This is a genomic window from Amycolatopsis sp. NPDC028719 (assembly GCF_055565395.1).
The window spans coordinates 260,082-486,002 of the sequence record NZ_JBVHUL010000001.1; the positions used below are offsets into that span (position 1 = coordinate 260,082).

215 protein-coding genes and 1 tRNA gene (2 of these 216 running past the window's edge) are annotated in these 225,921 nt (G+C 70.5%); 110 read left to right on the top strand and 106 right to left on the bottom strand.

Annotated features, from left to right (window positions below; translation table 11 throughout):
• The 7 genes from ACZ4TR_RS01265 to ACZ4TR_RS01295 form a co-directional block, all read right to left on the bottom strand.
• Positions 1-2,151: the 5' portion of an ADP-ribosylglycohydrolase family protein gene (locus tag ACZ4TR_RS01265; RefSeq protein WP_465285262.1), read on the bottom strand. Its footprint begins 93 nt before the window's first position; 2,151 of the gene's 2,244 nt are visible here — the first part of the coding sequence; the start codon lies at positions 2,149-2,151; its stop codon lies off the left edge, out of view.
• The gene (locus ACZ4TR_RS01270; RefSeq protein ID WP_465285263.1) at positions 2,152-3,567 is read right to left on the bottom strand and encodes a TNT domain-containing protein; all 1,416 of its coding nucleotides are present in this window, start codon (positions 3,565-3,567) and stop codon (positions 2,152-2,154) included.
• A complete protein-coding gene (locus ACZ4TR_RS01275; RefSeq protein WP_465285264.1) occupies positions 3,564-3,998 on the bottom strand; it encodes a hypothetical protein in 435 nt (144 codons plus the stop codon). The genes ACZ4TR_RS01270 and ACZ4TR_RS01275 overlap by 4 nt, the downstream gene beginning before the upstream one ends.
• The gene (locus tag ACZ4TR_RS01280; protein WP_465285265.1) at positions 3,999-11,330 is read right to left on the bottom strand and encodes a WXG100-like domain-containing protein; all 7,332 of its coding nucleotides are present in this window, start codon (positions 11,328-11,330) and stop codon (positions 3,999-4,001) included.
• 9 nt (positions 11,331-11,339) lie between these two features.
• The gene (locus ACZ4TR_RS01285) at positions 11,340-11,663 is read right to left on the bottom strand and encodes a WXG100 family type VII secretion target (RefSeq protein WP_364510034.1); all 324 of its coding nucleotides are present in this window, start codon (positions 11,661-11,663) and stop codon (positions 11,340-11,342) included.
• Positions 11,663-12,250, bottom strand: coding sequence for a YbaB/EbfC family nucleoid-associated protein (locus ACZ4TR_RS01290; protein WP_465285266.1), 588 nt, complete (start codon positions 12,248-12,250; stop codon positions 11,663-11,665). Before ACZ4TR_RS01290 ends, ACZ4TR_RS01285 begins: the two co-directional genes overlap by 1 nt.
• A 91-nt stretch (positions 12,251-12,341) precedes the next feature.
• On the bottom strand, positions 12,342-13,634 hold the full coding sequence (locus ACZ4TR_RS01295) for an MFS transporter (RefSeq protein WP_465285267.1): 1,293 nt from the start codon (positions 13,632-13,634) through the stop codon (positions 12,342-12,344).
• Between the two features lie 295 nt (positions 13,635-13,929).
• Between ACZ4TR_RS01295 and ACZ4TR_RS01300 the strand changes: the two genes are divergently transcribed.
• Entirely contained in the window at positions 13,930-14,511 is a 582-nt protein-coding gene (locus ACZ4TR_RS01300) for a YqgE/AlgH family protein (protein ID WP_167379639.1), read from the top strand.
• Here ACZ4TR_RS01300 and ACZ4TR_RS01305 read toward each other — a convergent pair.
• Positions 14,508-14,927, bottom strand: a complete 420-nt coding sequence (locus ACZ4TR_RS01305; RefSeq protein ID WP_364510042.1) for an SdpI family protein — start codon at positions 14,925-14,927, stop codon at positions 14,508-14,510. The two genes, ACZ4TR_RS01300 and ACZ4TR_RS01305, sit on opposite strands and share 4 nt — an antisense overlap.
• A 66-nt stretch (positions 14,928-14,993) precedes the next feature.
• Here ACZ4TR_RS01305 and ACZ4TR_RS01310 point away from each other — a divergent pair, with 66 nt between their 5' ends.
• From ACZ4TR_RS01310 to ACZ4TR_RS01320, 3 genes are all read left to right on the top strand, one after another.
• Positions 14,994-16,154: an esterase-like activity of phytase family protein gene (locus tag ACZ4TR_RS01310; RefSeq protein ID WP_465285268.1), complete on the top strand. Its 1,161-nt coding sequence runs from the start codon at positions 14,994-14,996 to the stop codon at positions 16,152-16,154.
• A gap of 156 nt (positions 16,155-16,310) precedes the next feature.
• Positions 16,311-19,151, top strand: a complete 2,841-nt coding sequence (gene leuS / locus ACZ4TR_RS01315; RefSeq protein ID WP_465285269.1) for a leucine--tRNA ligase — start codon at positions 16,311-16,313, stop codon at positions 19,149-19,151.
• A gap of 90 nt (positions 19,152-19,241) precedes the next feature.
• Complete coding sequence (locus tag ACZ4TR_RS01320) at positions 19,242-19,979, top strand: 3-oxoacyl-ACP reductase family protein (RefSeq protein WP_465285270.1); 738 nt, start codon at positions 19,242-19,244, stop codon at positions 19,977-19,979.
• Here ACZ4TR_RS01320 and ACZ4TR_RS01325 read toward each other — a convergent pair.
• The 6 genes from ACZ4TR_RS01325 to ACZ4TR_RS01350 form a co-directional block, all read right to left on the bottom strand.
• Positions 19,976-20,713 (bottom strand): TetR/AcrR family transcriptional regulator, encoded by a 738-nt coding sequence (locus ACZ4TR_RS01325; protein WP_364510053.1) that lies wholly within the window; start codon positions 20,711-20,713, stop codon positions 19,976-19,978. The genes ACZ4TR_RS01320 and ACZ4TR_RS01325 overlap by 4 nt on opposite strands.
• A gap of 72 nt (positions 20,714-20,785) precedes the next feature.
• Positions 20,786-21,370: a DUF3558 domain-containing protein gene (locus ACZ4TR_RS01330; protein ID WP_465285271.1), complete on the bottom strand. Its 585-nt coding sequence runs from the start codon at positions 21,368-21,370 to the stop codon at positions 20,786-20,788.
• A 20-nt stretch (positions 21,371-21,390) separates the two neighbouring features.
• Positions 21,391-21,702: a hypothetical protein gene (locus ACZ4TR_RS01335; RefSeq protein WP_465285272.1), complete on the bottom strand. Its 312-nt coding sequence runs from the start codon at positions 21,700-21,702 to the stop codon at positions 21,391-21,393.
• An 86-nt stretch (positions 21,703-21,788) separates the two neighbouring features.
• The gene (locus ACZ4TR_RS01340; RefSeq protein WP_465285273.1) at positions 21,789-22,526 is read right to left on the bottom strand and encodes an ESX secretion-associated protein EspG; all 738 of its coding nucleotides are present in this window, start codon (positions 22,524-22,526) and stop codon (positions 21,789-21,791) included.
• Positions 22,523-23,893, bottom strand: a complete 1,371-nt coding sequence (locus ACZ4TR_RS01345) for a hypothetical protein (protein WP_465285274.1) — start codon at positions 23,891-23,893, stop codon at positions 22,523-22,525. The genes ACZ4TR_RS01340 and ACZ4TR_RS01345 overlap by 4 nt, the downstream gene beginning before the upstream one ends.
• A 60-nt stretch (positions 23,894-23,953) precedes the next feature.
• Positions 23,954-24,322 carry a hypothetical protein gene (locus ACZ4TR_RS01350; protein WP_465285275.1) on the bottom strand — a complete coding sequence of 123 codons (369 nt, stop codon included), beginning with the start codon at positions 24,320-24,322 and terminating at the stop codon, positions 23,954-23,956.
• A 169-nt stretch (positions 24,323-24,491) separates the two neighbouring features.
• Between ACZ4TR_RS01350 and ACZ4TR_RS01355 the strand changes: the two genes are divergently transcribed.
• The 10 genes from ACZ4TR_RS01355 (at position 24,492) to ACZ4TR_RS01400 (ending at position 34,976) form a co-directional block, all read left to right on the top strand.
• Positions 24,492-25,016: a YbaB/EbfC family nucleoid-associated protein gene (locus tag ACZ4TR_RS01355; protein WP_465285276.1), complete on the top strand. Its 525-nt coding sequence runs from the start codon at positions 24,492-24,494 to the stop codon at positions 25,014-25,016.
• A gap of 26 nt (positions 25,017-25,042) precedes the next feature.
• Positions 25,043-25,366: a hypothetical protein gene (locus tag ACZ4TR_RS01360; RefSeq protein ID WP_284743468.1), complete on the top strand. Its 324-nt coding sequence runs from the start codon at positions 25,043-25,045 to the stop codon at positions 25,364-25,366.
• Positions 25,359-26,342 carry a hypothetical protein gene (locus ACZ4TR_RS01365; RefSeq protein ID WP_364510071.1) on the top strand — a complete coding sequence of 328 codons (984 nt, stop codon included), beginning with the start codon at positions 25,359-25,361 and terminating at the stop codon, positions 26,340-26,342. The genes ACZ4TR_RS01360 and ACZ4TR_RS01365 overlap by 8 nt, the downstream gene beginning before the upstream one ends.
• An 8-nt stretch (positions 26,343-26,350) precedes the next feature.
• A complete protein-coding gene (locus tag ACZ4TR_RS01370; RefSeq protein ID WP_465285277.1) occupies positions 26,351-27,406 on the top strand; it encodes a hypothetical protein in 1,056 nt (351 codons plus the stop codon).
• On the top strand, positions 27,403-28,473 hold the full coding sequence (locus tag ACZ4TR_RS01375) for a hypothetical protein (RefSeq protein ID WP_465285278.1): 1,071 nt from the start codon (positions 27,403-27,405) through the stop codon (positions 28,471-28,473). Before ACZ4TR_RS01370 ends, ACZ4TR_RS01375 begins: the two co-directional genes overlap by 4 nt.
• Positions 28,474-28,501: 28 nt before the next feature.
• A complete protein-coding gene (locus tag ACZ4TR_RS01380) occupies positions 28,502-29,620 on the top strand; it encodes a DUF6346 domain-containing protein (protein ID WP_465286258.1) in 1,119 nt (372 codons plus the stop codon).
• Between the two features lie 258 nt (positions 29,621-29,878).
• A complete protein-coding gene (locus tag ACZ4TR_RS01385; protein WP_465285279.1) occupies positions 29,879-30,748 on the top strand; it encodes a ribokinase in 870 nt (289 codons plus the stop codon).
• 121 nt (positions 30,749-30,869) lie between these two features.
• Positions 30,870-31,514, top strand: a complete 645-nt coding sequence (locus ACZ4TR_RS01390; protein ID WP_465285280.1) for a hypothetical protein — start codon at positions 30,870-30,872, stop codon at positions 31,512-31,514.
• Positions 31,507-33,135 (top strand): phosphoenolpyruvate--protein phosphotransferase, encoded by a 1,629-nt coding sequence (gene ptsP, locus ACZ4TR_RS01395; protein WP_465285281.1) that lies wholly within the window; start codon positions 31,507-31,509, stop codon positions 33,133-33,135. Before ACZ4TR_RS01390 ends, ptsP begins: the two co-directional genes overlap by 8 nt.
• A 440-nt stretch (positions 33,136-33,575) precedes the next feature.
• Positions 33,576-34,976: an MFS transporter gene (locus ACZ4TR_RS01400; protein ID WP_465285282.1), complete on the top strand. Its 1,401-nt coding sequence runs from the start codon at positions 33,576-33,578 to the stop codon at positions 34,974-34,976.
• 73 nt (positions 34,977-35,049) lie between these two features.
• Here the strand turns inward: ACZ4TR_RS01400 and ACZ4TR_RS01405 are convergent, their stop codons facing one another.
• Positions 35,050-35,712, bottom strand: coding sequence for a DUF1707 SHOCT-like domain-containing protein (locus tag ACZ4TR_RS01405; protein ID WP_465285283.1), 663 nt, complete (start codon positions 35,710-35,712; stop codon positions 35,050-35,052).
• Between the two features lie 171 nt (positions 35,713-35,883).
• Here ACZ4TR_RS01405 and ACZ4TR_RS01410 point away from each other — a divergent pair, with 171 nt between their 5' ends.
• Positions 35,884-36,834: a hypothetical protein gene (locus tag ACZ4TR_RS01410; protein WP_465285284.1), complete on the top strand. Its 951-nt coding sequence runs from the start codon at positions 35,884-35,886 to the stop codon at positions 36,832-36,834.
• Between the two features lie 6 nt (positions 36,835-36,840).
• Here ACZ4TR_RS01410 and ACZ4TR_RS01415 read toward each other — a convergent pair whose 3' ends face one another.
• From ACZ4TR_RS01415 to ACZ4TR_RS01425, 3 genes are read right to left on the bottom strand one after another with little or no spacing between them, the layout of a single operon-like run.
• A complete protein-coding gene (locus ACZ4TR_RS01415; protein WP_465286259.1) occupies positions 36,841-37,479 on the bottom strand; it encodes a response regulator in 639 nt (212 codons plus the stop codon).
• 20 nt (positions 37,480-37,499) lie between these two features.
• On the bottom strand, positions 37,500-38,636 hold the full coding sequence (gene macS, locus ACZ4TR_RS01420) for a MacS family sensor histidine kinase (protein WP_465285285.1): 1,137 nt from the start codon (positions 38,634-38,636) through the stop codon (positions 37,500-37,502).
• Positions 38,633-39,874, bottom strand: coding sequence for an AI-2E family transporter (locus ACZ4TR_RS01425; protein WP_364510103.1), 1,242 nt, complete (start codon positions 39,872-39,874; stop codon positions 38,633-38,635). Before ACZ4TR_RS01425 ends, macS begins: the two co-directional genes overlap by 4 nt.
• A gap of 234 nt (positions 39,875-40,108) precedes the next feature.
• On the opposite strand from ACZ4TR_RS01425, the gene ACZ4TR_RS01430 reads away from it, so the two are divergent.
• The gene (locus ACZ4TR_RS01430; RefSeq protein ID WP_465285286.1) at positions 40,109-41,023 is read left to right on the top strand and encodes a hypothetical protein; all 915 of its coding nucleotides are present in this window, start codon (positions 40,109-40,111) and stop codon (positions 41,021-41,023) included.
• Between the two features lie 208 nt (positions 41,024-41,231).
• Positions 41,232-44,588: a beta strand repeat-containing protein gene (locus ACZ4TR_RS01435; RefSeq protein ID WP_465285287.1), complete on the top strand. Its 3,357-nt coding sequence runs from the start codon at positions 41,232-41,234 to the stop codon at positions 44,586-44,588.
• 183 nt (positions 44,589-44,771) lie between these two features.
• On the opposite strand, the gene ACZ4TR_RS01440 is transcribed toward ACZ4TR_RS01435, so the two are convergent.
• Both ACZ4TR_RS01440 and ACZ4TR_RS01445 read right to left on the bottom strand, forming a co-directional pair.
• The gene (locus ACZ4TR_RS01440; RefSeq protein WP_465285288.1) at positions 44,772-45,542 is read right to left on the bottom strand and encodes a dioxygenase family protein; all 771 of its coding nucleotides are present in this window, start codon (positions 45,540-45,542) and stop codon (positions 44,772-44,774) included.
• A gap of 68 nt (positions 45,543-45,610) precedes the next feature.
• Positions 45,611-45,991, bottom strand: coding sequence for a helix-turn-helix domain-containing protein (locus ACZ4TR_RS01445; RefSeq protein ID WP_465285289.1), 381 nt, complete (start codon positions 45,989-45,991; stop codon positions 45,611-45,613).
• A 68-nt stretch (positions 45,992-46,059) separates the two neighbouring features.
• Here ACZ4TR_RS01445 and ACZ4TR_RS01450 point away from each other — a divergent pair, with 68 nt between their 5' ends.
• Complete coding sequence (locus ACZ4TR_RS01450) at positions 46,060-46,512, top strand: MarR family winged helix-turn-helix transcriptional regulator (RefSeq protein WP_364510117.1); 453 nt, start codon at positions 46,060-46,062, stop codon at positions 46,510-46,512.
• On the opposite strand, the gene dnaB is transcribed toward ACZ4TR_RS01450, so the two are convergent.
• The 12 genes from dnaB to ACZ4TR_RS01510 all read right to left on the bottom strand — a co-directional run bounded on the left by dnaB (position 46,509) and on the right by ACZ4TR_RS01510 (position 56,288).
• Entirely contained in the window at positions 46,509-47,915 is a 1,407-nt protein-coding gene (gene dnaB, locus ACZ4TR_RS01455) for a replicative DNA helicase (RefSeq protein WP_364510793.1), read from the bottom strand. The genes ACZ4TR_RS01450 and dnaB overlap by 4 nt on opposite strands.
• Positions 47,916-48,416: 501 nt before the next feature.
• Positions 48,417-49,205: an ESX secretion-associated protein EspG gene (locus ACZ4TR_RS01460; protein ID WP_465285290.1), complete on the bottom strand. Its 789-nt coding sequence runs from the start codon at positions 49,203-49,205 to the stop codon at positions 48,417-48,419.
• A gap of 96 nt (positions 49,206-49,301) precedes the next feature.
• A complete protein-coding gene (locus tag ACZ4TR_RS01465) occupies positions 49,302-50,666 on the bottom strand; it encodes a hypothetical protein (protein WP_465285291.1) in 1,365 nt (454 codons plus the stop codon).
• A 1-nt stretch (position 50,667) separates the two neighbouring features.
• Positions 50,668-51,294, bottom strand: a complete 627-nt coding sequence (locus ACZ4TR_RS01470; RefSeq protein WP_465285292.1) for a DUF3558 domain-containing protein — start codon at positions 51,292-51,294, stop codon at positions 50,668-50,670.
• A complete protein-coding gene (locus ACZ4TR_RS01475) occupies positions 51,291-51,641 on the bottom strand; it encodes a hypothetical protein (protein ID WP_364510127.1) in 351 nt (116 codons plus the stop codon). The genes ACZ4TR_RS01470 and ACZ4TR_RS01475 overlap by 4 nt, the downstream gene beginning before the upstream one ends.
• 135 nt (positions 51,642-51,776) lie before the next feature.
• Positions 51,777-52,238, bottom strand: a complete 462-nt coding sequence (rplI, locus tag ACZ4TR_RS01480; protein ID WP_364510130.1) for a 50S ribosomal protein L9 — start codon at positions 52,236-52,238, stop codon at positions 51,777-51,779.
• Between the two features lie 14 nt (positions 52,239-52,252).
• The gene (gene rpsR / locus ACZ4TR_RS01485; protein ID WP_003098744.1) at positions 52,253-52,501 is read right to left on the bottom strand and encodes a 30S ribosomal protein S18; all 249 of its coding nucleotides are present in this window, start codon (positions 52,499-52,501) and stop codon (positions 52,253-52,255) included.
• Positions 52,502-52,544: 43 nt separating this feature from the next.
• A complete protein-coding gene (locus ACZ4TR_RS01490; protein WP_364510132.1) occupies positions 52,545-53,063 on the bottom strand; it encodes a single-stranded DNA-binding protein in 519 nt (172 codons plus the stop codon).
• Positions 53,064-53,080: 17 nt separating this feature from the next.
• Positions 53,081-53,407: a 30S ribosomal protein S6 gene (gene rpsF / locus ACZ4TR_RS01495; protein ID WP_176742059.1), complete on the bottom strand. Its 327-nt coding sequence runs from the start codon at positions 53,405-53,407 to the stop codon at positions 53,081-53,083.
• Between the two features lie 101 nt (positions 53,408-53,508).
• Complete coding sequence (locus tag ACZ4TR_RS01500; protein ID WP_465285293.1) at positions 53,509-54,369, bottom strand: hypothetical protein; 861 nt, start codon at positions 54,367-54,369, stop codon at positions 53,509-53,511.
• Positions 54,370-54,478: 109 nt separating this feature from the next.
• Positions 54,479-55,366: a hypothetical protein gene (locus tag ACZ4TR_RS01505; protein WP_465285294.1), complete on the bottom strand. Its 888-nt coding sequence runs from the start codon at positions 55,364-55,366 to the stop codon at positions 54,479-54,481.
• A 121-nt stretch (positions 55,367-55,487) separates the two neighbouring features.
• Entirely contained in the window at positions 55,488-56,288 is an 801-nt protein-coding gene (locus ACZ4TR_RS01510; RefSeq protein WP_465285295.1) for a hypothetical protein, read from the bottom strand.
• 113 nt (positions 56,289-56,401) lie between these two features.
• Between ACZ4TR_RS01510 and ACZ4TR_RS01515 the strand changes: the two genes are divergently transcribed.
• Complete coding sequence (locus ACZ4TR_RS01515) at positions 56,402-57,175, top strand: deoxyribonuclease IV (RefSeq protein ID WP_465285296.1); 774 nt, start codon at positions 56,402-56,404, stop codon at positions 57,173-57,175.
• Here ACZ4TR_RS01515 and ACZ4TR_RS01520 read toward each other — a convergent pair.
• Positions 57,172-58,722, bottom strand: a complete 1,551-nt coding sequence (locus tag ACZ4TR_RS01520; protein ID WP_465285297.1) for a glycosyltransferase family 87 protein — start codon at positions 58,720-58,722, stop codon at positions 57,172-57,174. The two genes, ACZ4TR_RS01515 and ACZ4TR_RS01520, sit on opposite strands and share 4 nt — an antisense overlap.
• A 49-nt stretch (positions 58,723-58,771) precedes the next feature.
• A complete protein-coding gene (locus ACZ4TR_RS01525) occupies positions 58,772-59,830 on the bottom strand; it encodes an ROK family transcriptional regulator (protein ID WP_465286260.1) in 1,059 nt (352 codons plus the stop codon).
• 56 nt (positions 59,831-59,886) lie between these two features.
• Between ACZ4TR_RS01525 and ACZ4TR_RS01530 the strand changes: the two genes are divergently transcribed.
• Complete coding sequence (locus ACZ4TR_RS01530; RefSeq protein ID WP_465285298.1) at positions 59,887-60,930, top strand: Gfo/Idh/MocA family oxidoreductase; 1,044 nt, start codon at positions 59,887-59,889, stop codon at positions 60,928-60,930.
• Positions 60,931-60,972: 42 nt separating this feature from the next.
• Here ACZ4TR_RS01530 and ACZ4TR_RS01535 read toward each other — a convergent pair whose 3' ends face one another.
• The 4 genes from ACZ4TR_RS01535 to ACZ4TR_RS01550 all read right to left on the bottom strand — a co-directional run bounded on the left by ACZ4TR_RS01535 (position 60,973) and on the right by ACZ4TR_RS01550 (position 69,280).
• Entirely contained in the window at positions 60,973-63,327 is a 2,355-nt protein-coding gene (locus tag ACZ4TR_RS01535; RefSeq protein WP_465285299.1) for a transglycosylase domain-containing protein, read from the bottom strand.
• Positions 63,328-63,505: 178 nt separating this feature from the next.
• Positions 63,506-65,941, bottom strand: a complete 2,436-nt coding sequence (locus ACZ4TR_RS01540) for a transglycosylase domain-containing protein (protein WP_465285300.1) — start codon at positions 65,939-65,941, stop codon at positions 63,506-63,508.
• 146 nt (positions 65,942-66,087) lie between these two features.
• Positions 66,088-68,553 carry a transglycosylase domain-containing protein gene (locus tag ACZ4TR_RS01545; protein ID WP_465285301.1) on the bottom strand — a complete coding sequence of 822 codons (2,466 nt, stop codon included), beginning with the start codon at positions 68,551-68,553 and terminating at the stop codon, positions 66,088-66,090.
• A gap of 328 nt (positions 68,554-68,881) precedes the next feature.
• Positions 68,882-69,280 (bottom strand): DUF5318 domain-containing protein, encoded by a 399-nt coding sequence (locus ACZ4TR_RS01550; RefSeq protein ID WP_364510158.1) that lies wholly within the window; start codon positions 69,278-69,280, stop codon positions 68,882-68,884.
• Between the two features lie 245 nt (positions 69,281-69,525).
• Between ACZ4TR_RS01550 and ACZ4TR_RS01555 the strand changes: the two genes are divergently transcribed.
• From ACZ4TR_RS01555 to ACZ4TR_RS01570, 4 genes are all read left to right on the top strand, one after another.
• Positions 69,526-70,071: a PadR family transcriptional regulator gene (locus ACZ4TR_RS01555; RefSeq protein WP_364510161.1), complete on the top strand. Its 546-nt coding sequence runs from the start codon at positions 69,526-69,528 to the stop codon at positions 70,069-70,071.
• 72 nt (positions 70,072-70,143) lie between these two features.
• Positions 70,144-71,232, top strand: a complete 1,089-nt coding sequence (locus tag ACZ4TR_RS01560; RefSeq protein ID WP_465285302.1) for an inositol-3-phosphate synthase — start codon at positions 70,144-70,146, stop codon at positions 71,230-71,232.
• A gap of 112 nt (positions 71,233-71,344) precedes the next feature.
• Positions 71,345-71,863, top strand: coding sequence for an RNA polymerase sigma factor (locus tag ACZ4TR_RS01565; RefSeq protein WP_465285303.1), 519 nt, complete (start codon positions 71,345-71,347; stop codon positions 71,861-71,863).
• On the top strand, positions 71,860-72,594 hold the full coding sequence (locus ACZ4TR_RS01570; RefSeq protein ID WP_465285304.1) for a hypothetical protein: 735 nt from the start codon (positions 71,860-71,862) through the stop codon (positions 72,592-72,594). Before ACZ4TR_RS01565 ends, ACZ4TR_RS01570 begins: the two co-directional genes overlap by 4 nt.
• Here ACZ4TR_RS01570 and ACZ4TR_RS01575 read toward each other — a convergent pair.
• A complete protein-coding gene (locus ACZ4TR_RS01575; RefSeq protein ID WP_465285305.1) occupies positions 72,563-73,198 on the bottom strand; it encodes an HAD family hydrolase in 636 nt (211 codons plus the stop codon). The two genes, ACZ4TR_RS01570 and ACZ4TR_RS01575, sit on opposite strands and share 32 nt — an antisense overlap.
• Positions 73,199-73,263: 65 nt before the next feature.
• On the opposite strand from ACZ4TR_RS01575, the gene ACZ4TR_RS01580 reads away from it, so the two are divergent.
• From ACZ4TR_RS01580 to ACZ4TR_RS01600, 5 genes are all read left to right on the top strand, one after another.
• Positions 73,264-73,722: a MarR family winged helix-turn-helix transcriptional regulator gene (locus ACZ4TR_RS01580; RefSeq protein ID WP_465285306.1), complete on the top strand. Its 459-nt coding sequence runs from the start codon at positions 73,264-73,266 to the stop codon at positions 73,720-73,722.
• On the top strand, positions 73,712-74,929 hold the full coding sequence (locus tag ACZ4TR_RS01585; protein ID WP_465285307.1) for an MFS transporter: 1,218 nt from the start codon (positions 73,712-73,714) through the stop codon (positions 74,927-74,929). Before ACZ4TR_RS01580 ends, ACZ4TR_RS01585 begins: the two co-directional genes overlap by 11 nt.
• A 109-nt stretch (positions 74,930-75,038) precedes the next feature.
• Positions 75,039-77,108, top strand: coding sequence for a PhoX family protein (locus ACZ4TR_RS01590; protein WP_465285308.1), 2,070 nt, complete (start codon positions 75,039-75,041; stop codon positions 77,106-77,108).
• A gap of 86 nt (positions 77,109-77,194) precedes the next feature.
• Positions 77,195-78,796, top strand: a complete 1,602-nt coding sequence (locus ACZ4TR_RS01595) for a DUF7850 domain-containing protein (protein WP_465285309.1) — start codon at positions 77,195-77,197, stop codon at positions 78,794-78,796.
• Positions 78,797-78,852: 56 nt separating this feature from the next.
• Complete coding sequence (locus tag ACZ4TR_RS01600; RefSeq protein ID WP_465285310.1) at positions 78,853-79,530, top strand: SDR family oxidoreductase; 678 nt, start codon at positions 78,853-78,855, stop codon at positions 79,528-79,530.
• On the opposite strand, the gene ACZ4TR_RS01605 is transcribed toward ACZ4TR_RS01600, so the two are convergent.
• The 3 genes from ACZ4TR_RS01605 to ACZ4TR_RS01615 are packed head-to-tail and all read right to left on the bottom strand — an operon-like array spanning position 79,527 to position 83,292.
• Positions 79,527-80,834, bottom strand: coding sequence for an amidohydrolase family protein (locus ACZ4TR_RS01605; RefSeq protein ID WP_465285311.1), 1,308 nt, complete (start codon positions 80,832-80,834; stop codon positions 79,527-79,529). The genes ACZ4TR_RS01600 and ACZ4TR_RS01605 overlap by 4 nt on opposite strands.
• Positions 80,835-80,857: 23 nt before the next feature.
• Positions 80,858-81,508, bottom strand: coding sequence for a response regulator transcription factor (locus ACZ4TR_RS01610; protein ID WP_364510191.1), 651 nt, complete (start codon positions 81,506-81,508; stop codon positions 80,858-80,860).
• The gene (locus tag ACZ4TR_RS01615; protein WP_465285312.1) at positions 81,505-83,292 is read right to left on the bottom strand and encodes a sensor histidine kinase; all 1,788 of its coding nucleotides are present in this window, start codon (positions 83,290-83,292) and stop codon (positions 81,505-81,507) included. The genes ACZ4TR_RS01610 and ACZ4TR_RS01615 overlap by 4 nt, the downstream gene beginning before the upstream one ends.
• Before the next feature lie 211 nt (positions 83,293-83,503).
• Here ACZ4TR_RS01615 and ACZ4TR_RS01620 point away from each other — a divergent pair, with 211 nt between their 5' ends.
• Positions 83,504-84,205 carry an ABC transporter ATP-binding protein gene (locus tag ACZ4TR_RS01620; protein ID WP_155548218.1) on the top strand — a complete coding sequence of 234 codons (702 nt, stop codon included), beginning with the start codon at positions 83,504-83,506 and terminating at the stop codon, positions 84,203-84,205.
• Positions 84,202-86,454 carry an FtsX-like permease family protein gene (locus tag ACZ4TR_RS01625; protein WP_465285313.1) on the top strand — a complete coding sequence of 751 codons (2,253 nt, stop codon included), beginning with the start codon at positions 84,202-84,204 and terminating at the stop codon, positions 86,452-86,454. Before ACZ4TR_RS01620 ends, ACZ4TR_RS01625 begins: the two co-directional genes overlap by 4 nt.
• A gap of 99 nt (positions 86,455-86,553) precedes the next feature.
• Here ACZ4TR_RS01625 and trmB read toward each other — a convergent pair whose 3' ends face one another.
• From trmB to ACZ4TR_RS01655, 6 genes are all read right to left on the bottom strand, one after another.
• The gene (gene trmB, locus ACZ4TR_RS01630; RefSeq protein WP_465285314.1) at positions 86,554-87,249 is read right to left on the bottom strand and encodes a tRNA (guanosine(46)-N7)-methyltransferase TrmB; all 696 of its coding nucleotides are present in this window, start codon (positions 87,247-87,249) and stop codon (positions 86,554-86,556) included.
• 61 nt (positions 87,250-87,310) lie between these two features.
• Positions 87,311-87,862, bottom strand: a complete 552-nt coding sequence (locus tag ACZ4TR_RS01635) for a hypothetical protein (RefSeq protein WP_364510799.1) — start codon at positions 87,860-87,862, stop codon at positions 87,311-87,313.
• A gap of 177 nt (positions 87,863-88,039) precedes the next feature.
• Positions 88,040-88,795 carry a hypothetical protein gene (locus ACZ4TR_RS01640; RefSeq protein ID WP_465285315.1) on the bottom strand — a complete coding sequence of 252 codons (756 nt, stop codon included), beginning with the start codon at positions 88,793-88,795 and terminating at the stop codon, positions 88,040-88,042.
• On the bottom strand, positions 88,792-89,709 hold the full coding sequence (locus tag ACZ4TR_RS01645; RefSeq protein ID WP_465285316.1) for an ABC transporter ATP-binding protein: 918 nt from the start codon (positions 89,707-89,709) through the stop codon (positions 88,792-88,794). The genes ACZ4TR_RS01640 and ACZ4TR_RS01645 overlap by 4 nt, the downstream gene beginning before the upstream one ends.
• A gap of 83 nt (positions 89,710-89,792) precedes the next feature.
• The gene (locus tag ACZ4TR_RS01650; protein WP_364510209.1) at positions 89,793-90,542 is read right to left on the bottom strand and encodes an ABC transporter permease; all 750 of its coding nucleotides are present in this window, start codon (positions 90,540-90,542) and stop codon (positions 89,793-89,795) included.
• Between the two features lie 17 nt (positions 90,543-90,559).
• The gene (locus ACZ4TR_RS01655) at positions 90,560-91,498 is read right to left on the bottom strand and encodes an ABC transporter ATP-binding protein (protein WP_364510211.1); all 939 of its coding nucleotides are present in this window, start codon (positions 91,496-91,498) and stop codon (positions 90,560-90,562) included.
• Positions 91,499-91,695: 197 nt separating this feature from the next.
• On the opposite strand from ACZ4TR_RS01655, the gene ACZ4TR_RS01660 reads away from it, so the two are divergent.
• The 3 genes from ACZ4TR_RS01660 (at position 91,696) to ACZ4TR_RS01670 (ending at position 94,270) form a co-directional block, all read left to right on the top strand.
• Positions 91,696-92,283, top strand: coding sequence for a TetR/AcrR family transcriptional regulator (locus ACZ4TR_RS01660; protein ID WP_465285317.1), 588 nt, complete (start codon positions 91,696-91,698; stop codon positions 92,281-92,283).
• Entirely contained in the window at positions 92,280-93,191 is a 912-nt protein-coding gene (locus ACZ4TR_RS01665) for an SDR family NAD(P)-dependent oxidoreductase (RefSeq protein ID WP_465285318.1), read from the top strand. Before ACZ4TR_RS01660 ends, ACZ4TR_RS01665 begins: the two co-directional genes overlap by 4 nt.
• 230 nt (positions 93,192-93,421) lie before the next feature.
• A complete protein-coding gene (locus tag ACZ4TR_RS01670) occupies positions 93,422-94,270 on the top strand; it encodes an endonuclease domain-containing protein (protein WP_465285319.1) in 849 nt (282 codons plus the stop codon).
• Between the two features lie 35 nt (positions 94,271-94,305).
• Here the strand turns inward: ACZ4TR_RS01670 and ACZ4TR_RS01675 are convergent, their stop codons facing one another.
• A complete protein-coding gene (locus tag ACZ4TR_RS01675) occupies positions 94,306-94,962 on the bottom strand; it encodes a response regulator transcription factor (RefSeq protein ID WP_364510222.1) in 657 nt (218 codons plus the stop codon).
• Positions 94,959-96,125 (bottom strand): sensor histidine kinase, encoded by a 1,167-nt coding sequence (locus ACZ4TR_RS01680; protein ID WP_465286261.1) that lies wholly within the window; start codon positions 96,123-96,125, stop codon positions 94,959-94,961. The genes ACZ4TR_RS01675 and ACZ4TR_RS01680 overlap by 4 nt, the downstream gene beginning before the upstream one ends.
• A gap of 147 nt (positions 96,126-96,272) precedes the next feature.
• On the opposite strand from ACZ4TR_RS01680, the gene ACZ4TR_RS01685 reads away from it, so the two are divergent.
• The 13 genes from ACZ4TR_RS01685 (at position 96,273) to ACZ4TR_RS01745 (ending at position 109,179) form a co-directional block, all read left to right on the top strand.
• A complete protein-coding gene (locus ACZ4TR_RS01685; protein WP_465285320.1) occupies positions 96,273-97,823 on the top strand; it encodes a dynamin family protein in 1,551 nt (516 codons plus the stop codon).
• A gap of 59 nt (positions 97,824-97,882) precedes the next feature.
• Complete coding sequence (locus ACZ4TR_RS01690) at positions 97,883-98,530, top strand: hypothetical protein (protein ID WP_364510225.1); 648 nt, start codon at positions 97,883-97,885, stop codon at positions 98,528-98,530.
• A gap of 45 nt (positions 98,531-98,575) precedes the next feature.
• On the top strand, positions 98,576-99,055 hold the full coding sequence (locus ACZ4TR_RS01695) for a YqeB family protein (RefSeq protein ID WP_465285321.1): 480 nt from the start codon (positions 98,576-98,578) through the stop codon (positions 99,053-99,055).
• Positions 99,052-99,666: a TetR/AcrR family transcriptional regulator gene (locus ACZ4TR_RS01700; protein WP_465285322.1), complete on the top strand. Its 615-nt coding sequence runs from the start codon at positions 99,052-99,054 to the stop codon at positions 99,664-99,666. Before ACZ4TR_RS01695 ends, ACZ4TR_RS01700 begins: the two co-directional genes overlap by 4 nt.
• An 18-nt stretch (positions 99,667-99,684) precedes the next feature.
• Positions 99,685-100,140, top strand: coding sequence for a nucleotide exchange factor GrpE (locus ACZ4TR_RS01705; protein ID WP_465285323.1), 456 nt, complete (start codon positions 99,685-99,687; stop codon positions 100,138-100,140).
• On the top strand, positions 100,137-101,975 hold the full coding sequence (locus tag ACZ4TR_RS01710) for a dynamin family protein (RefSeq protein WP_465285324.1): 1,839 nt from the start codon (positions 100,137-100,139) through the stop codon (positions 101,973-101,975). Before ACZ4TR_RS01705 ends, ACZ4TR_RS01710 begins: the two co-directional genes overlap by 4 nt.
• A 104-nt stretch (positions 101,976-102,079) precedes the next feature.
• Positions 102,080-102,790, top strand: a complete 711-nt coding sequence (locus ACZ4TR_RS01715) for a hypothetical protein (RefSeq protein WP_465285325.1) — start codon at positions 102,080-102,082, stop codon at positions 102,788-102,790.
• Positions 102,791-103,083: 293 nt separating this feature from the next.
• Positions 103,084-104,904 (top strand): phosphoenolpyruvate carboxykinase (GTP), encoded by a 1,821-nt coding sequence (locus ACZ4TR_RS01720; RefSeq protein ID WP_364510241.1) that lies wholly within the window; start codon positions 103,084-103,086, stop codon positions 104,902-104,904.
• A gap of 61 nt (positions 104,905-104,965) precedes the next feature.
• Positions 104,966-105,808 (top strand): TIGR03621 family F420-dependent LLM class oxidoreductase, encoded by an 843-nt coding sequence (locus ACZ4TR_RS01725; protein ID WP_465285326.1) that lies wholly within the window; start codon positions 104,966-104,968, stop codon positions 105,806-105,808.
• Between the two features lie 13 nt (positions 105,809-105,821).
• Positions 105,822-106,697 carry a TIGR03621 family F420-dependent LLM class oxidoreductase gene (locus tag ACZ4TR_RS01730; protein ID WP_465285327.1) on the top strand — a complete coding sequence of 292 codons (876 nt, stop codon included), beginning with the start codon at positions 105,822-105,824 and terminating at the stop codon, positions 106,695-106,697.
• Complete coding sequence (locus ACZ4TR_RS01735; RefSeq protein WP_465285328.1) at positions 106,694-107,299, top strand: ABC transporter ATP-binding protein; 606 nt, start codon at positions 106,694-106,696, stop codon at positions 107,297-107,299. The genes ACZ4TR_RS01730 and ACZ4TR_RS01735 overlap by 4 nt, the downstream gene beginning before the upstream one ends.
• Positions 107,293-108,570: a hypothetical protein gene (locus tag ACZ4TR_RS01740; protein WP_465285329.1), complete on the top strand. Its 1,278-nt coding sequence runs from the start codon at positions 107,293-107,295 to the stop codon at positions 108,568-108,570. The genes ACZ4TR_RS01735 and ACZ4TR_RS01740 overlap by 7 nt, the downstream gene beginning before the upstream one ends.
• 30 nt (positions 108,571-108,600) lie before the next feature.
• A complete protein-coding gene (locus tag ACZ4TR_RS01745; protein ID WP_465285330.1) occupies positions 108,601-109,179 on the top strand; it encodes an EndoU domain-containing protein in 579 nt (192 codons plus the stop codon).
• On the opposite strand, the gene ACZ4TR_RS01750 is transcribed toward ACZ4TR_RS01745, so the two are convergent.
• Together ACZ4TR_RS01750 and ACZ4TR_RS01755 are read right to left on the bottom strand one after the other, a co-directional pair.
• Complete coding sequence (locus ACZ4TR_RS01750; protein WP_465285331.1) at positions 109,176-109,448, bottom strand: helix-turn-helix transcriptional regulator; 273 nt, start codon at positions 109,446-109,448, stop codon at positions 109,176-109,178. The genes ACZ4TR_RS01745 and ACZ4TR_RS01750 overlap by 4 nt on opposite strands.
• Positions 109,449-109,655: 207 nt before the next feature.
• The gene (locus ACZ4TR_RS01755) at positions 109,656-111,275 is read right to left on the bottom strand and encodes an alpha/beta hydrolase (RefSeq protein ID WP_364510261.1); all 1,620 of its coding nucleotides are present in this window, start codon (positions 111,273-111,275) and stop codon (positions 109,656-109,658) included.
• Positions 111,276-111,464: 189 nt separating this feature from the next.
• On the opposite strand from ACZ4TR_RS01755, the gene ACZ4TR_RS01760 reads away from it, so the two are divergent.
• Entirely contained in the window at positions 111,465-111,743 is a 279-nt protein-coding gene (locus ACZ4TR_RS01760) for a DUF3311 domain-containing protein (RefSeq protein WP_364510263.1), read from the top strand.
• Positions 111,740-113,395 carry a monocarboxylate uptake permease MctP gene (mctP, locus tag ACZ4TR_RS01765; RefSeq protein WP_465285332.1) on the top strand — a complete coding sequence of 552 codons (1,656 nt, stop codon included), beginning with the start codon at positions 111,740-111,742 and terminating at the stop codon, positions 113,393-113,395. The genes ACZ4TR_RS01760 and mctP overlap by 4 nt, the downstream gene beginning before the upstream one ends.
• On the opposite strand, the gene ACZ4TR_RS01770 is transcribed toward mctP, so the two are convergent.
• The gene (locus ACZ4TR_RS01770) at positions 113,392-113,997 is read right to left on the bottom strand and encodes a hypothetical protein (RefSeq protein WP_465285333.1); all 606 of its coding nucleotides are present in this window, start codon (positions 113,995-113,997) and stop codon (positions 113,392-113,394) included. The two genes, mctP and ACZ4TR_RS01770, sit on opposite strands and share 4 nt — an antisense overlap.
• Positions 113,998-114,017: 20 nt before the next feature.
• Here ACZ4TR_RS01770 and ACZ4TR_RS01775 point away from each other — a divergent pair, with 20 nt between their 5' ends.
• Entirely contained in the window at positions 114,018-114,593 is a 576-nt protein-coding gene (locus ACZ4TR_RS01775; RefSeq protein WP_465285334.1) for a peroxidase-related enzyme, read from the top strand.
• On the opposite strand, the gene ACZ4TR_RS01780 is transcribed toward ACZ4TR_RS01775, so the two are convergent.
• From ACZ4TR_RS01780 to ACZ4TR_RS01795, 4 genes are all read right to left on the bottom strand, one after another.
• On the bottom strand, positions 114,590-115,516 hold the full coding sequence (locus ACZ4TR_RS01780) for a bifunctional helix-turn-helix transcriptional regulator/GNAT family N-acetyltransferase (RefSeq protein ID WP_465285335.1): 927 nt from the start codon (positions 115,514-115,516) through the stop codon (positions 114,590-114,592). The genes ACZ4TR_RS01775 and ACZ4TR_RS01780 overlap by 4 nt on opposite strands.
• Before the next feature lie 231 nt (positions 115,517-115,747).
• Positions 115,748-115,897 (bottom strand): hypothetical protein, encoded by a 150-nt coding sequence (locus ACZ4TR_RS01785; RefSeq protein ID WP_284750174.1) that lies wholly within the window; start codon positions 115,895-115,897, stop codon positions 115,748-115,750.
• 260 nt (positions 115,898-116,157) lie between these two features.
• Positions 116,158-117,348 (bottom strand): AAA family ATPase, encoded by a 1,191-nt coding sequence (locus tag ACZ4TR_RS01790; RefSeq protein WP_465285336.1) that lies wholly within the window; start codon positions 117,346-117,348, stop codon positions 116,158-116,160.
• 153 nt (positions 117,349-117,501) lie between these two features.
• Positions 117,502-118,236, bottom strand: coding sequence for a MerR family transcriptional regulator (locus ACZ4TR_RS01795; protein WP_465285337.1), 735 nt, complete (start codon positions 118,234-118,236; stop codon positions 117,502-117,504).
• Positions 118,237-118,412: 176 nt separating this feature from the next.
• Between ACZ4TR_RS01795 and ACZ4TR_RS01800 the strand changes: the two genes are divergently transcribed.
• Positions 118,413-118,952, top strand: coding sequence for a DoxX family protein (locus ACZ4TR_RS01800; RefSeq protein WP_465285338.1), 540 nt, complete (start codon positions 118,413-118,415; stop codon positions 118,950-118,952).
• A 46-nt stretch (positions 118,953-118,998) separates the two neighbouring features.
• Here the strand turns inward: ACZ4TR_RS01800 and ACZ4TR_RS01805 are convergent, their stop codons facing one another.
• Positions 118,999-120,288: an acetyl-CoA C-acetyltransferase gene (locus ACZ4TR_RS01805; protein ID WP_465285339.1), complete on the bottom strand. Its 1,290-nt coding sequence runs from the start codon at positions 120,286-120,288 to the stop codon at positions 118,999-119,001.
• A gap of 93 nt (positions 120,289-120,381) precedes the next feature.
• Here ACZ4TR_RS01805 and ACZ4TR_RS01810 point away from each other — a divergent pair, with 93 nt between their 5' ends.
• Positions 120,382-121,716, top strand: a complete 1,335-nt coding sequence (locus tag ACZ4TR_RS01810; RefSeq protein ID WP_465285340.1) for a 3-oxoacyl-ACP reductase — start codon at positions 120,382-120,384, stop codon at positions 121,714-121,716.
• Position 121,717: 1 nt separating this feature from the next.
• Complete coding sequence (locus ACZ4TR_RS01815) at positions 121,718-122,560, top strand: MaoC family dehydratase (protein WP_465285341.1); 843 nt, start codon at positions 121,718-121,720, stop codon at positions 122,558-122,560.
• Here ACZ4TR_RS01815 and ACZ4TR_RS01820 read toward each other — a convergent pair.
• A complete protein-coding gene (locus tag ACZ4TR_RS01820; protein ID WP_364510291.1) occupies positions 122,552-123,208 on the bottom strand; it encodes a TetR/AcrR family transcriptional regulator in 657 nt (218 codons plus the stop codon). The two genes, ACZ4TR_RS01815 and ACZ4TR_RS01820, sit on opposite strands and share 9 nt — an antisense overlap.
• A 126-nt stretch (positions 123,209-123,334) precedes the next feature.
• Here ACZ4TR_RS01820 and ACZ4TR_RS01825 point away from each other — a divergent pair, with 126 nt between their 5' ends.
• Together ACZ4TR_RS01825 and ACZ4TR_RS01830 are read left to right on the top strand one after the other, a co-directional pair.
• A complete protein-coding gene (locus tag ACZ4TR_RS01825) occupies positions 123,335-123,997 on the top strand; it encodes an SCP2 sterol-binding domain-containing protein (protein ID WP_465285342.1) in 663 nt (220 codons plus the stop codon).
• A 51-nt stretch (positions 123,998-124,048) separates the two neighbouring features.
• Positions 124,049-124,618: an SCP2 sterol-binding domain-containing protein gene (locus ACZ4TR_RS01830; RefSeq protein ID WP_465286262.1), complete on the top strand. Its 570-nt coding sequence runs from the start codon at positions 124,049-124,051 to the stop codon at positions 124,616-124,618.
• 123 nt (positions 124,619-124,741) lie between these two features.
• On the opposite strand, the gene ACZ4TR_RS01835 is transcribed toward ACZ4TR_RS01830, so the two are convergent.
• Both ACZ4TR_RS01835 and ACZ4TR_RS01840 read right to left on the bottom strand, forming a co-directional pair.
• The gene (locus ACZ4TR_RS01835; protein ID WP_465286263.1) at positions 124,742-125,116 is read right to left on the bottom strand and encodes a very short patch repair endonuclease; all 375 of its coding nucleotides are present in this window, start codon (positions 125,114-125,116) and stop codon (positions 124,742-124,744) included.
• 84 nt (positions 125,117-125,200) lie between these two features.
• Positions 125,201-125,668, bottom strand: a complete 468-nt coding sequence (locus ACZ4TR_RS01840; protein WP_465285343.1) for an FxsA family protein — start codon at positions 125,666-125,668, stop codon at positions 125,201-125,203.
• A 68-nt stretch (positions 125,669-125,736) separates the two neighbouring features.
• Between ACZ4TR_RS01840 and ACZ4TR_RS01845 the strand changes: the two genes are divergently transcribed.
• The gene (locus ACZ4TR_RS01845) at positions 125,737-126,042 is read left to right on the top strand and encodes a hypothetical protein (protein WP_465285344.1); all 306 of its coding nucleotides are present in this window, start codon (positions 125,737-125,739) and stop codon (positions 126,040-126,042) included.
• Here the strand turns inward: ACZ4TR_RS01845 and ACZ4TR_RS01850 are convergent.
• The 5 genes from ACZ4TR_RS01850 to pdhA form a co-directional block, all read right to left on the bottom strand.
• Complete coding sequence (locus tag ACZ4TR_RS01850; protein WP_465286264.1) at positions 126,039-127,985, bottom strand: ABC transporter ATP-binding protein; 1,947 nt, start codon at positions 127,983-127,985, stop codon at positions 126,039-126,041. The two genes, ACZ4TR_RS01845 and ACZ4TR_RS01850, sit on opposite strands and share 4 nt — an antisense overlap.
• A 20-nt stretch (positions 127,986-128,005) precedes the next feature.
• Positions 128,006-128,596, bottom strand: a complete 591-nt coding sequence (locus tag ACZ4TR_RS01855) for a TetR/AcrR family transcriptional regulator (protein WP_364510812.1) — start codon at positions 128,594-128,596, stop codon at positions 128,006-128,008.
• Between the two features lie 160 nt (positions 128,597-128,756).
• Positions 128,757-130,055 (bottom strand): dihydrolipoamide acetyltransferase family protein, encoded by a 1,299-nt coding sequence (locus ACZ4TR_RS01860; protein ID WP_465285345.1) that lies wholly within the window; start codon positions 130,053-130,055, stop codon positions 128,757-128,759.
• Between the two features lie 16 nt (positions 130,056-130,071).
• Entirely contained in the window at positions 130,072-131,064 is a 993-nt protein-coding gene (locus ACZ4TR_RS01865) for an alpha-ketoacid dehydrogenase subunit beta (protein ID WP_465285346.1), read from the bottom strand.
• Positions 131,064-132,269, bottom strand: coding sequence for a pyruvate dehydrogenase (acetyl-transferring) E1 component subunit alpha (gene pdhA, locus ACZ4TR_RS01870; protein ID WP_364510317.1), 1,206 nt, complete (start codon positions 132,267-132,269; stop codon positions 131,064-131,066). The genes ACZ4TR_RS01865 and pdhA overlap by 1 nt, the downstream gene beginning before the upstream one ends.
• 372 nt (positions 132,270-132,641) lie before the next feature.
• On the opposite strand from pdhA, the gene ACZ4TR_RS01875 reads away from it, so the two are divergent.
• Positions 132,642-134,063 carry a M20/M25/M40 family metallo-hydrolase gene (locus ACZ4TR_RS01875; protein WP_465285347.1) on the top strand — a complete coding sequence of 474 codons (1,422 nt, stop codon included), beginning with the start codon at positions 132,642-132,644 and terminating at the stop codon, positions 134,061-134,063.
• 73 nt (positions 134,064-134,136) lie between these two features.
• Here the strand turns inward: ACZ4TR_RS01875 and ACZ4TR_RS01880 are convergent, their stop codons facing one another.
• On the bottom strand, positions 134,137-134,697 hold the full coding sequence (locus ACZ4TR_RS01880) for a TetR/AcrR family transcriptional regulator (RefSeq protein WP_465285348.1): 561 nt from the start codon (positions 134,695-134,697) through the stop codon (positions 134,137-134,139).
• A gap of 84 nt (positions 134,698-134,781) precedes the next feature.
• On the opposite strand from ACZ4TR_RS01880, the gene ACZ4TR_RS01885 reads away from it, so the two are divergent.
• Positions 134,782-135,819 (top strand): saccharopine dehydrogenase family protein, encoded by a 1,038-nt coding sequence (locus ACZ4TR_RS01885; protein ID WP_465285349.1) that lies wholly within the window; start codon positions 134,782-134,784, stop codon positions 135,817-135,819.
• 3 nt (positions 135,820-135,822) lie between these two features.
• Here ACZ4TR_RS01885 and ACZ4TR_RS01890 read toward each other — a convergent pair whose 3' ends face one another.
• From ACZ4TR_RS01890 to ACZ4TR_RS01900, 3 genes are read right to left on the bottom strand one after another with little or no spacing between them, the layout of a single operon-like run.
• Entirely contained in the window at positions 135,823-136,665 is an 843-nt protein-coding gene (locus ACZ4TR_RS01890) for a transglutaminase family protein (RefSeq protein ID WP_465285350.1), read from the bottom strand.
• Positions 136,662-137,609, bottom strand: coding sequence for an alpha-E domain-containing protein (locus ACZ4TR_RS01895; RefSeq protein WP_465285351.1), 948 nt, complete (start codon positions 137,607-137,609; stop codon positions 136,662-136,664). The genes ACZ4TR_RS01890 and ACZ4TR_RS01895 overlap by 4 nt, the downstream gene beginning before the upstream one ends.
• 9 nt (positions 137,610-137,618) lie before the next feature.
• Positions 137,619-139,274 carry a circularly permuted type 2 ATP-grasp protein gene (locus ACZ4TR_RS01900; RefSeq protein WP_465285352.1) on the bottom strand — a complete coding sequence of 552 codons (1,656 nt, stop codon included), beginning with the start codon at positions 139,272-139,274 and terminating at the stop codon, positions 137,619-137,621.
• A gap of 148 nt (positions 139,275-139,422) precedes the next feature.
• Between ACZ4TR_RS01900 and ACZ4TR_RS01905 the strand changes: the two genes are divergently transcribed.
• The 4 genes from ACZ4TR_RS01905 to ACZ4TR_RS01920 all read left to right on the top strand — a co-directional run bounded on the left by ACZ4TR_RS01905 (position 139,423) and on the right by ACZ4TR_RS01920 (position 144,496).
• On the top strand, positions 139,423-140,364 hold the full coding sequence (locus ACZ4TR_RS01905; RefSeq protein WP_465285353.1) for an ABC transporter substrate-binding protein: 942 nt from the start codon (positions 139,423-139,425) through the stop codon (positions 140,362-140,364).
• Between the two features lie 59 nt (positions 140,365-140,423).
• Complete coding sequence (locus ACZ4TR_RS01910) at positions 140,424-141,326, top strand: amino acid ABC transporter permease (protein WP_465285354.1); 903 nt, start codon at positions 140,424-140,426, stop codon at positions 141,324-141,326.
• The gene (locus ACZ4TR_RS01915; RefSeq protein ID WP_465285355.1) at positions 141,323-142,096 is read left to right on the top strand and encodes an amino acid ABC transporter ATP-binding protein; all 774 of its coding nucleotides are present in this window, start codon (positions 141,323-141,325) and stop codon (positions 142,094-142,096) included. Before ACZ4TR_RS01910 ends, ACZ4TR_RS01915 begins: the two co-directional genes overlap by 4 nt.
• A gap of 87 nt (positions 142,097-142,183) precedes the next feature.
• A complete protein-coding gene (locus ACZ4TR_RS01920; protein ID WP_465285356.1) occupies positions 142,184-144,496 on the top strand; it encodes an oxidoreductase in 2,313 nt (770 codons plus the stop codon).
• A gap of 55 nt (positions 144,497-144,551) precedes the next feature.
• On the opposite strand, the gene ACZ4TR_RS01925 is transcribed toward ACZ4TR_RS01920, so the two are convergent.
• The gene (locus tag ACZ4TR_RS01925; RefSeq protein WP_465285357.1) at positions 144,552-145,127 is read right to left on the bottom strand and encodes a hypothetical protein; all 576 of its coding nucleotides are present in this window, start codon (positions 145,125-145,127) and stop codon (positions 144,552-144,554) included.
• Positions 145,128-145,292: 165 nt separating this feature from the next.
• On the opposite strand from ACZ4TR_RS01925, the gene ACZ4TR_RS01930 reads away from it, so the two are divergent.
• The 3 genes from ACZ4TR_RS01930 to ACZ4TR_RS01940 all read left to right on the top strand — a co-directional run bounded on the left by ACZ4TR_RS01930 (position 145,293) and on the right by ACZ4TR_RS01940 (position 149,559).
• A complete protein-coding gene (locus ACZ4TR_RS01930; RefSeq protein ID WP_465286265.1) occupies positions 145,293-147,104 on the top strand; it encodes an NHL domain-containing thioredoxin family protein in 1,812 nt (603 codons plus the stop codon).
• A 1-nt stretch (position 147,105) separates the two neighbouring features.
• On the top strand, positions 147,106-147,438 hold the full coding sequence (locus ACZ4TR_RS01935) for a GroES family chaperonin (RefSeq protein WP_364510349.1): 333 nt from the start codon (positions 147,106-147,108) through the stop codon (positions 147,436-147,438).
• Positions 147,439-147,639: 201 nt separating this feature from the next.
• Positions 147,640-149,559 (top strand): VanW family protein, encoded by a 1,920-nt coding sequence (locus tag ACZ4TR_RS01940; RefSeq protein WP_465286266.1) that lies wholly within the window; start codon positions 147,640-147,642, stop codon positions 149,557-149,559.
• Positions 149,560-149,563: 4 nt separating this feature from the next.
• Here ACZ4TR_RS01940 and ACZ4TR_RS01945 read toward each other — a convergent pair whose 3' ends face one another.
• Positions 149,564-150,271 (bottom strand): leucine-rich repeat domain-containing protein, encoded by a 708-nt coding sequence (locus ACZ4TR_RS01945; RefSeq protein WP_465285358.1) that lies wholly within the window; start codon positions 150,269-150,271, stop codon positions 149,564-149,566.
• A complete protein-coding gene (locus tag ACZ4TR_RS01950; RefSeq protein WP_465285359.1) occupies positions 150,268-151,107 on the bottom strand; it encodes a helix-turn-helix transcriptional regulator in 840 nt (279 codons plus the stop codon). The genes ACZ4TR_RS01945 and ACZ4TR_RS01950 overlap by 4 nt, the downstream gene beginning before the upstream one ends.
• A 121-nt stretch (positions 151,108-151,228) precedes the next feature.
• On the opposite strand from ACZ4TR_RS01950, the gene ACZ4TR_RS01955 reads away from it, so the two are divergent.
• Complete coding sequence (locus ACZ4TR_RS01955) at positions 151,229-152,608, top strand: MFS transporter (RefSeq protein ID WP_465285360.1); 1,380 nt, start codon at positions 151,229-151,231, stop codon at positions 152,606-152,608.
• Here ACZ4TR_RS01955 and ACZ4TR_RS01960 read toward each other — a convergent pair.
• From ACZ4TR_RS01960 to mug, 5 genes are all read right to left on the bottom strand, one after another.
• On the bottom strand, positions 152,598-152,891 hold the full coding sequence (locus ACZ4TR_RS01960) for a GlsB/YeaQ/YmgE family stress response membrane protein (RefSeq protein ID WP_465285361.1): 294 nt from the start codon (positions 152,889-152,891) through the stop codon (positions 152,598-152,600). The genes ACZ4TR_RS01955 and ACZ4TR_RS01960 overlap by 11 nt on opposite strands.
• A 148-nt stretch (positions 152,892-153,039) precedes the next feature.
• The gene (locus ACZ4TR_RS01965; RefSeq protein WP_465285362.1) at positions 153,040-153,315 is read right to left on the bottom strand and encodes a GlsB/YeaQ/YmgE family stress response membrane protein; all 276 of its coding nucleotides are present in this window, start codon (positions 153,313-153,315) and stop codon (positions 153,040-153,042) included.
• 134 nt (positions 153,316-153,449) lie between these two features.
• A complete protein-coding gene (locus ACZ4TR_RS01970; protein ID WP_465285363.1) occupies positions 153,450-155,285 on the bottom strand; it encodes an acyl-CoA dehydrogenase in 1,836 nt (611 codons plus the stop codon).
• A gap of 139 nt (positions 155,286-155,424) precedes the next feature.
• Positions 155,425-156,210 carry a response regulator transcription factor gene (locus ACZ4TR_RS01975; protein WP_465285364.1) on the bottom strand — a complete coding sequence of 262 codons (786 nt, stop codon included), beginning with the start codon at positions 156,208-156,210 and terminating at the stop codon, positions 155,425-155,427.
• A 286-nt stretch (positions 156,211-156,496) separates the two neighbouring features.
• On the bottom strand, positions 156,497-157,057 hold the full coding sequence (gene mug / locus ACZ4TR_RS01980; protein ID WP_465285365.1) for a G/U mismatch-specific DNA glycosylase: 561 nt from the start codon (positions 157,055-157,057) through the stop codon (positions 156,497-156,499).
• A gap of 27 nt (positions 157,058-157,084) precedes the next feature.
• Here mug and ACZ4TR_RS01985 point away from each other — a divergent pair, with 27 nt between their 5' ends.
• Together ACZ4TR_RS01985 and ACZ4TR_RS01990 are read left to right on the top strand one after the other, a co-directional pair.
• The gene (locus tag ACZ4TR_RS01985) at positions 157,085-157,729 is read left to right on the top strand and encodes a class I SAM-dependent methyltransferase (protein WP_465285366.1); all 645 of its coding nucleotides are present in this window, start codon (positions 157,085-157,087) and stop codon (positions 157,727-157,729) included.
• 67 nt (positions 157,730-157,796) lie between these two features.
• Positions 157,797-157,973 (top strand): hypothetical protein, encoded by a 177-nt coding sequence (locus ACZ4TR_RS01990; protein WP_196425799.1) that lies wholly within the window; start codon positions 157,797-157,799, stop codon positions 157,971-157,973.
• On the opposite strand, the gene ACZ4TR_RS01995 is transcribed toward ACZ4TR_RS01990, so the two are convergent.
• Together ACZ4TR_RS01995 and ACZ4TR_RS02000 are read right to left on the bottom strand one after the other, a co-directional pair.
• Positions 157,914-158,549 (bottom strand): VanZ family protein, encoded by a 636-nt coding sequence (locus tag ACZ4TR_RS01995; protein ID WP_465285367.1) that lies wholly within the window; start codon positions 158,547-158,549, stop codon positions 157,914-157,916. The genes ACZ4TR_RS01990 and ACZ4TR_RS01995 overlap by 60 nt on opposite strands.
• A gap of 92 nt (positions 158,550-158,641) precedes the next feature.
• Positions 158,642-158,770, bottom strand: coding sequence for a hypothetical protein (locus ACZ4TR_RS02000; protein WP_465285368.1), 129 nt, complete (start codon positions 158,768-158,770; stop codon positions 158,642-158,644).
• Positions 158,771-158,999: 229 nt separating this feature from the next.
• Between ACZ4TR_RS02000 and ACZ4TR_RS02005 the strand changes: the two genes are divergently transcribed.
• From ACZ4TR_RS02005 to ACZ4TR_RS02025, 5 genes are all read left to right on the top strand, one after another.
• Positions 159,000-159,233 carry a GNAT family N-acetyltransferase gene (locus ACZ4TR_RS02005; protein ID WP_465285369.1) on the top strand — a complete coding sequence of 78 codons (234 nt, stop codon included), beginning with the start codon at positions 159,000-159,002 and terminating at the stop codon, positions 159,231-159,233.
• Positions 159,234-159,285: 52 nt separating this feature from the next.
• Entirely contained in the window at positions 159,286-160,365 is a 1,080-nt protein-coding gene (locus ACZ4TR_RS02010; RefSeq protein WP_465285370.1) for a Gfo/Idh/MocA family protein, read from the top strand.
• A 51-nt stretch (positions 160,366-160,416) separates the two neighbouring features.
• Positions 160,417-161,196, top strand: coding sequence for an alpha/beta fold hydrolase (locus ACZ4TR_RS02015; protein WP_465285371.1), 780 nt, complete (start codon positions 160,417-160,419; stop codon positions 161,194-161,196).
• Positions 161,197-161,309: 113 nt separating this feature from the next.
• The gene (locus ACZ4TR_RS02020) at positions 161,310-163,001 is read left to right on the top strand and encodes a bifunctional metallophosphatase/5'-nucleotidase (RefSeq protein WP_465285372.1); all 1,692 of its coding nucleotides are present in this window, start codon (positions 161,310-161,312) and stop codon (positions 162,999-163,001) included.
• A gap of 38 nt (positions 163,002-163,039) precedes the next feature.
• Positions 163,040-163,366 (top strand): MmcQ/YjbR family DNA-binding protein, encoded by a 327-nt coding sequence (locus tag ACZ4TR_RS02025; protein WP_465285373.1) that lies wholly within the window; start codon positions 163,040-163,042, stop codon positions 163,364-163,366.
• Here ACZ4TR_RS02025 and ACZ4TR_RS02030 read toward each other — a convergent pair.
• Both ACZ4TR_RS02030 and ACZ4TR_RS02035 read right to left on the bottom strand, forming a co-directional pair.
• Positions 163,356-163,883, bottom strand: a complete 528-nt coding sequence (locus ACZ4TR_RS02030) for a GNAT family N-acetyltransferase (protein WP_465285374.1) — start codon at positions 163,881-163,883, stop codon at positions 163,356-163,358. The genes ACZ4TR_RS02025 and ACZ4TR_RS02030 overlap by 11 nt on opposite strands.
• Before the next feature lie 8 nt (positions 163,884-163,891).
• Positions 163,892-164,269 carry a nitroreductase family deazaflavin-dependent oxidoreductase gene (locus tag ACZ4TR_RS02035; protein WP_465285375.1) on the bottom strand — a complete coding sequence of 126 codons (378 nt, stop codon included), beginning with the start codon at positions 164,267-164,269 and terminating at the stop codon, positions 163,892-163,894.
• An 88-nt stretch (positions 164,270-164,357) separates the two neighbouring features.
• On the opposite strand from ACZ4TR_RS02035, the gene ACZ4TR_RS02040 reads away from it, so the two are divergent.
• The 3 genes from ACZ4TR_RS02040 (at position 164,358) to ACZ4TR_RS02050 (ending at position 166,653) form a co-directional block, all read left to right on the top strand.
• Positions 164,358-165,008: a hypothetical protein gene (locus tag ACZ4TR_RS02040; RefSeq protein ID WP_364510398.1), complete on the top strand. Its 651-nt coding sequence runs from the start codon at positions 164,358-164,360 to the stop codon at positions 165,006-165,008.
• 101 nt (positions 165,009-165,109) lie between these two features.
• Entirely contained in the window at positions 165,110-165,460 is a 351-nt protein-coding gene (locus ACZ4TR_RS02045; protein ID WP_364510400.1) for a YciI family protein, read from the top strand.
• Complete coding sequence (locus tag ACZ4TR_RS02050) at positions 165,457-166,653, top strand: RNA polymerase sigma factor (protein WP_465285376.1); 1,197 nt, start codon at positions 165,457-165,459, stop codon at positions 166,651-166,653. The genes ACZ4TR_RS02045 and ACZ4TR_RS02050 overlap by 4 nt, the downstream gene beginning before the upstream one ends.
• Before the next feature lie 20 nt (positions 166,654-166,673).
• Here ACZ4TR_RS02050 and ACZ4TR_RS02055 read toward each other — a convergent pair.
• Positions 166,674-166,744, bottom strand: a tRNA-Gly gene (locus ACZ4TR_RS02055).
• Positions 166,745-166,854: 110 nt separating this feature from the next.
• Between ACZ4TR_RS02055 and ACZ4TR_RS02060 the strand changes: the two genes are divergently transcribed.
• Both ACZ4TR_RS02060 and dcd read left to right on the top strand, forming a co-directional pair.
• Positions 166,855-168,048, top strand: coding sequence for an oxygenase MpaB family protein (locus ACZ4TR_RS02060; RefSeq protein WP_465285377.1), 1,194 nt, complete (start codon positions 166,855-166,857; stop codon positions 168,046-168,048).
• 23 nt (positions 168,049-168,071) lie between these two features.
• Positions 168,072-168,653 (top strand): dCTP deaminase, encoded by a 582-nt coding sequence (dcd, locus tag ACZ4TR_RS02065; RefSeq protein WP_286000938.1) that lies wholly within the window; start codon positions 168,072-168,074, stop codon positions 168,651-168,653.
• Here the strand turns inward: dcd and ACZ4TR_RS02070 are convergent.
• Complete coding sequence (locus ACZ4TR_RS02070; RefSeq protein WP_465285378.1) at positions 168,650-169,846, bottom strand: FAD-dependent oxidoreductase; 1,197 nt, start codon at positions 169,844-169,846, stop codon at positions 168,650-168,652. The two genes, dcd and ACZ4TR_RS02070, sit on opposite strands and share 4 nt — an antisense overlap.
• Before the next feature lie 73 nt (positions 169,847-169,919).
• On the opposite strand from ACZ4TR_RS02070, the gene ACZ4TR_RS02075 reads away from it, so the two are divergent.
• The 3 genes from ACZ4TR_RS02075 to ACZ4TR_RS02085 all read left to right on the top strand — a co-directional run bounded on the left by ACZ4TR_RS02075 (position 169,920) and on the right by ACZ4TR_RS02085 (position 175,948).
• The gene (locus ACZ4TR_RS02075) at positions 169,920-170,390 is read left to right on the top strand and encodes a MarR family transcriptional regulator (protein ID WP_465285379.1); all 471 of its coding nucleotides are present in this window, start codon (positions 169,920-169,922) and stop codon (positions 170,388-170,390) included.
• 70 nt (positions 170,391-170,460) lie between these two features.
• A complete protein-coding gene (locus tag ACZ4TR_RS02080) occupies positions 170,461-175,104 on the top strand; it encodes a DUF7507 domain-containing protein (protein ID WP_465285380.1) in 4,644 nt (1,547 codons plus the stop codon).
• A gap of 154 nt (positions 175,105-175,258) precedes the next feature.
• The gene (locus ACZ4TR_RS02085) at positions 175,259-175,948 is read left to right on the top strand and encodes a CAP domain-containing protein (protein WP_465285381.1); all 690 of its coding nucleotides are present in this window, start codon (positions 175,259-175,261) and stop codon (positions 175,946-175,948) included.
• Positions 175,949-175,955: 7 nt separating this feature from the next.
• Here ACZ4TR_RS02085 and ACZ4TR_RS02090 read toward each other — a convergent pair whose 3' ends face one another.
• The 3 genes from ACZ4TR_RS02090 to ACZ4TR_RS02100 all read right to left on the bottom strand — a co-directional run bounded on the left by ACZ4TR_RS02090 (position 175,956) and on the right by ACZ4TR_RS02100 (position 179,888).
• Entirely contained in the window at positions 175,956-176,960 is a 1,005-nt protein-coding gene (locus tag ACZ4TR_RS02090; RefSeq protein WP_465285382.1) for a cation diffusion facilitator family transporter, read from the bottom strand.
• Between the two features lie 17 nt (positions 176,961-176,977).
• The gene (locus ACZ4TR_RS02095) at positions 176,978-177,436 is read right to left on the bottom strand and encodes a DUF742 domain-containing protein (protein WP_364510422.1); all 459 of its coding nucleotides are present in this window, start codon (positions 177,434-177,436) and stop codon (positions 176,978-176,980) included.
• A gap of 238 nt (positions 177,437-177,674) precedes the next feature.
• Complete coding sequence (locus tag ACZ4TR_RS02100) at positions 177,675-179,888, bottom strand: (Fe-S)-binding protein (RefSeq protein WP_465285383.1); 2,214 nt, start codon at positions 179,886-179,888, stop codon at positions 177,675-177,677.
• Positions 179,889-180,041: 153 nt separating this feature from the next.
• On the opposite strand from ACZ4TR_RS02100, the gene ACZ4TR_RS02105 reads away from it, so the two are divergent.
• From ACZ4TR_RS02105 to ACZ4TR_RS02115, 3 genes are read left to right on the top strand one after another with little or no spacing between them, the layout of a single operon-like run.
• The gene (locus ACZ4TR_RS02105) at positions 180,042-180,371 is read left to right on the top strand and encodes a DMT family transporter (protein WP_465285384.1); all 330 of its coding nucleotides are present in this window, start codon (positions 180,042-180,044) and stop codon (positions 180,369-180,371) included.
• A complete protein-coding gene (locus ACZ4TR_RS02110; protein WP_364510431.1) occupies positions 180,368-180,928 on the top strand; it encodes a TetR/AcrR family transcriptional regulator in 561 nt (186 codons plus the stop codon). The genes ACZ4TR_RS02105 and ACZ4TR_RS02110 overlap by 4 nt, the downstream gene beginning before the upstream one ends.
• Before the next feature lie 21 nt (positions 180,929-180,949).
• Positions 180,950-181,384, top strand: a complete 435-nt coding sequence (locus ACZ4TR_RS02115) for a GNAT family N-acetyltransferase (protein ID WP_465285385.1) — start codon at positions 180,950-180,952, stop codon at positions 181,382-181,384.
• Here ACZ4TR_RS02115 and ACZ4TR_RS02120 read toward each other — a convergent pair.
• The 3 genes from ACZ4TR_RS02120 to ACZ4TR_RS02130 all read right to left on the bottom strand — a co-directional run bounded on the left by ACZ4TR_RS02120 (position 181,342) and on the right by ACZ4TR_RS02130 (position 182,991).
• Positions 181,342-181,527 (bottom strand): DUF397 domain-containing protein, encoded by a 186-nt coding sequence (locus tag ACZ4TR_RS02120; RefSeq protein ID WP_465285386.1) that lies wholly within the window; start codon positions 181,525-181,527, stop codon positions 181,342-181,344. The genes ACZ4TR_RS02115 and ACZ4TR_RS02120 overlap by 43 nt on opposite strands.
• Position 181,528: 1 nt before the next feature.
• Entirely contained in the window at positions 181,529-182,374 is an 846-nt protein-coding gene (locus ACZ4TR_RS02125; protein ID WP_465285387.1) for a helix-turn-helix domain-containing protein, read from the bottom strand.
• Between the two features lie 83 nt (positions 182,375-182,457).
• The gene (locus tag ACZ4TR_RS02130; RefSeq protein ID WP_364510442.1) at positions 182,458-182,991 is read right to left on the bottom strand and encodes a YbhB/YbcL family Raf kinase inhibitor-like protein; all 534 of its coding nucleotides are present in this window, start codon (positions 182,989-182,991) and stop codon (positions 182,458-182,460) included.
• A gap of 173 nt (positions 182,992-183,164) precedes the next feature.
• Here ACZ4TR_RS02130 and ACZ4TR_RS02135 point away from each other — a divergent pair, with 173 nt between their 5' ends.
• The 7 genes from ACZ4TR_RS02135 to ACZ4TR_RS02165 all read left to right on the top strand — a co-directional run bounded on the left by ACZ4TR_RS02135 (position 183,165) and on the right by ACZ4TR_RS02165 (position 190,107).
• A complete protein-coding gene (locus ACZ4TR_RS02135) occupies positions 183,165-183,935 on the top strand; it encodes a DUF4097 family beta strand repeat-containing protein (protein WP_465285388.1) in 771 nt (256 codons plus the stop codon).
• A gap of 29 nt (positions 183,936-183,964) precedes the next feature.
• Positions 183,965-184,198: a hypothetical protein gene (locus tag ACZ4TR_RS02140; protein WP_364510448.1), complete on the top strand. Its 234-nt coding sequence runs from the start codon at positions 183,965-183,967 to the stop codon at positions 184,196-184,198.
• Between the two features lie 67 nt (positions 184,199-184,265).
• Positions 184,266-185,708 (top strand): alpha/beta hydrolase, encoded by a 1,443-nt coding sequence (locus ACZ4TR_RS02145; RefSeq protein WP_465285389.1) that lies wholly within the window; start codon positions 184,266-184,268, stop codon positions 185,706-185,708.
• A 180-nt stretch (positions 185,709-185,888) separates the two neighbouring features.
• The gene (gene dnaK, locus ACZ4TR_RS02150; protein ID WP_465285390.1) at positions 185,889-187,766 is read left to right on the top strand and encodes a molecular chaperone DnaK; all 1,878 of its coding nucleotides are present in this window, start codon (positions 185,889-185,891) and stop codon (positions 187,764-187,766) included.
• A complete protein-coding gene (gene grpE, locus ACZ4TR_RS02155) occupies positions 187,763-188,470 on the top strand; it encodes a nucleotide exchange factor GrpE (RefSeq protein ID WP_465285391.1) in 708 nt (235 codons plus the stop codon). The genes dnaK and grpE overlap by 4 nt, the downstream gene beginning before the upstream one ends.
• 36 nt (positions 188,471-188,506) lie before the next feature.
• Positions 188,507-189,676, top strand: a complete 1,170-nt coding sequence (gene dnaJ / locus ACZ4TR_RS02160) for a molecular chaperone DnaJ (protein WP_465285392.1) — start codon at positions 188,507-188,509, stop codon at positions 189,674-189,676.
• A 5-nt stretch (positions 189,677-189,681) separates the two neighbouring features.
• Complete coding sequence (locus tag ACZ4TR_RS02165; RefSeq protein ID WP_364510460.1) at positions 189,682-190,107, top strand: heat shock protein transcriptional repressor HspR; 426 nt, start codon at positions 189,682-189,684, stop codon at positions 190,105-190,107.
• A gap of 74 nt (positions 190,108-190,181) precedes the next feature.
• Here the strand turns inward: ACZ4TR_RS02165 and ACZ4TR_RS02170 are convergent, their stop codons facing one another.
• The 6 genes from ACZ4TR_RS02170 to ACZ4TR_RS02195 all read right to left on the bottom strand — a co-directional run bounded on the left by ACZ4TR_RS02170 (position 190,182) and on the right by ACZ4TR_RS02195 (position 196,818).
• Positions 190,182-191,738, bottom strand: a complete 1,557-nt coding sequence (locus ACZ4TR_RS02170; protein WP_465285393.1) for an ABC-F family ATP-binding cassette domain-containing protein — start codon at positions 191,736-191,738, stop codon at positions 190,182-190,184.
• Positions 191,739-192,005: 267 nt separating this feature from the next.
• Entirely contained in the window at positions 192,006-192,539 is a 534-nt protein-coding gene (locus ACZ4TR_RS02175) for a DUF305 domain-containing protein (RefSeq protein WP_465285394.1), read from the bottom strand.
• Positions 192,536-193,285: a lytic polysaccharide monooxygenase gene (locus ACZ4TR_RS02180; protein WP_465285395.1), complete on the bottom strand. Its 750-nt coding sequence runs from the start codon at positions 193,283-193,285 to the stop codon at positions 192,536-192,538. The genes ACZ4TR_RS02175 and ACZ4TR_RS02180 overlap by 4 nt, the downstream gene beginning before the upstream one ends.
• A gap of 145 nt (positions 193,286-193,430) precedes the next feature.
• Positions 193,431-194,147 carry a dienelactone hydrolase family protein gene (locus ACZ4TR_RS02185; protein ID WP_465285396.1) on the bottom strand — a complete coding sequence of 239 codons (717 nt, stop codon included), beginning with the start codon at positions 194,145-194,147 and terminating at the stop codon, positions 193,431-193,433.
• A 44-nt stretch (positions 194,148-194,191) separates the two neighbouring features.
• Positions 194,192-195,367: a globin domain-containing protein gene (locus ACZ4TR_RS02190; protein ID WP_465285397.1), complete on the bottom strand. Its 1,176-nt coding sequence runs from the start codon at positions 195,365-195,367 to the stop codon at positions 194,192-194,194.
• Positions 195,368-195,642: 275 nt separating this feature from the next.
• Positions 195,643-196,818 (bottom strand): globin domain-containing protein, encoded by a 1,176-nt coding sequence (locus ACZ4TR_RS02195; RefSeq protein ID WP_465285398.1) that lies wholly within the window; start codon positions 196,816-196,818, stop codon positions 195,643-195,645.
• A gap of 361 nt (positions 196,819-197,179) precedes the next feature.
• On the opposite strand from ACZ4TR_RS02195, the gene ACZ4TR_RS02200 reads away from it, so the two are divergent.
• The 4 genes from ACZ4TR_RS02200 (at position 197,180) to ACZ4TR_RS02215 (ending at position 202,599) form a co-directional block, all read left to right on the top strand.
• Entirely contained in the window at positions 197,180-197,665 is a 486-nt protein-coding gene (locus ACZ4TR_RS02200; protein ID WP_364510479.1) for a MarR family winged helix-turn-helix transcriptional regulator, read from the top strand.
• A 101-nt stretch (positions 197,666-197,766) separates the two neighbouring features.
• The gene (locus tag ACZ4TR_RS02205) at positions 197,767-198,954 is read left to right on the top strand and encodes an MFS transporter (protein ID WP_465285399.1); all 1,188 of its coding nucleotides are present in this window, start codon (positions 197,767-197,769) and stop codon (positions 198,952-198,954) included.
• Positions 198,955-199,047: 93 nt separating this feature from the next.
• The gene (gene clpB / locus ACZ4TR_RS02210; protein WP_465285400.1) at positions 199,048-201,642 is read left to right on the top strand and encodes an ATP-dependent chaperone ClpB; all 2,595 of its coding nucleotides are present in this window, start codon (positions 199,048-199,050) and stop codon (positions 201,640-201,642) included.
• A 195-nt stretch (positions 201,643-201,837) separates the two neighbouring features.
• Positions 201,838-202,599, top strand: coding sequence for a type III secretion system chaperone family protein (locus ACZ4TR_RS02215; protein WP_364510487.1), 762 nt, complete (start codon positions 201,838-201,840; stop codon positions 202,597-202,599).
• A 30-nt stretch (positions 202,600-202,629) separates the two neighbouring features.
• Here ACZ4TR_RS02215 and ACZ4TR_RS02220 read toward each other — a convergent pair whose 3' ends face one another.
• The 4 genes from ACZ4TR_RS02220 to ACZ4TR_RS02235 all read right to left on the bottom strand — a co-directional run bounded on the left by ACZ4TR_RS02220 (position 202,630) and on the right by ACZ4TR_RS02235 (position 208,708).
• Positions 202,630-203,631, bottom strand: a complete 1,002-nt coding sequence (locus ACZ4TR_RS02220) for an McrC family protein (protein ID WP_465285401.1) — start codon at positions 203,629-203,631, stop codon at positions 202,630-202,632.
• 179 nt (positions 203,632-203,810) lie between these two features.
• The gene (locus tag ACZ4TR_RS02225; RefSeq protein ID WP_465285402.1) at positions 203,811-205,895 is read right to left on the bottom strand and encodes an McrB family protein; all 2,085 of its coding nucleotides are present in this window, start codon (positions 205,893-205,895) and stop codon (positions 203,811-203,813) included.
• A gap of 41 nt (positions 205,896-205,936) precedes the next feature.
• On the bottom strand, positions 205,937-207,796 hold the full coding sequence (locus tag ACZ4TR_RS02230) for a DNA/RNA helicase domain-containing protein (RefSeq protein WP_465285403.1): 1,860 nt from the start codon (positions 207,794-207,796) through the stop codon (positions 205,937-205,939).
• Positions 207,797-208,012: 216 nt separating this feature from the next.
• Positions 208,013-208,708, bottom strand: coding sequence for a hypothetical protein (locus ACZ4TR_RS02235; RefSeq protein ID WP_465285404.1), 696 nt, complete (start codon positions 208,706-208,708; stop codon positions 208,013-208,015).
• A gap of 71 nt (positions 208,709-208,779) precedes the next feature.
• On the opposite strand from ACZ4TR_RS02235, the gene ACZ4TR_RS02240 reads away from it, so the two are divergent.
• From ACZ4TR_RS02240 to ACZ4TR_RS02295, 12 genes are all read left to right on the top strand, one after another.
• On the top strand, positions 208,780-209,547 hold the full coding sequence (locus tag ACZ4TR_RS02240; protein WP_465285405.1) for an SDR family NAD(P)-dependent oxidoreductase: 768 nt from the start codon (positions 208,780-208,782) through the stop codon (positions 209,545-209,547).
• A 128-nt stretch (positions 209,548-209,675) separates the two neighbouring features.
• Complete coding sequence (locus ACZ4TR_RS02245) at positions 209,676-210,437, top strand: ABC transporter ATP-binding protein (RefSeq protein WP_465285406.1); 762 nt, start codon at positions 209,676-209,678, stop codon at positions 210,435-210,437.
• Positions 210,437-212,884: an ABC transporter permease gene (locus ACZ4TR_RS02250; RefSeq protein ID WP_465285407.1), complete on the top strand. Its 2,448-nt coding sequence runs from the start codon at positions 210,437-210,439 to the stop codon at positions 212,882-212,884. The genes ACZ4TR_RS02245 and ACZ4TR_RS02250 overlap by 1 nt, the downstream gene beginning before the upstream one ends.
• Positions 212,885-212,911: 27 nt before the next feature.
• On the top strand, positions 212,912-213,475 hold the full coding sequence (pyrE, locus tag ACZ4TR_RS02255; protein WP_086671745.1) for an orotate phosphoribosyltransferase: 564 nt from the start codon (positions 212,912-212,914) through the stop codon (positions 213,473-213,475).
• A gap of 80 nt (positions 213,476-213,555) precedes the next feature.
• The gene (locus ACZ4TR_RS02260) at positions 213,556-214,119 is read left to right on the top strand and encodes an RNA polymerase sigma factor (protein ID WP_465285408.1); all 564 of its coding nucleotides are present in this window, start codon (positions 213,556-213,558) and stop codon (positions 214,117-214,119) included.
• Positions 214,110-214,694: an Asp23/Gls24 family envelope stress response protein gene (locus ACZ4TR_RS02265; protein ID WP_465285409.1), complete on the top strand. Its 585-nt coding sequence runs from the start codon at positions 214,110-214,112 to the stop codon at positions 214,692-214,694. Before ACZ4TR_RS02260 ends, ACZ4TR_RS02265 begins: the two co-directional genes overlap by 10 nt.
• A complete protein-coding gene (locus ACZ4TR_RS02270) occupies positions 214,691-215,047 on the top strand; it encodes an Asp23/Gls24 family envelope stress response protein (protein WP_465285410.1) in 357 nt (118 codons plus the stop codon). The genes ACZ4TR_RS02265 and ACZ4TR_RS02270 overlap by 4 nt, the downstream gene beginning before the upstream one ends.
• On the top strand, positions 215,044-215,355 hold the full coding sequence (locus ACZ4TR_RS02275; RefSeq protein WP_465285411.1) for a hypothetical protein: 312 nt from the start codon (positions 215,044-215,046) through the stop codon (positions 215,353-215,355). The genes ACZ4TR_RS02270 and ACZ4TR_RS02275 overlap by 4 nt, the downstream gene beginning before the upstream one ends.
• Positions 215,356-215,423: 68 nt before the next feature.
• Positions 215,424-215,849 carry an Asp23/Gls24 family envelope stress response protein gene (locus ACZ4TR_RS02280; RefSeq protein WP_465285412.1) on the top strand — a complete coding sequence of 142 codons (426 nt, stop codon included), beginning with the start codon at positions 215,424-215,426 and terminating at the stop codon, positions 215,847-215,849.
• Positions 215,850-215,874: 25 nt separating this feature from the next.
• On the top strand, positions 215,875-216,039 hold the full coding sequence (locus ACZ4TR_RS02285) for a hypothetical protein (RefSeq protein ID WP_364510512.1): 165 nt from the start codon (positions 215,875-215,877) through the stop codon (positions 216,037-216,039).
• A 111-nt stretch (positions 216,040-216,150) separates the two neighbouring features.
• A complete protein-coding gene (locus ACZ4TR_RS02290) occupies positions 216,151-216,543 on the top strand; it encodes a DUF2784 domain-containing protein (protein ID WP_465285413.1) in 393 nt (130 codons plus the stop codon).
• A gap of 14 nt (positions 216,544-216,557) precedes the next feature.
• Entirely contained in the window at positions 216,558-217,214 is a 657-nt protein-coding gene (locus ACZ4TR_RS02295) for a TrmH family RNA methyltransferase (protein WP_364510517.1), read from the top strand.
• Here the strand turns inward: ACZ4TR_RS02295 and ACZ4TR_RS02300 are convergent, their stop codons facing one another.
• The 3 genes from ACZ4TR_RS02300 to ACZ4TR_RS02310 form a co-directional block, all read right to left on the bottom strand.
• On the bottom strand, positions 217,215-217,901 hold the full coding sequence (locus tag ACZ4TR_RS02300) for a cellulase family glycosylhydrolase (RefSeq protein ID WP_465285414.1): 687 nt from the start codon (positions 217,899-217,901) through the stop codon (positions 217,215-217,217).
• The gene (locus ACZ4TR_RS02305) at positions 217,853-218,194 is read right to left on the bottom strand and encodes a hypothetical protein (RefSeq protein ID WP_465285415.1); all 342 of its coding nucleotides are present in this window, start codon (positions 218,192-218,194) and stop codon (positions 217,853-217,855) included. The genes ACZ4TR_RS02300 and ACZ4TR_RS02305 overlap by 49 nt, the downstream gene beginning before the upstream one ends.
• An 82-nt stretch (positions 218,195-218,276) precedes the next feature.
• Entirely contained in the window at positions 218,277-220,412 is a 2,136-nt protein-coding gene (locus tag ACZ4TR_RS02310) for a molybdopterin-dependent oxidoreductase (RefSeq protein WP_465285416.1), read from the bottom strand.
• A gap of 71 nt (positions 220,413-220,483) precedes the next feature.
• Between ACZ4TR_RS02310 and ACZ4TR_RS02315 the strand changes: the two genes are divergently transcribed.
• Positions 220,484-221,512: a glycoside hydrolase family 76 protein gene (locus tag ACZ4TR_RS02315; RefSeq protein WP_465285417.1), complete on the top strand. Its 1,029-nt coding sequence runs from the start codon at positions 220,484-220,486 to the stop codon at positions 221,510-221,512.
• Here the strand turns inward: ACZ4TR_RS02315 and ACZ4TR_RS02320 are convergent.
• The 3 genes from ACZ4TR_RS02320 to ACZ4TR_RS02330 form a co-directional block, all read right to left on the bottom strand.
• Positions 221,477-221,998 carry a GNAT family N-acetyltransferase gene (locus tag ACZ4TR_RS02320; protein WP_465285418.1) on the bottom strand — a complete coding sequence of 174 codons (522 nt, stop codon included), beginning with the start codon at positions 221,996-221,998 and terminating at the stop codon, positions 221,477-221,479. The two genes, ACZ4TR_RS02315 and ACZ4TR_RS02320, sit on opposite strands and share 36 nt — an antisense overlap.
• Positions 221,999-222,031: 33 nt before the next feature.
• Positions 222,032-222,898, bottom strand: coding sequence for a LacI family DNA-binding transcriptional regulator (locus ACZ4TR_RS02325; protein WP_364510532.1), 867 nt, complete (start codon positions 222,896-222,898; stop codon positions 222,032-222,034).
• 69 nt (positions 222,899-222,967) lie between these two features.
• The gene (locus tag ACZ4TR_RS02330; RefSeq protein ID WP_465285419.1) at positions 222,968-224,005 is read right to left on the bottom strand and encodes a LacI family DNA-binding transcriptional regulator; all 1,038 of its coding nucleotides are present in this window, start codon (positions 224,003-224,005) and stop codon (positions 222,968-222,970) included.
• A gap of 121 nt (positions 224,006-224,126) precedes the next feature.
• On the opposite strand from ACZ4TR_RS02330, the gene ACZ4TR_RS02335 reads away from it, so the two are divergent.
• A complete protein-coding gene (locus ACZ4TR_RS02335) occupies positions 224,127-225,143 on the top strand; it encodes a substrate-binding domain-containing protein (RefSeq protein WP_364510537.1) in 1,017 nt (338 codons plus the stop codon).
• On the top strand, positions 225,140-225,921 hold the 5' portion of the coding sequence (locus ACZ4TR_RS02340) for an ABC transporter permease (RefSeq protein ID WP_364510539.1). 220 nt of this gene lie beyond the right edge of the window; 782 of the gene's 1,002 nt are visible here — the first part of the coding sequence; the start codon lies at positions 225,140-225,142; the stop codon falls past the right edge of the window. The genes ACZ4TR_RS02335 and ACZ4TR_RS02340 overlap by 4 nt, the downstream gene beginning before the upstream one ends.

Sequence of the window (225,921 nt, forward strand, 5' to 3'; positions counted from 1 at the left end):
CTCGACGAGGTAGCGCAGCTCCAGCTGGTCGACCCACTTCTGCGGCAGGCCGGGGATGCCGGTGCGCGCGCCGAGCAGGGCGCCGGCGATCGCGCCCGTGAGGGCGCTGCGGCCGGAGTGGTTGATGGCCCGCAGCAGCGCCTGCTCCGGGTAGTTCTCGAAGCCGGACAACGCGGCGAAGGCGCGTCCGAGGACCGAGAGCGTCGTCTTGCCGTCGCCGATCAGCTCGGGCATCCGCAGGTCGGGCAGTCCGTGCTCACCGAAGAACGGCACCGACTCGGCGACCATGTCCTTGATCGCCGTCCACTCCGCACCCTGCTGGTACTGGTTGTCCGGGTTGAGCACCTCGCGGCTGAGGTTCCAGATCGGGAAGCTGAACGCGTCCTTGGTCAGCGCGTGCTCGAACAGCCAGGTCAGGTAGGTCGCGGCGGCCAGGTCGGGCTCGGTCGGGTGCGTGACGCCGGCCAGGTCGCGCACCGCCTGGCGCGCACCGCCGCTCAGCCCGCTGCCGGGCCCGGCCATGGTCAGCGCGGCGGGCAGCGCCGGGATCAGCGCGGCCGGGCCGCTCATCGGCGGCGCGCCTCCGGCCTCGGTCGCGAGCTGGTGGTAGGAGTTCAGCTCGACGTCGTCGGCGTCGCGGCGGGCGTGCAGGTCGGCGACCTGGACGAGCCAGCCGTCCGCGTTCTCCATCGGCGCGCCCTGCGTACGCAGCCAGCGCTGCAGCGCGCCGCGGACGACCCCGGGGAACAGCTGCTCGGCGTCGCGGGACTCCGGCTGCTCGCGGTGCGGGCTGCGGATCGCGGCTTCGGTGTAGAACAGCAGCCGCTGCGTCAGCGAGCCGATCCGGCCCGGCTGGTCGAACGCCGGCACCAGGTCGGTGACGCCCTCGATGCCGAACTTCGCGTGGATGTCGTGGAGCATCATCCGGTCGACGGCCGCGCCGAGGGCCTCGCCGAGCGCGAAGCCGACGTACGCCCCCGTGACGCGCTGCCAGCCGTAGCGGAAGCCGTCGAGGTCGCGCTCGAAGTACTTGCCGAACGTGTCCAGCCGCGGCGTCGCGCGGCCGGCGTTGTCGTACGTCGGCGCCAGGCCGTTCGCGCGCAGGTCGTTGGGCTTGCTGCGCGGCGGCTCGGGCATCTGCAGCCGCTTCAGCCACGACTCGCCGAGCACGGTCTTCGCGCACTCCTCGGCGGTCAGCTCGTACCCGCGCCGCCGGGCCTTCTCGGCCGCGGCCAGCGGCGGCTTGACCGGGTCCGGCAGGCCCATCCGCGCCGCCGTGTCGGCGGCGACGCGGATCAGGTCCTCCTCGGCCTCCGGGCAGCGACCGTGCACGTCGATGCGCGGCTCGTGCCGCGGGAACCGCTGGACGATCCCGGCGAGCTCGCCGCTGGAGACGTCCTCGATGGTCGTCGGGCCGCCGTTGATCACCAGGTTCGGCGGGTGCTCGAACTCGGCCAGCGTCGCGACGTCGACCTTCCACCAGCCGTGCTCGCGCGAGGGCAGGTTCCGCGTCGAGCTGAACACCTTGAGCTCGTTGCGCTCCTCGGCGAAGTAGAACCGGTCGGTCTTGCCGGTCTCCAGGTCGAGCGGGATGAACACCTCGCACCGGATCAGCCCGATGAGCAGCAGCTCCCGCGTCAGCCAGCCCACGCTGGCGAATGACAGCAGCGTCTCGAGGGTGTTCTCCGGCTTCGGGTAACCGCGGCGGATCGGGCCCGCCTTGTACTCGGGGTTCTCGCGCTCTTCGCCGGTCTGGTTGCCGTCGGCGTCGACCTTCACCCAGCCCGCGACGGCCTGCAGCGGTACGCCCAGCTCACCGAGCCCGGCCTTCACGTACTCGGGGTCGACGACCTCGCGCCAGTTCTCCTGGCCGGGGAACGCCACCGGCACCGACAGCCCGCCGGGGTGCGGATGCGCCTGCCGCAGCTCGCCGTCCGGTTCGCGGACCACGACCGACGGCGGCGGGAAGATCTCCTTCTCCGGCCGTCCCTCGTCGAGGAACGCGATGGTGTTGTAGGGCACCGACCAGCCCTCGGGGATGCGCAGCACCTTCCCGGTGTCCACCCGGAGCCCGGCGGGACCGGAGACGTCCGGCCCGTGCACCGCGCGTAGCCACTGGCCGACCTTGGCAATCGCTTCCGCCGCTTCCACCTACTCGATCCTCTCCAGGCTTCCGTCGGACTCGTGCTCGGCGATCGTCTTCGGCAGCACGAAGGCCACCGCGCCACCCGGTAGGTTCGCCCACGGAACCGTGATGCCGGTGATCACGTGCAGAGGGCGTCTCAGCCGGTAGCTCCGCCGTTGCCGCTCACGTTCGAGCGGCAGCGACGTCGTGGCGAACCGTACCTCGCCGTGGTGAACGAGATTGCCGGGTTCCTCGCCGAAGCGCAGGACGACCGTACCCGCCACCAGCCGGGTGATGCGCTTGTTGCGGAGCAGGGTGAGGGGAGGCTCACCCGGAGCCGGGTGGACCGGCCAGTCGTCGAGCTCCTTGGCGGTTTCCAAGGGCGTTTCGTGCCCGGCGGTCATCCGGGCGGGGTGCAGCAGCAACGCCCCGAGCAGCTGCTGGGCGGCGTCCTCGAGCCGTTCGAAGTACTTCGGCTCGCGGGGATCGCCGCCGGCGTAGGCGGCGACTTCCCAGCCTTCGGGAGTGAAGTTAAGGCACCACGTGCCGTCGGCCCGGCCGCCGACGCGGTACGCCTCCGGCCAGACGCCGTGCTCGCCGAGCCGCTGGACCAGCACGATCAGCAGCTCCTCGTCACCGAGCCGGGGGTCGGGCGTGGTCTCCAGCTCCGCGGCGACGTCACCACTCGTCTTCTTGACGTCCGCGCGGCTCGGCTTCGGCCGCGGCTCGCCCAGCAGGTCGGCCTCGGCGGTCCGGCGCACCAGCGGCTCCACGTACGGCGGCTGGTAGTGGTGGCGGCGGATGTGCGCGACCAGGTCCGGTTCGGGCGGGATGCCCTCCTCCGCCAGCCGGTCGGCGACCGACGACGGCCAGATCCAGGCGCCGTCGGTGTGGAAGCGCTCGTCGCCGTCTTCGTGGACGACGGCCTCACGCTCGAGGTACTGCAGCACGAGCGGCACCTCGGTGTCGGTCAGCGGCGGCCGCTCGACGTCCGGGTCGCCGGCGTCGGCGTGCCGGAACACCACGCCGAGCGGCAGCTGGGCGCGCAGCCGCCACCAGTCGGGAATGTGCTCGTCGGCGCGCGGGAACGCGGCGAGCTCCTCCGGGTAGGCGGCCGACGGCGGCGCGTCCGTCCACACCGGATCGTCGTCGAGCGCGAAGTCGAAGTCGAAGGTGCCGTCCGGGGTGAGCGTGAACCGCGCCTGCAGCCAGGTGCCGCGGTCCTCGGTGTACATCCCCTTGCGGAGTTCGGCGAACAGTTCGGCGACGGCGTCGGACGTTGTCGCGTTGTGACCCTGGACCTCCGAGTGCGTCCCGACCTGCCGGAAGTCGACGGCGGCCGGCCCGGCGGCGTCGATCCGGAGCTCGCGGACGAGCTTTCCCAGCTGCACCAACAGGGTGCGCTGGTCTTCGGGCGAGAGTCGATGTTCCACGTGAATCATCGCGCCAGCACCGAGGAGAAGGTGAAGGTCGGGGCCTCGCCGGCGTCGCGGCGGGCGAACTCGTCCTCCCACATCTTGAAGGTGCGCCGGTACAGCGATGCGATCAAGGCGCGTTCCTCCTTGGTGATCTTGCGGTTCTCCTCTTCCACTGCGGCCCAGATTGCGTCGATGGTCTGGTAGAGCGCGAAGATCGGCCCGTCCCCGCGGAGGTAGTTGTGCCGCTCCTCCTCGGTCCGGCGCACGAACCGCTCCCGGTCCAGGCTCCGGATGTCCGGCCCGTGGTCGAACAGCACGTCGACGACGTGCTCGTTGTCTTCGTCGAACCGGCCGGTCTTCCAGTTGAGGATCCGGCCGGTAAGCCCGCCGTCGGGCGTGCTGTCGACCATGAACGCGTGGTCGTAGTACTCGAAGTAGGACGGCGTCTGGACCATCTAAAGACTCCCCTGCAGCGCGTCCCAGAACAGTTCCCGTTCGCGCTTGATCAGCCCGTCGATCAGGACCTGTTCCTCGTCGGTGTGTGGCCGGTCTTCGGCCTTCTTGAGCGCTTTGAGGTCACGTCGCACCTCGTACAGCGAGTGCTCGTACGCCGAGACATCGTCCAGCGCCTTGAGGTGGAGGCGCAGCTCGGCGACGTGCCCGTCGATGCGCACGCTCATCTGCAGGTCGCGGTAGCCCGCCGGCGCCGGGTTCGCGAAGCGGTCGTCGAAGGCGACGATCTCCAGGTCCGGGTGCTCCGCGATCCGCGCCAACGCGGCGTAGGCGTCCTGCACGCGCTCGAACTGGATCATCGCGCCCGCGAGGTCGACCAGCCGTGACGCGTCTCCGTTGTAGTTCGTGTTGATCTTGTCCATCGCGCGGCCTTCGGACTTCGGCCCGGGGCGGAACCCGGCGTGGCCGCCGGTCTCGTCGGCCAGCGGCGGCAGGATCTCCTTCAGCTTGAGATCGGCCCGAGCCGCTTCCCGGTAGCGCTCGGCCAGGTACTCCCGCGTGTACGCCTCGTCCCCGAGCTTGCTCTGGTCGAACGGCGCCTGTTTGCGGTGCGCGTTCGGGTGCTCCGCCGCCTGGTCGATCACCTCTCGCGACACCTCGGCCTGGTCCGGGGTGAGCGGGGTCGGGTCGGCGTCCGGGCCCACCGGCTCGGCGTCCGGGTCCGGGTGGTGCACCTCGTGCACGGCGTCGGCGAGGATCGGGATGGCCTCGTCGTGCACCAGCAGGCTCGCGATCGTCTCCGGCTTGCGCAGCAGCGACCGCGTCAGGAACTCGTTGGCCGGGTCGTGGAGGAGTTCGACCAGCTCCGGGTGCTCGGCCAGCCGCGTCCGGACGAACTCGCCGACCGGCCCGAGGTTCTGCGGGTTCCCCTCGTGGTCCTTGACGACGAGGTCGGTGGTGGCGCCGGCCAGGGCTTCGGCGACGCGCGGCTCGGCGAGGAGGTCGTCGAGCCGGGACCGCGGGGCGCCGCCGTAGCCGCCGTGCTCCGGCGTCGCGTCGTGCCCGGTCTGGACGTGCGCCTCGTCCGGCGTGCCGACGTGCATCAGCTTGATGCCCTTCGGCGGCTGCGGCAGGTGCATGAGGTCGCCGGACTGCGGGTCGATGAACGCGACCCCGTCGCGGGTGTGCACGACCATCGCGACGTGCCCGTACTCGACGCCGTTCGGGCCCTCGTACTTCACCGCGACCACGGCGTGGTGGTCGAGCGGCTGGTCCCGCATCTCGCGGATGACGTCGTCGTAGCTGCCGCGCTCCGAGAACGTCTCACCGAACCGGCCCTCGAGGTGCTCGAGCGTGCCGCGGGTGCCCATCTCGTGGAAGAGGAGCGGCTCGGCCGTCATGTCCCCGCCGCGCAGCCGGTCCATGTACGCCTCGGGCGCGCGCGTGCAGTTGGACATGTACCCGTTCTCCAGCGCACCCGGCTGGTGGAAGCCGGGGTTGACCTCGCGCAGGTGCGGGTGCCGGTCCTGGACGTAGGCCGCGCGCTCCGCCGGCGTCGCCGCGCCGGCGTGGATGGCCGGCTCGGCCGGCGGGTTCGTCGCGCGCGCCAGGCTCGAGTAGTCCGCCGGCGATCCGGGGACGTGCGGCGCTTCGGCCGGCCCATCGAGGACGTCGCTGACCTTCGACGGCTCCTGGTGGAGCTGTTCGGGCTCGCCGAAGCCGCCGAGGCGTTCCATGAGGGCGGCCTGCTTGCGCCGTTCGAACTCGGCGGCGTTGTGGTCGTTCTCGGCGCGGCGCTCGGCCATCTTCTGCTGCGCGGCCTCGGGGTCGAGGTAGCGCGGGTGGCCCGGGCCGATCTCCTCGGCCTCGATGACCCACTTGCGGCGGCCCTCGGGCGTGATCTCCAGCCGTCGCTCGTGCACCAGCAGCTGCGTGCCCGGCGGCGACAGCGACTCGCGCTCGGACGGGTTTTCGGCGAGCTTCGAGATGTCGCGGAGGTTGTCCGAGCGGACGTGCAGCTCGACGTCGTCGCCGAACTTGCTCGTCGAGAACTCGCTGGTCTTGATGGACGCACTGGAGAAGGACGGCTCGACGACCACCGCGCCCGGCTCGTACGGCCCGGCGACGAGCTCGGCCAGCCGCGGGTCGCCGCCGACGTCGTAGGCGCGGATGGTCTCGCCGGACGTGCGCGGGACCTGGTTGAGGCCGTCGGTGATGGCGCGGGCGTTCGCCTGCGCGAGGTCGAAGCCGGGGTGGCCCGGGCCGCGGCGCAGGGCCTCGTTGACGTCGTAGGCGTACTCGCCGCGGGTGTAGCCGTGGACCGCGACGGCGGCGTCGTCGGTCAGGGGCAGGCCGGCGGCGTCCCGGCGGGCGAGCGCGCGGTCGTGGATCTCCTGGTAGATGCGCTCGTCGCCGACCGCGCGGCGGATGCTCTCGTGGTCGGCCGGCGTCCCGCGGTGGTCGTCGTCGAAGAGGTAGCCCTCGTCGTGCGGGAGCCGTTCGGCCGGCGGGCTGAGGCGGTCGGCGATGGTCGGGGTTTCGTACTGGATTTCGTGCTGGGTTTCGTGCCGGCCGAGGGGCAGTTCGCGGATCCCGGTGGCGTCGTGCGGCAGCTCGGCGAGCCGTCCGGTGACGGGATCGGCGAACAGGACCCCGTGCTCGGTGTGCACGGCGGCGACCAGCCGTTCGTCGCCGGCGTGCTCGAAGGCGACGGCGGACCGCGCGCCGACGGGACGTTCCCCGAGATCGCGCGCGACGTCGTCGAAGCTGCCGCGGCCGCTCCACGGCCCGCTTAGGGTTTCGCCCCGGGCGGGCCCGGCAACGACGTCCTCGCCGTGCATCCGCCGGTCGAAAGCGGTCATCGACTCGGCGGCGTTGGCCCGGTAGCCGTGCTCGCCCGGGCTGTAGTGGTTGCGGGTGTTGACGGCGGCGAGTTCGGGAACGGCGTCGCGCACGAGCCGCGCGTGCTGCTGCGGCGTCTCGACGGACCCGGCGTGGAGTACGGGCGGACCACCCGGCGTCAAGGGTTCGGCGAGCCGCGACCAGCCACCTTCGGGCGCGTCAGTGGCGGGCACACGCTTCTCGGCGGGCGGCGGGGGTGCGTCGTCCCCGCCGAGCAGCTTGAACAGGTCCCCGGACGGCTTGAGGTGCGGGTACTCGGCGTAGAACTGCGCGTCCTTCTCGGCCTCTTCCCGCTCGAAGCGCTCTTCGTCGGCACGCTCGGCGGCACGACGATCGTCGATCGCCTCCCGCGTGTCAGCGCGGTACCGCGGATCCCCCGGCGCGATTTCTTCGGCGTGCACGATCCACTGCGGCTGGTCCCGGGCGCCGGGGCGGTTCTCGAAGTCGGGGTGCTGAGGGTGCCCCGGGCCCATCTCGACCCCGGTGATCTCGAACTGCGACCCGGCCTTGAAGAGCACCTCACGCTCGCGCCCGATGCTGGCCATGGACTCGACGTCCCGGCCGGTCTTGGACTCGATCCGCATCTCGACCTCACCGGCGAAGGTGCTGCGCGGATGCTCCGCGTCGACCTTCGACGAGCTGAGGAAGGAGGGCTCGGTGATGTGCGCGCCCTCGTGGAAGCGTCCGAGGAAGGCTTGGAGCCGCGAAGGATCGCCGTGGAAGTCGACCCGCCTGGAGACGGTGCCGACGTGCGGAGGCAGCTCGTTGAGCCCGGAGACGAGCGCCCCGGCTTGCGGGGCGAGGTCGACGAGTTCGGGACCGCCGAACCGGAGAGCCCGGTTGAGCGGCCCGACCATCTCCTGCCGCGTGTAGGCGTGCACGGCGAAGGCACCGTCGTCGGACATGCCGGGGTGGAACTGGTCCCGCTTGGCGAGGGCCTCCCGGTGAACCTGTTCGTGCCGCCATTCACCGGTCGACGGGCTTTGCCGCCCGGAGTCCAGGAAGGTGTCCTCGATCCGCGTGATCCCGGCGGGGTCTTGGGTGCGGAATGCCGGATCTTCGAGGTAGGGCTCGTCGGCCTGATGGTCATCGGAGCGGGGCGGCGGCTGCTCGGTGTGCGGCGTGCCGTCGGCTTGCTCCGGAGCCGGGTGCTGCGGCTCGGAGGTCTGCTCGGCACCGGGTTGTTGTTCCGGCCGTTCCTGCGCGTGCTCTGCCGACCGTTCGGCCGCGGTCGGCTCATGCTCGCCAGCCCGCTCCGCGGCGTGCGCTTGCTGCTCGCCCGGCCGCTCGTGCGCGGCAGCCTGCCCGCCCGTGGGCGGTTGCTCCGCCGGGCGCGCTTGCTCGCCGGCCGGCCGGTTCTGCGGCTGCCCGGTCGCGGGTGGCTGCTGTTCGACCGGCCGCTCCTGAACCGGGGCGTGCTCGGCCACGGGCACGTTCGGCTCCGCCGGCCTGGCGGCTGGCGGCTCGGGCGTCCGCGGCTGGTCGAAGGGACCCTGCGGACCACGGGGCAGGTGCTCCTGCGGCGGACCGAACCGTGGCGGCGGAACCTGCGGCGGCCCCATCGGGCGCGGCGGACCCAGCCGCGGGTCGTGCGGCGGCATCGGCGGCCGGCCACTCGGCGGCATCGGTGGCCGTCCGCCCGGATGCGGCCCGGGCCCCTGCGGTCCGCGCGGCTGGTTCGGATACCCCGCGGGACGCTGCCCGCCAGGCATCCCCGGATGCGGCGGCCCACCCGGCGGTCCCACCGGCGGCCGCGGCGGCATCCGGCGCGGATCGTTCGGCGGCAGCCCACCCTGCGGCTGCCCCCGGTGCGAGGACATCGGCGGCTGCCCACCCTGCGGTGGCTGCCCACCACGCTGCGGCGGCCCACCGTGCGGCGGCCCGCTGGGCGGCTGCCCACCGTGCGGCGGTCCGCCGGGCGGCTGCCCACCGTGCGGCGGCTGTCCGGCAGGTGGCAGTGGTCCACCCTGCGGCGGTTGCCCGCTCAACGGCGCCTGGCTTCCCGGCGGCCGCTGGCCACCGGGAAGCGGCTGTCCACCGTGCGGCGCCTGAGCGCTCGAGGGTTGTCCGCCGTGCGGTTGTCCACCCTGCGGCGCTTGGCTGCCGTGTGGCTGCCCGCCGTGCGGTGCCTGGCCGTTTTGAGGGTGTCCGCCGTGCGGTTGTCCGCCCTGCGGCGCTTGGCTGCCGTGCGGCTGCCCGCCGTGCGGTGCCTGGCTGCCCTGCGTTTGTCCGCCGTGCTGCGCATGAGTGCCCAGGGGTTGCCCGCCGTGGGGTGCTTGGCCGTCGCGTGGTTGTCCGCCCTGCGGCTGGCCACCTTGTGGCGGCCGCCCACTCGACGGCACCGGCGGTTGCCCGCGCATCGGCTGTCCCGGTGGCACCCTGCGCGGGTCCTGCGGCGGCATCCGTCGCTGTTGCTCGTGCGGTAGCTGACCGCCGCGCGGAGGCGGCGGGCTCTGTGGTGCCGGGCCGCCTGGGCGCGAACCTGGGCCGCCCGCATGGGCTGGACCGCCACCGGCCGGCATTCCGCCCGGTGGGGGTGGCGTGAATCCGCCCTGGGACGGGACCTGCTGCGGCGACGGTCCCTGGTGGAAGGGCGCCGTTCCCCCGTCGGCCGCGAACGGCTGGTTCGTGCCGCCGGTGAAGCCGGCCGCTCCGACGTTGTCCTGGGGGCGGCCGCCGGCCTGACGCCCCGGTTCCGGGGCGGCTCCCGGTGGGGCCATGCCGTAGCCGCCGTTCGACGGGGCCCCCGCCGAACTTGGCGACCCGCCGTGCGACGAGACCGGCGCCGGCGCCGAACCACCCGGTGACGGCGCTGCCCCGCCCGCGGCCGGTGCCGACCCGCCCGAGGACGGTGCTGACCCCCCTACGGACGGCGCTGCCCCGCCCGCGGCCGGTGCCGACCCACCCGAGGACGGCGCCGACCCGCCCGAGGACGGCGGCACCCCACCCGCCGAAGGCGCGGCTCCGCCCACCGGCTGGCTCGGCGCCGGGGCCGCGGCCTGCTGCTGAGGTGCCGGACCGTCCGCGGTCCGTGCTTCGGCCTGCTGCTGAGGCGCCGAACTGTCGGCCGCCGCCCTTACCTCGGGTTGCTGCGGACGTTCTGCCTGCTGGACGTGGTCGGCACTCGGACGCGGCCCATCGGACTGCTGAGGCTCGTCCCCCGTGTGCCGCGGCTCGACGGTCTGGCGTTCCGGTGCCCTGTCCACGCGTTGCTCGGGCTCACGGCGGGTCTCCGGCTCGGACGACGCCTCTCGCCGCGGCTCTTCCCCACGCGACTCCGGTCCCGACGACGGCTCCTCGCCACGCGACTCCGGCTCGGACGACGCCTCCCGCCGCGACTCGCGCTCGCCCTGTGACTCAGGCTCGCTCCGCGATCCGGGCTCAGACGATGGCTCCCGCGAAGGACTCTCACCCCGCGACTCAGGCTCACCGGAGTCCCCATGACCGGACCCACCGGCATCCCCCGGAATGTTCGCCTGGTGAACCGAGTGCATCTGCTCCTTGGCGCCCCCGACCGCACCCCCCACCGCCCCACTGGAAGCCCCGGTCAGCAACTGCTCCGGCGTCAACGACCCCAAATCCCCGGTGACCGCCGCCTGCCCGACGGTCTGCGCGACCCCCTCGACCGCCCCCCGAGCCCCGGCCCGCATGGCCGCGTCCGCGACCTGACCGCCGGCGGAGTGCGAAAGCCCCTCCGTAGCCCCACGGCCAATCGACCCGGAAGCCGCCCCGACCACGCCGCCGACCGCACCCGAAATCGCCGCGTCCGAGGTCTTCGACCAGTCCCAGCTCTGGCGATCGCCCTTCGCCATCTGCAGACCCTGGATGCCCGCGTCCATCCCCAGGTTGATGGCCTCGTTCTTGAGGACCTCCATGCCGATCTTCTTGAGACCCTGCTTGAGCAGCTTCTCCAGCAGCTCCTTCGCGACCTGCTTGAACCCCTGCTGCGCCAGCTTCTCGAGCAGCTGCCGGAACAGCATCTGCACGGTCATCCGCGTCGCGATCTGGGCCGGCGCGATGCCCGCCGTCGAGCCGCCGAACGTCACCGCCGCCGCCGCGATCATCGCCGCGATCTGCGCCGCCAGCACGATCAGCGAGATGATGATCATGTACTTCGTGTACTCGACGTCCAGCGCCGTCTGGTCGCACGAATCCCCGAGGGCCTTCGTCGCGTCGGCCAGCTGCTTGAAGTACGCCTCGTCGCCCTCGACGAACTTCTTCCACTGCTCCACGAACGCGTCGGCGCCGTCGCCGGTCCAGTTGTCGCGAATGCCGGACGCCGCCTGGTTACCGGCCTCCGATGCCGGGGCGATCGCCGACGACGCCGTGTGCCACGCGTCGCGCAGGGCGCGCAGCTTGGTCTCGTCGCCTTCGGGCCAGCTCTCGCCGACGACGATCGGCAGCAGCCACTTGACCGCGTCGGGCATCTCCATACCCACGGGTCATTGCCCCTTGCCGAGCTGCGAAGTCACGTCTTCGTCGGCGCCCGAAAGTGCCTTCATCGACTTGGCGACGTTCTGCTGCATCCCGCGCAACCCCTGCACGAGGTTGGCGAAGCCTTCGACGGCGCCTTGCGAACCAGGCACGTAGTCCTTCGCGAACTCCTTGCCGGAGTCGTCGTCACCCCAGCACGCGCCCTGCGCGTCGAGGGCGCCCTGCAACGTCTTCAGCGCGCTGTCCAACCCGTCCGCCGCCGTGACCAGGCCGTTCGACGCGCGCAGGACGGCGTCGGGTTCCGCGGTGAACCCGGAGCCCCCTCCGGGCATCAGTCGCCCCTCGTCATCCAGGACGACGGTGGCTCCTCGTCCTCGTCACGCGGCGGGCGGACGCGCTTCGGAGCGGGCTTGGGCGCGGGCATCGGCGGCGGCACGGCCTCGTTGCGCAGGATCGAGCCACCCTCCTCGTAGGAGGGCTGCGGCGCCGGAGCTTCTTCCTCGACGAACTCGGGGATCTGCGGCACCAGCCCGGCCAGCGACGGCGCGCCCTCGACGAGGTCCGCGAGGTCGGGCAGCCCCTCGGTGATCGGCGCCATGAGGTCCGCGATCTTCTGCTTGACCTGCAGCGATCCCTGACGCACCACCGTCTGGACGGTGTTCGCGAGCTGCGCGGGCGTCGTGCGTTCGAACGCGTTCGGCGCGAACTCGAGCTTCGCGAGGTTGCCGCCGGCGTCGATCGTGGCGCGGACCAGGCCGTCGGGGGAGTTCACCTGGGCGGTGGTCTCGGCCGCCGCGGCCTGGGCGTCCCGCAGCTGTGCGGTTTGCCGCTCGAAGTTCTCCAGGAGGGTGTCCATCTGGTCCTTCATCGCGGCGTTGCGTGCTTCGAGCCGTGCACGGTCGTCGCCCGCGGTGGTCACAGGTGCCCCCGGTGTCCCTCGAACCTACTAATGACTTGCCGTCACCCTAATGCCAATGGAGCAGTGGCCGTGACCGGTTCGGGTGTTTGCCTCAGCGAATCGCGCGCCGCCGCGCCAGCGCGTACCCGGCTCCGCCGACCAGGTAGCAGACGGTCGCGGCGATGAGCAGGCCCGGCGAGTGGCCGTCGTCCGGCACGACCAGCGCGGCCAGCGAAACCGCCGCGACCTGCGTGATGTTGAAGAGCGTGTCGTACAGCGCGAACACCCGGCCGCGGGCTTCGTCGGCGACGTCGAGCTGGATCGACGAGTCGACGCAGAGCTTGAGCACCTGCCCCGCACCGGTGATGACGAACGACGCGAGCAGCGCCAGCGGCAACACCATCGGCAGGCCCAGCGCGGACTGCGCGATCGCCGCGAGGACCAGCGAACCGAGCACCGCGCGCAGGCGGCCGAGCTTCCGGATCAGCCGCGCGGTCAGCAACCCGGCGATGAGGATCCCGGCCCCGGCGAGCGCGGCCATCTGCCCGAGCCCGGGCAAACCGGCGCGGAAGATCCCGTGGTCGGTGAAGTAGTTGCGCATCAGCAGCACGGTGACCAGCAGCGACACCCCGAACGACGCCCGGTGCGCGAACAGCGCGAGGAACCCCGCCGTGACGCTCGGCGCGCGCCAGGCGTGCTTCGCGCCGTCGGCCAGCCCGCGCGCGACGGCCAGCAGGGGGTTCGGCGGCTCGTCCACCACCGACGGCCCGAGCACGCCGCGGGCGAAGCCGCGCGCGATGAACGCCGAGACCAGCGTGCCGAGGACGGCGAACGCCGTCGTCTCGGCCGAGCCGAGATCGTTGCTGCCGAAGAGCGCGCGAAGGCCGATCGCGCAGCCGCCGCCGATGACGGCGACCACGGAACCGAGAGTCGTGGCGAAGGCGTTCGCCGTCACGACGCTCTCTTCTTCCACGACGTGCGGCAGCGACGCCGAAAGCCCGGAGCCGATGAAGCGCGAGATGCCTTCCGCGGCCAGTGCCAGCGAAAACAGGCCGATCCCGCCGAACCCGAAGCCGACGGCGGCGGACGCCGAGACGATCGCGAGGCCGCGCAGGAGGTTCGCGAAGATCAGGACTTTCCGGCGGTCCCAGCGATCCAGCAGGGCACCGGCGAACGGACCGACGACGGAGTACGGCAGCAGCAGCGCGGCGAACCCGCCGGCGATGGCCAGCGGATCGGCGGCGCGCTCGGGGTTGAACAGCACGGCACCGGCGAGGCCCGCGCGGAAGACGCCGTCACCCCAGCTCGCGGCGAACCGGGTGAAGAGCAGGCGACGGAAGTCGGGATCTTTGAACAGCTCCCGCGGCCCTCTGCGTGGTGTCGCCGTCCGAGCGCTGATCGTCACGAAGTCAGAGTAGTAGGTGGCCGGCGCACTCAAGGGGTTCCAGGGGCCTCGCCCCTGGAAAACACGCTGGGGGCGCTCCGGCGAAGATGGCGAAGCCATCGAGTAAGAGCGGCCGGCGCACTCAGCCTCGCCTCTCGGCGGCTATGCGCAGTGTGGCTCCTGCCGGACGGTATTCCACAAAGGCGGTTCTTCAGTGAGCCCGGGGGACACGGAGTGCGCCGACCACTGTTTCAAACGAGGCTGGTGAGGCGATTGTTCCCGAGCCGAAGTATTTCGCCGGGCCAGAGGTGAGATCATGGGTCGCGTGCCAGCGGACGCCGAGGTTGAGCCGGGAACGCTCCTGGTCGCCGCCCCCACGATGGTCGACCCGAACTTCAAGCGGACCGTCGTGTTCGTGATCGATCATCGCGACGAAGGCACGCTCGGCGTGGTCCTGAACCGGCCGAGTGACGTCGCCGTGCACGACGTCCTGCCCAACTGGGGCGGGCACGTCGCCGAGCCGCAGGCGGTGTTCGTCGGCGGGCCGGTCGAGAAGAAGACCGCGCTGTGCCTGGCCGCGTTGCGCACCGGTGAGACGGCGGCGAGCGTGCCGGGCGTGATCGCGGTCCGCGGCCCGGTCGCGCTGGTCGACCTGGACACCGACCCCGAGGTGCTGGTGCCGAAGGTCCGCGGCGTGCGCGTGTTCGCCGGGTACGCGGGCTGGGACTCCGGTCAGCTGGCCGGCGAGATCGAGCGCGACGACTGGGTCATCGTGCCCGCGCTCCCGAGCGACATCCTGGCGTCACCGAGCGGCGACCTGTGGAGCCAGGTGCTGCGCCGCCAGGGCATCCCGCTGGCCCTGCTGGCCACCCACCCGGGCGACCTGCAGCGGAATTAGGCTTCTTCCTTCTTGAAGACCCCGCAGCCGCCGGCGCCGCACGCGCAGCCGCTGCAGCCCGCGGGCGCGGCCGGAGCCGGCGCGGGCACGGTCAGCGCAGCCCGGTTGCCGAGCACACCGCCGCCCATGACCAGCACGAGCATGGCGAGCACGCCGGCGAGCGCGGCGGAGACCAGGCCGGCGGTCGTCGGCATCGCGAGCCCGGCCAGCCCGGTGAGCACGGAGATCGCGCCGCCGGCCATGGTCGGCAGCGCCGCGACGCGGTTGGCCAGCTTGAACGCTTCTTCGCTGCGCAACGCGGCCTGCGTGCGCACGCCGGTGCCACCTTCGCGCGTCAAGCGCTCACGGAACCCGAGATACCCACCAAAGCCGACGAGCAGACCCAGCACGACCGGAACCAGCGCGATAGCGAACACGAGGTCAAGGATAAGCGTGACGTCCCGGCAACCTGGCGGATACCCTGACCGACTGTGCTACAGGCCATGTCACCACGCGTACTGCCCACAGTGCTGGCCACTGCCCTGATCGGGGGAATTCTCGCCGCGACGCCGGCGAGCGCCACCGAAAGTCACCAGCGGCCGGTCCGGCTGCTCGGCGAGCAGATCGTCCCCAACTCCCTGGTGTTCCAGGGCACGGTGGTCGGCGGCCTGTCCAGCATCGACTACGACCCCCGGACCGGCGGTTACGCGCTGATCTGCGACGACCGGTCGGCGATCAACCCCGCCCGCTTCTACACGGCGACGTTCCCGGTGTCGGCGAACGGCGTCGGCCCGGTCACCTTCACCGGCACGAAGCCGCTGCTGCGCCCGGACGGCACGCCGTACCCGCCGCTCACGCAGAACGACCCCGCGAAGCCGCAGAACGAGCAGACGATCGACCCCGAGGAGCTGCGCGTCGACCCGTGGACCGGGGACTACTACTGGTCGCAGGAGGGCGAGCGCACCGCGACGACGTTGATCGACCCGTCGATCCGCGAAGCGCGCCGCGACGGAAAATACGTCCGCGACCTGCCGATCCCCGCGAACGAGAAGATGACGCCGACAGCCGGTCCGCGGCAGAACCTCGTGCTCGAAGGCCTCACCTTCGCCGCGTTCGGCTCGCTGGTCGCCAGCGAGGTCGAGGGCCCGCTGCTGCAGGACGGCCCCGAGCCGACGACGACCGCCGGCGCGCTCTCGCGGATCACCCTCCAGTCGCGCTTCGGCCCGATCCTGGCGCAGTACGCGTACCCGCAGGAGCCGCTCTTCGCCGCGCCGGTGCCCCCGACGGCGTTCGCCACCACCGGCGTCTCCTCGATGCTCGCCGTCGACCAGGCCGACCCGACGAAGTTCCTCATGATGGAGCGCTCGTTCAGCACCGGCGTCGGCAACAAGGTGCGCGTCTACGAAATCGACACGAAGGGCGCGACGAACGTCCTGAACGTCAAGTCCCTGGCCGACGCGAAGCACGTCAAGCCGGTCAAGAAGCGGTTCCTCTTCGACGCCGCCGACCTCGGCCTGTCCACCGTGGACAACATCGAGGGCATGACCTGGGGCCCGAAGCTCCCGAACGGCGAGCGCAGCTTGATCATCGTCAGCGACAACAACTTCTCGGCCACGCAGGTCACCCAGTTCGTCGCACTGGCGGTCCCCTCGGAACGGCTTTGACCAGCAAGTTACGATGAACCCATGAACACGGCTCGGCTGCTCCTTAGCCTGCCGCGCTGACCGGGCCCGGCCCGGCCGGCGCGGCGACCCCTCATGCCCTGGTGGCTGAGGGGTCGAGTTGTTTCTGGAGTAGCTCGAACTCGGAGGAAGACGGCGATGACCGAGACAACAGGGACCGACGTCCCGGCGCACCGGTACACGGCCGCGCTGGCGGGTCAGATCGAGCAGCGGTGGCAGGACCACTGGGCCGACCAGGGCACCTTCCACGCGCCCAACCCCGTCGGGCCGCTCGCGGTCGAGGGGCAGCCGGTCCCCAGCGACAAGCTGTTCGTCCAGGACATGTTCCCGTACCCGTCGGGCTCCGGCCTGCACGTCGGGCACCCGCTGGGCTTCATCAGCACCGACGTCTTCGCCCGGTACCACCGGATGATCGGGCGCAACGTGCTGCACACGATGGGCTTCGACGCGTTCGGCCTGCCGGCCGAGCAGTACGCGGTCCAGACCGGGCAGCACCCGCGCAAGACCACCGAGGAGAACATCCGGACCTACCTGCGCCAGATCCGGCGCCTGGGCCTGGGCCACGACGAACGCCGTCGCATCTCCACGATCGACCCCGAGTACTACCGCTGGACGCAGTGGATCTTCCTGCGGATCTTCAACTCCTGGTACGACACCGACGCGGGCAAGGCGCGCCCGATCGCCGAGCTGGAGGCCGCGTTCGCCGACGGCTCGCGGCCCACCCCGGACGGCCGTGACTGGGCGTCGCTGAGCGCGTCCGAGCGGAAGAAGGTGATCGACGACCACCGGCTGGTGTACATCTCCGAAGCGCCGGTCAACTGGTGCCCGGGCCTGGGCACCGTGCTGTCGAACGAAGAGGTCACTGCCGACGGCCGCAGCGAGCGCGGCAACTTCCCCGTCTTCCGCCGCAACCTGCGGCAGTGGATGATGCGGATCACCGCGTACGCCGATCGCCTGGTCGACGACCTGGACCTGCTGGACTGGCCGGAGAAGGTCAAGTCCATGCAGCGGAACTGGATCGGCCGCTCGCACGGCGCCCGCGTCACCTTCAAGTCCGGTGACGACGCGATCGAGGTCTTCACGACCCGGCCGGACACCCTGTTCGGCGCCACGTACATGGTGCTGGCGCCGGAACACCCGCTGGTCGACAAGCTGACCGCGGCCGCGTGGGCCGAAGGCGTCGACGAGCGCTGGACCGCCGGCGCGGCGACGCCCGCCGAGGCCATCAAGGAGTACCGCGTCGCGGCGTCGCGGAAGTCCGAGCTGGACCGGCAGGAGAACAAGGAGAAGACCGGCGTCTTCACCGGCGCGTACGCGACGAACCCGGTCAACGACAAGCAGATCCCGATCTTCGTCGCCGACTACGTGCTGATGGGTTACGGCACCGGCGCGATCATGGCCGTCCCCGGCCAGGACGTCCGCGACTGGGAGTTCGCCGAGAAGTTCGGGCTGGACATCATCCGGACCGTGCAGCCGTCGGAAGGCTTCGACGGCAAGGCGTTCACCGGCGACGGCCCGGCGATCAACTCGGGCTTCCTGGACGGCATGGACGTCGCCGAGGCCAAGAAGACGATCATCGACTGGCTGGCCGAGAAGGGCGCCGGCACCGGGACCGTGCAGTACAAGCTGCGCGACTGGCTGTTCTCGCGCCAGCGCTACTGGGGCGAGCCGTTCCCGGTGGTCTACGACGAGGCCGGCGAAGTCCACGCCGTCCCCGAGTCGATGCTGCCGATCGAGCTGCCCGAGGTCGCCGACTACTCGCCGGTGACGTTCGACCCCGAGGACCGCGACTCGATGCCGTCGTCCCCGCTGGCCCGCGCGACCGACTGGGTCGAGGTCGAGCTGGACCTGGGCGACGGCCCGAAGAAGTACCGCCGCGACATCAACACGATGCCGAACTGGGCGGGTTCGTGCTGGTACCAGCTGCGCTACCTGGACCCGACGAACAGCGAGACGTTCTGCGCGCCGGAGAACGAGGCGTACTGGATGGGCCCGCGGCCCGGCGAGCACGGCGCGGACGACACCGGCGGCGTCGACCTGTACATCGGCGGCGTCGAGCACGCGGTGCTGCACCTGCTGTACTCGCGGTTCTGGCACAAGGTGCTGTTCGACCTGGGCCACGTGACGTCCAAGGAGCCGTACCGGAAGCTGTTCAACCAGGGCTACATCGAGGCGTACGCGTACACGGACGCGCGGGGCGTCTACGTCCCGGCCGAGCAGGTCGAGGAGCGCGACGGGAAGTACTTCTTCGACGACGAAGAGGTCACCCGGGAGTACGGCAAGATGGGCAAGAGCCTGAAGAACGTCGTCACGCCGGACGAAATGGCCGAGAACTACGGCGCCGACACGTTCCGGTTCTACGAGATGGCGATGGGCCCGCTGTCCATGTCGCGCCCATGGGCGACCAAGGACGTCGTGGGCGCGCACCGGTTCCTGCAGCGGCTGTGGCGCCTGGTCGTCGACGAGACGACCGGCGAGCTGCGAGTGTCCACTGAGGACGCCACCGAGGCCGACCGGAAGGTGCTGCACAAGACCATCGCCGGCGTCCGCGAGGACTACGCGGAGATGCGCTTCAACACGGCCGGCGCGAAGCTGATCGAGCTGAACAACCACGTCACCAAGGTGTACGGCGCGGCCGCGTCGACGCCGCGCGAGCTGGCCGAGCCGCTGGTGCTGATGCTGGCGCCGCTGGCCCCGCACCTGGCGGAGGAGCTGTGGCACCGCCTGGGCCACGTGGACTCGCTGGTGCAGGGCCCGTTCCCGGTCGTGGACGAGAAGTACCTGGTGGAGGACTCCGTCGAGTACCCGATCCAGGTCAACGGCAAGGTCCGCTCCCGGGTGACGGTCGCGGCGTCCGCGTCGTCGGAGCAGGTCCAGGCGGCGGCACTGGCGGACGAGAAGGTCGCGGCGCTGGTCGGCGGCGGCTCGCCGCGCAAGGTGATCGTGGTGCCGGGCCGGCTGGTCAACATCGTCCTGTAGCGCGCTGTCGGAAAGCCGCCGGTGTTCGACGGTCATCCCCGATTTGATTGAACGGTCAAGAAAATCCGTTCGATCGAAGGAGAACCGGGGATGACCCTCGACGGCAAGGTGGCACTGGTGACGGGCGGCAGCCGCGGCATCGGCGCGGCCACGGCACTGCGGCTCGCCGAGGACGGCGCGGACGTCGTGCTGACGTACCAGCACAACGGCGCGCGGGCGGCCGAGGTGGTCGAGCAGATCAAGAACCTCGGCCGTCGCGCGCTGGCGATCCAGGCGGATTCGGCCGACGCCGCCGCGGTGTCGGCGGCGGTTTCGGCTGCTGTCGCGGAGTTCGGCCGGCTGGACGTGCTGGTGAACAACGCGGGCGTCGGCTTCGTCGGCGCCTTCACCGAGACCGCGCTCGAGGACGTCGACCGCGTCCTCGCGGTGAACGTCCGCGGCGTGTTCGCGGCCACGCAGGCCGCGGCCGGCGTCCTGGGTGAGGGCGGCCGCGTGATCACGATCGGCAGCTGCGTGACGGACCGCGTGCCGGGCCCGGGCATGGCGCTGTACGCGACGAGCAAGGCGGCGATGGTGGGCCTGACCAAGGCGCTCGCCCGCGAGCTCGGCCCGCGCGGCATCACGGTGAACCTGGTGCACCCGGGCCCGACGGACACGGACATGAACCCGGCCGACGGCCCGTACGCGGCGGATCAGCGGGCTCTGACGGCGTTCGACCGCTACGGGTCGCCTTCCGAAGTGGCTGCTGCCGTGTCCTACCTGGCTTCGCCGGCCAGCGCTTACGTGACAGCGGCGACGCTGTCCGTGGACGGCGGCCACGCGGCCTAGCCGGAGTAGAGCCCGATCTCCCGGGCGAGGTCGATGAGCATCGCTTCGAACAGAACGTCCGGCTTGGACATCGGGATGGGGTAGTTGCCGAAGACCTCGAGCGTGACGTGCCCGTAGAGCCGGGCCCAGAACTGGATCATCAGGTACGTCACGCCGAGGTCGATCTTCTCCACCGGCACTGCCCGGTCGGACTCGGCGAGCACGGTGACCAGCGACTCCTGGAACGTCTTGAAGTCGTCACGCAGCTCGTCGGGCACCCCACTGGCGGGCGGCAGCACGATGTCGGTCCGCGCGAGCACCCGCCCGGCGGCGGCCAGGAAGATGCGCCCGAAGGGCTCGTCGACCCGGCTCAGCGCGGAGCCCGCGGCGGACCCGACCCCGCCGGTCGGCGACGCGAAGACCAGCGTGAATTCCTTCGTGTGGGTGAGCGCCCACCGCCGGAAGCCCTTGCAGATGGCGAACAGCTGCATGATCCCGTCGTCCGGCAGCTCGGCGATGTCCTGCGCAAGCTCGTCGGCCAGATCGGCGCAGACGTCCAGCCGCAGGTTCTCGACGAGGTCATCCCGCGACTCGTAGTACCGGTAGAGCGCGGGCGCGGTGATCCCCAGCTCCCGCGCGATGGCACGCAAGGTGACCGCCTCCGGCCCCTGCTCGACGAGCAGCTTCCGGGCGGTCCGCCGGATGTCCTGTTCGGTAGCCGCACGCGCGCGACCCCTGCGGGTGGGGTGGCTCATCCGAACAGTCTAGGTGCTTACTACGACAAGTCTTGCATTAACGCGAACTGCGCCGTAACGAAAAGGTGCAGCTCAGGCCCGCGCCTTGAGGTTGGTCAGCACGGTGTCCGCCACTTCCGGAGCAGCATCGAAGCAATCCTTGCCTTCGGCCGCGGACTTGTCGCCGAGCGTCAATCCCGTCGAAAAAGCCAGCTTGTCGGTCACGCCGACGACGATGACGCAGGCGCGCTTGTCATCGGTGTTCGTGTAGGCGACGGCCGGGAATCCTTGGACCGGCTCGAGCGGTTGCCAGCGCGCGGCCTGGGGCTTCACATTCTCGTAAGCCAGCCCGATTCCCTGGTCGGATTCGGTCTGGTAGGCGACCGTGATGCCTGCTCCTGAGCCGGAAGCGCTGCTCCACTGACACATCGGGCCGAGCTCGGTGTCGCTGGGCTTGGCCGGGGTCGGCTGCCCGAGGAAGTGGGTGATCTGGCTGCTCGTGAGGGCGCTGTCGCACGGGCTGCCATCGAGTGCTGTCGCCGGGAGGGGGCTGGCCACGGTAGGTACGTCGCTGTTCGCCGGAGCGGTACTCGAAGGTGCGGTCGTGGTGCTCGCCGGTGCTTTCGGAGTGCCGTCGCACGCGGAGATCAGCAAGCCGCCGGCCACGATCGCGGCCATGGTCGTGGTGGATCGCTTCGTCATTCGAGGGCCCCGCTCGTCTTGTTCGTATCGTCTGCCGCTTGCTGGTCGGCCGCCTCGACTATCCCGAGTGCCTTCTGCAGACGTTTGATCAACTCGGACAGATAGTTGTACTGGTAGTCGAGATGGCCCTGGTAGAAGCGCCCGGTCTCGTTCACGCCGTTCGGACCGAGGACGGCATCGGTGCTGGCCGGCTCCTGAGCGGGCGGTGTCGCCTGCGACAGCACTTGCGCCGCGTCGCGTTGCTGCTGGATCGAAATCCGCAAGTCCTGCGCGTTCTTGAGCATCGCCCGCATCTCGGAGCTGCTCATCGCGAACCCTTGCCCACCAGCAGGTCTCGAAGCCCCGCTCGGCATGTCCGTCGCCCAGAAGTCGACCCCGCTGAAAAACGAGCCCGTCATCGTCCTCCCCCTAACCCGTTCAGGGTCGCGTACAGGACTTCCGTCAGCGCACTCCGGGTCCCCGGCTGAAAGCTGACCATCCGCTCGCGCCCCGGGTACACGTACGTCAGCACCCGCCCGGTCCCGGCCACGTCCACCGCGGTGATCGGCGCGCTGCGAGAACCCCGATTCACGGCGTAGCACTGGTGCAGCCCCGTCCGCCGGGCCGCCATCAGCCGGCGCGCCCAAGGCAGTGGGTCCCGGCCGCGGTCGGCAGTCGGGTCGTCGAGGTCGTACGACTCCTCCCGGCCCGAAAACCGCGCTTCCGGGATCGACACCGGCGAAATCCTTGCCGGCGGCACCGGCGGCAGTACGTCCACCAGCGACTCCGCGATCCGCGACGGCTCCACGTCGTCGATCCGGATCGTGTCGTCCTTCCGGATCAGCCGGAGTGCCTTCGGGCCGTCGGCCGAGACGAGGACCGCGCCCGACTCATCCGCTTCGATGTCACCCAGCCACGCCGTGAACTGGTGGGCGCCCTTCGCCAGGATGCGCAGGATGTCGCGGAACTCCCGAGTCAACGTGCCGCCCGCCGCGAGCCGGAGCGACGCCAGGACGTCGAGGACCTTCTCTTCGAGCCGCTTGCGGGTCTCGTCGCCGAGCCAGAGGTTGTCGGCGCCGAGGACCGCGGGCGGTGGGCCGTGCCGTTCCCACTCCCACGCGGTGAGCAGGGCGGCCTTGGGCAGGAAGATCACAGCCCGATCACCGGGGGCACCGTCCGCTCGTCGGAGCCGCCGAAGACGCTCTCCGGATCCGCCTCCACCAGGTACGACGCCCGCTGGTGCTCCGCGTCCTCCTCCCCCTTGCCGCCCTTGGCGCCGTGGCCCATGCCGCCCATTCCCGGCGAGCCGGGCTTGCCCGACGCGCCGCCGCGGACCCCGCCGGTCGCGCCGGGACGTCCTTCACCCGGGACGCCGGCTCCGGTCGCCGCGCCCGGACCGCGCGCACCGGCGCCGCTCGCGCCGGACGACGAGCCCGGTCCGAACCCGCCACCGCCAGGACCGAAACCGGACCCGAAGCCGGGACCGAACCCGCCGCCGGAACCCGAGCCGGGGCCGAACCCGCCTGGTCCCGCGCCCGGCGGTGGGTAGCCCGGCGGGTACTGCGTCGCCGGGGGCACGTAACTCTGCGCGCGAACGCCGTCGTCCACGCCGACCGTGTGCGAGCCCGGCGGCGTGACCTGCCCTGGCGGTGTGACCTGTCCAGGAGGCGGCGGCGGACCGATCGGAGGATGAACCGCCGGCGGCGGCTGCACCTGCGCACCGATCGACCGGTCGCGGTCGTCGTCACCGCCGGGAGTCCGCTTCCGGGGCGGCGGCTCGACGGGCTTCTTCGGGTCCCGCACCGTGAAGTCGCCGCCGGTGTACCCGCGGAGCTGGCCGTAGTCGATCGTCCGGGCCGCGGTGTTCGAGCTGGATTGCTGCGCGTACGAGCTGTACCGCTCGACGTTCTCGGCGGCTTTCCGGTTGTACTGGTTGATCTTGTCTTCGGTGTCGGTGTCCCAGGGGGTCGCGACGTCCCAGGCGCTCCGCGTCGGCGGCTGGTCGGTGACGTCCGGGTGCAGCGAGTTCTTCATCTGGTGGAACTGGTCGATCTGCGCCTGGGACAGCGTCGAGTTGCGGTCCAGGGTCGTGGATGCCGACACCGCCGACGCGGTCAACGGCTGGAGCCGTTCTCGGGCCGCGTCCGAGGCACCGCCGGTCCACGCGGACTCGAGGCCGGAAGTCAGCTCGCGCGTGCCCTGCTCGAGCTGGCGTTGATAAGTCGACTGGTCGACGCCCGCCTGGTGCACCTTCTGCAGCGACCCGGTGCCCGGCCCGCTCAGCACGGCCTTCACCAGCTGACCCGGCGACAACCCCGCGGCCTGCGGGTTGTCCGCCCCGCTGCCGGTCCGCGAACCGACGTAAGCACCCGCGACCGCGCCGAGCGGCCCGCCCGCGAGCAGGCCGACGCCCGCGCCGGTCAGGACCTTGCCGAGCCCCTCACCACCCGACTGGACGGCGTGCGCGATCTCCGACCCGACGTGCTGGGCAGCGTCGAGCATGTCACCGAACAACCCCACCGAACCGCGCTCCCCCCGCGTTCGATCTCCCCTCTTGCGTCACGGACGATACCGCACCGGTTACTCGGCGTGCGAAGAATTGACCTGGTCAGGCGTTCGCGTCAGCGGCCGCAGCACCCCCATGCACACGACGGCCATCCCGAGCGCGCAGAAGAAGTGCACGACCCAGGCCCCGACGAGCGACGGCCCGCCCCACGACCCGGCCGCGCCCGCCTCGGTCCAGAAGAACCCGAAGGTCGCGATCCGGCCGACGAGGTACCAGACCAGCAAGGCGATCGGGAAAGCCGCGACGCTCGCGAGGAAGCCCCCGCGCGGTGGCTCGCCGCCCAGCCAGCGCAGCGCCAGCCGCTGCCGTGCCGCCGGCCCCGCCGGATAGGCGGGCAGGGCGAGGAGTGCGTAGATCGTCCGTTTCCAGTCGGAGATGCTCATGAAAGTCACGCTATGAGCCGCTGAGCAGCGCAGAAATCCGGTTGACCGCCCGGACGGGTGGGGAAATCCCCGGGGTCTTCGTCACAACGAGCAGAACCGCCCGCGACTGTCGGTGCCATATGCCACACTCGGTCGTCGTACGGCTACTGACGTGAACGGGGAGGTTCGCGTGACGAACCCTGAGCAACTCATCGCGGGCTTCGACGCCAAGATCGCCGAGGCCAAGCAACGCGGCGACCGCATGCAGGCCGAGATGGCCACGGTCTCGGTGTCCGAGCGCAGCCAGGACGGCCAAATCGGGGTCAAGGTCAACCACCTCGGCAACCTCGTCGGCCTGGAGATCGGGCACGGTGTGCGGGAGAAGGCGAACCTCGCCGACGAGATCCTGCGGACCGTCCAGCGCGCGCAGAGCAAGCTGGCGGATGCCGTCCAGACCGGGATGCCGTCGATCGCCGGCACCGAGACCATGAACGAGCTGGTCGGCCAGCTCCACCGTGAGTACCCGGAGCCCGAGCCGCAAGGGTTCGTGGACGGCGGCCACGCGGCCCCCGCCACCGACGGGTCTCGTTTCATCGCGGAGGAAGAGCCACCCCCACCGGCCCCGCCGAACCCGGCCCCGCCGCGCCCCGCGCGCCGCGAGCCCGGAGCGGGCACCGACGACGACTACTTCAGCGACGGCGACTACCTGCGCTGACCAGGGGAACGAGGGAGGGGAAGACGATGAACAGCCCGCAGGCGGACATCCGGATCAAGCCGGAACAGCTGCTGGAGCACGCGAAGAAGCTCGAACCGTTCGTCGACCGGTTCGCGAAGACGCTGGACGCGGCGGCCCAGGTCGTCGACCCGATGGCCTTCGGGCTCATCGGCCAGGCCTGCGGTCTCGGCGCGCTGTGCGGCGTCGCCCAGACTTTGGGGAGCGACTCCATCGGCCACGCGAAGAACGTGGCCCAGGAGCAGATCGACCGCGTCCGCACCTGGTCCCAGCACGTCGAGTGGCGCGAGCAGGACGTCAAGGACAGTTTGGACGGTATCCACCTTGACTGAGAACGCTCTGGTGACGGACGCCAAGAAGAAGGTCGACGAAGGTTCTTCGGCGCTCGAAGGTGCCGGGATGGCGCAGGACTTCTGGGACGCGGCGACCAAGGCCGCCGACGGCGACTGGACGGAAGGCCTGCTCAACCTCGGCTTCGGTGCCGCCGGCGTGATGGATTTCCTCCGGGACCCGATCGCGGGCCTGGCCAGCATGGGGCTCGGCTGGCTGATCGAACACGTCGAGTTTCTGCGCGCGCCGCTCGACTGGGTGACGGGGAACCAGGAACAGCTCGACATCATGCAGGAGACCTGGGGCAACATCAGCGACGAGATCGACGCGGTCGCGAAGGACCTCCTGGAGACGGTGAAGGCGGACAGCGCGGAGTGGACGGGCGAAGGCGCGAACGCCTACCGCGCGTTCACCGCCGAACTCGGCGACATGTACTCCGGGGTCGCCGGCGGCGCGAAGGCCGTCTCCGTGCTGATCGACGTCTGCAAAAGCATCCTGAACGTCGTGCGCAGCGTGCTGCGGGACCTGCTCACGGAATGCATCGGCAAGCTGATCAGCATCCTCGCGCGGTATCCGGGGCCTGCCGCGCCGGCCGGCCTGGCCGGCGAAGGTACGGCCGAGATCGTCCAGTGCGGCTCGCGGATGTCGGAGTGGCTGCAGAAGCTCATGCGGGCCTTCCAGAAGGGCATCAGCCAGTTCAACCACCTCAGCGGGCTCTTCAAGACCGTCGGCCAGAAGCTGCTCGCGGCACTGCGGGACGCGGCTCACGCGGCGCCGGGCATCTTCAAGGACGGGCTCAAGGAACTGCCCAAGGCACTCGGTGAAGAGGCAGGGAAGGAAGCGGGCAAGAAGACCGCGGGCGCCTACGACGAGGCTGACAAGGAGTACCGCGAGAACCACTACAACGAGAAGAAGCCCGCGGCCGCCGAGCCGGTCTTCCAGCAGCAGGGCACCCAGCGCATCTCCGGGTCGATCTAGCCACCGTGGTGTCGACGACTCCGGGCGAGCCGGAAACGGCCGTGGTGCGCGTCCGGCTGCCGATCCACAACCCGCCGTCCGAGCTGAGGACAGCCGTGGGGTGCATGGCCTTCCTCGGCGTCGTGTTCGCCGTCCTGGCCGGGTTGCTCGTGTGGGCGCGCAGTCAAGACCCGGTCGTGTACCTGGTCGCGCCCGCGCTCGGCGTGCTGGCGTTGGTGTGCTTCTGCTTCAGGCCGATCCTGCGGCGGTACCTGCGTCGAAACGGCGGGATGGTGACGGCGAGGGTCGAGTTCGGCCCCGACGGGTTCCGGCAGCCGCTCGAAGACAAGACGTCGCTCGTCCTGCCCTGGGACGACGTCCGCCGGTTCGACTTCCGGGAAGGACTGCCGGACGACCGGGTCGCACTCGCCGTCTCGCTAGTGGACGACGACGCGATCCGGAACCTGAACCCCGACTGCCGGCACAAGTCCGAGGACGGCTACATCCTGTCGTCGGCGATGGCTCGCGAAGAGGCCGAGAAAGCGTCGGCGGCGATCGAGCGGTATCGGCCGGGGCTCGGCCGCTGGACCTCCAAGAACGTCCGGCGCGGCGGCTTCGGCGTGCCGAACCCGGTGAAGCGTCTGGTCAAACGCTGGCGCGCCGACCAGCCGGGAACGGTCATCCGCGCCGAGCAAGCGTCCGCCGTCCGGTTGTTCTTCCTGTGGACGGCTTGGCTGGCCGTCGTCGCCGACTTCGTGGCGCCGGCCTTCTACGACATCCCGCCGGGGATCCCGTTGCCGGTCGCCGTGGCGATCTGGGTGTCGCTCTACCTGACCCGCTATCGGGGCGACTTCGGCGAATTCGCGCTGAAGGCCGACGCGATCACGTGGCGCCCCAAGGAAGGCGACCCGGTCGTGGTGCGGCGAGCGGACCTCGCCCGGCTGACCGTCGAGCCTTCGGCGAAGAAGGCAACGCGCCGTTACGTCGCCGTCCACGCGATTCTCCGCAGCGGCAATGATCGGTCGTTGGCCGGGAAGGTCTCCGCAGGCGCAGCCAAACACCTGCTGGGTCTGGTGACGGCGTGAGCGAGAGCTTCGTCGTCTCGCGGACTGCCGGTCGGCCCTGGGTTCTCGCCTTGGTACTGCTCGCAGTCGCGTCAGGCTTCCTGTGGATGGCGTTCGAGTCCACCCAGCAGAGTCCCCGTGTGGCCGGCTGGGTCTTCGGCGGCGCCTTTGGCTTGCTCGGCTTGAGGCTTCTGCTGCGGTCCCTGAAGAAGCCTGTCCGCGACGAGCTGGTCTTCGACTCGGCCGGTGTCTCACGAGTGATCGGCGGAGTCGTCTGGGCCGTGCGCTGGAGCGAACTCAGCAGCGCGTCGGTCGTCGAGAGGCCACAGAAGCGGGACGGCTGTCAGATCGTGCTCAGCCCAGCCGGTGGCCGGTTCGAAAGTCCCCATCGGAGCCTGGTCCGCATCGCCGGTGGTGACTTCCTGGTGGCTGGGCTCGGGCTGACCCCGCGGGAGGTCCCGCGAGTGCGGGAAGTTCTCGCGCAGTACGTCGACGTCAGTGCCGAACGTGTCATCACCGACCCGGTTTCCGCACTTCCCGGCCCCCGGGATGCGGTGCCGGTGTGGATGCCACCGCCCCTCGAACCATCCGCTGCTGTCGCGATCCACGTGAACGGCTGGGATCGGGTGATGCTTCGCTGGCTGCAGCTCTTCGCCCTCATGATCGAAATCGGTCTGGGCGTCGCGATCGAATTCGGCCCGAGGAACGGGTTCCGCACCGCGTTCATCGTCGTGTTCGTCGCCGTTTTCGCCGGCACAGCCTGGCTGCAGATCAGCGAACAGGAGAGTCGTTCCCGGAAGTCCCAGGTCACCCTGAAGCTTTCGCCCGCAGGTGTCCGCTGGGAGTCCTGCTACCACCGATTCACGGTCTCCTGGCCGGAAATCGCCGAGTTGAGGACACCGACGCGGCTCGTCGAGTTCCGGCCGGCGAGCGAAGACTTCCCGCTCCACCGCCCGGAACTCGACCGGCTGCGGCAGGTCGACGGCTGGTACCGGCTGCCCCGTGCGCTGAGTCCGACCGCATCGAAGGATTTCGACGCGCACATCCGCGCCGTGCTGCCCGGCGGAGTGAGGCTGACCGTCGCATGACCGTTCCCACCGTCCGGGGTGGCGCCGGATCGCCCTGTTCACCGTCCTCGGCCTGTGGTTCACCATCGGCTCTTGGACGGCGGTGGCGCGAATACACTCCATCCACGGTCCCGACCGGCAGGGCACGCCGAGCGCCGTCGCCCGGATCGAGTCGTGCGAACGGGTAGGGCCCATCAGCCGCGGCGGCATCGGGTACTACTGGGTTTGCCTGGCCGTCGTGACCGCGGGTGACGAAAAGCCCCAGACAGTCCGGTTCGACCTGAACGAGCTGACTCCGGACGACGCCGGGAAGGCGGTTCCCGTCGTCGGGTCGGACGGGAAGTACCAGCGTTCCGCCGAGCGGCTGAAAATGCCGTCGTGGGTGCCGATCGTCGTGGTCGGCCTGCTCGTCCTGTTGTGTGTGGCCGGGCGGCAGCGCAGCAAACGCCGGTGGCGGCGGGCGATGGTGCGGCACCCGGCCGACGTCCGGCTGTCGTCGCCGGTCTGTGTCCTGCCTGCCGCGACCGGGGGCGGGGGCGCGTCCAGCAGGCGCGTGATCTCGCCTGGCGAGTGGTCCCGGCGGAAGTACTGGCGGATCGCCGGCCCGCTGGTCGGTGCCGGCGTTCTGGCTGCGATAACGGCGACGCTGGTCAGCGACCCAGAGGGGCGGCGCGCCCTGTTCGTCTTGGCGCTGTTCGGGTTTTCCGCGCCGTTCTGGCTGATCATCTGCACCCCGCGCTGGTACCGCACCAGCAGCAAAGCCGCGCACCTGCTCGTCTCGGACACGGGAATCGGCTGGGAACGGCTGCCCCGCGACGAACACTTCGGGCTCAACTGGGACGAGATCGGCGAGGTGCGCGTGCTGACCGTGGCCTGCGACGGCCTGGTCCTGCGTGTCGTCGATGTGTTCCCGATCGCCGATTCGGTGCTGGGACAGCGTCCGGAGCTGCGGCCGTTCTGGGAGGTCGGCGCGATCCTCGGCCCGCACCGGCTGCCGGGTGAGCGGGGCGCGGTCCGGCTGCCTCACGCCTTTTCGGAGGCGGCGGTGCGAGACGTGCGAGCGGCGATGGCGGCCTTCCGGCCGGAGCGGTACCGCGAGTTCACTGCCGAACTCAAGCCCGTCAGGAATGAGGCGCCGCCGACGCCGATCACTCGGGGGGCTACGTGATCGGCGCCGACGACATGAGCCCTCTCCGGCTTTCGCCGGTCGGGGCGACGGCACCACGTCTCGCGTGGTGACGCACCTGGAGAGCGGGACCGGTCCGCGTAGTGACGGCCGGGGGAATGACATCCCCCGATCGAGTGACGGGATCCGCTGCTCGCATGATTGTCGCACTCAACGCCGGATAAGTTACAAAAACCTTCACTTTCGTCTCTCGCAGCCCTTCCCGGCCTGGTCGCACGGCTTTCGTGGCACAGTGCGGGGATGAACTCCGACGTCCTCGTTGTGGGATCCGCCAATGCCGACCTCGTCGTCGCGGTGGACCGGCGGCCGGCCGGTGGCGAGACCGTACTGGGCGGTGACACCGTTCTTTCGCCGGGTGGCAAGGGGGCCAACACCGCGGTCGCGGCGGGCCGGCTCGGGGCGGACGTCGCGCTCCTCGGGGCCGTCGGTGACGATCCCTACGGCCGGCTGCTGCTCGACTCGCTGCGCGCCGCCGGGGTCGACACCGGGCTGGTGCGGACCAGCGACCGGCCGACCGGCATCGCCTACATCACCGTGACTCCGGACGGCGAGAACGCCATCCTCGTTTCCCCCGGCGCCAACTCGAGCCTCGAGCCCGGTGACGTCGAGGCCGTCTTCGACGGGGTCGAGATCATGGTCGCCTCGCTCGAGGTGCCGCTGCCGACCGTCGAGCGCGCCGTCGCGCGGGCCGCCGAAAAGGGCGTAAAGGTGCTGCTGAACCTGTCGCCGGCGGCCAAGCTGTCGGCGGAGACGCTGGCCAAGCTCGACGTCCTGCTCGTCAACGAACACGAAGCCGCGTGGCTGACCGGGCCCGGCACGGACTTCCGGAAGCTCCTTGAACTCGGGCCGCGGGCCGCCGTCGTCACGCTCGGTGCGGCCGGTGCCGTCGTCGTCGAGAAGGACGGCACGACCGAGGTGGGGTCGCCGGAGGTCGAGGCCGTCGACACCACCGGCGCCGGCGACGCCTTCGCGGGCGCGCTCGCGGCCTCGCTCGCCGATGGCGCCGAGCTCGTCTTCGCGGCGAAGCGCGCGGTACGCGTCGCGGCCTTCAGCGTGACGCGGCACGGTGCCCAGCCGTCCTACCCGACCGCCGCCGACCTGGGGGAATGATCATCCGGGGGGACGTGTTGCACCTCACAGGGGCGATTCGTTCGGCTCGGCTTGGTGGCGCGGCTACGCCGCTCAGCTGAGGGCGATCGCGGAGGCGCGCCGGCCCGACCACCTCGCGATCATGCCACTCGACGAGACCCTCAAGGCGCTCGGCAAGCAGACCGAGGTCGACGAGGGCGTCTACGACGTTCCGCTGGAGGGCATCGTCGGCACGGTCGCCCGCGCCGGCGACTTCGACCGCGAGTTCCGGCCGCGCAACCGGGCCCTGCGCGATCGCTGGGAGCGGCTGACGCGGACGTCGGCCGACCTTCCTCCGGTGCGGCTCGTGCGGCTGTCCGACATGTTCTTCGTCGAGGACGGCCACCACCGCGTCGCCATCGCCCGCGCCCGCGGCGCCGGCACCATCCGCGCGCGGGTCCGCTGGATCAGCACGGTCGCCTGCGCGTTGCGCTGCCTGACGCTCGCCGACCTGCCGTCGAAGACCGCCGAGCGGATGTTCCTGGAGCGCGTCCCGCTGCCGGACGACGTCCGCCTCGGGCTGTGGCTCGACGACCCGGCCGACTGGTTCCGGCTCGCCGACTCGGCCGAGGCCTGGGGTTTCCGCCGTATGCTGGCCGGACGGCCGGTGCGCAGCCGCGGCGAACTGGCCGAAACCTGGTGGCACGAGGAGGTCCGGCCGGTGCTCGAACAGGTGCGTCAGCGAGGCTTGTGCCCGCCACCACGAGATATCCAGACCTATCTGAGCTATGGTCTAGACCATGTCTGACTCTCTGTCCGGGGTCGCCGTCAGCCCCGGCCGCGCCAGTGGTCCCGTCGTCCGCGTCGCCGAGCCGCTGGGTGAGCCCGCCGCCACCCCGGCGCCCGCCGATCCCGCCGCCGAAGCCGCCCGGATCGCGCCCGCGGCGGCGATCGTCGCCGGCCGGCTGGAGAAGCAGGCCGAGACCGCCACCGGCGAAGCCGCGACGATCCTCATCACCACCGCCGCGATGGCGGCCGACCCGGCGCTCACGGCCCAGGCCGAGCAGCTGGTCAAGACGCAGGGGCTGCCCGCCGCGCGAGCCGTCCACCAGGCCGCCGAAGGCTTCGCCGAAGCACTGGCCGCCGCGGGCGGATACATGGCCGAGCGCGTCCGCGACGTCCGCGACGTGCGCGACCGGCTGGTCGCCGAGCTGCTCGGCATCGCGCCGCCGGGGGTGCCGGAGCTGGCGTCGCCGAGCGTGCTGGTCGCGCGCGACCTCGCCCCGGCCGACACCGCGGGCCTCGACCCGGCGAAGGTGCTCGCGCTCGTCACCGAAGAGGGTGGCCCCACCAGCCACACCGCGATCCTGGCGCGGGCGCTGGGCATCCCGGCCGTCGTCGCCGTGCGCGGTCTGCTGAGCTGGGACGCGCAAGCGCTTGCGGTCGACGGCGACGCGGGCACGGTCGAGATCGCCGACCCGTCGGCGCCGGTCGTCACGGCGACGAAGGCGAAGCTGGCCGAATGGAACGGCACGGGCGCGACGTCGGACGGCCACCGCGTGAAGGTCTACGGCAACGTCGGCTCCCCGGCCGACGCGCAGGCCGCGGCCGACGCGGGTGCGGAAGGCGTCGGCCTGTTCCGCACCGAGTTCTGCTACCTGGACGCCTCGGACGAACCGTCGGTGGCCGAGCAGCGCGCGGCGTACACGGCGGTGCTTTCGCCGTTCCGCGGCAAGCCGGTGATCGTCCGGACCCTGGACGCGGGCGCCGACAAGCCGCTGGCGTTCCTCTCGCCGGAAGCCGAGCCGAACCCGGCCCTCGGCGTCCGCGGCCTGCGCGTGGCGTTCGACCGCCCTGAGGTGCTGGACCGCCAGCTCGAGGCGATCGCCGGCGCGGCGGAGGACTCCGGCGCCGAAGTCTCGGTGATGGCCCCGATGGTCGCGACGGTCGAGGAAGCCGCCTGGTTCGCCGAGCGCGTCCGCGCGGCGGGCGTCGCCCGGGCCGGCGTGATGATCGAGATCCCGGCGGCGGCGCTGAGCGCCCGCGAAATCCTCGAAGCGGTGGACTTCGTGTCGGTGGGCACGAACGACCTGGCCCAGTACACGTTCGCGGCGGACCGCCAGCTGGGCGCGGTGGCGAAGCTCAACGACCCGTGGCAGCCGGGGCTCCTGCGCCTGCTGAAGCTGATCGGCGACGCGGCCAAGGCGACGGGCAAGCCGGCGGGCGTGTGCGGTGAAGCGGCGGCGGACCCCAGGCTGGCGCTGGTCCTGGCGGGCCTCGGCCTGACGAGCCTGTCGATGAACGCCCCGGCGATCCGCACGGTGGGCGCGAGCCTGGCGACCGCGACGCTCGCGGAGTGCGAGGCGTTGGCGGAGGCGGCGTTGGCAACGTCGGACCCGGCAGCAGCTCGGGCGGCCGCTCGCCCCTGACCACGGCCTCGATGTCCCCGGACCGCGAGCGCCGGCGTCCAAGGACAAGAGCCGGGGAGGGATTTCGCCGCCGAGCCGGTGGGTCTCGGCGGGCGGGCCGGGCCGCAGGCGATGAGGTCTGGGCAGGGAACCTCGCTGCCCAGCTCAGCGCCGGCCCGGCGGTCCCGGCCAACCCCCGCGGGCGCTCGATCAGCCACTCCCGCAGGGGCGCCCCCCCACTTTCAGTCTATCGGTCATCACCGACCGTGCTGAGCTGTGCGAACCTGATCTCGCGGAGTTGTCCACATTGACCGAGGGGTGTGGACAACCCGTCGTGAAGGCCGTCTCCCCACCGAGGCGGCCTTCGCGGCTTTTCCGGCGAACCTCGGCCGAGCTGTCGATTCCGGCGCACCCCGCTCGACGAAGTGGTGGAAGCACCACCGAGCCGAGAGGAAGCAGCCATGACCATCACCGCCGAAGCGCCGGCCGGAGCGCCGGCCGGGACGGCGAGGGCCGGGCGCCGGGAGTGGATCGGGCTGGCCGTGCTGGCCCTGCCCACCCTGCTCGTCTCGCTCGACGTCTTCGTCCTCGTCCTCGCGCTGCCGAAGATCGCGAGCAGCCTGCACGCCGACGGCACCGGGCAGCTCTGGATCATGGACACCTACGGCTTCATGGTCGCCGGGTTCATGGTCACCATGGGGACCCTCGGTGACCGGATCGGGCGGCGGAAGCTGCTGCTCATCGGGGCCGCCGCCTTCGGGGTCGCCTCCGTCGCCGCGGCCTTCTCCACCAGCGCCGGCATGCTCATCGCCGCGCGGGCCGTGCTCGGGATCGCCGGGGCGACGCTCGCCCCTTCGACCCTTTCCCTCATCGGGACCCTCTTCAAGAACCCGCAGCAACGCGCCCAGGCCATCGGGATCTGGGCCGGCTGCTTCACCGTCGGCGCCATCATCGGCCCGATGGTCGGCGGCCTCCTGCTCGAGCACTTCTGGTGGGGCTCGGTCTTCCTGCTCGGCGTGCCCGCCATGGTCCTGCTGCTGGTCATCGGCCCGAAGCTGCTGCCCGAATACCGCGACGAGCAGGCCGGCCGGCTCGACTTCCCCAGCGTCGTCCTCTCCCTCGGCGCCATCCTGCCCGCCGTCTACGGCGTCAAGGAACTCGCCCGCGACGGCTTCCACGTCGTTCCGGCGGCGGCACTGAGCGCCGGCCTGGTCGTCGGGTACGTCTTCTACAAGCGGCAACGCGCCCTGAAGGACCCCCTCGTCGATTTCAGTCTCTTCGCCGCGAAGGCCTTCCGCACCACGCTTGGCGGGATGCTCCTGTTCAGCATGCTCGGCGGCACCACGATGTTGTTCACCGCGCAGTTCCTGCAGGTCGCGCAGCACCTCTCGCCGGTCGGGGCCGCGCTCGGGCTGCTGCCCGGGATGGCCGCCTCCACCGTCAGCTTCCTCGCCGCGCCCGCCCTCGCGCGCAAGGTCAAGCCGAACGTCCTCATCGCCGGCGGGGTCGCCCTCGCCGCGGCCGGCATGGCGATCCTCGCCCTCGTCGACCCCGCTGCCGGGCCGGCGTGGCCCGCGCTCGGGTTCGCCGTGACGTCGCTGGGCGTCGGCCCGATGGTCGCGCTCGGCACCGATCTCGTCGTCGGCTCGGTGCCGGAGCGCAAGGCGGGCGCTGCCGCGTCACTGGCCCAGACGGTCAACGAGTTCGGTTACGCCTTCGGCATCGCGACCGTCGGGACCCTGGGCAACGCCGTCGTCCGCGCGCACGGCCTGCCCAGCGGGCTGCACGTCGTCGCCGGGCTCGCCGCCGCCGCGTTCGCCGTGCTCGTCGTCTTCGTCGCGAGGAACCTCCGGGCCGCCTGAACAGCGCGAAGGCCTCCCCACCCGATGCCTGGGTGGGGAGGCCTTCTTGACGCCGGGGGCAGAGGGACCCCGGCTAGCCGAACAACCCGCGCCGCGGGTGCCGGATGACCAGCGAACCGCCGTGGACGCGGCCGCTCAGCACGAAGCGCGGGTTCCCCATGTGCCCGTTGCTGCGCGTCTTGTCCTCCAGCGAGCCGAACTTGACGTCGGTGATCGAGTTGACGTCGACCGCCGCGTGCTCCGGGATGATCACCTCGACCGACCCCCACTTGGCGTCCAGCTCGATGTGCACCACCGGCGACTGCACCTGGGCCTCGGTGAAGTCGAGCTTCGTCGAGCCGTACTTGTTGCGCACGACCATCTCGGGCGGCACGACCCACGGCCCGCTCCGGACCAGCGACGAATACTTCGCGTTGAGCTCGAAGCGCCGCCCGGACGGGTAGCCGCCGTAGCCCGCCGGTGGCGCGTACGACGGAGCAGCCGCGGTCGCGGCCGCCGGGTGGTAGAGCCCGGCGAGGTCGGCCAGCACCGCGTTGAGCTCGCCGCGGGTCCGCGACGCCAACGCGCGGTCGGTGCGCTCGGTGAACTCGTCGAGATCGATCATCCCGCGGCCGATCGCCTTCTGCAGCACCCCGACGACGTGCTCGCGCTCGTCGTCCGACACCCGAAGATCGCGCTCGCCCAACGGCTTGGTTTCGGTCACCGGTTCCGCCGCCGCGGTCTCTTCCTCGCCCATGCTCATGATGGTAGAACCGGATTCCACCAGGGAGATCGGGGGAAAACCCTGAACGGACCCGTATTCCGCGGCGCCGCTCTCGGGGCCGCGCTGGTTCTGCTGTCCGCGTGCACGAGCGAACCGCCGCCGCCCGCGCCGAGCTCCAGCGCGCCGCCGCCCACCACGCGGACCATGCCGGACGGGCTCCTCGGCGTCCCCGCGACCGGCGGCATCGGCGTCACCGCGCTGCTCCCCACCACCGGTCCCACGGTCTTCGACGCCGACAGTGGCCCCGCCGGGACGCCGCCGGGCTACCCGGGCGGCGACGTCGGGTACAGCGTCGTCCGGGTCGGGACGCACGTCGTCTTCACGGCCTATCCGGCGGGCGGCGGCCACGACGACCCCTTCGAGATCTTCGGCTACACCGGCCCCGCGAGCCCGCCGCGCTCCCTGGGCCGCGCTTGGTCGGTCGCCCCGGACAAGGGCGGCGAAGGCGTATGGGTCATCCGCCAGGACGCGCCGGACACCTGCCGGCTGCAGCACGTCTCGCTTTCCGGCGGCGAGTCCGGCAAGGGCCGGCCCGCGAGCTGCCGAACCCAGGTCCGCGGCGAAACCGCGCACGGCCTGCTGATCACCATCAACTCCGACAGCGCCGAGTCGACGGACGCGCTGATCGACCCGGAGAGCGGCCGCACGGTCCAGCAGTCTCCGCGCATCCTCGGTGTCGCCGGCGACCACATGCTCCTCGACGGCCTCACCGAGTTCACCCTCGTCGACCTGCGGGACAACAGCCGGCAGCAGCTCAGCCGGCCGGTGGTCGCGCGAACGCCCACCGTCGTGCCCTCCCGCGACGGCGGCATCTGGGCCGTCGACTTCGCCAACCCGGCCTACCGGAGCACGAGCACCCAGACCCGCGACCTCTGGCTGCTGCGCCTGGCCGGGCCGGACTGGGAGCACGTCGCGGCGATGCCGTTCGTCACCGAGCACCTCAAACGCGGGGGCGGCTTCGACTGGTCGGCCTCCGGTGACCTCGTGCTCGCCGACGGCGTCCTCGCCGCCTGGCACCCGGGCGAGCCGGCGTGGCGGCTGGGCAAGGCGGCCCTGCCGACGAGCGACTGGTCCGGTTTCGCCGTGCTGCCCTGAGGGCTGCTACTCGTCGAGGCCGTGTTCGATCGCGTACCGGGCCAGCTCGACGCGGTTGTGCAGCTGCAGCTTCCGCAGCGTCGACTGCACGTGGTTCTCCACGGTCCGGTGCGACAGCACGAGCCGCTCCGCGATCTGCCGCGCGGTCAGCCCCTTCGCGACCAGGCGCAGGACGTCGGTCTCGCGCTCGGTGAGCCGGGGAGGCTCGGCGCCCGCGGTACCCTCCATCGGAGCGTCGGCCATCCGCCGGTACTCGCCGAGCACCAGCCCGGCCAGGCCCGCGGTGAACACCGGGTCGCCGGCCGCGGTCCGGTGCACCGCGTCCACCAGCTCCGCCGCGGACGCCGACTTGACCAGGTAGCCGGACGCGCCGGCCTTCACCGCCTCCAGGACGTCCTTGTGCTCGCCGCTCGCGGACAGCACCAGCACCTTGGTCGACGGCAGCGCCGACGTGATCTCGCGGGTGGCGTCCACCCCGGAGGTGGTGCCGAGGTTGAGGTCCATCAGCACGACGTCCGGCCGGACGGTCCGCGCGATCCGCAGCGCCGCGTCGGCGTCCGGAGCGGTCGCCCGCACGTCGAAGCCGTGCTCGGTCAGGTCGCGGGCCACTCCGTCGCGCCAGATCGGGTGGTCGTCGACCACCATCACCGAGATCCGCTCCTCGCTCACTTCGCACTCCTCGTGCACGGCACCCTGACTTCCCACTCGGTGCCCCGGCCGGGCCCGGTGTCGAGGGTCGCGCTCCCGCCGAGGTCGCGCACCCTCCCCCGGATGGATTCCACCACACCGAGGTGCCCGTCCGCGGCCGCTCGCGCGAGAACTCCGTCCGGAATGCCCGGTCCGTCGTCGCGGATGCTCACCACCACTTCGGTGCCGAGGTCTTCCAGGAGCACCCACGCCTGGGCGCCGGCGCCCGCGTGCTTCTCCACGTTCGAGAGCGCTTCGCGGGTTACGGCGACCAGTTCGTCGGTGACGTGGGCGGGCAGCTCGACGTCGTCGGCCGGCGTCGAGACCTGCACCGACGACGTCGCGAGCAGCTGCAGCGCGGCCCGCAGGCTCGTCGTGCCGCTGTCGTTCGGCCGCACCGGCTCGGTCGTCACCAGCGACCGCAGCGCGATCTCCTGCTCGCCGGCCAGCTTCGCCAGCTCGGCCGCTTCCCCGCCGACCTCGTTGCCGCGCTTGCGGACCCGGGCCAGCACCTGCAGCACGCTGTCGTGGATCGACCGGGCCAGCCGCTCCCGCTCGGCCGTCGCCGCTTCCTTGCGCAGCGCCTGCTCCAGCCGCGCCGCGGACCGCCGTCCCATCGTCGCGGCCATGCCGACCAGCAGCCCGGCGGCGGCGAGCAGGACGCCGTCGCGCGCGACGTCGATGTCGAACTTCTCCCGCGCCAGCCCGGTCGCCACGCCGAGGACCAGCCCGGCCAGCACCCCGCCGCTCGCCCCGAAACGCGCGCCGGCGGCGACCGCGGGCACGGCCGCCCACACCGTCGTGATGAGGGGGACGTTCGCGGCGAACTGCGCGTCGCTGAGCACCCACGGCGAGGTCAGCAGCAGTGCGGTCGTGAGCAGGAGGTCGAAGACCACCAGCGCCGGCGGGCGCGTCCGCTCGCGCAGGTAGAGGAAGCTGCTGGCGAGCGTCCACGCGGCCATCACGCCGAGGACCGTCCAGGCCAGCCACTCACGCTGGTAGCTCCCGCTCTGGACGATCACGGTGCCGAAGGCGAACGCCCAGGTGAGCACGCGGAACGCGAGCACCCCGCGCCACATCGGCGTGATCGGGTCCGGTGACCGCCGCGTGGTCACGGCTCGTCGGTGCGCTTCGGCGGCTCGTCCGTCGACGACCCGGCTTCCTCCTCGGCGACCGTCGCGATTTCGGCTTTCGGCCCGCCGGGTTCGGCGTCGTTCGGCTGCGCGGCCTGGTCCTTGAGGACGTTGACCTCGGCGGGGTCCGGGTTGGTCTCGTGCAGCAGCGACCGGACGCCGGCGTTCAGCACCGCCAGCAGCGGCACGGCCAGCAGCGCGCCGGCGATCCCGCCCGCGACCAGGCCGGCGGTGATGGCCAGGACCACGGCCAGGGGGTGCAGCTTCACCGCCCGCCCGAGCAGCAGCGGCTGCAGGATGTGGCTTTCCAGCTGCATCACGCCGATCACGATGGCCAGCACGATCACGGCGCCGATGACCCCGTTCGTCACCAGGGCGATCAGCACCGCGACACCACCGGCGATGACGGCGCCGATGATGGGGATGAACGCGCCGATGAAGACCAGTGTCGCCAGCGGGATCACCAGCGGCACGCCCACGATCCACAGGCCGACCCCGATGCCGACCGCGTCGACCACGGCGACCGCGGCCGTCGCCCGCACGTAGCTGACCAGCGACGCGAACCCGCGGCGCCCGGCGACGTCGACGCGGTTGCGGACCCGCCGCGGCGCGGCGCGGACCAGGAACGTCCAGATGCCTTCGCCACCGCTGAGGAAGAAGATCGTGATGAACAGCGTCAGCAGGAAGCCGGTGAGGATCTCGCCGACGGTGCTCGCCGTCGTCAGCGCGGTCGTCGTGATGGACGCCTGGTTGTTCTGGATGAAGCCGATCGCCTGGTTGATGAAGTCCTGGATCTGCTCCTGGCGCAGGTGCGGCGGCCCGTTGAGCAGCCACTCCTTGATCTGGTTGAGGCTGTCGTTGAGCTGCTTCTGCAGCTGGGGCAGGCCGGAGGAGAACTGCGTGATGACGAACGTCAGCAGGCCGCCCAGCACCGCCAGCCCGGCGACCAGCACGATCGCCGTCGCCAGCCCGCGCGGGAACCGCACCGCGACCAGCTTCTGCACCGCCGGCGCGAGCAGCGCGGACAGCAGCAGGGCGATGGACAGCGGGATGATGACGACGGACAGGTAGCCGATCACCCAGACCACGGCGTACAGCGCGGCGGCCACCACGATGAACCGCCACGCCAGGGCCGCGCTGATGCGCAGGCCCCGGGGAATCAGCCCGGTGATGTCCTCGTGCTCCGGCAGGAACGGATCTTCGCGTCGCGCGTGGCTCACTGACCCACCGTACTGGCTGGGCGTCCGATTCGGCCGCTTTCCCGCGGCCGCGTCCGGCACCGATCGCTGCCAGGGGTGATCACCCGCCGTCAGGCCGGGCTACACAGTGTGTCGTTCACACGATGGGGGCATCAAGTCGTGTCGGGGGTGCGCGCCGCGTCGCGCATTTGGTTAGGTCGCCTTCGCAACGCAATGTTGCCGATCGATCACCCACCCAGTGCGAGGAGACGGCGAGTGGCGGACACCGCGACGAACGAGGGGCAGGGCGCTCAGCGCACCCGCCGTCTCGTGTCGCGTGCGCTGCTCGTCCTCGGTGGTGCCGTCGCCGGCACCGCCGCCGCGTGGCTCGTCTCCGGTGCCACCGCTTCCGCGGACACCGTCGAGGTGGGCACCGCCCCGATCGCCGAGGCCGCGAGCGGCAGCCTCGGCGACGTGAACACCGGCGCGGCGAACGCGGCCGGCGACGTCTCCGCGTCGAGCTGCCACCAGGACGCCACCGCGTGGAGCGAGCCGTGTGCCCGCGTTCTCGGGCACGAGGTCTCCGACCGCGTCGGCGACTCGGTGTCGGACCTCGCCGAGGACGCCGTCGTGAGCCCGGCGCACCGCACCCTCGACGCGGTCGAGCACATCGTCCGCAAGCCGCAGGACACCCGCCAGGTCCTCGAGCAGACCTTCACCCCCGAGCCCGGCCACGACGTGTGGCAGCTGCTCGACCCGGCCGGCCACCGCGACCTGGTTCCGCTCCCGGGGCTCTCCCCGGTCGAGCAGGAGCCGGTGACCACGGGCATCGGCCAGACCACGGACACGGTCGCCGTCTCGGCCGTCCAGCTCCCCGCCGCGCCGCGAGCCATGCTCCCGTCGCCGCAGGGTTTCCAGCACGAAGACGGCACCGGTGCCGCGGGCAAGTTCCGCGAGAGGCACCGTCACCTGCCGTCCCCGCTGGCCCCGGTGCAGCTTCCGGTCGCACCGCTCGTCCCCACCGCCCCGGGTGGCAGCACTGCCCCCGGTGGTCACCTCGACGGCCTCAACTTCGGTGTCCCGTTCTGGACGACCGAAGCCGTCGACTCCGCCGTCGCGGCCATGAGCCGCGCCGGCCTGCGCACCGCGATGCGCACCCCGGGCGAGCAGCCCGGCGTCACTCCTGACTGAACACCTCCCTTCACGGGTCGCTGACGCGCCCAAGCCCGTCTTCATCTGACGGCGCCCGCGTCCGCGAAATATCCGTGACACGGCGGTGCGCTTTCTCGCGCCCGCACGAAGTTCCTTCCCCCTCGGTGCTGCTCGGACCCCGTTTCGACTTCGACGAGCGCACCCCCATAAGCCCGCAAGGGAACCCGAAATAAAGGAGAAAAACCCCATGCAGACGTGGGCAAAGCGCGGACTCCAGACCGCACTTGTCACGGGTGGGTTGCTGATGCTGGGTACCGGCATCGCCTCGGCTGACGAGAACGTCAACCCCGACGCGCCGGCCTCCCCGCTCGACCTGAACGTCACGGCTCCCATCCAGGAAGCCAACAACGCGGTCGGCACCCCCTTCGGCCAGCTGGACCTGCCCGCCGGGCAGACGGAGCTGAGCACCAAGCCGGTCAGCAACGCCGCGAACGAGGCTGCCAAGCAGCTCGACGACGCGAGCCCGATCAACCAGAGCACCCTCGGGGGCAAGTTCACCCCGAGCCACAACAACCTCAAGGGCAACAAGGTCACCGGCGACGTCGTCGTCCCGATCCAGATCGTGGACAACGCGGTCGGCGTGATCGGCGACGCGAACGTCCAGGGCGGCGACCACACGCAGACCTGGGACCACAACCAGGACATCGCGACGTCGGGCCAGGACTCCAGCCTCGCGGGCAACGCGGTCGCCCTCGACTGGGCGCTCCCCGTGCAGATCGCCGGGAACGGCGGCGGCGTCGCCGGCGGCACCGGCCGCGTGACCGGTGGGTCGGCCAGCCAGAGCACCACCGAGACCGGGGACGTCGACACCAGCGGCGACGGCTCCTCCCTCTCCGGCAACGTGGTCGCGGGCCAGCTCGCCACCCCGGTGCAGGTGACCGGCAACGCCGCTTCGTACCTGCTCGGCAACGGGCAGAGCCACGGCTACTCCGCCGACACCGTCGCCACCTCCGGTGGCTCGCTGCTGAGCTCCGGCGACCAGAGCGCCGGATCGGGCAACGTGATCGGCGCGCCGATCGCCGTGCCGGTCAAGTTCAACTGCAACTCGGGCGCCGTGTGGGGCGCGCTGTCGAACTCCGACGGCTGCGACACCTCCGCCGACGCCACGGCCGGGGACACGCGCGAGGGCAGCCTCGGCATCCCGACCTACCTCGAGACGAGCGGCAACGACTCGTTCCTGTCCGGCAACGGCGGGGCGGCCTCGCTGTCCCCGATCGCGAACGTCGCGGGTGTCGCGGGCTCGTGGATCGGCAACGCCTCGGCGGGCATCCCCGACACCGGCAGCTCCTCCAGCACGGTCGACTCGGGCGGCTTCGTCAAGACCGCCGGTGACAACGCGAGCGCGTCGGGCAACGTCCTGAACCCGTCGGTCGCGCTGCCGGTCGAGGCCTTCGGCATCGGTGGCACCTACATCGGCCAGGCCAACGCCGCGCACGACAACACCACCGACGCCAACGCGGGCGACGGCAGCTACACCAGGGGCAACGGCTCCGTCCTCGGCGGCAACATCGTCAACACCCAGACCGCGGGCGCGCCCGAGGTCTTCGGTATCGGCGGCAGCCACATCGGCAACGCGTCCGGCACGGCGACCGAGGACAAGACGGTCACCGCCGGGGCGTACGACGGCACGCAGGGCAACGACTCGTCCGGCTCGGGCAACGTCGTCCAGGTGCCGGTCGGTCTCCCGGCCGAGGTCTTCGGCGTGGGCGGCTCGTTCATCGGCCAGGGCTCCGGCTCGGCCGACGAGACCAAGGTCGTCTCCGGCGGCGGCGGTGGCAGCACCCACGACGACAACGGCTTCCTGAGCTCGAACCTGGGCACCGTGCCGGCTTCGCTGCCGGTGCAGGTCGCCAACATCGGTGGCGCGTTCGTCGGCCAGGGCCACGGCCAGGGCTCGACCGACACGACGTCCAACGCGGGCGGCGACGTCACGGCGAACGGCCCCGCCGGCGCCGGCGCCGGCAACATCATCGAGGCCCCGGTCTCGCTCCCGGTGCTGGCCGCCGGCAGCGGTGCCGCCCTCGCGGGCATCGGCACCGGTGAGAACGACAACATCACCGACTCCTCGGCGGGCGGCGACGCCCTCACCGACGGGCAGGACGGTGCGCTGGCCGGCAACATCGTGAAGGCCCCGATCGCGGGTGCCGCGCAGCTGTTCAGCGACGGTGTCGCGGGTGCGGCCCTCGGCCACGGCCTGGGCACGAGCGACACGATGTCGGAGGCGGGCGGCGACGCCACCACCAACGGTGACCGCGGCAGCGTGGCCGGCAACATCGTCGGCGTGGACGCGCTGCCGGTGGCGCAGGTCTTCGGTGACGCCGTCAGCGCGCTGGGTGTCGCCAGCGGCACCGGGATCAACACGACGTCCGTGGAGAACGCGGGCGACGACACCACCTCGGGTGTCGAGGGCGCCATCTCCGGCAACATCCTCGACCTCCCGGTCACGGCGATCGCGCAGCTGTTCGGCGACGCGGTGACCGTGGGCGGCGTGGCGCACGCGATCGGCGACAACACGCTGACCACGGAGAACGGCGGCGAAGCCGTCACCGCGGGCGACGGCTCCGGCCTGTCGGGCTACAACTTCTACCACGCGTTCGCGCTGCCGGTGCAGATCTTCGGCGTGCCCCTCGAGCTGCTCGGGGTCGCGACCGCGGACGCGACGGACATGACGAGCATCGACGAGGCCGAGGACGCCATCGCGTTCCCGGTCGAGGGCTCCGAGCTGGCCGCCGACGAGCTGCCCTCGCTGGCCGCGCTGCGCAGTGGCCTGCCGACCGCGGGGCTGCCCACCCAGGGCCTGCCGTCGCTGGACGGGCTGACCGGCAAGCTGCCGGTCGACGGGCTGCCGACGCAGGGTCTCCCCTCGCTGGCGGGCCTGACCGGCAAGCTGCCGGTCGACGGGCTGCCCACCCAGGGTCTCCCCTCGCTGGCGGGCCTGACCGGCAAGCTGCCGGTCGCCGGACTGCCCACGCAGGGCCTGCCCTCGGTGGACGGGCTGACCAGCAAGCTGCCGACCGCCGGGCTGCCCACCCAGGGCCTGCCCGCGCTGCCGGTCGCCGCGCCCCTCGGCACCGAGCGTGCCGACCTGCCGACCGGTGGGGGCAACCCGCTGGCCGGGCTGACCAAGCTGGCGCAGCTACCGGCCGCAGGCGGCCTCGCCGGTGCCCCGGCGCTGCCGAAGGCGGGCCTGCCCACCCCCGCGGTGAACGGGCTGGGCGGTGTCCTCCCCGGGCACACCGAGCGCGCGGACCTGCCGGCCGCCGGCCTGCCCGCCGCGCTGCCGACCGCCGGTCTGCCGACGCTGCCCGCCCTGGGTGGCGGCGTCCCGACGCTGCCGGTCGCCCTGCCGGTGACCCCGGCGCTGCCGGCCGCCCCGGCCGCGCTGCCCGCCGCCCCGGCCCTGCCCGCCGCCCCGGCCCTGCCGGTGAACGCGAAGCTGCCGGTGCTGGACAGCGCGGCCCCGGCCGCGCAGGTCCCGGCGATGTCGGGCCTCGACTCGACCGGCTTCCTCGCGAAGCTGCTGGGTCTGGTCAAGCGCAAGTAGTTGCTGATGCCGGGCGGGTTCAGCCAGGACCCGCCCGGCCCCTCAACCCCGGCAGGCGCTCCACCGCGCCGCGAGGTCTCCTCGCACGGAGTGCCTGACGATCGAAGAAGCTCTCCTTCCCTGGAGAGGACGAGCCCCAAGAGCCGACCCGGCTCTTGGGGCTCGTTCGTGTTCCCGGGAAGGTCAGGAGAACTGCAGCGAGCGCTTCGCCAGGCCGTGCCAGAACCCGTCGATCACCGTGCGGCCGGACTTCTCCTCAGCGGTCGCGCCGAGGGAGACGAACAGCGGCGCGAAGTGCTCGATCCGCGGGTGCGCGAGCGCTGCCGCCGGCGCCTTGTGCCGGAAGTCGAGCAGCGCGTCGACGTCGCCGTCGCGCACCACCTCGTCACCCCAGTGGTCGAACTCGGCCGACCACGCGGGCGGGGTCCCGTCGGTGGCGCGGGCCATGCCGCTCAGGTTGTGGGTGAAGAAGCCGCTGCCGATGATCAGTACGCCTTCGTCGCGCAGCGGCGCGAGCTTGCGGCCGAGGTCGAACAGCTCCTGCGGGTCGAGCGAGGGCATCGACACCTGCAGCACCGGGATGTCGGCGTCCGGGTACATCTCGACGAGCGGCACGTAGGCGCCGTGATCGAGGCCGCGCTCCGGCGCGTCGTGCACCGGTGTGTCGGTCGAGCGGAGCAGTTTCCGCACCTTCTCCGCCAGTTCCGGCGCGCCCGGCGCCGCGTACTGCACCTGGTAGTAGCGCTCGGGGAAGCCCCAGAAGTCGTACACGAGGGGCACGGTCGTCGTGGCCGCGATGGTCAGCGGCGCCTCCTCCCAGTGCGCCGACACGACCAGGATCGCGCGGGGCTTGGGTAGGTCGGCCGACCAGGTGGCGAGCTGGCGGGTCCACGTGGTGTCGTCGGCGAGCGGCGGCGCTCCGTGGCTGAGGTAGAGGACCGGGGTGCGGGTCATCGACGGCTCCAGTGCTTGAAAGTTCAACTACTAGGATACCTGACGCGCGGGCCTCCCGGGATATTCCGTCAGCGACCTTCGAGGTTCGCCGCGCAACGCTCCAGGGTGCGGATCGTCGTGCGGTAGTCGTCGTCGCTGATCCCGTCGGTCACCGCGACGCGGAACGCTTCGACGCGCTGCTCGACGCGGGCGTGGGCTTCGCGGCCCGTCTTGGTGGGTTCGCCGTTTGCGGTGACCCAGCCGCGAGCCCGGAGGTCGGCGAGCTGGTGGGCTGTCGGGCCGAACGGCGCCAGTGCCGCGTCGACCTCCTCCGGCGTGCGGGCGCCGAGGGCGATCGTGTTGAGTACCTGCCAGTGCCGGCGGGTCAGCGACTCGGCGTCGAGGACGCGGGCCATGGAGGATTCGAGAAGCTCGTGGACGTGGCGAAGCCACCAGCCGAGGGGTTTCATGAAGACTCCGAATATGTCGAGGAACAATTACATGTAAAACTACATGTAGTTCGGAGGGTGGAGCAACCATGACGGACGCCGTGGCCGAGGTCGAGCGCGCCATGATCGCGATCCGCCGCAGCCAGCAGCGGCGCGCGCTGAGCCGGATCGGGAAGGCCCGCGGCCAGGGCGCGCACGACCCGGTGCACGAGCTGCTCGACGTCGTCGAAGAGCTCACCGAACGCGGCGAAGCCGGCACGGTGACGGCCTTGAGCGCGGCGATGGGTGTCGACCAGCCGCGCGCGAGCCGGCTCGTGGCGCGCGCTGTCGAGCAGGGACTGCTTCGCCGCGAAGCCGATCAGCGCGACGGACGGCGTGCGGTGCTCGTGCCGACCGAGGCCGGCCAGGCGCACCTCGACGAGCTGCACGCCTTCCGGCGCTCGGTGTTCGCCGAGGTCATGGCGGACTGGCCGGACGAGGACCGCGAGAACTTCGGCCGGCTCCTCACGGCGTTCGTCCGCGGGTACAGCGCCCTCGGTTAGTCGTGGGAAAGGTCCACGAAGCGGCTGTAGTGCAGCTGGTGGGCGACGGTGATCGTCGCCGTCGGTCCGGCACGGTGCTTCGCGATGATCAGGTCCGCCTCGCCCGCGCGCGGGTCGTCGCGCTCCCACGCGTCGGGGCGGTTGACCAGGATGACGAGGTCGGCGTCCTGCTCCAGCGAGCCGGACTCACGGAGGTCGGACAGCATCGGGCGCTTGTCCGTCCGCTGCTCGGGACCACGGTTCAGCTGGCTGATCGCGATCACCGGGACCTCGATCTCCTTGGCCAGCAGCTTCATCTGCCGCGAGAACTCCGAGACTTCCTGCTGCCGCGACTCGACACGCTTGCCGGACGTCATCAGCTGAAGGTAGTCGAGGACGACGAGCTTCAGGTCGTTGCGCTGCTTCAGCCGGCGTGCCTTCGCCCGGATCTCCATCATCGTCATGTTCGGCGAGTCGTCGACGAACAGCGGTGCCTCGGACACCTCGCTCATCCGGCGGGCCAGCCGCGTCCAGTCGTCGTCGGACATCTTGCCGCCGCGCATGTCGGCCAGGCGGATCTTCGCCTCGGCCGAGAGCATGCGCATGACGATCTCGGTCCGGCTCATTTCCAGGGAGAAGATGACGCTGGTCAGGCCGTGCCGGATCGACGCCGACCGCGCGAAGTCCAGGCCCAGGGTCGACTTGCCGACACCGGGGCGCGCCGCGACGATGATCATCTGCCCGGGGTGCAGGCCGTTGGTCAGCTCGTCGAAGTCGGTGAACCCGGTCGGGATGCCCTGGGACTGGCCGCCGCGCGAGGCGATCGCGTCGATCTCGTCCATCGTCGGCTGGAGCAGCTCTTCCAGCGCGACGTAGTCCTCGCTGGTCCGGCGCTCGGTGACGTCGTAGATCGCGGCCTGTGCGCGGTCGACCACCTCGTCGATGTTCGCGCCGTCGGCCGCGGCCGCGCCGTAGCCGTACTGCACGATCCGGGTGCCGGCTTCGACCAGCCGTCGCAGCACCGCCTTCTCCGCGACGATCTCCGCGTAGTAACCCGCGTTCGCCGCCGTCGGCACCGTCGCGATCAGCGTGTGCAGGTAGGGCGCGCCGCCGACGCGGCCCAGCTCGCCGCGGCGTTCGAGCTCCGCCGAGATGGTGATCGGGTCGGCCGGCTCGCCGCGGCCGTAGAGGTCGAGGACGCAGTCGTAGATCGCCTGGTGCGCGGGCTTGTAGAAGTCGTCGGGGCCGAGCGCCTCGATGACGTCGGCGACCGCGTCCTTGGACAGCAGCATGCCGCCGAGCACGGACTGCTCGGCCGCGATGTCCTGCGGCGGCTGGCGGTCGAACCCGCCACCGGGGCCGGGGTCACTCGGACCCGGGTCGTTCTCCGCATACATCGGACTGCGGTCGTCGGTCAGCGCCACCGCCCCGGACACCTCCTCATCGTGTCGAACACTAGTTCGAGTATGCCGGATCTTCGCTCTCGAAGCACGCGGCCGGCTCGTGCCTGACCGTTCCGGACGTGTCCCCCGATGATCGGCGAGAACGTCGTCCGGCTCTCGGAGGCACGCCGGGCGCCACCGTGAGTACAGGCCCGAGCGGGCACGCTAGATCCCCCGGAAGGCGGATGGCAATTCCGGATGGGGAGCCTTCTGTGGACAACCTGTGGATGAATGGGGGTAACCAGTCACAGGTGCCGCGAGAGCTGTGGACAAGTTGGGGACAAGCGTGATCGGCTTTGGGGAATCTGCAGGTCAAAGGCTGTGAACAAGGTGTGGAGAACTTCCGTGAAACTCGTCCGGCGTGTCGCGTGAAGTCCGTCGTTCGGCGTGTCGTGGACCAGTCGAAGACCATTGACCCACACGGCCTGTGGATGAATATCACGGAGGGTAGAGCCATAACTCGATGGGCTGAACGGCCGGCAATCAGGCCGCGGTGAGCCGGCCCTGTGCGCTGCGTAACCGCTCAGCGAGAACGCGCTGGTCGGCCGGGGTGAAGGCGATCCGGTTCTCCCCACGTCCCGGAACCTCTTCGGTCAGCCACCGGCCTTCCGACGTATCGATGTAGTTCACCGGGCGTTCGATGCGGCGCCAGGCCCCGCTGCGGTTACGGGCGGCGACGTAGAGGCTGCCGCTCCCCATCCGGCGTAGCGCCAGGATCCGCCGGAGCTCGTCGACCTCCTGCGAGCCTTCGGCCGGGCGGTCGTTGCGGAGCACCGCGTATCCGCCTTCGTCGCGGCGGGCGGTCCCCTCGACCTGGCTCTTCGGCACGGCGAGCGGCGTCCCGCGCCCGGGCGCCAGTTTCGGGATCTGGCCGAGGAAGCCGTCGAGCAGCTCGTGCGGCTGGGTCGACTCCAGCACGACGACGTCCAGCTCCTCGTGCTTGGCCAGCACGAACGCCTCACCGCCGGCGCTGCCGCCGAGCAGCCGGTAGCTGACCGGCTTGCCCTGGTACCCGCCGTCGATCCAGCCGTAGTACTCCAGTTGCGGCCGGGCGATGGCCTCGACCGTCGCGACGAACCCCGGGTGCATGCCGCGCGGGCCGAACAGCCCGGCCTTGGCGAGCTCGGCGTTGACCCGCTCGTCCTCGGCGCGCTGGGCCTCGTCGCTGTACCAGGTCGGCTTGTCTGACAGCACCGTGTGCGGCTCGCCGCCCCGGCGCCGGATCAGGTTGATCAAGGTGCCGGTCGTGATGGTGACCTGCCTGTCCAGCACCGCTCTTCCCCCAGTGAAGATCGAAGTCAGTGAAGGTGAACCCGCGCGAAGCCGGGGCGCGCCCATCTTGGCACGCACCCGGCGGTCTCGCGTGCGCTACTCGCCGATGACCGGCGGGGCGGTCAGCTCGTCGGAGCCGAAGATGTCGTTCGGGTCCTCGCCGAGCAGGTACTTCGACGTGCGTTCCTCGTCGCCGCCGCCCTGGCCCTTGGCGCCGTGGCCCATGCCGCCCATCCCGCCCATGCCGGTGGCACCGCCGCGCCCGGCCGCCGCGCCGCCCGCGCCCAGCGCGCCGCCGGCACCCATGCCGCCCCGGCCCGCGCCGGACGCGCCCGCGCCGCCCGGCAGGGACGCGCCGGTCGAGCCGCCGGGCCCGAAGCCCGCGCCGCCGCCCGGGCCGAAGCCCGCCGTGGGGTCGCCGATGCCGCCCGAGCCGCCGCCGGGCCCGAACCCGCCGCCGCCTCCGCCGCCGGAGAAGTTCGGCGCGCTCCCCGGGCCGAAACCCGGCATGCCCGGCACGTCCGAAGGCGAAAAGCCGGATGCGTTGGTGCCGTCACTGAAGTTCGGCGGTGTGTAGTTGCCCGCGCCCGGGATCTTGGACGGGTCGTAGCTGCCGCTCGGCACCTTCGACGGGTCGAAGCCCGGCACCTTCGACGGGTCGAAGTTCCCGCCTGGCACCTTCGACGGGTCGAAGCTGCCCCCGGGCGTGCCCGGCGGGCCGCCGAAGGACGGGACGCCGCCCGGCCCCGGCATGTTCACACCGCCGGTGCCCGTTCCGGTCCCGGTCCCGGTACCGTTCCCGGTTCCGTTGCCGTCGCCATTCCCGTTGCTGTCGTCCGGCTTCTTCTTCTTGCCGTCGTCGACGTTGATGGTCTCCTGCTGCCCCTTGAGCGCGGAGTACGTCGGCATGTTCTGGCCGTTGTCGTTGCTCGCCTTGTAGTAGGTGTTGAAGGCGTCGACGTTGGCCTGGCCCTTGGCGTTGTAGTCGCGGATCGCCCGGTCGGTGTCGGTCGTCCACGGCGTCACGGCGTTGAGCAGGTTGTTCTTCGGCGGGTCCTTCGGGACTTCCTGGACCTGCGCGTGCACGGTCGTGAACGCGTTGTTCTGTTCGCCGAGGTACTTGTCGGAGGCGGTCAGCTTGGTGCCCGAGTCCTCCATCCACACCCGCAGCGGGTGCGCGCCCGCGTTCTGCGCCGCTTCCGAGCCGCCGCCGGTCCAGGCCGCGTCCATCTCCTTGGCCAGCGTGTCGATCGTGGTGAGCCGGTCCGAGTACGCGCCCTTCAGCCGGCTGGCCGCCGACTGACCGTTCTGGATCGAGCCGGTGCCGGGGCCGGTGGTGATCTGGTGCCAGATGTCGTAGCAGTCGATCTTGCGGTCGCCCTGCTGCGAGGTGTGGTCGTCCGAGTGCGTGGTCGCCATGTTGTACGCGGCGAACCCGCCGAGCAGCACCAGTTCCAGCATCTCAGCCCTCCTTCAAGGTCTGGATCATCGCCTCGGCCGCCTTCTCCGCGTACGGGCACGGCTGGGTCGCGCCCGGGCCGCTGCCGATCTGCGTGAAGACCTGGACGGCCTGGGTGTCCGTCACGCCCACCAGCAGCTTGCACTGCCCCTGGGCGCGGAAGTCCTTGGTCGCGGCGTACACCGCGGGGTAACCGGAGACGTCGGCCGGCTCCCAGTACTCGTACTGGTCCTTGCCGCCCTTGGCGTAGAGGTCGTAGATCCCCGCGAGCCCGTCGGTGTTCGGGTCGGCCGCGATGTCGATCCGGCTGCTGCGCGTCTCGTCGCCGGTGTAGATCCAGGCGCAGGACGCGCCCGCCGAGCTGGAGCGGGGGGTGCCGTCCTCGAGGCCGAGCGTCGAGCGCTGCGAGGCCGAGAGGACCGAGCACGGGTCGGACTTCAGCTTGGCCGGGTCGAGCGGGCTCGACACCTTGGGCGCGCCGTCGCCACCGCCGCCGTCCGCGCTGCTGCTCGCGGAGTCCGGCGTACCGGACGTGGCGGCCGGGTTGGCCGTGCCGCCGGTCGTGGTGCTGCAGCCGGCGAGGGCGAGCGCGGCGAGCGCGAGCCCGGGCAGCACGAGACGGCGGTTCACGCCTGCGTCCCCGCCTTCGAGATGTCGCCGGTGTGGTCCGCGTCCGCGGCCGTGATCCGCTTCTTCGCGTCGAGCAGGGCCTGGATGTAGTTCTTCACGTATTCCTGCATCTTCTGGTTCTGCTCGAGGAACGCCTTGCCGGAAGGGTTGGCGAGCTTCTCCCAGTCACCGCTCGCGAACTCCTTGCCGGGCGCCTTGACGTCGGCCATCAGGTTGGCGTCGGCGGCGTCGTTCTGCAGGTCCGTCTGCAGGTCCTGCCACTTCTTGATGACGCCGTCGATCTTGTCGGCGTCGAACGTGAAACCCCCACCGCCGGACGGCGCGGACATGGTGACCTCGTTACCCATCCGAGTGCGCTCCCTTCGCGTCCCGCTCCATTCTCCTACGACGACGCCCGGGTGTCCGAGGTTCCCCCGAAACGCGTGAAGGCGGGCCGCCCACCAGGGAGCGACCCGCCTTCCACGACGTGCTGAGTTACTGGCTCACGCCTGCGTGGCCTTGACCTCGAGCCGCACGTCGACCTTCACGTCCGGGTGCAGCCGGGCGCCGACCGAGTGCTTGCCCACGGTCTTGATGTGGTCGCGCAGCTCGATGACGCGCTTGTCGAGCAGGGGGCCACCGGCCGCCTTGATCGCGTCGACGATCTCGCCGGCGGTGATCGAACCGAAGAGCTTCTTCGAGCCCTCGGCCGCCTTGCCGGTGAGCTGGATGGCGCCGAGGCCCTCCAGCGTCGCCTTGATCTCCTTGGCGTGGTCGAGGTCGCGGATGCGACGGCTCTCCTGCGCGCGCTGGATGGTGCGCACGTTCTTCTCCGCGCCCTTGGAGGCCGCGATCGCGTAGCCCCGCGGGAGCAGGTAGTTGCGCGCGTAGCCGTCCTTGACCTCGACGATGTCGCCGGGGCCGCCCAGGTTGGCCACGTCCGTGGTGAGGATGATCTTCGCCATTTCGGTGCCCTCCCTTAGCGCGCGGTCGAGGTGTAGGGCAGCAGCGCCATCTCGCGGGAGTTCTTGACCGCGATGGCGATGTCACGCTGGTGCTGGCTGCAGTTGCCGGTGACGCGACGGGCACGGATCTTGCCGCGGTCGGAGATGTACTTCCGCAGCAGGTTGGTGTCCTTGTAGTCGATCAGTTCCGGGCGGCCCTTCTTCTCGGCCTTGCAGAACACGCAGACCTTCTTCTTGGGCTTGCGGATGGGTGGCTTGGCCACTGGTCACTCCTGGAAGTTCAAATCTTTCTGGATGTGTACGAGATCAGAAGGGGGGCTCGTCCGAGAAGCCGCCGCCACCGCCGCCGCTCGCGGCCGGGGCGGAACCCCACGGGTCGTCGGCCGGCATTCCGCCGCCGCCGCCACCGCGGTTCCCGCCGCCACCGCCGCCGCCGAAGTCACCACCGCCGCCGCCACCGCGGCTGACCTTGTTGACCTTGGCCGTGGCGTAGCGCAGCGAGGGGCCGATTTCGTCGACCTCGAGCTCGACGACGGTGCGCTTCTCGCCTTCCTTCGTCTCGAACGACCGCTGCTTCAGGCGGCCCTGCACGACGACGCGGGCGCCGCGGGTCAGGGACTCGGCGACGTTCTCCGCCGCCTGCCGCCAGATGTTGCAGCGCAGGAACAGCGCCTCGCCGTCCTTCCACTCGCCCGACTGCTTGTCGAGCGTGCGGGGCGTGGACGCGACGGTGAAGTTCGCGACCGCCGCACCGGACGGGGTGAAGCGCAGTTCCGGGTCGGACGTCAGGTTGCCGATCACCGTGATGACGGTGTCTCCAGCCATCGGGAATCCCCTTCGGCTCAGGCCTTGGCGGCGGCGGGCTTGGCCGCGGCGCGCTTGACCTCGCGACGCATGACCTTGGTGCGGAGCACGGTCTCCTGCAGGGACAGCTGGCGGTCCAGCTCCTTCACCGCGTCCGAGGACGAGTTCAGGTCCAGCAGGGCGTAGATGCCCTCCGCGTGCTTCTTGATCTCGTACGAAAGCCGGCGCCGGCCCCAGACGTCGACCTTCTCGACGCTTCCGCCCGAAGTGCGGATGACGTTGAGGAAGGTGTCCAGCGTCGGAGCGACCGTGCGCTCGTCGAGCGTGGGGTCCAGGATGACCATTACCTCGTAATGGCGTGACACAACCACTCACCTCCTATGGGCTCGCGGTCACGGACTGTCCGTGACAGGAGGGTTTGTCCAGGTAAGAGTACCTGGGGGTGTCCCGAGGGCCGTCGGCCGGGTCAGCTCGCGCGGCGCAGGACCCAGGTGCGGACGAGCCCCGCGGTGACGCCGGCGAGCACGATCACCGCGAGCAGCATCGGCAGCTGGACGTCGTTCGAGGAGCCGGGCGAAGCCAGCGACTGCGCGTTGCCCGCGTCGCGGATGTCGGCACCCTGGCCGCTCTGGGCACCCGTGTCACCCTGCGGCGCGGAGGCGTCGCCGGGGAGCGAGCCGTCGGCCGGGTAGCGGACCCCGGGGGCGACGGCCGTGCCGGCGGTCGCGGTGGGGATGCCGCCGTAGTCGCGCATCGGCGCGGTGCCGGAGCCGGCCGCGTTGCCCGGGTTCAGGTTGGAGAGGTTGCCGGACGTGCCGCCGGGAACGGTGCCGGTGCCGCCGCCCTGCGGGGTGCCGGTGCCGCCCGCGCCCGGCTGACCCGGTGCGACGTAGTTCGTGGCGATCGTGGTGAGGCCACAACCCTGCGCAACTCGGCTCTTGATCGAGTTGAGCACCTTGGTCTGGGTGTCGGGAAGTACCCCGAGACCCGACGAACCCTTCAACGCGTTCGCCACCACAGTGCCGATCGCATCGCCGGCGATGGAGCCGCCTGCGGAGTTCGGCACGCTGCCCACGGTCAGCGCGCCCTTCTTCGCGATGGTGTCGGCCAGTGCATCGGGCCAGACAGTGGCGAAGGTCAGCACGTTGACCTGGTCCTTCGCGCCCTGCCGCACGAACTCCTTCACCGAGGAGCCCTGCACCGCCACGGTGTCGCCCATGCTGCCGTTGACCGAGCCCGAGCAGGTGCCCGCGAGCGTCGTCGCGGCGGAGGCTGTGCCCGCGGAAAGGAAAGCGCTACCGGTCACGAAGGCGGCAAGGGCGGTCATGGTCAAGAACTTCCGCACGAGCACTGTCCTCCGTGGGGTCATCAAGGCGTCGTCGTCCTGAACACCAGGCTCAACGAAGAAGATACGTGAAAGATACTCGGCAGTCGGGTCAATTCGCAGCGGCCATTCGGCGGAGCACCCACGTCCGCACGAGGCCCGCGCTGACTCCGGAGAGTGCCAGCACCGCGATCAGCAGCGGCAGGTTCGACCCGTCCGTGAACCCGTCGGATGCGGACGGTAGCGCTTCCGCCTGACCCGCCGTCTGGATGCCGGAGTTGCCGGCCGCCGCGTCCTGGTCGGGGCCGTTGAGGCCGTACTGCGGCGCGTAACCCGGGATCTGGCTGCCGTACCGGATGGCGGGCGACGGCGTGAAGAGCCCGGCCGTCGCGAACGGGATGCCGCTGTAGTCCCGCATCGGCGCGTAGCCCGTGCCGACGCTGAACGGGAAGCCACCGAACACCGGGCTGCTCGAGAAGCCGGGCAGCAACGGGCTGTTCGCCTCGGGGATCGGCGTGGTGCCTGCCGGAGTCCCACCCTGCGGCGCGCCCCCAGTGCCCCCGGACGGCGGGTTCTGCTGGTTGCCCCCGGTACCGGGCGACTGGCCGGGTGCGGGCTGACCACCGCCGCTGAGGGTGCGGCCGACATCGCCGGTCGCTTTGCTGATGCCGTTGGTGGTGCCGGCAACTGTGTTGTCGAGGGCGCCCGCCGCAGGGCCGCCGACCACCGGAACCGGGGCGACGACCGTATCCACGATGTTCACGGTCACCTTGCACAGTCCGCCGAGTAGACCGCCGACCAGGCTGGTCAACCCGTCCGTCACCGTCTTCAGGCCGAACGGAGTCGAGATCGTGTCGCCGGGTTTCGCAGTGACGGTGTCACCGCATTTGGCCGTGATGGTGTCCGCGGAGGCGGTGCCGGGCATGCCGAGTACAGCCGAACCGGCGAGGACGAACGCCGTCGCGCCGACCGCCGTTGCCCTCCGTGTCCGATCCTGCATGCTCGCCGCCCCTTGCCTCGCGTCCCTTTCCCAGGACAACGACGTTAAGGCAGCACGGTGACGCCCGCTCGCTCAGAAATGTCCGGCATTCGAGTGGAAGCGGGCGTCACCTTCGGTGAGATCAGGCGGGTGAGCGGCGGATCCAGGCCCGGACGAGGGCCGCGGCGACGATCGCCAGCGCCAGCACCGCGAGCAGCACCGGCAGCTTCGCCGGCGGCGTGACGCCGGGCAGCGCCTCGGCCGTCCCGGACTTCTGCTCGTCGACCGTCGGGATCTGCTGACCGGGGATGACCTGCGCGATCACCGGCGCCTGGATCAGGCTGCCCGGCAGGAGCGAGGCGTTGCTGAAGATGCCCGAAATCGCGTCGCCCGGCAGGCCGGCGCCACCGGGACCGGTGGTCACCGGGCCGGTGCTGTCACCGGGCGGGGTCTGACCGGGCGGTGTCTGACCGGGCGGGGTCGGCGGAGCGGGCGGCGCGGGCGGCGCAGGCGTCGGAGGGAGCGGCAGCGGAGGCAGCTCGCTGGCCACACCCTGCGTCACGCCGCCGACGGTGTTCACGACGCTCTGGGCGGTCGGGCAGACGGCCTTCGCCGCCGCGTCACCGACCACCGGCACGTCGCCGATGCCGAGCGCCCGCACCGCGTCCCCCACCGGGAGCGTGAGCAGCGGGACCGAGCCGTTCGTGTTCTTCGAGCTGGAGTCGAGGCCGACGGTCAGCCGGTCCGGGGCGTTCAGCGGGGCGCCCGCGTCCAGGAGGAGGCCGGTCTTCGCGTCGTGGGCCTGGCCGTTCTGCAGGGTGGCCGAGCAGTCGCCGCCGAGGGTCGGGCTCGGGTCGGCACTCGCGATCCCGGGCGCGGCCAGCGCGGCCGAAGCGGCGAGAGTGAACCCCAGTGCGGTGATCCGTGTGAACTGCTTCCCCATCGATGCCCTCCGGCAGTCGGCCCAATTGGATCACGGAACGCGCTCACGGTACTCCACGAGCGTCACCAACCGGTCCCACAGGGGAAAGAAGTACCCGGAGTAGCCTGCTCGGCATGCTGATTGGCGCCCATGTCCGTGACGACGACCCGTTGACCGCGGTCGCCGAGCGCAAAGCCGACGTCGTCCAGTTCTTCCTTTCGGACCCGCAGGGCTGGAAGGCCCCGAAGCCGCACCCCCACGGCGAGGCCATCGCGGCCGACCCCGTCGAGGTGTTCATCCACTCTCCCTACCTCATCAACGTGGCTTCGCTGAACAACCGGATCCGGATCCCCTCCCGTAAGAACGTCACGCAGCACGCGGACGGTGCGGCGGCGATCGGCGCCAAGGGCCTGATCGTGCACGGCGGGCACGTCGGCGCCGATGACGACGTCGAGGCCGGCCTGGACAACTGGCGCAAGCTGTTCGAGCGCGAGCAGGAGAAGGGCGGCTTCAAGGTCCCGGTCCTGATCGAGAACACCGCCGGCGGCGAGAACGCGATCACCCGCGACCTCGACGTCATCGCGCGGCTGTGGGACAAGGTCGGCGAGTTCGGCGCCGGGTTCTGCCTGGACACCTGCCACGCGTTCGCCGCGGGCTGGGACCTCGGGACCGCCGTCGAAAAGGTCAAGGCCATCACCGGCCGGATCGACCTGGTGCACCTCAACAACTCCCGCGACGAGTTCGGCTCGACCCGCGACCGGCACGCCAACGTCGTCGAAGGCGAAGGCACCATCGACCCGGACGTGCTGGTCGAGGTCGCGCGGGCGGCGGGCGCGCCGGTCGTCGTCGAGACCCCGGCCGACGGCCAGGCCACCGACATCGCCTACCTGCGGGAAAAGCTGAACTAGACGGCCACGGCCTTCCGGCGGTGCCGGACGGCGTTCGGGACGATCGCGTCCCGGGCGCCGTCGAGGAAGCCGCCGGCCGGGTCGTCGTCGCCGTCGATCCGGACCAGGTCGGTGGCCGGCCGGTAGATCTCGCGCACCACCAGCACGCACAGCGCGGCGACGGCGAGGTCGCGGACCACGACCGTGCCGAGGAACCAGCCTTCCGGCAGTCCCTTGTGGTCGACGCCGAGGTAGTAGAACATCCGCGGCACCCAGACCAGCGCGTCGATCAGCATCCAGCCGAGCAGCAGCCGCCAGCGCGGGATCGCCAGCACCGCCAGCGGCACCAGCCACAGCGAGTACTGCGGGCTCCACACCTTGTTCGTCAGCAGGAACGCGGCCACGACGAGGAACGCGAGCTGGCCGACGCGCGGCCGCCGCGGCGCCGCGAGCGCGACGTAGGCGATGCCCGCGCAGCAGGCCAGGAACAGCACGGCCACCGTGAGGTTCAGGTACGCCGGCGTCTGGTTCTTCTGCAGCACGCCGTCGAAGCCGGCCCAGCCTGTGGTGTAGGAGATGACGTTGTACAGCGAGTCCGGGTCCATCGGCCGCAGCGTGCTCATCCGGAAGAACTCCCACCAGCCGCGGGTCGCGGTGAGGATGAACGGCGCGTTCACCGCCAGCCACGTCACGACGGTGGCGGCCGCGGTCTTCCAGAACGGCGTCAGCTTCCCCGCGCGCAGGCACAGCACGAACAGCACGCCGAGCAGGAACAGCGGGTAGAGCTTCGCCGTCGCGCCCAGGCCGAGCAGGAGCCCGGCGAGCAGCGGACGCTTGCGCGCCCAGGCGAGCAGGCCGGTCGCGGTGAACGCGGTCGCGATCGCGTCGAAGTTGGTGAACGCGTGCACCAGCACCAGCGGCGAGACCGCCACCAGCACCATGTCCCACGGCCGGCGTTTCATCGTCCGCCCGGTCGCCCAGACCGTGACCAGCCAGGCCATCGCCAGGAACAGCGCGGTGAGGTCGAAGTAGACCGCGACCGGCAGCCCGCCGGGCAGCCAGCCGGTCTCGGCGACGTTCTCCCAGCCCGCCGCGAGCTTCGCGTTCGCCCACTGGAAGAGGCCGGTGAACACCGGGTACTCCATGTACCGGGTGTTGTTCTCCGCCGTCTGCGAGCTCTCCTTCCACGACGTGTAGTACGGGAAGGTGCCCGGCCGGTCGAGCCGCTCGGAGCTGTAGAGCGGCACGATGTCGGAGTAGCACATCGCGACGAACGGGCGGCCCGCGCGCCAGTCGAGCTGGGTGGCGCCGCTGGAGTCCTGGTACTGCTGGATGCAGGAGCCCTTGCCGAACCAGCAGAGCATCAGCGCGAGCGTGGCCAGCAGCAGGCCGACGCGCTGGGGCGACCAGAACCAGTGCCTGCCGACCGCCGCGTGCTCGCCGAGCGGGCCGCCGATGGGTCTGGTGACCGCCGCCGCGAGTGGTTCGTCCCAGCTCGGGACGACCCGGTCGGCTCGGCTCAGCGTCACGGGGCCGGGTTCCGGCTCGCGCGTGGTCTCCTCTGGCACGACTGCGGATGTTAGCGGTGTTCCCCCGCCACCGAGGTGCAGGCGGTGATCATGCCGGATTCGCGTAGTACGAGGCCAGGACCTCGGCGGCGGCTCCGCGCGTGACGAGCTCCTCGCCACCGGCGTCCTCGACGACCTCGATGCGCTGCCAGTGCGGCAGGGGCAGCAGCTCCTCGAGCCGCTCGGAAACGGCGTCACGGTACGTGCCCGGTTCGTCCCGCACGGCGCGTCCGGCCAGCACGATCCGCTCCAGGTCGAGGACCTGCACGAGGTCCGCGAGGCCGGTGCCGAGGAAGCCCGCGGCGGTCCGCGTGTCGGGGGCCTGCTTCGCCATGATCTCGACGCAGCCACGCCGCCCGCAGGCGCAGACGGGACCGTCGTAGGCGATCGTGGTGTGCCCGAACTCACCCGCGTTGGTCCGCGGCCCGCGGTAGAGCCGTCCGTCGATCAGCAGGCCGACGCCGATCCCGGTGCCGACGAGCACCACCGCGGTCGCCGTCGGGTCGCCGTGCGGCCAGAGCCGGGCGAACGCGGCGGAGTTGGTGTTCTTGTCGAGCGTCACCGGCAGGCCGGTGCGCTTCTCGAGCAGGTCGCGCAGGGGGACGTCGTGCCAGCCGGGCATGTTCGTCGCGTCGCGGACCAGGCCGGCGAGGTGATCCAGCGGGCCGACCGCGCCGAGCCCGAGGCCCAGCACGTCGAAGCCGTCGGCGAGCTCGAGCGCGGTGGCGCCGATGGCCTCGACGGCCTGGCCGGGGGTGAAGCCGACCGGGAGCGGGCCGCCGGCCGTCTCCTCGACCTCGCCGATGAGGTTGGTGCGCAGCACGCGGTACTCGTCGCGGTCGAGGCGGGCGCCGAGCGCGTGGCGGGCGCCGGCGCGGACGGTCAGCTGCGTGCGGGGCTTCCCGACCCCGGTGGACGGCTGGCGCTGTTCGTCCAGCAGGCCCGCGTCGAGGAGTTCGGGCACGATCTTGGAGACGGCCTGCTGGGTGAGCCCGGTGCGTTCGGCGAGCTCGACGCGGCTGAGGCCGCCGGCGCGCAGGATGTGCGTGAGCAGGAGGGCGCGGTTGTGCTCACGCACGTTGCGCAGGTTCCTCCCGGTGTCCGCCACGGACCGGATCTTCCCACGTCTGGTCAATTACGCAACAGTGTTGTTTAATGGGCCGCATGAGTGACTTGCGCGTGGGCATCCTCGGGTACGGCATCGGCGGGCGCGTGTTCCACGCACCGCTGGTGGCGGCGACTCCCGGGCTGACGCCGGCGGTGATCACGACGTCCAGCAGTGCCGCGCAGGCGCGCACCGACCACCCGGGCGCGGAGATCGTGCCGGACGCCGACGCGTTGTTCGAGCGGGCCGGCGACCTCGACCTCGTCGTGGTCAGCACCCCCAACCGCACGCACGTGCCGCTCGCGCTGCGGGCGATCGAGGCCGGCCTGCCGGTGGTCGTCGACAAGCCGTTCGCGCCGACCGCGCTGGAGGCCGAGCAGATCGTCGCCGCGGCGAAGGCGGCGGGCGTCGGCCTGACGGTCTTCCAGAACCGGCGGCTCGACTCCGACTTCCTGACCGTTCGGAAGGTCCTCGAGTCCGGGAAGCTCGGCGAGGTGTTCCGCTTCGAGTCCCGCTACGACCGCTGGGTGCCCAAGCCGAAGGACAACTGGCGCGAGTTCGGTGACCCGGCCGAGGCCGGCGGCCTGCTCTACGACCTCGGCGCGCACGTCGTCGACCAGGCGCTGCAGCTGTTCGGCCCGGTCACGCAGGTCTACGCGGAGACCGACCGCCGCCGCGCCGGCGTCCAGGTCGACGACGACGTCTTCGTCGCGTTGAAGCACGCCAACGGCGTCCGCTCGCACCTGTGGGCCTCGGCGCTCGCGGGCACCCTGAACCCCCGCTTCCGCGTGCTCGGCGACCAGGCGACGTTCACCAAGTACGGCCTCGACGTGCAGGAGCCCCAGATCAAGACGGGCATGCGCCCGGGCGACGACAACTGGGGCGTGGAGCCCGCGTCGGACGCGGGCAAGATCGGCGTCGGCAACGATCTCAAGACGGTGCCCACCGAAACCGGCCGCTACGAGCAGTTCTACGCCGAGGTGCGTGACGCGCTCCGCGGTGAAGGCGACTTCCCGGTCGACCCCGAATCGTCGATCGAAGCCCTGCGCGTGATCGAGGCGGCGCACCGCTCGGGTGTCGAAGGAACGGCCATCTTGCTCTGACCCCCAGTCTGGCCGTGACGCCGGTGTCCCCCAGCGCCGACGTCACGGCCTCCTTCGGCCGCGTTGCTGGTCCTGCAGCTCCTGGAGCCGTTGCTGGAACTGGCGGAACTGGTCCAGCTGCTGGTCCTGCCGGTTCCCGGGCTGCTGCTGCTGTTGCTCCTGCCCGCGCTGGTCCTGCTGGTTCCGCTGGTCCGGTCGCTGCGGCTGCTGGACCTGCACCTGCACCCGGTCCTGCGGCGAGCTGATCGCGGCCACGCGGTCGAAGCGCTCGCCCGGCCGTCCCGACAGGTACAGCTGCATGAACCGGTCCCAGATCGGCCCGGCCAGGGTCGAGCCGAACAGCGGTGCGCCGTTCGGGCCGCGCAACGCCTTGTCGCCGTCGCTGCCCACCCAGACCGCCGCCGACACCGAGGGCGTGTAGCCCACCATCCACGTCTGCGAGTTCGCGTTCGCCGCCGACGCCGGCTCGTCGTTCTGCGGGGTGTGCTGCTGCGTGCCGGTCTTCCCGGCGCACTCGTGGCCGGCCGGGCAGCTCAGCCGGGAGAACTGGATGACCGGGGCGAGCGCCGCCGTCACGTTCCCCGCGATCTGCGCGCTCTTCTGCGGGTCGTTGTCCGCGAACGCGTCGGCCGAGCGGTCCTTGGCTTCATACGCGGTCTCGCCGTTCGCGTTGGTCACCTTCTGCACGAAGTGCCGTTCGCGCTGGACGCCGTTCGCCGCGAACGTCGCGTACCCCGACGCCATGTCCGCCGCCGTCACCTGGGTGTCGCCACCGCCGATGGAGATGTTGTTGTCGCCGGTGAACAGCTTGCTGCGGCCGCCGTTGTCCGACGTCCGGATCCCGGCCTCCTGCGCCGCTTCCGCGACCCCGGACGGCTTCGTGATGTTGAGGACCATGTCGTAGAACACCGTGTTCGTGGACCGCTGCATCGCCTCCGCGACCGTGCACTGCTGCGAGCAGCTGCTGCTGTCGCCGGCGTTGCGGATCGGCAGGTCGACGCCGGGGAACGTCCGCGGTGAGGTGCCGTCGAACCGCGCGTCGAGGCCCCGGCCGAGCTTGAGGAACGCGGCCAGGTCGAACGGTTTCATCGACGAACCCGGGTTGTGCGGCTCGTCGGCCCAGTCGCGGCCGGCCTGGTCCTCGCCGTTCGGGCCCTTCACGATCGCGTCGCCGCCGTGGTACGCGAGCACGCCGCCGGTCTTCGGGTCGACCGCGACGAGCGCGTTGAGGATCCGGTCGTCGGTCTGCTCGGCCATGCCCTCGGCCACGGCTTTCTCGGCCGACTGCTGGGCCACCGGGTCGATGGTCGTGAAGACCTGGAAGCCGCCGGAGTAGTACTGCTTCTCGTCGATGCCCTGCGCGGCCAGCTCGGCCTTGACCTTGTTCTTGATGAACGGGTTCAGCGCCCCCGCTTCGCGGCTCTCCCGCAGCGGGATCGGCGTCGGGAACTTCGCCGCCGCGCGCTGGGCCGGCGTCAGGTAGCCGTTCTTCGCCATCCGGTCCAGCGCGGTGGTCCACCGGCTCGTCGCGACTCCCGCGTTCTCCGAGCGGCCCGGCTGCTGGATCAGCCCGGCCAGCAGCGCGGACTCCGAGTAGTCGAGCTGCCCGGCGTCCTTGCCGAAGTAGGCCTGCGCGGCGGCCTGGATCCCGTAGGCGCCACGGCCGAAGTAGATGATGTTGAGGTAGGCGGTGATGATGTCCGCCTTCTCGTAGGTCTGGTTCATCTTGAACGACTTCGCGAGCTCGACCCACTTGCGCGCCAGCGTCGGGTCGTCGTCACCGGAGGCGTTCTTGATGTACTGCTGGGAAATCGTCGACCCGCCACCGGACCCGCCGGTGACCTGGTTGTACGCCGCCCGCAGGATGCCGCCGACGTCGAAGCCCGAGTTGGTCTCGAACGACGCGTCCTCGGTCGCGATCACGGCCTTCTTGACGACGTCCGGGATCTGGTTCGCCACCAGGATCTGCCGGTTGCCGCCGGTGGGCACGTCCTTGCCCATCTCGGTGCCGTCGCGGTAGAGGTAGGTGACGGCCTGGCCCTGCGCCTGCGCGACTGTCTCCGGCGAGGGGACGTCGACGGCGAGGTAGGTGACCAGGAACGCGACCGCGGGGACGGCGAAGAACAGCCCGGCGACGACGTAGCCGATCCGCCGGACGCGTCGCCACCGCCGTTTCCGCAGGTCCCCGTCGGTGAGCGGCCGTGGCCGCCGCGGCGGCTGCCCGGCGCGCGGCCGCCGGATCGGCACGGTCGGCAGGTCGTCCGGTTCGGTGCCGTTGTGCGCGTGGTGGGTGATCAGCTCCGGCTCGGTGCCCAGCAGCCCGGCGCGGGGCACCGGTCGCCGGGTCCGGCGACGAGGGTCGGGCCGCCGGCCGGGTGACGTGCGGTCGTTGTTCACGGGCCGTCCTCCACGGTGGGCTGCGGACGCAGTCCTCTCGGAAGGGGACACGGACCGCGGCCCACCGTGGTTCACCCCGGGGCGGCTGAAGGGCACCTTCGTTCCACCAGACGCACCGAAGGGCACCTTCCTCGCGGCAGATGCGAGGAAGGTGCCCTTCAGCAGGCTTGCCGGGCGGCTAGTTCTCCGGCTCGTCGGACTTCGTCGGCGTCTCCTTCGACGTCGGTGTCTTCGTGTGCTTCGGCGTGCTCTCCTGCGACGACGACTGGTTGCCGTGGTTGCCACCCTGGTCGCCGTCGTTGCCGGGGTCGCCCTGGTCGTCGCCGTCGGGGTTCTCGTTCGTCGGGGTCGCGTCCGTCGTCGTGGCCACGTCGGACGACGGCGGCGGCACCTCGCCGCCGATGCGCTCGACCTTGTCGAACCGCTCGCCCGGCTTGCCGGTCAGGTACAGCGACAGGAACTTCTGCCACATCGGGCCGGCGATGGTCGAGCCGTAGATCGGCGAGTTGTTCTTGCCGTGCAGCGGCTTGTTGCCGTCGCCGCCGACCCAGGCCGCCACCGAGACCGACGGCGTGTACCCGACCATCCACGTCTGCGAGTTCGCGTTCGCCGCCCAGGACGGCTCCCCCGCGACCTTCGTGTGCTGCTGCGTCCCCGTCTTGCCGGCGCACTCGTGGCCGCTGGGGCACTTCAGGTGCGAGAACCCGATCACCGGCTTGAGCGCCTCGGTCACGTTCCCGGCGATCTGGCGGCTCTTGTCCGCATCGCTGTCGAACGCCGGCTTCGCGTCGGTCGCGGCTTCGTACGCGACTTCGCTCTGCCCGTTGGTCACCTTCAGCACGAAGTGGCGGTCCCGCCGCTGGCCGTCGGCCGCGAACGTCGCGTACGCCGCAGCCATGTCCAGCGGCGTGATCTGGGTTTCGCCGCCGCCGAGGGAGATGTTGTTGTCCTTGGTCGAAATGATCGACTGGCCGCCGTCGTCGTTCTTGGTCTTCACGCCGGCTTCCCGCGCCGCGTCCTTGACCGGGCCCTGGTGGGTCTGGTTGAGGACCATGTCGTAGAACACCGTGTTCGCCGAGCGTTCCATCGCCTCGGCGACGGTGCACTGCTGCGAACAGCTGGATCCCGGGCCGGCGTTGCGCACGACGCGGCCGTCGAAGGTGCGGTTGTTGGAGCCGTCGAACGTCGCGTCGAGGCCCTTGCCCATCTTGAGGAACGCCGTGAGGTCGAACGGCTTCATCGACGAGCCCGGGTTCTGCGGCGTGTTCGCCCAGTCGCGGCCGGCCTGGTCCTGCCCGTTGACCTGCACGATCGGCTTGCCGCCGTAGTAGGCGAGCACGCCGCCGGTCTTCGGGTCGACGGCGACGAGCGCGTTGAGCAGGTTGTCGTCCACCTGGCCCTTCATCGCGTCGGTGGCGGCCTGTTCCGCGGCCTGCTGCGCCTTCGGGTCGATCGTCGTCTGCACCTGGAAGCCGCCGGAGTAGTAGCGGTCCTCCGGGATGTCGTGCGCGGCCAGCTCGTCCTTCACCTGCTGGACGACGAACGCGGGCGGCGCGCCGGCCTGCTGCTTGCTGTCTTCCAGCGGGATCGGCGTCGGGAACTGCGCCTTCGCGCGGTCGGCCGCGGTGATGTAGTTGTTCTTCACCATCCGGTCGAGCGCGGTGTTCCAGCGGTCCTGCGCGACCTTGGGGTTCTCCGAGCGGCCCGGCTGCTGGATCAGCCCCGCCAGCAGCGCGGCTTCCGAGAAGGTGAGGTCCTTCGCGTCCTTGTGGAAGAAGGCCTGCGACGCCGCGCCGACCCCGTACGCCCCGCGCCCGAAGTAGATGATGTTCAGGTACGCGGTGATGATGTCCTTCTTCTCGTACGTCTGGTTCATCTTGAAGGACTTGGCCAGCTCGGTCCACTTGCGCGTCAGCGTGGGCGCGTCGTTGTCGGTGGCCTTCTTGATGTACTGCTGCGAAATCGTCGAGCCACCGCCCGTGCCGCCGGTGGCCTGGTTGTACACCGCGCGCAGCAGGCCGCCGACGTCGAAGCCGGAGTTCGTCTCGAACGAGTCGTCCTCGGTCGCGATCGCCGCGTGCTTCATGACGTCCGGGATCTGCTCCGGCGTCAGCAGCACCCGGTTGCCGCCGCGCGGGACGTCCTTGCCCATCGGCGAGCCGTCGGCGTAGAGGTAGGTCACCGCCTGGCTCTGGTTCTGCGCGACCTCGGTCGGCGACGGCACGTCGACCAGGAAGTACGTGATGACGAACGCGATCGCGGGCAGCACGAAGAACAGCCCGACGAACGCGTAGGCGACCCGCCGGATGATCTTCCAGCGTCTCTTCTTGCGCTGCTCCGGCGTGAGGGCCGGCTTGCCGTCGGCGGCCGGCTCGACGTCGTCGTAGCCGTCCGGCTCGTCGTAGGCGTGGTGCGTCATCAGCTCGGGGCCGCCGCTCATCGGCGGCGGCTCGGGCCGGTACCCGCGCGGCGGCGTCTGCGGCGGCTGCGGCCGGCCGCCCGGCGGGGGCACGGGCCGGCGCGGGCCCTGGCCCTGGCCGTACGGACCCTGGGGTGCGCGACGGCGCGGATCGGGTCCCTGGCCGGGCCAGGAGCGGGATCGATCGTCGGGCACGGGCAGTCCTCCAGTCAGCGCGGGCGGCGACGGCCGCCACCCCCTTTAGGAAGGGACGCGCGTGAAGCGCCGGGGTTGCCGAAACGATCTTCCTGAACCGCTTCAGGGCCCTTCGCGTACGCGAAGGGCCCTGAAGGAGGACGTTCCTAGCCGGGCCCGGAGCCCGGTGGCCGGGCGACTCCGCCACCACCGCCCGAGGTGTTGCCGAGCGGGAACGTCGGCGTCTCACCCGGCCCGGGCCGGCTCCGGCTCGTCCGGGGCGTGGTCGTCTCGGTGTCCGACGACTCGGTGCTGGGCGGGGTTTCCGTGGTGGTCGGCGGCGTCGTCGTGGTCGGCGTGTCCGGCGGCTTCTGCTGCGTCGTCGTCACGTCGTTGACGTCCTTGCCGATCGGCCGGACCTTGTCGAACTTCTCCGCCGGTTTGCCCTTGAGGTAGAGGTTCATGAAGTTCTGCCACGTCGGGCCGGCGATGGTGGCACCGAAGATCGGCTTGTTCTTCGGGTCGTGCAGCGGCTTGTTGCCGTCGCCGCCGACCCAGACCGCGGCCGACACGGACGGGGTGTAGCCCACCATCCAGGTCTGCGCGTTGCGGTCCTTGAACGACGCCGGGTCGTCGGCCTTCGCCGTGTACTGCTGCGTACCGGTCTTGCCCGCGCACTCGTGGCCGCTCGGGCACTTCAGCTTCGAGTGGTCGATGACCGGCTTCAGCGCCTCCGTGACGTTGCCCGCGATCTGCTGGCTCTTCGACGCGTCGTCGTCGAAGGCCGGGTTGGTCTTGATGTTGTTCTGGTCGAACTCCACCTCGTCCTGGTTGTTCGTCAGCTTCGAGACGAAGTGCTGCTCGTGGTAGGTCCCCCCGCTGGCGAACGACGCGTACGCGGCTGCCATGTCCTCCGGCGTCACGGCCGTGCCACCACCACCGAGCGAGATGTTGTTGTCGTCGGTGTAGAGGGTGCTCTTGCCCTCGGGCGCGACCTTGACCCCGGCTTCCTTCGCCGCTTCCGCGACCCGCGACGGCTTCGTCACGTTCAGGACCATGTCGTAGAACACGGTGTTCGCCGAGATCTCCATCGCCTTCGCGACGGTGCAGTCCTTGCCGCAGCTGGCGCTGTCACCCGCGTTCCGGACCGTGCGGCCGCCGAGCACCCGGTTGTTCGAGCCGTCGAACGTCTCGCCGAGGCCCTTGCCCATCTTGAGGAACGCCGTGAGGTCGAACGCCTTCACCGACGAACCCGGGTTCCTCGCCTGGTTGGCGCGGTCCTGGGCGATCTGGTCCTTGCCGTTGGCGTCCTTCACGATCTCGGGCCCGCCGTAGTAGGCGAGGACACCGCCGGTCTTCGGGTCGACCGCGACGAGCGCGTTCAGCAGGTTCTCGTCGGTCTGGCCCTTCATGCCGTCCGCGGCGGCCTTCTCCGCGGCGTCCTGGGCCGCCGGGTCGATCGTGGTGTAGATCTTGGCGCCGCTGGAGAACAGCTTGTTCTCGTCGTAGCCCTTCGCTGCCAGCTCGTCCTTGATCCGCTGCTGGACCTGGTAGGTGAGCTTGCCCGAGTTCTGCTCCTTGTTGGCGTTCTTCGGGATCGGCGTCGGGTACTGGAAGGTGGCGCGCTCGTCGGCGCGGAGCCACTTGTTGGCGACCATCTGGTCCATCACGTACGCCCAGCGCTTCTGCGCGTACGCCTCGTTCTCCGAACGGCCCGGGCCCTGGATCAGGCCGGCCAGCAGCGAAGCTTCGGAGGCGTTGAGGTCCTTGGCGTCCTTGTTGAAGTAGGCCTTGGCGGCCGCCTGGATGCCGTTCGCCCCGCGTCCGAAGTAGACGATGTTCAGGTAGGAAGTGATGATCTCTTCCTTGGACTGCTGGTTGTTCATCTTGAACGACTTGGCCAGCTCGGTCCACTTGCGGGTCAGCGTCGGGGCGTCGTTCTGCGTCGCCTGCTTGATGTACTGCTGGGAGATGGTCGAACCACCGCCCTGGCCACCGGAAACCTGGTTCCAGACCGCGCGCAGGATGCCGGTGACGTCGAAGCCGGAGTTGGTCTCGAACGTCGCGTCCTCCGCCGAGTACACGGCGTGCTTGACGACGTCGGGCACCTCGCCCGGCTTGAGCAGCTGGCGGTCACCGCCCGGCGGCAGCTCCCGGCCCATCACGCCGCCACCGGCGTCGTAGTAGGTGATCGGCTGGTTCTGCAGCGACTTGATGCTCTCCGGCGTCGGCACGTCGACCAGGAAGTAGGTGATGACGAACGCGATCGCGGGGACGACGAAGAACAGCCCGACGAAGGCGTACGCCACCCGCCGGATGATCTTCCAGCGGCGCTTCTTGCGCTGCGCCGGCGTGAGGACCTTCTTGCCGTTTTCGTCCAGCTCGGTTTGGGGCTCGACGTCGTCGGCGAACTCGTTGAACGCGGCGTCGTCCTCGTAGCCGTCGTCGTACGGGTCGCGGCCGATGTCGTCGGTGCCGTTGTGCGCGTGGTGGGTGATCAGGTCCGGTTCACGCCCCGGGGCCGGCACCGGCCGTCCGCCGCGCGGCTGGCGGAAGCCTTCCGGCGGCGAAGCGGGCGGACCCTGCGGCGGGCGCTGGCCCGGCGGTGGCGGGACCGGGCGCCGCGCGGGCATGCCCTGCTGGCGGGGTCGCTGAGGCCGCCGCGGCGGCTCGTCGCCGGGCCACTGGGGACCGCCTTCGTCGCCGGACGGCCACTCGGGCGACCCGCCGCCGCGCGGGTTGCCCCGGGGTGGCGTGGGTCGTTGAGGCCGGCGGGGGGCTTCTTCGCCGGGCCAGGCGGGGCCGGGGTCTTCTCCCGGCCATGGGCCCGACTGGGCACGGCGAGGTGCATCTGGCTCCTGGCCGGGCCAGGAGCGGTTGCGGTCGTCGTTCACGAATGGGCCTCCCAGACCGGCGCCCGGTAGTGCGCCGTTCTGCGCTCTTCAGCGGTTGTGATCCAGCTCACCGGCCTGCGGTCCTTCGCGGACCGTCGGCCGGTTCCCCCGTGCCGAGGACGTACGACCGGACCAGGTGGTTCCAGTGGCACGCCCGGCACACTTCGACGTCGTACACGGTGAACTCGGCGAACCGGCCGGCCATCCTGGCCAGCTCTTCGGGGGTCCTCGCCGAGCCCGCGACGTGCTTGAGTTCGTCACCGTAGACCCAGGACACCAGGGTCAGCGGCTCCTGGCGGCAGATCGGGCAGGGCAGGTCACCGGCCCGGCCGTGGAACTTGGCCGCCCGCAGCAGGTACGGGCTCGCGTCGCAGGCTTCGTAGCTGCCGACGCGCCCGGAGCGGACCTCGGCGAGCAGCGCACGGCGCTGCAACGCGTAGTCCACGACCTGCCGCTGGTTAATCACCAGGACAGAGTACGGGCTCTTCCTGTGTCGTCCACGCCCCCTAGCGCGGCCGGTGCCCGGCCAGGTGGGGACACGCCGGACGTTCGATAACTCTCCGGTGAATTTCGCCCACTCCAGAGTGAGCGGGCCCGTTAGCTTCGCCACTTCGATGTATCGGCGCGATATAGTGGCTGAGTAGGTTGGATCGAGGCGATCATTCGGAGCAACGCCGATCGCCGAGGTTTGTTCCCGGAAGGGGGTGCGGTGTGCTGGAGTTCGCGATCCTCGGTCTTCTGCACGAAGCGCCCATGCACGGGTACGTGCTGCGCAAGCGGCTGCACGAGACGCTCGGCACGTTCCGGACGTTCTCGTACGGCTCGCTGTACCCGACCCTGCGGAAGCTGCTGCGGGCCGGGTACCTGGTCGAGGAGCTGGACGAGGCCGACGACCGGGCGTGGTCGCGGCGCGGGCGGCGGGTCTACAAGCTCACCGCGGAGGGCAAGGAGCGCTTCGGTGAGCTGCTCGGCGACGCCGGGCCGCAGACCTGGGACGACGAGGGCTTCGGCGTCCACTTGGCCTTCTTCTCGCGCACCCCGGCCGACGTGCGGCTGCGGATCCTCGAGGGTCGGCGGCGCCGCGTGGAAGAACGCCGTGAGGGTATGCGGGCGGCACTGGCCAGGGCCGAGGAGAAGATCGATCGCTACACCCGCGAGCTGCACCGGCTGGGGCTGGAGACCAGCGAGCGGGAGGTGCGGTGGCTCAACGAGCTGATCGCGCACGAACAAGCCGAACGGCAGGGTCCGGATACCTGAGCCGCTCGGTGCGGGCCGCAGCGTCGCGGCACCAGACCTACTGAACAGACACGGATTGAAGGAGAAACCCCCATGGGCGACAACCGCCGCGTACGGGTGGCCATCGTGGGCGTCGGCAACTGCGCGGCGTCGCTGGTCCAGGGTGTCCAGTACTACCGCGACGCGGACCCCGCCACGCGGGTCCCGGGTCTGATGCACGTCGACTTCGGCGGCTACCACGTCCGCGACATCGAGTTCGTCGCCGCGTTCGACGTGGACGCCAAGAAGGTCAGCCGCGACCTCTCCGAGGCGATCTTCGCCTCCGAAAACAACACGATCAAGATCGCCGACGTGCCGCCGCTCGGCGTCACCGTCCAGCGCGGCCACACCCACGACGGGCTCGGCCGCTTCTACCGCGAGACGATCGAGGAGTCCGACGAGACCCCGGTCGACATCGTCGCCGCGCTGCGCGAGGCGCAGGCCGACGTGCTCGTGTCGTACCTGCCCGTGGGCTCCGAGGTGGCGGACAAGTTCTACGCCCAGGCCGCGATCGACGCTCGAGTGGCGTTCGTCAACGCGCTGCCGGTGTTCATCGCCTCCGACCCGGAGTGGGCGCAGAAGTTCACCGACGCCGGCGTCCCGATCGTCGGCGACGACATCAAGTCCCAGGTCGGCGCCACCATCACGCACCGCGTGCTGGCGAAGCTGTTCGAGGACCGCGGCGTCCAGCTCGACCGGACGATGCAGCTCAACGTGGGCGGGAACATGGACTTCCTGAACATGAAGGAGCTGGAGCGGCTCGAGTCGAAGAAGATCTCGAAGACCCAGTCCGTCACCTCGCAGGTCGACCGCGACCTCGGCAAGGGCAACGTCCACATCGGACCGTCGGACTACGTGCAGTGGCTCGACGACCGCAAGTGGGCCTACGTCCGGCTCGAGGGCCGCGCCTTCGGCGACGTGCCGCTGAACCTGGAGTACAAGCTCGAGGTGTGGGACTCGCCGAACTCGGCGGGCATCATCATCGACGCCGTCCGCGCGGCGAAGATCGCGCTCGACCGCGGCATCGGCGGCCCGATCCTCTCGGCGTCGTCGTACTTCATGAAGTCGCCGCCGGAGCAGTACGACGACTCGACCGCGCGCGACGCCGTCGACAAGTTCATCCGCGGCGAGGTCGAGCGGTAAGGACTGTCGTCGTCGAAGGCCGTCACCCGGGTTCGCCTTGGTGGCGGCCTTCTTCGCGTGGTGCACTAAACCGGTGGGGCGGGGTGTGCGTTGGCGGGGTGTGAGTGCGAGCGTGGGCGAGAGCGCGCCGGGGGACCTGGGCGCGCCGACGTTCCACGACCTCTTCCGGGAGTACTTCGCCCAGATGACCCGGCTGGCGCACCTGCTCGGCGCGGACGACGCGGAAAACGTCGCGCAGGAGGCGTTCGTCAAGCTCCACCAGCGCTGGGACACCCTGTCCGACCACACGCGCGTGGCGGGCTACCTCCGCACGACCGTGGTGAACATGTCCCGGTCGCGCACGCGGCACCTGCGGGTCGTCCGGCGAACACCGCAGGAAAGGCCACCGGACGAGCTGTCGGCCGAGGTCAGGGCGGTGGCCAACTGGGAGCACGAACAGCTGCGCGTGGTGCTGGGGAAGCTGTCCCGGCGACAACGCGAGGTTCTCGTCCTGAGGTACTGGCTGGACTTGAGCACGGCGGGCATCGCCGAGACGCTCGGCATCTCGCCGGGCACGGTCAAGGCGACCACCCACCACGCGATGGAGAACCTGCGTAAACACTGGGGGGACGACCTGGGAGGTGAGCGATGACCGACCTCGAACGCAAACTGGCCGAAGCACTGCGCGGACAGGCCGGGGAGGTCACGCCGAACCTCGACGCGGCGTGGGCGGAGCAGCAGCGAAGGCAGCGGAGGCCGAGGCGCCGCCGGTTGACGGTGCTGGTCGCGCCACTGGCGGCGGTTCTGGTGGTGCTGACGAGCGTGCTGCTGGCCACGCAGCTGAACACGGCCTCGGTAAAAGTGCAGCCGGGCAATCCGGGGACTCGGATCATCTCGCTCGGTGTGCCCACCCACATCCCACTGGCGGGGTTGCGGCTCACCGGCACCCCGGTCAGCCTGACCGACTTCACCGGGCAGACCGATCGTTGGACTTCGCTCGCGTTCACCGCCACCCGGACGGCGGATCCCGACAACCAGTTGTTCTGCGTGGCCGCGGTGCCCTCGGGTCAGAAGCTCGAAGGTGATGTGCCGCAATACGCCGCTGAGTCGCCTTCGTGCGTTCCGGCTTCGGTCGCCGAAGTGCGCGCTGGTTACGTCGGCGAGGCAAACGGCCCGCTACCGCCGGGCAAGGCCGTGTACCTCGTCGCCAGTTCGCGGCCCGATCTGCAGCTGTTCGACGAGAAGGGCGACCTCAGCCAGGCCAGGTCGGTCGGCGAACTGGGTGACGATCGCGTGTTCCTCGCCGACGTCACGCCAGGCTCGGTGCCCGAGCGGTACTGGAGTGGTCCCTCTACAAGCCTAGTGCCCCCGGCAAGTCGGTGATCTTCTCCACCACCGCCGTGGCCTGCCCCAGTACTTCCGGATCCGGCGGGAAGTGCGGGTTCGGCACCGCGTAAACCGCCATCCCCGCCGCCAAGGCCGACCGCAGCCCGTTGGTCGTGTCCTCGACCGCCGCACAGTCCGAGGGCGCCACCCCCAGCAGCTCAGCCGCCCGCAGGTACACATCCGGCGCCGGCTTCCCGGCCCCCACCTGCTCCGACGACACGGCCGCCCCCACCGGCAGTCCCGTCACGTCCAAGAACCCCTTGATCAGGATCACCGGCGACGAGCTCGCGATGGCCACCGGCCACCGTCCCGAAACCTGCCGCACGACCTCCACCGCACCCGGGATCAACGGCGGCTCAGCTGCATACCGAGCCGCCATCCGCTTGACCACCAAGGTCGCGATCTCCGGTGGGGACAACCGCGCGCCCAGCTCCTCCACCAGGTACCGAGCCCACTCCGGGGTGCTCATCCCCTGCTGTGCCCGCGTCGCCTCCGGAAGCCACGTGCCGCCGTGCTCGGCGACGACCGCCCGGCGGACCTCGTCCCAGATCCGCTCCGAGTCCACCAGTACGCCGTCGAGGTCGAAGATCACCGCGTCCATGCCCTGAGCCTAGCCTGTGAGCCGAGTTACTTAGCCACCCTTACCAAATTTGTTAGCATAGCTAAGTGACTTCCCCGATCGCCGATCTCGCCCACCGGCTGCGGCCGCTGGTCTTCCGGCTGTACCACCAGGTGCGCCGCCAGACCCCGCAGCTGACGCTGACCCTCACGCAGGGCTCGGTGCTGAGCGAGCTCGTCAACGGCGGGCCGCGGCGGATGAGCGCGCTGGCGGAGCTCGAGCGGGTCAAGCTGCCGTCGATGACCGACGTCGTCAGCCGCCTCGAACGCCTCGGCCTGGCCACCCGCACGCCGGACCCCGCCGACCGGCGGGCGGTGCTCGTGGACGTCACCGACGAGGGCCGTCGCTTCTACGCCGAGACGGTCGCCGCCCGCGAGGAGTTCCTCCGGGAGCGGCTCATCGCCATGGACGACGCCGACCGCGCTGCGATCGAGGCCGCCCTCCCGGCCCTCGCCAAGCTGCTCGTTGACACCAAGAAGGAGGAACTGATCAGCGATGAGCGCTGAACACCACTCGAGCCTGCTGGACGCCGTCAAGGGCCAGCCCAAGCAGGTATGGATCACTGCGTTCGCCGCGGTCATCGCCTTCATGGGGATCGGTCTGGTCGACCCGATCCTGCTGTCCATCGCCAAGGGCCTGGACGCGACGCCGTCGCAGGTCACGCTGCTCTTCTCGTCGTACCTCGGCGTCCAGGTCATCGCGATGCTGGTCACCGGCGCGGCGAGCGCCAGGTTCGGCCCGAAGCGCACGGTGCTCGTCGGGCTGACCCTGATCGTCGCCGCCACCGCGCTGTGTTCGGCCGCCGGCTCGATCGAGCAGCTCGTCGGGCTGCGCGCGGTCTGGGGCCTCGGCAACGCGTTCTTCATCGCGACCGCGCTTTCGGTGATCGTCGGTGCCGCGACCGGCGGCCAGTCCGGCGCGATCCTGCTGTACGAAGCCGCCCTCGGTGTCGGCCTGTCGGTCGGTCCGCTGCTGGGCGCGCTGCTCGGCTCGATCTCCTGGCGTGGCCCGTTCGTGGGCACCGCCGTCCTGATGGCCGGCGCGCTCGTGCTGTGCGCGGTGTTCCTCAAGAGCGACAAGCACGAGAAGCGCGACCCGATCAAGCTGCTCGACCCGCTCCGCGCGCTGAAGCACACCGGTCTGCTGCGCACGTCCGTCGCGTCCGCGCTGTACACCGCCGCGTTCTTCGCGGTGCTGGCCTGGTCGCCGTTCGTGCTCGGCTGGAGCGCCATCGCCGTGGGGCTGATCTTCTGCGGCTGGGGCCTGTGCGTCGCGGTCGCCGGGGTGGCCCTCGCGCCGCGGCTGGCCGCCAAGCTGGGTGAACGGCACGCCGCCGCGGCCGCCGTCTTCGGATACGCCGTGCTGATGCTGGTGCTGGCCGTGCCGAGCAAGCCGGTGCTCGTCGCCGGCATCATCGTCTCAGGGCTGGTCTCCGGCCTGCTGAACACGCTGTTCACCGGCACCGCGATGTCGATCAGCGACGCGCCGCGCCCGGTCGCCAGCGCGGGCTACAACTTCTGCCGCTGGCTCGGTGGCGCCGTCGCCGCGACGCTCGTCGGGCACGTGGCCGAGTGGTTCGGTTCGCCGCAGGCGCCGTTCGTCGCCTCGGCCGTGCTGTGCGTCATCGCGGGCGGCCTGCTCTCGCTGCGGGAGAAGAAGGCGGACGCCCACGCCGTCCCGCAGGAGGCGGCACTCGTCGGCGAGGAGTTCTGACCCGCCGTTCGGAGCAGTAGTACACCGGCCGTTCACCTGTATGTCGGTAATGGCTGGTTTGGGAGGCTTACGGTCGGTTCGTTCCCGAACTCCCCACCATGGAGGCCTCGTGCCCGACCGTCTGCTCCCGCTCCTCCCCGTCCACCCCGGCGGCCGCTCCCCGGTCACCTGCGAATACCGCTGCGGCAACGCCTGTGCCCACCCCGAGCCGAACGAGTCGGGCAACGAGTACTTCGGCGACGTCGTGAAGGACATCTCCCGCCGCGGGGCCTTCAAGGCCGGCGCCGTGATGGCCGCCGCGGCGGGCGGGTTCGCCGCCCTGTCGGGAACGGCGGCCGCCGCGCCCGCGCCGCAGCAACAGCAGCACCCGCACCCACGGCCGGTGCCCGGCACCGACTTCGACCCGGTCCCGCCGAACAAGCTCGACGCCGTCACCATCCCCGACGGCTACGCGCAGAACGTCGTCATCCGCTGGGGCGACCCGGTGGTCCCGGGTGCGCCGAAGTTCGACTTCACCCAGCAGACCGCGGCCGGGCAGGCGAAGCAGTTCGGCTACAACAACGACTTCGTCGGCCTGATCCCGCAGGACCCGCTGGGCCTGACGAACCTGCTCGTCGTCAACCACGAGTACACCGCCGAGGTGCACCTGTTCCCGGCCGACCAGTACGACCCGGCCAACCCGACCGAGGAGCAGGTGAAGATCGCCTGGGCCGCGCACGGCCTCTCGGTGCTGCTGACCCGCCGCGACCCGATCCACGGCGGGCTCGAGGTCGTCCCCAGCCGGTACGGCCGCCGGATCACGCTCGACACGATCTTCGAGGTGCGCGGCCCGGCCGCCGGCTCGAAGTACCTGAAGACGTCGGCCGACCCGTCCGGGCGCAAGGTCCGCGGCACGCAGAACAACTGCTCCGGCGGCGTGACGCCGTGGGGCACGGTGCTTTCCGGCGAAGAGAACATCCACCAGTACTTCGCCAACTCCGAGAAGGTGACCGATCCGGTCGAGGCCGCGCGGCTGAAGCGGTACGCCATCGGCACCGGCACGAGCACCCGCAAGTGGGAGCGGTTCGACAAGCGCTGGGACGTCGCGCAGGAGCCGAACGAGCCGAACCGGTTCGGCTGGATCGTCGAAATCGACCCGAACGACCCGACGTCGACACCCGTCAAGCACACCGCGCTCGGCCGCCTCAAGCACGAGGGCGCGAACATCAAGATCACCGCCGATGGCCGCGTCGCCGCCTACACCGGGGACGACGAGCGGTTCGAGTACATCTACAAGTTCGTCTCGAAGGGCAAGTACAAGCCGGGCAAGAGCGCGCACGCGCGGCGGCACAACTCGGCGCTGCTCGACGAGGGCACGTTGTACGTCGCCCGCTTCACCGGCGACAGCCCGGGCGAGATCGACGGCACCGGCAAGCTCCCCGCCGACGGCGAGTTCGACGGCGCGGGCGAGTGGCTTCCCCTGGCCAGCGGCACCAAGTCCTTTGTGGACGGAATGACCGCGGAGGAGGTCTACGTCTTCACGCGGCAGGCCGCCGACAAGGTCGCCGCCACGAAGATGGACCGTCCCGAGGACATCGAGCCGAACCCGGTCAACGGCCGGATCTACGCGGCGCTGACCAACAACTCCGACCGCGGCGCGGCGGGCAAGGCCGGCGTCGACGAGGTGAACCCGCGCGTGGCCAACAAGAACGGGCAGATCCTGGAGCTGGAGGAGGCCCGCGGCGACGCGGCGTCGACGAGGTTCTCCTGGCGGCTCCTGCTCGTCTGCGGTGACCCGGCCGCGGCCGACACCTACTACGGCGGCTTCGACAAGACCCGGGTCAGCCCGATCTCCTGTCCGGACAACGTCACCTTCGACCGGCACGGCAACCTCTGGATCTCCACCGACGGCAACGCGCTCGGCGCGAACGACGGCCTCTTCTCGGTGCCGGTGACCGGGCCGGAACGCGGCCACGTCAAGCAGTTCCTCTCCGTGCCGGTCGGCGCCGAGACGTGCGGCCCGAACGTCACCGACCACGTGGTGCTCGTCGCGGTGCAGCACCCGGGGGAGAACGCGGCGAGCTCGGCGAACCCGGCGTCGCACTGGCCCGACGGCGGCACCTCGCAGCCGCGGCCGTCGCTCGTCTCGGTGTGGAAGAAGGGCCGCTTCGGACGACCCGGCCGCATCGGCGAACGCTGAGACTCCGGTCCCGCACCGGCGAGGTTCACTCTTAAGTGGACGGCTCTCGGCCGGTGCGGGCCCGGGCGCCGCGCCATAGTCGAGGCATGGTCCGTTCGGCGCGCGTGGTGGCAGTGACGGTCTTGGCGCTCTCGGGGGCGGTGGTGCCCTCGGCGACCGCGGACCCGGCGCCGGCGTGCGGCGGGATCGCGGCGAACCCGAGCGTCGAGGAGACGGCGCGCAACGGCGCCCCGGACAGCTACGTCTTCACCCCGGCGGCGCCGGTCCCGCCCGGCACTCCGGCCGGCAAGGCGCCGAAGCTGCTCACCGAGCAGGCCTTCGCCGTCGACGGGCAGCGGTCGGCGGTGATCCAGACACCGGACGGCAAGGCCAGCACCGCGTATTCGACCGAGAAGTTCGTCCCCGGCGGCGTGTACACGCTCAGCGTGTCGACCGGCTCGTACGTACCGGCTGCGGGGCCGGCGACGGGCCTGCGCTTCTTCGACGTGAACGGCGCCCAAGTGCAGGAGACCAAGCTGGTCGCCGACCACGACGCCGACGACGGCCGGCTGGTGAAGCAGGACTTCGCGGCGGCGACCGCCCCGGCGAAGGCGGCGGCGGTGAAGTTCTTCGCCACGACGAGCGCCGGACGGCTGCGCTGGGACTGCGTCGGCCTGCAGCTCGCGGCGTACTCGGTGAAGAAGGAAGTGCAGAACCCGGCGAACGGCGCGTGGGGCACGTTCGCGACGGTCACCGCGGGCGAGGCCGCGCACTACCGCGTCACCGTGACGAACGAGGGCACGGAAGACCTCACCGGGATCACGGTGCTGGACCCGTGGTGCAGCGGGAAGTTCGAGCCGTTCGCGCTGGCCGGCGGCGCGGCCAAGCAGCTGACCTGCGACCACCCGGACCTGACGGTGGCCGACAGCGGGCACGTCAACACGGCGAAGGTGACGGGCGTGCGGTACCCGGGCGGCACGCTGGGCGACAAGACGGCGTCGGCGACGATCACCGTCCTGCCGCCGCCGGCGATCGCGAAGCTCGGCGACTTCGTGTGGAACGACCGCAACCGCGACGGGATCCAGGACCCGGACGAGCCGGGCGTCGCGGGGGTGAAGGTGACGCTGAAGGACGGCGCGGGCGGCACGGTGGGCACCGCCACCACCGACGACAAGGGCAAGTACGGCTTCGAGAAGCTGAAGGACGGCACTTACCAGGTGTGTTTCGCCGTCCCGGCGGACTTCACGGTGACCCGCGAGGACGCGGCCGCCGACGACCGCGACTCCGACGCGGACCCGGACGGCTGCACGGCCCCGCGCACCCTGGGCGGCTCGGCCCGCGAGGACTTCACAGTGGACCTGGGCCTGGCCCCGCCGACCAACCGGATCGGCGACTACGCCTGGGTGGATACCGACGGCAACGGCCTGCAGGACCCCGGCGAGCCGGGCCTGGCGGGAGTGAAGGCGACGTTGGCGAACGGCACGAGCGTCGTGACCGGCCCGGACGGCGCGTATGCCTTCACCGGCCTGGAGGACGGCAGTTACCAGGTCTGTTTCACCGCGGAGGGCCACAAGCCGGCGAACAAGGACGCGGGCGACGACGCGAAGGACTCGGACCCGGACCCGGCGACGGGCTGCGCGGACCCGCGGCAGCTCGGTCCGGGCAAGCGCGACGACCAAACGGTGGACGCGGGCTTCGCCCCCGCCTAGCGGAAGCGGTTCCACCGGCGCCGGGCGCGCCGCCGCCCGGTCGTTACGGTGGGGGCATGACGGATCTTCCCCTCGCCCTCGTCACCGGTGCCTCGCGCGGCATCGGCGCGGCGGTCGCGCACCAGCTGGCCCCGACCCACCGCCTCCTCCTCGGCGGCCGGGACGCGACTGCCCTGGCCGCGCTGGCGAAGGAGCTCCCGGGCGCGAAGGCGTGGCCGGTCGAGCTGACCAACCCCGCGTCGCTCGCCGAGGCCGTGGCGGACATCGCCTCGCTGGACGTCCTGGTCCACTCGGCCGGCGTCGCGCGCCTGGGCCGGGTCGAGGACGCGTCCGCCGAGGCGTGGCGGGACAACTTCGAGGTCAACACCCTGGCGGTGGTCGAGCTGACCCGCCTGCTGCTCCCGGCCCTGCGCGCCGCCCGCGGCCACGTGGTCGTGATCAACTCCGGCGCGGGCCTGAACGCCCGCCCGGGCTGGTCCCCGTACGCGGCGAGCAAGTTCGCCGTCCGCGCGTTCGCCGACGCCCTGCGTGAGGAGGAGCCCGAGATCCGCGTGACGTCGGTCTACCCCGGCCGCACGGACACGGAGATGCAGCAGGAGATCTTCAAGGGCGAGGGCCGCGACTACGACACATCGCACCTGCTGAAGGCGGACTCGGTGGCGACCGCGGTGGTGACGGCGGTGTCAGCCACCCCGGACGCCCACCCGACAGAGGTCGTCCTCCGCCCCCGCTAGGCGCGCAGGCGGGCGGCCGTCTCGGCCACTCCGGCCTGCACCTTCGCCCGGTCCACCCGCAGCGACTCCCCATCGGCCACGACCTGCTCGCCCGCGACCCACACGTCCCGGACCCGCCGAGACCCCGCCGCCCAGACAAGGTTCGACAGCAGCTGCACGTCCGGAACGTCCACACCACACGCGAACGCCGGGTCGTCCAGGTCGATGTGCACCAGATCAGCCCACCGGCCGGGCTCGAGCGCCCCGATGTCGTCACGGCCCAACGCCGCTGCCCCGCCCCGGGTCGCCAGCAGGAACACGTCCGAAGCCGTCAGCACCGTCGAATCGCCGGTCGCCAGCCGGGCGAACATCGCCGCCAGCTGGAGCTCCTCCCACAGGTCGATGTCGTCGTTGGACGCCGGGCCGTCCGTGCCGAGACCGACCGCGACCCCCGCCGCCCGCAGGTCCGCGACACGCGCGATGCCCGAAGCCAGCTTGGCGTTCGAACCCGGGCAGTGCGCCATGCCGACGCCGTACTGAGCGAACAGCGCGATATCCGCATCCGACAGGTGGATCGCGTGCGCCGCCAGCACCCGGCCGTCGAGCATGCCCAACTCACGAAGCAGCGCCGGCACCGAACCGTGCGCGGCGCGGACCGCCGTGTCTTCGGCAGCCGCCTCGGCGATGTGGATCTGCACCAGCGCACCGCGCGAAGCCGCCGACTCCGCCGTCGCGCGCAGCCCCTCTTCGGAGAGCATGTACGCCGAGTGCGGGCCGTACCCCAGCTCGATGCGGTCGCCCGGGCCGAAGCGGAGGCCGTCCGTGTCGATCCAGCGCTCGATCGCCGTCAGCTGCGCACGCCAGTCGAGACCCGGCAGCTCCATCACCGGCGGCGCGACCAGCACCCGGCCGCCCGTCGTGAGGACCGCGTCGACCAGCTGCTCGCCTTCGAAGTACATCTCGGCGCTGGTCGTGACGCCGTGGCGCAGCATCTCGACCGAGCCCAGCAGCATGCCGGTGCGGACGTCCTCCGGCCGCAGCTTGGCTTCGGCCGGCCAGATGATCTCGTTGAGCCAGGGCAGCAGCGGCAGGTCGCCGCCCATGCCGCGCAGCAGCGTCATCGGGCTGTGCGCGTGCGTGTTGACCAGGCCGGGCAGCAGGATGCCGGTCAGGGTGGTGACCGGTGCGGCGGACTCGGGGGCGGTGGCCGCCGGTCCGCAGTGGGAAATGCGCCCATCGCTGTCCACATCGACGACCGCGTCACGCAGGAGCGAACAAGACGCGTCGGCGGGGAGAACGACAGGGGCGTGGAAACGGCGTTGCATCTCTGGATACTACGCACCCTCGATTACGACACGACTCCACTCCGCCACGCCCAGGCGGCGATTTCCACGCGGTTGCGCGCACCGATCTTGCCCTGCACCGACGCGAGGTGCGTCTTCACCGTGGACAGCGACAGGAACAGCTCCGCGCCGATCTCGGTGTTCGTCAGCCCGCGCGCCGCCGCCTGGACGACGTCCATCTCCCGCGCGGTCAGCGGCTCGGACGGCGGCACCGCCTGCGACCGGGCCGTGCCGCCGTCGAAGTGCTTGAGCAGCCGGATGGTGATCTGCGGCGAGACCAGCGCGTCGCCGCGGTCGGCCGCGCGGACGGCTTCGATCAGCAACGCCGGGCCCGCGTCCTTCAGCAGGAAGCCGTGCGCGCCGTTGCGCAACGCCGTGTGCACGTACTCGTCGAGGTCGAACGTCGTGACCACGACGACTTTCAGCGGGTCGCTCACGTCCGGTCCGGCCAGCTGGCGCGTGACCTCCAGCCCGTCGAGGCCGGGCATGCGGATGTCGAGCAGGCAGACGTCCGGGCGCAGCTCGCGGGCCTTCGACACCGCCGAGACGCCGTCGGCGACATCGGCGACGACCTCGATGTCCTCCTGCGCGTCCAGGATCATGCGGAACCCCATCCGCACCATCTCCTGGTCGTCGGCGATCAGTACCCGGATCACTCGTCCCCTTCCCCGGCGGCCAGCGGCAGCCACGCTTCGACCCGCCAGCCACCGTCCGGGCCGCGCCCGGCCGACAGCCGTCCTTTGAGCAGTGCGACGCGCTCGCGCATCCCGACCAGACCGTAGCCGCCCGAGCCCCCGGCCGGCCGTCGCGCGGTCTCGTGCCCGTTGTCCGTCACCCGCAGGTGCAGCTCGTCACCGTTCACTTCGGCCAAGACGAACGCTTCGGTCGCGTCCGAGGCGTGCTTGCCGACGTTCGTCAGCGACTCCTGGACCAGCCGCAGCGCCGAGCGGCCGACCTCGTGCGGCAGGTCCGGCGGCAGGTCCAGGTGCATCGACGTCGGCACGCCGTGGTTGGCGCTCCCGACCAGCTTCCGCAGGTCGGCGCCGAGGTCCGTGGTGGCCTGCTCGCTGAACTCGCTGGTCCCGGCCGGCGCGTCACCGCGCATCGAGCGGACCAGCCGCCGCATCGCCGCGAGCGCCTCGACGCCGGCGTTCTCGATCCGGCCCATCGCCTCGACCGCGATCTGCGGGTTCTGCTCGGCCATCATCCGCGCGGCCTGGGCCTGCACGACGATGCCGGTGACGTGGTGGGCGACGACGTCGTGCAGTTCGCGGGCCAGCGCCATCCGCTCGGCGGTCTGCGCGTCGGCCACCGCCGACTGGACGACCGTGGTGCGCTCGGAGTCCCGCGACCGCAGCATCAGGCCGACGGCGATCGAGATGCCGAGCAGCAGTGCCGCGGCGAAGGCCAGGATCGACAGCTGCTGGGGATCGGTCTCCAGGCCCTCGGGCCGGTCCGAGTTGAGGATCGCGGCGAGCGCGACGACCGCCGACAGCAGGCCGATCCGCGGCCACGACTGGCTCAGCCCGCGGGCGCGGGTCAGGTTGACGATCACGCCCATCGCGGCGATGACCTGCACGAACGGCACCCCGCCCGGCATCGGGTAGTCGTAGCGCAGGTGCAGGAACGGCGTCACGACCGCGGACACCAGCAGGATCCCGCCGATGCCGAGGAGCGCGTCCGCCGGCCGCCGCGGCGACAGCACGGCGATGACGGCCGCGACGAGCGAGCAGAACAGGATCGGGAACCCGCGGGCGTTGCTCGAATACGTGTAGCCGAACTCGAACAGCAGCGCGAACCCGAGCAGGCCGATCAGCGGCCACTGGCCCATGGCCAGCTCGTTCACCCGCTGCAGCTTCCGCGTCCGCGGATCGGCCTTCGGGCTGCGGTCCCGGAGCGTGATGGCCGGCACCACCGCTCCGGCGAGCAGCAGCAGGCCGAACACCAGCGCCTGGGTGGCCGTGCCGCCGTCGATGTCGCCGACGCCGCGGTACCGGCCGAAGACCGCGACGAGGCACCCGACGACCAGGACGCCGACCACGCAGAACGCCACGCCCGCCCGGGCCCGGCGCGCCACGAAGTAGACCATCAGCACACCGGCCACGACCTCGGTGATGGTCACCTTCGGCAGCACGCTGGAGTAGGGCGGGATGCGGAACGCGTGGATGAAGAGCGTGGAGAACACGAGCACGCCGGCCCCGGTCACGCCGGCGACCGCGGCCCGCTTCTGGGCCCACACCGCGCACGCCGTCATCGCGAACAGGCCGGGGAGCAGGCCGAAGTCGACGAACTTCGGGCCGTGGTCGTCGAGGGCCGCCTGCGTCGTGAAGACGATGTCGAAGAGCAGGGCCGCGAACAGGACGGCCGAGGGCACACCGATGCGCCGCACCAGGGCGGCGGTGCGTGCGTAGAGCTTGTTCGGCGGGGGCGCGGCGGTCACAACGTGACGTTAGAGGATCCGGCCGCGTTCGCACCTTGGCCGAGTGGCCCGCGCTCCCTCGGCCGATCGGCCGATGCGCCGCGGCGCGTGACTGGCCGTCTGCCCGAAGTGGACACCCCCCGCTCTCCGCGAAGCTCATCGCTGTCACCAATCCGGCCGGCTGATTGGTGACAAAGGGCAGAGCAGGATCCGAACCGACAGGGAGAACCTCGTGGACCCGAACACTCCACAGTGGACGAACGGCCCGGTGCTGTCCGGCCGCGGGCTGGTGAAGCGCTACGGCGCGCAGTACGCCCTGGCCGGCATCGACATCGACATCCAGCCGGGCGACGCCGTCGCCATCGTCGGGCCGTCCGGCTCCGGCAAGACGTCGCTGCTGCACGTCCTCGCCGGGATCCTCCGCGCCGACGACGGGCAGATCCTCCTGGCCGGGCAGCGGATCGACCACCTCGGCGAGAAGAAGCGCAGCGAGCTGCGCCGCACCGAGTTCGGGTTCGTCTTCCAGTCGGGGATGCTGGTCGCCGAGCTGTCGGCCGAAGAGAACGTCGCGCTGCCTTCGCTGCTGGCCGGGCTCGGCCGCAAGGAGGCCATCGACGCCGGCCGCCTGTGGCTTTCGCGCCTCGGCCTGGCCGGCAAGGAGCGCCGCCGCCCGGGCGAGCTGTCCGGCGGCGAAGCCCAGCGCGTCGCGATCGCGCGGGCGCTGACCCACCGGCCGAAGGTGATCTTCGCCGACGAGCCGACCGGCGCGCTCGACACGCGCACCGGCCGCGACACGATGGACGCCCTGCTCGGCGCCGCCCACGAGACGGGCGCCGCGGTGCTCGTGGTGACCCACGACCGCGAGCTGGCCGAGTCGATGCCGAAGACCGTCGCGATCCGCGACGGCCTGATCGCGACGAGGCAGGCGGCGTGAACTCGCTCCAGATCGCCCTGCGGGTGCTGAAGGTCGACCGGCGGACCCGGACGTCGGCGATCCTCACCGCGATCGGGGTGGCCGTCGCGACCGGGCTGGTGCTGCTGCTGGCGACGCTGCCGTTCGCCACGCAGCACCGCGAGCAGCGCGCCCTCTGGCAGGGCGAACACCACTCCGGCTACCAGCTCGACGGCCCGCGGAAGATCCTCTTCAACTCCGCCAAGGACTACTTCGACGGGCAGGAGATCGTGCGCGTCGACGTCGCGCTGACCGGCGGCACCACGCCGGGATCCATCGCGCTGCCGCCGGGGGTGCCGCAGCTGCCGGGGCCGGGCGAGACCGTCGTGTCGCCGGCGCTCGGGCGCCTGCTGCAGGCGCACCCGGCCGACCAGCTCGGCGACCGGTTCGGCAAGCCCGTCGGCGCGCTCGGCGAGGACGGCCTCCGCTTCCCGGAGCAGCTCGTCGCGCTCGTCGGGCACACGCCGGACGCGATGCCGGAGAACTCCTACCCGATCGAGGCGCTGCCCGGCGGGAAGGCGAGCGCGGACGGCCTGCTGACGTTGCTGTCCTGGGTCGGGATCATCGTGCTGCTGGTGCCGAGCCTGGTGCTGGTCGCGTCGTCGGCGCGGCTGACCGCGGCCCGGCGCGAGCGGCGGCTCGCCGCGATCCGGCTGGCCGGCGCGACGCCCGGCCAGGTCACGAACATGGTGGCCGCCGAGACGACGTTGTCCGCGGGCGTCGGCGCCGTGCTCGGCCTGCTGATCAGCCCGGCGCTGCACGGCCTCGCGTCGTTCGTGCCGTGGGCCGGCGGCACCTGGCTGGCGTCCGACTTCGCGCTGCCGGTCGGCCTGACGGTGTTCATCGTCGTGGCCATCCCGGTGCTCGTGGTGCTGGCCGGCATCCTCGGCCTGCGCCGCGTGCTCAAGAACCCGCTCTTCGCGACCGGCGGCCACACGAAGAAGCCGTTGCACTGGTGGCGGCTGCTGGCGCTGCCCGCGGCCGGGCTGTTCTTCCTCGTCGCGGTGACGACGGCGAAGGACTCCGGCGGCATCACGATGGTCATGGCGGGGCTGTTCCTGCTGGTCGGCTCGGCGGCGATCGTCGGGCCGTGGGTGACGTCGGCGGTGGGCGGCACGTTCGTCCGGATCTGGCGACGGCCGTCCTCGCTGCTCGCCGGACGCCGTTTGCGTGACGACCCGAAGAGCGCCTACCGCGCGTCCGCCGGGATCGTGCTCGCGGTGTTCGCCGGGTCGATGGCGCTGACGCTGCTGCCGACGTTCGAGTCGATGGCCGGCGGCGGGCGGTCCTTCCAGGACTCCGTGCTCTACGTCGACACCGACGCCCAGCATGCGGGCAGGATCGTCGACCAGGCCAACGCGTCCCTGCAGAAGTACGGCCAGCCCGAGAAGGCGGTCGCCGTCGGCGAGATCTACCTCGCCAAGGGCGACGGCCGGAACCGCTCGCTCCAGCGCGGCCTGGTCATGAGCTGTGCGGACGCGGTCAAGCTGACCCGGTTCGGCATCACGCCGGAGATGTGCGCCGCCGGCGGCCCGGCGATCTACGGCGACTCGGCGCTCGACCTGGCGCAGTACAAGCTCACCGGCGACTACGACGCGCCGGGCGCGGCCCCGAAGTCGGGCACGCGGGTGGAAGCCGTCCACTTTCCGGACCCCGACCTCTCGGGCTCGCTCGTCATCGACCCGGCCGCGCTGCCCGAAGGCGTCACGCCGAAGTACGTCACCGTGGTCGCGCCGACCACCGACGCGAACCGCGAGGTCGTCCGGACGGCGCTGGCCGGCCCGGCCGCCGGCGCGGAGGTCGGCAGCCGCGACCAGTACCTGTTCAACCAGCAGACCGAGCTCGGCGACCTGCGCCGCGTCACGGTGATCGGGCTGGTCGCGGCGGGGATCCTGGCCGGCTGCAGTGCCGCGGTCGCGACCGCGGGGTCGGTGATGGACCGCCGCCGGACGTTCGGGGCGCTGATGGCCGCCGGCACGCCGGTGCGGGTGCTGGCGAGGGCGTTGCGGATGGAGGCCGCGCTGCCCGCGCTGGTCGCCACCATCGGCGCGGGAATCGTCGGGGTACTGGTCGGTGTTGGGCTGTACAGCATGGTCGACCCAGGCGGCATCGTGCTGAGTCCGTGGCTCCTGGCGCCGGTGGTGCTCGGGGTCGGCGTGGCCCTGCTCGGCGCGTCGGTCTGCACGCCCGCTCTCAAGCGGGTGCAGGCGGAGCCGCTGGCCGAGGAATAGGACGTTCGCCCCTCTGTCGGGGGAGGGGCGAGCACCGGGGGTAGTGAGCTGAAGGGGACCTTCTCCGCGGGGATCCGGGGAGGGTCCCCTTCAGCGTCTCTAACGCTTCTCGAAGATCAGGTCGTGCGAGACGCGGCCTTCGACGTCGGCGCGCTGCTCGAACTTCGTCACCGGCCGCCACTCCGGCCGCGGCGCCCAGCCGTCGTACCGGTTCTTCAGGGCGGGTTCCGCGGAACAGACCTCCAGCATCTGCTCGGCGTAGTTCTCCCAGTCGGTCGCCAGGTGGAAGGTGCCGCCGGGCGCGAGCCGCGACGCCACGAGCGCGGCGAACGACGGCGACACGATCCGCCGCTTGTGGTGCTTCTTCTTCGGCCACGGGTCCGGGAAGAACAACCGGACACCGTGCAGCGAGTCCGGCTCGACGTGTTCGGTCAGCAGCACGACGGCGTCGCCGTGCAGCAGCCGCAGGTTCTCGACGCCCAGCTTTTCGGCGCGCAGCATCAGCTGCCCGAGGCCGGGCTCGTAGACCTCGACCGCGACGTAGTTCAGCTCCGGTGCCGCGGCGGCGAGCTGTGACGTCGTCTCGCCCATGCCGGAGCCGATCTCGACCAGCACCGGCGCCTCACGGCCGAACCACGCGGCGAAGTCCAGCTTCCCGTCGGGCAGCTCGCCGACGGTGCGGCCGAGTTTCGGCCACAGCTCGTCCCATGCTCGTTGCTGCCCGACGGTCATCCGGCCGCCGCGCTTCACGTAGCTGACGACACTGCGCAGCCGGGGCTGGTCCTCGTTTTCCACCCATGGAATGTAGCTGGGCGCGCGGCGCCGCCGTTGAGGGTGGTGGCGGGGTGTGGAGGGATCAACGAACTGCTTCGAGCTCCCCGAGACGAGACCGCAGCCCGGCGAGCCCGGCGATCGCGATCGGGTCCGGCGTCGGCCCGCTGTGCGCCGGGAGGACGTCGATCCAGCCGGGGTGCCGGTCGGTGTTCAGCACCGTCGTGGGAATCGCGTGTCCCGATTTCCCGCGTTCGGACGGGATGAACTCCCAGTAGCCGGATTCGCCGTCCGCGGCCCACGGGACGAATTCCCACCCCGGGCGCCTGCCGAGCAGTTGCGCGATGCGGTCCTCGACGCGGAAACCCTGTTCCCGGGAATCGAGGGTGCCGTCGGCAACCGCCCGCAGCCACCACGGCGCGGGCACCTGTCCCGCCATCCCGGCCGAGGCGCGGAACAGGGCCAGGACGCTGTCTTCGGGCGCGCGGTGCACCCACGCCCGGCGGAGTTCGGCCGGCGTCGTCGCCGCCATGGCGGTCTGCGGGAGATCGATCGCCCGCGACCACTCGAGGTCCAGCATGGGTTCGAGCCGGGGTACGTCGTCTTCGACGCGAGCTCGGGGAATGGTGCCACCCAATTCTTGCCCGGTGTCCACCGTCAAGATTCACCTCCAGGGGGAGTTCAGACGGTTCCGGTGCGCTCTCTTACGAATATTGCCTGGTCATAGCATTATGTCCGGTGCCTGTGAGAGAAGCCACAGCCTCTTCATCTTTTGTTAACACGAAATCTTGCGGTAATGAGAGCGCGATCACGCTCAGGCGTCGCGCCGGGCCGTGACGAGCACCCCGGCCACGAACAGGGCAACGCAGATCGCCGCGAAGTAACCGAGGTAGCCCCACGGGCCGAACGGGGCCGGCGGCAGCTGCAGCGGACCCGTGCCGAACCCGCCGGCGCCGACGAACTGGTCGGCCGCGTGGAACGGCATCCACTGGTAGATGTGCTTGCCGGCGCCGGGGATGAAGATCACCACGCCTTCCAGCACCTGCGTCCACACGAGCACCACCGTCAGCGCGAAGGCGATGCTGCGCAGCAGCAGGGCGACGCCGACGCCGGCCACCGCGGCGAGCAGGAAGACCAGGCTCTGCCCGACCACCGAGCGCCACTCCGCGCCCGAATGCAGCGCGAGGTCGGCGTCCGGCGCCACCAGCGTCGCCAGGCCCCACGAGCCGAAGCCGACGAGCAGCCCGAGCCCGGCGCCGACCACGCCGACGACGGCGACCTTCGCCAGCAGCGCGGGCACCCGGCTCGGCACGGCCTGGAACGTCAGCCGCATCGTGCCCCAGTTGAACTCCGACGCCGTCGCGAGGATCGCGAGGACCACCAGCACGGTCCGGCCGTTGCCGCTGGCGAGCTGGGTGTTGCCGACCGTCGGCGGGATCTCCGGCCCGGCCAGCGCGAAGAACAGCGCGGTGAAGCCGAGCGGCGCGGCGAAGGCGAGGGCCAGGCACCACCACGGCGCCCGGGTGCTGAAGAGCTTGATGCGCTCGGCGCGCAGCAGGTTGGTGATCATCGGGCGCCTTCCGGCGAAGACACAGTGGGGAATTCGACGGCCTCGCGGGTGAGGTCGAGGTAGGCCTGCTCCAGGGAGCCGGTGAGCGGGCTCAGCTCGTGCAGCGTCGCTCCCGCGTCGAAGGCGAGCTGCCCGATCCGGTCACTGTCCATTCCGGACACCACGAACGCGCCGCCGTCTTCGGTGAACTCCGCCTGCCCGGTCAGCGCGGCACGCAGCTCGTCGGCGTGCGGGGTGCGCACGCGCACGCCGTGCTGGCTCGTCTGCGCGACGAAGTCGTCCATCGTGCCCTGGTAGATGAGCCTGCCGCGGCCGATCACGACCAGGTCCTGGGCGGTCTGCGCCATCTCGGGCAGCAGGTGGCTGGAGACGAAGACGGTCCGGCCCTCGGCGGCCAGCGCGTGCAGCAGCCGGCGGATCCAGGCCATGCCCTCGGGGTCGAGGCCGTTCACCGGCTCGTCGAACAGGAGCACGCGGGGGTCGCCGAGCAGGGTGCAGGCGATGCCGAGCCGCTGGAGCATGCCGAGCGAGTACTGCCCGGCGCGGCGTCCCTCGGCGCTGGTCAGCCCGACCAGGGCGAGCACCTCGTCGACGCGCTTCTCGGGCAGCCGGTTGGTCGCGGCCAGCCAGCGCAGGTGGTCGCGCCCGCTGCGGCCGGGGTGGCGCCAGGTGGCGTCCAGCATCGCGCCGACCGTCCGGAGTGGATCTTTCAGCTGCCGGTACGGGACGCCGTCGACGAGGACCGTGCCCGCGTCGGGCTTGTCGAGGTCGAGGACGAGGCGCATGGTCGTGGACTTGCCGGCGCCGTTGGGGCCGAGGAAGCCGGTGACGCGCCCCGACCGCGCGGTGAACGTCAGCTCGTTGACCGCGGTGGTGGCCCCGTACCGCTTGGTCAGTGCGTTCGCTTCGATCACCTGAGGAGACTACCGAGAAACGGGAACCCGGGTCGCCCCCCGACAGCGCGACCCGGATTCCCGTTTCTCTCCCCTTATCCCCCTTATGCGTCCCGCTTCTTCGCAACCCCGAGTGCGACGAGCAGGAACACGATCGCGATGCCGGCGAAGTACGCCAGCGCCCAGCCCGGGCTCAGCGGCGAGTCCGACGGCGGGGGGCCGTCGACGACCGCCGAGCCGCGCAGGAACTTGTTCGCCACGTTGAACGGCAGCCACTCGTGGATGTGGGCACCGACCTTCGGGATCAGCTGCACCAGCTCCTCTACGGCCAAGTAGTAGATGAGCAGCAGGGCGATCGCACCGGCGCTGTGCCGGATGAGGATCCCGAGCGCGACGGCGAGCACGGCGCTGAGGGCGAACACCGGGCCGAGGCCCGCGACGTTCATCCAGTCCTGCGCGGTGTGCAGGCCGAGGTCGTCGTTCGGCCGCATGAGCATGCCGAGGCCCAGCGCGCCGAACGCGGCGATCTCGCCGATGACCAGCGCCACGAGCGCGACGACGATCGCCTTGGCGACCAGCGCCGGCGAGCGGTGCGGCACGGCCTGGAACGTGGTGCGGATGGTGTTGAAGCGGTATTCGGTGGTCACCGCGAGCGCGGCGAGCACCATGACGACGGCGATGCCGAACTGGGAGCCGCCGAACTGGGTGGCCGGCAGCGTGAGCTGCGCGTCGGCCGGCGTCGCGCCGGCGATGATGGCGGCGAAGCCGATGGTCAGGGCCAGGGTGATGAGCGCGCACCACCACGGCGAGCGGGTGCTGAACAGCTTGATGCGTTCTACCGCGAGCAGGTTCATGATCTTGGGTTCCCCGGTTACTTGGCGGACTCGAGCACGTGCTGCGCCTCGGCGTCGAGACCGGTGTGGTACTCGACGGAGTCGCCGGTGATCTGCATGAAGGCCTGCTCGAGCGAGCCGGTCTGCGGGCTCAGCTCGTGCAGCACGATCCGGTTGGACGCGGCGATCTCGCCGATCTTGTCGCTGTCCATCCCGGACACCACGAGCGCGTTCGCCTCCTCGACGACCCCGGCGCTGGCGCGCTGCAAGGCGTCGCGCAGCTCGGCCAGCTGCGGCGAGCGCACCTTGACGGTGTTCTCCGCGGCGCGGGAGACGAAGTCCTCGGTGGAGGACTGCGAGATCAGCTCCCCGCGGCCGATCACCACGAGGTTGCTCGCGGTCAGCGCCATTTCCGAAAGCAGGTGGCTCGACACGAAGACGGTGCGGCCTTCCTCGGCCAGCCGGTGCATGAACTTCCGGATCCAGAGGATGCCCTCCGGGTCCAGGCCGTTGACCGGCTCGTCGAACAGGAGCACCTCGGGGTCGCCGAGCAGGGCGGCCGCGATGCCGAGCCGCTGCGACATGCCGAGCGAGAACCCGCCGGCGCGCTTGCCCGCGACGTTGGTCAGGCCGACGGTGTCGAGCACCTCGTCGACGCGGCTCACCGGGATGCGGTTGGACTTCGCCATCCACTGCAGGTGGGCGCGCGCCGAGCGGTTGGGGTGGACCCACTTCGCGTCGAGCAGCGCGCCGACCGTGCGCAGCGGTTCCTTGAGCTGGTGGTACTTCTTGCCCCCGATGGTGACCTGACCGCCCGTGGGGTTGTCCAGGCCCAGGATCATGCGCATGGTGGTGGACTTGCCCGCCCCGTTCGGGCCGAGGAAGCCGGTGACCTGACCCGCGGCCACGGAGAACGACAGGTTGTTCACCGCCAGTGTCTTTCCGTACCGCTTGGTGAGGCCGGTTGCCTCGATCATGACTGCTCCTCTTCCGCCCCTCGCTTACGACGCGTTCATCGTCGCGGGTCGGGGGCGGTTCGCGCGTCACCCTGCAGGCCTAACCGGCCCCCCTACCTGAGTAGTACCTTGCTGGCTCTTCGGCCGATGCGCGATGGGTGATGACCCTGACCCGACCCTGATTCGCGGTCATTAATGAACTGTGGTTCAATAATGGCGTGGCGCGGCCGAGGAGCATCACCGACGAACGGCTGCTGAGTGCGGCGGAGACCGTGATCGGCCGCTGTGGTCCCGGTTTCACGCTCGCGCAGGTGGCTTCGGAGGCGGGCGCCTCGGTCGGCACGGTCGCGCAGCGGTTCGGCTCGAAGAGCGGCCTGCTGCAGGAGATGAGCCGGCGGGCCACACGGCGGGCGGTCGAGCACATGCGGGCGTGCGCCGAGCAGGCGCGCGACCCGGTCGACGGCCTGCGCGACGCGGCGGTGTCGGTCTACGCGGTGCTGGGCGACGCCGAAGAGGCGGCGAACCACCTGGGTCAGCTCGGCGTGGACATCGGCGACCCGGTGCTGCGGTCGCTGCTGGGCGAGCACTTCACGGCGGTCGAAGAAGAACTGCGGCGGCTGGTGCGGGCGGCGTCGTCGTCGTTGCCGCACGCGCCGAGCGTGCCGCGGGCGGCCCGTGCGGTGCTCGGGGTCATCAACGGGGTGTCGATCGACTGGTCGATCCGGCCGCACGGGCGGCTGGCCGACCGGCTGGCGGAGGACGTCGACGCGGTGCTTTCCGCGTGGCGGGGACGGGAGGATTCATGAGCTTGAAGGGAAAGGTCGCGGTCGTCACGGGGGCGACCCGGGGCTGCGGACGGGCGATCGCGGTGGAGCTGGGCCGCGCGGGCGCGACGGTGTACGTCACCGGCCGCACCACGCGCGAATCGGCGTCACCGCTGAAGCGCCCGGAGACGATCGAAGAGACGGGCGAACTGGTGGAAGCGGCGGGCGGCCGCGCGGTCGTCGTCCGCTGCGACTTCACGTCGGTGTCCGATGTGGACGCGTTGAAGGCACGCATCGAGTCCGAAGTGGACGGAATCGACATCCTGGTCGACGACGTCTGGGGCGGTGACATGTACTTCCACTTCGACGCGCCGTTCTGGGAGACGCCGTTGGAAGACGCGCTCAACCTGACGCACAACGCGCTCGACACGCACCTGATCGCGTTGCACAAGCTGCTGCCGCTGGTGGTGGCCCGCCGCGGCCTGGTCCTGGAGGTGACCGACGGCGACAACGACGACTACGTCGGCGCGGGTCTCCCCTACTACCTGGCGAAGTGCGGCATCCGCGCGCTCGGCCGGGCGCTGGGCGTGGAGCTGAAGAAGAACGACTGCGTCGGCCTCGCGGTGACGCCGGGCTTCCTGCGGTCGGAGTCGATGCTGGACCACTTCGAGGTCACCGAGGAAAACTGGCGCGACGCGGTGGGCAAGCTGGCCCCGGTCGACTTCAAGATCTCCGAGACGCCATACCTGCTGGCCCGCGGCGTGGCGGCCCTGGCCCAAGACGCCGAGGTGTCCCGCTTCGCCGGCCAGACCCTGGCGTCCTGGACCTTGATGAAGGAGTACGACTACACGGACATCGACGGCGACCGCCCGGACTTCGGCCGCTGGCTGACAGAAGTCCGCCACGCGGGCAAGGACCCAGCAACAACCCCACCAACCAACTACCGCTAGCCCCAAACCGCCACTTTCTCTATGAAAGTGGCGGGTCGGGGCCCCAAGACGGCACTTTCCCTAGGAAAGATGCGAGGTTGTGGAGGGATTTCGGGGGATGTGGACAACTCAGCCGTAGTTGATCTTCGGTAGCGCTGTTCGTCGGTGGTGTGACGCAGATTTGACGGGTGGTTCGCCTTCGCAGTAGAGACCTGGTCGACTTCGCCGATCCCTTCGTCGGGAGCCGGGCAGTGGCCGAAGACGTGTTGACGTTGTGCGACTTGCGGTCTCCGTCGTTCACCCGCTTGTTCCGGAACGTCTACATCGCCTCGACGACTGAAGTCACGCACTCGGTGCGGTGCAGGGCTGCTGCTCTGCTCGCACCGAGTTACGCCGTTCTGACCGGGTGCTCGGCTGCGGCCATCTCGGGCCTTGAGCTGGTCGGTCCGCAGGACCTGGTCGAATTCGTCGTGCCCGAGAACCTGCAGTTCGACCGGCAGGCCGGACTGCACATCCGGCGGACCAGCCGGGTGATCGACAGCGAGCCGTGGGGTGACATCCAGCTCGCCACGCCTCTGCGGCTCGCGTTGGACGTTGCCACGAACACCAGGCTTCATCGTTCGCTTCCCCGGACCGTCGGCTACCTCGACGCCTTTCTCAGCAGCGGGCTGGTGGACCTGGCTGAGCTGCATCGTTATCTCAGACCGCGTCGCGACAACGGAATGGTGCGAGCCAGGAAAGCGGTCGCGCTGGCGAATGCGCGCGCGGAGAGCGTGCCCGAGTCCGAGCTGCGGGTGTGGCTCACCGTCGCCGGGCTCAAGCCCGAGGTCCAAGTCGACGTCGTCACGGCGTCAGGTGGTTTCCTCGGCCGTCTTGACCTGGCATTCCCCGCGCAGAAGCTGGCTGTCGAGTACGACGGCGAGTGGCATCTCGACGGGATCCAGCCGCGCCTCGACGCGCAGCGCCGCGCCGCGATCGAGGCCGAGGGATGGCGCTTCGTGATCGTCACCAAGGCTGACTTGTACGGTGATCCGAAGCGAGTGGTCGCGGCCGTCCAGGCGTCACTTTCTCTAGGAAAGATGCGTCCGGGCGGCCTCTGAGCGCATCTTTCCTAGAGAAAGTGCGGCTTGAGAACTCAGGCGAGGCCGGGGCGGGCGAGGCCGGTTTCGTAGGCCAGCACCACGGCCTGCACCCGGTCCCGCAGCTCCAGCTTCGCCAGGATCCGCCCGACGTGCGTCTTCACCGTCGCTTCGGAGAGGAACAGCGACTCCGCGATCTCCAGGTTCGACATGCCCTTCGCGATCAGCACGAGCACCTCACGCTCGCGGTCGGTGAGCACGTCCAGCTCCGCGGTGTCCCGCATCGGCGCACCGCCGGTGCCGACGAAGCGGTCGAGCAGCCGGCGCGTCACCGACGGCGAAACCACCGCGTCGCCCGACGCGACCGCTCGCAGCGCCGACACCAGGTGGCCGGGCTGGGTGTCCTTGAGCAGGAACCCGCTCGCCCCGCCCTGCAACGCCGAATAGACGTACTCGTCGAGGTCGAACGTCGTCATCACGAGCACGCGCGCGGTGCCGGCGGCGACGATCCGCTTGGTCGCCTCGACGCCGTCGAGCACCGGCATCCGGACGTCCATCAGGACGACGTCCGGCCGCAGTCGCGAAGCCAGTTCGATCGCCTGCGCGCCGTCGCCGGCCTCGCCGACGACGTCGATGTCGGCCTGCGCGCCCAGCACCATCCGGAACCCGACGCGCATCAGTTCCTGGTCGTCGACGACCACGACACGGATCACTTGTCCAACCTAACCGGCAGCGCCGCGCGGACCTGCCACCCACCACCCGGAGCCGGACCCACGTCCAGGGTCCCGCCGTACACGTGCGCGCGCTCGCGCATGCCGATCAAGCCGTTGCCGCCCGGGAGGCGCTGCGGAGAACCGGCCAGCTGCGGGACGCGGCCCGCGCCGTCGTCGGACACCAGTACCTCCACCAGGTCGCCGGTGCGGTGCACCCGCACCGCCGCGGTCGCGCCGCGGCCGGCGTGCTTGAGCGTGTTGGTCAGCGACTCCTGGACGATCCGGTAGATCCCCAGCGAGACGCCGGCGGGCAGGTCGCCGAGGTCGTCGGTCTCCAGCTCCACCGGTACCCCGGACGTGCGCATCCGGTCGGCCAGCTCGGCGAGGGCGTGCGCGTCCGGCTGCGGGACGCGGGGCTCGCCGTCGGCGTCGTCGCTGCGGAGCACGTCGAGCAGGCGCCGCAGCTCGCCGAGCGCGCCGCGGCCCGTTTCGGAAATCGTTTGCACGGCCCGTTGCGCGAGCTCGGGGTCGCTCTGGATCGCGTACGACGCGCCGTCGGCCTGCACCACCATGACGCTCACCGCGTGCGCGACGACGTCGTGCAGCTCGCGCGCGATCCGCCCGCGCTCCTCGGCCACCGCGATCCGGGTGGCCTGGTCCCGTTCGGTTTCGAGCAGGTGCAACCTGGCCTCCACTTCCACGTCGTAGGCGCGCCGGGCGCCGACGAACTCGCCGAGCGTCCAGCACAGGGCGATGCCGAACGCGAGGAACAGGATCGTGATGACGAGCTCGTCGTCCGGCGGCTCCAGCGCCAGCTGCACGGCCGAGGAGACGATGACCGCGCCGACGAAGACCATGCCCTGCCGGCGCCCGGCGTAGACGACGACCGAGTAGATGCTCATCGCCAGCCCGGCGGCGCTGCCGATGCCGAGCATCAGCGTCGCGTGCACGGTGCTGACGACCAGCACGACGTAGGCCGACCACAGCGGCGACTTCCGCCGGAACACCAGCGGCGCGACCATCGCGATGTTGATCGGCACGGCCACGTACCAGGGCGGCAGCTCCGGCAGCTCGGTGAACTGGTCGGCGACGAACAGCAGCAGGTCGACGAGGCCGAGCAGGACGGCCAGCACCGTGTCGCCCGCCATGGGGTGGGCACGCATCCAGAGGCTCAGCCGTCGCACCACACAACACTAGGTCGCGGGGTGGAAGACGCGCGTCGGTCGCCGGTACCACCTTCGGTGCGACCTGCGGATGAGGGACATGGCACGATTCACGGGGTTGTCCGTACGACGGGAGGGCTGGGGGCCGTGACGTCACCGGAGCAGGGCCGGCTCGCGGGCCCGCTGTCGAAGTCGGTGGCCAACCTGTGTCACCGCCTGCAGTCGCAGGTCTCCGCGCGCACCGCGGCCGGCTTCGCGGAGGTGCTGCGCCGGCTCGGCGCGCCGCTGCAGGTGGCCGTCGCCGGGCGGATCAAGTCGGGCAAGTCCACGCTGGTCAACGCGCTGATCGGACGCCGGGTCGCGCCGACCGACATCGGGGAGTGCACGCGGCTGGTGACCCGGTTCCAGTACGGCACGGTCGACCGCGTCGAGATCGTCTTCACCGACGGCCGCAAGCAGGTGCTCCCCTTCGCCTCCGACGGGATGATCCCGGCCGAGCTGGGCGTCGACATCACGACGGTGTCGCACATCGAGGCGTACCTGACCAACGCGGTCCTCCAGGGCATGACGGTGATCGACACCCCCGGCCTCGGCTCGCTCGACGCCGCTTCGGTGTCTCGCACCGAGCAGCTCCTGGGCGCGGCGAAGCACCGCAAAGAAGACGAAGGCTCCGACGAGCTCGACGACACCTCACGCAACGCCGTCGCCGGCGCCGAGGCCGTCCTCTACGTCGTCACCCAGGGCGTCCGCGCCGACGACCAGCAGGCCCTCGCCGCCTTCACCGCGGCCACCGCGAGCCGCGAGGCCGGCCCGGTCAACGCCATCGCCGTGCTGAACAAGGCCGACACCATCGCGCCGGAGTCGGTGGAAGGCGCGGACGGCGACATCTGGAAGGCCGCGACGATCCTCTCGGAGAAGCAGGCGTCGACGCTCAAGCCGCGTGTCGCCGACGTGCTCCCGGTGATCGGCCTGATCGCCGAATCCGCCGAGTCCGGCGGGTTCACCTCCGCCGACGCCGAGGCGCTGCGGCAGCTCGCCGACCTCGACGACGACGTCCTGCAGACCATGCTGATCTCGGCCGACATCTTCACCAGCTGGGAGTGCGACGTCCCGTCGGGCACGCGGCTGCGGCTGCTGGAGAAGCTCGACCTGTTCGGCGTCTCGCACGCCGTCGAGGCCATCCGCAAGGAACCGGAGATCACGGCGGGCTCGCTGCGGCGCTCGCTGCTCGACGCGTCGGGCCTGGAAGCCGTGCGGCAGCGGTTGTCGATCGTGTTCGCCGCCCGCGCCGACGGCATCAAGGCGGCCGCCGCCCTCGCGTCGGTCACCGCGCTCGCGCACGCCTCGGCCGACCCGGCCGAGCGCCAGCGCGTCCACGACGCCATCGAGGTCCTGCTCGCCAAGCCCGAGGCCCACCAGCTGCGGCTGCTCGAAGCCCTGACGCTGGTCGCCTCCGGCGCGGTCGACATGCCGGAGGACCTGTCGGAAGAGGTGCTGCGGGTGGGCAGCAACGCCGACATCGGCGCGCAGCTCGGCAAGCCCGGCGCGCCGCGATCGGAGCTGGCCGCGCACGCGCTCGAACGCGCGGGCTGGTGGCGGTCCTTCGCGTCCTTCGGCGCGACGCCCGCGCAGAGCCGCGTCGCGCACGTCGTGCACCGGGCGTACTTCTTGATCTGGCAACAGGTGCGCGAAGGGTGAGCTTGTTTCACCTTGCCGACTTGTGCTGGTAGGCGGGCTTTTCCGCGTACTGTTGACTCGTGCGCCTAGAAAACACGACATCGTGGCGAGCCGGCTGGAGCAGCGAGAACGAGATCGACGTCGCGCTGTACATCCGTGACGCCCTGGCGCTGTCCGTTTCCGAAGGACAGGTGCTGCCGCCCGTGGAGCCGCAGGTCCCGGTGCACGTCCCGCCCGGGATCGATCGCGCGGCCGTCCAGGCGCAGTGGGCCGACTGGTGGGTCGACCTCCTGGCCTTCCTCCGCAACCGCGAAGACCCGGACCCCCGCAGCCCGCGCACCCGCTACGGCAGGCCCGCGCTCGCGCAGGGGTCGGCGATGCGGCAGGCGCTCGACGTCTTCGGCCCGGCCGCGGCCCGCCACTTCGCCAACGCGCGCGGGCCGGCCCTGCGCGGGGCGGGCGAGCCGTCGGGCGGCACGCCGTGGGCGCCCGGTTTCTACCGGCGCCAGATCGTGGCCGGCGAACGGCTCGGCCAGCTGGTGCGCGAGGCCGAGGTTCGGCTGGGGCGGCGCGCCTACCCGTTCCGGCTGAACGTCATCGAGATCTCCGTCGCCGGGTCGATCTGGCTGCGCACGGCCGACGACCAGCTGCTCGTCTCGTCCCGCCTCGCCGAAGACGGCCCCGGACTCGAAGCCGTGCTCCGCGGGGTGATCGACGAGCTGGTCTGAGCCCCGGCTTTCATAAACCGAGTACGCGGTCTAATAATAGGCGGCATGGAGACGACCGTCGACGAGCCGTCGTGGCTGCGCACCGCGTCCTGGATCGGCTGCCCGCTGGCCGGCGGCGCGCTCGGCGTGGGCGTGTGGGCCGTCGCCGCGTGGGTCAGCGGCCTCGACGCCTTCCCGTTCCAAGGCGTGTTCAAGGTCCTCACGAAACTGCCGCAGCCGTGGGCGACGCTCGCCGCGGTCGCCGGCGGGCTCGTGCTCGGCCTGGTGTTCGCGGTGGTCTGGGCGGCCGAGCGGCTGGTCGTCACGGTGTCGCCGACCCGGGTCACGCTGGTCCGCGGCGACAAGACCCGGCGCATCGAGGCCGACCTCGAAGCCGTCTACCTCGACGGCAAGGAGCTCGTCCTGCGCACGACGGACGGCCGGGAGATCGCTCGCGAGAAGACCGACCTGCGCAACCACGAGCTGGCGCCCGCCTTCGCCGAGCACGGCTACCCCTGGCGCGACGAACCGCCGGTCGAGCGATGAGGACGGTCGACCCGGCCAAGTACGCGGCCAAGCGCGCCTCGATCGTCGACGCCGCCGCGGGCTGCTTCGCCGAGAAGGGCTTCGAGCGGACGACGACGGCGGACATCTGCCGGGCCGCGGGCATCAGCTCCGGCAGCCTCTTCCACTACTTCCCGAACAAGCGCGCGATGTTCACGGCGATCTTCACCGACGACGCCGTCGAGACGGCCGGCCGCCTCGAAACCGCGGCGAAGGCCGACGACCCGTGGGCCGCGCTGCTCGACGTCGTCGCCGAGCTGGCCGGCCAGCTCGCGCACCCCGCCGTCGGCCGGCTGGTGCTGGAGGCCGCCGCGCAGGCCGCCCGCGACGACGAGTTCGCGGAGCTGATCCACCGCAACGACAGTGCCCTCCGCGACGGCCTGGCCGTGCTGGTCGAGCGGGCCGACGACGCCGGGCTGATCGACCCGGGTCTCCCGTCGCGCGCGGCCGCCGGCTGGGTCGCCGGACTGCTCGACGCGATCATCTCGCGGGCGAGCCTCGACCCGGACCTCGATCTGGCCGCCGAACAGGCGATCCTCCGGACGATCCTGATCCGGTTCCTTCGCCCGGTTCCGCCCCCGGCCGGCGGCTGAATGAGGTTCACTGTCCGCATGGCGTGGTTTCGCAAGGACGGAACCGACCGCGGGACCGCCGCGTCGGACACCGATGTGCACCCCTTGCAGCAGCAGGTCGACACGTCATCATCGGGGCTTCGCCCCGAGCCGGGGGCTCCGCCACCCGGAGCCCCCGAAAGAATGGCGGACCTCGAGCGTGCGCTCGCCGACCGCCAGGCCCTGATCCAGATGTGCCTGTACGCGCTGGACCGCGCCCGCAGCGGCGGCGTCGTCGAACGCCTGGAAGAAGGCCTCGCCGCGATCGGCGTCCAGGCCCTGCGGCCCGACGGCCAGCGGTTCGACCCGGCCCGGCACGAGGCCGGCGGCGCGATCCCCACCGAAGACCCGGCGCTCGAGGGCATCGTGGCCGAAACCGAAGTCACCGGCTTCGCCGACCACGACCGGCTGCTGCGCGCCCCGATCGTCACCGTCTACGCGAAGAAGACCTCGTGAGCGCACCCACCGCGCCGAGCCTGCCCGCGCAGGTCGCGGCGGCGCGAGACCAGCTGCTGACCGTCGTCCGCGACGCCGATCCGGCCGCCGCCAAGTGGGTCGAGCAGGTCCGCGCGGCCCGGCCGAAGAAGCCGGCCGTCGTGGTCGTCGGCGAGACGAACCGCGGCAAGAGCTCCCTCGTCAACGCGCTGCTCGCGACGCCGGGACTGTCCCCTGTGGACGCCGACGTCGCCACCGCGACCTACCTGGTCTTCGACCACGCCGACGCGTGGGGCGCGCAGGCCTGCTACCCCGGCCAGCTGGCGCCGGTGCCGATCGGCCTCGGCCAGCTGATCAACTGGGTCTCCGCCGCGCACGAGCTGCCGCCCGGGCAGATCCCGCCGCGCTACGTCGAGGTCACCGGGCCGGTGCCGCTGCTGGAGCGCCTTTCGCTGGTCGACACCCCGGGCGTCGGCGGGCTCGACTCGATGCACGGCGAGCTCGCCAAGGAAGCCGCCGCGGGCGCGACCGCGCTGCTGTTCGTCGTCGACGCGTCGGCGCCGTTCACCTCGACCGAGCTGCAGTTCCTGCGCGACGTCGGCGAGCGCGTAGAGACCGTGGTGTTCGCGCTGACCAAGGTCGACATGTTCCGCGGCTGGCGCGAGGTCATGGAGGCCGACCGGCAGCTGCTGCGCGACCACGCGCCGCGCTTCGCCGATTCGGTGTTCCACCCGGTGTCGGCGCGGATGTTCGAGACGGCGGCGAAGGCGCCCAACGAGCAGATGGCCGCGATGCTGCGGGAGAAGTCCGGCGTCGCCGCGGTGCAGACGGCGCTGCAGGAGCTGCTCGTCGGCCGCTCGGCCATGCTCGGCGAAGCGAACACGCTGCGCGCCCTCTCCAGCGCGCTGGGCGAGCTGAAGGCGAAGCTGCAGGCCGAGAGCCGCGCGCTGTCCGCGGGCGAAGCCGAAGCCGAGCAGCTGCGCGAACGCCGTGACCAGCTGCAGGCCGAACGCCGGACGTCGACCCGCGGCTGGCAGCTGAAGCTGCGCGGCGAGGTGCAGCGCACGCGCGTCGAGGTCCTGCACGAAAGCAGCCGGCAGATGCGGGACGCGCAGACTCACTTCCGCCAGCTGATAGACGCGGCGAAGCGCGACGAGCTCACCGCGTTGCCGCAGCAGGTCGACATCGCGCTGCAGACGACTTCGCAGCGGATCTCGATGCTGCTTTCCCAGCGCCTGAACCACGTCACCAACGTCTCGCTGTCGGAGCTGTTCTCCGCCGAGGAGCTCGACGTCATCCGCGCGCAGTTCGCCCGGGCCGGCGGCCCGCCGGTGGTACTGCGGCCGCCGGACAAGAAGCCGCCGACGGCCGAGGACAAGCTGCTCGTGTTCATGGGCATCTCGGGCGGGGTCGGCGCCGGCAAGGTGGCCGCGCTGCCGCTGGCCGGCGTCGCGATCCTCAACCCCGTCGTGCTGCCCGCGACGATCATCATCGGCCTCGGCGCCGGCTGGTGGATGGCGCGTACGCGCAAGCACGCGGCCGACAAGCAGCACATGAAGCAGTGGCTCGTCGAAGCCATCGCGGACGCCCGCTCGACGCTCGACCAGCTCGTCGCCGAGCAGCTCATCGAGGCCGAACAGCAGCTGTCGATGGCGCTGGACGAGGCGCTCGGCCGGCGCATCGACGCGATCGAAGCCGAGCTGAAGGAAGTCGACAAGACGATCAAGATGGGCGCCCAGGAGCGCGCCAAGAAGATCGCGGTCGTGTCGAAGCGGCTCAAAGAGGTCAGCGACGGCCGCGAGCGGGCCGAAGCCTTCCTGACCCGGATCCGGGCGCTGCGGGACAAGACCGCCTGACCGGCCGCCCGGTTGTGGAGCGGAACCGAACGGGCCTACGGTGAGTCATACCCTCCGACAGCAGGTCAGAGACGGCGTTACCCGGTTCAAAGGGGGCAGTTCCCATGTGGGTCGACGAGAGCGGCGGCAGCGACACCGATGCCGGCGGCACCGAGGCGATGACCGTCCACGTCGACGGCCAGGAGTACCAGGCCGAGGTCAACTACGACGTGAACGAGGACGGCGTCAACGACACCGCGATCGTCGAACACGACGACGGCACCTCCCAGGCCTTCATCGACACGAACCACGACGGTGAAGCCGACCAGTACGCCGTGCTGGACGACACCGGGCACGTCGTCGAGCAGGCCGTCTACGACGAGGCCAGCGGCGAGTGGGTCGAGGCCTCCGGGGGTGGTCACGACGACTCCGACACCGGCGGCCGCGACGACGGCTCCGGCGGTCACATCCACGCGGACATGCCGGACGGCGAGATCGACGCGGGCGCCGCGACGATCGACACCGACCACGACGGCCACAACGACACCGCCATCGTCGAGACGAAGAGCGGCGGCACGATCGCCTTCACCGACAAGGACGGCGACGGCGAAGCCGACATCGCGGTGCAGACCGACGCGGACGGCACGACCACGACGTTCGAGCACAGTGGACCCGGCCAGTGGACCGAGGTCAACAGTGGACTGCTGGACTCGGGCGGCGGCGAGCAGCTCGGCGACCCGGCCGACGACGCGGCCTGGGGCGCGGCCGGCACGCAGACCCTCGAAGGCGTCGCGCGCATCGACTCCGGCACCGGGCAGTGGATCTCCCCCAACTGAAGTAACCCAGGTCACAGTTTGAAAGCCCGAGATTCCGGTCTCGGGCTTTCTTCATGTCGTCAATGAAAAGAAAGCGACCTTCTGAATCGATCCCCTTATCGGTCCTGTGAGAGAACGTACACGTCAGCTCTCTGTTACCTGCCGGTCATGCGGTTACTCTCGAAGAATCCCAAAATCCGCACACCGGTTCGCCAGCCGGTGCGCGAAGCCATTCGGTCGCCGGCAATGAGGCCCGCACCGGGACAGCGTCGTTCCGGTGCGGGCTCATTTGTCGTCGGAAGTCAGGAGTAGAGATGACCGCAGTCGCCATCCCCGGACTGGACACCGCGCCGACGACGCACACCGGCGTGCTGTCCTTCGTCCGGGAGGTCGCCGAACTGACCACCCCGGACCGCGTGGTGTGGGTCGACGGGTCCGACGAAGAAGCCGCCCGGATCAACCAGGAGCTGGTCGAGGCCGGGACGTTCGTGCAGCTCAAGTCCAAGCCCAACTCCTTCTGGGCCACTTCCGACCCCACCGACGTCGCCCGCGTCGAAGACCGCACCTTCATCTGTTCGGAGCGTCCCGAGGACGCCGGTCCCACCAACAACTGGATGGACCCGGCCGAGATGAAGGCCACCATGACCGAGCTCTTCCGGGGCTCGATGCGCGGCCGCACGATGTACGTCATCCCCTTCTGCATGGGTCCCCTCGCCGACGAGAATCCCAAGCTGGGTATCGAAATCACCGATTTCGCCTACGTTGTCGCGTCGATGCGCGTGATGACCCGCGCGGGCAAGGCGGCCCTCGACAAGTTCGTCGCGCCGGATGGCAGCGAGCGTGAATTCGTGCCGGCGCTGCACTCCGTCGGCGCGCCGCTCGAACCGGGCCAGAAGGACGTTTCCTGGCCCTGCAACACGACGAAGTACATTTCGCACTTCCCCGAAGAGCGCGCGATCTGGAGCTACGGCTCGGGTTACGGCGGCAACTCCCTGCTGGGTAAGAAGTGCTACTCGCTGCGCATCGCTTCGGTGATGGCGCGCGACGAGGGCTGGCTCGCCGAGCACATGCTGATCCTCAAGCTGATCTCGCCCGAGGACAAGGTCCACTACGTCGCGGCGGCGTTCCCGAGCGCCTGCGGCAAGACCAACCTGGCCATGCTGCAGCCGACCATCCCGGGCTGGCGCGCCGAAACGCTCGGCGACGACATCGCCTGGATGCGCTTCGGCGAGGACGGCCGCCTGTACGCGGTCAACCCCGAGTTCGGCTTCTTCGGTGTCGCGCCGGGCACCGACTGGCACACCAACCCGAACGCGATGCGCACCATCGAAAAGGGCAACACGGTCTTCACGAACGTCGCCCTGACCGACGACGGCGACATCTGGTGGGAGGGCATGGAGAACAAGCCGGCCCACGCCACGTCGTGGAAGAACCAGGACTGGACGCCGGACTCCGACGAGAAGGCCGCCCACCCGAACTCGCGCTACTGCACGCCGATGTCGCAGTGCCCGATCCTCGCGCCGGAGTGGGACGACCCGAAGGGCGTGCCGATCTCGGCGATCCTCTTCGGTGGCCGTCGCAAGACGACGGTGCCGCTGGTGAACGAGGCCCGCGACTGGCAGCACGGCGTGTTCATGGGCGCCACCATGTCGTCGGAGACGACGGCCGCGGCCGCGGGCGCCGTGGGCAACGTGCGCCGCGACCCGATGGCGATGCTGCCGTTCCTCGGCTACCACGCCGGTGACTACTTCAAGCACTGGCTGACCCTGGGCAAGAACGCCGACGCGAACAAGCTGCCGAAGATCTTCTACGTCAACTGGTTCCGCCGCGGCGACGACGGCCGGTTCCTGTGGCCGGGCTTCGGCGAGAACTCGCGGATCCTCAAGTGGGTCGTCGAGCGCGTCGAGGGTCGCGGCAACGCGGTCGAGACGCCGATCGGCTTCGTGCCGCGGGCCGAGGACCTCGACACCGAGGGCCTGACCGAGCCGATCGAGGACATCCAGGCCGCCCTGGACGTCAAGCCCGAGGAGTGGCGCGAGGAGCTGCCGCTGATCGAGGAGTGGTTCCAGAAGATCGGCGAGGTGCCGACCTCGCTGCGTGACGAGCTCGACGCGCTGGCCCAGCGCCTGAGCTGAGCTTTGTGACCGGAGAAGGGGACGTCCTGCGGGACGTCCCCTTCCCTGTACTTTCGGGCTCATGAGACCGTTCCGCTTCGGGGTGGCGTTGTACGTGCCCGGCTCACGGGCCGAGTGGGTGGCGAAATGCCGCCAGGCCGAGGACCTCGGCTACGACGTCGTCGGAGTGGTCGACCACCTCGGCCGGGTCGCGCCGGTGCCCGCACTGCTCCTCGCCGCCGAGGCCACCGAGCGAATCCGGCTGAACACCTACGTCCTCAACGCGAGCTTCCACAACCCGGTGGTCTTGACCCGCGACCTCGCCGCGCTCGACGAGTTCACCGGCGGCCGGGTGGAGATCGGGATCGGCGCCGGGTACGTCCGCGCGGAGTTCGAAGCCGCCGGGATCGACTGGGGCACGCCCGGCCGCCGGTTCGGCCGGCTCGTCGACGTGGTCACCGAGCTCGAGCGCGCGTTCACCGGCCGCCCGCGGCCGCCGCTGCTGCTCGGCGGCCGCGGCGACCGGATGCTGACCTTCGCCGCCGCGCACGCCGACACCATCGCCCTCACCGGCACGGCGCCCGGCGCGGCCGAGGGGCGGCTGGCGCTGGCCGGATCCGCCGCGCTGGCCGAGCGCGCCGGCTTCGTGAAGCGGGTGCTCGACGGCCGGGACGCCGAGCTGAACCTGATGGTCCACTTCGTCCGGATCACCGATGACCGGCGGGCGGCCCTGGAGACGGCACACCGGCTCGTGCCGCACCTCGCCATCGAGGAGCTCGGCGCACTGGCCACGGTCCTCGCCGGCTCGGCGGAGGCGGTGACCGAGCAGCTGCTGCGCACCCGCGAAACCCTCGGCGCCAGCTACTTCACGGTGCTCGAAGACGACCTGACCAGGCTCGCCCCGGTGATCGAAAAGCTCCGCTGAGTACCTTGATCGTATGACTGGGGAATTCCGCTTCGGCGTGAACATGGTCGTACCGGACAGCCGCGCCGCATGGGTCGAGAAGTGCCGCAAGGTCGAGGACCTCGGCTACGACGTGCTGTCCGCGGCCGACCACCTCGGCATGGCGCCGCCGTTCCCGGCGCTCGTGCTCGCCGGCGAGGTCACCTCGCGCGTCAAGCTGAACACGTTCGTGCTCAACGCGCCCTTCTACAACCCGACGCTGCTCGCGCGGGACGTCACGGGTACGGACCAGTTCACCGAAGGCCGCCTGGAGCTGGGGCTCGGCGCGGGGTACGTCAAGGAAGAGTTCGAGGCCGCCGGGATGCCGTTCCCGTCCGCGCGCGAACGCGTCGACCACCTCGAGCGGGCGATCGCCGAGCTCAAGCGGCGGTACGCCGATCCGGAGCACAAGCCGGCACCGGTGCGTCCCGGAGGGCCGCCGCTGCTGCTCGCCGGCCGCGGCGACCGCATCCTGACCCTCGCCGCCGAGCACGCCGACATCATCGGCTTCACCGGTACGGCCAAGACCCCGGACGGCGGGGCGCTGGTCCCGGCGAGCGCGGAGGACATCGAGGAACGCGTCGGGTTCGTCCGATCGAAGCTCGGCGGCCGCGACGCCGAGTTCAACCTGCTCTGCCACTTCGTCCACATCACCGACGACCGCGCGGCGGCCCTCGAAGAGCTGGCGAAGCTGACGAAGGGCGTGCTGAGCGCCGACCAGCTCGCCGTGGTGCCGACCGCGCTGATCGGCTCGCCCGCCGAGGTCGCCGAGCAGCTCCACGCGCACCGCGAGCGGTTCGGCCTGGCCTACTACACCGTCCTGGAGCAGAACATGGAGCAGTTCGCCCCGGTGCTCGAAGCGCTCCGATGATCGACGCAAAGGGCATCGGCGTCCGGGCCGGCGAACTGTGGCTGTTCGATGACCTGGACTTCTCCGTCGACCCCGGCGAGTGCGCCGCGATCGTCGGGCCGAACGGTGTCGGCAAGTCGACTTTGATGCGCTGCTTCTACGGCATGCAGAAGCCGCAGCGGGGCCGCGTGCTCGTGGACGGCAAGGCGCCGGACGAGCGGGACGTCGAGTTCCGCCGCAAGGTGTCCGTGCTGTTCGACGACTCCGACTTCTTCGCCGAGCTGACACCGGTGCAGCACCTCGAGCTCCTGTCCGGCACGTTCGGCGCCGACCTCGGTGACCACGAGGAGCTGCTGCGGGACGCGGGCCTGGGGGAACGCATGCGCGTCACGTCCGGGCACTTCTCCGCGGGCCAGCGTCGCCGGCTGCTGCTGCTCGGCGTCACCGCGCGCCCGCACCGGGTGCTGCTGCTCGACGAGCCGGAGCGCGCGCTCGACACCGCGGGCAAGGAATGGCTGGTCGAGGTGATCGCCCGGTCGACGGCGGCCGGCGCGGCGGTCGTGGTGGCCACGCACCACCCGCCGCTGCTCGAAGCCGCGGACAGCGTCCTGGAACTGTGGTGACCTTTGCCCCGCGCCGGATGCGGATCCCGGGCCGGAAGCGGTTCGGCGGGATCTTCAGCGGCGACACGGCTTCGTTCGTCTTCCTCTTCGGCTTCGGGTTCCTCTTCACCGCGTTCTTCCACGTCGACGCGTGGCGCCAGGCCGTCTACGGCTCGTCCCTTGTGGACTTCCCGGCCGTGCTCGGGCTGCTCACGCTCTGCTGCGCGGTCGGCTGGCGCGGCCTGCTGCGCCGCGGGTTCGTGTGGGTCGAGCCGGCGGAGCTGACTTGGCTCGACTTCGCGCCGGTGGACCGCGGCCGCGTCGTCACGCTGCGGCTGCTCGGCGCCTGGACCGGCGTGGTGGCGGTGACGGGGTACCTGGCCGCGCTGATGCTCGCCGTCGGCGGGGCCGGGCTCGACCACTGGCGCGCGGGCATCGCCGTCGTCGCCGCGACCGCGGTGGTCGCGTTCGCTTCGGCGAGGCGGACGTCGTTGCGGTTCGACGCGATCGGCCCGCTGGCGCTCGCGGTGCTGGGGCTGGCAATCGCCGCGCTCGGCCTCGGCCCGGTGACCGTGCAGTTCGTCGCGGCCGGCGTGCTGGTCGCGGCGCTGCCGCTGGCGTTCGGCGGCGAGCCGGTGCCGCGCGCGGGCCGGGCTGCGCTGCTCGCCGGGTGGGACGGCCGGGTGCTGCGGTCGGTCGCCGTCACCTTCCTCGACCCGATGATGCTGCTCCCGCCGTCCGCGCCGATCGGGCTTTCCCTCCGGCCGCCGACTCCGCTGCGGCTGGCCGTCGCGGGCACGCTCGGCCGGTCGCGCTACGCCGGGGCGGCGGTGCTGGTCGGCTTCGCGGTGGTCGTGGCGCACATCGCGCTGCCGACCCTGCCGGGCGCGGTCCTGGCCGGCCTCGGCGCATACGTGGCGCTGACGCCGTTCGGCGCCGGGCTCGGCGAGCTGTGGCGCAACCCGGGCCGCCGCCGCTGGCTGGGATCGGCGAACCGGGAGCTGGTGCTGGCGCACGGCGTGGTGCTCGCCGTCGCCGGCCTGCTCTGGGCGGGCGTGCTCGCCGTGGTCACCCTCGCGGGTGGGACGTCGTTCGGCCTGGATTCCTGGCTCGCCGTGCCGCTGGCGGTGCTGTCGATCCTGCGCACGGTCACGCGAACGGCCGTCGACTACGCCAATCCGGGCTTCGTCGACACCCCGATGGGGCCGATGCCCGCCAACCTGACCCGGCAGCTCTTCCGGGGTCCCGACCTCCTCGTCGTCGGCATCGTGGTGCTGTCCGCCGCCGTTTGACCTACGCTCGTTGCGACGAAGGGAGCACCCGTGGGAGGCGGACACGCACCGGGCGTCGGGCGGCGGGCGACCAGCGAGTTCCCGCCCGGCTGGAGCAACGAGCACATCATCTCGGTCGTCAAGGACGTCGCGAACGACCCGAGCGAAGCCCGGTGGCAGCAGCAGAACGGCCGCTGGCGCTGCGCGGGCGAGCGGTTCAACGTGCACCTGATCGTGCTGGTCGAGGAGAACGGCCACGTCCACACGGCGTACCCGGTGGCGGGCCCCGGCGTGGTCCGCAACCCCGACGCGGCCCGCGACCCGGCGAACCCGACGGTGGCGGACCTCAAGGAGAACCGGATCAGCTTCTTCGCCGACAGCGTGCTGACGAGCCTCGCGGGCCGGCTGTCCCCGGAGGAGTACACGCACTACCGGACGCTCCTGTGGTCCGGCGAGTGGGAGGAACTGGCCGACGTCCTGTCGGCCCACGCGGTCAAGCGGGGGTTCGGGTTTTCGTCGGACGAGTTCTCCGACTTCGAGAAGCTGCTGAACAGCTACGAACTGCCGGTCGCGGGCTGCGCGTTCCTCAACGACCGCGAGCACATCCTGAACCAGCTTCGCCCGCTCTAGCTCGCCTGGGAAAGCGGTGGCGACCCCGCCGGCGCGACGGCCGCCCGCAACTCCTCCAACGGCAGCCCCACCGCGTCCGCGATGGCCGTGACCGTGAAGAAGGCCGGCGTCGGAATCCGCCCGGTCTCGATCTTCCGCAGCGTCTCGACCGAGATCCCGGCCTCGTCGGCGACGTCGACCATGCTCCGCCCGGCCCGGGCCGCTCGCAACGCCTGGCCGAGGCGTTCGCCTCGTTCGCGCTCTTCGCTCGTCAGCGGTACCCGCACCATGGCGCTGATTCTAGTACCACGCGAGTTGTCCACCGCCTGTGGACAACTCTGTGCACAGGTGTGGAAAAGGCCCCGCCGGACCGAAGTCCGACGGGGCCCCACGGTGAGGCCTATTTGGACGTCGCCCGGCGCAAAGTTCCGATCAGGCTTCTGACCTGCGGAAAGCGCGCCGGTCTAATCCAAATAGGCCTCAAACACCTAGTGGCGTCAGGCGCCCGGAGGCACCGGAAGTGCCACCCCGGGCAGGCTCTGGTCGTTCGGCACGACGCCGTCGACCAGGTAGGCCTCCACGACCTTGTCCACACCCGCGTTGCCGCCGGCGTAGATCCCGTGGTCACCCTCGTTCGTGATCGTCAGCATCCGCGAGTTCGCGAACGCCTTGTGCGCGCGCCGCGCGCCCTCGATCGGGGTCGCCGGGTCGTGCTCCGACTCGACGATCAGCACCGGCGGGACACCCTTGCCGTCCAGCACGGGCAGCGGCGCCGGGGTCTTCTTCCAGAACAGGCACGGCTGGATGAACCAGCCGGCGCCCAGCAGCGGCTGCTGCTTGTCGATCAGCCGCTGCGAGTCCTTGATCGCGCTGTTGACGGTGCCGGTCCACGGACCCTCGTTGCACGGGATGGTCCAGAACGACGCGTCGTAGGCGTCGCCGTCGGTCGGCACCATCAGCGGCTGCGCGCCGGAGGTGTCGGTGCTCTTGTCGGCGGCCTTGACCTTCTGCGCGGCCGACGTCTTGGCCTGCGCCGACGCCGTGCCCTGGGTCAGGGTGCGGACGCTGACCAGGTAGTCGGCCAGGCCCGGGAAGGACCGCTTCGAATAGATCGAAGACGCGATGAAGGCGTCCAGGCCGTTGGCCGACACGCTCGAACCGTCGGGCAGGGTGACCGCGCCCTGGGTCAGGGCGTAGCGGACCTGCTCGTAGGTCTGGCGGGCCGCCTCGCCGGTGGTGCCGAAGTGGTAGAGCTTGTCGTACTTCGCCATCCACGGGAGGAAGTCCTGCCGCCAGCGGCGCTCGAAGCCGAGCGGCTGCCAGTCGAACGACTTCTGCCAGGTCGTGGTGAATTCCGTCGAGGAGTCGAGCACGAACCGGCCGGTGCGGGTGGGGTAGGCCTGCGCGTAGTGCGCGCCCATCCAGGTGCCCGCCGAGTAGCCGACCCAGTTGATCTTGTCGCGGCCGAGCAGCACGCGCAGCAGGTCGATGTCCTTGACCGTCTGGTCGGTGTTGATCAGCGGGCCCAGCTCGCCGGACTTCTGCTGGCAGGACAGCGCCGCGTACTTCGTCGCCTGGACGATGAGGTTCAGGTTCTGGCGGTCGCGGTCACGCGGGTCCAGGTCCGAGCCGGTGCCGATGGCCCCGCCGCACGTGATGTTCGTGCTCTTGCCGGTACCGCGCGGGTCGAACCCGACGATCTCCTGGTGCTCCCGCAGCTTCGGCTGGTTGCGCAGCCGCGCCGGGAAGTTGCGGCCGGGCGCGCCCGGGCCGCCGGGGTTGGTGACGACGCTGGCGGTCGCGTCCTTGGTCGCCTTCAGGCGGCTGACCGCGATGGTCAGGTCGATCTGGGCGTTCGCCTGGTACCAGTTGCGCGGCGTCTTGTAGGTCGCGCACTCCATGTCTTCGGCGCCCGCGGGCGGGGCCGTGGGCAGCTCGGAGGGGACGGCGCACTTGTGCCAGTCCAGCTTCTGGTTCGCGTACTGCGCCGGGATGTTCGTGGAGTTCAGCGGCTGCTTGCCGGCCGCGGCCTCCTGGCCTGCGAAGGCCGGCGTGAACCCGGCCAGCAGGGTGCCGGCGATGGCCGGGATCACCACCGCGTAGCGGAGTCGTGTCATACGGTTGCCCCTTATCGGGTTTTCGCGTGCGGAGTCCGGCTATTGATATAGGCCGGGTGGGGGCGGGGCAACCGACGTTGGTCGGCAACGCGGTCCGTGGCGATCAAATCGATATCGGACAGACGTGACGCGCCGTCACCCAGGTTCTAAGGTCAGGCGGTCGGTTACGGGAGTGTTAGGTGAGGTCCGATGTCGACTGAGAAGCACGACGGGAAGGTGCGCGGGCTGCAGTTCAGCCCGTGGAACCTGCTCCTGATCGTCCCGCTGCTGGTCCTGGTCACGCCACTGTTCAACATGGACGGTCCACGGTTGTTCGGGATGCCGTTCTTCTACTGGTTCCAGTTCCTCTTCGTCGCGATCGGGGTGCTCAGCACCTGGATCGTCTACATGATGACGCGGGACAAGCCCACGGTGGACGCCCCGGACAAGCTGAGCGTCGAGGACCTGGACGAGGGGGACGCTCGATGAGCAACCTGCAGTGGCCCGAGCTGATCATCTTCACGATCCTGTTCGCGCTGGTCACCGTCCTCGGGTTCATGGCGTCGCGCTGGCAGCGCGGCAGCACGCTGGACCACCTGGACGAATGGGGCCTCGGCGGCCGCAAGTTCGGCTCGTGGATCACGTGGTTCCTGCTCGGCGGCGACCTCTACACGGCGTACACGTTCGTCGCGGTGCCCGCGCTGGTGTTCAGCGCCGGCGCGCTCGGCCTGTACGCGCTGCCGTACACGATCGTCGTCTACCCGATCGTGCTGCTCCCGGCGCTGCGGATGTGGTCGGTCTCGCGCGTGCGCGGTTACGTCACCCCGGCCGACTTCGTGCGCGGCCGCTTCGGCTCCCCGATCCTCGCGCTGCTGGTGGCGATCACCGGCATCGTCGCGACGATGCCGTACATCGCGCTGCAGCTGGTCGGCCTCGAAGCCGTGCTGCGGACGATGGGCATCAACGGCTCCGGCATCGTCGGGCACCTGCCGCTGCTGGTCGCCTTCGTGATCCTGGCCTTCTACACCTACCAGTCCGGCCTGCGGGCGCCCGCGCTGATCGCGTTCGTCAAGGACATCCTGATCTACATCGTCATCCTCGTGGCGATCATCTACCTGCCCTCGAAGCTGGGCGGCTGGTCGCACATCTTCGACACGGCGGCGAAGAAGCTCGGCACGCCGAGCCCGGCCACCGGCAAGCCGGCCGGGTCGATCCTGCTGACCGCCAACAACCAGCTGCAGTACGCGACGCTGGCGCTGGGTTCGGCACTGGCGCTGTTCCTCTACCCGCACTCGCTGACCAGCGTGCTGGCTTCGCGCGGGCGCAGCGTCATCAAGCGGAACATGGTCGCGCTGCCGGCGTACTCGCTGGTGCTGGGCCTGCTGGCGCTGCTGGGGTACGTGGCGATCACGGCGGGCGTCAAGCCGCTGACGAACGCGGCCACCGGCAAGGCGGACGGCAACACGATCGTCCCGGTCCTGTTCGACAGCCAGTTCTCGTCTTGGTTCGCCGGCATCGCGTTCGCCGCGATCGGCATCGGCGCGCTGGTGCCGGCCGCGATCATGTCGATCGCCGCGGCCAACCTGTGGACCCGCAACATCTACAAGGAGTACATCCGCAAGAACGCGACACCGGCTGAAGAAGCGAAGCAGGCGAAGCTGGCTTCGCTGGTCGTGAAGCTCGGCGCGGTCGCCGTGATCATCCTGATCGACCCGCAGTTCTCGATCGACCTCCAGCTCATCGGCGGCGTCCTGATCCTGCAGACGCTGCCGGCCGTGGCGCTCGCGCTGTACACGCGCTGGTTCCACCGCTGGGGCCTGATCGCGGGCTGGGTCGTCGGCATCGGCTGGGGCCTGATCATGCTGTACGGCATCCCCAACCCGGCCAACGGCAAGCAGCACTTCGGCGGTTCGGCGCTGGCCCTGGGCAACATGTCGATCTTCGGCTGGCACCCGTTCTCGGGTTCGCAGGTCCAGATCTACGTCGGCTTCGTCGCCCTGATCGCCAACCTGGTGGTCGCGGCGATCGTCACGGTGATCGCGCGCCGGATGAAGATCTTCAACGGCACCGACGACACCAACGCCGAGGACTACCACGCCGACGAGAACGACAAGGACCTGCGGCCGATCGGTGTCCACTAAGGACTGTTTCTGAGGACGAGCGTCCGCGAGACGAGGTAGAGCACCAGCCCGTTGAGCAGGTGCCAGAGGAAGTGCGTGCCGACCGGGACGTAGTCACACACGTCCCGGTCGAGCGTGCGCAGGGACAGGGAAAGCGCGAACACGGCACCCGCGACGGCGAAGTGCGTCCAGTACGCATCGCGCTCGAAGGCCAGTAGCGCGGCGAAGATCCCGAGCCCGATCAGCGCGGAGAGGTAGAGCCCACCGCCGAGCAGCGCGGTGCCCACGGTGAGCGCGAGAAACGCGGGCGCGGCGAGCCAGGCGAACCGCCAGCGGTAAAAGACCCGCGCGAACAACACGGCGTACACGAGCGCGAAAGCAAGAATGCTCACCGAGTCCGCGACGGCGGCCCACCGCGTCGCGACGAGGTGAAAGACGCTGCTGGCCACGAAGACGAGCCCGATCAGCCCGGCAAGCACCCGCCCGACGCGATCCCCGGCGGCCAGCCGCCAAACCAGCACGGCGGCGACGAGGAAGGCAAGGTTGCTGAGACTGTTGAGCGGCTCACCCCAGAGCCCGGGCGCGAGGCGTTCGCAGTACCAGTCCGTCACGGTGACAGCCAACCACGGCTAGCGTGAAGGACATGAGCGACGCGGTGAGCCGGTTCCCGATCACGGAACTCGAAGACCTGCCCGAAGACCTGCGCGAGCGCGTCGGCGTGATCGCGGAGAAGTCCGGCTTCACACCGAACATCTTCCGCGCCCTCGGGCACCGCCCCGCCGAGCTGCGCGCCTTCCTCGACTACCACGACGCACTCATGGAGCGCTCCGACGGCTTGACCAAAGCCGAGCGCGAACTCGTCGTCGTCGCGACGTCCGGGGCCAACCACTGCACCTACTGCGTCGTCGCGCACGGGGCCATCCTGCGCATCCGTGCCAAGGATCCCGAGCTCGCCGACCGCGTGGCGAGCAACCCGTGGCAGGTCGAGCTGGACGAACGCGGCCGCGCCATCGTCGACCTCGCGCTCGCCCTCGCCCAGGACTCCGCGTTGTTCGGCGAAGACGATCTCGAAGCCGCGCGCAACGCCGGCCTCACCGACGACGAAATCTGGGACGTCGGCGCGATCACGGCGTTGTTCGCGATGTCGAACCGGCTCGCGCACCTGACCGCGCTGCGCCCGAACCCGGAGTTCCACCTGCTCGGCCGCGTGCCGCGTTAGAACTCCAGGCGCCAGGTCTCCTCGGTCAGCTTCGGCCCCCAGTCGTCGAAGTCCTTTTCGCCGACGAGCTCGAACCCGGCCCCGCGGTAGAGCGCGCGGGCGGCGGCGAGGACGGACACCGTCGACAGCTCCATCGTCCGGTAGCCGTGCGCCCGGGCGAACTCGACGCACTCGGTGACCAGCCGCCTGCCCACGCCGTGGCCGCGGGCCGACGGCTCCAGCAGCAACAGCCGCAGCTTCGCGGTGTCCGCGTCAAGCCCGCGGGCGCACGCGATGCTGCCGACGCGCTCTCCGTCGAGCTCGGCGATCCAGAACGCCTGGCCCGAGTCGTCACGAGCGGCGAAATCCGCGACGATGCCGGCGACGAGCCCTTCGAACCGGACGTCGAAGCCGTACTCGCGGCCGTAGAGCGCGCCGTGCCGTTCGACCACCCATCCGAGGTCACCCGGTCGTGGCGGACGCAGCACGAGGGCCGGGTCACGGCGGCGCTCGCCGACCAGGTCGCCGATCGTGCGCATGGCGGCCAGCAGACGCTCCTGGTCTTCGTCGGCGAAGCGGCGCAGCAGCCCGCTGATCTGCTCGGTCGAACGGCGGTTGAGGAGGGCGTACGCGTCCCGGCCGGCCGGCGTCGGCCGCACGAGCTGGCGGCGGGCGTCTTCGTCGGACCGTTCGCGGGAGATCAGCCCGCGCGACTCGAGCCGGGCGAGCAGCCTGCTGGCGTACCCGGCGTCCAGGTCGAGGCGTTTGCGCAGGTCGGTCACCGGCAGCGGGTCCTGGTGGGCGAGCTCGAAGAGCACGCGGGCTTCCGGCAGTGAGTACTCGGCGTCCGCCGGCCCTTCGTCGAGCACGCCGATGACTCCGGTGTAGAGCCGGTTGAAGGCGCGAACCGCGGCCACCCGGTCGGCCGTCTGGGCGTTGTTCATTGACCACCTCAAACAACTCGTTGACGAAGTCAAAGAATACTGCGCAAGCCGGCGAGGGCAAGAAAATTTTCGGACCCCGGACATGGGAAACCCCGCGATGCTGCCAGGTCGGGGGTCCGCCAGCATCACGGGGTCGTAGGGGGTATCGACGCCACTTTGGGTGGCGTTACAGCCTCAGCACTTTGTGGCATAGGTCACTCGAATGGGCGACCGCCACGGGGTGAGGCGGGATCAGCGCATGTAGCCCGTGCGAGCCTGCGCGATCGCGATGAGTTCCTGACGGACCGTCGCGGTCGCGGCGGTGTCGATCGCCCGGTTCAGCGCCCGGCGAGTGCGAACCTCGGCGCGACGGGCACGGAGCTTGGCGGCGATGTTGTTCATCGGTTTCTGCATCCCCTTCAAGGGTCTTGGTGGCTTGTGCCTCTAGTATGCACCTTTTTTCACAAGGATTCCAACGAATATCCGGTGACTTGGCACACTCGCCGATGAATCGTCGGCAAACCTGGGTACGGGCCGGAAAGATGGAGGGTGGCCGCGGTCACGGCAAGGCAACCCGCTACGGTTCTCTACCGGTCTATAGGGATTTCCCAAGAAGAGGGTAGGAACGCTCATAGAGCGCGAGACGTCCGGAAAAGCCCAGGTCAGTCGCGTCCGAGCAGGTAGTGGCCGAAGTGCGGCACGGTGAAGGCGATCTGGCCTCGCTCGGCGGAGAACACCAGACCCTTCTTCATCAGGCTGTCACGGGCCGGCGACAGCGAAGACGGCTTCCGCCCGAGGAACACGGCGACGTCGGCGGTGCCGGCGGGCTCGTCGCGGCCCTGGGTCAGCTCGGCCATCGCCTGCAGGTACTCCCGCTCGGCCGGCGTCGCCCGGTCGTACCGCGAGCCGAAGAAGCCGACGGCCAGCTCCGACTCCGCTTCGGGGGCGGCGACCTGGACGTCCTTGACCGTGATCGGGTCGGACGGCGCCGCGTCCCAGGCCGCCTTGCCGTAGGCCTGGATGAAGTACGGGTAGCCGCCGGACGCGTCGAAGAGGGCGTCGAGGGCTTCCGGCTCGATGCCGGCGTCCTCGCGCTCGATCGGCGCCATCACGGCGAAGTCGGCGTCCGCGCGGTCGAGCCGGTCGATCCGCGCGTACCGGAATAGCCGCTCGGAGTAGGACTTCGACGCCGACAGCACCGCGGGCACGTGCGGCAACCCGGCCCCGACGACGACGAGCGGCGCGCCGGACTGCGAGAGCTCGTGGCAGGCGGCGCACAACGCGGAGACGTCGTCGGGCTGCAGGTCCTGGATCTCGTCGATGAGCAGCGCGACGCCGGTCCCGACGTCCGCGGCCAGCTCGGCGACGTCGGTGAACAGCTCGACGAGGTCGATCTCGATGTCCCCGGAGTCCGCGCGGCCCTGCGCGGCGGGCACGTCGATGCCGGGCTGCCAGCGGTCGCGCAGCTTGGCGTCGGCTTTGTTGGCCCGCAGCGCGAACGCCTTGAGCACGCCGAGCACCTCTTCGACCCGGTCCGGCGCGCGGTGCCGCACGGCGAGGTCCCGGATGGCCCGGTGCAGCGCGGCGGACAGCGGCCGCCGCAGCTCGGCGTCCGGCCTCGCCTCGATCTTCCCGGCACCCCACTTGTGCCGCACGGCCATCGCGCGCAGCTCCCCGAGCAGCACGGTCTTGCCGACCCCCCGCAGCCCGGTCAGCACGAGACTGCGTTCGGGTCTCCCTCGCGCAACCCGTTCGAGCACGACCTCGAAGGCCTTGAGCTCACGCTCGCGCCCGGCCAGCTCGGGCGGCCGTTGCCCGGCGCCCGGCGCGAAGGGGTTGCGGATGGGGTCCACGCTGCCAAGTTATCGACGTATCTAGCGCGAGCCCGATATTCCGCCATAGACGCCTAGGCGTGTCGCCGAGGTTCGACCGGATGGCCGTACATAGAGACGAACAGGTCTGCAGCCCTGCTCGTCCCTACCCCCAGCGCGCACTACGACGTGGCGCTAGGCGTTCAGGTTCCGCTCCGCGTAGATCTTCATCGCGTCGCGGACGAATTCCGCGGCCGCGCCTTCGAACCCGTAACGCGGGTCGTCCACGTACAGCTGCCCGAGCCCCGCGAAGTATCCCGCGGACACGGACGACACCGCCGGCCGAAGCCACTCGTGCAGCCGCCGCGCGATCGCCTGGACGTCGTCGGCGCCGGCCGCGAGCCCGGCCGAGTGGGCCGACCCGAATGCCGCGGCGATGTCCAGCTGCTCCTGCTGGTGGGCCTTCTTCTCGTCGGCGGACAACGAACTCCACCACTGGTCACCGCGCCGGTACGCGTCGGCGCCCCAGCGGCGCGTGACCTCTTCCTCGTACCGCGTGTGGTCGAAACCGTCGAAGACTTCCTCTGCCATCAGTCGTTCACCTCCCTTCAGTTTCCGTAGCGTGGTCCGGACCGAATCGATCTGCCGTCCGATCCGCCGCCGCTCCTGTTCGAGCAGCTCCAGGTGGGTCTCGAGCGCCGCGACGCGGTCGCGTTGCCCGTCCAGGACCTCCGCGATGGCCGGCAGTCCGAGGCCGAGTTCGCGCAGCAGCAGGATCCGCTGCAGCCGGACGAGCGCCTGCTCGTCGTAGTAGCGGTAGCCGTTGCGGCCGACGCGGCTGGGCTCCAGCAGGCCGACCGCGCCGTAGTGGCGCAGCGTCCGGCTCGTGGTCCCGGCCGAGCGGGCGAGGTCCTGGATCGACCACTCCATGCCTCGACGATAGAAGTTGACGCAGCGTCAAAGTCAACCGCTAACACTTTCTAGCCTTCTCTAGCGTTCGAGCGATATTCGCGCAGAAACACCGATGAGGGTTCGAGCGGCAGCGGAGCGGGCACCCAAGCGATAGGTTCGACCAGGCAGCGGCCCGTACGAGGAAGGCAACGACCGTGATACTCCGTCGAGTGGCACGTCCCTTGCTGGCCACGATCTTCGTGACCGGCGGGATCAATGCGCTGAGGCAGGCCGAGGGACACGCGAAGGCGGCGGAACCGTTCCTCAACAGCGCGTTCGAAAAGGTCGGCGACGTCGTCCCGGAGCAGGTCCCCCGCGACCCGGTGACGCTCGTCCGCATCGACGCCGCCGTGAAGATCGGCGCCGGCCTCGCGCTCGCGTCCGGCAAGGCGCCCCGGCTGGCCGCGGGGCTGCTGCTCGGCAGCCTCGTGCCGACGACGCTCGCGACGCACAGCTTCTGGGCCATCAAGGACCCGGGCGAGCGCCAGCAGCAGCAGGTCCAGTTCTTCAAGAACGCGAGCTTGGCGGGTGGCCTGCTGCTCGCGGTCAGCGACACGCACGGCAAGCCGTCGGCGGCTTGGCGCGCGAAGCACGCCGCGAAGGACGTTTCAGCTGCCGCCGGGAAGCTGAGCCGCAAGGGCCAGAAGCGTGCCAACAAGCTCGCGAAGCGGACCCAGAAGGCCCTCCCCAACTAGAACGCGAAAGGGCCGCCCCAGCGAGGGGCGGCCCTTTTTCGTGCGGTTACTTCTCCAGGATCGCGGTGACGCCCTGGCCGCCGGCCGCGCAGATCGAGATCAGGCCCCGGCCGGATCCCTTCTCGTGCAGCAGCTTCGCCAGCGTCGCGACGATCCGGCCGCCGGTCGCGGCGAACGGGTGCCCGGCCGCCAGCGACGAGCCGTTGACGTTGAGCTTCGCCCGGTCGATCGCGCCGAGCGGCTCGTCCAGCTCCAGCTTCTCCTTGGCGAACGCCGGGTCCTCCCACGCCTTGAGCGTGGCCAGCACCTGCGACGCGAACGCCTCGTGGATCTCGTAGAAGTCGAAGTCCTGCAGCGAAAGCCCGGCGCGCGCGAGCATCCGCGGCACGGCGTACGCGGGCGCCATCAGCAGGCCCTCTTCGCCGTGGACGTAGTCGACGGCGGCGGTCTGCGAGAACGTCAGGTACGCCAGCACCGGCAGCTTGTGCGCCTTCGCCCACTCGTCGGTGGCGAGCAGGACGGTCGACGCGCCGTCGGTCAGCGGCGTCGAGTTGCCCGCGGTCATCGTGCCGCCCGGGCCGCCGAAGGCCGGCTTGAGCTTGGCGAGCTTCTCCGCGGTCGAGTCCGCGCGCAGGTTCTGGTCGCGCGTGAGCTTGAGGAACGGCGTCACGAGGTCGTCGAAGAACCCGCGGTCGTACGCGGCGGCGAGGTGCTGGTGGCTGGCTGCGGCCAGCTCGTCCTGCGCCTCGCGGGTGATCTCCCAGATCTTCGCGGTCAGCGCCGCGTGCTCGCCCATCGACAGACCGGTGCGCGGCTCCTCGTTGCGCGGGATGGCCGGGACGATGTGCCCCGGCCGGATCTTCGCGACGAGCTTGAGGCGGTCGCCCAGCGTCTTGGCGGAGTTGAGCTGGATGAGGATCTGGCGCAGGTCCTCGTTGACGGCCAGCGGCGCGTCGCTCGTCGTGTCGACGCCGCCGGCGATGGCCGAGTCGATCTGGCCGAGCGCGATCTTGTTCGCGACGTTGATGATGGCCTGCAGGCCGGTGCCGCACGCCATCTGGACGTCGGACGCGGGCGTCGCGGGCGAGAGCTTGCTGCCGAGCACGCTCTCGCGGGCCAGGTTGAAGTCCTTCGAGTGCTTGAGCACGGCGCCGGCGGCGACCTCGCCGATCACCTCGCCCTGCAGCGAGAAACGGCTGACCAGGCCGTCGAGCGCGGCGGTGAACATGTCCTGGTTCGACGCCTTCGCGTACGGGCCGTTGGAGCGCGCGAAGGGGATCCGGTTGCCCCCGATGATCGCGACCTTGCGCACGGCGGGGGCTTTCTTCGGCGGCATGAACTCCACCTCTCTCGTCGGCTCTCTCACACTGTAACCTACTCGGCAGTAGGTTAGACTGCGACGTGACGCAGACTGCACGGGAGGCAAGCGATGGCTGACAGGTACCAGCAGTTCACGAAAACCCCGGTGGGGAAGTTCGTGGTGCCGAAGCTCGGCCTGCCCAACCCCGCCACGCTGCGCCGCTACCAGCCCGGGCAACCCGCTCTCGAGGGTCCCGCACTTCTGGGCGCCGCGCCCGGCGGCCGGCTCGAGAAGACCCTTCGCGACCAGATCGCCGACGCGGGCATCGAGGTCATCACCTCCGCGGCCGACCGGCACGCGGCGCTCGTCTTCGACGCCACCGGCGTCACCGACCCTTCGCGCCTGCGCGAGGTCTACGACTTCTTCCACCCGGTGATCCGCAGCGTCGGGCCGTCCGGCCGGGTGGTCGTCCTGGGGACGCCGCCGGAGCAGGTCGAGGGCCGCGAGCGAATCGCTCAGCGCGCTCTCGAGGGCTTCGTGCGCTCCGTGGGCAAGGAGCTGAAGCGCGGCGCGACGGCTCAGCTCGTGTACGTCGCCGAAGGTGCCGAAGAGGCGACGGAGTCGACGCTGCGTTTCCTGCTCTCCGCGAAGTCCGCGTTCGTCGACGCGCAGGTCATCCGGATCGGTGCCGAAGGCAAGACGGCGTCGGCGCCCGCGAGCTGGGAGAAGCCCCTCGACGGCAAGGTCGCGCTGGTCACCGGCGCGTCGCGCGGCATCGGCGCGGCGATCGCCGAGGTGCTGGCCCGCGACGGCGCGCACGTCGTCGCGCTCGACATCCCCGCCCAGGGCGGCGACCTGTCCAAGGTGGCGAACAAGATCGGCGGGTCGTCGCTGCAGCTCGACATCACTTCGCCGAGCGCGCCCGCGAAGCTCGCGGAGTACCTGAAGGAGCGGCACGGCGGCGTCGACATCGTCGTGCACAACGCGGGCATCACGCGCGACAAGACGCTGGGCAACATGAGCGAAAGCGCGTGGGACTCCGTGATCGCGGTGAACCTCGCGTCGCAGCTCGCGGTGAACGACAAGCTGCTCGGCGATCACGTGCTGAACGAGAACGGCCGGATCATCGGCGTCTCGTCGATCGCGGGCATCGCCGGCAACGTCGGCCAGGCGAACTACGCGACGTCGAAGGCGGGCGTGATCGGCATGGTGAACGTCGGCGCGCCGCAGCTCGCGGCGTACGGCGGCACGATCAACGCGGTCGCGCCCGGGTTCATCGAGACGAAGATGACGGCGGCGGTCCCGCTGTTCATCCGCGAGGCCGGGCGGCGGCTGTCCAGCCTCGGCCAGGGCGGCCTGCCGGTCGACGTCGCCGAGACGATCGCCTGGTACGCGAACCCGGCGTCGGCCGCGGTGAACGGCAACGTGGTCCGCGTCTGCGGCCAGGCCCTCCTGGGGGCGTGACGTGGCGATCCGCGAACTCGACAGCACGCCGAGCCTGGCGACGCTGTACCCGAAGGCGCTGCTCGGCGGCGTGCTCCGGAAGGCGTCCGGCTCGACGTTGCCGGACACCGAACTGGTCCGCACCGGCGTCGTCGTCGACTCGGCGCACCTGGCGGCGTACAACACCGTGTGCGGGTTCCGGCTGAGCGACGAGCTGCCGGCGACGTACCCGCACATGCTGGCGTTCCCGCTGCAGATGGCGCTGATGACCGAGCCGGGGTTCCCGTTCCCGCTGCTCGGCATGGTGCACGTCGCGAACCGGATCACCCAGCACCGCGCGCTGCGCCTGAGCGAGCCGCTGACGATCCGGGTGCGCGCGGAGAACCTGCGCCCGCACGAGAAGGGCCGTCAGTTCGACGTCGTCAGCGAAGCCTGGGCCGGCGACGACCTGGTGTGGGCCGACGTCAGCACGTACCTGCGTCGCGGCTCGTCTTCGGGGCCGTCCGGGCGCCGTGAGCAGCTGGCGCCGCCGACGCCGGACGCGATCTGGCGCGTCCCGGGTGACATCGGCCGGCGCTACGCGGAGGTCTCGGGCGACCGCAACCCGATCCACCTGCACCCGCTGACGGCTCGCTTGTTCGGCTTCCCGAAGGCGATCGCCCACGGGATGTGGACGAAGGCCCACGCTCTCGCCGCGTTCGAAGGCCGCCTGCCGGAGGCGTTCACGGTGGACGTCCGCTTCAAGCAGCCGGTGCTGCTGCCGGCGAAGGCGGGCTTCACGTCGTGGGCCACTCCGGAGGGCTGGGCGTTCGAGCTGTGGAGCAAGGCGAAGCCCCACCTGGAGGGGACGATCACCTCACTCTGACGGCTTCCAGACCTCGCCCTCGATGAGGTCGTTGAAGCCGAGCCAGACGAGGTTCATCAACCATGACGCGAGGACGCCGTCGGAGATGTCGGGGTGGTCGAGGGCCCAGTCGGCCAGCGACTCGGCCGCCCCGACCAGTGCCGCCGACAGGCCTTCGCCGGAGAACTCGGCCTGCTCGCCGACGCCCTTGCGGGTGCCGGCGGACACGACGAGCGCGGCGACCAGCTGGATCGCGCGCACCCGCATGTCGGTGACCTCCGCGGCGAACGCCCCGCCGACGGTCAGCGCCTGGCGGTGCAGGACCGTCCACGACTCGCGGTACTCGGCGACGAAGCGGTAGAACGACCGCAGGCCGTGCCAGAGCTGCATGTCCGGCGGCAGATCGGGCTTCACGCCGGCCTGGATGGCCTCGAGCAGGCGGGTCGCCTCGCGGCGGATGCACGCGCCGAACAGGTCCTCCTTGGACCCGAGGTAGGTGTAGATCATCGGCTTCGAGACACCGGCGACGTCGGAGATCTCGTCCATCGAGGCCGCGTGGTAGCCGTGGCGCGAGAAAACCTGGACGGCGGCGTCCAGGATCTGCCGCTCGCGGACGGCGCGCGGCAGCCGCCGGGCCCGTTCGGGCGGACGCTGATCATCCTCTGACACGCTGGACCTCCCTGTTGCTGCCCGGAGACGGTACCGGGCGTTGCCCCGGGAGGGTGATTTCGGCACGCTTGCCCGCCTACCTACTGGCGGGTAGCCTACGGGTGAGTAGCTTGAGAGGGAGTGACCATGGCCGACAACGCCGGGATGACCAGCGCAGATCAGGTCGCGGAGCTCCGTGGGGCCGCGCTGGTGAACGCGCTGGAGCGGCTCGACCCGCTCAGCCCCGAGGCGCACGCTCTCGACGCCGACACCCTGGCTGAGGCGGTCGACCCCCGCGACCTCGGCAAGGACGACTTCCGCCGTTTTCTGAAGGCGCTGCTGACGCTGGCCTCGCGCGCTCCGGCGTTCGACTTGAGCAAGGTGGACCCGGCGCGCTTCGCGTTTCTGGTGTCGGCGGCGTCCCGCGCGCAGCTCGAGAGCGTCGTCGCGGAACGTCCCCTGCGAGAGCGGGTATTGGACGAGATCTTCGCCCGCATGGGCGCGCACATCCGGTCCGACAGGGCCCGTGACCTGCACGCGGTGGTCCACTGGCGCCTGTCGGGTGGAGTAGGTGAAGGCGGCTACGACCGCTACGAGACGGTGATTTCGCACGGCTCGTGCACGGTCACCCGGGACATGCGCTCGTCCCCTCGGGTCACGATCACGATCGCACCCGCGGACTTCTTCCGCCTGATCACCCACCAGTCGACGCCGGCGGTGTTGTTCGTCACGGGAAGAATCAAGGTCAAGGGCGATTTGGCCTTCGCGGCGGGCCTGATCGGATTCTTCGACCTCCCCCACCCCGTATAGTTCGTCGCCGTGCCCCGAAAAGCGAAGTGGCGCCTTTCCCGGCCCCGCGGTATGCGCGCCGGCCACGCGGTCAACGCGTTCGCGGACAAGCTCGTCATTGCCAACTTGACGCCTTCCCAGTTCATCCAGGTCCTGGAGACGCTGCACATGCTGGGCGAGTCCGGCGCGGGCATCGAGCTGAGCTCCCTGTCGACGGACGTCCTGGTGGACGTGGTCAAGCGCGCTTCGCGAGACCAGCTGAAGGCGATCGCGGACCACCCAGAGCTGCGCGCGGTGTTCCTGGACGAGATATTCCGCCGAATGTCCGAGCATTTCCTCCCGGAGCGCGCACGTCACGTGGATTTCGTCGTTTCGTGGCGCTTTACGGACGGCGCCGGCGAGGACGGCTACGACCGTTTCCAGACGGTGATCGAGGACGGGTTGTGCGTTTCTTCAACGGACCTGTCCCGAACCCCGGACACCACGATCACGCTGTCGGTGGACGACTTCATCAGGATGGCGACGGGCAACGCCGCGGTGGCGGCGATGTTCGTGACGGGCCGGGTGAAGGTGAAGGGCGAGTACGCCCCGGCGGTGCGGTTCTCCAGCTACTTCGACATCCCGAAGCCCAGCGTGGACTAGTCCAACGACAAGGGGGCACCGAACCACCGGCTACTACCCGTGGCCGGGGTGAGCCGTCGTCCGACAGAGCGGCAACGCGATCCCACCTTGTCGGGCTGCCTATGTCTGCTGAAGGACTGATCTTCACCGGCGTGCCCGGACAGCGGCCACGACCCGCTCGGCCGCCGTCTCAGCTGTCTCGTGTTCCCAGATTCGAAGCGCAAGCCAACCGGCTTCCTCGAGCCGAGAGTCGGTGTCGGCGTCGCGTCTGCGGTTGGTTTCGATCTTCTCGCGCCAGAAGTCCGCGTTGTTCTTCGGCCACGTTGCGTGCTCCGGACAGCCGTGCCAGAAACATCCATCGACGAAGACCGCGACGCGGGCGGGGCCGAAAACCAGGTCCGCTTCCCGTCGCACCCCTTTGACCGGTCGCCGGTGGACTCGGTAGCGCAAGCCGGCGCCGTGGAGGAACTTGCGCAGCTCCATCTCGATCCCGGTGTTCCGAGACTTCTGCTTGCTCATCCGGACGCGTATCGCGGATGTGGTCTTCAAGCGCTCCACGCGCACATTGTGACAAGGTTCGAGGCGCCGGGCCCAGTGTGTGGACTAGTTCTCCACGATCCGGCCTTCGATGACCGTCGGCTGGTCGCGGCGAGGCTCCTTCGGCGGCACGACCTCGCTGTCCACCACCATCACCGGCCCACGCCGCTGGTTGGCGAACCGCACCGCCCGCTTCTCCATCCGCTTCAGCCACAACCGCCGAGCCACCGCCCGCGACGGCGGCAGCATCAGCAACAGCCCCAGCACGTCGGAAACGAACCCCGGGACCAGGATCAACACGCCGCCGAGGCCTACCAGCATCCCGTCGGTGAGTTCCTTCTCCGCCGGCTGCCCCGCTCGGGCCGCGGACGTGAACGCCCTCATCGCCTTGGCGCCTTCGCGGCGGGCCAGCCAGGAGCCGATGAACGCGCCGGCCAGCAGGAGACCCAGCGTGCCGAGCAAGCCGACGGCCGAGCCCACCGCCCAGATCGCGGCGATCTCGGCGAAGACGTAAAGCAGGAACGCGACAGCCATGCCTGCACAACGAACGACCTGTCCGATTTGCTCCCGCGCCCCGAACGCACCGGCTAGTGTCACCCCTCGTGCCCGACTGGCTCCGCTGGCTTCTCATCGCGTTGTGCCTGGTCCTGGCCCTGGCGGGGCGTCGGCGGAATTCGGTGTTCCCCCGGGCACCTGGACTCGCCCGCCGCCGGGCAGTTCGACGTCGCGCAGGTGCTCGACCTGCTGAAATCGCCCTCTCCGTCGTCGCCGGGTTCGGCGGGGTCGCGGACTGCGTGCTCGACACCGTGACCGTCGCCGACACCGGGGACAACCCGCGGACGCACCCGTGGCCGAACAACGAGCTGCGCGGTGGCACCTCGCTGCCCGGCCATTACCTGACGTCTTAGCTCGGGATCTCGTCCAGGTACGCCTGCGCCTGCAGGGTGAACAGCTCTGCGTACCCGGCCTTCGCCGCCATCAGCTCCTCGTGCGTGCCGTACTCCGCCACCTTCCCGTAGTCCAGCAGCAGGATCCGCTCCGCCTGCCGCACCGTCGAGAACCGGTGCGAGATGTACAGCGTCGTCCGGCCCTCGGACAGCTCGCGCAACCGCGAGAACAGGTCGTGCTCCGCCTGCGCGTCCAGCGCCGACGTCGGCTCGTCGAGGATCAACAGCGGTGCTTCGCGTTGGAACGCCCGCGCCAGCGCGATCTTCTGCCACTCCCCGCCGGACAACGAAACGCCCTGGTCGAACCACCTCCCCAACGGGCTGTCGTAGCCGCTGGGCAGCCGCTCGATGCGCTCGTCCGCGCCCGCTCGGCGGGCCGAGTCCTCGATGTGCGGACGATCCTCGAGCCGCGTCAGGTCGCCGAGGCCGATGTTCTCCGCCGCCGTTCCCTGGTACGTCACGTAGTCCTGGAACATCGCGCTGATCCGCTTGCGCAGCTCGTCCGGGTCGTACTCGCGGATATCGACGTCGTCCAGGAGGATCCGGCCGGCGGTCGGGTCGTACAGCCGGCACAGCAGCTTGAACAACGTCGATTTGCCCGCGCCGTTCCGGCCGACCACCGCCACCGTCTCGCCGGGGCGGATCTCGAAGCTGACGTCCTCCAGAGCCGGCTCATCCGAGCCGGGGTAGGCGAACGTCACCGAGTCGAACGTGATGTGACCGTCCACTTCGGACGGGAACGGCCGCGGTGACGCGGGCGCCGTGATCTCCGGCTTCGTGTCCAGGAAGCGGTACAGCGTGTCGAGGTAGAGATTGTTCTCGTACATCCCCGAAAACGCCGTGAACAGCCCGGACACCGACGTCTGCACGGACGTCGCCGCGGCCGTGTACAGCGCCAGGTCGCCGAGCGTCAGCCGTCCGCCGACGGCCTCCAGTGCGATGTACAGCGCGATCGCCGAGCCCGCGAGCGTGCTCAGCAGCCCCCACGACGTCGAGCTGAGGTTGCGGTTGATCGTCAGCTTCCGCTGCCGCTCGTACGACACCAGGCCGAGCCGGCGGAACCGGTCGACGAAGTACGGGCCGAGCCCGAACAGCTTCGTCTCCTTGGCGTACGTGTCCGTCGTGACCAGCGAGGACAGGTAGTCCATCCGCCGCTTGATCGGCGACATCAGGAACGTCAGCCAGAACGCGCGCGAGCCGTACTTCGACTGCGAGATGAACGCCGGGATCGGCGCCACCAACGCGACCAGCGCGAGCAGGGGGCTGATCGCGACGAGCAGTGCGATCATGCTGCCGAACGTGATGAGCGTCCGGACGAGCCCGAGCGCGGAGTTCATCATCGACAGTGGCCGAGTCGGCGCTTCCTGCGCCGCCTGGCGCAGCATGTCGTACGACGTCGAGCCCTCGAAGTACGCGAGGTGCAGCTCGCTGGCGTGGGCCATCACCTGGTGGCGGATGGTCAGCGTCATGCGTTCCTGTAGCAGCGACTGCGCGATCGACGTCAGCGCGCTGCTGATCGCGGTCGCGGCGAGCACGCCGAACTGGAACAGCGCGACGTTCACGATGTCGCCGGTGGTGCCCTTGCCCTGGATCGCCGCGACGACGGCGTCGAGCAGCAGCTTCGCGATGTACGCGGTCGCGGTCGGCAGGAGGCCCGACAGCAACGTGATCAGCGCCAGGAGGATCGTCAGGACCGGGCTGGCCTGCCACGTCAGCTTCACGACCTTCGGCAGGCCGCGGACCGTGCCCGCCACGGACGTCTTCGCGCGCTTCAACCGCGAGCGAAGGTCCTTCGGCTGGTCTTCCGGCTGGGGATCGGGGATTTCGACCGGTCCGGTGAGCCCGCTTTCCGGGACCGTCGAGGCGTGCCGCCGTCTTCCCCGCCGAGCCAGCATGAACTCCATGCCGCCCCCACCGCCCGGGATCATCGGGCCTCCACGGCGCCGTGCAGGAAGACGTCGACCACCTGGCGCGTGGTGGCGGGGTCGTCGAGGGGCGCCATCCGGCGGCCGCCGAACAGCAGGGTCAGGAACAGCGCGGCCAGCTGCTCGGGCGTCAGCCGCAGGCGGTCCTTGTCGGGCTCGAACAGCTCGGTGATCGCGCCGCGCATGGCGGCCATCGACTCGCTGCGGCCGCCCTTCCACGTGCCGCGCCGGTCCTTGAGCCGCTGCTCGGGGTCGCGCTGCTTGTGCCGGCCGGACGCGTGCAGCGCGCCCATCAGCGCGCCCATCCGCTCGAGGTGCGCGCCGAGCGCGTCGGCGGCCTCGACGAGCCGGTCTTCGAGGGGTTGGTCGATCGGGATTTCGGCGATCGCGTCGAGCACGTGGTCGGGGCGCAGCGCCTCGGCGGTGCACGCGTCGAACAGCTCGTCCTTGTCCTTGAACGCGCGGAAGATGGTGCCCTCGCCGATGCCGGCGGCGCGGGCGATCTGGCTGGTCGTCACGCCGGCGCCGTGCTCGATCAGGAGCGGCAGCACCGCGTGCACGATCATGGCGCGCCGGGCTTCGACGCTCATGCCCGGCGCTCTCCGCCGGGTTTCGGGTGCTGGTGTCATGCGACCAGTGTGCGGAGTGAGTACTCACTCCGTCAAGCGAGTATGCCGAGGGCGAAAGCCGTGAAGGCCTCCTTACCGGCCAAGAGAGCCGGTAAGGAGGCCTTCACGGAACTTCGGAAACTCAGTACGTCATCGCCATCGCCGGGTCGGCCAGCAGGGCGCCGACGTCGGCCAGGAACTCCGAACCCTGCTGGCCGTCGACCACGCGGTGGTCGAAGCTCAGCGACAGCTGGAGCACCTTGCGGACCTTGATCTCGCCGTCCACCACCCACGGCTGGTCCTTGATCGCGCCGAGGCACAGGATCGCGGACTCTCCCGGGTTGATGATCGGCGTGCCCGTGTCGACGCCGAACACGCCCACGTTCGTGATCGTGATCGTGCCGTTCGCCATGTCCGCCGGGGACGTCTTGCCCTCACGGGCGACGTCGGTCAACGTCGTGAGCGCCTGCGCCAGCTCCTTCAGCGACAGCGAGTCGGCGTCGCGGACCTTCGGCACGATCAGGCCGCGCGGGGTGGCCGCCGCGATCCCGAGGTGCACGTAGTCCTTGTAGACGATCTCCTGCGCCGCTTCGTCCCACACCGCGTTGATGTCCGGGGTGCGCTTCGCCGCCAGGCAGACGGCCTTGGCCGCGAACGTCAGCGGCGTGACCTTCACCCCGGCGAACTCCCGCGACTTCTTCAGCTTCTCGCGGAACTCCATCATCGGCGTGACGTCGATGGTCAGGAACTCCGTGACGTGCGGAGCCGTGTACGCGCTCTGCACCATCGCGGCCGCGGTCATCTTGCGGACGCCCTTGATCGGCACGCGCCGCTCACGGGACCCGCTGTCCACAACGGACTCGACGACCGGGGTGCCGTTGGCTGCACGCTCGACGTCGTCCCGGGTGATCACGCCACCGTCGGCGCTACCGGTCAGTGCGTGCAGGTCGACACCAAGGTCCTTCGCCAGCTTCCGCACCGGCGGCTTCGCGAGCGGGACGTACCCGCCGCGAGGAGCAGCAGGAGCAGGAGCGGGAGCGGCGACAGCGGTAACCGGAGCAGGAGCAGGGGCGGGTTCCGCACCCTTTCGCGCTCGCCGCTGCGTGACCACCGTCTTGGAGCCGTAGCCGACCAGCGGCTTCATCTCCTCCTCGGCCGGCTCTTCGACCGGTGCCGGAGTCGCCGCCGCACCACCGGGGTCGACGTCGATGGTGAGGATCGGCGTGCCGACCTCCACCGTCTGCCCCGGCTCGACGTGCAGCTCCGTGACCACCCCGGCCCACGGGATCGGCAGCTCGACGGCGGCCTTCGCGGTCTCGATCTCGACCACGATCTGGTTGACCGTCACCGTGTCGCCCGGCTTCACGTGCCAGGACAGGATGTCGGCTTCGGTCAGCCCCTCGGCCGTGTCGGCCAGGGGGAACTGTTTGTACGTAGGCATTGCGCGGAGATCCCCCTTACCAGGCGAGCGAGCGGTCGACGGCGTGCAGCACCCGGTCCAGGTCGGGGAGGTAGTGCTCCTCGAGCTTGGCCGGCGGGTACGGCGTGTCGAACCCGGTCACCCGGAGGACGGGCGCTTCCAGCGAGTAGAAGCACTCCTGCTGGACGCGCGCGGCGATCTCCGACGTCAGCGACGACTCGGACGGCGCCTCCGACAGCGCGATCAGCCGGCCGGTCTTGCGCACCGACTCGAACACCGGCGCGAGGTCCAGCGGCGAGAGCGTGCGCAGGTCGATGACCTCGAGCGACTTGCCTTCGTCGGCCGCCGCGGCGGCCGCGTCGAGGGCGACCTTCACCGAAGGCCCGTACGCGACGACCGTCGCCGTCGTGCCTTCGCGGACGACCTGCGACGAGAACACCCGGGCCGGCGTGCCGTCGGTGTCGATCTCCGCGCGCAGCGCACCCGAGTGGTACAGCCGCTTCGGCTCGAAGAACAGGATCGGGTCGTCCGACTTGATCGCCTGCTGGATGCCCCAGTAGGCGTCGACGGCGTTCGAAATGGACACGACCTTGAGGCCCGGGATGTGCGCGAACAGCGACTCCGGCGACTCCGAGTGGTGCTCGACCGCGCCGATCCCGCCGCCGAAGGGCACCCGGATCACGACGGGCATCTTGACCTTGCCCTGCGTCCGGTAGTGCAGCTTCGCCAGCTGCGAGGAGATCTGGTCGAAGCCCGGGAAGATGAAGCCCTCGAACTGGATCTCGCAGACCGGCCGGAACCCGCGCACGGCCAGGCCGACCGCGGTGCCGATGATCCCGGACTCCGCCAGCGGCGTGTCCAGCACGCGCTGCTCGCCGAAGTCCTTCTGCAGGCCGTCGGTGATCCGGAAGACGCCGCCGAGCTTGCCGACGTCCTCGCCCATGATCAGGACCTTGGGGTCCTCCTCCATCGCGCGGCGCAGGCCGAGGTTGATCGCCTTGCCGATGGTGAGTTTCTGGAGGTCGGTCATCAGTGCTCACCCGCCGATGCGAAGCCGTCGAGGTAGGAGAGGAACTCTTCGCGCTGCGCGTCCAGCACCGGGTTGCCCTCGGCGTAGACGTTGCTGAAGATCCGGTCCGGCGGCGGCTCCGGCATGTTGAACGTGTACTCGCGCAGGTCGGCGGCGAAGGCGTCGGCCTCCTCCTGGACCTTGTCGAAGAACGTGTGGTCGGCGCCGCCCTTGCGGGCCAGGAACGCCCGGACGCGCTCGATCGGGTCCTTGAGCTTCCACTCTTCGAGCTCGTCGGAGAGCCGGTAGCGGGACGGGTCGTCGGTCGTCGTGTGCGCGTCCATCCGGTAGGTGAACGCCTCGATCAGCACCGGGCCGTTGCCGTGGCGGCACTCGTCGAGCGCCCAGCGGGACACCGCGAGGCAGGCCAGGACGTCGTTGCCGTCGACGCGGATGCCGGGGAAGCCGTAGCCGCGGGCGCGCTGGTAGAGCGGCAGGCGCGACTGGCGCTCGGTCGGCTCGGAGATCGCCCACTGGTTGTTCTGGCAGAAGAACACGAGCGGCGCGTCGTAGACGGCGGCCCAGACGAACCCTTCGTGGACGTCGCCCTGCGACGTCGCGCCGTCGCCGAAGTAGCAGATCGTGGCTTCGCCGTCGTCGTCCCCGACCTTGCCCTCGAACTTCTGCCCCATCGCGTAGCCGGCGGCGTTGAGCACCTGGTTACCGATCACGATGGTGTACGGGTGGAAGCCCGTGCCCTGGTAGTCCCAGCCACTGTGGTCGGTGCACCGGAAGATGCCCAGCAGGTCCTTCATGTCGACCCCGCGCGCGTACGCGACGCCGTGCTCGCGGTAGCTGGGGAACGCCATGTCGTTCTTCTTGAGCGCGCGGCCGGAGCCGATCTGCGCGGCCTCCTGGCCGAGCAGCGGGACCCAGATGCCGAGCTGGCCCTGGCGCTGCATCGCGTTGGCCTCGCGGTCCGCGCGGCGGACGAGCACCATGTCGCGGTAGAGCTGGCGCAGGGCTTCGTCGTCGATGTCGTCGACGTACTTGTCGAACTGGGGCGACGGGACCCGCTCGCCTTCGGGGGTGAGCAGCTGAGTCAGCTCAGCGCCACCTTCGCTGGTCGCTCGCAATCCGGCGATCACCTGCTCGGGGGAAGGCTGAGCCGCTACGGCGGCCGGCCCGTCTCCAGGCTCCGGGTGCGTCCACTGTTCGGACGGCATGGGCGTTGCTCCTCGGTGTCGGTGCCTCTGGCGGCCGCTTGTGGCGACCACAGCGACTGCACCGGCGGGGACCAGCGCATCGGGTCTCCGAAGCGCTCGGTCACCGTCGGCGTTGACGGTTCACGCCGACATCCTGGCACGAAGGCCCGGGCTTTGGTCAGACGCGGTTGCTGATTTGTTGCTGAGAAAGGGGGCCTGAACAGGGAAAACGCTTGGAAGCCCGAGCATCGGACCTACGAGAGTAGGGCGCCGGTCCGCGCGCTCACCTGGAGTGGCCGCACGAGCGCGCGGTCGTGCGCCCGTGTGATCACCTGCTCGGGGGACGTCGTTGTGACGTGCCGCACGGTGGGACGTGCGTGGCACGATGGCGGCGTGGAGCAGAAATCCGTTCGTGAATCCGTCGTGACGTCGTGGACCGACGACGTCATCCCGAGCCTGTCCGGGCTGGTGGCCATCCCCGCCTTGTCCCCGGCCTTCGACGCCGAGTGGGAGACGACCGGCCACCTGGCCGCCGCCGTCGACCACGTCCGCGAGTGGATCGCCGCGCGCGACCTGCCCGGGGCGACCCTGGACGTCGTGCGGCTCGAAGGCCGCACCCCCCTGCTGCTCGTCGACGTCCCGGCGACCCCGGGCGCGGCGGACAAGGGCACCGTGCTGATGTACGGCCACCTCGACAAGCAGCCCCCGGTCGGCGGCTGGTCCGAGGGCCTCGGCCCGTGGACCCCGGTGATCCGCGACGGCCGTCTGTACGGGCGCGGGTCCGTCGACGACGGCTACTCCGGCTACGCGGCGACGGCGGCGATCCAGGCCGTGCACGCGGCCGGCGGCGAGCACGCCCGGATCGTGGTGCTCCTGGAGACCGGCGAGGAGTCCGGCAGCCCCGACCTGCCCGCGTACGTCGAGCACCTGGCCGACCGGATCGGCGAGGTCTCGCTGGTGGTCTGCCTCGACGCCGGTGGCAGCGACTACGAGCGGTTGTGGCTGGTCACGAGCCTGCGCGGGATGCTGCACCTCGACGTCACGGTCCAGCTGCTGGACTCGGCGCAGCACTCGGGCATCGCGAGCGGTGTCGTCGCCAGCTCGTTCCGCGTGCTGCGGCGGCTGATCGAGCGGCTCGAGGACAGCGCGACCGGCGAGCTGCTGCTCGACGAGCTCAAGGTCGACGTCCCGGCGGACCGGCTGGCCGAGCTCAAGGCCGTCTCGCAGGACTTTCCCGAGGCGTTGACGACGGCGTTCCCACTGGTCGAGGGCGGTCGCGTGGTCACCGAAGACGCGCTGGAGCTGATGCTCAACAACGCGTGGCGCCCGACGCTGTCGGTGATCGGCGCCGACGGCTTCCCGAAGCCCGCCGACGCCGGCAACGTCCTGCGCGAGAGCACGACGTTGACGCTGAGCTTCCGCCTCCCGCCGACGGCCGACGCCGCGAAGGGGCTCGAAGCCGTGAAGCAGGCTCTGACCACCGACGTCCCGTACGGCGCGAAGGTCACCTTCGGCCACAACCCGCAGGCGGAGGACGGCTGGAACGCGCCGACCGAGTCGCCGTGGCTGACGAACGCCCTGCGCACGGTCAGCGAGGAGGTCTTCGGCCGGCCGCACCGCGCGACCGGTATGGGCGGGTCGATCCCGTTCATGGGCCTGCTCTCGCGCAAGTACCCGGAGGCGCAGTTCCTGGTCACCGGCGCGTGCGGGGCCGACTCGAACATCCACGTGCCGGACGAGTGGCTGCACCTGGACTACGCGCAGCGGGTCACCGAGGCCGTCGCCCACATCCTGGACGCCCACGCCCGCGGCTGACCAAAGCGCCACTTTCCCTACGAAAGTGATCCGGAGGCCACTCCTCCACGTCACTTTCGTAGGGAAAGTGCGGCTAGCGGCAGGCCTCCCGGAACGCTGAGGCGGCCGCGTCGAGGTATGCCGGGAACTCCTGGTCGCCGTCCGAGTCGATCCAGCGGTCGAAGGCGTCGCCGAGGATGATCGCCGCGGCCTGCGCCGCCGGTTTCGCCAGCTCGGGCGGTGTTCCCCGGCGCTCGAGGGAGTCCCGGATCGCGGCCGTGATCGCCGCGCCCTTGCTCCGCTCGCGTTCGCGGAGTTCGGCGCTCGACGCGATCACGGCCCGGCGTTCCGGCGACGGGTCGATGAGCCGCGTGACCTGCGTGCCGACCTCGACGAGCCCGCCGAGGGCCGTGCGAAGCGGCGACTCCGCCTCTTCGGCGGCCAGGACGGCTTCGGCGACCGCGGGCGGCATTTGCTCCGAGCCGGCGAAGAGGACTTCGCGCTTGTCGGGGAAGTAGCGGAAGTACGAGCGGCGGGTGATCCCGGCGCGCTCGGCGATCTGCGTCACGGTGACGGCGTCGTACCCGTGCTCGGCGAACAGCTCCAGCGCGGCTTTCCGCAGCCGGTCCGCGGTCCCGGGATCCCATCTGGCCACCGTCCCAGCCTACAAGCGATGTCTCACTGTGTCGTCACATGCTAGCCTCAGTGATGACACACTGAGACGTCACTGGAGGTCGACATGGAGATCTGGGTACTCGGGGCACTGGGCCGGACCGGCCGGGGCATCACCGCCGAGCTGGCCGCGCGCGGACTGCCGGTCGTGCTGGTCGGGCGCAACCGCGAACGGCTGGCGGCGAGCGGCTCGAAGTACGTCGTCGCCGACGGGGCCGAGGCCATCGCCGCGGAGATCCGGCGGCAGCGCCCGGCCGTCGTCGTCAACACCATCGGCGAGTACGCCGCCACGGCCGGGACGATCGCGCGGGCCTGCCTGCCCGGCGGCCACTACGTCGACCTGGCCGCGGACCTGGTCGCCGTCCCGCAGCTGCTCGACCTGCACGAAGAGGCCCTGGCGGGTGGCAGCACCTTCGTCACCGGCGCCGGGTTCGGCGTCCTGGCCACGGAAGCCGTCGTCGCGAAGCTCTGCGAAGGACGCCCGACGCCGAGTTCGGTGCACGTCGACGCGGTCGCGTCGGTGGCCATGGAAGCGGGTGCCTTGGGGGGCGCGCTGGCCGCCAGCATCGTCGACGCACTGACCACCGGCGGCCGCGAGTACCGGGGCGGCCGCTTGGTCCCCTCGCGGCTCGGCGCGAACGCGCAGACGCTCACGTTCCCGGACGGCGAGACGGCGAAGTCGGCGAGCGTGCCCTCGGGTGAGCTGGTGGCGGCTCAACGGGCGAGCGGCGCGCCGTCGGTCACGCTGACGTCCGGTCTCGCGCCCGTTTCGCCCGTGGGCCGGGCGGTGCTGCCCCTGCTCGGCCGGGTGTTGTCCCTCCCGGCGATGCGCCGGTTCGCGGTCCGGCGGCTGGCCGGGGTGAAGGGGAAGGCGACCCCGCGACCCCGCGCGCACTCCTGGGGCCACGCCGTCGTCACGTGGCCCGACGGCACGACGCGCGAAGGCTGGCTCCGCGCCGGCGAGGGCATGGACTTCACGACGGCGGTCGTGGCCGAGGTCGCGGCCCGGCTCGCCCACGGCGAGGGCAAGCCCGGCGCGCACACTCCGGCGTCGGCCCTCGGCGCGGACGTCGCCGAAGCGGCGGGCGGCACCTTCTTGCTGTGAGAGCTAAGCCAGCCGGGTCAGGTGGACCGAGACGTCCAAAGTGGACTGCCCGCCACCCGTGAAGATCCCCTTCAACGGCGCCACGTCGGCGTAGTCGCGGCCCATCGCCACCCACACGTGCCGGGGCCCGACCGGGATCGCGTTCGTCGGGTCGTACGCCCACCACCCGCCGGTCCAGACGTCGACCCAGGCGTGCGACTCGCCCTCCACCACCTCGCCGAGCTTCCCGTCCGGCTTCGTGTGCAGGTACCCCGACACGTACCGGGCCGGGACGCCGATCGCGCGCAGCATCACCAGTGTCACGTGCGCGAAGTCCTGGCAGACGCCTTCGCGCGCCTGCCACGCGTCCGTCGCGGTCGAGTGGACGCCGGTCGTGCCGGGCTGGTACTTCAGCTGCTTGTTCACCCACTCGCAGACCGCCAGCACCGACTCGGCCGGGTCGAGGCCGGTCCGCAGCGCACGGGCCTCGCGCGCCAAGGCGGCGTCGCGCGGGGTGTAGTCGGTCGGGGTCAGGTACTCCGTGCGGTGGTCGACGACCGTGTCGCTGCGGAGGTCCTTCCACGACGCCGTGCGGATCGGCTCGGCTTCGTCCGCCGTCTCGACCACCGACGTCGCCAGCACGGTGAACTCCGTGTGCGGCGCGTGCAGGTCGAACGAGGTGACGACCGTGCCCCAGTAGTCCGTGTACCGGTAGGCGCGGGTCGCCGGCGTCGTTTCGATGCGCGTCGCGACCGTCGTCTGGCGGCGGTCCGAACGCGGGGTGAGCCGCGCCTCGTTGTACGACTGGGTCGCCGGCGTCGCGTACCGGTACCCCGTCCGGTGCGCCACCCGCAGCTGCCACGTCACAGCGAAACCTCCGCGCCGCTCCACGCCACCCACGGTGACGTGCTGAAGTACTGCAACGAAACCGCTTCGCCGATCTCCTTGATCGACGTCTGCAGCGCGCCGAGCCGGCGCGGCAGGTCGGTCAGCAGGTCCGCCGGGCGCAGGAACTCCAGCTCGCTGCGGGCCCGGCCGAGCTCACGCAGCGCCTCGGACTTCTCGTTCGTGCGCGCGCCGCCGCCCGGGTCGAGCCGCTGCAGGCAGTCCTCCGCCTGGCGCAGCGCGTGGAACACCGAGCGCGGGAACAGCGTGTCCCGCAACAGGAACTGCACGACGCGTCCGGCGTCCAGCGCACCGCGGTACGTCCGCAGATAGGTGTCCTGTGCGCCGGCCGAGCGCAGCACCGTGATCCACCCCGGCGACGACGCGCGGTCCGCGACCCGCGACAGCAGCAGCCGGACCACCATGTCGGCGCGTTCGATCGAGCGGCCGAGGACCATGAACAGCCAGCCGTCGTCCCGGCTCATCGTCGAGTCGGCGAGCCCGGCGAACATCGCCGCGCGTTCCTCGATGAACGACAGGAACGCGTGCGGCCCCGCGCGCCGGGCGTAGCGCTGGCGGTCCGGCACCGCGTTCCACGTCGCGTTCAGGCATTCCCACAGCTCGGTCGGGACGACTTCGCGCGCGCCCCGCGTGTTCTCGCGTGCCGAGTTGATCGAGCCGACGATCGACGCCGGGTTGTCCTTCGCGTACGCCACCAGCTCGGTCAGCTTCCAGACGTCGAGGGCGTCCCCGTCGGGGGTGTCGATGCCCAGGACGGCCAGCAGCTGACGGCTCGCGTGGTCCGGGTCGACCGTCGCGTCCTCCAGCAGCTGGTGGACCGAGACGTTGAGGATCCGGGAGGTGTCGTCGGCGCGTTCGACGTACCGGCCGATCCAGTAGAGCGACTCCGCGTTGCGTGCCAGCATCCGGGCCCCCTAGCTCTGTTGCTGTTGCTGCTGCTGGGACGAGGTCAGCTCGGGTCCCTGCTCGGCGACCAGGCCGTCCACAGTGGACATCGCGCCGAGGGCGGGCTGTTCGAGCTCGCGCTCGGCGGTCGACGCCCGGGACGTCAGCACCCACGTGTCCTTCGAGCCACCGCCCTGCGACGAGTTGACGACCAGGCTGCCCTCCGGCAGCGCCACCCGCGTCAACCCGCCGGGCAGGACGAAGATGTCCTTGCCGTCGTTGACGGCGAACGGCCGCAGGTCGACGTGCCGCGGCGCCAGCCGGTCCTCGACCTTGGCCGGCACGGTCGAGAGCTGGACCACCGGCTGCGCGATCCAGCCGCGCCGGTTCGCGCGCACCTTCCGCCGCAGGGTCGCCAGCTCCGCCGCGGTCGCCTCGGGCCCGAAGACGATCCCGTAGCCGCCGGAGCCCTCGACCGGCTTGACGACCAGCTCGTCGAGGTGCGCCATGACGTGGTCGAACTCGTCCGGCAGCCAGCACCGGAACGTGTCCACATTGGGCAGCAGCGGCTTCTCGTTCAGGTAGTACTTCACCATCTCGGGCACGTAGGTGTAGACGAGCTTGTCGTCGCCGACGCCGTTGCCGACCGCGTTCGCGACGACGACGTTGCCCGCGCGCGCCGCGTTGAGGACGCCGGCGATGCCGAGCACCGAGTCCGGCCGGTAGTGCACCGGATCGAGGAACTCGTCGTCGATGCGCCGGTAGATGACGTCGACCTGGCGCTCGCCCTCGGTCGTCCGCAGGTAGACGACGTTGTCGCGGCAGAACATGTCGCGGCCTTCGACCAGCTCGACGCCCATCAGCCGGGCCAGCAGCGAGTGCTCGAAGTACGCCGAGTTGTGGACACCGGGCGTGAGCACGACGACCATCGGGTCGGCGACGTTCGCCGCGGCCGCCGCGCGCAGCGCCCGGAGCAGGTGGGACGCGTAGTCCCCGACCGGCCGGACGCGGTGCTGGGCGAACAGGTCCGGGAAGACCCGCGCCATCGTCCGCCGGTTCTCCATCACGTACGACACCCCGGACGGGTTGCGGAGGTTGTCCTCCAGCACCCGGAACGTGCCCTCCTCGTCGCGCACCAGGTCCACTCCGGACACGTGGATGCGCACGCCGTTCGGCGGGTTGATGCCGAACGCCTCCCGCTGGAAGTGCTCGCACGAGGTGATCAGCCGCCGCGGCAGCACGCCCTCGCGCAGGATCTGGCGGTCGCCGTAGATGTCGGCGAGGAACGCCTCGAGCGCGCGGACGCGCTGGGCGACGCCGCGCTCGATCTTCGCCCACTCGGCCGCCTGGATCACCCGCGGCACCAGGTCCAGCGGGAACGGCCGCTCCTGTCCGGACAGGGAGAACGTGATGCCCTGGTCGACCATCGCCCGGTCCAGCGCGAGCGACCGCGAGTTGAGGTCGTGGGCGTCGAGCGCCGCGATCGACTCGTACAGCGCGCGGTACGGACCGCGGACCGTGCCGTCGGCGGCGAACATCTCGTCGTAGGCGCCGGCGTGCGGCCGGTCCGGGGAGAGGTAGCCGTCGAACCGGGCCCCCGGCCGGGTGATCCGCCGGGTCGTCGCCTTCCTCGCGCGCCGACCGGACGGGGGCAGCCGAGGCGGGGTCGCGTTCATGAACGACATCCTCACCCACGTGCGCACCCGCGCGCGACACTCTGACACTGGTGGGGTGGGTGCGAAACGTCGCTGTAACTCGACAGTGCTGTGCTTTGGTATGGATGAGTGGCAATATGCGTGCTCTCACGAACTGAGAACTACGAGGAGTGACGACGTGGCCCGAGGAACCCAGCTCAAGGCGATCGCCCTGCTGCCTGCGTTCGCCCTGGTCGGCTTGACCGTGGCGTGCGGGGCGGGAGGGAGTGGCGCGGGCGACGTCAAGCCCAGCAGCTCAGCCGCCGCCCCGGGCGCCGGCGGTGACTTGGGCGCGGTCGCCAAGGACGACAAGCTGGCGGCCATGGTGCCGGACGCGGTCAAGACGGACGGCAAGATCCTGGTCGGCCAGGACCAGAGCTACCCGCCGAACGAGTTCCAGGACGAGAGCGGCAAGGTCACCGGTTTCGACGTGGACCTGGGCACCGCGATCGGGCAGAAGCTCGGCCTGAAGATGGAGTTCCAGAACGCCGCCTTCGACGGGATCATCCCGGGCATCCAGGCCGGCAAGTACGAGCTCGCGATGTCGTCGTTCAGCGTCAACGCCGAACGGCTCCAGATCGTCGACATGGTCAGCTACTACAAGGCGGGGACGTCGCTCGGCGTGCTGAAGGGCAACCCCGACAAGCTGAACGTCGACGACCTGTGCGGCAAGAAGATGGGCGTGCAGAAGGGCACCACGCAGGTCGACGACCTGCAGACCCGGTCGCAGAAGTGCACCTCGGCGGGCAAGCCGGCGATCGAAGTCACCCAGCTGCAGGCCCAGACCGACGTGAACCTCGCGCTCACCGCGAAGCGGGTGCAGGGCGAGCTGGCCGACTCCCCGGTCGTCGACTACGCGGTCAAGCAGACGAACGGGCAGCTGGAGGTCGTCGGCGAGCCGTACGACACGGCGCCCTACGGCATCATCCTGAAGAAGGACAGCGGCGACTACGGCAAGGCGGTCCAGTCGGCGGTCCAGGCCCTGATCGACGACGGCACCTACAAGAAGATCCTCGACAAGTGGGGTCTGTCCGGGGCCGGCGCGGTCACCAAGTCGGAACTCAACCCGGCGGCGTCCTGAGCCGGCTAGAGAGGGCTTAGCCAGTGTCCAGTTCTTCCGACGCGCCTCCCGATGAGCGGGTGGCCGTCGACACCAAACCCATCAAGGCCGTCCCGGTGCGCCACTACGGGCGCTGGGTGGCCGGGGTGGTCGTCCTCTTCATCGCCTTCATCGTCGTTCGCAGCATCGTCACGAACGACAACTTCGCCTGGCCCGTCGTCTGGGACTACATGTTCAACGACCGCGTGCTGCGCGGTCTCCAGAACACCCTGATCCTGACCGTGATCTCGATGCTGATCGGCATCGTGGGCGGGGTCCTGCTGGCGGTGATGCGGCTGTCGCCGAACCCGCTGACCAAGGGCGCCGCCGGCGTCTACATCTGGTTGTTCCGCGGCACCCCGCTGATCACGCAGCTGGTGTTCTGGAACTTCCTCGCGTTCGCCTACCCGCGGCTCGGTCTCGGGATCCCGTTCGGGCCCGAGTTCGTTTCGTGGGGCACGAACGACCTGATCAACCAGTTCACGGCGTCGCTGCTCGGCCTCGGGCTGAACGAGGCCGCGTACATGGCGGAGATCGTGCGCGGTGGAATCCAGTCGATCGACAGCGGTCAGCTGGAGGCGGCGTCCGCGCTCGGCATGAAGCGGACGACCACGTTGCGGCGCATCGTGCTGCCGCAGGCGATGCGGGTGATCGTGCCGCCCACCGGCAACGAGACGATCGCGATGCTGAAGACCACGTCACTGGTGGTCGCGATCGGCTACTACGAGCTGATGGTGGCGGTCCAGACCATCTACGCGCAGAACTTCAAGACGATCCCGCTGCTGCTCACCGCGGTGATCTGGTACCTGTTCATGACGTCGATCCTGACCGCCATCCAAATCCAGATCGAGAAGTACTTCGCCCGGGGTACCTCGCAGGGCGTGGTCCAGCGGCAAGGCTGGGCGACGAGGTTGTTCAGCCGGGGTGGAGGGAACGTCACATGACCCCCGTGGTGTCCGCTCAGAAGATCTACAAGAGCTTCGGCAGCGTCGACGTCCTCAAGGGCATCGACCTCGAGGTGCACGAGCGGGAGGTGCTCTGCCTGATCGGGCCGTCCGGCTCGGGCAAGTCGACGCTGCTGCGCTGCATCAACCACCTCGAAAAGATCGACGCCGGCCGGCTCTACGTCGACGGCGTGCTCGTCGGCTACCGCCAGCGCGGCGACAAGCTGCACGAGCTGCGCGAGAACGAGGTCGCGTTCCAGCGCAAGGACATCGGCATGGTGTTCCAGCGCTTCAACCTCTTCCCGCACATGACCGCGCTCGAAAACATCATGGAGGCGCCGGTCCAGGTCCGGCGCGAGCCGAAGGCCCAGGTGCGGGAGCGTGCGCTGGAGCTGCTGGACCGCGTCGGCCTCTCGGACAAGGCGAAGAACTACCCCGCGCAGCTGTCCGGCGGGCAGCAGCAGCGCGTCGCGATCGCCCGGGCGCTGGCGATGCAGCCGAAGCTGATGCTGTTCGACGAGCCGACGTCCGCGCTGGACCCGGAGCTCGTCGGGGACGTGCTGGGCGTGATGAAGCAGCTCGCCAAGGACGGCATGACCATGGTCGTCGTCACCCACGAGATGCAGTTCGCGCGTGAGGTGGCGGACAAGGTCCTGTTCATGGACGGCGGCGTCGTCGTCGAAGAGGGCCCGCCCGACCAGGTCATCGGGAGCCCGCGCGAGGACCGGACCAAGTCGTTCCTGGCCCGGGTGCTGAACCCGAACGCCTGAGGTGAATTCGGCCGTGGGCCCGCGAAACGCCTGCGAATATCGTTCGCTTTCGTTACTTTGAAGGAGGGTGAGGGAGGGGGGCGGCTCGTGACGACCGAAAACACGCTGCCTCCTCTCGACCCGTTCGCGGGCATCCCCGACCGCCGCTACGAGGTCAAGGCCTCCGACCTGCTCAAACCCGGCAACGGCGGGCTGCTGCGCTGGCGGCGGCAGGCCACCAACGCGCCGATCGTCTACGTCGAGGACGCCTACATCACCGGCACGCTCGACCTGCGCGCCGCGGACCTCAAGTACCTCTTCCGGTTCGAGCGCTGCCGCTTCGAGCAGCCGCCGGACGTGCGCGAGGCGCACCTGCTCGGCCTGGTCTTCCGCAAGTGCTGGCTGCCCGGGCTCAAGGCCCGCAACCTGCGCAGCCGCAACGACGTCCGGCTGATCCGCAGCGTCGTGCAGGTCGACGGCGCCGACCGCGAGATCGAGGAGACCACCGTCCAGCGCGGGGACGACCGCGAACGCGGGATGCCGAACGCCGCGGTCAACCTGACCGACGCCGTGATCGAGGGGTCACTGGTGCTGACCCGCACGGTGATCGCCCACCCGCACGGCAAGGCGATCCACGCCGACCGGCTCGTGCTGAACGGCGCGCTGCTCGCCTACCGGATGGTCGCGAACGGCGAAGTCCGGCTCCCGGGCCTGCGGACCGGCGGTAACGTCAACTTCTCCGGCGCCACGCTGAACAACCCGGACGGCTTCGCGCTCAACGGCAACGGCCTGCACATCGGCGGCAGCCTGCTCTGCGAGGTGGACAACTACGGGCCGGCCAGCCAGCGGAAACGCTTCTCCGCCACCGGGATCATGTACCTGCCGAGCGCCACCGTGGACAGCGACATCGTGCTGCGCGAGGCCAAGCTGACGGTGTCCCAGCAGGGGCCGATCGCCATCGACGCGTGGAAGTCCAACGACCCGTACATCGACCCGCGCCCGGCGCTGGTCGCCGACCGGATGCGCGTCGACGGGAACGTCGAGCTGTCGGACGGCTTGCAGGCGCTGGGCACGCTGCGCATGGTCAACGCCCGGATCGGCGGCTCGCTGCGGCTGGCCGGCGCCGAGATCCGGGTCGAGCGCGGCAAGTCGCAGCCGTACTACGACCGCGCGCTGCACCTGGACGGCACCGAAATCGGCGGCGACATCGAGGCCACGAGCCTGCGCGTGCCGACCGGGCAGCTGCGACTGGCCGACGTCACCGTCGGCGGCAACTTCCTGGCCTGGAACTCGATGTTCCGCCACCCGGGCCGGGACGTGTTCTCCGCGCGCCGGTCGAAGATCGCGGGCAACTTCCAGCTCACGGACGCGGCGATCCACGGCACGCTGCGACTGCAGGGCGTCGAGGTCGGCGGCTCCATCAACCTGGCCGGCACGCGGTTGACGGAGCCGGGCCTGCGCTCGACCAGCAGTTTCTCGCTCGACGTCCGCACCGGCCGGATCGGCCGCGACCTGACGCTGCGGGACAACAACGGCCGCCCGTTCGTCGCGGAGGGCGGCGTCAACCTCGACGGCGCCCAGGTCGCCCGCAGGGTGGATCTGCGCGGGTCCGAGCTGGGGTCGCTGTCCCCGTTCCTGGTGGCGCTCGACGCGGGCGACGTCGCGGCGGACGAGTTCACGCTGACGCCGAACCTCCCGCCGACCGGCCGGGTGGTGCTGCGCCGCGCGCACTGCGGAACGCTGACCGACAACGAGGCGTTTTGGGCCGCGTCCGGTGGCATCGAGCTGGAGGACTTTCGCTACGACGCCCTGGGCAAGAGCATCCCGCTCGCCGACGACCAGGCGCTGGACCACCGCATCGAGCTGCTGAGCAAGGCCATGCGCGGCTACCGGCCGGGCCCGTACGACCAGCTCGCGCACATGCTCCGAGCGGCGGGAAACGAAGAGCACGCGTCGACGGTGGCGCTGCGCAAGCAGCAGTTCCGCTACGAGGCGCTGGCCGGCGGCTTCAAGTTCTTCGGGCCGGGGGTGCGGCTGTGGAGCTGGCTGCAGCGGTCGATGGTCGGCTACGGCTACCGCCCGGTCCGCGCCCTCGGCTGGCTGCTGACGCTGCTGGTGCTGGGCAGCCTGTGGTTCGGCCTGGGCACGGACGACTGCATCACCTGGAAGACGGACGAGACGCACCAGATCATCGCCAACGGCCCGCGGTGCGTGGTGAACCAGCAGGACACGGGGCTGCAGTGGAACCCGGTGATCTACACGGCGGACCTGCTGGTCCCGATCGTGGACTTCGGCAACAAGTCGCGCTGGTACATGCACGGCACGGACAACTGGGTGGCGGCGGGCTTCACGGCTTCGGGGTGGATCCTGGCGACCACGGTCGCGGCGGGGGTCAGCCGGATGCTGCGGCGGGAGAACTGACGTCTCGCGGCTTATCCGGCTCTCTAGCGAAAACCCGATAAAGGCGCAGAGACGGTTAGTCGATGAAGCGGGACCAGAAGTCGATGTACCTCGGGCCGTCCGGCGGGGCGGTGCTGATGCCGCCGGTCGAGAACTCGCGGTTCAGGTAATCCCGCAGGTCACAGCCGTACACGATGATGTCCGTCTGGTACACCGACAGCACCGGGTAGCCCGTCGCGTCCGGGAAGCCCGGCAGGTACCGGTGCCCGCACACCGGCACCAGCTGGGGAACGCCGGCCAGGCGCCCGCGGGCTTCGCGGACCGCGTCCTCCGGGCCGACCGGGCGCGTGCCCCACTCCGGCAGCCAGAAGCCGTTGTGCTCGACGTCGTACAGCACGCCGTCGACCGGCCAGGCCAGCCGTTTGCGCAGCTGCTCGGCGTTGCCGCAGCGCCAGTCCGGCCAGCGGTCGCCGATCGGGACGCCGGCGGACAGGAACGTGCGGTGGTCCGCGGCGAAGCGAAACCCGAACCGGCGCTCGACGTCGTCGAGCTCGGGTCCGGTCAGCCCGGGACGCACCGGTTCCCGGAGGTTCTCCTGCAGGTGCCGTGCCTCCTCGAAGGTGAGGGCGCCGGCCGGCTGGACGGGGGTCATGTCCCGAGCCTAAGCGGCGGCTCACCCCGCCGCGCGTCCTTTTCCGCCGTTGTGGCGGGGGACCCCCATGGGGTGAGTTTGTTATCTCATCGGCTGAACTCCGGAACAGAGCGTGAACAGTTGTAGTTCACTCTTGCCGTGACTTCACCCCGACCGCAGGCCCGCGTGCGCGCCCCCGAGCTGCGCGGCGACGTCTGGCTGAACACCGGCGGCCGCCCGCTGACCCTCGCCGAGCTGCGCGGACGCATCGTCCTGCTGGACTTCTGGACCAGCGGCTGCATCAACTGCCTCCACGTGCTCGACGAGCTGCGGCCGCTCGAGGCCGAGTTCGCGGACGTGCTCGTCACGATCGGCGTCCACTCGCCCAAGTTCCTGCACGAGGGCGAGCGCGCGTCGATCGAAGCCGCGGTCCGGCGCTACGAGGTGCACCACCCGGTGGTCAACGACCCGAAGATGGAGCTGTGGTCGCAGTACGCGGTGCGCGCGTGGCCGACGCTGGCGGTCGTCGACCCCGAGGGGTACGTCGTGCACGTCGCCGCGGGCGAAGGGCACGCGGAGGCGCTTCGCCGCGTCATCGCGGACCTCGTCGCGAAGCACGAAGCGAAGGGGACGCTTCGCCGCGGCGGCAGCCCGTACGTCCCGGTCGAGGAGCAGGCCGGCGAGCTGCGATTCCCGAGCAAGGCCGTCGCCACGGCCGAGGGTCGTGTCCTCGTCGCGGACACCGGGCACCACTCCGTCGTCGAGTTCGCGTCGGACGGCGAGACGGTCATCCGGCGTTTCGGCAGCGGAGAGCGCGGTGGCCAGGACGGGCCGTTCGACGTCGCGACCTTCACCGAGCCGTCGGGCATCGCGCTGCTGCCCTACGACGTCGCCGAGCGCGCCGGGTACCACGCCGTCGTCGCCGACACGGCCGGTCACCGGCTGCGTGGCCTCGACCTGATCACCGGCGAGGTGACCACGGTCGCCGGCACCGGCGCGCAGTGGCGCACCGGACCGGACTCCGGCAAGGGCGTCGAGGTCGACCTCACGAGCCCGTGGGACGTCGCCTGGTACGGCCCGGCCGGCGGGATCGTCGTCGCGATGGCGGGCAACCACACGCTGAGCGTGTTCGACCCGGTTTCCGGCACCATCCGCCGCTTCGCGGGCACGACCGTCGAAGGCCTCCGAGACGGCGACGTGAGCGAAGCGTTCTTCGCGCAGACGTCGGGCCTCGCCGCGGACGGCGACAAGCTGTGGCTCGCCGACGCGGAGACGTCGGCGCTGCGCTGGATCGAGCCCGAAGGCGAGTCGTTCACCGTGCACACGGCGATCGGCGTCGACCTCTTCTCCTTCGGCCACACCGACGGCCCGGCCGACCAGGCGCTGCTGCAGCACCCGCTCGGCCTCGCCGTGCTGCCCGGCGACAAGATCGCGATCGCCGACACCTATAACGGCGCCGTACGCCGCTTCGACGTCTTCACGCGCCAAGTGACCACGATCGCCACCGGGCTTTCGGAGCCGCAGGGCCTGCTGCTGCACGAAGGCGAGCTGCTGGTCGTCGAGTCGGCCGGAAACCGGATCGGCTCGCTGCCCGCGAGCGAGCCGACGCTCGTCGCGGGGGACGCCCACGCGGTCCGCCGGCCGCCGACCGTGCTCGCCCCGGGCGAGATCGACTTTTCGGTGGTCTTCACGGCGCCGCCGGGCGAGAAGCTCGACGACCGCTTCGGCCCGTCGACGCGCCTGGAGATCAGCGCGTCGCCGCCCGCGTTGCTGGCCGACGGTGTCGGCACCGGCACCGATCTGACGCGCAAGATCCGGCTCGCCGAGGGGGTCACCGAGGGCGTGCTGCAGGTGGTCGCGCAGGCCGCGAGCTGCGACGACGGCGGTGAACACCCCGCCTGCCGGATCACCCGGCAGGACTGGGGCGTGCCGGTGCGGCTGCGGGCGGACGGGGCGCGCGAGCTGAGCCTGGTCATGGCGGGTGAACCCGCCGAGTAGCATGCGAACCGTGTCTGACGGGGCGAAACTCGAGATCCAGATGCTGCACGACCGCGTACTCGTGCGGCTTTCCCCGGACGAGGGCGAGCGCCGCAGCAGCGGCGGCATCGTGATCCCGGCGACGGCGCAGGTCGCGCGCCGGCTCGCCTGGGGTGATGTACTGGGCGTCGGCAATAGTGTGCGGAACGTCAAGACGGGCGACCGCGTGCTCTTCAACCCGGAGGACCAGCTCGAGGTCGAGATCCGCGGCGAAGGGCACCTGGTGATGCGCGAGCGCGACATCCACGCGGTGGCGACCGAGCGCACCGAGCACGGGACGGGGCTTTACCTCTAGGGCGGGGGCGTGGCAGACGACGAGGCGCGCGAGCGTGCCGAGGTGCGGGAGCTCGAACTCGTGACCCCGGAGTGGCCTGCGGAAGACGAGTCCGCTGTGGAGCCCGCCGAGCTCGCGGCCGCGGAGTCGTCCGCTGCGGCTGAACTCGCTGTGGAGCCGGAGCCCGCCGAGCTTGCGCTTGCCGAGTCGCCAGTCGCGGCGGTGCCCGTCGAGCCTGAGCCCGCGGAGCCACCTGCTGTGGCCGAGTCCCCTGCCGTGGCCGAACCCGAACTCGCGGTGGCCGGTCCGCCCGCGGCGATCGACCCTGCCGCTGAGTCCGCCGGCACCACCGATCTCTTCGCCGACGACCTGCTCGGCGAACTCCTCGAAACCCCCGCTCCGCCCCCGGCCCCGGACACTCCCGCGCGGAAGCTCCGGACCGGCCTGGCCCGCACCATGATGTCCATCGGGATCGCGCTCGGGCTCTTCGTCATCCTCTACGCCATCGACCTCATCTCCAGCGCCGGCGATGTGCCGCGGGGCGTGACCGTCGCCGGGATCGATGTCGGCGGCCTGACCCATGCCGAAGCGGAAGCCAAGCTGCGCCGGGAACTCGAGCCTCGGCTGATCCGGCCCGTCGTCGTCCACGGGGGTGATGTCCAGGCCGAGCTCGTGCCTTCGCGGTCCGGGCTCGGGCTCGACTGGCCGAACACCCTCGGGCTCGCCGGGCACCAGCCGCTGAGCCCGATCACGCGGGTCATGTCCTTCTTCAGCAGCCGCGAGGTCGGCGTCGCGACCCAGACCGATCCGAACCAGATCGGCCAGGCCGTGCGCGAACTCGCCGAGCGCAGGCTCGACCACCCGGCCACCGAAGGCTCGGTCGGGTTCATGGCGGTCGAGGGCAGCGGCGGCGGTGTCACCCCATATCCGATCCTGCCGCGGCAGGGCCAGCAGCTGACCGACCTCGCCGGCGCCGTGCACGCCGTCACCGACCACTGGCTCGACCCCGGTGGGGTCAAGCTCGGCATGGCGATCACGCCCGTGAAGGCGACCGCGGCCGGCGTGCAGGCCGCCTTCCAGCAGATCGTCGTGCCCGCCGTCGCGAAGCCGGTCGTCGTGCACGGGCAGGGCAAGGACGTTCCGCTCACGCCCGCCACGATCGCGTCGTCGTTCCAGTTCGCCGCGGTCGAGGGCGGGGCCGTCGAGGTCCGCATCGACCAGGGCAAGCTGCAGGCCGCCCTGAAGGACGGGCTCGCGAGCACCGAGACCGACGGCAAGGACGCCCAGATCGTCTTCACCGGCGACCAACCGGCCGTCGACCCCTCCGAGGACGCCCGGAAGATCAACTGGGAGAAGACCTTCCTGCCGCTCATCGACGTGCTCAAGAAGACCGGCGGCCGGGACCTGCCCGTCGTCTACAGCGCGTCGAAGCCCGGCGTGACCACCGATGCCGCCGGCGCGCTCGGCATCAAGGAGGTCGTCGGCGAGTTCACCACCGGCGGCCTGGCCGGCCCGGCCGCGACGAACAACCGGACGCTCGCCGCCCGCGTGTCCGGCACGATCGTCAAGCCCGGCGAGACGTTCAGCCTCGGCGCTCGCTCCGGCCCGCGCACCGCCGGCAACGGCTACGTGCCCGCCCCGGCCGACGAAGACGGCACCGGCGCGATCGTCGTCGGCGGTGGCGTCTCGCAGCTCGCGTCCACTTTGTACAACGCGGGCTACCTCGCCGGCCTGACCGACGGTGGCCACCTCGAGCACGACCACTACCTCGACCGCTACCCCGCCGGCCGCGACGCCAAGGCCGTCAACGCCGACGGCAGCCCCGTCGAGCTCAAGCTGACCAACGACTCGCCGACCGGGATCGCCATCCAGGCCACGGTCTCCGGCGACTCCGTGACGGTCCGCATCTGGGGCACCCGCCACTACCGCGTCGAGGGCCAGACCGGCGCCCAGACGCCCGGCGACCCGCCATCGGTCCAGTTCGGCGGCGGCAGCACCGGCAGCCCGTGCCAGCCGTCGATCGGCACGCCCGGCTTCAGCGTCACCGACACCCGCGTGCTCTACGACGTCGCGAGTGGTGCCGAAGTCCGCCGGACCTCGCACACGGCGACCTACGGCCCGCGCCCGACCATCCTCTGTTGAGTTGTCAGCGAAGGACCATGCACCCCGCCTCCTCGAAGTCGCGCAGCCACGCCGGCTCCCGGAAGTGCTTGTTCCACCGCAGATCCAGCTTGTCCAGTTTGGACAGCCGGGCGAGCGAGGGAGGAAGGGAGACCAGCAGGTTCTCCCGCAGGTCGAGCTGACGCAGCTCGCTCAGCGACCCGATCGACTCCGGCAGCGCCGTCAACCGGTTGCCCCGCAGGTGCAGCTCCCGCAACGTACCGAGCGTGCCGATCGACTCCGGCAGCGCCGTCAACGCGTTGCGGTACAACCGGAGTTCTCGCAGCGAAGAGAACCCGGACAGATCAGCCGGCAACGCGGTGAGCCGGTTGTCCGTGCACCCCAGGTACTTCAGGGCACCCAGGCGGCACCACGCGGACGGGAACGCCGTCAGCCGGTTGTCGCTGACGTACAGGTACTCGGTGAGCCCGGCCAGCTCACCCAGCTCGTCCGGCAGCGAGCCGAACCGGTTGTGCGCCAGATCGAGCGTGTGCACCGACTTCAGCGCCGAGATGCCCGGTGGCAGCGAAGAAAGCCGGTTCACCGCGAGGTTGAGCACCTGCAGCCCGGTGTGCTCCCACAGCGAAGCGGGCACCGACGAGAGCTCGTTCGCGTAGAGGTCCAGCCGGGTGAGACCGGGCGGCAACACCGGGAACTCGGTCAGCGCCCGGCTGCTCAGGTCGAGTGACGTCATGACGACCTCCGCGTCGCGGGCAGCAACGCCCAGGTGGCGGCATCGTCCGGAGTGGACACCTGGACCCGCAGTCCTGGCACCTCCGACACCGCCAGCTCGGTCAGCCGGAAGGTCATCCGCCCCGCCCGCGGGTGGTGCAGCCGCCGCAGCCGCGCCCGCGGTTCGGCCACCTCGTGCCGCTCCCACAGCTCGGCGAACTCGGGACTCAGCGCCGACAGCCGCCGGATGTCCTCTTCCCAGCCCGGATCACCCACGTGCCTGCCGTACTCGGCCCGCATCCGCGCGACCATGTGCGGCACCTCCTCGTCGTAGTTGAGCAGGAACGCCCGTGCGTTCGGCTCGGTCACGCAGCACCACAGCAGGTTCTTGTGCAGGCACGGCATGCTGTGCCACTCCCAGAACAGCTCCTCCTGCGCCGCGTTCGACGCCAGCACGTCGAACCGGCCGTTGACCACCGTGGCGGGCACCGGATCCAGTGCGCGCAGCACCTCGCGCACCGCGTCCGGCACCACCTCCGCCGACGGCGGCAGCCGCGACGGGGTCAGCTCCGCCAGCCGGTACAGGTGCTCCCGCTCCGGGTGGTCCATCCGCAGCGTGCGCGCCACCGCGTCGAGCACCTGCGCGCTCGCGTTGATCGGCCGCCCCTGCTCCAGCCACGTGTACCAGGTGACGCCGACGCCGGCGAGCAGCGCCACCTCCTCGCGGCGCAACCCGCTGAGCCGACGGCGCGGGCCGGGCGCGAGCCCGACCTCCTCCGGGCCGATCCGCGCCCGGCACGCCTTGAGGAACCCGCCGAGTTCCTCTCGGCGGCCCGCTCGCACCTGTGTCCGGGTCATGCGGACATGGTGCCGGAGGGGTACGACAGTTTCAGAAGGTCAGCAGGCGAAGCAGGTGCTGGGAGTACCAGCATCCCCAGGCTCTCTCCGCGGGCGACCCACGAGGCCCAAGGTCAGCGGCATGACACTGACCACCCCTGCCCCGGCCTCGGACCGGGCCGCCCGGCCGGACCGGCGGCCGTGGTTCATGCTGGCCGTCCTGCTGCTCGGCCAGTTCATGGCGCTGCTCGACGTCACCGTCGTGAACGTCGCCATGGCCGACATCCGCACCGACCTGCACGCGTCCGGCGCCGCGCTGCAGCTGGTCGTTTCCGGCTACACCGTGGGCTACGCGATGCTGCTGATCACCGGCGCCCGGCTGGGTGAGCTGTTCGGCCGGCGCCGGCTGTTCGTCATCGGCGTCGTCACGTTCACCGTCTGCTCGGCGCTCTGCGGCCTGGCGCCGGACGCACCCGTCCTCGTCGTCGCGCGGATCGCCCAGGGCGCCGGGGCCGCGTTGATGATGCCGCAGGTCATCAGCGTCATCCAGGCGCAGTTCACCGGGGCCGCGCGGGCGAAGGCGCTCAGCGCGTACACCGCGGTCATCTCCGTCGCGTTCGTCGCCGGTCAGGTCGTCGGCGGCGTGCTCGTGGGCGCGGACCTGTTCGGGGCGGGCTGGCGGCCGGTCTTCCTGGTGAACGTCCCGATCGGCGTCCTCGTGGCCGTGCTCGCCGTCAAGCTGGTGCCCGGCGGTGCCGCGAAGGCGGGCCGGCGGCTCGACCTCGCCGGACTCGCGATCGCCGTGCCGGCGGTGGTGCTCGTCGTGCTGCCACTGGTCCTCGGGCACGAAACCGGCTGGCCCGGCTGGGCGTTCGGCTCGATCGCCGCCGGCGCGCTGCTGGCCGTGCTCTTCGTCGTCGTGGAACGCCGCGTGCGCGATCCGCTCGTCGACCTCGCCGTACTGAAGATCCGTGGGGTCGCGCCGGGCTTGGCCACCCTCGGGGCCGGAGTCGCGGCCTACGGCGGATTCCTCTTCTGCGTGGCACTGCACCTGCAGTCGGGCCTCGGCAAGACGGCGCTGGCCGCCGGCTTGGCGATGGCACCGGGCGGGGTCGTCTTCGGCCTGTGCGGGTTCTTCTGGAACAGGCTGCCGCGGCGGGTGCACGCCTGGCTGACCCCATGCGGTTACGTGGGATCCGCGATCGCCTACGTGCTGCTCGGGCTGGGCCGGGACGGCGGCACGCTGTTCTTCGTGGCCCTGCTGCTCTTCGGCCTGTCGATGGGACCCGCGTTCGGCTCCTTGATGGTGAACGCGCTGACGCACGTCCCGCTCGAGCGCGCGGCGGACGTCAGCGGCCTGCTGACCACCACGCTGCAGCTGGGCCAGGTCATCGGCGTGGCCACGTTCGGCAGCCTGTTCCTGACCCTCGCCGCGACGTCGTCCGCGCACGCCCTCACCACGACGATGGCCTGCGCCGCCGCGCTGCTGCTCGTCGGCGCAGGCCTGGCCGTCAGGCGGTAGTGCGGCTGCCGCCCTTGACCTTGGCGTAGATCGCCGAGGCCGCGATGACCCCGACGACGGCGGCGACGATCTGGAAGACGTGCCGGATCCAGTCGATGCCGGCGGTGTCCTTGACGCCGAACACGCCGGCGAGCCAGTTGCCGATGAACGCGGCCACGATGCCGACGACGATGGTCAGCCAGACCGGGATCTTCTGGTCGCCCGGCGCGAACAGCCGGCCGAGCACGCCCAGGACCAGGCCCACGATGATCGTCGAGATGATGCCCCAAAGTCCGCCGAGCACGGTTGCCTCCTCGGATAGCGCAATAAGCGCCACGGTGGCACCGATCCCGGCGCATCGCCCGCGCAGACCCCCGATGGAGTGACCGCGAAAAAGATCCGGCCCGGTCCGCCCGCGAGGGCGAACCGGGCCGGATCGGCCTGGGAAGGAGCTACCTCGTCACGCCTCGGCGTCCGTAGGCGCCGGCGGCGATGCTCACCCCGATCGCGGCCAGGACGACCTGCGTCAGGATTTCCAGCCAGTCGATGCCGTTCGTGTCGGCGTACCCGAGCCCGCGGGCGATCGCCGTGCCGATGAAGGCGGCGATGATACCGATCAGGATGGTCAGCCAGATCGGGATGCCCTGCTTGCCGGGCGCGACCAGCCGGCCCAGAACACCGATGATCAGCCCGACGATGATGGCGCTGACGATGCCGGCGACAGTCATCACTTTCTCCTCTCAAGGATCCGCGGACCCGGCCACTCGGGTCCGTCGGACTCGGTGAGCGGAATGCCCGCGCCGTCCGGCCCTGAAACACGAAAAGGGCCCTCCTCACGCGAGGAGGGCCCTTTCGTGACCAATCAGAAGGCGGCTTCGTCGAGCTCCATCAGCGCGTTGTCGGCGGCCTCGACGATGGCGCGGCGGGCGGTCAGCTCCGGCAGCACCTGCTTCGAGAAGAACGACGCCACGGCGATCTTGCCCTCGTAGAACGGGACGTCCTTGGCGGACGCGCCCGCGTCGAGCTTCGCGATGGCGACCTCGGCGTGCTTGAGCAGCTGCCAGCCGATGAGCAGGTCGCCGACCGACATCAGCAGGCGGACCGTGTGCTGGCCGACCTTGTTGATGTTCTGCGGGTCTTCCTGCGACGCGGTGAGGTAGCCGATCAGCGAGCCCAGCATGCCCTGGGTGTCCTCGAGGGCCTGCTTGAGCAGTCCGCGCTCGTTCTTGAGCCGGCCGTTGCCCGCCTCGGACTCGATGAACTTGGTGATCTCGCCGGCGACGAAGGCCAGCGACTGGCCCTTGTCGCGGACGATCTTCCGGAAGAAGAAGTCCAGCGACTGGATGGCCGTGGTGCCCTCGTACAGCGAGTCGATCTTGGCGTCGCGGATGTACTGCTCGATCGGGTAGTCCTGCAGGAAGCCGGAACCGCCCAGCGTCTGCAGCGACTGCACGAGCTGCTCGGTGGCGCGCTCGGAGCCGACACCCTTGACGATCGGCAGCAGCAGGTCGTTGACACCGTGCGCGACCTTCTGGTCACCCTCGCCGGTCCACAGCTGGTCCTGGAAGGACGCGGTGTACAGGTAGACCGCACGGAGGCCCTCGGCGTACGCCTTCTGGAGCATCAGCGAGCGGCGGACGTCGGGGTGGTGCGTGATGGTGACGCGCGGGGCGGCCTTGTTCAGCATGTTCGGCAGGTCGGCACCCTGGACGCGCTCCTTGGCGTACTCCAGCGCGTTGAGGTAGCCGGTCGACAGCGTCGCGATGGCCTTGGTGCCGACCATCATCCGGGCGTACTCGATGACCTGGAACATCTGCGCGATGCCGTCGTGGACCTCGCCGAGCAGCCAGCCCTTGGCCGGGGTGCCGTGCTGGCCGAAGGTCAGCTCGCACGTCGTCGAGGCCTTGATGCCCATCTTGTGCTCGACGTTCGTGACGAAGGCGCCGTTGCGCTCGCCCAGCTCACCGGTCTTCGAGTCGAAGTGGAACTTCGGCACGAGGAACAGCGACAGGCCCTTGGTGCCCGGCTTGGTCTCGATGCCGGGACCCTCGGGGCGCGCCAGCACGAGGTGCATGATGTTTTCGCTCATGTCGTGCTCGGCCGAGGTGATGAACCGCTTCACGCCGTCGATGTGCCAGGAGCCGTCCTCCTGCTTGGTGGCCTTGGTGCGGCCCGCGCCGACGTCGGAGCCGGCGTCCGGCTCGGTCAGCACCATCGTGGCGCCCCACTGCCGGTCGATCATGAGCTGGGCCCAGTGCTTCTGCTCTTCGGTGCCGTTCTTGTTCACGATCATGGCGAAGTTCGGGCCCGCCAGGTACATGAACAGCGGGGCGTTCGCGCCGAGGATGAGCTCGGACGCGGCCCACTGCACGGTCGGGGGCAGGCCGAAGCCGCCGAGGTCGTTGGTGAGGCCGAGCCGCCACCATTCGCCGTCGAGGAGCTGCTTGTAGCTCTTCTTGAACGACTCGGGGATCTTCACACTGAAGGTCTTCGGGTCGTACACCGGCGGGTTGCGGTCGGCGTCGGCGAAGGACTCGGCGAGCGGCCCGGTCGCGAGCTTGTTCAGCTCGGACAGCACCCCGCGGGCGGTCTCCTCGTCGGACTCGGCGAGCACACCCTTGCCCAGGCGTTCCTGGACGCCGAGTACCTCGAAGAGGTTGAACTCCAGGTCTCGGACGTTGCTCTTGTAGTGGCCCATGTCGTCACTCCAATGTGTTCGGCTCCCCGGCCGGGCACATGTTCGCCTTACTCGCCGGTAACTTCAGGATATTACCTGCGGGTAACTGGAGCAAGCAGATCCGCACTTCCGGGTGCGGAAATCCGGGCGTTTCGAGGGGTCAGCGCTGCCCGGGAAGCGCTGTTGTGTCGGCAGTCACCGGCACGTGGCCGTCCTCCGCCCGCGCGACCAGTATCCCGCCGCGGAAGGCGATCGTCACGGCGTGCGTCCGGTCCCGCGCGGACAGCTTGCGCAGGATGCTCTTGACGTGGGTCCGGACCGTCTCCACGGAGAGGAACAGCAGCTTCGCGATCGCCGAGTTCTCGAGACCTTCGGCGACGAGCTGGAGCACCTGGTACTCGCGCCTGGACAGCGGCATCCCGCCGCGCGGCCCCGGCGGGCTGTCGTGGGCGAGCTCGCCCTTCGGCACGGTGGACCGCTTCGGCCGGACGGTGAGCGCGGCCAGCCCGGGGTCGATGTACCGGCGCTCGGTGTGCGCCCGCCGGATCGCTTCGGCGAGCCGTCGCGAGTCGATCGACCGCGGCACGATCGCGTGCGCGCCAGCGGCGATCGCGGCCGCGAGGTACTGCTGCGTGCGGTTCGTGTCCCGGATGAGCGTGACGATGATCAGTGCCGGGTCGCCGGCGTTGAGCAGCTTCGTCAGGTGGCAGTTCGGGTCGAGCGCCGAGTCGAGCACGACGACGTCCGGCTTGACCTGCTCGCACAGCTGCAGCGCGGCGTGGTGGCTGGCCGCCTGGCCCGCCCAGTGCAGCCCCTGGCTGCGGTGGACGAGCGCGCCGAGGCCGTCGCGGAAGATCGGGACCGGGTCGACCACCGCCACGCCGAGACTTCGCCCGCCGGGTCCGGTCGGCCCGATCGGCCTTCGGGTGGGCTCGATGCCGTGCATCGTGGGCCTCCGTCTCCTGCGCCGTCGCTCCTGGGACGCCGGACGCGTCCCCTCGGTTCACGCGTCCGGCACCGTCCGGTCTCCCCTGCCGGGACCGGCCAAAAGTGACTCCTCCTGCTTGGTACGAGTCGCGATTGCGCAGCTCATGACGCCATCTCCCCCTCATGGCCTAATCGCCCGGTCACAGCAAACTCTGGGTAGAAAACCTTCCAGGGAAGGGAGCTCGACCGGGCCGGAAAGGACCTGATGGGGCGGTTGGCGCTACTGAGGGTGGCTCGCCCCTTGTTCAACGATTTCGACGATCTCGGGATGCGGCCCGCAGCTCCGCGAACTCCGCCGCGAGCCCGGCCGGCGTCCAGTGCGCGTTGAGGCCGCTCGGGTTCGGCAGCACCCACACCCGGGTGCCGCCGATCCGGTGCTCCTGCTGCCCGACGCGCGCCTTCGGGAAGCCGAACGCGGTCCGGTAGGCGGTGATCCCGACGACGGCCAGCCACCGCGGCCGGTACTCGAGCACCTTGGCTTCCAGCAGCTTGCCGCCCTCACGGAACTCGTCGTCGGTGAGCTCGTCGGCGCGGGCGGTGGTCCGGGCGACGACGTTCGTGATGCCGAGCTTGAGGTCGAGCAGCTGGTTCTGTTCGTCGGGCTGGTAGCGCCTCGGCGTGAACCCGCCGGCGTGGAGGGCGGGCCAGAAGCGGTTGCCGGGGCGGGCGAAGTGCTGCTTCAGCGCGCCCGAGTAGAGGCCGGGGTTGATACCGCAGAACAGGACGTCGAGGCCGGGTGCGATGACGTCCGGGATGGTCGTGTTGTGCGCGGCGGCCAGCTGATCCTTCGTGGGTCGGGTGCTCACCCCTCCAGTCTCCGGCACGCTGGGAGGATGGACGTCACCGCGGACGGGTGTTCGGTCGAGGTCTACCGCTTGCTTCCGCCGGCGGGTGAGCCGGAGATCGTGCACGCGGCCGTGCCCCCGGGGGTGTCGATCCTCGAGCTGGGGTGTGGGGCCGGCCGGGTCACCCATCCGCTGATCGCGTTGGGTCATCCCGTGGTCGCCGTGGACGATTCGCCGGAGATGCTCGCGCACGTCCGGACCGAGACGGTGTGCGCGCGGATCGGCGACCTGGACCTCGGCCGGGCGTTCGATGCGGTGCTGCTGGCCAGCCACCTGGTCAACACCGAGCTGGATTCGGACCGGCACGCTCTGCTCGCCGCCGCGCGGCGGCACTTGGCGCCTTCGGGGCGGCTGATCGTCGAATGGCACCCGCCGGAGTGGTTCGCCACCGTGGCGAGTGGTCAGGGCGGCCGGCTCGGGGAAGTGGAGGTCGAGCTGGCCGACGTCGTCCGCGAAGGCGACCTGCTGTCGGCGACAGTGCGGTATTCCGCCGGTGGGCGGCGGTGGGACCAGGAGTTCACGTGCCGCCGGCTGGAGCCGGCGGATGTCCTGACTTCGGCCGGGCTGACCTTCGACGGCTGGCTGTCCGCCGATCGGAACTGGTTCGCTGCCCGCGTCCGTCGCCGGGGGTAGCGAATTCACCACGGACCTGCGTAACCTGTTGTGATCTCCCGCACAGCGCCGTACCGAGGAGGATTTCGTGCAGCTTCCGATCGTCCTCGGGCTGGTCGCGCTGGTCTTGGCCGTCGCCGCCCTCGTCGTCGTTCTCGAGGACCGGCGGGCCGCCAAGCGGGCCGCCCTGCAGCGGAAGGCGCGGTTAGCGCGTCTCGGCGAAGTGGACCCGCTCGCGCCGGGCCGGCTGCACGCCGACCGGTGAACGCAGGACCGCCAGCAGCAACGCCCCGAACACCCAGCCGGCTCCCGCGCCGAACGTGTTGTTCATGAGGTCGTCCACGTCGAAGATGCGGTAGACGTACGGCGCCGTCCCGAAGTTCGCCGTGACCTGCGTGAACTCGATGAGCAGGGACACCGCGAAGCCGATCAGGACCGTGCCGGTCAGGCCGCGGCGCCACAGGATCCTGGCGAACACCCCCAGCGGGACGAACAGCAGCACGTTCATGCAGGCCTGCTGGAACGTCTGCGTCATGAACCACTGCGACAGCGGCTCGCCGTGCTTCAGCAGTTCCGTGTGGATGTCGGTGATCCACTGGAACGGGTGCAGCTGCACCGTCTGGCTCAGCCGGCGCGCGCCGGGGCCGGGCAGCGGCAGGAAGACGACCGCCAGGGTCATGCAGCCGTACAGCAGCACCGCGCCGGTCGTCACGATGCCGCGCAGGCGCAGGCCGCCGTGCCGGGCCAGCTGCGTGATCAGCTGCGGCACCAGTACGACGGTCCACAGCGCCAGGAAGCCGATGAGTCCGTACTGCAGGGCGGTGACCTGTGCGTTCGTCATGCCACCGACGTTATGGATCATGACCCGGGAGCCGCTTCGGTCGAAGAGCCGGACCCCATCGGCCACTCGGCCGACCGCCTCGGGCCGATCGGTCAGGGCCGGCTCTCGTCCTCGGCCGCGTCGTCTTCGGCGCCGCGCTCGGCCCGCCACGCGCTGAACACCGTGCCCCCGATCATCAGCACGACGACGGCCAGCACCACGAGGACGACCTCGATGCCCATGCTTCCCCCCGTTGCCGGAACGCTCGGCTCATCGCGCCCGGGTTGATGGGTGTTACCGAACCGTCGGTGCGTGCGAACCTGCCCGGATGGTCCACGTGCGACGGCTGATTCCCGACGATGTCCCCGTGCTGCGCGAAATCCGGCTCCGCGCGCTCGCGGACACGCCCGAGAACTTCGGCTCGCTCGTCGCGGCCGAACGCCGGAAGAACGGGAGTGGCTGGTCTTCTCGATGTGGGTTGCGCCACAGGCGCGGGGCCGCGGGCTGGCCGCCGACCTCGTCCACGCCGTCCGCCGAGCGGCCGAGGAAGCGGGCGCGGAAGCCATCGGTCTGCACGTCTTCGAAGGAAACGACCGCGCGCGACGCGTCTACGAGCGGCTCGGCTTCGTCCTCACCGGCGAGTCCGAAGTCATAGCCGGAAAAGGGAGACGTAACCGGATGCGGCTTGCGCTGAACCGGGAATGACCACGACGCTCGGCACGTCGAAGTCTTGTGGGGGCGACGAAAGGGAACGCTCATGGCACCGGTCCGGGTCGGCATCGTCGGGCTCAGCGCGAACGGCGGCTGGGCCGCCACCGCGCACGTGCCCGCGCTGGCCGCGGTGGACGGCTACGAGCTCCGCGCCCTGAGCGGGAGCAGCGCCGAGTCGGCGCGGGTGGCCGGGGAGAAGTACGGCGTGCCGCTGACCTTCGGCGACGCCGGGGAGCTCGCGCGGCACCCGGAGGTCGACCTGGTCGTCGTCGCGGTGAAGGTGAGTGAGCACCGGGCGCTGATCGAGCCCGCGCTCGCCGCGGGCAAGCAGGTGCTGAGCGAGTGGCCGCTCGGCGTGAGCCTGGCCGAAACCGAGGCACTGGCCGAAGCGGCGAAGGACGCCAAGACGGCGGTCGGCCTGCAGGGGCGGTCCGCGCCCGCGTTGCGCTACCTGCGCGACCTCATCAAGGACGGGTACGTCGGCCGCGTGCTCTCGACGTCGTTGATCGGCTCGGGTGGCAACTGGGGTCCGGCGGTCCGGGCCGGGCGCGGCTACCAGTTGCACCCCGAAGGCGGGGCGACCATGCTGACGATCCCGTTCGCGCACACCGTCGACGCGTTCGACATGGTGCTCGGCCGGTTCTCCGAGCTGTCGGCGACGGTGGCGACCGTCCGGCCGCGGGTGCGCGACGAGGTCACCGGCGACTCGGTCCCGATGACCGCGCCGGACCAGATCGCCGTCGGCGGCGTGCTGAACAGCGGCGCCGTCGCGTCGCTGCACCTGCGCGGCGGGTCCTCGCCCGCCACGGACTTCCACTGGGAGATCAACGGCACCGAGGGCACGCTCGTCGTCGACGCCGCGGACCCGCTGTTCTGGATCGCGAAGGTGACCTTGCGCGGCAGCCGGACCGGCACGCTGGAGAAGCTCACCGTCCCCGCTCGGTACGAACTGCCGCAGCTGGCCGGGCGGGCCGCCGAGCCGTCGTACAACGTCGCGCACGCCTACGCGCGCCACCTCAAGGGCGACCTGCCGGACTTCGCGCACGCGCTGCGCGTGCACCGGGTTCTGGACGCCGTCCGGCGGTCGGCCGACGCCGGGACGCGGATTCACCTGGACGCCGAGTAACTGTTACCGACGGTAGTAGCTTTTCCGCCGGCCCGGACTTACTCTCGGGTAATGGACGACGTTGTCTACGACCGTGAGGGCCGGGGCGCGCCGCTGGTGCTGATCCACGGCATCGGCCACCGCCGTCAGGCGTGGGCGCCGGTGTTTCCGCTGCTCACGCCGCATCGCGACGTCATCGCCGTGGACCTGCCGGGCTTCGGTGAGTCGCCCGAGCCGGCCGGCGGGTACGGCGTCGAGCCCGCGCTGGTGATGTTCAAGGAGCTCTTCACCGAGCTGGGTCTCGACCGCCCGCACGTCGCGGGGAACTCGCTCGGCGGGCTGCTGTCGCTGGCGCTCGGCCAGGCCGGGCTCGTCCGCAGCGTCACGGCGTTGTCGCCCGCCGGGCTGTGGAACCGGACGCAGAAGATGTACGCGATCGCCACGCTCAAGGCCCACCGCGCGCTCGCGCAGCGCACACCACCGCACGTCGTGCGCCGCATCGCCGCGACGGCGGCCGGGCGCAAGGCGCTGACCGGGATGATCGTGGGGAAGCCGGGGCTGCTGACGCCGGACGACGTCGTCGAGGACGCCCACGCGCTCGCGACCGCGCCGGGCTTCGAGCCGACCGCCGCCCAGTCGCGCGGGGACTTCCGTTTCACCGGGCCGGTCACCGGCGTCCCGGTGACCATCGCCTGGGCCGAGCACGACCGCATCCTCGCCCGGCCGCGCGTCGCCGACCTGCGGAAGGTCGCTCCCGAAGGGACGTTCCGGCTGCTGCCCGGCTGTGGGCACGTGCCGATGAACGACGACCCGGCGCTCGTCGCGCGCGTGCTGCTCCAGGGAAGCCGTTAGGTGACATTCGCTTTACGTCCGTCTTTTGACCCTGGTAGCCGACTCCTCCGCGAGGCAGAATCCTCCGCCGTGCGCCCGTTAGGGGACTTGGGCGCGAATCGGAGGAAACGCGCATGAGGCTTTCAACCCGGCTCGTGGTGCTCGCCGCGGCCGCGCTGGCGACGACGGCGGTGACCACCGCACCCGCGTCCGCGGGCCAGCGCCCGGACCCCACCACCGACGTCCGGATCATCACGTTCAACGACTTCCACGGGAACCTGGAGCCGCCGTCCGGCTCCAGCGGCCGGGTCACGCAGTCCGACGGGACCACTGTGGACGCCGGCGGTGCCGCTTACCTGGCGACGCACGTGAAGCAGCTGCGCTCGCAGGTGCGCAACTCGCTCGTGCTGTCCGCCGGGGACAACGTCGGCGCGTCGCCGGTGATCTCCGCGCTGTTCCACGACGAGCCGACCATCGACTTCCTGAACCAGCTCGGCGTCGGCGCGTCCGTCGTCGGCAACCACGAGTTCGACGAGGGCTACAAGGAACTGCAGCGCATGCAGTTCGGCGGCTGCCACCCGGCCGACGGTTGCCAGTTCGACAAGAAGTTCAAGGGTGCGGACTTCCCCTTCCTCGGGTCCAATGTGTACTTCACCAACGGGCTGCCCGCGCTGTTGCCGTTCACCGTCAAGTTCGAAGGCGGCGTCCCGATCGGTGTCATCGGCGCGACGCTGAAGGACCTGCCGACCGTCGTCACGCCGGAAGCCATCAAGGGCCTCAAGTTCGGTGACGAGGTCGAGGCGATCGACCGCACCGCGAACCTGCTCGACTTCCTCGGCGTCAAGTCCCAGGTCGTGCTGCTGCACCAGGGCGACAACACCGAAGCGACCGGCCCGAACGACTGCAAGACCCTGCCCGGCCCGGCCACCGCGATCGCGAAGGCCGTGACGCCGAAGGTCGACGCGATCTTCACCGGCCACAGCCACCAGCAGTACAACTGCGTCATCAACGACCCGGCCGGCCAGCCGCGCACGGTCATCCAGGGCTCGTCGTTCGGCCGCCTGCTTTCCGTGGTGGACCTGAAGATCAACCTGAAGACGCGGGACGTCGTCCGGTCGCAGACCCAGGCGCACAACGAGATCGTCACCCGCACGGTCACGCCGGACCCGGCCGTGGCGGCGCTCGTCGCCGACGCCAAGACCAAGGCGGCGCCGATCGCGAACAAGCAGGTCGGCACCATCACCGCGGACCTGCCGGCGGCGGGCAACGCGGCCGGCGAGTCCTCGCTCGGCGACGTCATCGCCGACGCGCAGCTCGCGGGCACGCAGGCGAACAACGCGGTCATCGCGATCACCAACCCGGGCGGCATCCGCGCCGACCTGACGTACAAGTCGTCGGCGAACAACGAGGGCGACGGCGTGGTGACCTACGGCGAGGCCTTCACCGTCCAGCCGTTCGCGAACATCATGCAGACGATCACGCTGACCGGCGCGAACCTGAAGAACGTGCTGGAACAGCAGTGGCAGGGCACGACCACACGCATCCTGCAGATCTCGAGCTCGCTGCACTACAGCTACTCGGCGTCCGCGCCGCAGGGCTCGCGGGTCTCGAACATCACGGTGAACGGCACGCCGGTCGACCCGGCGGCGACGTTCCGCGTGTCGGTGAACAACTTCCTCGCCGCCGGCGGGGACGGCTTCACCGAGTTCACCAAGGGCACGGACCTCGCGGGCGGGCCGGTCGACCTGGACGCGTTCATCGCGTACCTGGGCGCCCACCCGAACCTGGCGCCGCCCGCGGCGGACCGGATCACCCGCCTGCCGTAGCTCCGCTATTTCCAAGACACCGGGTCGACAATGAACTCATGACGACCTGGGAAGACGTCGTGCGCCTGGCCTCGGGACTCCCCGAGGTCGAGGCGTCGACCTGGTACCGCACGCCCGCGCTCAAGGTGGCGGGCAAGGGGTTCGCGCGGCTGCGGACCGAGGCCGAAGGCGGCCTGGTCGTGCTGTGCGGGCTCGACGAGAAGGCCGCGTTGCTGGATTCCGGCGACGCGGCCTTCTTCACGACACCGCACTACGACGGGCACGGCATGGTCATCGTCGACCTGGAGCGCGTGGACGTCGATCAGCTGCGCGAGCTGCTCGAAGAGGCATGGCGGCTGCGGGCGCCCCGCCGGCTCACCACTTGAGCTCGCCCTTGAGCATGCTCATCAGGATCATGTCGTGCCGCTCGCCGTCGGCCGCGACGAACGCCTCGCGGTGGCGGCCGTCTTCGGAGAACCCCACCTTGCGGTAGACGTGCCGCGCGCGCTCGTTCTCGGCGACCACCCAGAGCGTGATCATGTGCAGCCGCATGGAGTTGAAGCCGTAGCGGCACATCAGGCGCAGCGCCTCGGTGCCGTAGCCGCCGCCGTTGCGGTACCCGGCGTCGCCGATGTAGATGTCCAGCTCGGCGTTGCCGACCTCGGGTTCGGCGTCCCGCAGGTCGACGATGCCGATGAGCTTGCCGTCGGCCTCGATCCCCAGCACGACCAGTTCGTAGCTGTTGACCGGGCGTTCCTCGGCGCGTTTGCGGATCTGCGCGAGCGACCGCGGGTGGCTGTTGTTCATCCAGCGGCCGACCTCGGGATCGTGGATCCACGCGTGGATCTTTTCGGCGTCCTCCGGTTCGAGCGCACGCAGCCGGACGAGCTTCCCCTCGAGCATGGCTCCCCCTAGTCCCGCTTCAGCAGCAGGAAGTCGTGGACGTTCAGCAGGCCGAGGAACTGCCGCACGGGCGTGGGCATCGCTCGGCGCGACTCATCATGCACGAGCTCGGGCGAATGCACGCGGTAATTACGCCGCCGGGTGACCAGGGTGCAACTCTCCGCGGCCAGCACGTTCTTGACCCAGTCGGTGCCGGGGCCGTAGGTGAGCGCGACGACGAAGCCGTCGTCCGTGCGGAAGACGTTGAGCGGCGTGCGGTACTCCTTGCCGGACTTGCGTCCTTTGTGGACGAGCAGGCCGAAGCCCGGCGCCCAGTTCACGACGTACTTGTTGATCCGGTTGGTCACCACGCGGTTGAAGCGGGCGAGTCCCTTGGGCAGCACCATGCCGGGATAATATCAACGCTTGATGAATTTATCGAGCGGCCGACCCCCGCTTCCCGGCCGGAGGTCGCCCGATGGTGGGATATGGCGCATGTCGACCGAATGGCCGCTGCGCCAGGACCCGGAAGCACCGGTGATCATCGCCCTGGCCCTGGTGAACGACCCGGACGCACTGGGCTTCGTCGTGCTCGACGACGAGGACGACTGGTTCATCAGCGACGGCACCGAGCTGTCCGACGACGTGCTCGTCAACCGCGAGAGCTTCGGCAAGCTGTCGGTGCGCGAGGCGCTCGAGCTGCTCCCGCAGCTGGCCGCGCTGGCCGGGCTGCCGACGGGGATGGCCGCCGACTGGGACCCCGAGCGCCGCACGTGGCTGCTGTCGTCGGTGGCCGGCTCGGACGACGAAGACGAGGACGTCCGGCTGCTTTCCCAGCGCCGCGCGGCCTGGGAGTTCGAGGGCTCGCCGGACGACGAAGCCCAGATCAGCACCGGCCTCACCGAGATCCCGGCCGGCTGGCAGCAGCCGGTGCGCGCGGTCCGCCAGGTCGTGCGCGAGCAGGACGGCACCTGGCTGTTCGTCGGCTTCGAGGTCCCCGAGGCGGAGGACTTCGAGGTCGAAGGCCTGGAGCTGGAGCACGTCGCGAACCTGTACCCGGACGTCCGGACCGTCCTCAAGGCGGCGCCGGGCCAGGTCTACGACCGCGCGACCCCGGACTCCGAGTGGGAGCTCGTCGAGGGCTGAGAAAAAAAGTCCGGCGCGGTTGTCCCGGGGACGTCCGCGCCGTTCGTCCTTACAGTGAAAGCCGGCGATCGGCGCCGGTCAGGATCCTGTGAGGAGCAGCCATGCCCAAGTACGCCGCGATCATCTACGCCTCCGACGTCGACCCGACCACGCCCGAGGCCACGGACATGATGAAGGACTACGACGAGTTCGGCGCGGCGGCGCAGGCCGTCATCCGCGGCGGCGCGGCGCTGTACCCGACGGCGACCGCGACGACGGTCCGCGTCACCGGCGGCAAGGGCGGCGACATCGTCACCAGCGACGGCCCGTACGCGGAGACGAAGGAAGCCCTCACCGGCTTCTACCTGATCGAGTGCGCCGACCTCGACGAAGCCGTCAAGGTCGCGGCGCAGATCCCCGGCGCCTGGGACGGCGCGATCGAGGTCCGGCCGGTCGTCGACTTCGGCAAGTGACGCACGCCGGGGACGCGGTCGCGCGGCTGGTCCGGGACGAGGGCACCCGGGTACTGGCCACGCTGGTCCGCGTCACCGGCAGCGTCGACCTGGCCGAAGACGCCGTTCAGGATGCCGTCGTGCGCGCGCTGGAGACGTGGCCGCGCGACGGCGTCCCGGACAACCCACGCGGCTGGCTCCTGGTGGCGGCCCGCCGCCGCGCGGTGGACGTCGTCCGCCGCGAAGCGAAGCGGCTCGGGAAGGAGGCGGACGCGATGCCGGCCGTCGACCCGTTCCCGGACCCGGTCGCGGTCCGCGACGACCTGCTGCGGCTGGTGTTCACGTGCTGCCACCCGGCGTTGTCGGTGGACGCCCAGGTCGCCCTGGCGCTTCGGACGTTGGGCGGGTTGTCGACGGCGGAGGTGGCCCGTGGCCTGCTGGTCCCCGAAGCGACGATGGCGAAGCGCTTGACGCGCGCGAAGCAGAAGATCGCTCAGGCCCGGATTCCTTATCGGGTGCCGTCTGCTGCGGAGTTGCCCGCACGCCTGTCCGGGGTGGCGTCGACGGTGTACCTGATCTTCAACGAGGGCTACACGGGCCGGGATGCGCTGCGGGCGGAGGCCGTCCGCCTGGCGCGTCTGCTGGCTTCCCTGATGCCCGACGAGCCGACGGCCTTGGGGTTGCTGGCGCTGGTCCTGCTGCAGGACGCCCGCCGCGCGGCCCGGTTCTCCGCGGGGATGCCGGTGCTGCTGGCCGACCAGGACCGTTCGGCGTGGGACGGTTCGCTGATCAAGGAGGGCGTCGAACTGGTGGGCGTGGGGCTGCGCCGGACACCGTCGGTCCCGAACCCGTACGTCGTCCAGGCGGCGATCGCGGCCTGCCACGACCTGGCCCCGTCGTATTCGGAGACGAACTGGGACGCGGTCATCTCCTGGTACGACGTGCTGTTGTCGGTCCAGGACACCCCGGTGGTCCACTTGAACCGCGCGGCCGCCATAGCGGAGCGCGACGGACCCGCGGCGGGGTTGGCACTGGTGGACGCTTTGGCGGGCCTGGGCGATTATCCGTGGTGGCACGCGTCGCGGGCGGAGTTGTTGCACCGCTTGGGATCGCCGTCGGCTTCCGACGCTTTGGAGCGGGCGGTGGAAACCGGTTTGCCGGACGCGCACGCGGCTCATTTGCGGGCCCGGATACAAAAAGAAACCCCGGAATGAATGTCCGGGGTTTCCTTGAGAGCGGATGACGGGAATCGAACCCGCGTATTCAGCTTGGGAAACTGATGTTCTACCATTGAACTACATCCGCAGTGCGCCGTCAGCATACACGGCGGCGTGATCCCCGTGTCCAGACCCCTCCCTCCTTGACGTCCGCGGCTCAAGTGACAACACTTGTTGTCGACCTCGGAGGTGAGCGCCATGGATGAGCCCGAGCTGTTCCGGCAAGGCGGGTTCCGGCTGGCCCAGCGGCTGTTCGTCGAAGGGGACATCCGGGGCGACGAACGGCAGGTCGCCCGGCTGCGGGAGTTCGCCCAGGTCGAGGACCAGCGCGCCGACGACGTCGTCGCCTGGATGGCGCGGCAGCCCAAGGGGCAGGGCCGGAAGCTCTTCGAAGACGCCCTCGAGAACGGCGTCACGACTCCCGGACCGCTGAAGGCCTTCTTCGACGAGGTCGACGCCAAGCCTTACTGGGTCGACGACGAGCGGCTCGAGCGTGGCGCCAAAGCCATCACCCGGGCCGGGCTGCTCGGGCTCTTCCCGCTCGGCGACATGTCGCTGATGGGCGGCTACCTCGCGTCCCGCGCCACGAAATCCCTGGTCGGGACCGGCGAGATCGAGTACCAGGCCACGCGGCGGCTCGTCGAGACCGCCACCTGGTGGATCGACGTCACCACGCCCGGCGCCCTCAAGCACGGCGAGCAGGGCTACGCCTCGGCGCTGCGGATCCGGCTCGTGCACGCCCACGTGCGCGCCGCCATGAACCGGCGGGAGGACTGGGACTACGACGCCTGGGACCGGCCCGTCAACCAGGTGCAGACCGCCGGCACCCTCCTGCTCTTCTCCCTCGTCTACGTCTTCGGCACGCAGCTGCTCGGCCTCCGCTACTCCGCCCGCGAGCGCGGCGACATCCTGCACCTCTGGCGGTACATCGGCTGGCTCATGGGCGTCGACGACGAGCTGCTGCCCACCTCCGAAGAGGACGCCTGGCGCCTGCTCTGGCTGCTCGCCGCCACCGAGTTCATCCCGGACGACGACTCGAAACGCCTCGCCAAAGCGCTCATCGAGGCCAACGCCGCCGTCGGCGAGGGGCGCGGCGCCGTCGGGAAGGTGCTCTCGCACGTCTCCGTCGCCGTGCACTCTTCGATCAGCCGGCTCGTGCTCGGGAAGACCAACGCCGACTTTCTCGGGCTGCCGAACGACCCCGTCGCGCAGGCCGCGATCGTCGCCGTGGCGGGCGTCAACTTCGCCGCCGAGACCGTGCGGCGGTTCATCCCAGGGGCCACCGCGCTGCAGGAACGGATCGGCGAGGCCGGGCGCCGCGGGTACGTGAAGCGGCTCGAGAAGATCTTCGCGCCCGACACCTCCTACGCGCAGCACATGCGGGTCGCCTGAACACACCCGTTAGGCTTCGGCCCGTGCTGCTCAGTGACCGTGACCTCCGCAAAGAGCTCGACGCCGGCCGGCTCGGCATCGACCCCTTCGATCCCGCCATGGTCCAGCCGTCCAGCATCGACGTCCGGCTCGACCGGTTCTTCCGCGTCTTCGACAACAGCAAGTACACCCACATCGACCCGCAGCTGCAGCAGGACGAGCTGACCTCGCTCGTCGAGAAGGAGGGCGAAGAACCCTTCGTCCTGCACCCGGGTGAGTTCGTGCTCGGCTCGACGTTCGAGCTCGTCACCCTGGCCGACGACCTCGCCGGGCGGCTCGAAGGCAAGTCGTCGCTCGGCCGCCTCGGGCTGCTCACGCACTCGACCGCCGGGTTCATCGACCCGGGCTTTTCCGGGCACATCACGCTCGAGCTGTCGAACGTCGCGAACCTGCCGATCACGCTCTGGCCGGGCATGAAGATCGGCCAGCTGTGCATCTTCCGGCTCTCCAGCGCGGCCGAGTTCCCGTACGGTTCGAGCGAGGCCGGGTCCCGCTACCAGGGACAGCGCGGCCCGACCCCGAGCCGGGCGTACAAGAACTTCCACCGCGTCGACACCTGGCGCTAAGCGGAGATCTTCTCGTCCCAGTCGATGCGGTGCTGCCACATGAAGGCGTTCGGGTCCTCGTCGAACGGCTTCGAGAAGATCCGCTTGAGGAAGAAGTCGCGGACGACGCGCCCGACGGGGCCGATCACCTTGTTGTCGCCGTTGCGCTTTCCCGCCGCGACGACAGCTTCGACGCGCTCGCGCCGCAGGCTCTCGTACGTGCTCAGCGCGCGCCCGATGTCCGGCACGTCGCGAAGGCACTTGCCCAGCGTGACGGCGTCTTCGATGGCCATCGACGCGCCCTGGCCCGCCGCCGGTGACGTCGCGTGCGCCGCGTCGCCGATGATCACCATGCGGCCGCGGTGCCAGACCGGGACCGTCGGGAAGTCGAACGTCGGCCACGCCGGGTAGACGTCGCGGGTCGCGCGGATGATCTCCGTCGCCGGCGTGCGGTCGCGGGCCACCAGGTCCAGCAGCTCGGCGCGCAGTTTCTCGCCGGCCAGCGTCGCCAGCTCGGACGCGGTCGGCTCGGTCTTGCGGGCGGGGTTGGCGAACCACCAGACGCGGCCGTCCTTCGGGCTCACGACGTGGCAGAAGAACACGCGCTTGCCGAAGACCATGTTCAGCACGCCCGGTTCGTCCGGCAGGGTCAGGCCTTCGGCGAACCCACCGGTGTTGAGCAGCGGCACGTACCGCGGCGCCGGCGCGTCCGGGTCGATGATCGTGCGGACGCGCGAACGGAGCCCGTCGGCGCCGATCAGCAGGTCGCCTTCGACGTGTGAGCCATCCGAGAAGTCGGCTCTGACCTGCGAAGACGTCTGACTCGCGCCGATCAGGCGTTTGCCGTACTCGGCTCGGATCCCGCGCCGGGCGGCCTCGTCGCGCAGGGCGACGTAGAGGTCGGAGCGCAGCACGGTCTGGGTCACGGTGCCGTCCGGCAGCGTGCCGCCGAGGGTGAACTCGGTCAGGCGGATGCCGTTGCCGAGCCCGATCGACATGCGGGGCGAGTCGAAGCCCGTGCTCTTGACGACGTCCTTGAGGCCCAGCGGCAGCAGCGCGTCCAGGCCGTTGACGGCCAGCGTGAGGAACGCGCCGACGCCCTCGGCGCCGCGGTCGTACGCCTCGAACAGCACCGGTTCATGCCCGGCTTCGTGCAGGGCGATGGCCGTGATGGTGCCCGCGATGCCGCCCCCGATGATCAGTGCTCGTGTCATCTCGTTCGTCCCCTCGAATCTCTTAGAAACTAATTCGTTCCGTCGAACTAAAGAGTGGGCTAGGCTGGAGTCCGTGTCAAGCGAGCGAGCGCACCTGGTCGAAGAAGTCCTGCTCAGGTCCCGGGAGCTGTCGACGGAGACGGTCATGTTCCACACCGCGATCTCCGAGACGCGGGGGCTGTCGGCGGTCGACGCCAAGGTCCTGGACTACCTCGCGCGCTTCGGGCCGCAGACGCCGAAGGACCTCGCGCGGCTCTCCGGCCTGGCGCCCGCATCGGTGACCGCGATGATCGACCGGCTGGAGCGCAAGGGCATCGTCGACCGCCGGCCGCACCCCGGCGACCGCCGCCGCGTCCTCATCGCGCTGGACGAGCAGGCCATCGCGAGCGGCGTGCACCTATGGGACCACCTCGTCAAGCGCATGTACGAGCTGTGCGACCGCTACACCGACGACGAGCTCCGCACGGTGATCGGGTTCGTCGAAGCAGCCACCGCCCTCACCCACGAGTCGACGGTGAAGCTGACCGGCTCCACGGACGGGTGAGAATGGGGGCGTAAACCGCTCGTTCGTGCCAAGCTCCGGAAGGTCGTCCCGGCCCCGGAGGTAGCGAGGAATGCGGTTGACCGAGAGACCGCTTCGCTCGGTTTTCGTTCTGGTGTCGATCTTTCTGGCCGCGGCGCTGACGCCGGCGGCCGGTGCGGCCGGCGCCCCGCCCTTCGCGGTCGGCTATGACGACGTCGTCTACGGCGACTTCCTGTATGCGGGCAACGGCGTCCTCCGCTGCCCGGTCGCCGCCGACCACGCGCCGGTAGCGGGTGCGGTGGACACGCCCGCGGCGTGCGCGAACACCGCGGACCGCAAGGACACCCTGGTCAACGACGATTTCTTCATGCAGTGGGCCGACGTCGACGCCGACCCCGGCACGTTCGATTCCGCGAGTGCGTCCGTGCGCATCCCGCCCGGTGCGCGGATCGTCTTCGCCCGCCTGAACTGGGCGGGCAACACGACGGGGAAGACGTGCGGATTCCGCGAGGGTGTCCCGGCCGTCGCGCCGCCGGGGAACCCCGCCTCGCAGGACGTCCGGCTTTCGGTGGGCAGTGCGAAGTCCGTCGACGTTCATCCGTCGGCCTTCGCGGAAGATGGCCCGTACTATTCCGCCCACGCCGACGTGACCAGCGAGTTCGCGAGCGCGCCGACCGGCGCCGCGCTCGACGTGACGGTCGGCAACGTCTGGGCGCCCCAGGGTTTCGACTGCGCCGGCGGCTGGTCGGTCGCCCTCGTCTACGCGTATCCGTCCCGCAACCCCGACTTCGCGCCGAACAAGCGCAAGGTCGTCGTCTACGACGGACACGTCCGCCAGGCCTCCGAAGTCCCCGCGGAAACGACGATCACCGGCTTCCGCGCGGCGGCCGCCGACGCGCACCTCGGCGTCACCGCCTACGACGGCGACTGGGGTGGCTCCGGCGACCAGTTCCTGGTCGACGGCACCCCGGCCGCCGAGCCCGCGACCGGCGGGACGTCGAACTTCTTCGTCTCCAACGCCGACAACGCCGCCGCGCCGGGGATGAAGAACAACTTCAGCGTGGACGCGAAGGCGTTCAACGTCGACAACATCCCCGCGGGCGCGACGAGCGCGAAGCTCGGCTTCGTCACGAGCGGGGACAGTTATCTCGCGCAGAACATGGCGTTTTCCGTGCCGGTGCCCGAACTCCAGGTCGCCCTGCGCGCGACGCGGCCGAAGGCGCACGCCGGCGAGCCGGCGACGTTCGCCGTCGCCGTGACCAACCCGGGCGGCATCGCGGCGTCCGGCGTGCAGGTCGCCGACGAGATCTTTCCGGCCTGCGCCAAGCCACTCGGCCTGCTCGCCCCGGGCCAGACGGTCACCTACGACTGCACCGGTCCCGCCCCGGCCGACGACTTCACGAACACGGTGAAGGCCACCGGCACGAGCGCCCTCGGTGACGCGCTCGACGGCACCGCGACCGGCGCCGTCGACGTCGTGCACCCGTCCTTGGGCATGACGAAGACGGCCGACAAGCCCGCCTACCGCGCCGGCGACGCCGCGGCCTTCGCCATCAAGGTCACGAACACCGGCGACATCGGGCTTTCCGGCCTGCGGGTCACCGACCCGAAGGCGCCTTCGTGCGCCCTCGCCGGAGCTCTCGCACCCGGCGAAAGCCGCACGACGACGTGCACGGCGAAGGCTCCGATCGCCGACGGCGTCAACACCGCGAGCGCGGCCGCGACCGACGAGCTCGGCAAGGAGGTCACGGCCACCGCGGACGCCCCCGCGCCGACGATCGCGCCCGCCGTCGAGGTCACCAAGACCGCGGAGCCGCCGGTGATCCACGCGGGCGACGCCGTGACGTTCTCCGTCGCGGTCAAGAACACCGGCGACAGCCCGCTCGCGCCGGTGAAGGTCACCGACGACACGACGACGTCGTGTTCGCGCACGTTCGAGGGCCTGGCCGCGGGCGCGACGCAGACGTACACGTGCACGGCGAACCCGTCCACGACGACGACGTCGCACGTGACCGCCACCGGCACCGACGTCGCGGGCCAACCGGTGTCCGCCACCGCGCCGGCGACCGTCACGGTGATCACGCCGGCCCTGACGCTCACGAAGGACGCCAAGCCCGGCATCGTCCGCGCCGGCGACCCGATCACGTTCACGATCACGGTCGCCAACGCCGGCGACGCCCCACTGACGGAGGTCGCCGTCACCGACGACCGCACGCCGGCGTGCGCCAAGACGATCGGCGCGCTGCCGCCGCAGGGCAGGCAGACCTACACCTGCACTGCGGCGGCGCCACCGGACGACTTCACCAACACGGCGGCCGCGTCGGGGAAGGACGCGCTCGGCCGCGCGGTGAAGGTCACCGACGACGCCGTGGTCGACGTGATCCACCCGGGGGTGGCGCTCGCCGCGCAGGCTTCGCCCGCGGCTGTCCGCGAAGGGGACACGGTGACCTGGACGATCACCGCCACCAACACGGGCGACGTGCCGCTGACCGGCGTGGTGGTCGCGGACGACCAGGTCGCGGAGTGCGCGAAGCCGCTCGGGACGCTCCAGCCGCAGGCGGCTTCGACGTACACGTGCGCGACGGTCGCGAGCGCCACCGGCTTCACGAGCAAGCCGACGGTGACGGGCACGGACCCGACGGCCCGTCCGGTGACGGCCGGCGCGGAGGCCGTGTTCGCCGTGCAGCACCCGGGCGTGGCGATCACCGCGGCGGTTGCGCGCGGGCCGTTCCGCGAGGGTGACGCGGTGCCGCTGCGGATCACGGTGCGCAACACCGGCGACGTGCCACTGACCGGCTTGCGGGTCACGGACTCGCAAGTACCTGGTCGGCAGGCTGCCGCAGATGCACCGACTCCGGCCACGCAGGCCGATCGCTCCCAGGCCACCGGTCCGCAGGCGCCCGGCCAGGAGGCTGCCGCGGACACACCGACCCCAGCCGCGCCAGCCGATTCGCGAGCCACCGGCCCGCAGGCGTCTGGTCAGCAGGCCGTCGCCGACACACCGGCCCCAGGCCCTCGGGCCACCGGCCCGCAGGCGCGAGTCACCGGCTGCGCCCAGGTTCTCGAGGGCTCCCTCGAACCCGGTGGCACCCGCGACTTCGGCTGCACCCTCACCGCGCCGGCCGACGACGTCACCGCCGCCGTCCGCCTCACCGGCACTCCGCCCACCGGCCCCGCGGTCACCGCGACCGCCCAAGCGAACCTCGACGTCATCCACCCGGCCGTCACGATCGGCAGGACCGTCGACCTCAGGATCGTCCGCCCGGGCGACGTCGTCACCTCGACGATCACCGTCACCAACACCGGCGACAGCGTGCTGCGCGACGTCTCCGTGGCCGATCCAGGCGCACCGGCATGCGCCAAACTCCTGGGTTCACTCGAACCGCGAGCCACGCAGAACTACAGCTGCACTGAAGCCGCCGGCGAAGCCGACTTCACCGCCACTGCGGCCGTCACCGCCACCGACGCCACGAACCGTCCCGTGACCGCCACCGCCGGGGAACCGGTCGATGTCATCCACCCGGCGGTCACCATCACGAACGACGCGACGCCCGCGCAGGTCCGGCAAGGCGACACCGTCACGTTCACCCTCGTCGTCGCGAACACCGGCGATGTCCCGCTGACCGGCGTGTCCATTGCGGACAGTCGGACTCCGGCGTGCGCTCAGTCCATCGGCACCCTCCCTCCCGGCGCTTCCCAGCACCACTCCTGCACGGTAGACGCCGGCACCGACAGTTTCGTGAGCTCCGCCACCGCAATCGGCACCGATCCGACGAACCGCCAGGTCAGCGCCACCGACGATGCGGCCTACACCGTCCAGCACCCGGCACTCGCGATCACGCAGGACATGCAAGGCAGGAAGGACACGAAGGGCCCCTTCCGCCCAGGCGACGCCGTGCCCCTCACGATCACCGTCGCGAACACCGGCGACGTCCCCCTGGCCGACGTGAAGGTCAGCGAGCCCTGCGTGAAGGCCTTCGACAGACTCGAACCCGGTGCGAGCCAGAAGTTCGACTGCACCACGACCGCGCCGCAGGACGACGTCGTGAGCACAGCGAAAGCCACGGCCAAGGCCCCGATCGGCCCGCCGGTCACCGCCGAGGACGCCGACGAGATCGACGTCATCCATCCGGCCGTGAAGATCACCAAAGAAGCCAGACCGAGCACGGTCCGTGCGGGCGACGAAGTCACGTTCACCATCAGCGTCACCAACACCGGTGACGTCCCGCTGACCAGCGTGTCCGTTGTGGACGACGAACCGTGCGCGAAGAAGCTCGCCACTCTGGCAGCCGGAGAAAAGCGGATCTACACCTGCACGAGAAAAGCGCCGGACGACGACTTCGGCACCACCACCGAAGTAACCGGAATGGACCCGGGCAATCGCTCCGTGCAATCGAAAGCCGAAGTGAAAGTCGACGTCGTCCACCCGCAGATCGCCTTGATGAAGGACGCGACGCCGTACGAAGTCCGGCCGGGCGACATCGTCACGTTCTCGATTCTGGTCAAGAACACCGGCGACGTGCCGCTCACCGTCGTCTCCGTCGTGGACGACCACACGGCGTCGTGCGCGCATACCGCACCCGCCCTGGCCGCGGACGCCGAAATCACCTACACCTGCACGACGATCGCGGGGAAAAGCGGCTTCACGGGCAAGGCGACCGTCACCGCCCAGGACGCGACCGGCCGCCCGGTGACGGCGTCCGGAGACGCGACCTTCCAAGTCCGAAGCGGCTGAACGGAGTAACGCCGAAGCGTCCGATTGCCGCGGAATCCATGTCGGTCGTCGAATGCCTGACCCGGGAATGTGACCAGTGCGTTCGTAGGGTTCTCGCTGTAATCGTTCCGTGATACGTTCTCGCGCCGTGTCCCCCATTGGTGAACGTGGTCGCGTGGTGATGGTGTCACTCAGTGTGCTGCTCGGCGTTTTCTCCGCCGCGACAGGCACCTGGATGGCCACCGCGGAAGGAAACACGGCCGAACTCGGCGCCGCGGCCCTGGTGCTGCCCGACGCGCCGGGCGGCTCCGGGGGCGGCAGCGGCACCGAACTGGCGGGCGGGCAGGCACCGGCCACGAAGCCGGTCACGACCGACGCTCCCGTGCCGACGACCTCCAGTGCGGCTCCGGCCCCGACCGAGACGTCCGAAGCCCCGAAGCCGACGACCTCGGAAGCGGCCCCGCCGCCGACCACCAAGGCCGCGGCCCGCGTCGCGTCCTCGACCACCGAGCAGGTCATCTCCCTGCTCAACGACGAGCGCGCGCAGGCCGGCTGCAAGCCGCTGACCGAGGAATCGCACCTGACCGAGGCCGCGCAGGACTACAGCGACGACATGTCCGCCCGGAACTTCTTCGCCCACACCAACCCCGAGGGCGTCACGTTCGACCAGCGCATCAAGATCGCCGGCTACTCGAAGCCGGGCGCGGAGAACATCGCGAAGGGTCAGACGTCCGCCGCGCAGGTCATGGACGCCTGGATGAACTCCGAGGGTCACCGCGCGAACATCCTGAACTGCTCGCTGGCGAAGATCGGCGTCGGTTTCACCAAGGCGGGCAACTACTGGGTCCAAGACTTCGGGTACTGAGGGTCTGCTAAGCCGGGTTGTTCCAGCGCTCCGCGATGTTGCCGTAGCGGGCCAGCACGGTCGCGCGCAACTCGGGATCCGTCCGCGGCACCGGCTCGATGAACACCTCGGTGACGTCGTTGAACGACTCGGTCAGCTCGCCCGCGAGCCGGACGCACGCGCGTTCGAGGTCGGCGGCGCTCAGGGAGTCGTCGAAGTCGACGCGCGTGCAGACGAGAACCTGGTCGGTGCCCATCAGCATCGTCTGCAGGTCCACGACGGCCTCGATTTCCGGCGCCGCGGCGAGGTGGTCGCGGACGCCGCGGACGATCTCCGGGTTGGCCTGGCGGCCGATGAGCAGGCCGCGGTTGGTCCGCCCGAGCAGGTAAGCGACGAAGGCGAGCAGCACGCCGATGACGATCGACGCGACGCCGTCCCAGACCTCCGAGCCGGTGATCTGGTGCAGGCCGATGCCGGCGAACGCGACCAGCAGGCCGACCAGTGCGGCGGAGTCCTCGAAAAGCACGGTCTTCGGGGTGGGGTCGTCGATCAGGCGGAGATATGCCCAGAATGACCGTTTCTCCGCCCGGGAGTCCCGGACGGTCTGGCGCACCGCCTGCACCCACGACGTGCCTTCCAGCAGGAAAGCCACCGCCAGCACGATGTAGCTGAGGATCGACGTGCTCTGCGCCTCGCCGTGGCCGAACAGCGTCGAAACGCCCTCGTAGAGCGCGAACATCGAGCCTGACGCGAAGATCGACACGGCGGCGAGCAGCGACCAGAAGTAGCGTTCCTTGCCGTAGCCGAAGGGGTGCACGCGGTCGGCCGGGCGGTCGGAACGTTTCAACGCGGTCAGCAGCAGGACCTCGGTGAACGTGTCGGCCACCGAGTGGGCCGCTTCGGAAAGCATCGCGCCGGAGCCGGTGATGATGCCCGCGATCAGCTTCATGATCGCGATCGCCAGGTTCACCCCGCCGGCGAGCAGGACGGTCAGCGTGCTTTCGCCACCGGGCTTTTCGGGTTCCTCGCTCACCTTGAAGAGCGTAATGGTCAGAGGCGGCGCAGGCCGTGCAGCACGCGTTCCATGAGCGCCACGGCCGGGCGGCCGTCGGTGTTCACGCGGTTGTCGTGGATGGTGACCAGGCCCTGTTCCGCCATGTCGTCGAGCAGCACCCGGGCGACGCCGAGCGGCACGCTGAGCCTGGCGGCGACCTCGGCGACCGAGCGCGGGTGGTGGCACAGCGTGCGCACCGAGCGGAACTCGCCGCTGAGCCGGGCGCCGTTCCAGTGCGAGCCGGCGCGCGTCGAAACCATGGCCTCGATCGCCAGGTGCCGCCGCGACTGCGTCCGGCCGCGCGTGAGGACGTAAGGGCGCACGAGCGTCCGCTGCGTGGGAAGCTGGCCGGCCGGCTCCATGGGGTACTCGCCGACGGGCGGGATATCGCGGAGGGCGTGCCGGCCGGTGGTTTCCCCGAACCCGGTTCCCGTGGTCCGCAGGTCCTCGCCCATCCGCGCTGCCCCCTGATTCCGTGATCGTCGAAGTGGCCTCGCTGGCAGCGGTGGCGGCGAGGAAAGCCCAGGATACGCCCGGTGGAGGGGCTTTTGGCCAAGGTTTGTTTCCGCCCTGATGGGCCATTGCGGTGAATATTGTGAACGTTATTCGTGTAATCGATTTCCGAGTTTCACGTAATGAGAAACGGCCCCGGTCAGGTGTCCTGACCGGGGCCGTGCGTCTTTGCGGCTTTTGTCACTCCTCCGCGAGCGACGGCGCCCCGAGGGCGATCGGCTTCGGCTCCGGCTTGCGCTTGACCGATTCGAGCAGCATCTGGGCGACGTCGACGATCTCGACCTTCTCGCTCGCGCTGCCGTCGGCCTGGCGGGCCGTGAGGCCGTCGTTCAGCATCACCTTGCAGAACGGGCAGCCGGTCGCGATCTTCGACGGCGCGGTGCCGAGCGCCTCGTCGACGCGCTCGACGTTGATCCGCTTGCCGATCTTCTCTTCCATCCACATCCGCGCGCCGCCGGCGCCGCAGCACATCGACTTGTCGCCGTGCCGCGGCATCTCACGCAGCTGCGCGCCGGTCGCGCCGACGAGCTCGCGCGGCGCCTCGTACACCTTGTTGTGGCGGCCGAGGTAGCACGGGTCGTGGTAGGTGACGTCCTCGGCGACCGGCGCCACCGGCACCAGCTGCTTCTCGCGAACCAGCCGGTTCAGCAGCTGCGTGTGGTGCACGACGTCGAACTGGCCACCCAGCTCCGGGTACTCGTTGGCGAGGGTGTTGAAGCAGTGCGCGCAGGTCACGACGACCTTGCGCGTCTTGCGCTCCCGGCCCTCGAACACCGAGTTCAGCACCTCGACGTTCTGCTGCGCCAGCATCTGGAACAGGAACTCGTTGCCCGCGCGGCGCGCCGGGTCACCGGTGCAGGACTCCTCCGAGCCGAGCACCTTGTACTTGACGCCGGCCATGTGCAGCAGCTCGGCGACCGCCCGCGTCGTCTTCTTCGCACGGTCCTCGAACGCGCCGGCGCAGCCGACCCAGAACAGGTACTCGGCGTCGCCCATGTCGCCGTCGAACACCGGGACCTCGAAGTCCAGGTCCTCGGTCCACGCCAGCCGGTCCTTGGCGTTCTGGCCCCACGGGTTGCCCTTGTTCTCCAGGTTCTTGAACATGCCGTTCAGCTCGCTGGGGAACGACGACTCGATCATCACCTGGTAGCGGCGCATGTCGACGATGTGGTCGACGTGCTCGATGTCGACCGGGCACTGCTCGACGCAGGCGCCGCAGCTGGTGCAGGACCACAGGACGTCCGGGTCGATGACGCCGCCGTCATCGCCGATCAGGGCCTTCTGCGACTCGGCGATCGCGAGGACGTCGATCCCGGCGTACATGTCGTCGCCGGACAAACCGATCTCGTCACCGGCCATGTCGCGCTTGCCGCCGGCCATCAGGTAAGGCGCCTTCGCGTAAGCGTGGTCACGCAGCTGCGTGATGACCAGCTTCGGCGACAGCGGCTTGCCCGTGTTCCACGCGGGGCACTGCTCCTGGCAGCGGCCGCATTCGGTGCACGTCGAGAAGTCCAGCCAGCCCTTCCAGCTGAAGTCCTCGATCTTGCCGACGCCGAAGGTGTCCTCGTCCGGGTCGGCCTCCTCGAGGTCGAGGACCTTGCCGCCGCTCATCATCGGCTTGAGCGCGCCGAGCGCGACGCCGCCGTCGGCCTCGCGCTTGAAGTAGATGTTGAAGAACGCGCTGAAGCGGTGCCAGGCGATGCCCATGGTCATCGTGCGCGCGACGACGATCAGCCAGACCGTGGCGCTCATCAGCTTGACGAACGCGAAGATCGTCACCAGGTTCGGGCTGGCCGGCAGCAGCTGGCCGATCGGGTTCGAGACGAAGGACGCCCACAGCGGCCCTTCGTGCGTGTTCAGCGCGGACTTCGCGGCGCGGACGCCGATGATGCCGATGCCCTCGATCAGGACGACGGCCTCGACGAAGTACGCCCACTTGAAGCTCGAGCCGGCGAAGCGCGACTGACGGTCGGCGCGGCGCGGGTGGTTGCGCTGGCGGATCGCCATCAGCACCAGGATGCCGACGATCGTCCCGAGTCCGAGCAGCTCCATGAGCAGCTGGAACGGCGGGAAGTCGTCGAGGATCGGCCAGCCCCACGTCGGGACGAAGACCTCGCCGTACGCCTCGAACAGGGCGAGCGAGCCGAGCAGGAAGCCCCACATGACGAGCCAGTGAGCCGGCCCGACGCTGCGTTTGCGGTTCATCCGCGTGTGCGCGGCGAACTCCTTGATCAGCGTCTTCATGCGCGGCATGAACGGCCCGTTGCGCGTCGAGTCGGGCTGCCCAAGCCGGATCACCCGCACGAAACGGGCGATCGTCGCGGCGAACATGCCCCAGGCGACGAGGCCGAGCACGACGGAGATCCCGCCGAGCGTCAGTTGGAGAGCGCCCATCGTTCGGGTGCCTTTCGTCCGGAAAGAACTGTGGTGGTGCCGGGAGACTAACCTTCCTTACTGATGAGTAACCCGTTGAGTGGCCCTAAGTCCCACCGATGTGGTGTACGTCGCTCTTTGTTTTGGGACGATCGTTCAGGTAGTTTTCACCCTATGGGTGCCTACCTTCTTCTCGCGTTGGCGATCGCCGCCGAGGTCTCCGCGACGGTCTCGCTGAAGCTCTCCGAGGGCTTCTCGAAGCTCTGGCCGTCGATCATCGTGGTGGCCGGTTACGCCATCGCGTTCGTCCTGCTCGCGCGGGTACTGAAGATGGGGCTGGCGGTCGGGGTCGTGTATGCGATCTGGGCCGCGGCCGGGGTCGCCTTGGTGGCGATCATCGGCGTCGTGTTCCTCAAAGAGCCGATCAACGCGGCGATGATCGGCGGGCTGGCGCTGGTGATCGGCGGGGTCGTGCTGATCGAACTGGGGAGTGCGTCGGCGTGAAACTGCAGGTCGACGGTCGCAAAGCGCGGGGCGACAAGCGGCGTGCGGAGATCATCGCCGCCACGCTGCGGATCATCGAGCGGGACGGCGTCGCGGGCGTGACGCACCGGACGGTGGCGGCCGAGGCCGGCGTGCCGACGACGTCCACGACCTATCACTTCTCGTCGCTGGACGACCTGCTCATCGCGACGCTCATCTCGTGCGCCCGCGACATGGCGACCGAGGTCTACTGGATGATCGACCGGGCCCGCTCACGCGGTTCGCGCGGCGCCGAGGAGGTCGCGGGCCTGCTCGCGGAGGCCTTGGGCCCGCGGCGCGGGCGGACGATGGCCGAGTACGAGCTGTACCTCCTGGCCGCGCGGAAGCCGGAGCTGCGCCCGGCCGCGCGGCGCTGGCTGGACGTCCTGACGTCGATGGTCCGCCACGACGACGAAGTGGCGTTCCGGGTCTTCCTCGCGGGTATCGACGGGCTGCTGATCCAGGGCCTGATCGACGACGAGCCGCCGTCCGCGGAAGAGCTGCGCCCGGTGGTGGACTACCTGCTGAAACCGCGTTGACGCCGGGCTTATTTTCGGATCATGCGGACCTTCGGTGACTACGAGCTCGACGACGACCCGACGCGGCTCGACCTCGACGTGGTGTGGAAGTTCCTCTCGACCGAGGCCTACTGGGGCCGGTGGCGCACGCGTGCACAGGTCGAGGCCGCGATCGAGGGGTCCTGGCGAGTCGTCGGCGCCTACCGCGGTGACGAACTGGTCGGCTTCGCGCGCGCCTTCTCCGACGGCGTGTCTTCGGCGTACCTGGCCGACGTGTTCGTCGTCGACTCCGCGCGGGGAACCGGTCTCGGCAAGGAGATCGTGCGCGAGATGATCGACAACGGGCCCGGTTCGGGTTTCCGCTGGATGCTGCACACCGCCGACGCGCACGGGCTGTACCGGCAGTTCGGCTTCGGTGAGCACACCAAGGGGCGTTACCTGGAGCGCGAAGGCGTCAACAAGGAAGCCCTGCGCTGAAGGAAGGCGTCCCACGATCGGGTGGGGATTTCGAGCGTTCCGCCCGGGCGGTCCTTGGTGTCGCGGATCCGCACCACCTGAGCGAGCGCAACCTCCACGCAGTTCTCGTTCGCGCCGCTGTGACTGGACTTCCGCCACTGCATGTCAGGCCTCCAGTTCGCCGACCACCTCCCGGAGGAGCCGCGCGGAGTCGGGCTCGCTCAGCGCGAGGGAGGTCAAAGTCTTCGCGGCAGCCCGGTAAACCGCGATCTGATCGTCATCGTAGAGGTAGGCGCTGGCCCGGTACTGCTCCAGGAAAACGATCGGCGGCAGGCCCACGAACTCCAGAACGGTGAACGATCCGTGCAGGCCCGGGTGCCCGAACTCGGTCGCGGGCACGATCCGCAGGCCGATGTTGGGGCGTTCCGCCTCGAAGAGCAATCGCCGCAGCTGCTCGGCCATCACCGCCCGCCCGCCCAGCCCCGGCCGGATGGCGGTTTCCCCGATGAGCACCGTGTAGTGCAGCGGATCGCGCCCGCGGAGCCGCTTCTGGCGCGCGAGGCGGATCTCGGTCCGCCGGTCGATCTCATCCGGGCCACGGCCGGGCTCGGTGACGATCCGGCGCACGTACTCACGGGTCTGCAGCAGGCCGGGCACCAGGTGCGGCTCCCAGCTGAGCAGCGCGCTCGCCGTGCGCTCGTACTCGACATACGCCGACACATCGGCCGGTGCGCCCGGCATCGTCGACTCCAGCCAGTTGGGCTCGCGGGCGTGCTCGGCCAGGTCGAGCAGCCGCTCCCGCTCGGCCACTTCCACCCTCAACTGCCCGAGCAGGAGCGCGACCTCCTCGACCTTGGGCACCCTCAGTCCAAGCTCCCAGTTGGACAGTTCGGCCGGATGCACGCCGGTGGCCCGGGCCAGCTCGCGCAGCCCGATTCCGCGCTCCTTGCGCGTCTTTCGCAGCCCGAACCCCAGCGCTCTCGACCGGGGTGTCGCTATCGGTGGTGACATGACCGCAGTGTGTCATCGGCCACCGACAAAAACGGGCCCGGCACCGTTGCCGATCCGCAACAGCGCCGGGCCCGTCTCCGATCTCAGCCCTTGTTCTCGTACACCGGCGTGATCACGGCGCGAGCCAGCGTGTGGCCGAACATGTTGAAGCCCAGGAACGCCGGTGTCGCGTCCTCCGGCACGTCCAGCTTGTCGACGTCGAGTGCGTGCACCGCGAAGTAGTAGCGGTGCGGGCCGTGCCCGGGCGGGGGCGCCGCGCCGAGGAACTGCTTGACGCCGCCGTCGCCCTTCAGCGTCACCGCGCCTTCCGGCAAGCCCGAGCCGTCGCCCGCGCCGGAGGCCAGCTCCGTCACCGAGGCCGGGATGTTGAACACGGCCCAGTGCCAGAAGCCGCTGCCGGTCGGGGCGTCCGGGTCGTAGCACGTCACCGCGAAGCTCTTCGTCTCCGCCGGGAAGCCTTCCCAGGCCAGCTGCGGCGAACGGTCCTCGCCGCCGGCGCCGAAGATGCCGGAGAGGTGGGGCGTGGCGAGGGTTTCGCCGTCGGCGACGTCGTTGCTGCGGAGGGTGAAGGACGGCACGTCGGGCAGGGATTCGTACGGGCCGGGTGCTTGCGGCATGGATCCTCCTGATCACGGAACTGAGCCTGGCGCCAGGTTAGGCCCCTCGACCCGCCCCCGCGTGTCAGGGACGGATCTCAGGGTCTTTCGGGGGGTTACCCCCATGTGCTCACCCCTCACCCGGCCATAACGTTTCTCACGCAGAGGAAACAACACTGAGGGGACCAACGACCATGGCGCGCCCGCTTCTGGCTCTGGGTGGCATCGTCCTGATCGGCGTCGGCCTGGCGACCGCGTTCGGCTGGGGCTGGGGATCGGACTTCCAGAACACCAAGACCCTTTCGGAGACCATTCGCAGCGTGAAGCTGGAAGGCGACTCGGGGTCGGTGAAGATCCGCACCGGCACGGGATCGCCGACGGTGCACGAAAAGGTCAGTTACCACTGGCGCGGCAAGCCGGGTGAGACGTTCTTCCGCGTCGACGGCGATCAGCTCGTCCTCACCGACTGCGGCACCAACTGCTCGGTCGACTTCGAGGTGGTCGTGCCCGCGGGCGTGCCGGTGACCGGCCGGATGGACTCGGGCGGCTTGGACGTCGCCGGCGTGGCGAGCGTGGACGTCCAGTCGGACTCCGGCCACGCACGCGTCGAAGACGTGCCCGGCCTGGTGAAGCTGCGGCTGGACAGCGGGGGGATCGACCTGTCGGACGTCGGCGAAGTCCAAGTGCACGCGGACTCGGGCAGCATCAAGGGCACCGGGGTGCGCGGCCCGGTCGACGTGACGGCGTCGAGCGGGAGCGTCGACTTCACGTTGGCGCAGGCGAACAACGTCAAGATCAAGGCCGACAGCGGCAGTGTCGACGTCGAGGTGCCGGGCGGGCCGTACCGGGTCGTCGGCGACAGCGACAGCGGGCGCCGGAACATCGACGTCCCGACCGACGGCTCCGCGCCGAACACGCTCGACCTCACGACCGACAGCGGCAGCGTCACGGTCCGCGCGGCCTGACCTTTTCCTTACTACGGGGGCTTTTCACCATGGGCAAGATCGAACGGCGCGTGCTGGCGGCCGCGCTGCTGGGGGCCGTCGCGATGTTCGGCGTCGTGGGGTTCACGCGGGGGGAGGGGTCCACGGCGCCGGCGCAGGGGGTGCCGGTCGCCGTGGATTCCCACTATCGAGTGACTTCCTGGGTCGGCACCCCGGCGGAAGTCGTTGTGCAGCAAGGAAACCCGGATTTCTTCCTTTCCTCCTGGACCGGCCACCGCTCCTGAATCGTCGGTGGTCGCTGTTAGGAAGGGAGCACGCCGAAGGACGGCGTGCAGGGGGAGGATCAAGATCATGGACGTGCGCCGGGTCGTCGCGGTCATCGCGGCGGTCGTGCTCATGGCGGCGGTACCGGCCGTCGCTTCAGCGTCTCCGCTGGGGTGGCAGCCGTGCGCGACACAGCAGGAACCGACAGCCGAATGTGCCACGGTCGACGTGCCGATCGACCGCGCCAGGCCGGAGCTCGGGTCGGCGCGGCTCGCGCTGGCCCGGCTGCCCGCGCTCGATCCGGGCGGGCGGATCGGCTCCCTGCTGGTGAACCCGGGCGGGCCGGGCGGCTCCGGCGTCGGGTTCGTGCAGTTCGGCGGACTGGCGTCGCCGGACCTCGCGCGGCTGCGGCAGCGGTTCGACGTCGTGGGTTTCGACCCGCGCGGCGACTGGTTCAGCACACCCCGCATCACGTGTGACCCGGCGACGCTGTTCGATCCGGCGCTCGACCGGTTCCCGTCGTCCCGGCCGGGGTTCGACGCGCTGGTGGCGCACAACCGCGCGGCGGGCGAGGACTGCCTGGCCCGCACCGGGCCGTTGCTGGCGAACGCGGACACGCAGAGCGCGGCCGAGGACATCGAGACGATCCGCGTGGCGCTCGGCGAGCCGAAGATCTCGTGGCTGGGCCTGTCGTACGGCACCGAGCTGGGCGCGGTCTACGCGTCGAAGCACTCCGGCCGGGTGCGCACGATGGTGCTCGACGGCGCGATCGATCATGCCCGGCCGCTGCGGCAGGCGATCCTCGAAGAGGCCGCGGCGACCGAAGACGCGCTGGTCCGGTTCGCCGACTGGTGCCGTGGCTCGGCCGGCTGCGTCCTGCGTGGCCGGGACGTCCTGCGCTTCTACGACGACGTCGTGGCCCGGGCGGCGCGTGGCGCGGTGTGGGCGAGCGACCTGGGCCGGTCGGCGACGGCCGACGAGATCTCGGCCGGCGTCTACAACCACCTCTACATCCGGGAAGAGTGGCCGGCGCTGGGCAAGGCGCTGGCCGCGGCCGGCGGCGAGTTCCCCGACGCCAAGGGGCTGACCGAGCGGAACCAGTTCCGGTCCCCGATCTACGGCGCGTACCGGGCGATCGGCTGTCACGACTTCCCGTCGCCGTTCACCGGTCCGGCGGACCTGGGGGCGATGGCCGGACTGCTCCGCGCGGTGGCGCCGCACAGCTGGCGGTACTCGGAGTACTGGGACTTCACCAGCGGCTGCACGGGCTGGCCGGTCCCGGCGAAGAACCCACCACAACCGCACCCGGTCCACGGCGCCCCGCCGATCCTGGTGGTCGGTGGCGCCCACGACCCGGCGACGCCGCTGGCCTGGGCCCGCGGCCTGGCGGCGAGCATCGGCGGCGCGGCGTTGCTGACCCGCACCGACGACGGCCACACGGGGCTGTTCAACTCGGCGTGCGCCCGCGCGGCCGAGGTGGACTACCTGGTGAGCGGTGTCACACCCGGCCGCGGCCACATCTGCCGCTGAACCCGGGAACAAGAACCCGGACCGGCTCGTTAGGCTGGATACGAAGGTTGAGTGCAGTCGACTCAAGTCCGACTTGACGGGGCGCACGAAGGCCTGACTAAACTTGCCAGAGCCTCGCTCAAGGCGAGGAAGAACGTGCAGGTCACGAACCAGAGCAGGCTTACACAGGAGGAAAGCACCATGGCGCGAGCGGTCGGCATCGACCTCGGCACGACCAACTCGGTCGTCGCCGTCCTTGAGGGCGGCGAGCCGACGGTCATCGCCAACTCGGAAGGCTCCCGGACCACCCCTTCGATCGTCGCCTTCGCCAAGAACGGCGAAGTGCTGACCGGTCAGCCGGCGAAGAACCAGGCCGTGACGAACGTCGACCGGACGATCCGGTCCGTGAAGCGGCACATCGGCACCGACTGGAAGACCGAGATCGACGGCAAGAACTACACGTCGCAGGAGATCAGCGCCCGGGTGCTGATGAAGCTCAAGCGCGACGCCGAGGCGTACCTGGGCGAGACCATCACCGACGCGGTGATCACCGTCCCGGCGTACTTCGAGGACGCGCAGCGGCAGGCCACCAAGGAGGCCGGGCAGATCGCCGGCCTGAACGTGCTCCGCATCGTCAACGAGCCGACCGCCGCCGCGCTGGCGTACGGCCTGGACAAGGGCGAGAAGGAGCAGACCATCCTGGTCTTCGACCTCGGTGGTGGCACCTTCGACGTCTCGCTGCTGGAGATCGGCGAGGGCGTCGTCGAGGTCCGCGCGACCTCCGGTGACAACCACCTCGGTGGTGACGACTGGGACGAGCGCATCGTCAAGTGGCTGGTCGACAAGTTCAAGGCCGCGAACGGCATCGACCTGACCAAGGACAAGATGGCGCTGCAGCGCATCCGCGAGGCGGCGGAGAAGGCGAAGATCGAGCTGTCCAGCTCGAACTCGGCCGGCATCAACCTGCCCTACATCACGGTCGACGCCGACAAGAACCCGCTGTTCCTCGACGAGCAGCTTTCCCGCGCCGAGTTCCAGAAGATCACCTCGGACCTGCTCGAGCGCACCCGGAACCCGTTCAACAACGTCATCCGTGACGCGGGCATCGCCGTCGGCGACATCGACCACGTCGTGCTCGTCGGTGGTTCCACCCGCATGCCGGCCGTGTCGGACCTGGTCAAGGAGCTGACCGGCGGGCGCGAGCCGAACAAGGGCGTGAACCCGGACGAGGTCGTCGCGGTCGGCGCGGCGCTGCAGGCCGGTGTCCTGAAGGGCGAGGTCAAGGACGTCCTGCTGCTGGACGTGACCCCGCTGTCGCTGGGCATCGAGACCAAGGGTGGCGTGTTCACCAAGCTCATCGAGCGCAACACCACGATCCCGACCAAGCGTTCGGAGATCTTCTCCACCGCGGACGACAACCAGCCGTCGGTGCAGATCCAGGTGTTCCAGGGTGAGCGCGAGATCGCCGCGCACAACAAGAAGCTCGGCATGTTCGAGCTGACCGGTCTCCCGCCCGCCCCGCGTGGCGTGCCGCAGATCGAGGTCACCTTCGACATCGACGCGAACGGCATCGTGCACGTCCTGGCCAAGGACCTGGGCACGAACAAGGAGCAGTCGATGACGATCACCGGTGGCTCCGCGCTGCCGAAGGACGACATCGAGCGGATGGTCAAGGACGCCGAGGCGCACGCCGAGGAGGACAAGACCCGTCGCGAAGAGGCCGAGACCCGCAACCAGGCCGAGACGCTGGTCTACCAGACCGAGAAGTTCCTCAAGGACAACGACGACAAGCTGCCCGACGACCTCAAGGCCAAGGTCAAGTCCGCGATCGACGAGTCGAACGAGGCGCTCAAGGGCACCGACTCGGCCAAGATCCGCGAGTCGATCGAGAAGCTGAACACCGCTTCGCAGGAGCTGGGCACCGCTCTGTACGCCAACGCGAACGCCGACGCGGCGGCCGGTGCGGCCGGTGCCGGTGCCGCGGGGGCGGCCGGTGGCGACGCCGGTGCGGCCGGCGGCCAGGCCAAGGCCGATGACGTGGTGGACGCCGAGATCGTCGAAGAGGACGAGAAGAAGTGACCCACAGCTACGACGAATCCGAGAACCAGGGCCGCGGCCCCGAGGAGCCGGTGGTCGTGCGGGATCGGCGGCGGGTGGACCCCCAGACCGGGCAGGTTCGCCCGCCCGGTCCGGCCCACGCCGCGCCGGAGCCGGAGGAGGCCCCCGTCGAGCACGCGGGCCCCTCGCTCGGCGAGTCCATTGTGGACGATTCGGTGTCGGTCGTTTCCGACATCGAGAAGGAGCTGGCCGAGCGCACCGCCGACCTCCAGCGACTGCAGGCCGAGTACGCCAACTACCGGAAGCGCGTCGAGCGTGACCGCGAGGCGGTCGTGCTCGGTGCCAAGGCGACCGTGGTGAACGACCTGCTGCCGCTGCTCGACGACCTCGAGCGGGCCGAGCAGCACGGTGACCTCACCGGGGCGTTCAAGGCCGTCGGCGACAAGCTGATCAGCGGCCTGCAGCGCGCGGGGCTCGAGTCGTTCGGCAGCGAGGGCGAGGCCTTCGACCCGAGCGTGCACGAGGCCGTGCAGCACAACACCTCGCCGGACGTGGCGGGCCCGACGGTGACCGTGGTCATGCGCCGCGGCTACCGCTTCGGCGACCGGGTCCTGCGGGCGGCACTGGTCGGGGTCACCGACCACGAGCCCGGTGGCCCGGCGGAGCACCCGCCCGTCGGTGGCGAGCTGCCACTCGACGGCGGACTCGATGAGCAGCAGCAGTAAGCAGTATCCGGTTGAGCTGGAAGGAGGAGGCGCCCGATGAGTGCTCGGGAATGGGTCGGTAAGGATTTCTACCGCGAACTGGGCGTCTCCTCCGACGCCACGGCGGACGAGATCAAGAAGGCCTACCGCAAGCTGGCCAAGGAGAACCACCCGGACGCGAACTCCGGCAACGCGCAGGCGGAGCAGAAGTTCAAGGCGGTCTCCGAGGCCTACGGCGTGCTCTCCGACGCGAGCAAGCGCAAGGAGTACGACGAGGCGCGGCGGCTGTTCGGCGGCGGGGGCGGGTTCAACTTCCCCGGTGGCGGCGGTGGCGGCAGCTTCGACATGGGCGACATCTTCGGCCAGGCCGGCGCGGGTCAGCAGCAGGGTTTCGGCGGGCTCGGCGACATCCTCGGCGGGCTCTTCGGCCGTGGCCGGGCGTCGGCGGGCGCGACGGCGAACCGGCCGCAGCGCGGGGCCGACGTCGAGACGGACGTCCGGATCGACTTCACCGAGGCGGTCAAGGGCGCGACCCTGCCGCTGCGGCTGTCGAGCCCGGCGACCTGTTCGACGTGCGGCGGCAACGGCGCGAAGCCGGGCACGTCGCCGCGGACCTGTCCGACCTGTTCCGGTTCGGGATTGGTCAGCCGGAGCCAGGGTGCGTTCGCGTTCTCGGAGCCGTGCCGCGACTGCCGCGGGCGCGGGCAGATCATCGACGACCCGTGCCCCGAGTGCGGCGGCGAAGGGGTCAGCACGCGGACCCGCACGCTGACCGTCCGGATCCCGTCGGGCGTCGACGACGACCAGCGGATCCGGCTGGCCGGCCAGGGCGAGCCGGGCCGGGGTGGTGCGCAGGCGGGTGACCTTTACGTCCGGGTGCACGTCGCTCCGCACCCGCTGTTCGGGCGCAAGGGCCTCGACCTGACGATCTCCGTGCCGGTGGACTTCACCGAGCTCACGCTCGGCACCACGATCACGGTGCCGACGCTCGAAGGCAAGGTCTCGCTCAAGGTGCCGCCGGGCACCGCGAGCGGACGGGTGCTGCGCGTGCGCGGCAAGGGCATCGCCAAGCGCGACGGCTCACAAGGTGATCTGCTCGTCACCCTCACCGCGGCGATTCCCGCCAAACTGGACGACAAGGCGCGCGAAGCACTGCAGGCGTACGCCGAGGCGATGGCCGGGCACGACCCCCGGCCCGAGATCACTGAGCTGCTCGAAGGCAGGTGAGTGGGATGTTCGGCGGGATCCCCCAGGAAGGGGACGAAGAGACCCCCGTGTTCGTCATCTCGGTGGCGGCCCAGCTCGCGGGGATGCACGCGCAGACGTTGCGCACCTACGACCGGCAGGGCCTGGTGTCGCCGGGCCGCACGTCCGGTGGCGGGCGGCGCTACTCGATGCGCGACATCGCGCTACTGCGCGAAGTCCAGCGCCTGTCGCAAGAGGACGGCGTCAACCTGGCCGGCATCAAGCGCATCATCGAGCTGGAGAACCAGGTCGACGCGCTGCGGGCCCGGCTCGCGGAGCTGACCGAAGAGCTGGCCGCGGCGTACGCCGCGGGCGAGCAGGCCGCGGCGGCGGCGCACGCGTCGTACCGCCGGGATCTGGTGCCGCTCAACCAGCAGACGGCGATGGTGGTCTGGCGTCCCAAGCGCCGCTGAGCCCCCGCTGGATCGCAAGTCCGTGAAGGCCCCCTTACCGGCTATAAGAGCCGGTAAGGGGGCCTTCACGGCTTTCAGCCCCCGAGCGCCAGGCGCGGCCAGGCCGCGAGGTCGCGCAGCATTCGCCGGTCGTGCGTCGCGACGACCACCGCGGCCGGGGTTTCGAGCAGGGCCTCGGTCAGCTCCTCGACGAGCACCGCCGACAGGTGGTTGGTCGGCTCGTCGAACACCAGCAGGTCCGGGCGTCCGGCCAGCCGCAGCGCCAGGTCGAGCCGCCGCTGCTGGCCCTGGGACATGCGGCCGACCGGCGTGCGCAGGGATTCCGCGTCGAGCAGGCCCATGGCCGAAAACGGGAGGCCCGCACGCTCGAACAGCCGGCGGGCGGTGAGTTCTTCCGGCCATGCCGGGACTTCCTGGCCGATCAGGGCCACTTTCGCGCCGGGCAGGTGCCGGACCGAACCCGTCGTCGGCGTGAGTTCGCCGGCGAGCGCAGACAGCAGCGTCGACTTGCCCGCGCCGTTTTCGCCGGTGACGAGGAGGCGGTCGCCGCGGTCGAGGGACAGCGTCACCGGGCCGGCGAGGCGACCGGCGACGCCGACGTCGTGCAGGCGGACCAGTGCTCGCGCGCCGGAGCCGAGATCGGGCCACCGCAACGACAACGGCGGCTCGGGCACGGTCACGCGATGCGCCTCCAGCGCCGCCCGCTCCCGGTTGAGCGCCTGGACGACACCGGGCGCGCGGGACTGGCGCTGGTGCCGCCCGGTGCCCTTGTCCGGCCGCCAGCCGGTGCTGAGCCGGGCACGCGCCTGCGTCACCGCGAGGGTGAGCTGCCGGTGCGTGTCCTGCTGCTCCTCGAACTCCTGCACCCAGCGTTCGCGGTCCCGGCGGCGGCCGTCCTGCCAGGCCGAATAGCCGCCGGCGTAGCTGCGCGGGCGGCCGTCCTGGCTGGGGTCGAGATCGAGGAACTCGGTCGCGACGTCGCTGAGCAGCGCGCGGTCGTGGCTGACCAGTGCGACGCCGCCGTCGTGGCCGCGCAGCCGGTCAGTCAAGAACGCGAGGCCGCCGGCGTCGAGGTGGTTGCCGGGCTCGTCGAGCAGCAGGAAGTCGTGCCGCGCACCGAGCAGGCAGGCCAGGCGCACGCGGTAGCGCTGCCCGACCGAAAGCGTGCCGAGTTCGCGGGTCCGGTCGGTGCAGGCGCCGAGGGCTTCGAGGGCGACGTCGACGCGGCGTTCGGCGTCCCACGCGTCGAGGCGCGTGGCCGCGTCGAGCGCGGTGGCGTAGCGGTCCTCGGTGAAATTCGCGGTGGCCGCATCGAGCGCTCGCAAGGCGTCGTGGGCTTCGCGCAACGCCTCGGTGGTCAGCGTGCCGACGGTTTCGCCGGACCGGAAGGGCAGCGCCTGCCGGGCGACGCCGACGGTGCCCGTCCGCTGGACGGTGCCGTGGTCGGGCGCGCGCACCCCGGCGAGGACGTGCAGCAGGGTGGTCTTGCCGCGCCCGTTCTCGCCGACGATCGCCAGCCGGGACCGGGCCGAAACGGTGACGCTCACGTCGTGCAGGACGCGGCGCGAGCCGAGCGTGACGCCGACGCGCTCCGCGCGCAGGTGGGCGGATTCGGGCAGGGGGGAAGTCAAAAGATGCTCCGCAGCTCTGGAGGGAGCCGGGCAGCACGAAAGCGGCCGCCCGGCGAAGGCCGGAACGGCGGGCAGGGAAGGAGATCGGTGCGCCGCCGTCAGCGGCGGGTGCGCAACCTCGCGAAGACGGTGCGGGAGAACATCATGATCGCGAGGCTAACGCGACGCTGAGGCACGGCCAACCGAATTTCGGCCCGAAGCGCAGCCGGCCGCGAGCGGCCCGGCAGGAGGCTGCTCGCGGCCGGCACCCCAGAACGCGGGGGGTCGTCAAACCTTGAAGTTCAACAGCTGCTTCACCTCGGCGGACCGCGACTCGATGACCCGCCGGGCCAGATCACGGGCCTGGGCGTTGACCCCGCCGTTCGCCGAGTTCTCCGTCTGGGCCAGCTCGATCGCTCCCTGCTGCTGGCCGGTCAGCACGTCGAGGAACTTGCGGGGAAACTCCGCGTCGGGCGCCGACCGGAGCGTGCCCACCAGGTCCGGCGATGTCATCTTCATGCCGCCGTGGCCCGCGTGGGCCTGGGGGTTCATGTCCATCGTCTCGGGCTGGGACCAGGCGCGAAGCCAGTTCCGCATGTCGTCCACTTCGGTGCGCTGCGTCGATTCGATCGCCGCCGCCAGTTCCTTCACCGCCGGCGGCAACGGGTGGTTCGTGGCCAGGCGGACGATCTCGATGCCCTGCTGGTTCTGGGGGATCAGCATCTGCAGGAACATCACGTCCGCCGCGTTGTACGTGGGTGGGGCCGCCGTCGCGCCGCAGCCGGTCAGCAGCAGCGCGACGACGGCCAGCACCACTCTCACTGGCGCTGCCAGAGCGCCGGGGTGTTCGGCGGCTCCCAGCCCGCGATCGCCGTGTGCGGCTGCAGGCAGCGGTAGCTCGCGCCGCCGTAGGTCACCACGTCGCCGGCCTTGTACGCCGTTCCCGCCGCCCACGTGCCGCTCGAGGGCGGTGTGGTCGGGGTCGCGGTCGGCGGCCGGGTCGTCGTCGGGGGCGGGGTCGTGGTGGTCGGCGGCGGAGTTCCGCCGCCGCCGATCTGGAGGTCGACGCAGCTGTAGAACGCGTTGGCCGTGTCGGAGATGTTCCAGATCGCCAGCACCTTGACCCGGCCCGAATAGCCGGCCAGGTTCACCGTGTGCTGCACGGTCGCCGGCGGCTGCTGGTTGTTGCCGGGGATGTTCGCGACGCGCGTGCCGCCGATGTAGTACTCGTAGTTCGAGGTGGCGTGCCGGGCGGTGAACACCCAGTTGAACGTCACCGTCGTGCCGACCGACTTGGCCGGCCAGGGCTTCGACTCGTCGGCCAGCTCGGCGAACTGCCCCAACCCGGCGTTGCAGCTGCGCAGGCCCTTGGGACCTTCGACGCTCTGGGGTTCGTAGACGATCTGCCCGCAGTTCGGGACCTTCCCGGCCGCGCAGTTGGCCTGCCGGCTGGGCGGGTCGGAGATGTATCCGTGGGCACTCGCGGAGGTGGCGGGGAGGACGACGACCAGCACCGGGGCGAGGAGAGCGCCGGCTGCGGCCGCGAAAAGCTTTCGCTTAAGGGTCATTTCGGCTCCTCGAGGGGGAACAGCGTTGTTCCGGAGGGAGGACGAACGAGCACGTCCGGGGAAGACGTGGTCTAGACCATAAAGCGATTCGGGCACAACGGTCAATCAACTACAGCCGTTCAGCAGAAACGCTAGCCCGCTCGGCTCAGTGCGAAGGTCGGGCCGGTTGCTGCAGGTGTTCGCCGAAGAAAGACGTCACTCGGCGCCACGCGTCTTCGGACGCTTCGTGGTGGTAAGTGAACCCGACGACCTTGAGCAGCAGGTTGAGCGGTGCCGCGACCTCGATCTTGTTGGCGAACCCGTGACTCGCGCCGGCGTACTCCTTGACGTCGTGCGGGATTTCACGCTCGGTGAGCGCCGTCTCGAGCTTCGCCGCCGCGCCGCGCAGCGAGAAGTCCTTCTTGCCGAAGCTCGCGACGATCGGGCACGCGTCGTCGAGCACCGACAGGGTCTTCGGCAGCTGCCCGTAGTACGGCGCCGACGCCTCGAAGCCGCGTGACGCCGCGACGAGCGCGAAGCCGCCGCCCATGCAGAACCCGGCGATGCCGACCCGGCCCGAGCAGTCCGCGCGGCCGGCCAGGAGCGCGCGCGACGCCTCGATGTCGTCGAACGTCCGGCCCTGGTTCGCGAACATGTCCGAGAACACGCGACGCACGCAGCGGCGCATCCCGCCCCGCGAGTACAGGTCCGGGCTGAGCGCGAGGTAGCCCTCGGCGGCGAAGCGGTCGGTGATGTTCTTCGTGTCCTGGCTCAGCCCGAACGCGTCGTGGATGAGCACCACACCCGGGTGTGGCCCTTCGCCCGCGGGCTCCGCCAGGTAGCCGCCGATGGTCCCGTCCGAAACCGGAATCGTCATCTCCATATCGGCGAACATAGCGAGAATCCGCGCGACCCGCCGTGAGGTCCTCAGTCCAGGGTGAACGGGTCGAAGCGGATGCGTTCGAGCTCGACGCCGGCGGTCAGCAGCTTCGCGATCGTCGCCCGGATCATCGGGGGCGAGCCGGAGACGAGGATGTCGTGGTCCTTCCAGACACCGCGCTGGGCCACGGCGTGCGCCAGGGTGCCGCGGTCGCCGCCGGGAATGGCGCCCTCCTCGGTCACCGGGGTGACCGTCAGCCACTTCGACACCGCGGTCAGCCGCCGGAGGTCGTCGAGCGCATACAGGTCCTCGGGTCTTTTGCCGCCGAAGAACAGGTGCACCGGCGGGTTGCGCTTCCAGTGCGCGAGGTCGTCGAGGATCGAGACGAACGGGGTGACCCCGGTTCCGCCGGCGATCATCAGCAGCCGTTTCCGGGTGGCGGTCGGGCGCACGTTGAGCGTGCCCATCGCCGGCCCGAGCCGCCAGACGTCCCCCAGCTTGGTGTGGTTGACGATGGCCCCGCTGACCCAGCCGCCGGGTACCGCGCGCACGTGGAACGTCATCTGGCCGTCGCCGCGCGGCGCGGTCGCCGGGGAGAGGTAGCGCCACATCCGCGGCCGCTGCGGCACCTCCACGCTCACGTAGCTGCCGGCCCGGAACGGCAGCAGTCCTTCGGTCTGCACCCGCACCATCGCGACGTCGCGGGACAGCTTGCGGTGGTCGAGCACCCGCGCCGCCCAGGACGCGGGCCCGGTCTCGGCCTGCGCGGCCTCGCGCATGGTCTTCGCGATGAGCCCGTAGGCCGTCGTCCACGCGGACTCCACCTCGGGCGTCCACTTCTGCTTGAGGAACCGTTTCATCGCGGACAGCAGCGCGATGCCGACGGCGTCGTAGTGGCGGGCGACGACGGCGAACTTGCGGTGGTCGCGGCCCAGCTGCCCGAGGAAGGTGGTCAGCTCGTCGGGCCGGTCGACCATCTGCACGACGTACACGAGCGCGCGCAGCAACCGGCTGCGTTGGCTCGCCATCGTGACCGGGAACAGATCACGGCAATCCGGCGCGACCACGAACAACGCGCCGTAGAAGTACTGGGCGACTTCGTCGGCTTTCGGTTCGATCTCCGCAAAACTTTCACGAATCAACCGCGCGAGTTCGCGACCTTCCACGGTCGAAACGGGAACGGTCTTGGGTGGTGCGGAGACCTTCACGGATTCAGCAGTCATCGGGAACGGTATTCTCCAGTCCTGCAAAGGCTTTCTTGCGCCGTGCGTGCGGCGTCGCCGTGCGGTGCCGCCCCCGAGGCTTTCCGACTGTAGGCGAATTCCCGTGCAGATGCGCGTGATTCCGCGCGGTCCGCTCGAACGGAGCAATTTAGCCACACGGCGTAAACCCTGTCTGGCACAGCGTAAAAACGATCATCCGGATGGTTTACGCGGCGCGCGTAACAATTCTCGCGGCTCGTTCGATTCCTGCATCGGACCAGCGGGTCCGCAATTGGCTAGTCGATCGTGAACGGGTCGTACTGGATCTGGTCCAGCGCGCTGCCCGCGACCAGCATGCGCGACACCGTCGCGCGGATCATCGCCGGCGAGCCGGACACGAGGATGTCGTGGTCCGGCCACGAGCCGTACCGCGTGATGGCCTCGGCCAGCGTGCCCTGCTCGAACCCGGGGACGTCGCCGCCGCGCTCCACCACCGGCGTCACGTTCAGCCAGGGGTTGGTCGACGCGAGCGCGCGCAGTTCCTCGAGGTCGTAGAGGTCCTCCCGCGACGGCCCGCCGTAGAACAGGCGTGTCTTCGGGTTTTCGCCCCACAGTGCGAGGTGGTCGAGAATCGACCTCAGCGGCGCGATGCCGGTGCCGCCCGCGACCATCAGCACGCCGCGCGACGATTCGCGGTCGACGTTCAAGCGGCCGAGCGGCGGGCCGAGCCGCCAGACGTCACCGGGCTGGGTGTGGCTGACTATCGCCCTGGACACCCAGCCGCCGTCGATCGCGCGGACGTGGAACTCGATGCCACCGTCCTCGCGCGGCGCGTTCGCCGGCGAGAGGTAGCGCCAAAGCCGCGGCCGCTGCGGGACTTCGACGCTCACGTACTGGCCCGGGTGGTAGGGCACGGGCTGGTCGGGCATCAGCCGCACCAGCGCGAGGTCCCAGGTCAGCCGCCGGTGCTCGACCACGGTGGCCTGCCACGACGGCGGGTTCGTGTCGGAAGCGGCGGCGTCCTGCATGGCCCGCGCGGCGATGGTGAACGCTTCCGCCCAGGCCCGTTCGACCTCGGGCGTCCACTCCCGGCCGAGGTGGTTCTTGAGCGACGCCAGCAGTGCGGTGCCGACGGCTTCGTAGTGCCGGGGCACCACGCCGAACTTGCGGTGGTCGCGGCCCAGCTGGCGCAGGAAGGGCGCGAGGTCGTCGGGCCGGTCCACCATCTGCACGATGTGCACCAGCGCGCGCACCAGCCGGCCGCGCTGGATCTCCATGTTGATCGGGAAGAAGTCGCGCGTGGTCGGGGCGAGGGTGAACAGCATCCCGTAGAAGAACTGCGAGATGTCCGCGATGTACGGCTCGGACTTCGCCCAGCTTTCGCGGATGAGCCGGACCATCGCGACGACGGCCGCGGGGGCTTCACGCGGCGACGAAGACCTGGGGAGCGGGCTGACGGAGTCGGCGGTCATGGGGCGGTGTTCGCTCGCTGGGGACGGAGGGACGACGGCACCCGATCATCCACCGCCGGACCGGGCGCGGTGACGGCAGTTTCGCACACAGCCGCCTCCTGCTTCCTTCGCCACTACGTCCACCTCGTCACTCGCCGGGGCCGCGCGCGCGGGCCCGTCCGCAGGGTAGCCGCCGGCCGCCCTTTTGCCCGCATTGTTGCTCCGACCGGGTGTATCGCACCCGGTCTCGGCGTGGGCGACCTCACCGGGCTGATCCTTGCTCGCGCAAGCGATCGGCAATAAACTTGTATTGCACAAGTAATAGCTTCATCGGGGGCTTCGGGTGGCGGAGCCCCGGTGCGGCAGTGGCAGGAGGGTCCCGATGGGCTTCGACGACACCGACGACGACGTCCGGGTCGAGCTCATGCGCGAGCTGAAGACCGCGTCGCAGCTCCAGCACGCCTGGATCATGCAGGCCTGGCAGAGCGAGCCGGGGCTGCACCCGGCCGCCGCGATGCTCCTGTCGGACCTCGCGAAGAACGGCGAGGCCAGGCCGTCCGAGCTGGCCAAGCGCCGGTTCGTCGACCTGTCGGTGGTCAGCAGGCAGATCACGCAGCTGTCCGCGGCCGGGCTGGTCGACCGCCGTCCCGCGCCCGAAGACGGCCGCGCGTCCCTGGTGAGCGTGTCCGAGAAGGGCCGGGCGGAGCTCGCCCGCTGGCGGGCCAACTACCTGGAGTTCATGGAGACGGCGCTCGGCGGCTGGGACGACGAGCGCGTCACCGACCTCATCGGCCGGCTCGCCGAGATGAACGCCGACCTGCGCCGCGCGCTCGGCAGCGCCGCTTGCCTCGCTGACACGACCAAGTGACGCAATGCCGCCGGAGTGCCACCGGCAGTGGCCTTCGGCCCGGCGGAAGTGTCTCCGTTCGGTCCTGACTTGGCGGCGGGCCAGGGAGTTAACGTCGAAAGGTGACGCGTAGCCGGGTGGCGCTGCTCTGCGCGCTGGGGACCGACAACTTCGGCTCGGGTCTGTTCCTCCCGTTGGCGCTGGTGTACGTGACGCAGGTGGTCGGCGTGCCGCTCGCGGTGGCGGGCACGGCCGTCACGCTCGGTACCGTCGGCGGGCTCGTCGTGCCGCCGCTGGCCGGTCGCCTCGTGGACCGTGTCGGGCCGCGGGCCGTGGTCATCGGGGCCCAGCTGCTGCAGGCCGCCGGCGCGGGCGCGTACCTGCTCGCCGACGGCGCGGGCCCGGTGGTGGTCGCCGCGGTCCTGCTCTCCACCGGCCAGCAGCTGTTCTACAGCTCCCTGTTCGTGCTCATCGCCGACGTCGCGGGCGACGTCCCGAAGGATCGGCCGTTCGCCGAGGTGGGGATGGTGCGGGCCGGCTGCTTCGGCCTCGGCGGTCTCGTGGCGGGGGCGCTGCTGACCTGCCTCGGCGCCGGTGGGTACCGGATCGCGCTCCTCCTCGACGTCGCGACGTTCTTCGTGGCCGCGTCGATCCTCGCCCTGTTCGTCCGGCTCGCGCGGCCGCGCGAGCAGCACCGAGAACGGTCGGTCAAGGTGCTGCGCGACCGGCCGTACCTCGCCTTGATCCTCTTCAGCGGCCTGTTCGGCCTCTCCCTCGAGTTCTTCCTGATCGGCACGCCGGTGTTCGTGCTCGACCGGATGCACGGCCCCGCCTGGCTGCCCGGCGCGATCCTCGCGCTTTTGACGGTCCTGACCAGCGTCGGCGGCACGCTCGCGCTGCGGCTCACCGCCCACCTGAGCCGGATCACGGCGATGCGCGCGGGCTCGGCGCTGTTCGCCGCGTGGTGCCTGGTCAGCCTCGGGGTGCTGCTGGTGCCCGACGGCTGGCGCGTGGCCTACCTGCTGGCGTCGACGCTGATCTTCGCCGCCGGCGACCTCGTCTTCGGCCCGCGTTCGGGTGCACTCGCCGAAGCCGCGGCACCTCCGGTGGCCCGCGGCCGTTATCTCGCTGCGTACCAGTACGCGTTCACCGTGGCCCAGGTTCTCGCGCCCGCCGTGGTGGCGTTGTTCTCGGTCGCCGACTGGTTACCCTGGGTGCTGGTCGGGACGTGTGCCGGCCTCGCCGTGGCCGGGCTCGGCATGCTCGGATCGCGGTTGCCGGCGAGCGCCGTGGCACCCGGTCAGAGTTGAGCGGAACAGACTCAAGTTTTCGTGCGTTAAGGATAGTGTCAGGTCTCGGTCAGGCCTGTCACCACGACTTTTGTATCGAGCATGAGGTGAGGGATGGACGCTTTCAACCCGACCACGAAGACCCAGCAGGCGATCTCGTCCGCGGCGCAGGCGGCCACCATGGCCGGCAACCCGCACGTGTCGGCCCCCCACCTGCTGGGCGCCCTGCTGGCGCAGGGTGAGGGGCTGACCGCACCGCTGCTGACCGCGGTCGGGGCCGACCCCGGGGTGGTGCACAAGGAGCTCGAGCCGCTCATCGCGGCGCTGCCGTCCGCGACCGGCGCGACGGTGTCGAGCCCGCAGTTCGACACCTTCGCCGTCAAGTCGCTGACGCGCGCGCAGAAGCTGGCCACCGAGCTGGGCGACGAGTACGTCTCGACCGAGCACCTGCTCGTCGGGCTCGCCACCGAAGGCGGCCAGGTGGCCGACCTGCTCAAGCGCCACGGCGCGACGCCGGACGCGCTGCAGGAGGCGTTCGTCAAGGTCCGCGGCTCCGCCCGGATCACCAGCGAGGACCCGGAGAGCACGTTCAAGGCGCTGGAGAAGTACGGCGTCGACCTGACCGAGCGCGCCCGGAACGGCGAGCTCGACCCGGTCATCGGGCGCGACACCGAGATCCGCCGCGTCGTGCAGGTGCTGTCGCGGCGCACCAAGAACAACCCGGTCCTGATCGGCGAGCCGGGCGTCGGCAAGACGGCCATCGTCGAGGGGCTGGCCCAGCGCATCGTCGCCGGGGACGTGCCGGAGTCGCTGCGCGGCAAGCGCGTCGTCGCCCTCGACCTCGGGTCGATGGTGGCCGGCGCGAAGTTCCGCGGCGAGTTCGAGGAGCGGCTGAAGGCCGTGCTCAAGGAGATCACCGACTCCGCGGGCGAGGTCGTCACCTTCATCGACGAGCTGCACACGATCGTCGGCGCCGGCGCGACCGGTGAGGGCGCGATGGACGCGGGCAACATGATCAAGCCGATGCTCGCCCGCGGCGAGCTGCGGATGGTCGGCGCGACCACCCTCGACGAGTACCGCCAGCACATCGAGAAGGACGCCGCCCTGGAGCGGCGCTTCCAGCAGGTGCTCGTCGGCGAGCCGTCGCCGGAGGACACCATCGCGATCCTGCGCGGGCTCAAGGAGCGCTACGAGGTGCACCACGGTGTCCGGATCACGGACGCCGCGCTGGTCGCCGCCTCGACGTTGTCCGACCGCTACATCACCGCGCGCTTCCTGCCGGACAAGGCCATCGACCTGGTCGACGAGGCCGCGTCCAAGCTGCGCATGGAGATCGACTCGCGGCCGGTGGAGATCGACGAGGTCGAACGCGCCGTCCGCCGCCTGGAGATCGAGGAGATGGCGCTCGCCAAGGAGAGCGACGCGGCTTCGAAGGACCGGCTCACCGCGTTGCGAGCCGAGCTGGCCGAGAAGCGCGAGACGCTGACCGCGTTGACCGCGCGCTGGCAGAACGAGAAGGGCTCCATCGAGAAGGTCCGTGAGCTCAAGGAGCAGCTGGAGCAGCTGCGCGGCGAGTCGGAGCGCGCCGAGCGCGACGGTGACCTCGGCAAGGCCGCCGAGCTGCGCTACGGCCGGATCCCGGCGCTGGAGAAGGAGTTCGAAGCGGCCACCGCGGCGAGCGAGGCCAGCCAGCAGAACGTGATGCTCAAGGAAGAGGTCGGCGCGGACGACGTCGCGGACGTGGTCAGCGCGTGGACCGGCATCCCGGCGGGCCGGCTGCTGGAAGGCGAGACCGGCAAGCTGCTCCGGATGGAGGAGGAGCTGACCCGTCGCGTCATCGGGCAGCAGGAAGCCGTGCAGGTCGTCTCGGACGCGGTGCGCCGCAGCCGGGCCGGCGTCGCCGACCCCGACCGCCCGACCGGCTCGTTCCTGTTCCTCGGCCCGACCGGCGTCGGCAAGACCGAGCTGGCCAAGGCGCTGGCGGAGTTCCTGTTCGACGACGAGCGCGCGATGCAGCGCATCGACATGAGCGAGTACGCCGAGAAGCACTCGGTGGCGCGCCTGGTCGGTGCCCCGCCGGGGTACGTCGGCTACGACCAGGGCGGCCAGCTGACCGAGGCCGTCCGGCGGCGCCCGTACTCGGTGGTGCTGCTCGACGAGGTCGAGAAGGCCCACCCGGACGTCTTCGACGTGCTGCTGCAGGTCCTCGACGACGGGCGGCTGACCGACGGCCAGGGCCGGACGGTGGACTTCCGGAACACCATCCTGATCCTGACCTCGAACCTCGGTTCGCAGGCCATCGCCGACCCTTCGCTGGACGAACGGCAGCGGCGGGACGCGGTGCTCTCGGTGGTGCAGCGGCAGTTCAAGCCGGAGTTCCTCAACCGGCTCGACGACATCGTCGTGTTCCACTCGCTCGGCACCGAGCAGCTGACGTCCATTGTGGACATCCAGGTGGCGCGGCTGGCTTCGCGGCTCGCGCAGCGCCGGCTCAACCTGGAGGTCACCGACGGCGCCCGTGAGTGGCTCGCGCTCAACGGCTTCGACCCGATCTACGGCGCCCGTCCGCTCCGGCGGCTGGTCCAGTCGGCGATCGGCGACAAGCTGGCGAAGGAGCTGCTGTCGGGTGAGGTCCGGGACGGCGACACCGTGCGTGTCGACATCCCGGAGCTGGAAGCGGGAGACGCGCTGACGGTCGAGCGCGTCTGAGGTCCGTGAGGCCTCCTTCCCGGCCATAGGAGCCGGGAAGGAGGCCTTCACGGCTTTTCGGAGCCCGTACGGCCGTCCAAAGTGGCTTCTTGTGGCGATTTGTCGACCTGGCGGCCGGGAATTGGTCCGAACGGGCCCGGCGACACGGGTACCGGCGATCATCTCTTCGGCGTAGCAGGCGATACCCTGCACGTCGTGGGTATTCCGGCGTGGATCTGGTTCGTCATCGCGGCCGTCGCCCTGGTGGCGGGCCTCGGGCTGCTCGCTGCCGACCGGGCGAAGGAGGGCTCGCGCAACCGCGAGCGCATGCGCTGGGCTCAGTTGCGCGGCTGGCAGTTCGTCGAGGAAGACGAGCGGCTGCCGCAGCAGTGGTCCAACGGCGCGATCGGCTACTTCGGCGCGGACGCCGCGGTGAACGTCGTCGCGGGCTCGACCTTCACCTCCGACGGCCGCCGTCCCGTGTTCATCTTCGACATCGAGTCCGAGGGGCAGATCCCGGCGGTCGTCGTCGCCGTGCGCTGCAACAAGAAGCACCGGATCCCGATCGAGATGTGGCTGTCCAGCGTGCCGTTCCAGCGCGCCGACATGCCCGAGATGCTCGGCCCGATCGGCTCCCGCTACGCCTTCGCCGACGACGCCGACGGCGCCCGCGCGGTGATCACCCAGGAGCTCGTCGACGCGGCGGACCAGCTCGGCGGCGACGTCGGCGTGGCCTGGCTCGAGGCCGAGTGGGTGCTCGCCAGCGTCGCCCCGACCGCGGGCCCGTCCCGGCTCGAGCGGCTGCTGCGTGATCTCGGCGAGATCGCGGACATCGTCGACCCGTTCGACGAGGACTACGACGCGGGCCGCCACCAGGCGAGCGCGCCCATCCCGACCATCGGCGGCACCCCGCCGACCCCGGCCGCCGGGACGCCGGTCCAGCAGCACCAGCCCGTGGACCCGCCGGCGCAGGACTAGAGAGGCCTGGCTGCTCAAAGTAGTCGAGAGTCACTGTGCGTCGATCATTTCGGTGATCCGGTCGGCGATCCGGGCTATTTGACCCAGCAGTTCGGTCCGGGGCCGCGTCAGATCCAGCGTGTGTGCGAACAGCTCGTGCCGCCCGCCTCGGGTCTTGTGCCGGGCTTCGCCCGGCTTACCGTCCGCGTAGACAAGGTGGCCGTGGTCGACGCCGAGTGCGGCGCAGTAGGCCAGCATCTGGTAGAAGTCTTCCGCTGGTTGCTTCCGTTTGTATTTGGCGTCCACCACGACCACGGGGCGTCCGTCGACCTGCCAGACGAGATCCGGGTTCATCTTCAGCCGGCGGCGCTCGTCGAGGTGCCACGGATACTGCGGGAGACCGATGCCGGGTATCCGCTCACCCAACGCCGTGCTGACGGCCACGGTCACGAAGCTCTCGAAGACCTTTTCGAGGTTGAAGACGAATCCGTTGGTCGCGAACGTCCCGTGCCCGTGCTCGGGTGACGACGCCCCGAGCAGCAACTCCGAAAGCCGGAGGACGGAGTGGTAGTGCTCGTTGCGGCGGGTGGGCTGCCACAGCGGCAGGGGCACCCCGCGGCGCAGTGGCGAGACGCCGTTCAGAGCTCGCCGGACGATGTTCAGCTGTTCCACCGAAACGTCGTCGAGACCGCTCATCTCGAGGAGCAAGGTGGTCGCCGCCAGCAGGATCTGGTTCTCCGGAATGTCGACACCGAACTCGTCGTAGGCGACTTCGAACGGGAAGTCCTGGTCGTAGCGCCGGCGCAGCTGATCGGCCAGGCGAACCCGGCCGCGGACCGTGGTGGACGTCTCCGTCGTCGGAACGTATCCCGACAGCAGGCTGGTGTCGATTGCCTTTCGGGCCTGTCGCCAGAGCATGTTCGCGACGGCCGGGACGACCCCCTCGTCGGTTCGGGTTTCGGACGGCTCGTCGTACCACTCGTCCGAGGAGCGGACACCGTGGCCGGCCAGGAACAGCACCCGGGCGATGCTGAGCTTGGGAACCAGGCGCACGAGCAGATCGTCCGCCCAAAACACGCCGACCCAGCCACGATTGCCCGCGATCGTCCATTCGGCACCGCCCGGCTGTGGTGGTGTCAGGGAAACGAACCTGCTCGCCCTCAGTGCACGGAGCTGCCCGGAAGTCAGCGGCCTGCTGCGCCGACCGGTTTCCGAGAGTTCGAGTGGGTCCATCACGCCCTTCGGTCCGCGAGGATCTGCCTGATCGTCTCGAGGTGGTATGCCTCGAGAGCCTCGGGCCCGGCCGCGTAGTGGTGCTCGGCGAGGAGCGGCAGGATCGACGCGGCCCAAGCGCGGTCCAGCCCGTCGGCTCGCCGGTAGATCGACGGCCGCATGAGAAACGAGGGACCCAGCGCCTGGTCGCGGCGCCCGATCTGCTCGTTGAGCGCGTCGAGTACCTCGGGCGCGTCGTCGTTGAACTTCGAGCCGGGCTCCGCCGCGAGGAGCCTGTCCAACCACCGTCGCAGCAGTCCCGATGTCGGCGGCTCGGCCGGGTGGAGCTCAGTGAACACAAAGCGCCGCCTGATCGCCGCGTCAACCGTGGCGATCGAACGGTCCGTCGTGTTCATGGTGCCGATGACGAAGATATTTTCGGGCAGCGTGAACCCCGAGTCGGCCGAGTACAGCAGGTTGATCGGCTCGTCGCGGTACTCAAGCAGGAAGTACAGCTCGCCGAAGACCTTGGCGAGGTTCGCGCGGTTGATTTCGTCGATGATCAGGATGTGCGGCTCGCCGGGCTTCTTCCGCGCGGCGTCGACCAGAGTTCGGAAGGGGCCGGGGTGCAGGCCGAACTCGACCTTGCCCTCCTTGTTCTGGGTGGGCCGGAAGCCTTCGAAAAAGTCCTCGTAGGTGTACGAAGGGTGGAACTGCACCAGCTTGACCGCGTTGACATCGGCCAGCAGCCTAGCCAGTTTCTGCGCCAGGTAGGTCTTTCCGGTGCCCGGCGGACCGTGGAAGATCAGCTGCTTGTACTCCCACAGCAGTTCCACCTGCCGACGAAGCCATTCCTCCCCGATCAGGAGTTCTCGGGCCGCACCCTCGGCGATCTCGGGAAAGGAGAGCGTCAGATGGGGCTCGGTCGAGCGCTCGGCCGGTTCGGCGTTGAAGTCACGGAGCACCTGCTCGATTTCGCCAAGATTCTCGGTCAGATCCACGACGGACGAAGTGCTGCGAAGCTTCGCCTGAAGGGAACGGGGTAGTTGATCGAGTGTGGGTGCCGGCACGAGTGGCTCCCATCGGGCGAATCGCCGGAGCGGAGCCCCCCGGTCACCGGCCAGGAAACTGGGGCTCGACGTGATCTCGCCGAAGTACGCGAACCCGTTGTTGAGCGTGAGGACGTAGTCGCCGGCACGCATACGGTTGAGGAAGCCGTTCAGCTCCTCGAACCGGACGTCCCTGGCGTTGTAGGACTCGTGCTGGAAATCGTCCTCGACGACCGACCGCAGCTGGTCGGGTGAAATCGGAAGGGCCACCGAACGCAGTCCCTCCGCTGACATCGAAACGAAGCCCTCGGCGCGCCAGCGGGTGACCAGGCTCGTTTCGGAGGTCGTCGCGGTGCGGACCAGCCAGGCCCGCCGCGGCGCCGAATCGCTCGCTTCCTGCTCCCACCGCAGTCGTTCATCGAGCGAAGCGGTGTCGAGGTACTGGTGCTTGGCGGCTCTGCCCGCCGAGTCGAATTCCACCCCCTCAGCGGCTAGCTTCCGGTGCAGATCGGTGTTGTGGAAGCGGGGGTGGAGCCGGTCGGTACCAGGAATCGACCCGTCGAAACGCAGAATGCGATGGGTGCCGGGTGGACCGGCGTCGACGAGATAGCGGTTGACGTCCTCTACGGAGGCTCCGGCCACTTTCCCCAGTTCGTCGAACGAGGTCCAGAAACCGGGAGTCACCACGTCCACCAGCCGGGCGATCATCTTTTCGTCGCCGGAAAGGTGAGAGAGGGCGAGGTGTCGCTGCTTGCGAAACTCACTCGTGCGGAGCCTGAACTCGTCGAGCAGCTGGCTGCCGGGAAAAGTATCCAGGGCAAGCTCACCGGATTCGGTCAGGGACCAGCCTTGGGTTCTGCTCAGCCAGCCGATTGACGCTGCCTCCGCCGTGTACCGGTTGATCTGCCCGCGGGCGTCGGAACGGGCCAGGTCGGTGGTCGGCTCGTGCAAGACCCTGTCGCCGACCTTCGAGTACACCTCTTCGTGGGGAAGGGGGCCATCGGAGTCGCGAATCACCTCCATGCAGACCCTGAGCAGCTGCGCCGAGTCGGCCATGTGTCTCCTCGCGTCGGAAGGCGGCGATGACCGCCGGGGCTCTAGGAAGTCATCTCTTCCAGGAACCGCTGCGTCTCCGGATCCACCGAATACAGGCAGGCTCCCCGCATTCCCCTGGTCAGCAATACTTTGTAGGCCTGTGCGGTCAGCAGGGCGAACTGCTCGGCGGAGGCCTTCCGGACCTGGCTGTCCGCGGAGCCCTTCTTGTCCGCGATCCACTGGTCACCTCGTCGGACGAAGTCCGGCCCGAAGATGACCCCCGACCAGTCGTATTCGAAGCCTTGTGCCGTGTAGATGCATCCGACCTGGCCGAATCCCCGGGTGTCGGTCGCCCAGTAGTGGGACGCGGGAATCCCCTTCGGCAGCGACTTGCCTTCGGGCTTGGCGTTCCAAGGACGTTTCCAGTCGTCGATCACCACGTCGTCCACGAGGTGGCGGTCGGCCTTCGAACCGGCCGGGTCACTCCACGGCCAGCAGAAGCCGGCGGCGATTCTCGCGGTCGTGCCGTCGTTGTCCGCTTGCTGCTTGAGCAGCCAGGACTCCAGCTGGGCCGGGGCCGGTGCGTTGACGACGACGAATTCGTCGTCGGGGCCGACGATGCTGCTCCACTTGACCGGGGGAAGCGGGCTCAGACCGAGCAGCCGGGCGACCCAGGCTTCGAAATCGTCGGACCCACCGCAGCGGAACTGTCCGTCGAGCCGGATGACCTCCACCTCGAAGCCCTTCGCGCGGGCCGCGGCGAAGATGGCCTCACGCGATCCCAGCTCGTCCGGGCGCACTCGTTGCTGCTCGTCGAGGAGGAACACCGGCACCTTCGCAGCGGCGAGGAGCTCTTCGATTTGACGGCGGGCAGAGTCCCGCACCTCCTTGGGCGCGAACCTCGTATAGCTCTTTTCCCGGATTCGGTGTGCTTCGTCGCAGATCAACGCGTCGAGTTCAGCCGGTGGCGCGTTCATGTAGCTGTTGAAGTAGCGGAATCCGCCTTGCGGCCGTTGGGAACGACTGCCGGTGAACGTGCGCAGGGTACTGGTGAACGACCTCGAGCCGGTGGCGTGTTCCACCAGGAAGCCTTCGGCGTCGAGGTCGCGCTTGAGGTTGAGCGCGACAGCGCTCTTCCCGGACCCCGGTCCGCCCATGATGATCATGGCCGTCGGTCGGCCGCCGGCCCTGGCGTTGTGCACTGCGGTGCGGACCCGCTCGTAAGCCACTTCCTGTTCGTCCAAAAGGACGAAGCTGTCGCGAAGAACACGATGCACCTCACCTTGGCTCTCTTCGGTCTTGAACAGGACGGACCGCTCCTGGCGCAGGGCGAGGAACTGGTCTCCGGCGCGACGGGTCTCAGCTCGTGAGGACGACGCGTCCAGGAGCGCACGGAGGTGGTAGTGCAGATCGGGTCCGGCCGCGGTGGTGAACACCCGAGGCGATCCGGGCGGTTCGTGGCCGGCGACGGCGGGGTTCGAAGCCTTGTTCCCGACGTACGCGATGCCGTGCAGAGAACGGGGCCGTTTGGCCAGATCCGGAGTGGCACCGGCGAGGTAATCGCAATACTGGTGGACCTGTTTCCCGGGCGAGAGGAGGTAAGTACCGTCGTGGAAGAACAATTCGTCGGTGGCGGGCTCGGCATCGGCCACGGTGGCCAGGTTGACCAGGACGTGGCTCGACTCCTTGGTGTGCGGGTCGAGCCCGGACAGCACGATGTCGACGTATTTCGGGCTGTGCGGCAGGCGGTGGTGCAGAATGACGTCGGCATGGCTTAATCCGGCGGTTTCCAGATCGGCGAGGAACGCGGGCAGGAGTTCCGTCCATCGGGCCGCAGTGGCCTGGGGGACGGCATCGTCAGTTCCTCGGCCGACCTGCTCGGTCAGCTCGGTCAGTCCATTGGCCTGCAGACCGGCGAGCATTTCCCCGGCGCTCTTCCGCAGCGACATTTTCCCCCACCAAGGCACACGTGGTCCACGCGCGGGTGGGGGCAGCAACGAGATTTCTCGGTGCCCGTCGGGCCGCATTGCCCGACCAGGCTAGTGGATCAGCACAGCGCTGTCTGCGGGTGACGCGAAGACGCCGGATGATTGGTCGTTCCGAATTCGGTTGGTCCGCTGCCGGCCGGTGATCGGCCGTCAAGAAGGCTGGAAGGACACCGCGGGCTGGTCGAGCACGCTGACCGCCAGCGTGCCGCGCAGCGACGTCGTGCCGCCCTGGACGTGGACGACGTGATCCACCCCGAGGTCGCCGCTGAACGAGCCCGATGACTGGCTCCCGGACGTCTTGACCAGGCCCGACGCCGGCCCCAGCTGGCCGCCGAGCTCGTGCTCCTGGCCCACGTCGAGGTCGCCGGAGAAGTTGCCGATCGCGTGCAGGTCGGACGTCGTGCCGACCGCGCCCAGCTGTCCGGCGTCGACGGCCTGGCCGGACGAGTGGCGGGCCGCGATCCCGCCCGTGAGGTCGCCCGCGAACAGCCCCGCGTCGAGCTGCTCGGCGTTTTCGCTCAGGACGTCGACGCCGTCGGCCAGCCAGACGCCCTGGTGAGACCGCTGGAGGACACCCGCGCGGTCGCCGCGCGTGGCGACCGCCTCCGTGAGATCGGACGCCAGCCGGGTGTCGCCGAGCTCCTTGACCACGACGTCGCGGCGGCTGGCGGAGAGCGTGTCACCGTCGTTGTCGAGCGTGGTCGTGTGCCGGTGGTCGAGGGGCAGGGTGAGTTCGGCCGGGGACGCGAGCGCCGCCGCGGGAGCCGCGAACAGGAGGGCCACGGGCGCCGCGCCGGCGGCGATCTTGGGCAGGTAGCCGCTCTTGCGCCTGCTGTGCTTACCCATGATCGGGACGATAACCCGGGCATGAAACGACTGCACACGGAGCCCCTGACCTGTGGGTATCGTTCACTCACATGACCACCACCGCTCTCATAACCGGTGCCACGGCGGGCATTGGCGCGCAGTTCGCGCGCACGCTCGCCGCCGAGAAGTACGACCTCGTCCTCGTCGCCCGCGACACCGCTCGGCTGGAGGCCTACGCCGCCGAGCTGCGCGAAAAGTACGGGGTCGGCGTCGAGGTGCTGCCCGCCGATCTGTCCGAAGTGGACGGACGTGCGGCGGTCGAGGAGCGGCTCGCCGCCGGTCCGGTCGACCTGCTCGTGAACAACGCCGGGTTCGGGCTGAACGGCGACTTCTGGACGATCCCGCCGGACGCGCTGCAGCGTCAGCTCGACGTCAACGTCACGGCCGTCCTGCGGCTGACGCGGGCCGTGCTGCCCGGCATGATCCAGCGCGGCCACGGAGAGATCATCCAGGTCAGCAGCGTCGCGGGGTTCTTCAGCGGCCGCGGTTCGACGTACACGGCCAGCAAGAACTGGGTCACGTCGTTCACGGAAGGCATCGCCGCGTCGCTGCCGAAGGGTGTCCGGATGATGGCGCTCTGCCCGGGTTTCACGGCGACCGAGTTCCACCAGCGGGCCGGCATCGGCAAACCGGGCCCGAAAATCGCCTGGCTGGGTGTCGAACAGGTGGTCGGTGAGGCGCTCGCGGACCTGCGCCGCGGCAAGGTGATCTCCGTGCCGAGCCTGCAGTACAAGGCCGTCGTCGCGATCGGCGGGCTGCTGCCGCGCGCGGTGCTGCGCCGGATCAGCGGCGGCTTCGGCGGCAAGGGCCGCACCTGAGGCGCCGCTTTCACGGAAAAGCCCTACCCCGCACTTTCACGTGAAAGTGTGGGGTAGGGCTGCCCCTACCCCGAAGACGCGCGTGCGCACCAGGGTGAAAGCCGGGCTGCCTCCCTAGCGTTTTCCCCATGACAACTGGGTGGAACGAGACAGCCGACGCGGTCCGGCTGGAAGCCGTGCGCAAGGAGTACGGCGAAGGCGTGGTCGCACTCGACGGGGTCTCGATCGCGTTCACGCGCGGCGGGTTCACCGCCGTGATGGGCCCGTCGGGGTCGGGCAAGAGCACGTTCCTGCACTGCGCGGCCGGGCTCGACCGGCCGACATCGGGCCGCGTCGTCCTCGACGGCCAGGACCTCGACGGCAAGAGCGAGACCTACCTGACGAAGCTGCGCCGCGACCGCGTCGGCTTCGTCTTCCAGGCGTTCAACCTGCTCTCGGCGCTGACGGTCGAGCAGAACGTCGTGCTGCCGCTGCAGCTGGCCGGCAAGCGCCCGGACAAGCGGCTCGTGGCGCGGATCCTCACGCACGTCGGGCTCGACGGGCGCCGCAAGCACCTGCCCGGGCAGCTGTCCGGCGGGCAGCAGCAGCGCGTCGCGATCGCGCGCGCCCTGGTCACCGACCCGGCCGTGCTGTTCGCCGACGAGCCGACCGGCGCGCTCGACACCCGCACCGCCGCCGACGTGCTCGGCCTGCTGCGCGAGTCCGTCCGGGCGTCGGGCCAGACGGTGATCATGGTGACGCACGACCCGGTCGCCGCGTCCTACGCCGACGAGGTCGTGTTCCTCGCCGACGGCCGCATCGCCGGCCGTCTCTCGCGGCCGACCGCGGAAGCCGTCGCCGAGCGGATGACCCACCTGGGTGCCTGGGACCGGCTGGCGGTGCAGGCCTGATGTTCACCCTCGCGATGCGGACGCTGCGCGTGCGCAAGGGCGGCTTCCTGGCGACGTTCGTCGCCGTGTTCTTCGGCGCGCTGATCGTCTCGGCGTGCGGTGGCCTGATGGAGACGGGCATCCGGTCCGAGACGCCGGTGCAGCGGCTGGCCGCGGCGCCGATCGTCGTCGGCGGGCAGCAAACGTTCGAGCTGCCCGAAGAGGACCCGGCGACCCTCGACCCCGACGACAAGCACAAGTTCAAGAACGCGACCCTGCCCGAGCGCGTCCGCCTCGACGCCGCGCTGGCCGCCCGCCTGCGCGCGGTCCCCGGCGTCACGAACGTCGTCGGCGAGGTCAGCTTCGCGGCGCAGGCCGGCGCCGCGAGCGCTCTCGGACACGCCTGGAACTCCGCCGCGTTGACGCCGTACGCGCTGAAGGGCGAAGCGCCGAAGCCGGGCGAAGTCGTGGTCGACGCCGGGCTCGGGCTCGCCGTCGGGGACACGCTGCCGGTCGCCGCGCACGGCAGCGTCGGCGAGTACCGGATCTCCGGCATCGCCGAGGCGCCGCAGGCCATGCGGGATTCCGCGTTGTTCTTCTCGGCTGCCGACGCGGACAAGCTCTCCGGGCACCCGGGCCGGTACGACGCCATCGGCGTCTTCGGGGGTGACGTCGCCGCGGTGACGGCGGCCGTCGGCGACGCCGGGATCGTGACGACCGGGACCGACCGCGGCGCCATCGAGTTCCCCGAGGTCGCCACGAGCGGCGAGAACCTCATCGTCCTGGCCGCCGTTTCCGGCGGGCTGTCGGCGATGGTCATGGTGTTCGTCGTCGCGGGCACGCTCACGCTGTCGACCCAGCAGCGCCAGCGCGAACTCGCGCTGCTGCGCGCGATCGGCACGACCCCGCGCCAGCTGCGCCGGATGGTCCTCGGCGAGGCGCTGGTCGTCGGCGTGCTCGCGGTCGCCGTCGCGGTCGTGCTCGGCCCGGTGCTCGGGAACCGGCTGTTCGGCGAGCTCGCGGCCCACCACGTCGTGCCGGACGTGCTGGAGTTCGAGCAGGGCTGGCTCCCGGCGACCGTCGCCGCCGGCGCGTCGCTGCTGGCCGTCGTGGCCGCGTCCTTCGTCGCCGGACGCCGTGCCTCGAAGGTCCGCCCGACCGAGGCGCTGGCGGAAGCCGCCGTCGAACGGCGCTGGCTGACACCGATCCGGCTGATCACCGCGATCCTGTGCTTCGCGGGCGGGACGGCGCTGGCGATCGTCACGGTCGCCGTCATGACCGGCCCGGTCGCGGCCAGCACGGCCGGTCCCGCGGTGATGCTGTGGGCGTTCGGGCTCGCGGCGATCAGCCCGGGTGTCACCAAGGTGACGGCGCTGCTGCTGAGCTGGCCGGTCCGGGCCGTCAGCGGGGTCACCGGCCGGGTCGCGCTGCTCAACACCCGCGTCGGCGCGGTCCGGACGGCCGGCGCGGTCACCCCGATCATGCTCGCGGTCGGCATCGCGACCGCCAACATCTACCTGCAGACCACCCAGGAAGCCGTCTCGAACCAGGCGTACACCGAGGACCTGCGCGCGGACGCGGTCGTCGCCGGGCCGGGCGGGCTGGACCCGTCGGTGCTCGGCCGGGTCGCCGCGGTGCCGGGGGTCGCGAGTGCGTCGGAGTACGTCACGAGCACGGTGTTCGTCGACCGGCCGTACGACTCGAACCAGAACGACGACGGCTGGCCCGCGCTCGGCGTCAGCGAGCTGACCGGGAACGCCGTCGAGGTGCCGGCGAAGCTCGGCCGCCAGGTCGGCGACACGCTGTCGCTGCGGCTCGGCGACGGCACGCCGGTGGACGTGCGGGTGACCGCCGTCGTGAGCCAGCGAGCCGGGTTCGAACGGCTCGTGCTGCCCGCGTCCCTGCTGGCTCCGCACACGACACTCGGGCTCGCCCCGCAGCTGCTGGTGCGGGCGGCCGAAGGCGTCGACACGGCGACGCTGACTTCGCGCCTTCGCGAGGCGACAGCCGGGTTGCCGGTGGCTGTCGGTGATCGTGACGCGCTGATCGCGGCGCACGCGAAGGGCAACGAGATCGGCGCGTGGGTCAACTACCTGCTCGTCGGGATGATCCTGGCGTACACGGTGATCTCGGTCGTCAACACGCTGGTGATGGCCACGGCCAAGCGGCGCCGGGAGTTCGGGCTGCAACGGCTGAGCGGGTTCACCCGCGGCCAGGTGCTGCGGATGGCCGGCGTCGAAGGCGGGCTGATCGCGGCCATCGCGGTGCTGCTCGGAACGCTGGTCTCGGCGGGCGCGATCGTGCCGTTCTGCCTGGTGGTGACCGATTCGCTGCTGCCGTCCGGGCCGCTCGCGATCTACCTGGTGGTGCTCGCGATCGCCGTGGTGCTCTCGCTCGTCGCGATCCTCGTCCCGGCCTGGGCGGCGACGCGCGGGCGTGCGGTCGACGCCACATCCATCGGTGAGTGAGAACGGCCGTGTGTAAGACTCTCGGCCGTGGCGAACCCCGGGTTGGATCAAGCGGCGAAACTCGAACTGGCCAGGCTGGTCACCGATCTTTCCGTGGTGCACGGAAAAGTGACCCTGGCGTCCGGCAAGGAAGCCGACTACTACATCGACCTCCGGCGGGCGACCCTGCACCACGCGGCCGCGCCGCTGATCGGCAAGCTGCTGCGCCAGCTCACCGCGGACTGGGACTACGTCGCCGCGGGCGGGCTGACGCTCGGCGCCGACCCGGTCGCGCTGGCGATGCTGCACTCCGCGGCGACCGACGGGGTCGTGCTCGACGCGTTCGTCGTCCGGAAGTCCGTCAAGGAACACGGCATGCAGCGGCGCATCGAGGGCATGGAGGTCCGGGGGCAGCGCGTGCTGGCGGTCGAGGACACGTCGACGACGGGCGGCAGCGTGCTCGAGGCGGTCGCGGCCCTGCGTGAAGCGGGCGCGAACGTGATCGGCGTGGTGACGGTGGTCGACCGCGACACGGGGGCGCGCGAGGCCATCGAGAAGGAAGGCCTGGAGTACCGCTACGTCCTCGGCAAGGACGACCTCGGCCTGGACTGATTCGCGTCGGTGACCCAGGTCACCGACAATCACCCCGTGACGTTTTCCGCGCCCGCGTGTCCTCCTCTCGAGGAGGTGCCGTGACGACCAGCGCGGAGCCCGGTACGCCGCTCGACGACGCGACCCTCGTTGCGCGCGCGAAGGACGGCGATGTCTGGGCGTACGAGCAGCTCGTGCTGCGCTACCAGGGGCCGATGTTCCGGCTCGCCGTGAAGATGCTCGCGCACCGCGGCGACGCCGAGGACGTCGTGCAGGAGGTCTTCCTCAACGCCTGGCGCAAGCTCGGCCAGCTCGGCGAGGACGCGGCGTTCGTCGGCTGGCTCTACCGGGCCACCACGAACCGCTGTCTCAACACGATCCGCGCGCGCAGGCCCCAGGCGGACGTCGACCTCGACACCGCCGAGTCGCCGCGGGCGGACCTCCAGCCGGAGCGGGCCGCGCAGGTCAGCGGTCAGCTCTCGGCGTTGAACGCGGCGCTGGCCGAGCTGACGCCGGAACAGAGAGCGTGCTGGCTGCTGCGCGAAGTGCACGGCCGCTCCTACGAGGAGATCGGCGAAGTCGTCGGCGCGAACGCGACCGCGGTCCGCGGCCGGATCGCGCGGGCCCGGGCCCAGCTGGCGGAGGTGATGAAGCCATGGCGATGACGGACTACGAGCTGCCCTGCGAACGCGGTGTCGAGCAGGTGTGGGAGCGGCTCGACGCGGTCGGCGCCGGGCTGGCCGACGAGCACGAGCTGACCTGCCCGCACTGCCGGGCCGCGCGCGAAAGCCTGCTGGCGTTGCGCGAGGCCACCGCGGAGCTGGTGGCCGAGGACGACGTGCCGCCGGCCCTGTTCGGCCGGATCATGTCGGCGGTGCGGGCCGAGGTGCGGCGCGGTTCGATGGTGGCGCTGCCGACCCCGGAACCGGGGTTCGTCGAGATCAGTGAGCAGGCCGTGGCCGCGGTGCTGCGGTACGCGGCGGACACGGTCGACGGGGTCCGGGCGCGACGCTGCCGGGTGCGGACGGGCGCCGACGGCGTCGTAGAAGTCGAACTCACCCTCGCGGTGAGTCTGCGGAACGTCACCGGCGGCGAAGCGCTGGCGCTGGTGCGGGAGCGGGTGACGACGGCGGCCGCGGCCCGGGTGGGGCTGACGCTGGCGAAGCTCGACCTGCTGGTGGACGACATCTTTGCGGAAGACACCGTCGCGGAAGACGCTGCCGGGGAGCCAGGGGAATGAGCGTGGACTACGTCATCGCCGATCCGGTGATCGCCTCGGTGGCGGCGCGGGCGGCGATCGGGACGCCGGGCGTGGTGCGGCTCGAACCGGGCCTGCGCGGCCTGGTGACGGCGTGGACGCGAGCCGCCCGCCGGCGGTGGAAGGGCCTCGACCCGGCGCCCGCGGACGGCGTCCGGGTCCGCACGGCGGACGGCCGGGTGACCGTCGAGATCGACCTGGTCACGGCGGCGGCCGACCAGGCCGCGGCGGTGGGCCGGGCCGTGCAGCGCGCGGTCCGGCGGTTCGTGACCGAGCAGACCGGCCTGGTCGTCGACGAGGTTTCGGTGTCCATCATGGACATCGAGGCCCGGTGACCGCGGCCGAAGCCGTCGAGAAGATCGTCGGCGCCCTCACCGCGGTGGACGGCCTCCGCCCGGCGACCCCGGTGTCGCCCGGGACGACGTGGCTGCCGGTGGACTGGGCCGGCCTGGCGGTCGCCTTGTCGGCCGAGGTGGTCGAGGTCCGCCTGATCGCGACGCGGCTGCCGATCCCGCCCTTGCTGGAGCAGGCCGCGGCGGTGGTGCGGCCGGTGCTGGCGGGGACGGAGTGGGAGCACGCGCGGCTGCGGCTGGTCGTCACGGACCTCGACGGCGCGGCGTTCGCGAGACCCACGTCACCGTGATCCTCCCCCGTCCCGGGGGGCCTTGCCTACGAAAGCCTGAGGGCTCAGGACATTCAGGGAGGATCTCCATGACCGCGACGGCCGAGAAGACCGAAATCGCCACTCTCGTCACGAAGCAGGGCACGACCACGATCGCCGACACCGTGGTGCAGAAGATCGCCGGGCTCGCCGCGCGCGAGGTCAGCGGCGTGCACGACCTCGGGGGTGGCGCGGCGCGGGCGTTCGGCGCCCTGCGCGAGCGCATCCCGGGTGCGTCGGCCGGCGCCGGCCAGGGCGTCTCGGTCGAGGTCGGGGAGAAGCAGGCGGCCGTCGACCTGCAGATCCTGGTCGAGTACGGCGTCGCCATCGCCGACCTCGCGCGGTCGGTGCGCCGCAACGTCGTCACGTCGATCGAGCAGATGACCGGCCTGCAGGTCGTCGAGGTGAACATCACCGTCACCGACGTCCACCTGCCCGGCGACGAGGAGCCCGCGCCGAGCGACCGGGTGCGCTGACCTCACCGGGCGTACCGTCGAAGGCATGGACGAGCCGTCGAAGCCCGGCGAGCCGCCGGAGCGGCCCGGGCACCAGCCGCCGTGGAAGAAGCCGCCCGAGCAGTACCCGCACGAGGAGCCGACGAAGTACCCGGCGAAACGCCCACCGGAATTCCCACCCGGTGTGACGCCTCCGTCACCGCCGGGGTGAACAGGTTGCTCCGGTGGGTTAAACATCACACGACTGGGCATTCTTAGGGGCGGCCGAACTCGATCAGCGGAGTAAAGTCGCTGGTAGGGGGTTCGGTGAAGGGGGCGTGTGGTGGCGAAATTCCTGGCGGAAGCGACTGTCGCGGTACACATGCTGGCCCTGCTGCTCATCGGTTTCGGGGGCTTCATCGCGTGGCGCTGGCCGAAGCTCATCTTCATCCACATGTTCGCCGTGGCCTGGGGTGTCCTGGTCAACGTGGCGCCGGTGCCGTGCCCGTTCACCGCGCTGGAGAACTACTTCCGCCACCAGCAGGGCCTCGGTGACCTGCCCGGCGGGTTCAACGCCTACTACCTGTACGGCACGGTGTTCCCGCAGTCGTGGCTGCCGGCGATCGGAGTCGTCGCGATCGCGGTGGTCGGCTACTCCTACGTCGGCGTCTACCACCGCTGGCGCCACCGCGACCACACCGAGGACGCCCGGACGCACCGCGTGCGCCTGGGCTAGGCGACAATCGGGCGGTGAGCACTTCCCCCGACGCCGGACCCACCGAGTGGGTGAGCCGCGAAGAGGTCGGCGTCGGCCCGTGGCCGGGTGACTGGCCGACGGACGAGCGGTACGACCCCGACCTGCTGCGCGACGGCGACCGCCGCAACGTCGTCGACGCCTACCGCTACTGGCGCCGCGAGGCGATCGTGTCCGATGTGGACCGGCGGCGGCACCCGTTCCACGTCGCGATCGAGAACTTCCAGCACGACCACAACATCGGCACGGTGGTCCGCACGGCGAACGCCTTCGCGGCGGCGGAGGTCCACATCGTCGGCCGCCGCCGCTGGAACCGCCGCGGCGCGATGGTGACCGACCGCTACCAGCACCTCCGGCACCACGACGACGTCTCCGGGCTGGTTTCGTTCGCCGCCGAGCAGGGGCTGGCGGTCGTCGCGGTCGACAACACGCCGGGGTCCGAGCCGGTGGAAACGGCTTCGCTGCCGCGTTCGTGCGTGCTCGTGTTCGGCCAGGAGGGGCCGGGGTTGTCCGCGGGCACGCAGGAAGCGGCGTCGCTGGTGGTGTCGATCGCCCAGTTCGGGACGACGCGGTCGATCAACGCGGGCGTCGCGGCGGGGATCGTCATGCACGCCTGGGTCCGGCAGCACGCCGACCTGTCGACGGCCTGGTGACTACAGCCCCCATCCCCAGCGCAGCTGCACCACGCCCGACGCGTTGTTGGTCGCCAAGCCGCTGCCGCTCTGCCGCGTGATCGAGTAGGTGTCGCCCGAGCGCAGGCCGGGCCAGTAGATGACGCCCATCTGCCGTGACCGCGCCAAATCGGTGGTGGCGGCGAAGTACGCCGTGAAGTTGTTGCCGTCCTGGTGCCCGGCGGAGTAGTCGAGTCCCGTCGTCATCGGAGCGCCGGCCTCGTCGATGACGGTGCGCGAGGAGTACGAGCCGAGCCGGTTGCTCAGGTTGGCCGTCCACGCCGAACGGGTCGTGTCCGAGGCCCAGAAGCCGTAGAAGTGCAGCGACAGCAGCGTGCCGGTCAACGCGCTCGCCGCCCCGACGCCGGTGACGTTGTCGTTGTAGCCGGTGCCGCTGATCAGCACCCGGCCCCGCGGGATGCCGGAATGGCGGGACAGCCAGGCCGAGCAGAGCGAAACCCAGCTGGTGAGGCTGTAGCCGAACGGCTCGTTCATCGGCTCGAAGTAGACGTTGCCGTTGCCGCCGTAGTCGCTCGTGACCTTGTCCCACATGGTGTTCCACGCGGTGGTGTCGTCGACGAAGCCGTCCTTGTTCGCTTCCCAGTACCCGAAGATGACCTTCATGCCGTGGGCCAGCGCCGAGTCCGCGCGCCCTTGTACCGCGCCCACCAGTCGGAGTTCACGCTCTGCGGGTTGACCGGCAACCGCACAGTGTTCGCGCCCAGCTGCTGCTGGAAACCGGCGATGATGCCGTCGGCCTTGGTGCGGACGGCGTCGTAGCTGTCCCCGGCGGTGAGCCCGGTCGGGATGACCCAGCCGTCCACGTAGTTGTCGCGCGCGTCGGCCCAGTTGACGCCGCGGAAGGCGTTGGTGGCGGCGGAAGCGGGCTGGGGAATCGTGAGCAGAGGTGCGGTGAGGACCGCGATCAAGGTGGCACGCAGACAGCGACGGAAGCGGGTCATGCGAACTCCGATGTCCGATGATCGATGTTTACGTCAACATGCTGCGCCGAGAATCCTCTCGGTCGGCGTCGGATGTCAAGCGTCAGGCCGGCGCGACGGCGACCGGGATGCCGTTCAGCACCGAGGTCCCGGACGGCACGTCGAGCAGCGTCTCGTCGGCGACCAGGTTCGAGTTGACGCCGGGGTGCGCGTGCGCCACGCGGGTTCGCGAGCCGTCGACGTCGTGGCCCCAGCCGTGCGGGATGCTGACCACGCCCGGCCGGATCTCGTCGGACACCTCGACCGGAACCTCCAGCTTGCCGGCGCGCGAGGTCACCGACGCCAGCGAGCCGTCGGCGAGGCCGAGGCGCGTCGCGTCGGCGGGGTGGACCAGGATCGTGCAGCGGTTTCCGCCGCGGACCAGCGGTGCGAGGTTGTGCATCCACGAGTTGTTCGAGCTCAGGTGGCGCCGGCCGATCAGCACGAGGCCCTCCTCGAGCGGGCGGTCCAGCTCGGCACGCAGCCGCGGGACGTCGGCGACGACCGGCTCCGGCGCCAGCTCGATCCGGCCGGACGCGGTGCACAGCACCTCGGGGATCCGCGGCTTGAGCGGCCCGAAGTCCATCCCGTGCGGCGCGGCTTCGAGGTCGGCCAGCGTGACGTCGTACGGACCGGCGCGCAGCAGCAGGTCGATCAGCCGCGCGGGGCCGGTGCGATCGTGGGCGACCTCGAGCTTGGCGCGGCGTGCGACATCGGCGGCGACGAAGTCGTCGAGCGCCGCGACGTCCGCTTCGGGGCCCTGACCGGTGACGATGCCGGTGAGCCGCAGCATCGTCTCCCACTCCTGCGGCAGCTTCGACGGCAGCGTCGCCGGTGTCCAGTTGGCGACGTTGCGCACCGAGAGCTGGTAGAAGGCCAGGTCGAAGTGCGGCCGTTCGAGCGGTGACGGGCCGGGCAGGATGACGTCGGCCTGTCGCGACGTCTCGTTCAGGTAGACGTCGACGGAGATCATGAAGTCGAGCTTCTTCAGTGCTTCGCTCAGGCGCCCGGCGTTCGGCGTGCTGAGGCACGGGTTGCCGCTGACCGTGATCAGCGCGCGGACCTGGCCGTCGCCCGGCGTTTCGATCTCGTCGGCCAGCGTCGCGACCGGCAGCTCGCCGACGACCTCGGGGTAGTCGCGCACGCGGCTGTGCCAGCGTCCGACGGCGAACGGCCGCCGGTTCCCGGTCGGCTGGCACGCGGCCAGCGGGAACATCGCGCCACCCGGCTCGTCGAGGTTGCCGGTGAGCACGTTGAGGACGTCGACCAGCCAGCTCGCGACCGTGCCGAACGTCTGCGTCGTCGTGCCGATCCGGCCGTAGACGACGGATTTCTCCGTCGCCAGCTCGAGTGCCATCCGGCGGATCTCGGCGGCGTCGATCCCGGTCCGCGGGGCGACGGTCTCGGGCGTGAAGGGCTGCGCCAGCTCGCGGACTTCGTCGAGACCATTGAGGTGGGCTTCGAGTCGTTTGGGCTGGACGCGGTTTTCCTCGAACAGGACGTTGACCAGGGCGAACAGCAGCAGTGCGTCGGTGCCGGGCCGGATGGCGTGGTGTTCGTCGGCGAACTGCGCGGTGCGCGTGCGGCGCGGGTCGACGACGACGATCTTGCCGCCGCGCTCGCGAATCCCGCGCAGCCGGCCGCGGATGTCCGGCGCGGTCATCAGGCTGCCGTTCGAGACGAGCGGGTTGGCGCCGAGGATCAGCAGGTGCCGCGTGCGGTCGAGGTCGGGCACGGGGATGGCGAGCGGGTCGCCGAACATGGTGCCGGCGGAGTAGTGCTTCGGCATCTGGTCGACCGACGTCGCACTGTAGAAGTTCTTGGTGCCCAAGGCTTTGTAGAGCACGCGGCCGTAGAGGGTGAGCGCGATGTTGTGCACGCCGGGGTTGCCCGCGTACACCGCGACGGCGTCCCGGCCGTGCTCCTCGAGGATCGGCGGGAGGCGGCGGTCGATCTCGTCGTAGGCCTCCTGCCAGCTGACCTCGACGAACTCGCCGTCGCGCTTGAGCAGCGGCGCGGTCAGCCGGTCGGGGTCGTGGTGCAGCGCGCCGAGCGAGGCGCCCTTCGGGCAGATGTAGCCCTTCGAGAAGACGTCGTTCTCGTCGCCCTGCACGCGCGTGACCTGCTGGTTTGCGTCGAGCGTGACCTCCAGCCCGCAGGTCGCCTCGCACAGGGGGCAGGTGACGTGTGCCGTGGTCATGAGTACCTCGCAGGCCGTCGGATTCTTCAACATACCGAGCGGTATGTCGATGGGCAAGGCAGGATTGCGCCATGGACGTCTCGGCAGCCGAACGCGCGGTGACGGTCCGGCACCTGCGGCGGGTGTGGGGGCTGCCCGGGACGGTGCTGGGCCGCAGCCGCTGGCCGGCTTCGCTCGATCAGCGGGTGCAGTGGCACTGGAACTACTGGTGGCAGGCCCACCTGCTGGACACGCTGGTCGACGCTCAGCTGCGGTCGCCCACTGCAGCGCGCCTGGCCTTGATCCGGTCCTTCGTGCGTTCGGTGCGGCTGCGCAACTTCGGCCGCTGGACCAACGACTACTACGACGACATCGCGTGGCTCGGCCTTGCCCTGCAACGGGTTTCGTCGCTGGGTATCGACGTCGGCCCTGCGGTGGCGGCGATCGACACGCAGCTGCTCTCGGGCTGGACGTCCGCGGCGGGCGGCGGCATCCGGTGGCGCCGCGGCGACGACTTCAAGAACGCCCCGGCCAACGGCCCGGCGGCGATCTTCCACGCGCGGTCGGGGAATCTGCCGCGTGCTCGCGCGATGACGGACTGGCTGACGTCCACTTTGGTCGATCCTTCGTCGGGCTTGGTCTGGGACGGGATTCGCGCGGACACGGGCGAGCTGGTCAAGCACATTTACACGTACTGCCAAGGCGTTTACCTCGGTGCGTGCCTGGAACTGTCCTTAGTGGATGAAGCGGCGCGCACGGTCCGGGCGGTGGCTGAGCAGTGCGCCCCGGGTGGCGTGATCCGCGGCCAAGGCGGCGGCGACGGCGGGTTGTTCGGCGCGATCTTGGCGCGTTACCTGGCATTGGCGGCGCGAGTTCTGCCGGAGCCGGAGGCTTTGGTGGCGCGGGCGTTGGTGCTCGACTCGGCGGCGGCGTGCTGGTCCGGCGCTGCGGACGCGCCGGAGGGTCCGTTGTTCAGCGCGTACTGGGACCGCCCGGCACCTTGGCCGTTACCGGAAGACGCCCCGGAGCGCGACATGTCGGTGCAGGTGGGCGGCTGGATGCTGCTGGAGGCGGCGGCAACGCTGTCACCAGACGTCGCCGGCCCGCCAGTCGGCGGTTAGCGGCCCGTCCGGATCGAGCGGCGCCCGGCCGGGGAAGACGTAGACACCGCCGTCGTCCTCCTCGGTGCGCTGGATGCCATCCGGTGTCAGGGCAAAGGTCGGCCCGCGCCAAAGCTGCCAGCCCCGGCCGGCGTACAGCGGCGCCCCGGCCGTGGTCGCGCTCAGCGCACCGACTTCGTACCCGGGCAGCAGCTCTTCCATCGCCGCCATCAACGCACTCGCGACCCCGCGCCGCCGGTGGTCCGGGTGCACGGCCACGCCCTCGACGTACCCGGTGTTCAGCACGCGGTCGCCGTGCAGCAGCCGGCGTTGCACGAGCGAGGCGTGGCCGATCAGCTCGTCACCGTCGAAGGTGAGGGCGTGCATGCCGCCCAGGGTGTTTTCCCAGCCGGGGAGGTCGAAGTCCGTGTACGCGCCTTCGAGCAGGTCCCGGACGGCGAGGAGTTCGGATTCCGGCAGCTGGGCGGTGTGCGCGAGTCGGATCACGTGCTCATTCTTCCGCGCTTGCGCCCGGAGTGGTCAGCAACCGCAGGAGGCGCCGTGCAGGAACCTGGGCGTCAACGACACCGACTCCGGCGGCCGGTCCGGGTCCGCCATGCGAGACAGCAGCAGCTGCACCGCCCGCTGCCCGATGTCCGCCACCGGCTGGGCCAGTGTCGTCATCGCCGGGCTCACCCGGCGAGCCCACTCCATGTCGCCGTAGCCGACCACCGCCAGCTCCGAGCCGATGTGGATGCCGCGGCGGTGGGCCTCGTACTGGACGCCCACCAGCATCGACTCGTCCGCCACCACCAGGGCCGTCGGGGAGGGCCAGCCGTCCAGGAGCTTGGCCGTCGCGCGGGCCGCTCCGCCCGAGGTCGACAACCCGCACTCCACCAGCTCGCGGTTGTACCGCAGCCCCGCCTGCTCCAGCCCCAGCCGGTACCCGCGGACACGCTCGCGGCTGATGTCCAAGCTCTCGTCACCCGACACCAGGCCGATTTTGCGGTGCCGGCCCGACGTCAGGTGTTTGACCAGGGACGCCACCGCGTGCACGTTCTCCGTGCCCACCTGGTCGACGTCGTTGCGGGCGGCGACGCGATCGACCAGCACCGTCGGCACGCCCATCCGGACCAGGCCGTTGATCACCGCTTCGTCGCCGGCCGCGGGCACCAGCAGCACGCCGTCCACGAGGTCCGCCCGCAGCGCGCGGACCAGCGACGCTTCTTCGCTCACCGTGTCGCCCGTGTCGGCCAGCGTGACGTCGCACCCCGCCTGCGCCGCGGCCGCCCTGATCGAGCGCAGCAGCTCACCCGAGTAAGGGTTCGCGTGCGTACCCATCGCGACGCCGATCCGGTGGGTGACCGGGGGGTCCCACAACCGGAGCTCTGGCGAAAGTGCGGTCATTGGCCCTCGCAGACGCTCAGCCGAAAGGTATCCGCTGAGCGCGCACGCCGAGGCCTCAGGACCTCAGAATCACTGATGTGAGTGAACCGGTGGGCAGCCGCACGACTCGCGGTGACGCAGAGTGGGTGCCAGCCGGACCGTCTCGGCCTTGCGCGCGGGGTCGTTGATCCGGGCCAGCAGCAGCCGTACCGCCTGCCGGCCGATCTCCTCGATCGGCTGCGCCATCGTCGTCAGCGGCGGGTCGACCAGGTCCGCCCACTCGACGTCGTCGTAGACCACCACCGGCAGGTCACGCCCGATCTTCAGCCCGCGCCGCCGCGCCTCGTGCAGCACCCCGACCATCATGCTGTCGTTCCCGACGACCAGCGCCGTCGGCGGCTCGGGCAGCGCCATCAGTGTGCTCAACGCCAGCGAGCCACCCTCGTGCGACGAGTTTCCGCAGGCCACGAGGTCGGCCGACCACGTCAGCCCGGACCGGCCGAGGCCCAGGCGGTAGCCCAGCACGCGCTCCTCGCTCGTCGACAGCCCGGGCGTGCCGCTGATCATCCCGATCCGCCGGTGCCCGAGCGTCGCCAGGTGCGCGGTCAGCGCCGAGGTCGCCTGGATGTTCTCCGTGCCCACCTGGTCGACGTCGGTGCGGGTGGCCAGCCGGTCGATCAGCACCGTCGGCACGTCCAGCGACACCAGCTCGCCGATCACCGGGCCGTCGCCCGGGGCGGGGGTGATGAGCAGGCCGTCGACGCGCCGCGAACGCAGCGCCCGCACGGTGTCACGCTCCGTGCCCGCGGTGTCGTGCGTGTCGGCCAGCAGCACGGTGTAGCCGTGCGCGGAAGCCTCCCGCTCGATCGCCTGCATCAGCGTCGCGAAGTACGGGTTGGCCACCAGCGAGATGGCCATCCCGATCGACCGCGTCCCGCCGGTGACCAGCGAACGGGCGATCGCGTCGCCGGTGTAGCCGGTCGTCTCGATCGCCCGCAGGACCGCCGCCTTGGTGTCCTCGGCGACCGCCCGCGTCCCGTTGACGACGTGCGAGACGGTCGTGATCGAGACGCCGGCGAGCTCGGCGATGTCCCGCTGGGTCGGCCGGGATGATCTCGGCTGGGGCATGCCAATCCTTTCCGGCAAGCGTTTGCGCAAACGCTTGCGTCCACGGTGCAGTCTGTCTACCTTCCCGACCATCGGCAAGCACTCGCTCACACCGTGTCTTCCATAAAAGGGGTGGGAACCCATGAGACAGCGAAGTCTCACCGCACTCACGCTGGCCGCCGTCCTCGTCGCGACGACCGGATGCACCGTCGAACGCCACTGGGGCGGCAGCACCAACACCGGCGGCAGTGGCAAAGCGAAGGTCGGCCTGGTCACCAAGACCGACACCAACCCCTACTTCGTCGAACTGCGCAACTCCGCCAGAGCGGCCGCGCAGGCCAACGGCGCCGACTTCAACGCCCTCGCCGGCCAGTTCGACGGGGACAACGACGGCCAGGTCCGGGCCATCGAGAACCTCATGCAGCAGGGCGTCAACACCATCCTCATCACGCCCAGCTCCTCCACCGGCGTGCTCAAGGCGATCAAGGACGCGCGCGACGCAGGTGTCCTGGTCATCGCGCTCGACACCGCCACCGAACCGCCCGACGCCGTCGACGCCACCTTCGCCACCGACAACTTCGCGGCCGGCGAGCAGCAGGGCGCCTACGTCAAGGCCGCGCTCAAGGGGGTGCCGCCCAAGCTGCTCATGGTCGACGGCACCGCCGGCAGCTCGGTCGACACCCAGCGCCACGGCGGCTTCCTCAAGGGCATCGGGCTGACCGACGGCTCGCCGGAGATCAAGGGCCACACCGCGGCCAACGGCGACCAGAGCCTCGCCCAGCAGGGCATGGAGAACCTGCTGCAGCGCAGCACCGACATCAACGCCGTCTACTCGATGAACGAGCCGATGGGCCGCGGCGCGTACGCGGCGCTGAAGGCCCGCGGGCTCACCGGCCAGATCGTGATGGGCTCGATCGACGGCGGTTGCGAAGGCGTCCAGAACGTCAAGGACGGCCAGTACGCCGCGACCGTCATGCAGTTCCCCAAGAAGATGGCCGAACAGGGCGTGCTCGCGGCCGTCGAGTACGCGAAGACCGGCAAGAAGCCGACCGGGTTCGTCAACACCGGGTCCGCCGTGATCACCGACAAGCCGCTGCCCGGCATCGAAAGCCACGACACCGCGTGGGGCCTGCAGAACTGCTGGGGAGGCTCGAAATGACCACAGCCACCGTCGCTCGTCCATCCACCAAGGAACGTGAGTCGCTCGGCGAGTTCTTCCTCCGCGCCCCCGCGGTCGGCCCGGCTCTCGCGCTGATCGTCGCCATCGTGGTGTTTTCGCTGGCCACGGACACGTTCTTCGACTTGGACAACCTGTCCACGGTGGTCCAGCAGTCGCTGGTCGTGGGCACGCTCGCGCTGGGCCAGACGCTCGTCATCCTCATCGCGGGCATCGACCTGTCCAACGCGGCGTCCATGGTCGTCGCGACGCTGATCATGGCGAAGCTCGCGGCGGCCGGCACCAACGGCTTCGTCGCGCTGCTCGCCGGAGTCGTGTTGACGATCATCGTCGGCATCTTCATCGGCGGGCTCGCCACCCGGATCAAGCTGCCGGCGTTCATCATCACGCTCGGCACGTTCACCATGCTGACCGCGGTGTCGAAGCTGATCGCCGGCGGCCAGGCCGTGCCGGTGACCGACGGGCTGCTGCAGTGGCTCGGCACCAAGCGCTACCTCTTCGGCGGCATCCCGATCACCTACGGCATGACGCTGGCGCTGCTGATGTACCTCGGCGTCTGGTACGCGCTGACGAAAACCGCGTGGGGCAAGCACGTCTACGCGGTCGGCAACGCGCCGGAGTCCGCGCGGCTGTCCGGCATCAAGGTCAACCGCACGGTGCTGTCGGTGTACATCGTCGCCGGGCTGACGTTCGGTATCGCGGCGTGGCAGGCGCTCGGCCGGACGCCGAACGCCGACCCGAACCAGTTCCAGCTCGGCAA

Bases quoted from the DNA above. Each gene is read 5' to 3' on its own strand.
- ACZ4TR_RS01270 (WP_465285263.1), bottom strand. From the start codon at position 3,567: ATGATTCACGTGGAACATCGACTCTCGCCCGAAGACCAGCGCACCCTG.
- ACZ4TR_RS01275 (WP_465285264.1), bottom strand. From the start codon at position 3,998: ATGGTCCAGACGCCGTCCTACTTCGAGTACTACGACCACGCGTTCATG.
- ACZ4TR_RS01280 (WP_465285265.1), bottom strand. From the start codon at position 11,330: ATGGAGATGCCCGACGCGGTCAAGTGGCTGCTGCCGATCGTCGTCGGC.
- ACZ4TR_RS01285 (WP_364510034.1), bottom strand. From the start codon at position 11,663: ATGCCCGGAGGGGGCTCCGGGTTCACCGCGGAACCCGACGCCGTCCTG.
- ACZ4TR_RS01300 (WP_167379639.1), top strand. From the start codon at position 13,930: ATGGGTCGCGTGCCAGCGGACGCCGAGGTTGAGCCGGGAACGCTCCTG.
- ACZ4TR_RS01310 (WP_465285268.1), top strand. From the start codon at position 14,994: ATGTCACCACGCGTACTGCCCACAGTGCTGGCCACTGCCCTGATCGGG.
- leuS (WP_465285269.1), top strand. From the start codon at position 16,311: ATGACCGAGACAACAGGGACCGACGTCCCGGCGCACCGGTACACGGCC.
- ACZ4TR_RS01320 (WP_465285270.1), top strand. From the start codon at position 19,242: ATGACCCTCGACGGCAAGGTGGCACTGGTGACGGGCGGCAGCCGCGGC.
- ACZ4TR_RS01325 (WP_364510053.1), bottom strand. From the start codon at position 20,713: ATGAGCCACCCCACCCGCAGGGGTCGCGCGCGTGCGGCTACCGAACAG.
- ACZ4TR_RS01330 (WP_465285271.1), bottom strand. From the start codon at position 21,370: ATGGCCGCGATCGTGGCCGGCGGCTTGCTGATCTCCGCGTGCGACGGC.
- ACZ4TR_RS01335 (WP_465285272.1), bottom strand. From the start codon at position 21,702: ATGAGCAGCTCCGAGATGCGGGCGATGCTCAAGAACGCGCAGGACTTG.
- ACZ4TR_RS01350 (WP_465285275.1), bottom strand. From the start codon at position 24,322: ATGAGCATCTCCGACTGGAAACGGACGATCTACGCACTCCTCGCCCTG.
- ACZ4TR_RS01360 (WP_284743468.1), top strand. From the start codon at position 25,043: ATGAACAGCCCGCAGGCGGACATCCGGATCAAGCCGGAACAGCTGCTG.
- ACZ4TR_RS01385 (WP_465285279.1), top strand. From the start codon at position 29,879: ATGAACTCCGACGTCCTCGTTGTGGGATCCGCCAATGCCGACCTCGTC.
- ACZ4TR_RS01390 (WP_465285280.1), top strand. From the start codon at position 30,870: ATGCCACTCGACGAGACCCTCAAGGCGCTCGGCAAGCAGACCGAGGTC.
- ptsP (WP_465285281.1), top strand. From the start codon at position 31,507: ATGTCTGACTCTCTGTCCGGGGTCGCCGTCAGCCCCGGCCGCGCCAGT.
- ACZ4TR_RS01400 (WP_465285282.1), top strand. From the start codon at position 33,576: ATGACCATCACCGCCGAAGCGCCGGCCGGAGCGCCGGCCGGGACGGCG.
- ACZ4TR_RS01405 (WP_465285283.1), bottom strand. From the start codon at position 35,712: ATGGGCGAGGAAGAGACCGCGGCGGCGGAACCGGTGACCGAAACCAAG.
- ACZ4TR_RS01410 (WP_465285284.1), top strand. From the start codon at position 35,884: ATGCCGGACGGGCTCCTCGGCGTCCCCGCGACCGGCGGCATCGGCGTC.
- ACZ4TR_RS01415 (WP_465286259.1), bottom strand. From the start codon at position 37,479: ATGGTGGTCGACGACCACCCGATCTGGCGCGACGGAGTGGCCCGCGAC.
- ACZ4TR_RS01435 (WP_465285287.1), top strand. From the start codon at position 41,232: ATGCAGACGTGGGCAAAGCGCGGACTCCAGACCGCACTTGTCACGGGT.
- ACZ4TR_RS01440 (WP_465285288.1), bottom strand. From the start codon at position 45,542: ATGACCCGCACCCCGGTCCTCTACCTCAGCCACGGAGCGCCGCCGCTC.
- ACZ4TR_RS01445 (WP_465285289.1), bottom strand. From the start codon at position 45,991: ATGAAACCCCTCGGCTGGTGGCTTCGCCACGTCCACGAGCTTCTCGAA.
- ACZ4TR_RS01450 (WP_364510117.1), top strand. From the start codon at position 46,060: ATGACGGACGCCGTGGCCGAGGTCGAGCGCGCCATGATCGCGATCCGC.
- ACZ4TR_RS01465 (WP_465285291.1), bottom strand. From the start codon at position 50,666: ATGCTGGAACTGGTGCTGCTCGGCGGGTTCGCCGCGTACAACATGGCG.
- ACZ4TR_RS01475 (WP_364510127.1), bottom strand. From the start codon at position 51,641: ATGGGTAACGAGGTCACCATGTCCGCGCCGTCCGGCGGTGGGGGTTTC.
- rplI (WP_364510130.1), bottom strand. From the start codon at position 52,238: ATGGCGAAGATCATCCTCACCACGGACGTGGCCAACCTGGGCGGCCCC.
- ACZ4TR_RS01490 (WP_364510132.1), bottom strand. From the start codon at position 53,063: ATGGCTGGAGACACCGTCATCACGGTGATCGGCAACCTGACGTCCGAC.
- ACZ4TR_RS01500 (WP_465285293.1), bottom strand. From the start codon at position 54,369: ATGACCGCCCTTGCCGCCTTCGTGACCGGTAGCGCTTTCCTTTCCGCG.
- ACZ4TR_RS01505 (WP_465285294.1), bottom strand. From the start codon at position 55,366: ATGCAGGATCGGACACGGAGGGCAACGGCGGTCGGCGCGACGGCGTTC.
- ACZ4TR_RS01510 (WP_465285295.1), bottom strand. From the start codon at position 56,288: ATGGGGAAGCAGTTCACACGGATCACCGCACTGGGGTTCACTCTCGCC.
- ACZ4TR_RS01515 (WP_465285296.1), top strand. From the start codon at position 56,402: ATGCTGATTGGCGCCCATGTCCGTGACGACGACCCGTTGACCGCGGTC.
- ACZ4TR_RS01530 (WP_465285298.1), top strand. From the start codon at position 59,887: ATGAGTGACTTGCGCGTGGGCATCCTCGGGTACGGCATCGGCGGGCGC.
- ACZ4TR_RS01545 (WP_465285301.1), bottom strand. From the start codon at position 68,553: ATGCCCGCGCGGCGCCCGGTCCCGCCACCGCCGGGCCAGCGCCCGCCG.
- ACZ4TR_RS01560 (WP_465285302.1), top strand. From the start codon at position 70,144: ATGGGCGACAACCGCCGCGTACGGGTGGCCATCGTGGGCGTCGGCAAC.
- ACZ4TR_RS01570 (WP_465285304.1), top strand. From the start codon at position 71,860: ATGACCGACCTCGAACGCAAACTGGCCGAAGCACTGCGCGGACAGGCC.
- ACZ4TR_RS01575 (WP_465285305.1), bottom strand. From the start codon at position 73,198: ATGGACGCGGTGATCTTCGACCTCGACGGCGTACTGGTGGACTCGGAG.
- ACZ4TR_RS01585 (WP_465285307.1), top strand. From the start codon at position 73,712: ATGAGCGCTGAACACCACTCGAGCCTGCTGGACGCCGTCAAGGGCCAG.
- ACZ4TR_RS01595 (WP_465285309.1), top strand. From the start codon at position 77,195: ATGGTCCGTTCGGCGCGCGTGGTGGCAGTGACGGTCTTGGCGCTCTCG.
- ACZ4TR_RS01600 (WP_465285310.1), top strand. From the start codon at position 78,853: ATGACGGATCTTCCCCTCGCCCTCGTCACCGGTGCCTCGCGCGGCATC.
- ACZ4TR_RS01605 (WP_465285311.1), bottom strand. From the start codon at position 80,834: ATGCAACGCCGTTTCCACGCCCCTGTCGTTCTCCCCGCCGACGCGTCT.
- ACZ4TR_RS01640 (WP_465285315.1), bottom strand. From the start codon at position 88,795: ATGATCACCAACCTGCTGCGCGCCGAGCGCATCAAGCTCTTCAGCACC.
- ACZ4TR_RS01650 (WP_364510209.1), bottom strand. From the start codon at position 90,542: ATGAACCTGCTCGCGGTAGAACGCATCAAGCTGTTCAGCACCCGCTCG.
- ACZ4TR_RS01655 (WP_364510211.1), bottom strand. From the start codon at position 91,498: ATGATCGAGGCAACCGGCCTCACCAAGCGGTACGGAAAGACACTGGCG.
- ACZ4TR_RS01665 (WP_465285318.1), top strand. From the start codon at position 92,280: ATGAGCTTGAAGGGAAAGGTCGCGGTCGTCACGGGGGCGACCCGGGGC.
- ACZ4TR_RS01680 (WP_465286261.1), bottom strand. From the start codon at position 96,125: ATGCGTGCCCACCCCATGGCGGGCGACACGGTGCTGGCCGTCCTGCTC.
- ACZ4TR_RS01695 (WP_465285321.1), top strand. From the start codon at position 98,576: ATGGAGACGACCGTCGACGAGCCGTCGTGGCTGCGCACCGCGTCCTGG.
- ACZ4TR_RS01700 (WP_465285322.1), top strand. From the start codon at position 99,052: ATGAGGACGGTCGACCCGGCCAAGTACGCGGCCAAGCGCGCCTCGATC.
- ACZ4TR_RS01705 (WP_465285323.1), top strand. From the start codon at position 99,685: ATGGCGTGGTTTCGCAAGGACGGAACCGACCGCGGGACCGCCGCGTCG.
- ACZ4TR_RS01715 (WP_465285325.1), top strand. From the start codon at position 102,080: ATGTGGGTCGACGAGAGCGGCGGCAGCGACACCGATGCCGGCGGCACC.
- ACZ4TR_RS01720 (WP_364510241.1), top strand. From the start codon at position 103,084: ATGACCGCAGTCGCCATCCCCGGACTGGACACCGCGCCGACGACGCAC.
- ACZ4TR_RS01725 (WP_465285326.1), top strand. From the start codon at position 104,966: ATGAGACCGTTCCGCTTCGGGGTGGCGTTGTACGTGCCCGGCTCACGG.
- ACZ4TR_RS01730 (WP_465285327.1), top strand. From the start codon at position 105,822: ATGACTGGGGAATTCCGCTTCGGCGTGAACATGGTCGTACCGGACAGC.
- ACZ4TR_RS01735 (WP_465285328.1), top strand. From the start codon at position 106,694: ATGATCGACGCAAAGGGCATCGGCGTCCGGGCCGGCGAACTGTGGCTG.
- ACZ4TR_RS01750 (WP_465285331.1), bottom strand. From the start codon at position 109,448: ATGGTGCGGGTACCGCTGACGAGCGAAGAGCGCGAACGAGGCGAACGC.
- ACZ4TR_RS01755 (WP_364510261.1), bottom strand. From the start codon at position 111,275: ATGACACGACTCCGCTACGCGGTGGTGATCCCGGCCATCGCCGGCACC.
- ACZ4TR_RS01760 (WP_364510263.1), top strand. From the start codon at position 111,465: ATGTCGACTGAGAAGCACGACGGGAAGGTGCGCGGGCTGCAGTTCAGC.
- mctP (WP_465285332.1), top strand. From the start codon at position 111,740: ATGAGCAACCTGCAGTGGCCCGAGCTGATCATCTTCACGATCCTGTTC.
- ACZ4TR_RS01775 (WP_465285334.1), top strand. From the start codon at position 114,018: ATGAGCGACGCGGTGAGCCGGTTCCCGATCACGGAACTCGAAGACCTG.
- ACZ4TR_RS01780 (WP_465285335.1), bottom strand. From the start codon at position 115,516: ATGAACAACGCCCAGACGGCCGACCGGGTGGCCGCGGTTCGCGCCTTC.
- ACZ4TR_RS01785 (WP_284750174.1), bottom strand. From the start codon at position 115,897: ATGAACAACATCGCCGCCAAGCTCCGTGCCCGTCGCGCCGAGGTTCGC.
- ACZ4TR_RS01795 (WP_465285337.1), bottom strand. From the start codon at position 118,236: ATGGAGTGGTCGATCCAGGACCTCGCCCGCTCGGCCGGGACCACGAGC.
- ACZ4TR_RS01805 (WP_465285339.1), bottom strand. From the start codon at position 120,288: ATGCCGCCGAAGAAAGCCCCCGCCGTGCGCAAGGTCGCGATCATCGGG.
- ACZ4TR_RS01810 (WP_465285340.1), top strand. From the start codon at position 120,382: ATGGCTGACAGGTACCAGCAGTTCACGAAAACCCCGGTGGGGAAGTTC.
- ACZ4TR_RS01825 (WP_465285342.1), top strand. From the start codon at position 123,335: ATGGCCGACAACGCCGGGATGACCAGCGCAGATCAGGTCGCGGAGCTC.
- ACZ4TR_RS01830 (WP_465286262.1), top strand. From the start codon at position 124,049: ATGCGCGCCGGCCACGCGGTCAACGCGTTCGCGGACAAGCTCGTCATT.
- ACZ4TR_RS01835 (WP_465286263.1), bottom strand. From the start codon at position 125,116: ATGAGCAAGCAGAAGTCTCGGAACACCGGGATCGAGATGGAGCTGCGC.
- ACZ4TR_RS01840 (WP_465285343.1), bottom strand. From the start codon at position 125,668: ATGGCTGTCGCGTTCCTGCTTTACGTCTTCGCCGAGATCGCCGCGATC.
- ACZ4TR_RS01850 (WP_465286264.1), bottom strand. From the start codon at position 127,985: ATGGAGTTCATGCTGGCTCGGCGGGGAAGACGGCGGCACGCCTCGACG.
- ACZ4TR_RS01855 (WP_364510812.1), bottom strand. From the start codon at position 128,596: ATGAGCGTCGAAGCCCGGCGCGCCATGATCGTGCACGCGGTGCTGCCG.
- ACZ4TR_RS01860 (WP_465285345.1), bottom strand. From the start codon at position 130,055: ATGCCTACGTACAAACAGTTCCCCCTGGCCGACACGGCCGAGGGGCTG.
- ACZ4TR_RS01865 (WP_465285346.1), bottom strand. From the start codon at position 131,064: ATGACCGACCTCCAGAAACTCACCATCGGCAAGGCGATCAACCTCGGC.
- pdhA (WP_364510317.1), bottom strand. From the start codon at position 132,269: ATGCCGTCCGAACAGTGGACGCACCCGGAGCCTGGAGACGGGCCGGCC.
- ACZ4TR_RS01885 (WP_465285349.1), top strand. From the start codon at position 134,782: ATGGAGATCTGGGTACTCGGGGCACTGGGCCGGACCGGCCGGGGCATC.
- ACZ4TR_RS01895 (WP_465285351.1), bottom strand. From the start codon at position 137,609: ATGCTGGCACGCAACGCGGAGTCGCTCTACTGGATCGGCCGGTACGTC.
- ACZ4TR_RS01900 (WP_465285352.1), bottom strand. From the start codon at position 139,274: ATGTCGTTCATGAACGCGACCCCGCCTCGGCTGCCCCCGTCCGGTCGG.
- ACZ4TR_RS01915 (WP_465285355.1), top strand. From the start codon at position 141,323: ATGACCCCCGTGGTGTCCGCTCAGAAGATCTACAAGAGCTTCGGCAGC.
- ACZ4TR_RS01925 (WP_465285357.1), bottom strand. From the start codon at position 145,127: ATGACCCCCGTCCAGCCGGCCGGCGCCCTCACCTTCGAGGAGGCACGG.
- ACZ4TR_RS01935 (WP_364510349.1), top strand. From the start codon at position 147,106: ATGCGAACCGTGTCTGACGGGGCGAAACTCGAGATCCAGATGCTGCAC.
- ACZ4TR_RS01945 (WP_465285358.1), bottom strand. From the start codon at position 150,271: ATGACGTCACTCGACCTGAGCAGCCGGGCGCTGACCGAGTTCCCGGTG.
- ACZ4TR_RS01950 (WP_465285359.1), bottom strand. From the start codon at position 151,107: ATGACCCGGACACAGGTGCGAGCGGGCCGCCGAGAGGAACTCGGCGGG.
- ACZ4TR_RS01955 (WP_465285360.1), top strand. From the start codon at position 151,229: ATGACACTGACCACCCCTGCCCCGGCCTCGGACCGGGCCGCCCGGCCG.
- ACZ4TR_RS01965 (WP_465285362.1), bottom strand. From the start codon at position 153,315: ATGACTGTCGCCGGCATCGTCAGCGCCATCATCGTCGGGCTGATCATC.
- ACZ4TR_RS01970 (WP_465285363.1), bottom strand. From the start codon at position 155,285: ATGGGCCACTACAAGAGCAACGTCCGAGACCTGGAGTTCAACCTCTTC.
- ACZ4TR_RS01975 (WP_465285364.1), bottom strand. From the start codon at position 156,210: ATGCACGGCATCGAGCCCACCCGAAGGCCGATCGGGCCGACCGGACCC.
- ACZ4TR_RS01985 (WP_465285366.1), top strand. From the start codon at position 157,085: ATGGACGTCACCGCGGACGGGTGTTCGGTCGAGGTCTACCGCTTGCTT.
- ACZ4TR_RS01995 (WP_465285367.1), bottom strand. From the start codon at position 158,549: ATGACGAACGCACAGGTCACCGCCCTGCAGTACGGACTCATCGGCTTC.
- ACZ4TR_RS02000 (WP_465285368.1), bottom strand. From the start codon at position 158,770: ATGGGCATCGAGGTCGTCCTCGTGGTGCTGGCCGTCGTCGTGCTGATG.
- ACZ4TR_RS02005 (WP_465285369.1), top strand. From the start codon at position 159,000: ATGTGGGTTGCGCCACAGGCGCGGGGCCGCGGGCTGGCCGCCGACCTC.
- ACZ4TR_RS02010 (WP_465285370.1), top strand. From the start codon at position 159,286: ATGGCACCGGTCCGGGTCGGCATCGTCGGGCTCAGCGCGAACGGCGGC.
- ACZ4TR_RS02015 (WP_465285371.1), top strand. From the start codon at position 160,417: ATGGACGACGTTGTCTACGACCGTGAGGGCCGGGGCGCGCCGCTGGTG.
- ACZ4TR_RS02020 (WP_465285372.1), top strand. From the start codon at position 161,310: ATGAGGCTTTCAACCCGGCTCGTGGTGCTCGCCGCGGCCGCGCTGGCG.
- ACZ4TR_RS02025 (WP_465285373.1), top strand. From the start codon at position 163,040: ATGACGACCTGGGAAGACGTCGTGCGCCTGGCCTCGGGACTCCCCGAG.
- ACZ4TR_RS02030 (WP_465285374.1), bottom strand. From the start codon at position 163,883: ATGCTCGAGGGGAAGCTCGTCCGGCTGCGTGCGCTCGAACCGGAGGAC.
- ACZ4TR_RS02035 (WP_465285375.1), bottom strand. From the start codon at position 164,269: ATGGTGCTGCCCAAGGGACTCGCCCGCTTCAACCGCGTGGTGACCAAC.
- ACZ4TR_RS02040 (WP_364510398.1), top strand. From the start codon at position 164,358: ATGTCGACCGAATGGCCGCTGCGCCAGGACCCGGAAGCACCGGTGATC.
- ACZ4TR_RS02045 (WP_364510400.1), top strand. From the start codon at position 165,110: ATGCCCAAGTACGCCGCGATCATCTACGCCTCCGACGTCGACCCGACC.
- ACZ4TR_RS02060 (WP_465285377.1), top strand. From the start codon at position 166,855: ATGGATGAGCCCGAGCTGTTCCGGCAAGGCGGGTTCCGGCTGGCCCAG.
- ACZ4TR_RS02070 (WP_465285378.1), bottom strand. From the start codon at position 169,846: ATGACACGAGCACTGATCATCGGGGGCGGCATCGCGGGCACCATCACG.
- ACZ4TR_RS02080 (WP_465285380.1), top strand. From the start codon at position 170,461: ATGCGGTTGACCGAGAGACCGCTTCGCTCGGTTTTCGTTCTGGTGTCG.
- ACZ4TR_RS02095 (WP_364510422.1), bottom strand. From the start codon at position 177,436: ATGGGCGAGGACCTGCGGACCACGGGAACCGGGTTCGGGGAAACCACC.
- ACZ4TR_RS02100 (WP_465285383.1), bottom strand. From the start codon at position 179,888: ATGGGCGCTCTCCAACTGACGCTCGGCGGGATCTCCGTCGTGCTCGGC.
- ACZ4TR_RS02105 (WP_465285384.1), top strand. From the start codon at position 180,042: ATGGGTGCCTACCTTCTTCTCGCGTTGGCGATCGCCGCCGAGGTCTCC.
- ACZ4TR_RS02115 (WP_465285385.1), top strand. From the start codon at position 180,950: ATGCGGACCTTCGGTGACTACGAGCTCGACGACGACCCGACGCGGCTC.
- ACZ4TR_RS02120 (WP_465285386.1), bottom strand. From the start codon at position 181,527: ATGCAGTGGCGGAAGTCCAGTCACAGCGGCGCGAACGAGAACTGCGTG.
- ACZ4TR_RS02125 (WP_465285387.1), bottom strand. From the start codon at position 182,374: ATGTCACCACCGATAGCGACACCCCGGTCGAGAGCGCTGGGGTTCGGG.
- ACZ4TR_RS02130 (WP_364510442.1), bottom strand. From the start codon at position 182,991: ATGCCGCAAGCACCCGGCCCGTACGAATCCCTGCCCGACGTGCCGTCC.
- ACZ4TR_RS02135 (WP_465285388.1), top strand. From the start codon at position 183,165: ATGGCGCGCCCGCTTCTGGCTCTGGGTGGCATCGTCCTGATCGGCGTC.
- ACZ4TR_RS02140 (WP_364510448.1), top strand. From the start codon at position 183,965: ATGGGCAAGATCGAACGGCGCGTGCTGGCGGCCGCGCTGCTGGGGGCC.
- ACZ4TR_RS02145 (WP_465285389.1), top strand. From the start codon at position 184,266: ATGGACGTGCGCCGGGTCGTCGCGGTCATCGCGGCGGTCGTGCTCATG.
- dnaK (WP_465285390.1), top strand. From the start codon at position 185,889: ATGGCGCGAGCGGTCGGCATCGACCTCGGCACGACCAACTCGGTCGTC.
- dnaJ (WP_465285392.1), top strand. From the start codon at position 188,507: ATGAGTGCTCGGGAATGGGTCGGTAAGGATTTCTACCGCGAACTGGGC.
- ACZ4TR_RS02165 (WP_364510460.1), top strand. From the start codon at position 189,682: ATGTTCGGCGGGATCCCCCAGGAAGGGGACGAAGAGACCCCCGTGTTC.
- ACZ4TR_RS02180 (WP_465285395.1), bottom strand. From the start codon at position 193,285: ATGACCCTTAAGCGAAAGCTTTTCGCGGCCGCAGCCGGCGCTCTCCTC.
- ACZ4TR_RS02185 (WP_465285396.1), bottom strand. From the start codon at position 194,147: ATGGAGATGACGATTCCGGTTTCGGACGGGACCATCGGCGGCTACCTG.
- ACZ4TR_RS02190 (WP_465285397.1), bottom strand. From the start codon at position 195,367: ATGACTGCTGAATCCGTGAAGGTCTCCGCACCACCCAAGACCGTTCCC.
- ACZ4TR_RS02195 (WP_465285398.1), bottom strand. From the start codon at position 196,818: ATGACCGCCGACTCCGTCAGCCCGCTCCCCAGGTCTTCGTCGCCGCGT.
- ACZ4TR_RS02200 (WP_364510479.1), top strand. From the start codon at position 197,180: ATGGGCTTCGACGACACCGACGACGACGTCCGGGTCGAGCTCATGCGC.
- clpB (WP_465285400.1), top strand. From the start codon at position 199,048: ATGGACGCTTTCAACCCGACCACGAAGACCCAGCAGGCGATCTCGTCC.
- ACZ4TR_RS02225 (WP_465285402.1), bottom strand. From the start codon at position 205,895: ATGGCCGACTCGGCGCAGCTGCTCAGGGTCTGCATGGAGGTGATTCGC.
- ACZ4TR_RS02230 (WP_465285403.1), bottom strand. From the start codon at position 207,796: ATGCTCGCCGGTCTGCAGGCCAATGGACTGACCGAGCTGACCGAGCAG.
- ACZ4TR_RS02235 (WP_465285404.1), bottom strand. From the start codon at position 208,708: ATGGGTAAGCACAGCAGGCGCAAGAGCGGCTACCTGCCCAAGATCGCC.
- ACZ4TR_RS02240 (WP_465285405.1), top strand. From the start codon at position 208,780: ATGACCACCACCGCTCTCATAACCGGTGCCACGGCGGGCATTGGCGCG.
- ACZ4TR_RS02245 (WP_465285406.1), top strand. From the start codon at position 209,676: ATGACAACTGGGTGGAACGAGACAGCCGACGCGGTCCGGCTGGAAGCC.
- ACZ4TR_RS02250 (WP_465285407.1), top strand. From the start codon at position 210,437: ATGTTCACCCTCGCGATGCGGACGCTGCGCGTGCGCAAGGGCGGCTTC.
- ACZ4TR_RS02265 (WP_465285409.1), top strand. From the start codon at position 214,110: ATGGCGATGACGGACTACGAGCTGCCCTGCGAACGCGGTGTCGAGCAG.
- ACZ4TR_RS02270 (WP_465285410.1), top strand. From the start codon at position 214,691: ATGAGCGTGGACTACGTCATCGCCGATCCGGTGATCGCCTCGGTGGCG.
- ACZ4TR_RS02280 (WP_465285412.1), top strand. From the start codon at position 215,424: ATGACCGCGACGGCCGAGAAGACCGAAATCGCCACTCTCGTCACGAAG.
- ACZ4TR_RS02285 (WP_364510512.1), top strand. From the start codon at position 215,875: ATGGACGAGCCGTCGAAGCCCGGCGAGCCGCCGGAGCGGCCCGGGCAC.
- ACZ4TR_RS02305 (WP_465285415.1), bottom strand. From the start codon at position 218,194: ATGACCCGCTTCCGTCGCTGTCTGCGTGCCACCTTGATCGCGGTCCTC.
- ACZ4TR_RS02310 (WP_465285416.1), bottom strand. From the start codon at position 220,412: ATGACCACGGCACACGTCACCTGCCCCCTGTGCGAGGCGACCTGCGGG.
- ACZ4TR_RS02315 (WP_465285417.1), top strand. From the start codon at position 220,484: ATGGACGTCTCGGCAGCCGAACGCGCGGTGACGGTCCGGCACCTGCGG.
- ACZ4TR_RS02325 (WP_364510532.1), bottom strand. From the start codon at position 222,898: ATGACCGCACTTTCGCCAGAGCTCCGGTTGTGGGACCCCCCGGTCACC.
- ACZ4TR_RS02330 (WP_465285419.1), bottom strand. From the start codon at position 224,005: ATGCCCCAGCCGAGATCATCCCGGCCGACCCAGCGGGACATCGCCGAG.
- ACZ4TR_RS02335 (WP_364510537.1), top strand. From the start codon at position 224,127: ATGAGACAGCGAAGTCTCACCGCACTCACGCTGGCCGCCGTCCTCGTC.